General features: G+C 66.8%; 225 protein-coding genes, 6 pseudogenes and 1 riboswitch (2 of these 232 cut by a window edge). Of the genes and pseudogenes, 116 read left to right on the top strand and 115 right to left on the bottom strand.

Going from position 1 to position 230686, the window contains the following annotated elements; all coding sequences use genetic code 11:
• Positions 1–457, top strand: partial view of a DUF1214 domain-containing protein gene (locus A7G45_RS16585; RefSeq protein ID WP_260938634.1) — the 3' portion only. Its footprint begins 71 nt before the window's first position; the window shows 457 of its 528 coding nt (coding positions 72–528); the start codon falls outside the window, past its left edge; it ends in the stop codon at positions 455–457.
• Between the two features lie 105 nt (positions 458–562).
• Here the strand turns inward: A7G45_RS16585 and A7G45_RS16580 are convergent, their stop codons facing one another.
• Together A7G45_RS16580 and A7G45_RS16575 are read right to left on the bottom strand one after the other, a co-directional pair.
• A complete protein-coding gene (locus A7G45_RS16580; RefSeq protein WP_043397922.1) occupies positions 563–1318 on the bottom strand; it encodes an amino acid ABC transporter ATP-binding protein in 756 nt (251 codons plus the stop codon).
• Positions 1315–2763 (bottom strand): ABC transporter permease subunit, encoded by a 1449-nt coding sequence (locus A7G45_RS16575; RefSeq protein ID WP_260939743.1) that lies wholly within the window; start codon positions 2761–2763, stop codon positions 1315–1317. Before A7G45_RS16575 ends, A7G45_RS16580 begins: the two co-directional genes overlap by 4 nt.
• Positions 2764–2919: 156 nt before the next feature.
• Between A7G45_RS16575 and A7G45_RS16570 the strand changes: the two genes are divergently transcribed.
• Complete coding sequence (locus A7G45_RS16570; RefSeq protein WP_260938633.1) at positions 2920–4056, top strand: choice-of-anchor I domain-containing protein; 1137 nt, start codon at positions 2920–2922, stop codon at positions 4054–4056.
• 15 nt (positions 4057–4071) lie between these two features.
• On the opposite strand, the gene A7G45_RS16565 is transcribed toward A7G45_RS16570, so the two are convergent.
• Complete coding sequence (locus tag A7G45_RS16565; RefSeq protein WP_260939742.1) at positions 4072–4584, bottom strand: MBOE_33420 family protein; 513 nt, start codon at positions 4582–4584, stop codon at positions 4072–4074.
• Between the two features lie 128 nt (positions 4585–4712).
• On the opposite strand from A7G45_RS16565, the gene A7G45_RS16560 reads away from it, so the two are divergent.
• Positions 4713–6398 (top strand): GMC family oxidoreductase, encoded by a 1686-nt coding sequence (locus A7G45_RS16560; protein ID WP_260938632.1) that lies wholly within the window; start codon positions 4713–4715, stop codon positions 6396–6398.
• 48 nt (positions 6399–6446) lie between these two features.
• On the opposite strand, the gene A7G45_RS16555 is transcribed toward A7G45_RS16560, so the two are convergent.
• Genes A7G45_RS16555 through A7G45_RS16545 form a run of 3 tightly spaced genes read right to left on the bottom strand, consistent with a single transcriptional unit; the run spans position 6447 to position 9490 of the window.
• Entirely contained in the window at positions 6447–7382 is a 936-nt protein-coding gene (locus tag A7G45_RS16555) for an alpha/beta hydrolase (protein WP_260938631.1), read from the bottom strand.
• Positions 7379–8569 (bottom strand): MFS transporter, encoded by a 1191-nt coding sequence (locus A7G45_RS16550; RefSeq protein ID WP_260938630.1) that lies wholly within the window; start codon positions 8567–8569, stop codon positions 7379–7381. Before A7G45_RS16550 ends, A7G45_RS16555 begins: the two co-directional genes overlap by 4 nt.
• A 60-nt stretch (positions 8570–8629) precedes the next feature.
• Positions 8630–9490, bottom strand: coding sequence for a helix-turn-helix transcriptional regulator (locus A7G45_RS16545; RefSeq protein ID WP_260938629.1), 861 nt, complete (start codon positions 9488–9490; stop codon positions 8630–8632).
• A gap of 687 nt (positions 9491–10177) precedes the next feature.
• On the opposite strand from A7G45_RS16545, the gene A7G45_RS16540 reads away from it, so the two are divergent.
• The gene (locus tag A7G45_RS16540) at positions 10178–11197 is read left to right on the top strand and encodes a magnesium and cobalt transport protein CorA (RefSeq protein WP_260938628.1); all 1020 of its coding nucleotides are present in this window, start codon (positions 10178–10180) and stop codon (positions 11195–11197) included.
• Between the two features lie 22 nt (positions 11198–11219).
• On the opposite strand, the gene A7G45_RS16535 is transcribed toward A7G45_RS16540, so the two are convergent.
• The 4 genes from A7G45_RS16535 to A7G45_RS16520 form a co-directional block, all read right to left on the bottom strand.
• Positions 11220–11822 (bottom strand): LGFP repeat-containing protein, encoded by a 603-nt coding sequence (locus tag A7G45_RS16535; RefSeq protein WP_260938627.1) that lies wholly within the window; start codon positions 11820–11822, stop codon positions 11220–11222.
• Positions 11823–11931: 109 nt separating this feature from the next.
• On the bottom strand, positions 11932–12678 hold the full coding sequence (locus A7G45_RS16530) for a dienelactone hydrolase family protein (protein WP_260938626.1): 747 nt from the start codon (positions 12676–12678) through the stop codon (positions 11932–11934).
• Positions 12679–12917: 239 nt separating this feature from the next.
• Complete coding sequence (locus A7G45_RS16525; protein ID WP_260938625.1) at positions 12918–13802, bottom strand: TIGR03560 family F420-dependent LLM class oxidoreductase; 885 nt, start codon at positions 13800–13802, stop codon at positions 12918–12920.
• Entirely contained in the window at positions 13799–14533 is a 735-nt protein-coding gene (locus A7G45_RS16520; protein ID WP_260938624.1) for a hypothetical protein, read from the bottom strand. Before A7G45_RS16520 ends, A7G45_RS16525 begins: the two co-directional genes overlap by 4 nt.
• An 81-nt stretch (positions 14534–14614) precedes the next feature.
• Between A7G45_RS16520 and A7G45_RS16515 the strand changes: the two genes are divergently transcribed.
• Both A7G45_RS16515 and A7G45_RS16510 read left to right on the top strand, forming a co-directional pair.
• On the top strand, positions 14615–15130 hold the full coding sequence (locus tag A7G45_RS16515) for a MarR family winged helix-turn-helix transcriptional regulator (RefSeq protein ID WP_260938623.1): 516 nt from the start codon (positions 14615–14617) through the stop codon (positions 15128–15130).
• Between the two features lie 70 nt (positions 15131–15200).
• A complete protein-coding gene (locus A7G45_RS16510) occupies positions 15201–16517 on the top strand; it encodes a cytochrome P450 (protein WP_260938622.1) in 1317 nt (438 codons plus the stop codon).
• A gap of 57 nt (positions 16518–16574) precedes the next feature.
• Here the strand turns inward: A7G45_RS16510 and A7G45_RS16505 are convergent, their stop codons facing one another.
• The 4 genes from A7G45_RS16505 to A7G45_RS16490 all read right to left on the bottom strand — a co-directional run bounded on the left by A7G45_RS16505 (position 16575) and on the right by A7G45_RS16490 (position 19178).
• Complete coding sequence (locus A7G45_RS16505) at positions 16575–16988, bottom strand: hypothetical protein (protein ID WP_260938621.1); 414 nt, start codon at positions 16986–16988, stop codon at positions 16575–16577.
• Positions 16989–17533: 545 nt separating this feature from the next.
• Positions 17534–18154 carry a nucleoside/nucleotide kinase family protein gene (locus A7G45_RS16500; RefSeq protein WP_260938620.1) on the bottom strand — a complete coding sequence of 207 codons (621 nt, stop codon included), beginning with the start codon at positions 18152–18154 and terminating at the stop codon, positions 17534–17536.
• Positions 18155–18232: 78 nt separating this feature from the next.
• A complete protein-coding gene (locus A7G45_RS16495) occupies positions 18233–18712 on the bottom strand; it encodes a GNAT family N-acetyltransferase (protein ID WP_260938619.1) in 480 nt (159 codons plus the stop codon).
• A gap of 46 nt (positions 18713–18758) precedes the next feature.
• On the bottom strand, positions 18759–19178 hold the full coding sequence (locus A7G45_RS16490) for a GNAT family N-acetyltransferase (protein ID WP_260938618.1): 420 nt from the start codon (positions 19176–19178) through the stop codon (positions 18759–18761).
• Between A7G45_RS16490 and A7G45_RS16485 the strand changes: the two genes are divergently transcribed.
• A protein-coding gene (locus tag A7G45_RS16485; protein WP_260938045.1) for an IS3 family transposase occupies positions 19153–20378 on the top strand; the annotation gives its coding sequence in 2 pieces (ribosomal slippage) (positions 19153–19384 and positions 19384–20378; 1227 coding nt in all). The genes A7G45_RS16490 and A7G45_RS16485 overlap by 26 nt on opposite strands.
• A 27-nt stretch (positions 20379–20405) precedes the next feature.
• On the opposite strand, the gene A7G45_RS16480 is transcribed toward A7G45_RS16485, so the two are convergent.
• Positions 20406–20834 (bottom strand): GNAT family N-acetyltransferase, encoded by a 429-nt coding sequence (locus tag A7G45_RS16480; protein WP_260938617.1) that lies wholly within the window; start codon positions 20832–20834, stop codon positions 20406–20408.
• A 17-nt stretch (positions 20835–20851) separates the two neighbouring features.
• On the opposite strand from A7G45_RS16480, the gene hppD reads away from it, so the two are divergent.
• The 3 genes from hppD to fahA are packed head-to-tail and all read left to right on the top strand — an operon-like array spanning position 20852 to position 24692.
• The gene (gene hppD, locus A7G45_RS16475) at positions 20852–22069 is read left to right on the top strand and encodes a 4-hydroxyphenylpyruvate dioxygenase (RefSeq protein WP_260938616.1); all 1218 of its coding nucleotides are present in this window, start codon (positions 20852–20854) and stop codon (positions 22067–22069) included.
• On the top strand, positions 22069–23382 hold the full coding sequence (hmgA, locus tag A7G45_RS16470) for a homogentisate 1,2-dioxygenase (protein ID WP_260938615.1): 1314 nt from the start codon (positions 22069–22071) through the stop codon (positions 23380–23382). Before hppD ends, hmgA begins: the two co-directional genes overlap by 1 nt.
• The gene (gene fahA / locus A7G45_RS16465; protein ID WP_260938614.1) at positions 23379–24692 is read left to right on the top strand and encodes a fumarylacetoacetase; all 1314 of its coding nucleotides are present in this window, start codon (positions 23379–23381) and stop codon (positions 24690–24692) included. Before hmgA ends, fahA begins: the two co-directional genes overlap by 4 nt.
• Here the strand turns inward: fahA and A7G45_RS16460 are convergent.
• From A7G45_RS16460 to A7G45_RS16450, 3 genes and pseudogenes are all read right to left on the bottom strand, one after another.
• Positions 24679–25578 carry a phenylalanine 4-monooxygenase gene (locus A7G45_RS16460; RefSeq protein ID WP_260938613.1) on the bottom strand — a complete coding sequence of 300 codons (900 nt, stop codon included), beginning with the start codon at positions 25576–25578 and terminating at the stop codon, positions 24679–24681. The two genes, fahA and A7G45_RS16460, sit on opposite strands and share 14 nt — an antisense overlap.
• A 122-nt stretch (positions 25579–25700) precedes the next feature.
• A pseudogene (locus A7G45_RS16455) lies at positions 25701–27020 on the bottom strand (cytochrome P450); the annotation flags it as partial.
• Between the two features lie 189 nt (positions 27021–27209).
• Entirely contained in the window at positions 27210–28010 is an 801-nt protein-coding gene (locus A7G45_RS16450) for a phosphotransferase (RefSeq protein WP_260938611.1), read from the bottom strand.
• Between the two features lie 128 nt (positions 28011–28138).
• Here A7G45_RS16450 and A7G45_RS16445 point away from each other — a divergent pair, with 128 nt between their 5' ends.
• Both A7G45_RS16445 and A7G45_RS16440 read left to right on the top strand, forming a co-directional pair.
• On the top strand, positions 28139–28888 hold the full coding sequence (locus tag A7G45_RS16445) for a tyrosine-protein phosphatase (RefSeq protein WP_260938610.1): 750 nt from the start codon (positions 28139–28141) through the stop codon (positions 28886–28888).
• A 70-nt stretch (positions 28889–28958) separates the two neighbouring features.
• Positions 28959–29969, top strand: coding sequence for an AraC family transcriptional regulator (locus A7G45_RS16440; RefSeq protein WP_260938609.1), 1011 nt, complete (start codon positions 28959–28961; stop codon positions 29967–29969).
• 45 nt (positions 29970–30014) lie between these two features.
• Here A7G45_RS16440 and A7G45_RS16435 read toward each other — a convergent pair whose 3' ends face one another.
• Both A7G45_RS16435 and A7G45_RS16430 read right to left on the bottom strand, forming a co-directional pair.
• Positions 30015–30989, bottom strand: a complete 975-nt coding sequence (locus A7G45_RS16435) for a prenyltransferase/squalene oxidase repeat-containing protein (protein WP_260938608.1) — start codon at positions 30987–30989, stop codon at positions 30015–30017.
• Between the two features lie 15 nt (positions 30990–31004).
• A complete protein-coding gene (locus A7G45_RS16430; RefSeq protein WP_260939741.1) occupies positions 31005–31433 on the bottom strand; it encodes a cellulose-binding domain-containing protein in 429 nt (142 codons plus the stop codon).
• Positions 31434–31595: 162 nt separating this feature from the next.
• Between A7G45_RS16430 and A7G45_RS16425 the strand changes: the two genes are divergently transcribed.
• Positions 31596–32780: an MFS transporter gene (locus A7G45_RS16425; protein ID WP_260938607.1), complete on the top strand. Its 1185-nt coding sequence runs from the start codon at positions 31596–31598 to the stop codon at positions 32778–32780.
• Here the strand turns inward: A7G45_RS16425 and A7G45_RS16420 are convergent.
• The gene (locus A7G45_RS16420) at positions 32749–33303 is read right to left on the bottom strand and encodes a TetR/AcrR family transcriptional regulator (RefSeq protein WP_308204140.1); all 555 of its coding nucleotides are present in this window, start codon (positions 33301–33303) and stop codon (positions 32749–32751) included. The genes A7G45_RS16425 and A7G45_RS16420 overlap by 32 nt on opposite strands.
• 93 nt (positions 33304–33396) lie before the next feature.
• Here A7G45_RS16420 and A7G45_RS16415 point away from each other — a divergent pair, with 93 nt between their 5' ends.
• From A7G45_RS16415 to A7G45_RS16405, 3 genes are all read left to right on the top strand, one after another.
• Positions 33397–34467 carry a saccharopine dehydrogenase NADP-binding domain-containing protein gene (locus tag A7G45_RS16415; RefSeq protein WP_260938605.1) on the top strand — a complete coding sequence of 357 codons (1071 nt, stop codon included), beginning with the start codon at positions 33397–33399 and terminating at the stop codon, positions 34465–34467.
• Positions 34464–35378 carry an alpha/beta hydrolase gene (locus tag A7G45_RS16410; protein ID WP_260938604.1) on the top strand — a complete coding sequence of 305 codons (915 nt, stop codon included), beginning with the start codon at positions 34464–34466 and terminating at the stop codon, positions 35376–35378. The genes A7G45_RS16415 and A7G45_RS16410 overlap by 4 nt, the downstream gene beginning before the upstream one ends.
• A 167-nt stretch (positions 35379–35545) precedes the next feature.
• Positions 35546–36235, top strand: a complete 690-nt coding sequence (locus tag A7G45_RS16405; RefSeq protein WP_260938603.1) for a class I SAM-dependent methyltransferase — start codon at positions 35546–35548, stop codon at positions 36233–36235.
• A gap of 45 nt (positions 36236–36280) precedes the next feature.
• Here the strand turns inward: A7G45_RS16405 and A7G45_RS16400 are convergent, their stop codons facing one another.
• A complete protein-coding gene (locus tag A7G45_RS16400) occupies positions 36281–38047 on the bottom strand; it encodes a GNAT family N-acetyltransferase (protein WP_260938602.1) in 1767 nt (588 codons plus the stop codon).
• Positions 38048–38136: 89 nt separating this feature from the next.
• Between A7G45_RS16400 and A7G45_RS16395 the strand changes: the two genes are divergently transcribed.
• From A7G45_RS16395 to A7G45_RS32535, 4 genes and pseudogenes are all read left to right on the top strand, one after another.
• Entirely contained in the window at positions 38137–38916 is a 780-nt protein-coding gene (locus A7G45_RS16395; RefSeq protein WP_260938601.1) for an alpha/beta fold hydrolase, read from the top strand.
• Between the two features lie 95 nt (positions 38917–39011).
• On the top strand, positions 39012–41189 hold the full coding sequence (locus tag A7G45_RS16390; protein WP_260938600.1) for a glutamine synthetase III family protein: 2178 nt from the start codon (positions 39012–39014) through the stop codon (positions 41187–41189).
• Positions 41190–41300: 111 nt separating this feature from the next.
• Positions 41301–41882 (top strand): annotated as a pseudogene (locus tag A7G45_RS32540) (FAD-dependent oxidoreductase); the annotation flags it as partial.
• Positions 41883–42163: 281 nt separating this feature from the next.
• Positions 42164–42769, top strand: a complete 606-nt coding sequence (locus A7G45_RS32535) for a hypothetical protein (RefSeq protein WP_308204143.1) — start codon at positions 42164–42166, stop codon at positions 42767–42769.
• 24 nt (positions 42770–42793) lie between these two features.
• Here the strand turns inward: A7G45_RS32535 and A7G45_RS16380 are convergent, their stop codons facing one another.
• The gene (locus A7G45_RS16380; RefSeq protein ID WP_260939740.1) at positions 42794–43276 is read right to left on the bottom strand and encodes a DinB family protein; all 483 of its coding nucleotides are present in this window, start codon (positions 43274–43276) and stop codon (positions 42794–42796) included.
• 165 nt (positions 43277–43441) lie between these two features.
• Here A7G45_RS16380 and A7G45_RS16375 point away from each other — a divergent pair, with 165 nt between their 5' ends.
• Both A7G45_RS16375 and A7G45_RS16370 read left to right on the top strand, forming a co-directional pair.
• Complete coding sequence (locus A7G45_RS16375) at positions 43442–43798, top strand: YciI family protein (RefSeq protein WP_260938599.1); 357 nt, start codon at positions 43442–43444, stop codon at positions 43796–43798.
• An 8-nt stretch (positions 43799–43806) separates the two neighbouring features.
• Positions 43807–45033: an RNA polymerase sigma factor gene (locus tag A7G45_RS16370; protein WP_377042005.1), complete on the top strand. Its 1227-nt coding sequence runs from the start codon at positions 43807–43809 to the stop codon at positions 45031–45033.
• Between the two features lie 14 nt (positions 45034–45047).
• Here the strand turns inward: A7G45_RS16370 and A7G45_RS16365 are convergent, their stop codons facing one another.
• Both A7G45_RS16365 and A7G45_RS16360 read right to left on the bottom strand, forming a co-directional pair.
• Positions 45048–45713, bottom strand: a complete 666-nt coding sequence (locus A7G45_RS16365; protein ID WP_260938598.1) for an alpha/beta fold hydrolase — start codon at positions 45711–45713, stop codon at positions 45048–45050.
• A complete protein-coding gene (locus A7G45_RS16360) occupies positions 45710–46444 on the bottom strand; it encodes a cutinase family protein (protein ID WP_276555244.1) in 735 nt (244 codons plus the stop codon). Before A7G45_RS16360 ends, A7G45_RS16365 begins: the two co-directional genes overlap by 4 nt.
• 176 nt (positions 46445–46620) lie before the next feature.
• Here A7G45_RS16360 and A7G45_RS16355 point away from each other — a divergent pair, with 176 nt between their 5' ends.
• Complete coding sequence (locus tag A7G45_RS16355; protein WP_260938597.1) at positions 46621–46863, top strand: hypothetical protein; 243 nt, start codon at positions 46621–46623, stop codon at positions 46861–46863.
• A 17-nt stretch (positions 46864–46880) separates the two neighbouring features.
• Here the strand turns inward: A7G45_RS16355 and A7G45_RS16350 are convergent, their stop codons facing one another.
• The 5 genes from A7G45_RS16350 to A7G45_RS16330 all read right to left on the bottom strand — a co-directional run bounded on the left by A7G45_RS16350 (position 46881) and on the right by A7G45_RS16330 (position 51492).
• Positions 46881–47342 (bottom strand): Rieske (2Fe-2S) protein, encoded by a 462-nt coding sequence (locus A7G45_RS16350; protein WP_260938596.1) that lies wholly within the window; start codon positions 47340–47342, stop codon positions 46881–46883.
• Between the two features lie 6 nt (positions 47343–47348).
• A complete protein-coding gene (locus tag A7G45_RS16345) occupies positions 47349–47579 on the bottom strand; it encodes a hypothetical protein (RefSeq protein ID WP_260938595.1) in 231 nt (76 codons plus the stop codon).
• A gap of 193 nt (positions 47580–47772) precedes the next feature.
• Positions 47773–49182, bottom strand: a complete 1410-nt coding sequence (locus tag A7G45_RS16340; protein WP_260938594.1) for a WS/DGAT/MGAT family O-acyltransferase — start codon at positions 49180–49182, stop codon at positions 47773–47775.
• A 62-nt stretch (positions 49183–49244) separates the two neighbouring features.
• Positions 49245–50768 (bottom strand): FMN-binding glutamate synthase family protein, encoded by a 1524-nt coding sequence (locus A7G45_RS16335; RefSeq protein WP_260938593.1) that lies wholly within the window; start codon positions 50766–50768, stop codon positions 49245–49247.
• A gap of 118 nt (positions 50769–50886) precedes the next feature.
• Complete coding sequence (locus tag A7G45_RS16330) at positions 50887–51492, bottom strand: cadmium resistance transporter (RefSeq protein WP_260938592.1); 606 nt, start codon at positions 51490–51492, stop codon at positions 50887–50889.
• A 119-nt stretch (positions 51493–51611) separates the two neighbouring features.
• On the opposite strand from A7G45_RS16330, the gene A7G45_RS16325 reads away from it, so the two are divergent.
• The 8 genes from A7G45_RS16325 to A7G45_RS16290 all read left to right on the top strand — a co-directional run bounded on the left by A7G45_RS16325 (position 51612) and on the right by A7G45_RS16290 (position 62097).
• Positions 51612–52085 carry a GtrA family protein gene (locus A7G45_RS16325; RefSeq protein WP_260938591.1) on the top strand — a complete coding sequence of 158 codons (474 nt, stop codon included), beginning with the start codon at positions 51612–51614 and terminating at the stop codon, positions 52083–52085.
• A 288-nt stretch (positions 52086–52373) separates the two neighbouring features.
• On the top strand, positions 52374–53516 hold the full coding sequence (locus tag A7G45_RS16320; RefSeq protein WP_260938590.1) for a PE-PPE domain-containing protein: 1143 nt from the start codon (positions 52374–52376) through the stop codon (positions 53514–53516).
• Positions 53517–53530: 14 nt separating this feature from the next.
• Positions 53531–54697: a hypothetical protein gene (locus tag A7G45_RS16315; protein WP_260938589.1), complete on the top strand. Its 1167-nt coding sequence runs from the start codon at positions 53531–53533 to the stop codon at positions 54695–54697.
• A 61-nt stretch (positions 54698–54758) separates the two neighbouring features.
• Positions 54759–55238 (top strand): OsmC family protein, encoded by a 480-nt coding sequence (locus A7G45_RS16310; RefSeq protein WP_043397815.1) that lies wholly within the window; start codon positions 54759–54761, stop codon positions 55236–55238.
• Positions 55239–55268: 30 nt separating this feature from the next.
• Positions 55269–55751, top strand: a complete 483-nt coding sequence (locus tag A7G45_RS16305) for an Lrp/AsnC family transcriptional regulator (protein ID WP_043397814.1) — start codon at positions 55269–55271, stop codon at positions 55749–55751.
• A gap of 163 nt (positions 55752–55914) precedes the next feature.
• Positions 55915–59394 (top strand): indolepyruvate ferredoxin oxidoreductase family protein, encoded by a 3480-nt coding sequence (locus A7G45_RS16300; RefSeq protein ID WP_260938588.1) that lies wholly within the window; start codon positions 55915–55917, stop codon positions 59392–59394.
• Between the two features lie 115 nt (positions 59395–59509).
• Positions 59510–60595 carry a Glu/Leu/Phe/Val dehydrogenase dimerization domain-containing protein gene (locus A7G45_RS16295; RefSeq protein ID WP_260938587.1) on the top strand — a complete coding sequence of 362 codons (1086 nt, stop codon included), beginning with the start codon at positions 59510–59512 and terminating at the stop codon, positions 60593–60595.
• The gene (locus tag A7G45_RS16290) at positions 60595–62097 is read left to right on the top strand and encodes an amino acid permease (protein WP_043397809.1); all 1503 of its coding nucleotides are present in this window, start codon (positions 60595–60597) and stop codon (positions 62095–62097) included. Before A7G45_RS16295 ends, A7G45_RS16290 begins: the two co-directional genes overlap by 1 nt.
• 3 nt (positions 62098–62100) lie before the next feature.
• Here A7G45_RS16290 and A7G45_RS16285 read toward each other — a convergent pair whose 3' ends face one another.
• Genes A7G45_RS16285 through A7G45_RS16270 form a run of 4 tightly spaced genes read right to left on the bottom strand, consistent with a single transcriptional unit; the run spans position 62101 to position 65059 of the window.
• Positions 62101–62676 (bottom strand): lipoprotein LpqH, encoded by a 576-nt coding sequence (locus A7G45_RS16285; RefSeq protein ID WP_260938586.1) that lies wholly within the window; start codon positions 62674–62676, stop codon positions 62101–62103.
• Between the two features lie 44 nt (positions 62677–62720).
• Positions 62721–63569: a polysaccharide deacetylase family protein gene (locus A7G45_RS16280; RefSeq protein WP_276555321.1), complete on the bottom strand. Its 849-nt coding sequence runs from the start codon at positions 63567–63569 to the stop codon at positions 62721–62723.
• A 60-nt stretch (positions 63570–63629) separates the two neighbouring features.
• Complete coding sequence (locus A7G45_RS16275) at positions 63630–64064, bottom strand: VOC family protein (RefSeq protein ID WP_260938584.1); 435 nt, start codon at positions 64062–64064, stop codon at positions 63630–63632.
• Positions 64065–64072: 8 nt separating this feature from the next.
• Positions 64073–65059: an NAD-dependent epimerase/dehydratase family protein gene (locus A7G45_RS16270; RefSeq protein WP_043397805.1), complete on the bottom strand. Its 987-nt coding sequence runs from the start codon at positions 65057–65059 to the stop codon at positions 64073–64075.
• A gap of 315 nt (positions 65060–65374) precedes the next feature.
• Here A7G45_RS16270 and A7G45_RS32725 point away from each other — a divergent pair.
• Positions 65375–65623: pseudogene (locus A7G45_RS32725) on the top strand (HNH endonuclease); the annotation flags it as partial.
• Between the two features lie 810 nt (positions 65624–66433).
• On the opposite strand, the gene A7G45_RS16260 reads toward A7G45_RS32725, so the two are convergent.
• The 3 genes from A7G45_RS16260 to A7G45_RS16250 form a co-directional block, all read right to left on the bottom strand.
• On the bottom strand, positions 66434–66715 hold the full coding sequence (locus A7G45_RS16260; RefSeq protein WP_260932105.1) for a hypothetical protein: 282 nt from the start codon (positions 66713–66715) through the stop codon (positions 66434–66436).
• A 73-nt stretch (positions 66716–66788) separates the two neighbouring features.
• Positions 66789–67319: a hypothetical protein gene (locus tag A7G45_RS16255; RefSeq protein WP_260938581.1), complete on the bottom strand. Its 531-nt coding sequence runs from the start codon at positions 67317–67319 to the stop codon at positions 66789–66791.
• A 187-nt stretch (positions 67320–67506) separates the two neighbouring features.
• Positions 67507–67677: a hypothetical protein gene (locus A7G45_RS16250; protein WP_260938580.1), complete on the bottom strand. Its 171-nt coding sequence runs from the start codon at positions 67675–67677 to the stop codon at positions 67507–67509.
• Between the two features lie 148 nt (positions 67678–67825).
• Here A7G45_RS16250 and A7G45_RS16245 point away from each other — a divergent pair, with 148 nt between their 5' ends.
• Positions 67826–68842: a TIGR03617 family F420-dependent LLM class oxidoreductase gene (locus A7G45_RS16245; protein WP_260938579.1), complete on the top strand. Its 1017-nt coding sequence runs from the start codon at positions 67826–67828 to the stop codon at positions 68840–68842.
• Between the two features lie 2 nt (positions 68843–68844).
• Here A7G45_RS16245 and A7G45_RS16240 read toward each other — a convergent pair whose 3' ends face one another.
• The 3 genes from A7G45_RS16240 to A7G45_RS16230 all read right to left on the bottom strand — a co-directional run bounded on the left by A7G45_RS16240 (position 68845) and on the right by A7G45_RS16230 (position 70231).
• Positions 68845–69213: a zinc ribbon domain-containing protein YjdM gene (locus A7G45_RS16240; RefSeq protein WP_043987072.1), complete on the bottom strand. Its 369-nt coding sequence runs from the start codon at positions 69211–69213 to the stop codon at positions 68845–68847.
• 29 nt (positions 69214–69242) lie between these two features.
• A complete protein-coding gene (locus A7G45_RS16235) occupies positions 69243–69887 on the bottom strand; it encodes a TetR/AcrR family transcriptional regulator (RefSeq protein WP_260938578.1) in 645 nt (214 codons plus the stop codon).
• A 113-nt stretch (positions 69888–70000) separates the two neighbouring features.
• Entirely contained in the window at positions 70001–70231 is a 231-nt protein-coding gene (locus A7G45_RS16230) for a hypothetical protein (RefSeq protein WP_260938577.1), read from the bottom strand.
• On the opposite strand from A7G45_RS16230, the gene A7G45_RS16225 reads away from it, so the two are divergent.
• The 5 genes from A7G45_RS16225 (at position 70230) to A7G45_RS16205 (ending at position 73450) form a co-directional block, all read left to right on the top strand.
• Positions 70230–70733 carry a DUF8737 domain-containing protein gene (locus A7G45_RS16225; protein WP_260938576.1) on the top strand — a complete coding sequence of 168 codons (504 nt, stop codon included), beginning with the start codon at positions 70230–70232 and terminating at the stop codon, positions 70731–70733. The genes A7G45_RS16230 and A7G45_RS16225 overlap by 2 nt on opposite strands.
• A gap of 1 nt (position 70734) precedes the next feature.
• Positions 70735–71250 carry a DUF302 domain-containing protein gene (locus A7G45_RS16220; RefSeq protein ID WP_260938575.1) on the top strand — a complete coding sequence of 172 codons (516 nt, stop codon included), beginning with the start codon at positions 70735–70737 and terminating at the stop codon, positions 71248–71250.
• A 67-nt stretch (positions 71251–71317) separates the two neighbouring features.
• Positions 71318–71932, top strand: coding sequence for a class I SAM-dependent methyltransferase (locus tag A7G45_RS16215; protein ID WP_260938574.1), 615 nt, complete (start codon positions 71318–71320; stop codon positions 71930–71932).
• A 10-nt stretch (positions 71933–71942) separates the two neighbouring features.
• Entirely contained in the window at positions 71943–72584 is a 642-nt protein-coding gene (locus A7G45_RS16210) for an FKBP-type peptidyl-prolyl cis-trans isomerase (RefSeq protein ID WP_260938573.1), read from the top strand.
• Positions 72585–72766: 182 nt separating this feature from the next.
• Positions 72767–73450, top strand: coding sequence for a sensor domain-containing protein (locus A7G45_RS16205; RefSeq protein WP_260938572.1), 684 nt, complete (start codon positions 72767–72769; stop codon positions 73448–73450).
• 9 nt (positions 73451–73459) lie between these two features.
• Here the strand turns inward: A7G45_RS16205 and A7G45_RS16200 are convergent, their stop codons facing one another.
• The 3 genes from A7G45_RS16200 to A7G45_RS16190 all read right to left on the bottom strand — a co-directional run bounded on the left by A7G45_RS16200 (position 73460) and on the right by A7G45_RS16190 (position 74943).
• Positions 73460–73735, bottom strand: coding sequence for a hypothetical protein (locus A7G45_RS16200; protein WP_260938571.1), 276 nt, complete (start codon positions 73733–73735; stop codon positions 73460–73462).
• A gap of 58 nt (positions 73736–73793) precedes the next feature.
• Positions 73794–74378 carry a hypothetical protein gene (locus A7G45_RS16195; protein ID WP_308204115.1) on the bottom strand — a complete coding sequence of 195 codons (585 nt, stop codon included), beginning with the start codon at positions 74376–74378 and terminating at the stop codon, positions 73794–73796.
• A 64-nt stretch (positions 74379–74442) separates the two neighbouring features.
• Positions 74443–74943: a UCP032817 domain-containing protein gene (locus A7G45_RS16190; protein ID WP_377042004.1), complete on the bottom strand. Its 501-nt coding sequence runs from the start codon at positions 74941–74943 to the stop codon at positions 74443–74445.
• Positions 74944–75006: 63 nt separating this feature from the next.
• Between A7G45_RS16190 and A7G45_RS16185 the strand changes: the two genes are divergently transcribed.
• Positions 75007–76191: an FAD-dependent oxidoreductase gene (locus A7G45_RS16185; protein ID WP_260938570.1), complete on the top strand. Its 1185-nt coding sequence runs from the start codon at positions 75007–75009 to the stop codon at positions 76189–76191.
• Here the strand turns inward: A7G45_RS16185 and A7G45_RS16180 are convergent.
• A complete protein-coding gene (locus A7G45_RS16180; RefSeq protein WP_260938569.1) occupies positions 76177–77385 on the bottom strand; it encodes a cytochrome P450 in 1209 nt (402 codons plus the stop codon). The genes A7G45_RS16185 and A7G45_RS16180 overlap by 15 nt on opposite strands.
• Positions 77386–78180: a spirocyclase AveC family protein gene (locus A7G45_RS16175; protein WP_260938568.1), complete on the bottom strand. Its 795-nt coding sequence runs from the start codon at positions 78178–78180 to the stop codon at positions 77386–77388.
• Positions 78181–78419: 239 nt separating this feature from the next.
• Between A7G45_RS16175 and A7G45_RS16170 the strand changes: the two genes are divergently transcribed.
• Positions 78420–79055 carry a TetR/AcrR family transcriptional regulator gene (locus tag A7G45_RS16170; RefSeq protein WP_260939734.1) on the top strand — a complete coding sequence of 212 codons (636 nt, stop codon included), beginning with the start codon at positions 78420–78422 and terminating at the stop codon, positions 79053–79055.
• A 4-nt stretch (positions 79056–79059) separates the two neighbouring features.
• On the opposite strand, the gene A7G45_RS16165 is transcribed toward A7G45_RS16170, so the two are convergent.
• Positions 79060–80211, bottom strand: a complete 1152-nt coding sequence (locus A7G45_RS16165; protein WP_260938567.1) for an acyltransferase family protein — start codon at positions 80209–80211, stop codon at positions 79060–79062.
• 37 nt (positions 80212–80248) lie between these two features.
• Here A7G45_RS16165 and A7G45_RS16160 point away from each other — a divergent pair, with 37 nt between their 5' ends.
• Positions 80249–81292 (top strand): alpha/beta fold hydrolase, encoded by a 1044-nt coding sequence (locus A7G45_RS16160; protein WP_260939732.1) that lies wholly within the window; start codon positions 80249–80251, stop codon positions 81290–81292.
• Between the two features lie 83 nt (positions 81293–81375).
• A complete protein-coding gene (locus A7G45_RS16155; protein WP_260938566.1) occupies positions 81376–82098 on the top strand; it encodes a class I SAM-dependent methyltransferase in 723 nt (240 codons plus the stop codon).
• Here A7G45_RS16155 and A7G45_RS16150 read toward each other — a convergent pair.
• Positions 82067–84589, bottom strand: a complete 2523-nt coding sequence (locus A7G45_RS16150) for a DEAD/DEAH box helicase (RefSeq protein ID WP_260938565.1) — start codon at positions 84587–84589, stop codon at positions 82067–82069. The genes A7G45_RS16155 and A7G45_RS16150 overlap by 32 nt on opposite strands.
• Positions 84590–84657: 68 nt before the next feature.
• Between A7G45_RS16150 and A7G45_RS16145 the strand changes: the two genes are divergently transcribed.
• From A7G45_RS16145 to aceA, 4 genes are all read left to right on the top strand, one after another.
• On the top strand, positions 84658–85293 hold the full coding sequence (locus A7G45_RS16145; protein WP_260938564.1) for a GAP family protein: 636 nt from the start codon (positions 84658–84660) through the stop codon (positions 85291–85293).
• Entirely contained in the window at positions 85290–86072 is a 783-nt protein-coding gene (locus tag A7G45_RS16140) for a glutaminyl-peptide cyclotransferase (protein ID WP_260938563.1), read from the top strand. The genes A7G45_RS16145 and A7G45_RS16140 overlap by 4 nt, the downstream gene beginning before the upstream one ends.
• A 27-nt stretch (positions 86073–86099) precedes the next feature.
• The gene (locus tag A7G45_RS16135) at positions 86100–86495 is read left to right on the top strand and encodes a tautomerase family protein (protein ID WP_260938562.1); all 396 of its coding nucleotides are present in this window, start codon (positions 86100–86102) and stop codon (positions 86493–86495) included.
• A 74-nt stretch (positions 86496–86569) separates the two neighbouring features.
• The gene (aceA, locus tag A7G45_RS16130) at positions 86570–88846 is read left to right on the top strand and encodes an isocitrate lyase ICL2 (RefSeq protein ID WP_043392103.1); all 2277 of its coding nucleotides are present in this window, start codon (positions 86570–86572) and stop codon (positions 88844–88846) included.
• Positions 88847–88867: 21 nt separating this feature from the next.
• On the opposite strand, the gene A7G45_RS16125 is transcribed toward aceA, so the two are convergent.
• Complete coding sequence (locus A7G45_RS16125; protein WP_260938561.1) at positions 88868–89737, bottom strand: DMT family transporter; 870 nt, start codon at positions 89735–89737, stop codon at positions 88868–88870.
• 687 nt (positions 89738–90424) lie between these two features.
• On the opposite strand from A7G45_RS16125, the gene A7G45_RS16120 reads away from it, so the two are divergent.
• Positions 90425–90688: a hypothetical protein gene (locus A7G45_RS16120; protein ID WP_260938560.1), complete on the top strand. Its 264-nt coding sequence runs from the start codon at positions 90425–90427 to the stop codon at positions 90686–90688.
• Position 90689: 1 nt separating this feature from the next.
• On the opposite strand, the gene A7G45_RS16115 is transcribed toward A7G45_RS16120, so the two are convergent.
• Both A7G45_RS16115 and tpx read right to left on the bottom strand, forming a co-directional pair.
• A complete protein-coding gene (locus A7G45_RS16115) occupies positions 90690–92036 on the bottom strand; it encodes a sensor histidine kinase (protein ID WP_308204114.1) in 1347 nt (448 codons plus the stop codon).
• Between the two features lie 78 nt (positions 92037–92114).
• Positions 92115–92609 (bottom strand): thiol peroxidase, encoded by a 495-nt coding sequence (tpx, locus tag A7G45_RS16110; RefSeq protein WP_133760643.1) that lies wholly within the window; start codon positions 92607–92609, stop codon positions 92115–92117.
• A gap of 174 nt (positions 92610–92783) precedes the next feature.
• Here tpx and A7G45_RS16105 point away from each other — a divergent pair, with 174 nt between their 5' ends.
• Positions 92784–93743, top strand: a complete 960-nt coding sequence (locus A7G45_RS16105; RefSeq protein ID WP_260939728.1) for a type IV toxin-antitoxin system AbiEi family antitoxin domain-containing protein — start codon at positions 92784–92786, stop codon at positions 93741–93743.
• Between the two features lie 68 nt (positions 93744–93811).
• Here A7G45_RS16105 and ripD read toward each other — a convergent pair whose 3' ends face one another.
• The gene (gene ripD / locus A7G45_RS16100; protein WP_260938559.1) at positions 93812–94492 is read right to left on the bottom strand and encodes an NlpC/P60 family peptidoglycan-binding protein RipD; all 681 of its coding nucleotides are present in this window, start codon (positions 94490–94492) and stop codon (positions 93812–93814) included.
• Positions 94493–94763: 271 nt separating this feature from the next.
• Here ripD and A7G45_RS16095 point away from each other — a divergent pair, with 271 nt between their 5' ends.
• Entirely contained in the window at positions 94764–95420 is a 657-nt protein-coding gene (locus A7G45_RS16095) for an MOSC domain-containing protein (RefSeq protein ID WP_260938558.1), read from the top strand.
• A 3-nt stretch (positions 95421–95423) separates the two neighbouring features.
• Here A7G45_RS16095 and A7G45_RS16090 read toward each other — a convergent pair whose 3' ends face one another.
• The 4 genes from A7G45_RS16090 to A7G45_RS16075 form a co-directional block, all read right to left on the bottom strand.
• Entirely contained in the window at positions 95424–96623 is a 1200-nt protein-coding gene (locus tag A7G45_RS16090) for an MFS transporter (RefSeq protein ID WP_260938557.1), read from the bottom strand.
• Between the two features lie 65 nt (positions 96624–96688).
• On the bottom strand, positions 96689–97573 hold the full coding sequence (locus A7G45_RS16085) for a LysR family transcriptional regulator (RefSeq protein WP_260938556.1): 885 nt from the start codon (positions 97571–97573) through the stop codon (positions 96689–96691).
• Positions 97574–97635: 62 nt separating this feature from the next.
• Positions 97636–99828 (bottom strand): catalase/peroxidase HPI, encoded by a 2193-nt coding sequence (gene katG / locus A7G45_RS16080; RefSeq protein WP_425561513.1) that lies wholly within the window; start codon positions 99826–99828, stop codon positions 97636–97638.
• Between the two features lie 37 nt (positions 99829–99865).
• Complete coding sequence (locus A7G45_RS16075; protein ID WP_043392121.1) at positions 99866–100315, bottom strand: Fur family transcriptional regulator; 450 nt, start codon at positions 100313–100315, stop codon at positions 99866–99868.
• A gap of 351 nt (positions 100316–100666) precedes the next feature.
• On the opposite strand from A7G45_RS16075, the gene A7G45_RS16070 reads away from it, so the two are divergent.
• Positions 100667–101746, top strand: a complete 1080-nt coding sequence (locus A7G45_RS16070) for a GGDEF domain-containing protein (protein WP_260938555.1) — start codon at positions 100667–100669, stop codon at positions 101744–101746.
• Here the strand turns inward: A7G45_RS16070 and A7G45_RS16065 are convergent.
• A complete protein-coding gene (locus A7G45_RS16065) occupies positions 101736–102425 on the bottom strand; it encodes an Rv0518 family GDSL lipase (protein WP_344257692.1) in 690 nt (229 codons plus the stop codon). The genes A7G45_RS16070 and A7G45_RS16065 overlap by 11 nt on opposite strands.
• A gap of 40 nt (positions 102426–102465) precedes the next feature.
• Entirely contained in the window at positions 102466–103686 is a 1221-nt protein-coding gene (locus tag A7G45_RS16060; protein WP_260938554.1) for an acyltransferase family protein, read from the bottom strand.
• 206 nt (positions 103687–103892) lie between these two features.
• Between A7G45_RS16060 and A7G45_RS16055 the strand changes: the two genes are divergently transcribed.
• Both A7G45_RS16055 and A7G45_RS16050 read left to right on the top strand, forming a co-directional pair.
• The gene (locus A7G45_RS16055) at positions 103893–104189 is read left to right on the top strand and encodes a hypothetical protein (RefSeq protein ID WP_377042003.1); all 297 of its coding nucleotides are present in this window, start codon (positions 103893–103895) and stop codon (positions 104187–104189) included.
• A 33-nt stretch (positions 104190–104222) separates the two neighbouring features.
• Positions 104223–105374, top strand: a complete 1152-nt coding sequence (locus tag A7G45_RS16050) for an alkaline phosphatase family protein (RefSeq protein WP_260938553.1) — start codon at positions 104223–104225, stop codon at positions 105372–105374.
• 55 nt (positions 105375–105429) lie between these two features.
• On the opposite strand, the gene A7G45_RS16045 is transcribed toward A7G45_RS16050, so the two are convergent.
• Entirely contained in the window at positions 105430–105621 is a 192-nt protein-coding gene (locus A7G45_RS16045; RefSeq protein WP_081936564.1) for a hypothetical protein, read from the bottom strand.
• Between the two features lie 211 nt (positions 105622–105832).
• Between A7G45_RS16045 and yaaA the strand changes: the two genes are divergently transcribed.
• The 3 genes from yaaA (at position 105833) to A7G45_RS16030 (ending at position 108687) form a co-directional block, all read left to right on the top strand.
• On the top strand, positions 105833–106579 hold the full coding sequence (gene yaaA / locus A7G45_RS16040; protein ID WP_260938552.1) for a peroxide stress protein YaaA: 747 nt from the start codon (positions 105833–105835) through the stop codon (positions 106577–106579).
• A 174-nt stretch (positions 106580–106753) separates the two neighbouring features.
• On the top strand, positions 106754–107728 hold the full coding sequence (locus A7G45_RS16035) for a TerC family protein (protein WP_260938551.1): 975 nt from the start codon (positions 106754–106756) through the stop codon (positions 107726–107728).
• Between the two features lie 41 nt (positions 107729–107769).
• The gene (locus A7G45_RS16030; protein WP_260938550.1) at positions 107770–108687 is read left to right on the top strand and encodes an alpha/beta fold hydrolase; all 918 of its coding nucleotides are present in this window, start codon (positions 107770–107772) and stop codon (positions 108685–108687) included.
• A gap of 15 nt (positions 108688–108702) precedes the next feature.
• Here A7G45_RS16030 and A7G45_RS16025 read toward each other — a convergent pair whose 3' ends face one another.
• From A7G45_RS16025 to A7G45_RS16010, 4 genes are all read right to left on the bottom strand, one after another.
• Positions 108703–110004, bottom strand: coding sequence for a competence/damage-inducible protein A (locus A7G45_RS16025; RefSeq protein WP_276555239.1), 1302 nt, complete (start codon positions 110002–110004; stop codon positions 108703–108705).
• 43 nt (positions 110005–110047) lie between these two features.
• Entirely contained in the window at positions 110048–110305 is a 258-nt protein-coding gene (locus A7G45_RS16020; RefSeq protein WP_377042002.1) for a hypothetical protein, read from the bottom strand.
• 6 nt (positions 110306–110311) lie between these two features.
• Positions 110312–113194: a glycoside hydrolase family 2 protein gene (locus A7G45_RS16015; RefSeq protein WP_260938549.1), complete on the bottom strand. Its 2883-nt coding sequence runs from the start codon at positions 113192–113194 to the stop codon at positions 110312–110314.
• A 131-nt stretch (positions 113195–113325) separates the two neighbouring features.
• Positions 113326–114063: a glucose 1-dehydrogenase gene (locus A7G45_RS16010; RefSeq protein WP_260938548.1), complete on the bottom strand. Its 738-nt coding sequence runs from the start codon at positions 114061–114063 to the stop codon at positions 113326–113328.
• A gap of 58 nt (positions 114064–114121) precedes the next feature.
• Between A7G45_RS16010 and A7G45_RS16005 the strand changes: the two genes are divergently transcribed.
• The 4 genes from A7G45_RS16005 (at position 114122) to A7G45_RS15990 (ending at position 119160) form a co-directional block, all read left to right on the top strand.
• Complete coding sequence (locus A7G45_RS16005) at positions 114122–114901, top strand: HAD family hydrolase (protein WP_260938547.1); 780 nt, start codon at positions 114122–114124, stop codon at positions 114899–114901.
• A 137-nt stretch (positions 114902–115038) separates the two neighbouring features.
• On the top strand, positions 115039–116172 hold the full coding sequence (locus A7G45_RS16000) for a nitronate monooxygenase (protein WP_043392144.1): 1134 nt from the start codon (positions 115039–115041) through the stop codon (positions 116170–116172).
• A 184-nt stretch (positions 116173–116356) separates the two neighbouring features.
• Positions 116357–116926, top strand: a complete 570-nt coding sequence (locus A7G45_RS15995; protein WP_260938546.1) for a TetR/AcrR family transcriptional regulator — start codon at positions 116357–116359, stop codon at positions 116924–116926.
• Positions 116923–119160 (top strand): molybdopterin-dependent oxidoreductase, encoded by a 2238-nt coding sequence (locus tag A7G45_RS15990; RefSeq protein WP_260938545.1) that lies wholly within the window; start codon positions 116923–116925, stop codon positions 119158–119160. Before A7G45_RS15995 ends, A7G45_RS15990 begins: the two co-directional genes overlap by 4 nt.
• Here A7G45_RS15990 and A7G45_RS15985 read toward each other — a convergent pair whose 3' ends face one another.
• Entirely contained in the window at positions 119161–119676 is a 516-nt protein-coding gene (locus A7G45_RS15985; RefSeq protein WP_260938544.1) for a hypothetical protein, read from the bottom strand.
• 282 nt (positions 119677–119958) lie between these two features.
• Between A7G45_RS15985 and A7G45_RS15980 the strand changes: the two genes are divergently transcribed.
• Positions 119959–121218: a cytochrome P450 gene (locus tag A7G45_RS15980; RefSeq protein WP_071286967.1), complete on the top strand. Its 1260-nt coding sequence runs from the start codon at positions 119959–119961 to the stop codon at positions 121216–121218.
• On the opposite strand, the gene A7G45_RS15975 is transcribed toward A7G45_RS15980, so the two are convergent.
• Positions 121190–121534: a hypothetical protein gene (locus A7G45_RS15975; RefSeq protein ID WP_260938543.1), complete on the bottom strand. Its 345-nt coding sequence runs from the start codon at positions 121532–121534 to the stop codon at positions 121190–121192. The genes A7G45_RS15980 and A7G45_RS15975 overlap by 29 nt on opposite strands.
• Positions 121535–121703: 169 nt before the next feature.
• Here A7G45_RS15975 and A7G45_RS15970 point away from each other — a divergent pair, with 169 nt between their 5' ends.
• Positions 121704–122447, top strand: coding sequence for a helix-turn-helix domain-containing protein (locus A7G45_RS15970; RefSeq protein WP_051954709.1), 744 nt, complete (start codon positions 121704–121706; stop codon positions 122445–122447).
• Here A7G45_RS15970 and A7G45_RS15965 read toward each other — a convergent pair.
• Complete coding sequence (locus tag A7G45_RS15965) at positions 122437–123144, bottom strand: L,D-transpeptidase (RefSeq protein WP_081936594.1); 708 nt, start codon at positions 123142–123144, stop codon at positions 122437–122439. The genes A7G45_RS15970 and A7G45_RS15965 overlap by 11 nt on opposite strands.
• A gap of 160 nt (positions 123145–123304) precedes the next feature.
• Positions 123305–124612 carry a DUF7159 family protein gene (locus A7G45_RS15960; protein ID WP_456094108.1) on the bottom strand — a complete coding sequence of 436 codons (1308 nt, stop codon included), beginning with the start codon at positions 124610–124612 and terminating at the stop codon, positions 123305–123307.
• Between the two features lie 376 nt (positions 124613–124988).
• Between A7G45_RS15960 and A7G45_RS15955 the strand changes: the two genes are divergently transcribed.
• Both A7G45_RS15955 and A7G45_RS15950 read left to right on the top strand, forming a co-directional pair.
• Positions 124989–125195, top strand: coding sequence for a hypothetical protein (locus A7G45_RS15955; protein WP_260938541.1), 207 nt, complete (start codon positions 124989–124991; stop codon positions 125193–125195).
• 80 nt (positions 125196–125275) lie between these two features.
• Entirely contained in the window at positions 125276–125692 is a 417-nt protein-coding gene (locus A7G45_RS15950; protein WP_260938540.1) for a DUF6188 family protein, read from the top strand.
• A gap of 12 nt (positions 125693–125704) precedes the next feature.
• On the opposite strand, the gene A7G45_RS15945 is transcribed toward A7G45_RS15950, so the two are convergent.
• Entirely contained in the window at positions 125705–127633 is a 1929-nt protein-coding gene (locus tag A7G45_RS15945) for a flavin-containing monooxygenase (RefSeq protein ID WP_260938539.1), read from the bottom strand.
• 81 nt (positions 127634–127714) lie between these two features.
• On the opposite strand from A7G45_RS15945, the gene A7G45_RS15940 reads away from it, so the two are divergent.
• A complete protein-coding gene (locus A7G45_RS15940; protein WP_260938538.1) occupies positions 127715–128998 on the top strand; it encodes a cytochrome P450 in 1284 nt (427 codons plus the stop codon).
• Position 128999: 1 nt separating this feature from the next.
• Here the strand turns inward: A7G45_RS15940 and A7G45_RS15935 are convergent, their stop codons facing one another.
• Both A7G45_RS15935 and A7G45_RS15930 read right to left on the bottom strand, forming a co-directional pair.
• A complete protein-coding gene (locus A7G45_RS15935) occupies positions 129000–129389 on the bottom strand; it encodes a cupredoxin domain-containing protein (RefSeq protein WP_260938537.1) in 390 nt (129 codons plus the stop codon).
• On the bottom strand, positions 129386–130294 hold the full coding sequence (locus tag A7G45_RS15930) for a dienelactone hydrolase family protein (protein ID WP_260938536.1): 909 nt from the start codon (positions 130292–130294) through the stop codon (positions 129386–129388). The genes A7G45_RS15935 and A7G45_RS15930 overlap by 4 nt, the downstream gene beginning before the upstream one ends.
• Before the next feature lie 123 nt (positions 130295–130417).
• Here A7G45_RS15930 and A7G45_RS15925 point away from each other — a divergent pair, with 123 nt between their 5' ends.
• Positions 130418–132217 carry an N-acyl-D-amino-acid deacylase family protein gene (locus A7G45_RS15925; RefSeq protein WP_260938535.1) on the top strand — a complete coding sequence of 600 codons (1800 nt, stop codon included), beginning with the start codon at positions 130418–130420 and terminating at the stop codon, positions 132215–132217.
• On the top strand, positions 132207–132650 hold the full coding sequence (locus A7G45_RS15920) for a nuclear transport factor 2 family protein (protein ID WP_260938534.1): 444 nt from the start codon (positions 132207–132209) through the stop codon (positions 132648–132650). Before A7G45_RS15925 ends, A7G45_RS15920 begins: the two co-directional genes overlap by 11 nt.
• Before the next feature lie 72 nt (positions 132651–132722).
• Here the strand turns inward: A7G45_RS15920 and A7G45_RS15915 are convergent, their stop codons facing one another.
• Positions 132723–133205, bottom strand: coding sequence for a carboxymuconolactone decarboxylase family protein (locus A7G45_RS15915; RefSeq protein WP_043392181.1), 483 nt, complete (start codon positions 133203–133205; stop codon positions 132723–132725).
• Between the two features lie 115 nt (positions 133206–133320).
• Positions 133321–133800 (bottom strand): bacterioferritin, encoded by a 480-nt coding sequence (bfr, locus tag A7G45_RS15910; protein ID WP_133760614.1) that lies wholly within the window; start codon positions 133798–133800, stop codon positions 133321–133323.
• A gap of 270 nt (positions 133801–134070) precedes the next feature.
• On the opposite strand from bfr, the gene A7G45_RS15905 reads away from it, so the two are divergent.
• Both A7G45_RS15905 and A7G45_RS15900 read left to right on the top strand, forming a co-directional pair.
• Entirely contained in the window at positions 134071–134718 is a 648-nt protein-coding gene (locus tag A7G45_RS15905) for a fatty-acid--CoA ligase (RefSeq protein ID WP_260938533.1), read from the top strand.
• A complete protein-coding gene (locus tag A7G45_RS15900) occupies positions 134718–134906 on the top strand; it encodes a (2Fe-2S)-binding protein (protein ID WP_043392187.1) in 189 nt (62 codons plus the stop codon). The genes A7G45_RS15905 and A7G45_RS15900 overlap by 1 nt, the downstream gene beginning before the upstream one ends.
• Positions 134907–134918: 12 nt before the next feature.
• On the opposite strand, the gene A7G45_RS15895 is transcribed toward A7G45_RS15900, so the two are convergent.
• The 3 genes from A7G45_RS15895 to A7G45_RS15885 are packed head-to-tail and all read right to left on the bottom strand — an operon-like array spanning position 134919 to position 137028.
• Positions 134919–135689 (bottom strand): enoyl-CoA hydratase/isomerase family protein, encoded by a 771-nt coding sequence (locus A7G45_RS15895; protein ID WP_260938532.1) that lies wholly within the window; start codon positions 135687–135689, stop codon positions 134919–134921.
• Positions 135686–136393, bottom strand: a complete 708-nt coding sequence (locus tag A7G45_RS15890; protein ID WP_043987036.1) for an EthD domain-containing protein — start codon at positions 136391–136393, stop codon at positions 135686–135688. Before A7G45_RS15890 ends, A7G45_RS15895 begins: the two co-directional genes overlap by 4 nt.
• Before the next feature lie 11 nt (positions 136394–136404).
• Positions 136405–137028 (bottom strand): PaaI family thioesterase, encoded by a 624-nt coding sequence (locus A7G45_RS15885; protein WP_260938531.1) that lies wholly within the window; start codon positions 137026–137028, stop codon positions 136405–136407.
• A 505-nt stretch (positions 137029–137533) separates the two neighbouring features.
• Here A7G45_RS15885 and A7G45_RS15880 point away from each other — a divergent pair.
• From A7G45_RS15880 to A7G45_RS15860, 5 genes are all read left to right on the top strand, one after another.
• A complete protein-coding gene (locus tag A7G45_RS15880; RefSeq protein ID WP_260938530.1) occupies positions 137534–138226 on the top strand; it encodes a LuxR C-terminal-related transcriptional regulator in 693 nt (230 codons plus the stop codon).
• 18 nt (positions 138227–138244) lie between these two features.
• On the top strand, positions 138245–138724 hold the full coding sequence (locus A7G45_RS15875; protein ID WP_260938529.1) for a nucleoside deaminase: 480 nt from the start codon (positions 138245–138247) through the stop codon (positions 138722–138724).
• Between the two features lie 175 nt (positions 138725–138899).
• The gene (locus A7G45_RS15870; RefSeq protein WP_260938528.1) at positions 138900–139598 is read left to right on the top strand and encodes a VC0807 family protein; all 699 of its coding nucleotides are present in this window, start codon (positions 138900–138902) and stop codon (positions 139596–139598) included.
• Positions 139599–139627: 29 nt separating this feature from the next.
• A complete protein-coding gene (gene lon / locus A7G45_RS15865; protein WP_260938527.1) occupies positions 139628–141985 on the top strand; it encodes an endopeptidase La in 2358 nt (785 codons plus the stop codon).
• Positions 141986–142070: 85 nt separating this feature from the next.
• On the top strand, positions 142071–142460 hold the full coding sequence (locus A7G45_RS15860) for a nitroreductase family deazaflavin-dependent oxidoreductase (RefSeq protein WP_260938526.1): 390 nt from the start codon (positions 142071–142073) through the stop codon (positions 142458–142460).
• Positions 142461–142463: 3 nt separating this feature from the next.
• Here A7G45_RS15860 and A7G45_RS15855 read toward each other — a convergent pair whose 3' ends face one another.
• A complete protein-coding gene (locus tag A7G45_RS15855) occupies positions 142464–143480 on the bottom strand; it encodes an ABC transporter ATP-binding protein (protein ID WP_260938525.1) in 1017 nt (338 codons plus the stop codon).
• A 3-nt stretch (positions 143481–143483) separates the two neighbouring features.
• Positions 143484–144533 carry an ABC transporter permease gene (locus tag A7G45_RS15850; RefSeq protein WP_260938524.1) on the bottom strand — a complete coding sequence of 350 codons (1050 nt, stop codon included), beginning with the start codon at positions 144531–144533 and terminating at the stop codon, positions 143484–143486.
• Between the two features lie 86 nt (positions 144534–144619).
• On the opposite strand from A7G45_RS15850, the gene A7G45_RS15845 reads away from it, so the two are divergent.
• The 8 genes from A7G45_RS15845 (at position 144620) to A7G45_RS15810 (ending at position 150547) form a co-directional block, all read left to right on the top strand.
• Complete coding sequence (locus A7G45_RS15845) at positions 144620–144952, top strand: TfoX/Sxy family protein (protein WP_043987030.1); 333 nt, start codon at positions 144620–144622, stop codon at positions 144950–144952.
• A gap of 88 nt (positions 144953–145040) precedes the next feature.
• Entirely contained in the window at positions 145041–146273 is a 1233-nt protein-coding gene (locus tag A7G45_RS15840) for an NAD(P)/FAD-dependent oxidoreductase (protein WP_260938523.1), read from the top strand.
• Between the two features lie 60 nt (positions 146274–146333).
• Entirely contained in the window at positions 146334–146873 is a 540-nt protein-coding gene (locus A7G45_RS15835; RefSeq protein ID WP_260938522.1) for a GNAT family N-acetyltransferase, read from the top strand.
• 161 nt (positions 146874–147034) lie between these two features.
• Positions 147035–148342, top strand: coding sequence for an HNH endonuclease signature motif containing protein (locus tag A7G45_RS15830; RefSeq protein WP_260938521.1), 1308 nt, complete (start codon positions 147035–147037; stop codon positions 148340–148342).
• Between the two features lie 90 nt (positions 148343–148432).
• On the top strand, positions 148433–148978 hold the full coding sequence (locus tag A7G45_RS15825; RefSeq protein WP_260938520.1) for an RNA polymerase sigma factor: 546 nt from the start codon (positions 148433–148435) through the stop codon (positions 148976–148978).
• The gene (locus tag A7G45_RS15820; RefSeq protein ID WP_260938519.1) at positions 148975–149589 is read left to right on the top strand and encodes a methylated-DNA--[protein]-cysteine S-methyltransferase; all 615 of its coding nucleotides are present in this window, start codon (positions 148975–148977) and stop codon (positions 149587–149589) included. The genes A7G45_RS15825 and A7G45_RS15820 overlap by 4 nt, the downstream gene beginning before the upstream one ends.
• The gene (locus A7G45_RS15815) at positions 149586–150296 is read left to right on the top strand and encodes a 2OG-Fe(II) oxygenase (RefSeq protein ID WP_260938518.1); all 711 of its coding nucleotides are present in this window, start codon (positions 149586–149588) and stop codon (positions 150294–150296) included. Before A7G45_RS15820 ends, A7G45_RS15815 begins: the two co-directional genes overlap by 4 nt.
• Complete coding sequence (locus A7G45_RS15810) at positions 150293–150547, top strand: Ada metal-binding domain-containing protein (RefSeq protein ID WP_260938517.1); 255 nt, start codon at positions 150293–150295, stop codon at positions 150545–150547. The genes A7G45_RS15815 and A7G45_RS15810 overlap by 4 nt, the downstream gene beginning before the upstream one ends.
• Before the next feature lie 12 nt (positions 150548–150559).
• Here the strand turns inward: A7G45_RS15810 and A7G45_RS15805 are convergent, their stop codons facing one another.
• Positions 150560–151783 carry a TLP1 C-terminal extension domain-containing protein gene (locus A7G45_RS15805; RefSeq protein WP_260938516.1) on the bottom strand — a complete coding sequence of 408 codons (1224 nt, stop codon included), beginning with the start codon at positions 151781–151783 and terminating at the stop codon, positions 150560–150562.
• Between the two features lie 48 nt (positions 151784–151831).
• Here A7G45_RS15805 and A7G45_RS15800 point away from each other — a divergent pair, with 48 nt between their 5' ends.
• A complete protein-coding gene (locus A7G45_RS15800; protein WP_260938515.1) occupies positions 151832–152971 on the top strand; it encodes a hypothetical protein in 1140 nt (379 codons plus the stop codon).
• A gap of 22 nt (positions 152972–152993) precedes the next feature.
• Here the strand turns inward: A7G45_RS15800 and A7G45_RS15795 are convergent.
• Both A7G45_RS15795 and A7G45_RS15790 read right to left on the bottom strand, forming a co-directional pair.
• Positions 152994–153587 (bottom strand): annotated as a pseudogene (locus A7G45_RS15795) (acetyl-CoA acetyltransferase); the annotation flags it as partial.
• Complete coding sequence (locus A7G45_RS15790; protein ID WP_260938514.1) at positions 153577–155043, bottom strand: aldehyde dehydrogenase; 1467 nt, start codon at positions 155041–155043, stop codon at positions 153577–153579. The pseudogene A7G45_RS15795 and the gene A7G45_RS15790, both read right to left, overlap by 11 nt.
• A gap of 121 nt (positions 155044–155164) precedes the next feature.
• Here A7G45_RS15790 and A7G45_RS15785 point away from each other — a divergent pair, with 121 nt between their 5' ends.
• Together A7G45_RS15785 and A7G45_RS15780 are read left to right on the top strand one after the other, a co-directional pair.
• Positions 155165–155923, top strand: a complete 759-nt coding sequence (locus A7G45_RS15785) for a CPBP family intramembrane glutamic endopeptidase (protein ID WP_260938513.1) — start codon at positions 155165–155167, stop codon at positions 155921–155923.
• A 109-nt stretch (positions 155924–156032) separates the two neighbouring features.
• Entirely contained in the window at positions 156033–156305 is a 273-nt protein-coding gene (locus A7G45_RS15780) for a GlsB/YeaQ/YmgE family stress response membrane protein (RefSeq protein ID WP_051955195.1), read from the top strand.
• A gap of 62 nt (positions 156306–156367) precedes the next feature.
• Here the strand turns inward: A7G45_RS15780 and A7G45_RS15775 are convergent, their stop codons facing one another.
• Positions 156368–157267 carry an APA family fibronectin-binding glycoprotein gene (locus tag A7G45_RS15775; RefSeq protein ID WP_456094107.1) on the bottom strand — a complete coding sequence of 300 codons (900 nt, stop codon included), beginning with the start codon at positions 157265–157267 and terminating at the stop codon, positions 156368–156370.
• Between the two features lie 730 nt (positions 157268–157997).
• On the opposite strand from A7G45_RS15775, the gene A7G45_RS32720 reads away from it, so the two are divergent.
• The gene (locus A7G45_RS32720) at positions 157998–159407 is read left to right on the top strand and encodes a hypothetical protein (protein WP_407667534.1); all 1410 of its coding nucleotides are present in this window, start codon (positions 157998–158000) and stop codon (positions 159405–159407) included.
• Here the strand turns inward: A7G45_RS32720 and A7G45_RS15760 are convergent.
• Genes A7G45_RS15760 through modA form a run of 3 tightly spaced genes read right to left on the bottom strand, consistent with a single transcriptional unit; the run spans position 159367 to position 162025 of the window.
• Positions 159367–160455, bottom strand: a complete 1089-nt coding sequence (locus A7G45_RS15760; RefSeq protein WP_260938510.1) for a sulfate/molybdate ABC transporter ATP-binding protein — start codon at positions 160453–160455, stop codon at positions 159367–159369. The two genes, A7G45_RS32720 and A7G45_RS15760, sit on opposite strands and share 41 nt — an antisense overlap.
• On the bottom strand, positions 160452–161255 hold the full coding sequence (locus tag A7G45_RS15755) for an ABC transporter permease (RefSeq protein ID WP_043985675.1): 804 nt from the start codon (positions 161253–161255) through the stop codon (positions 160452–160454). Before A7G45_RS15755 ends, A7G45_RS15760 begins: the two co-directional genes overlap by 4 nt.
• On the bottom strand, positions 161252–162025 hold the full coding sequence (modA, locus tag A7G45_RS15750; RefSeq protein ID WP_377042001.1) for a molybdate ABC transporter substrate-binding protein: 774 nt from the start codon (positions 162023–162025) through the stop codon (positions 161252–161254). The genes A7G45_RS15755 and modA overlap by 4 nt, the downstream gene beginning before the upstream one ends.
• A gap of 109 nt (positions 162026–162134) precedes the next feature.
• On the opposite strand from modA, the gene A7G45_RS15745 reads away from it, so the two are divergent.
• The 3 genes from A7G45_RS15745 to A7G45_RS15735 all read left to right on the top strand — a co-directional run bounded on the left by A7G45_RS15745 (position 162135) and on the right by A7G45_RS15735 (position 165328).
• Complete coding sequence (locus A7G45_RS15745; RefSeq protein ID WP_260938509.1) at positions 162135–162806, top strand: SDR family oxidoreductase; 672 nt, start codon at positions 162135–162137, stop codon at positions 162804–162806.
• A gap of 88 nt (positions 162807–162894) precedes the next feature.
• On the top strand, positions 162895–163824 hold the full coding sequence (locus A7G45_RS15740; RefSeq protein ID WP_260938508.1) for an LLM class F420-dependent oxidoreductase: 930 nt from the start codon (positions 162895–162897) through the stop codon (positions 163822–163824).
• Between the two features lie 97 nt (positions 163825–163921).
• Positions 163922–165328 carry a type II NADH:quinone oxidoreductase Ndh gene (locus A7G45_RS15735; RefSeq protein WP_260938507.1) on the top strand — a complete coding sequence of 469 codons (1407 nt, stop codon included), beginning with the start codon at positions 163922–163924 and terminating at the stop codon, positions 165326–165328.
• A 6-nt stretch (positions 165329–165334) separates the two neighbouring features.
• Here the strand turns inward: A7G45_RS15735 and A7G45_RS15730 are convergent, their stop codons facing one another.
• The 8 genes from A7G45_RS15730 to A7G45_RS15695 form a co-directional block, all read right to left on the bottom strand.
• Positions 165335–165994, bottom strand: a complete 660-nt coding sequence (locus A7G45_RS15730; RefSeq protein ID WP_260938506.1) for an urease accessory protein UreD — start codon at positions 165992–165994, stop codon at positions 165335–165337.
• A gap of 3 nt (positions 165995–165997) precedes the next feature.
• Positions 165998–166684: an urease accessory protein UreG gene (gene ureG, locus A7G45_RS15725; RefSeq protein WP_138230867.1), complete on the bottom strand. Its 687-nt coding sequence runs from the start codon at positions 166682–166684 to the stop codon at positions 165998–166000.
• Positions 166685–166699: 15 nt separating this feature from the next.
• On the bottom strand, positions 166700–167335 hold the full coding sequence (locus A7G45_RS15720; RefSeq protein ID WP_260938505.1) for an urease accessory protein UreF: 636 nt from the start codon (positions 167333–167335) through the stop codon (positions 166700–166702).
• Entirely contained in the window at positions 167335–169056 is a 1722-nt protein-coding gene (locus A7G45_RS15715) for an urease subunit alpha (protein WP_260938504.1), read from the bottom strand. Before A7G45_RS15715 ends, A7G45_RS15720 begins: the two co-directional genes overlap by 1 nt.
• Complete coding sequence (locus tag A7G45_RS15710; protein WP_260938503.1) at positions 169053–169400, bottom strand: urease subunit beta; 348 nt, start codon at positions 169398–169400, stop codon at positions 169053–169055. The genes A7G45_RS15715 and A7G45_RS15710 overlap by 4 nt, the downstream gene beginning before the upstream one ends.
• A gap of 11 nt (positions 169401–169411) precedes the next feature.
• On the bottom strand, positions 169412–169714 hold the full coding sequence (locus A7G45_RS15705; RefSeq protein WP_043399908.1) for an urease subunit gamma: 303 nt from the start codon (positions 169712–169714) through the stop codon (positions 169412–169414).
• A gap of 78 nt (positions 169715–169792) precedes the next feature.
• Positions 169793–170194, bottom strand: coding sequence for a PaaI family thioesterase (locus tag A7G45_RS15700; RefSeq protein WP_260938502.1), 402 nt, complete (start codon positions 170192–170194; stop codon positions 169793–169795).
• A 182-nt stretch (positions 170195–170376) separates the two neighbouring features.
• On the bottom strand, positions 170377–171147 hold the full coding sequence (locus A7G45_RS15695) for an iron reductase (protein WP_260938501.1): 771 nt from the start codon (positions 171145–171147) through the stop codon (positions 170377–170379).
• A 211-nt stretch (positions 171148–171358) separates the two neighbouring features.
• Between A7G45_RS15695 and A7G45_RS15690 the strand changes: the two genes are divergently transcribed.
• The 11 genes from A7G45_RS15690 (at position 171359) to A7G45_RS15640 (ending at position 186639) form a co-directional block, all read left to right on the top strand.
• Complete coding sequence (locus tag A7G45_RS15690) at positions 171359–171775, top strand: BlaI/MecI/CopY family transcriptional regulator (protein WP_043399903.1); 417 nt, start codon at positions 171359–171361, stop codon at positions 171773–171775.
• 14 nt (positions 171776–171789) lie between these two features.
• The gene (locus A7G45_RS15685; RefSeq protein WP_260938500.1) at positions 171790–172746 is read left to right on the top strand and encodes a M56 family metallopeptidase; all 957 of its coding nucleotides are present in this window, start codon (positions 171790–171792) and stop codon (positions 172744–172746) included.
• A 104-nt stretch (positions 172747–172850) separates the two neighbouring features.
• Positions 172851–174323: an NADP-dependent phosphogluconate dehydrogenase gene (gene gndA, locus A7G45_RS15680; protein ID WP_043399898.1), complete on the top strand. Its 1473-nt coding sequence runs from the start codon at positions 172851–172853 to the stop codon at positions 174321–174323.
• Positions 174324–174422: 99 nt separating this feature from the next.
• The gene (locus A7G45_RS15675; protein ID WP_260938499.1) at positions 174423–175859 is read left to right on the top strand and encodes a GuaB1 family IMP dehydrogenase-related protein; all 1437 of its coding nucleotides are present in this window, start codon (positions 174423–174425) and stop codon (positions 175857–175859) included.
• A gap of 256 nt (positions 175860–176115) precedes the next feature.
• Positions 176116–177477: a hemolysin family protein gene (locus A7G45_RS15670; RefSeq protein WP_260938498.1), complete on the top strand. Its 1362-nt coding sequence runs from the start codon at positions 176116–176118 to the stop codon at positions 177475–177477.
• Positions 177470–178519, top strand: a complete 1050-nt coding sequence (locus A7G45_RS15665; protein WP_260938497.1) for a hemolysin family protein — start codon at positions 177470–177472, stop codon at positions 178517–178519. Before A7G45_RS15670 ends, A7G45_RS15665 begins: the two co-directional genes overlap by 8 nt.
• Entirely contained in the window at positions 178512–179414 is a 903-nt protein-coding gene (locus A7G45_RS15660) for a 3-methyladenine DNA glycosylase (RefSeq protein ID WP_377041999.1), read from the top strand. The genes A7G45_RS15665 and A7G45_RS15660 overlap by 8 nt, the downstream gene beginning before the upstream one ends.
• Positions 179411–180778 carry a lipase family protein gene (locus tag A7G45_RS15655; protein WP_260938496.1) on the top strand — a complete coding sequence of 456 codons (1368 nt, stop codon included), beginning with the start codon at positions 179411–179413 and terminating at the stop codon, positions 180776–180778. The genes A7G45_RS15660 and A7G45_RS15655 overlap by 4 nt, the downstream gene beginning before the upstream one ends.
• Entirely contained in the window at positions 180775–182130 is a 1356-nt protein-coding gene (locus A7G45_RS15650) for an alpha/beta hydrolase (protein ID WP_260938495.1), read from the top strand. Before A7G45_RS15655 ends, A7G45_RS15650 begins: the two co-directional genes overlap by 4 nt.
• A 100-nt stretch (positions 182131–182230) precedes the next feature.
• Positions 182231–184444, top strand: coding sequence for a malate synthase G (locus A7G45_RS15645; RefSeq protein ID WP_260938494.1), 2214 nt, complete (start codon positions 182231–182233; stop codon positions 184442–184444).
• 98 nt (positions 184445–184542) lie between these two features.
• Positions 184543–186639 (top strand): VWA domain-containing protein, encoded by a 2097-nt coding sequence (locus A7G45_RS15640; protein WP_260938493.1) that lies wholly within the window; start codon positions 184543–184545, stop codon positions 186637–186639.
• 100 nt (positions 186640–186739) lie between these two features.
• Here the strand turns inward: A7G45_RS15640 and gcvP are convergent, their stop codons facing one another.
• The 11 genes from gcvP to secA2 all read right to left on the bottom strand — a co-directional run bounded on the left by gcvP (position 186740) and on the right by secA2 (position 198435).
• On the bottom strand, positions 186740–189610 hold the full coding sequence (gcvP, locus tag A7G45_RS15635; RefSeq protein ID WP_260938492.1) for an aminomethyl-transferring glycine dehydrogenase: 2871 nt from the start codon (positions 189608–189610) through the stop codon (positions 186740–186742).
• A gap of 160 nt (positions 189611–189770) precedes the next feature.
• Positions 189771–189868: riboswitch (glycine riboswitch) on the bottom strand.
• Between the two features lie 124 nt (positions 189869–189992).
• On the bottom strand, positions 189993–190619 hold the full coding sequence (locus tag A7G45_RS15630; RefSeq protein WP_260938491.1) for a MerR family transcriptional regulator: 627 nt from the start codon (positions 190617–190619) through the stop codon (positions 189993–189995).
• A gap of 271 nt (positions 190620–190890) precedes the next feature.
• Positions 190891–191385, bottom strand: coding sequence for a bifunctional nuclease family protein (locus A7G45_RS15625; protein WP_043399863.1), 495 nt, complete (start codon positions 191383–191385; stop codon positions 190891–190893).
• Positions 191386–191437: 52 nt separating this feature from the next.
• Complete coding sequence (gene ftsR / locus A7G45_RS15620) at positions 191438–192172, bottom strand: transcriptional regulator FtsR (RefSeq protein WP_043399860.1); 735 nt, start codon at positions 192170–192172, stop codon at positions 191438–191440.
• Positions 192173–192188: 16 nt separating this feature from the next.
• The gene (gene garA, locus A7G45_RS15615) at positions 192189–192665 is read right to left on the bottom strand and encodes a glycogen accumulation regulator GarA (protein ID WP_043399857.1); all 477 of its coding nucleotides are present in this window, start codon (positions 192663–192665) and stop codon (positions 192189–192191) included.
• A gap of 199 nt (positions 192666–192864) precedes the next feature.
• Complete coding sequence (gene gcvH, locus A7G45_RS15610) at positions 192865–193260, bottom strand: glycine cleavage system protein GcvH (RefSeq protein WP_043399855.1); 396 nt, start codon at positions 193258–193260, stop codon at positions 192865–192867.
• A 60-nt stretch (positions 193261–193320) separates the two neighbouring features.
• A complete protein-coding gene (locus tag A7G45_RS15605; RefSeq protein ID WP_043399853.1) occupies positions 193321–194124 on the bottom strand; it encodes a DUF881 domain-containing protein in 804 nt (267 codons plus the stop codon).
• Between the two features lie 42 nt (positions 194125–194166).
• Positions 194167–194565 carry a small basic family protein gene (locus tag A7G45_RS15600; RefSeq protein ID WP_276555237.1) on the bottom strand — a complete coding sequence of 133 codons (399 nt, stop codon included), beginning with the start codon at positions 194563–194565 and terminating at the stop codon, positions 194167–194169.
• A complete protein-coding gene (locus tag A7G45_RS15595) occupies positions 194531–195472 on the bottom strand; it encodes a DUF881 domain-containing protein (protein WP_260938490.1) in 942 nt (313 codons plus the stop codon). The genes A7G45_RS15600 and A7G45_RS15595 overlap by 35 nt, the downstream gene beginning before the upstream one ends.
• Entirely contained in the window at positions 195469–196080 is a 612-nt protein-coding gene (locus tag A7G45_RS15590) for a CDP-alcohol phosphatidyltransferase family protein (protein WP_043399846.1), read from the bottom strand. Before A7G45_RS15590 ends, A7G45_RS15595 begins: the two co-directional genes overlap by 4 nt.
• Before the next feature lie 9 nt (positions 196081–196089).
• On the bottom strand, positions 196090–198435 hold the full coding sequence (gene secA2 / locus A7G45_RS15585) for an accessory Sec system translocase SecA2 (protein ID WP_043985695.1): 2346 nt from the start codon (positions 198433–198435) through the stop codon (positions 196090–196092).
• A 112-nt stretch (positions 198436–198547) separates the two neighbouring features.
• Here secA2 and A7G45_RS15580 point away from each other — a divergent pair, with 112 nt between their 5' ends.
• Positions 198548–200470 (top strand): ABC transporter ATP-binding protein/permease, encoded by a 1923-nt coding sequence (locus tag A7G45_RS15580; protein ID WP_260938489.1) that lies wholly within the window; start codon positions 198548–198550, stop codon positions 200468–200470.
• A 4-nt stretch (positions 200471–200474) separates the two neighbouring features.
• Here A7G45_RS15580 and A7G45_RS15575 read toward each other — a convergent pair whose 3' ends face one another.
• The 4 genes from A7G45_RS15575 to A7G45_RS15560 form a co-directional block, all read right to left on the bottom strand.
• Positions 200475–201953 carry an FAD-binding protein gene (locus A7G45_RS15575; RefSeq protein WP_260938488.1) on the bottom strand — a complete coding sequence of 493 codons (1479 nt, stop codon included), beginning with the start codon at positions 201951–201953 and terminating at the stop codon, positions 200475–200477.
• A gap of 291 nt (positions 201954–202244) precedes the next feature.
• On the bottom strand, positions 202245–202922 hold the full coding sequence (locus tag A7G45_RS15570) for an Rv1815 family serine proteinase (protein WP_377041998.1): 678 nt from the start codon (positions 202920–202922) through the stop codon (positions 202245–202247).
• 178 nt (positions 202923–203100) lie between these two features.
• Positions 203101–203709: a LysM peptidoglycan-binding domain-containing protein gene (locus tag A7G45_RS15565; RefSeq protein WP_043399833.1), complete on the bottom strand. Its 609-nt coding sequence runs from the start codon at positions 203707–203709 to the stop codon at positions 203101–203103.
• A 162-nt stretch (positions 203710–203871) separates the two neighbouring features.
• Entirely contained in the window at positions 203872–204741 is an 870-nt protein-coding gene (locus A7G45_RS15560; protein ID WP_051955090.1) for a sterol desaturase family protein, read from the bottom strand.
• 124 nt (positions 204742–204865) lie between these two features.
• On the opposite strand from A7G45_RS15560, the gene malQ reads away from it, so the two are divergent.
• The 8 genes from malQ (at position 204866) to A7G45_RS15520 (ending at position 212773) form a co-directional block, all read left to right on the top strand.
• Entirely contained in the window at positions 204866–207013 is a 2148-nt protein-coding gene (gene malQ, locus A7G45_RS15555; protein ID WP_260938487.1) for a 4-alpha-glucanotransferase, read from the top strand.
• 56 nt (positions 207014–207069) lie between these two features.
• Positions 207070–207522 (top strand): hypothetical protein, encoded by a 453-nt coding sequence (locus A7G45_RS15550; protein ID WP_260938486.1) that lies wholly within the window; start codon positions 207070–207072, stop codon positions 207520–207522.
• Positions 207523–207683: 161 nt separating this feature from the next.
• Positions 207684–208583: a metal-dependent hydrolase gene (locus A7G45_RS15545; RefSeq protein ID WP_043399827.1), complete on the top strand. Its 900-nt coding sequence runs from the start codon at positions 207684–207686 to the stop codon at positions 208581–208583.
• A gap of 41 nt (positions 208584–208624) precedes the next feature.
• Positions 208625–209686 (top strand): PDR/VanB family oxidoreductase, encoded by a 1062-nt coding sequence (locus A7G45_RS15540; protein ID WP_260938485.1) that lies wholly within the window; start codon positions 208625–208627, stop codon positions 209684–209686.
• 31 nt (positions 209687–209717) lie between these two features.
• Positions 209718–211049, top strand: coding sequence for a serine/threonine-protein kinase (locus tag A7G45_RS15535; RefSeq protein ID WP_260938484.1), 1332 nt, complete (start codon positions 209718–209720; stop codon positions 211047–211049).
• Positions 211049–211936 carry an LLM class F420-dependent oxidoreductase gene (locus tag A7G45_RS15530; RefSeq protein ID WP_260938483.1) on the top strand — a complete coding sequence of 296 codons (888 nt, stop codon included), beginning with the start codon at positions 211049–211051 and terminating at the stop codon, positions 211934–211936. The genes A7G45_RS15535 and A7G45_RS15530 overlap by 1 nt, the downstream gene beginning before the upstream one ends.
• On the top strand, positions 211927–212394 hold the full coding sequence (locus A7G45_RS15525) for a nuclear transport factor 2 family protein (protein ID WP_260938482.1): 468 nt from the start codon (positions 211927–211929) through the stop codon (positions 212392–212394). The genes A7G45_RS15530 and A7G45_RS15525 overlap by 10 nt, the downstream gene beginning before the upstream one ends.
• A gap of 94 nt (positions 212395–212488) precedes the next feature.
• The gene (locus tag A7G45_RS15520; RefSeq protein WP_260938481.1) at positions 212489–212773 is read left to right on the top strand and encodes an antibiotic biosynthesis monooxygenase; all 285 of its coding nucleotides are present in this window, start codon (positions 212489–212491) and stop codon (positions 212771–212773) included.
• Here the strand turns inward: A7G45_RS15520 and A7G45_RS15515 are convergent.
• Positions 212770–213528, bottom strand: coding sequence for a class I SAM-dependent methyltransferase (locus A7G45_RS15515; protein ID WP_260939716.1), 759 nt, complete (start codon positions 213526–213528; stop codon positions 212770–212772). The two genes, A7G45_RS15520 and A7G45_RS15515, sit on opposite strands and share 4 nt — an antisense overlap.
• Positions 213529–213631: 103 nt before the next feature.
• Between A7G45_RS15515 and A7G45_RS15510 the strand changes: the two genes are divergently transcribed.
• Positions 213632–214426, top strand: a complete 795-nt coding sequence (locus tag A7G45_RS15510; RefSeq protein WP_260938480.1) for an LmeA family phospholipid-binding protein — start codon at positions 213632–213634, stop codon at positions 214424–214426.
• A gap of 46 nt (positions 214427–214472) precedes the next feature.
• Positions 214473–215270 (top strand): annotated as a pseudogene (locus tag A7G45_RS15505) (SGNH/GDSL hydrolase family protein).
• On the opposite strand, the gene A7G45_RS15500 reads toward A7G45_RS15505, so the two are convergent.
• The 3 genes from A7G45_RS15500 to A7G45_RS15490 all read right to left on the bottom strand — a co-directional run bounded on the left by A7G45_RS15500 (position 215253) and on the right by A7G45_RS15490 (position 217106).
• Complete coding sequence (locus A7G45_RS15500; protein ID WP_260938479.1) at positions 215253–215627, bottom strand: DUF732 domain-containing protein; 375 nt, start codon at positions 215625–215627, stop codon at positions 215253–215255. The pseudogene A7G45_RS15505 and the gene A7G45_RS15500 overlap by 18 nt on opposite strands.
• A 51-nt stretch (positions 215628–215678) precedes the next feature.
• Positions 215679–216215 carry a hypothetical protein gene (locus A7G45_RS15495; protein ID WP_231575656.1) on the bottom strand — a complete coding sequence of 179 codons (537 nt, stop codon included), beginning with the start codon at positions 216213–216215 and terminating at the stop codon, positions 215679–215681.
• Positions 216216–216293: 78 nt separating this feature from the next.
• On the bottom strand, positions 216294–217106 hold the full coding sequence (locus A7G45_RS15490; RefSeq protein WP_260938478.1) for a nuclear transport factor 2 family protein: 813 nt from the start codon (positions 217104–217106) through the stop codon (positions 216294–216296).
• Positions 217107–217189: 83 nt separating this feature from the next.
• On the opposite strand from A7G45_RS15490, the gene A7G45_RS15485 reads away from it, so the two are divergent.
• Positions 217190–217609, top strand: a complete 420-nt coding sequence (locus tag A7G45_RS15485) for an Rv0313 family protein (RefSeq protein WP_260938477.1) — start codon at positions 217190–217192, stop codon at positions 217607–217609.
• 94 nt (positions 217610–217703) lie between these two features.
• Positions 217704–218126 carry a hypothetical protein gene (locus A7G45_RS15480; protein ID WP_043399808.1) on the top strand — a complete coding sequence of 141 codons (423 nt, stop codon included), beginning with the start codon at positions 217704–217706 and terminating at the stop codon, positions 218124–218126.
• Positions 218127–218178: 52 nt separating this feature from the next.
• Here A7G45_RS15480 and A7G45_RS15475 read toward each other — a convergent pair whose 3' ends face one another.
• Positions 218179–218640: an SRPBCC family protein gene (locus A7G45_RS15475; RefSeq protein ID WP_260938476.1), complete on the bottom strand. Its 462-nt coding sequence runs from the start codon at positions 218638–218640 to the stop codon at positions 218179–218181.
• 509 nt (positions 218641–219149) lie between these two features.
• On the opposite strand from A7G45_RS15475, the gene A7G45_RS15470 reads away from it, so the two are divergent.
• Entirely contained in the window at positions 219150–219728 is a 579-nt protein-coding gene (locus A7G45_RS15470; RefSeq protein ID WP_260938475.1) for a C40 family peptidase, read from the top strand.
• Positions 219729–219793: 65 nt separating this feature from the next.
• Here A7G45_RS15470 and A7G45_RS15465 read toward each other — a convergent pair whose 3' ends face one another.
• Positions 219794–222169: an ATP-binding cassette domain-containing protein gene (locus A7G45_RS15465; protein ID WP_260938474.1), complete on the bottom strand. Its 2376-nt coding sequence runs from the start codon at positions 222167–222169 to the stop codon at positions 219794–219796.
• A gap of 217 nt (positions 222170–222386) precedes the next feature.
• Complete coding sequence (locus A7G45_RS15460; protein WP_260938473.1) at positions 222387–224840, bottom strand: Tex family protein; 2454 nt, start codon at positions 224838–224840, stop codon at positions 222387–222389.
• 113 nt (positions 224841–224953) lie between these two features.
• Here A7G45_RS15460 and A7G45_RS15455 point away from each other — a divergent pair, with 113 nt between their 5' ends.
• Entirely contained in the window at positions 224954–226123 is a 1170-nt protein-coding gene (locus A7G45_RS15455) for a GGDEF domain-containing protein (RefSeq protein WP_260938472.1), read from the top strand.
• A 9-nt stretch (positions 226124–226132) separates the two neighbouring features.
• On the opposite strand, the gene A7G45_RS15450 is transcribed toward A7G45_RS15455, so the two are convergent.
• A complete protein-coding gene (locus A7G45_RS15450) occupies positions 226133–227419 on the bottom strand; it encodes a lipase family protein (RefSeq protein WP_260938471.1) in 1287 nt (428 codons plus the stop codon).
• Positions 227420–227686: 267 nt separating this feature from the next.
• On the opposite strand from A7G45_RS15450, the gene A7G45_RS15445 reads away from it, so the two are divergent.
• The gene (locus A7G45_RS15445; protein ID WP_043985712.1) at positions 227687–228379 is read left to right on the top strand and encodes a hypothetical protein; all 693 of its coding nucleotides are present in this window, start codon (positions 227687–227689) and stop codon (positions 228377–228379) included.
• 2 nt (positions 228380–228381) lie between these two features.
• Entirely contained in the window at positions 228382–230340 is a 1959-nt protein-coding gene (locus tag A7G45_RS15440; protein WP_260938470.1) for a YhgE/Pip domain-containing protein, read from the top strand.
• Positions 230341–230347: 7 nt separating this feature from the next.
• Here A7G45_RS15440 and A7G45_RS15435 read toward each other — a convergent pair.
• Positions 230348–230686 (bottom strand): annotated as a pseudogene (locus tag A7G45_RS15435) (VOC family protein) (it continues 89 nt past the right edge of the window).

Genomic DNA, 230686 nt, shown 5'->3' with positions numbered 1-230686 from the left:
CGGCGTGAACTACTTCGACCGGGCCGCCGGAGCCGATCAAGGATTGTTCGTCCACGACCGTGAGGAAGCCGAATACTTCAGTACGTACGACGACGGCGACGGCAAAGCGCTCGACGGCACCAGCCGGTACCTGCTGCACTTCGATGCCGACCAAAACCCACCCACACTGCCCAACGGCTTTTGGTCGATCACCATGTACGGGACCGACTTCCAGCTCGTCAAGAACCCCATCAACCGCTTCTCCGTCGGCGATCGGACACCCGGACTAGTGCGCAACCCCGACGGCTCCCTGGATATCTACATCCAGAACCAGTCGCCGCAAGGCCACGAAAGCAACTGGCTGCCCTCACCGCCCAGCGGAGCGTTCCGGCTGAACTATCGCATCTACCTGCCCACTGACGAAGCGAAAAATCCCTCGACTCTGGGCAAGTACCTGCCCCCGATCAAGCGGGTTTAGCGGCGGCCAATCGAACGGGCGAGCCCGACACCATCGGTTGTGGGCCAAAGGGTTTTGAATCCCACAGACCTGTTGGCCTGCGGCACAAGACCCTGACTACCAGCGCTACAGCGGGTTGAGGATGCGGTCCAGGAACTGTCGCGTGCGCTCTTCCTTCGGGTCGCCGATCACCTCGTCCGGTGTGCCCCGCTCCAGGATGATGCCCTGGTCGGTGAACAGCACCTGATTGGAAACCTGTCTGGCGAACTGGATTTCGTGGGTGACGATCACCAACGTCCAGCCTTCGACCGCGAGATCCTTGATCACGGAGAGCACTTCGCCGACGAGTTCGGGATCCAGCGCCGATGTCGGCTCGTCGAACAGCACCAACTTCGGCTTCAAGGCCAGCGCGCGAGCGATGCCGACGCGCTGCTGTTGCCCGCCGGATAGTTGATACGGGTACTGGTCCTTCTTGGCGGCGAGCCCAACCTGATCGAGTAGCGCGAGGGCTTCGGCCTCTGCCTCATCTTTCGGCCGCTTCTGCACGATGACCGGTCCCTCGGTGACGTTCTGCAGGACCGTCTTGTGCGGAAACAGATTGTGGCCCTGAAAGACGAAGCCGCTCCGCGACTGGAACCTGCGCACCTCGGGTTTGGGTGTCGGCGTGGAGAAGTCGATCTCGATATCGTCCACCCGGATCACCCCGGCGTCGGCCCGGTCGAGCGCGTTCAGCGTGCGCAGCAGCGTCGTCTTGCCGGACCCGGACGGTCCGATGATGGCCGTCGCCGTCCCCTGCTCGACGGTGAACGAAACGCCCTTGAGCACTTTGTTGTCGCCGAAGGCCTTGTGGACGCCCTCGGCCACCACACGGTTTTCTGTCATCGCGCCACGTACCTTTCCAGTCGGCGTTCAATGCGACCCTGACCGAACGAGAGCGCCAGGCAGATGACCCAGTAATACACAGCGGCGGTGCCGTACAACGCGAAGAACTCGAACGTCGGCGCCGCGATGATCTGGGCTTGCCGCAGCAGTTCGGTGACCAAGATTGTCGAGGCGAGTGACGTGTCTTTCACCAGCGAGATCAACGTGTTCGACAGCGGCGGCACTGCCACCCTGGCTGCCTGCGGCAGGATGATGCGCCGAAGCGCACCAACGTAATTGAAGCCGATCGTCTCGGCTGCCTCCCACTGACCTTTGGGGATGCTCTGGATGGCCGACCGGATGATCTCCGCCGCATAGCCACCGACGTTGAGCGAGAACGCGATGATGGCCGCGGGGAACGGATCGATCTTCACCCCCAGTTCCGGCAGCGCGTAGAACACGATGAACAACTGCACCAGCAGCGGGGTGCCACGGATGACCGAGATGTAGAAACGCGCCATATTGGTGAGAACCACATTCGACGACAGCCGTGCCAGCGCCACCGCGAGCGCCAGCACCAGGCCGATCACGAAGCTGATGACCGTCAACGGAATCGTCTTGGTGATCGCCGCCTTCGCCAACGGTGCGAGGCTGTCCCCGATCAGCTTCCATGTCGACCGTGGCGCATGCTGCGCGCCGCCGGCGTCCGGTCCACCGGATGCGTTGGCCTTCAAGTACTTCTGCGAGATTTTGGCCAGCGTGCCGTCGGCGCGAAGCTCATCGAGGGCCTTGTTGAGGTCGGGCAACAGCCCGCTGTTCTTGCGGGCGGCAAAGCCCTGCTCGCTCTTCTCGCCGGTGTTGGCGGCAATCTTGACCGACTTGTCGCCAGTCTCGGCGAGGTAGGCGTACACCGGGATGCTGTCGTTGATCACCACATCGACGCGACCCTGGTTAAGCAGCTTGATGGCCTGGGTGAAGCCTTCGACAACCTCCACCTTCGCGCCGTGGTCGCGCGCGACCTGCGCCCAGTTGCTGGTCGCTGTTTCGCCCGCGACCTTGCCCTTGATGTCGTCGAGCGACTTGACCGCGTTGTCGTCGGCCCGAGTCACGATGACGCCCTCGCCGACCGAATACGGCTCGGACAGGTCGTACCTGGCCTTGCGCTCGGCATTGATCGTCACTTCGTTGGCGACGACGTCGAATCGGTTGGCCTCGAGCGCAGCGAAGATCGAATCCCATGGCGTCTCGACGAATTCGACTCTCACACCGACCTTGGCGGCGACCGCCTTGGCGACGTCGACGTCATATCCGACCAGTTCGCCCGTCGCAGGATCGTGGTAGCTGAACGGCGAGTAAACGCCTTCGGTGCCGACGCGCAGCACGCCCGCCGCCTTGACCGGATTCTCGCCGTTGTTGTTACCCGACGACCCGCACGCCGCCAGGACCAGGGCGACGAGCAGCAACATCGGCAGGATGGCTCCTCGTATGTACCGCACTGGCGGAAGTTAGCAAGTCCCTGGGCGGTCACCAAGGGTTCTGCTCAATCCGGCTGATACGCCGTCACCCTGTTGTAGCTTGGCTGCGCTGGGTCAGGTCAATTTGATGCGACCGGAGGGCACACCATGGCGCTCGAAGTTCTCAAAACCATCCATGTCGGCGGTTCCCCGAGTCGGCTGGCAGTCACTCCCGATGGCGGCCGCGTCTACGTCCTCAACGGTGGCGGCGACACCATCTCGGTGATTAACACCTCGACCAACACGGTCATCGCCACCATCCCCGTCGGCGACCTCCCCGACTCGGTGGCGATCTCCCCCGACGGCGCGCGTGTCTACGTCACGATCGAGAACGCAGGAACGGTCTCGGTGATCAGCACCGCCACCAACACGATCACCGCGGACATTCCCGTCGGCGACTTCGCGGGCGGAATCGCGTTGACTCCCGACGGCACCCGTGCGTACGTTGCCGCGGCCAATAGCCCAGCCACGTCCGGAAACGTGGTGGTACTCGACACGGCCACCAACACAGTCAGCGCGACCATCCCCGTCGACGGACATCCCAACGCAGTCGCGGTCAGTCCGAACGGCACACGCGCCTACGTCACGAACTGGAATCTCGACGGCACCGTCTGGGTGATCAACACCGCCACCAATACCGTGATCAAGACCGTCCAAGTCGGCGATTTGCCCAGCGGTGTTGCGATAAGCCCCAACGGCTCTCGCGTCTACGTCACCAATGCCGCGCCCAACGGCACGGTCTCGGTGATCAACGGGACGACGAACACCGTCACCACGACTATCTCGGTCGGCAACTCGCCGATCGGTGTTGCCGTCAGCGCCAACGGCGTTCACGTCTACATCACCAACCGTGGCTTCCCCGGGCCCGGCTCATTGCAGGTGATCAACGCCGCTTCCAACGACGTCACCACGACAATTGAAGTCGGCGAAGACGCGTGGGATGTGGCGGTGACTCCTGACGAAAGCCGCATCTATGTGGCCAACCTCGGCGATGACTCCGTGTCTGTGATTGGCGAGAGCGTTCACCACATGCCCCATGTACCCGATCTGGTCGGTGAGATACTGGGCGGCGTCGCCGGCGACGGCGGCGGATGGCTGATCATCGGTAACCACTTCTACAAGATTCCGCCACGCCCGCTTGCCGTGGTACGGATCGCGCGAGCTATAGCGCCATTCCTCGGTCGCCCGATCGAGAACCGTGAATTGGCAAAACAGATGCGTGCCACCCTGAATCGGAGCAAGTAGCTTGGCGCTGCCGCGCTATTGCGGCGGGTCGATGGGCGTGAGCGCAATCGGGACCCAATGGGTTCCTGGTCCCTCACCAGGACATCCCGCTCCCTCAGTGATGAGGGTCCGCTCGCCGTAAAAGCTGCCGTCAGGATTCGGGATCAGGTAGTCCGAACGGACGGACTTCACCGCGCTCGCTAGATTGTTGCGATCGCAGAAGTACGGATACTCGCCCTTTGTTTCCCAGCGGTCGCCTGTCCATCGGTACTCGAAAACGATTGGTGCGCCCGGATTGCGTTCGTGGTCGGGCTTGTTGTCCCACCGCGGAACGCATCCATTCACGTCGCATTCAGTGGTGAATTGGACGGGGAACGTTATCGACTTCATCGGTGTCGGCATGCCGTTGAACGTCTGTTTCGCGAAATCGATGCTGACGTTGTAGTACCCGTACAGCGGCGGTGGCTCGGCCCTGTCGGCTTGCGCGACCGGTGGAACACTCAGCACGGCGCACACGACCGCAATCCCGATTGAGAGGCGTTTCGTCATCAAGGAAGTACTCCCCCTCTTGATCGCGGCGAGCGGACGCGCGACAGCAGGTACGGGAATGTGCCCGTCCCCGGCGGTCATCACGCACACTAAGACACGCACCCGACCCATGGAGGAACGATTCCGGAATGAGCCCCGTCGCCGAATTCGACTTCGTCATCGTGGGAGCAGGCAGTGCCGGCTGCCTGCTGGCCAATCGGCTCAGTGCCAACCCCGACCATCGGGTGCTGCTGATCGAGGCCGGCGGCAAGGACAACTGGTTCTGGATCAAGGTGCCGGTTGGCTACCTGTACACCATCGCCAACCCTCGCACCGACTGGTGCTTCACGACGGAGGCCGACCCAGGTCTGGCCGGCCGCAGCATTCACTATGCGCGGGGCCGCGTGATCGGCGGCTGCTCGTCGATCAACGCCATGATCCACATGCGCGGGCAGGCAAGCGATTACGACCTCTGGGCGCAGGCCACCGGTGACGAGCGCTGGTGTTGGGGTGGCGCCGACCGTCCGGGCGAGACGCTATCGATCTACAAGGAGTTGGAGGACTACTTCGGCGGAGCCGACGACTGGCACGGCGCCAGTGGGGAAATCCGCGTCGAGCGGCCCCGGGTGCGCTGGAAGATCTTGGACGCCTGGCAGGCCGCCGCTGCGCAGGTGGGCATCGCCCCCATCGAGGAGTTCAACCGGGGCGACAACGCCGGCAGCGCGTACTTCCATGTGAATCAACGGCATGGTCGGCGCTGGTCGATGGCCGATGCCTACCTGCATCCCGTCGCCCGCCGCCCAAATCTGACCGTCTACACCAACGCCCAAGCCATGCAGCTGCTGATGGACGACGAGGTCCGCGAGGATCAGCGTCGCGGGGCCTGGACCACGGCTCAGCACCGCGCCACCGGCGTGCGCCTCCTCAAGGACGGACAGATGGTCGACGTCCGAGCCCGCCGCGAAGTGATCCTGAGCGCCGGAGCGATCGGGTCGCCGCATCTCATGCAGGTCTCAGGGCTCGGACCGGCCGGGCTGCTTGGCCAACATCAGGTGCCGGTGGCCGTCGACCTGCCAGGCGTGGGCGAGAACCTCCAGGACCACCTGCAGCTGCGGACCGTGTACCGGGTGCAGGGCGCACGCACCGTGAACACGCTGTATCGGAACTTGATCACCCGGGCGGGCATGGGACTTCAGTACCTGCTGCTGCGATCAGGACCCATGACGATGCCGCCCTCCACGTTGGGAGCATTCGCCAAAAGCGACCCTGCACTGGCCAGTCCCGATCTGGAATGGCATGTGCAGCCCTTGTCCCTGCCCAAGTTCGGCGAACCCCTACACCCATTCGGAGCCATCACTCCCTCGGTCTGCAATCTGCGACCGAGCTCGCGCGGCCATGTACGCATGGCCAGTGCAGATCCGTTGACCTACCCAGAGATTCGCTGCAATTACCTGTCAACTGACGCCGACCTCCGAGCCGCCGTGACCGGCCTGCGGATGACCCGGCAGATCATGGCAGCGCCGTCTTTGGCCCACTACCGCCCAGAAGAGTTGCTGCCGGGCCCGCAACGGGTGAGCGACGACGACCTGCAGCAGGCGGCCCGCGAACTGGGTACCACCATCTTCCACCCGGTGGGCACCTGTGCGATGGGTTCCTTTGACGCACAGGGCCTTCCGCGGTCAGCCGCTACGGTGCTCGACACCGAGTGCCGCGTGTATCGCGTCGCCGGCCTTCGCGTGGTCGACGCATCGGCGATGCCCACCATCACGTCGGGGAACACCAACGCGCCGGTGATGCTGATCGCAGAACGCGCAGCGCGGGCGATCCTGGCGTAAGTCGTACTGGCCGAAAGGTGCATCGGTTAAAGAGATTTCGACTCCGAGTCAGCGGCTCAAGCGGTCGACCAAGAAGCTCGCGAGATCCTTTTGCAATGTGCGTGAATCGTCGAGCACACCGTCCATCCACCAGAAGCCATGAATCATCCCCGGATAGCGCTGGGCGATAACATCCACACCGGCATCCAGGAGCAACCCGGCGTACGCCTCTGCCTCGTCGCGCAGCACATCATGGCTGGCGGTCGCCACGAATGTCGGCGGCAGATGACCGAAATTGTTGGCGCGCAACGGTGAAACGCGCGGGTCCGCGCCGTCCCCGACATCGACATAGTGGTTCCAGAACCAGGCCATGTCGGCGGCGTCGAGACCGAAGCTATGAGCGAAGTCGGCATACGACGGTGCGGCCATCCGATGATCCAGCGCTGGATAGAGCAGAGCCTGGGCAGCGATCGTGACGTCGGAGCCGACCAGCTCAGCAGTGGTCGCGGCAGCGAGGTTGCCCCCGGCGCTGTCACCGACCACGGCCAGCCGGTTCGGATCGACACCCAGTTCGCTTGCGTGGGTATGCACCCAGCGCACGCTGCTCACGCAGTCCTGCAGCGGAATCGGGAAGGGACGTTCGGGTGCCTTCTGATAGTTGACGGCGAGCACGACGTACCCGGTGTCGCGGGCCAGGACCCGAGCGGGTTCATCCACGAGATCGAGGTTGCCGATCACCCATCCGCTGCCATGCAGCACGACGATGACGGGATGCGGCCCCCGATCCTGCGTCGGCCGGTAGATACGAACAGGAAGATCTGCGGTCGGGCCGGGGATGAATCGGTGTTGCACCTGCGCCATCGCCGGCGCCGGACGCTGCAGGTCCAGGTAACCCAGTGCCGCCAGGCGCGCGTCGGACACCGACAGCGTCGCGATACCGGGCGCTGTCGCCGTGGCAGCCAGATGAGCACGCGCCTGAGGGTGCAGGTCTGATGGCCCGGTCACCGTGCCTCCTCGTGGCTGTTGGTGAACACCAGCACCGTGCCGACAAGCGCCATCGCCGCGCCCACCCACACCGGGGAACGCCAGCCCAGGCCCAGCGCGATGGTCGCGGCTCCGATCGCCGATGCGATCGCGTTCCCCAGGTTGAACGCCGCGATGTTGGCCGCCGAAGCCATGGTCGGTGCGTCACGGGCGAAACCCATGACGCGAAGTTGCAGAGCCGGTGTCGCAGCGAATCCGACGAGGCCCATGACCACCAGCAGGACTGCGACCGGTATCGGATAGGACGCGAGCAACCCGTACGCGATGAGCACGACCGGCAGCAGCAGTGACAAGACGCGCAGCGTCCGGGTGAGGTCTCGGTCGGCGGCCCAGCCACCGACGAAATTGCCTATGAACAAACCGATCCCGAAGAGAACCAGCAGCCATGGCACGGCGCCGTCGCTGTAACCGGTCACGCGGGTCACCAGCGGTTGGACGTAGATGAATGCGCCGAAAACGCCGCCGAACATCATCATGGTCAGCAGGATCGACACCACGACCTGGCGGCGGTACAAGACAGCGAAGTGGCTGCTGCCTTCCGGTGGTGGCTTCGGTAACCGAGGTACCAGTGCGGCCACGCCGGCGATCGCCAATACGCCGAGCGCACTGATGATCCAAAACGCGCTGCGCCAGCCGAGGTGCTGTCCGACGAACGTGCCGAACGGCACGCCGAGCACGTTCGACAGGGTCAGCCCGCCGAACATGACAGCGATGGCCGACGCCTTGCGTTCGGGCGCCACCAGATCGCCGGCGACCACGGCGCCGATGCCGAAGAATCCGCCGTGGCACAGCGCGGTGATGATCCGGCCCAGCATGGCGACGCCGAAACCAGGCGCCAGCGCGGTCAACGCGTTGCCGGCGACGAACAGGGTCAGCAGCACCAGCAGTGCGGTTTTGGGCGGGCGGCGCGACAACACGGCGGTGACAGTGAACGCACCCACCACGACCGCCAGGGCATACCCCCAGATCAGAGCACCCGCAGTAGGCACACTGACGTGCAGTGCATCGGCCACGTCGGTGAGCAGACCGGCGATGACGAACTCGGTCAGCCCGATGCCGAACCCGCCGAGCGCCAGCGCCGGCAGGCCAGGATGAAGCCGTCGCGTCGGTGCGGCCGGACTGTTTTTGAGCAGGGTGGAACCATCCATGGGCAAGCTCCTTGGATTGAGTGTTTCTTGTTGCCGTGCAGCGATATTCGCTACACAGCGCTACTCGGTGATGGTCGTGCTGGCTAGCAGGCGGAGCGCAGCGTCGTCGCTGGATCCGGGTTCGGCGTGATGCAACAGCAGTCGATGACCGTTGTCTTCAGGCAGATGGAGGACCTGGAAATGCAGATCGAGCCGCCCGACCACCGGGTGGTTGTAGCGCTTGATGCCGTGCGTGCACAGCGCCACGGGTTGCGCGGCCCACAACTGCGCGAAGTCCTCGCTGGCCACACTCAGGTTGCCGACGAGGCGGGCGAGATCGGCCTCGGCAACATAGCCGGCGCTGACGTAGCGCAGCGAGGCCACCGCTAAGGTGGCCTCGGCCTCCCACTCGCGATGCAGGCTGCGCGCGTGGGTATCGGTGAACATCATCGCCACCTTGTTGGGCGGCTCGGCGCTGTACGGCGCAGTCGGTTCGAGGTGCGGCGCAAGCAGCGCATGGCCCAGTCGATTCCAGGCGATGATGTCCTGCAACGGTGACAGTGCGACGGCGGCGACGTCGGGCATTGCGTCCAGGAGGGTGACGCAGTCGGGGCGCAGCCGGGTTCGCCCCGACCGCACCTTGGTGTCGGTGACCGAGGCCAGCCGCTGCAGATGCGCCCGCTCGGCCTCGTCGAGCCCCAGCGCCCTCGCCAGCGCGTCCAGCACCTGAAGCGAAGGATTGGTGGCCAGACCCTGTTCCAACCGCGTGTAGTACGTCAACGACACCCCAGCTGCCTCGGCCAGTTCTTCGCGGCGCAACCCGGGCACCCGGCGAGGCCCCAGACCGACCAGCCCCGGCAACAGCGCCGTGTCAGCGGCCGCCCGTCGGCTGCGCAGAAAGTCCGCCAGCTGCTGCCCACCCGATCCGCGTGCTTCCGTCATGTCTCCATCGTGCGTGACGGAAGCGAGGCGTGCCTGTCCCTGTCAGTGACAGGTAGCCATCGCTACCGGCAGGGCACCGGAATGAACAAGGACCAGCACATCCCCGGCAACGGATTGGGAGCAGGACCTGCAGGCGGGTCGTCCTCCGGCGGATTGGGCCCATCCCAAACGTTCTGAGCCACGTTGCCGTGACCAAATTGCACCAAGTAGTAGCTGTGGCAGACGCTTTCGTCCCAAATCACCGGGTTCGTCACATGATTGCCCGATATCCACATCGAGTCCCCGGGGCACCACCGATGGGGGCCGGTGACTGCCTGAGCGGTTCCGCTGCCGAGCGCCAATCCTGTCAGTGCGACGGCAGCGAACACCGTTGCCGCAGTGGTCAGTCCGGCGACACCTCGCTTCATCATTCCGGTCCCGTTTCGCTAGTTCCGCCGACCGCATCTAGGGCCGTCGGGTAAACCATGCGCCGACGGGCTTGGCCAATTCTTGGTGAATTTCTTGCGTCCTCAACTCGGCGATCGGGCCTGGTCAGTTGCAGCTGTTGACCCTGACGGCGCCGAGATAATCTGCATTCGCGTCGGGGTAGCGAACTCGCAGCCGAGTCACATCCTCCGTACAGGTTCACCGGATTAACTCCGTTCGGCGCCGCACCCGGCGCCGAGGCGAATTCGGTTGGGAGACGGCATGATCGTGGATTGCGCGCACTACCTCGACGGCGTGCGCCAAGGCGAGGCGGCAATGCCCATCGACGACGCGGCACGCCGGTGCCGCGAGGGCGGATTCGTCTGGCTCGGGATGTTCGAGCCGACAACCGACGAAATGGCACGCGTCCGAGTCGCTTTCGATCTCCACGAGTTGGCGGTCGAGGACGCCGGGACGTTTCATCTAAGGCCCAAGATCGAGCATTTCGAACCTGACGTGCAATTGGTGATTCTGCGTACCGCCCGCTACGACGATGACCGCGAGGAAGTCGACTTCGGCGAGATAAGCATCTTCGTGGGGCCCAACTTCGTCATCACCGTCCGCCAGGGTGTCGCCAGCGAACTGCACGCGGCCCGGGCGCGCCTGCAGGAGCATCCCGAGCTGCTCAAAGTCGGCACCGCGTCGGTGCTCTGGGCCGTACTCGACCAGGTGGTGCGCGCCTACGGTCCAGTGGTCGCGGGCCTCGAACACGACATCGAAGAGGTTGAAGGCACTGTGTTCTCCGGCGCGGTCGCACCGACCGAGCGGATCTACCTTCTGCGCCGCGAAGTGAGCAATTTCTACCGCGCAGTCCATCCACTGCTCTCGGTCCTGACCGCCGCCGAGCGCGATGCCACGGACACGCCCGTGGCGCACTACCTACGCGACGTCCACGACAGCCTCCAACTGATCAACGAAGAAGTCTCGGCGCAGCGCGACCTGCTCGCCACCATCCTGCAGGCCAATATCGCCGTGGTCGCGGTCGAGCAGACCCGAGTCAGCGTGCAACAAAGCAGCACCATGGAACGCCTGACTGTGCTCGCGACCATCTTCCTGCCGCTGACCTTCGTGACCGGGTTCTTCGGACAGAACTTCGACTGGCTCGTCAGCAACATCCAGGGCCCAACGCGATTCCTCGTCATGGGGATCGGCGGCCTCGTGATCCCACTGGTCGCACTCTGGGCATGGCTGCGGGCCATCCGTAAGCGTGAAAGCCAGAAGGAAGCGAAGGGCTCCGACTAAGGCAGACCGACGTCGCCGATGGCTACAGCCCGGACGGTACGACCTTGCCGTTGACCGTCACCTCGACCTGACCGGTCGTCGAGTTGTAAGCGATCTTGCCGTGTTCGAACGTCGTGACCAGCTGATCGCCGACGACGTTCTCATCGCTGGACGGCGCGCCCAGCGGGCCTGCCGAACCGTTGGTGCCGGTGATCGCAGGCACGCCATCTGGATCACGTTCGATGTTCCAGGCCTCGCGGATTTTGCCCGAGATGATGTAGGCGGGCGTACCGGCATCGTCGTTCTTGGCGACGATCGCGCCACCCTGGAACTGCTGGAACACCACACCGCTGTCCCTGGTACCCGCGTTGTGGTCACCCGTCAACGGCTTGCCGAGAGTCGCCTTCTGGCTGTCGGTCGCCGAGGTGTACTTGGCCGCGATCGGGCCGGTGAGCGTGACCTCGACGTCCCTCTCCCCGATGAGTTTCACTTCGGCGGCCGGCACCGGGACCTGGGAGGTGACGATCAAGGCGACCTGAGGCTGCGCCGAGACATCGACACTCGTGCCACTGCTGCAGCCCACGGCAGTCAGCGCGACGGCAGCCAGCCCGACGACTGCCGCGCGGCGGTAGGTGCTCGTGCTCATAGGTGTCCCCTTGCGTCTTCCTGTGGTGTGCGTCAAGTTACGGCTGATCCCCCGACCCGGTCACGACCATAGCCGAGCCGGTTCAGGGGCGCGCGCAACTGATTGACGGTCACTTCGCCCCGGCGGGCCGTCGATCTGGCATCAGGTGCCGGGTGAAGAAGCGGGCCGCGTCCTCCCCCGCGTACGCCGGGACGCCGGTATGCCCGCCCATGTTGGCGTGCAGCGTCTTCTCCGGGGAACCGAAGGCGTCGAACAGGTCCAGTACCTGCTGCCGGTTATCTACTTCATCGTCCCACTGCAGCAGGACGTGCAGCGGGATGGTGACCTCACGCGCTTCGGCGACCATGGCGCGGGGCACAAAACTCCCGGCGAACAACACAGCAGCCGCGATTCGCGGTTCGACCATTGCCAGCCGGATGCCGACGGCGATCACCCCGCCTGAGAAGCCAATCGGGCCGCTGATCTCAGGACGCGAAAGGAGTGCGTCGAGGGTGAACTGCCACTCCGGTACCGCCTTGTCGACCAGGGGGACGACAAGCCGGTCGATGATCTCATCGACCGGCTCGCCGGCCGCCAGCGCGCGATGCAGATCGGCACGGGCCTGCTCGGCATCGGCAGACCGCGGGCGGTCGCCGCTACCGGGCAGCTCGATCGTGGCCGCGGCAAACCCGTCCGTCAGGCAGCGCCGGGCGCGGCTCGCCAGCCGCGGGTACATCCCGCGCAGTCCGCCGGGGTGGCCGAGCAGGATCAGCGGCGCTGGTGTCGAACCGGGCGTCCACAGGATGCCTGGGATGTCGTCAAGCATGAATTCACGTTCGAGGCCGTCCTCGAGACGCTGTTCGGAAATGAAGTGCATGGTCGTGCCTTTCGGGAGTGCTCGTTGAACGGCGCTCCCGGACGACCTATCGCCCGACCGTGACCCCGAACAGGAGCACCCACGTCGATACGTTCACGGGTACCACCTCCTCGCCAGTTGCACGGTCTCCCAGAAAGTAGCAATGGTCGCTGCTGGCCGCCAACTGTTTTTTTTCAGGCGGGCTCTTCGGCCGGTGGCCGCAATCGAGATGATCCCCGACCCCGACCAGGTCGGTCTCCTCAAAATGACTGCGGTGCAACGGGCCTGAGTTGGGCTGCGGCACCGGCCACGACACCGAGCTCGGCCTGGTTCCACGCCCGTCCGCGGGCAATCACCACGACGTGGTGGATACCCAGTTCCGCCAACCTGCCGCAACGTTCGACCAACTGATCGGCGGACTCACCGGGCGTCAATGCCGTGGTGACGGTGTGTTCGATCTCCTGCCGCGGCCGCCCGAGCTCATCGCAGTGCCGCCCGAGCGTGTCGAGTTGACGGCGAATCACCTGCTCCCCGTTGGGGATATCGAAAAGGTTGCAGGCGTCGGCGTACTCGGCCACCAGGCGCAAGGTGCGGCGTTCACCGGTACCGCCGATCAGTATCGGCGGCCGGGTGATCGGCGTTGGCCGACCGATGGGGCGTCCGGCGCGGTAATAGCGCCCCTCGAACGGAGATTCGTCGCCGTCCCACATACGCCGCGCCAGTTGGAGCAGCTCGGCAAGGCGATCGAACCGCTCGCCGGTCGGCGGCAGAAACAGCCCGAGCGCGCTTGCCTCATCAGTGTTGTAGCCCGCGCCGAGTCCCAACCACGCCCGTCCGCCGGACAGCACGTCCAGGGTGGTGACGGCTTTGATCAACACCGCGGGATCGCGGAACGTTGTTGCGGTTACCAGTGTGCCGAGCCGCAACTTCGCGGTCTTGGCCGCCAGGAACCCGAGGGTGGTGTACGCCTCCAACATCGGCTCATCGAGACGGCTGGCCGGGTCGGCCTGCAGTAGGTGATCCGCGACCCAGAGGGTGTCAACGTCTGTGCCATCAAGGATTTCGGCCAGCGATGCCAGGTGCGCCCCGATCGCGTCCGTCCCCTCCGGCCACGAAAAGCTGGTGACACTGACGCTCACCTTCATGCCGGCCCACTGGTGGTTGCGTGCTCCTGCCGGTTCCGGGCGGCACGGCGCTGCGGCAGCAGGACGCCGATGGCGACAAGCCAGATCAGCGCGGAGAACCGGGCGATCGGCAGCAAGGGCGCGGCCTGGGGCCAGATGAGCACCACTGTGGTGAGCTCAGCGGCCACCGCGATCCCAAGACCGATCCACGCCAACGCCCGCGGCACCAGCTGCAGGATCAGCGCGGGGACTGCCAGGCCCGCCACCAACAGGCCGAGCATCACGACGTGCGCCACGCCGCCGGTGAGAAACGTCAGGTAGTAGAGCGCGATGGTCAGCGGGCCGTCGGTGCTGACCTCGGGCCGCGACAGCGTCCACAGGAGCAGGCTCGAGAGCCCGAGTCCCCCGGCTGCCAGTACGCCGCCTGCGAGCGCGATGGTGGCTCCCGGTGCAGTGACGCCGAGCTGCCGCAGCCGCGCACTTGCCGTGGCCGCATAGATCACCAGCGGGACCGAGGACCCGAATACGAACACCGCGCTCACCTGCGTGGCCGACGAATGCGCGCGGAAGTAGTCCAGCACGGCCGCTGAATTCTGGTATGGCAGAGGCGGTGTGCCGCCCAGCACGGCAAGCATTGTGACGCCGACCAGGAGCAGGCCGAGCGAGATCGTGCCGAGCAGCCACAGCGGTGGCCCACCTTGCTGCGGAGCACGGCTGCGGGTTGTCGGCCGATCGTCGATGTAATCGTTCATGTCTTGAACGATATTCCTACTGAATCAGATGCGTCAACATCATTCACAAAGAAAACGGTTGCATACGTGTATTGTTTGTCCATGCCGCCAGTGTCCAGTGCCCAGCAGCGGGACGGTGCTGCGTTCTTGCTCGCTCAGCTCGGCAGTCACGCCGCGCAGTTGTTCGCCGAACGCCTTGCCACGCTGAAGCTGACTCCCCCACATGCCGGAATCCTGCGCATGATCGCTACCCGGCCAGGACTCAGTCAACAGGAGCTCAGTGGGCAATTGGGACTGCTGCCCAGCCGAATGGTCACCTATCTCGACGAACTCGAGACACGCGGTGAGGTCGAACGGCGGCGCAACCCGACTGACCGGCGGCTGTACGCGTTGTACCTGACCAAGTCGGGTGAGAAATTGATGCAGACGATTTCCGAGCTCGCCCGTGAGCACGAACAGGCGCTGACCGCCGGCTTGACGGGCCAACAACGAAAGACACTCAACGAGCTGCTCGCCGCCGTCGCCGAGCAGCAGGGCCTGGCGCCGGCGGTGCACCCCGGCTATCGGCAACTCGGCAGACGCAAGAACGCGGCCGGGAAGACGTCCGTGGGCGAGTAGCCACGTTCTACCGGCGCAGCCGATATTCACGACTAGCCTGGTCGGTAGTCGATCCGCGGGGGCGAAAATCGTGAATGTAGACATCAAGACCCGGACCCACTGGCTGTTGGGGTACGGACTTCCCCGCGCGACGCTCAAGGTGCTGGCACGACGCGGCGACCCATTCGCTCAGCTACTTCTTGATGACGACCAGCATGACCGCGCATATGACCTGATCGAGCAGATTCGTCAGCAGGGGCGGATGTCGACAGTGTTCGGTGGCAACGCATGGGTCACCGCCGATCTGCAACTCGTTCGAGACGTATTGCGCGACAGCAGATTCCGCACCGCCAAGCCGTGCGACCGGTCGCCATTCCGTAGTGTTCAGCGACTGTTCGCAAGAACCAATCCCGGCGTGATCAACCCCGTGGAGCCGCCGTCGCTGCTGATGGTCGACGCACCCGAGCATGTGCGGCTGCGACGCCTGGTGTCGCGGGCGTTTACCCCGAAAGCGATCGAGGGGCTTCGGAACCGCATCGACGAGGTCGCCGACGGCCTGCTGAACGACCTGGGCGAGACCGGTAACTGCGATCTGGTCGCCGCCTACGCTTCAAGGATTCCGATCGAGATCATTGCCGAGATGTTGGGCATTCCCCGCGGGGACACGTCCTACCTCTACGGAGTCGGTGAAACGGTCTCCAAGTTGATCACCACGACTGCGCCGTCCTGGTGCAATTTCGCAACGGCGATCAACGGGTTACGTGAGTTCGAAAGCTACCTCGCCACGCACATCGAACGACTCCGCGGCGGAAGCGCCGACGACAGCATCCTGTCCGCCGTTATCCAGGACACCGAACTCTCCGACTTTGAGGTCAGGACATTCGCCGGTCTGCTCCTGGGGGCCGGATTCATCACTACGGCACATCAATTCGGCACTGCAGTCGTGGCGCTGGTCAATCATCCAGACCAACTGGCCACGCTCCAGGCGCACCCCGAGGGCTGGGCCAATGCCGTGGAAGAGGTGCTGCGCTACGACTCCGTCTCCCAAATCGGAGTCAGGGTGGCCACCGAGGACCTTCAGGTCGGCGGCTACACCGTGCGGGAGGGCGCGGCCGTCTTCCTGCTCCTTGCCGGCGCCAATCGCGACCCGGCGGTTTTTGAACGCCCCGACGAGTTCGACACCGCCCGCAACAACGCTCGCGAGCACATCAGCTTCGGCACCGGGAGCCACGTCTGCCTCGGCGCGCCGTTGGCCCGCATGGAACTGCAGCTCGGGCTGCAAGCACTGTTCGACCGGTTCCCTCGGCTGTGCCTGGCAGGCGTTCCGACCATGAACGACAGCACGCTGCTGCGAGGAATCAGCCATCTCCCCGTCGCGCTCGGACCCTCGCGGGTCAGCCCAGGTTGACGTTCGGGCGTTGGTCGGACAGGCGAATCTGGATCGCCTAAGTAGGCGCTGCCCTGCTCACGTGATTTCGATGAGGTAGAGCGGATCATTTCTCACATGAGGTAGGTCAGCCAACACCGGCTGCAGATGCGGATCACTCACGTGCGAGTCGAACGAGACGAGTACGCCGTCGTGGCGTCCGGCTGACCGGATCACCGTCGCAACGGCGTCGGCCACCGCGTCGATTCCGCTAGTTTCGCCATCCCGGATTGTCTCGGCGACCACCTCGATGCCCTCTGCCGACGGAAACGCGAACGCCACCGCCGCCAATCGGCCGCCAAACCACGTCCCTGCGCTACAGGTGAGATCGGCCGCTGCCGCCTCCGTCGCCGCGACCTCCAGCAGTAGGTTCTCGTTGGTTACTGGCGACCAAGGGGCATGAATCCATTCGTACACCGCAGCAAATGCCTTACCCACCTCGGTGAGGTCCATGCCCTCAGGCTCCGACAATTCTGGACCGATCGTGTTGCGACCCAACGCTGGACGCCAAGTGCCTGGGGATCGACAATAATGCCTGGACTGCACTGGTATTCGCGGCCGCCGACAGTAGACACGAACGCTATTGCGGCACTGTTTCGCTGCCGCAACTTGGTCGACAACGGCAGCGACCTGTCAGGACGCAACGCTTTCATCTCTTCGGTCAACTTCGTGCCGATGCCGAGCCGGCGCGCGCGGGCGAAAACCTCCACCGCGCACGGAAACCGACCACCGTGCAGCAAGCTCTTCGCCACCGTTGCGCAACCAATCATCTGGTCGCTTGCATCAACGGCCACCCGTGTTCGTCGCCATCCGGGGCCGTCGCAATCAGGCCCGTGCAGCGCATGAAATTGCTCTACCCAAACTGGATCCGCATCTGGATCCAACAAGCTCGTCAGCTGCAACGCATCATCCCCGTGCCACTGACGTAGCCGAAAATCACCGTAGTTCATGCGAATTCTATTACCAATCAGCAGCTTTGAGTATCGACAGAGACACTGCTAGTCAGCCGCGGCTATCGCTGGACGGCCGAGCGCGGCGTTGTCGATCAGAACCGTCGCACGTTGTTGTGGACTGCATTCTTGGAAGTACCGACGTTGAGCTTCGACGTAGCGCCGCATGCTGGGATGGTCCGGATCCGGCTCACTTCCGTCTCGCAGCGCCATTCGTCGCGCTGTTTCGACGAACGGAACATCGAGGAAGACCGAGAAGTCCCAGATCGCAGCGAGTTCGTTGCGGTGCAGGAAGATTCCATCCACGATGAGTACGGTCCCCGGCGCCGCTGTGCGTGGTAGCGGGTTCAGAACCGCATCGGTTGTGAGGTCATGAGCCGCGACCCGGTACTCCCGCGATCCGCCCGGCGAGAACGGTGCGAGGACATCCGCGTGGAAGCGTTCGTAGTTGTAAGAGTCCAACCAAAATCCCTCTGGGGAGTCCCGGCCGAGTCGGTAGCGCACGGCCCGAGTGTTGTGGAAGTCGTCGAGTGACACTCGCACCACAGGTCGTTGCTGCGTGCGCAGGAGTGCGGCGAGTTCGTCGGCGAAGTAGGTTTTCCCTGCTCCGTCTGGTCCGTCGATCGCAACCCTCGGGCAACGCCCGTTCTGGGAGGCGGGTATTCGCATTGCGACTGAACACATGACGTCCGAGGGGCCGGCGGTAGCACCCATTCAGCAGCTCCTCCTCAGTCATCGACTCGACTATCAGCGCAGAACTTTGACCATTGCTAGTCCGAGCGGACCATGGCCCTGGCCGACCACATGAAATCCTTTGCGCTCGTACAGGCGTTGGGCTGGGTTGCGCACGTGCACGTTGGTGCACATCGATTCGGTGACATGTTCCAGATCCGCAAAAAGCGCGTCCAACAACAAGCCACCAATGCCTGTCCCGCGCCGGCCGGGCACGACACCGATACACAATTCACGCAAAGGCACGCCGCGGTCATCGACGCGTAGCGGCGGATCGCTGAGATATGTCCACACTGCACCGACCGGTGCGCCGCTGTGCTCCTCGGCGATGATCGGCACCACACCATGAGGTGGCAGCAGTTCGAGTACTTCTTGGTCATCAGGATCCGGAAGCGGCCAATCCTCGATGACGCAGGCGTGGCGTGCCATCTCGATGACGAAGCCCGCATCGCCAAAGGTCGCTGCGCGCAACCGCACTGCGGGTTCGGGGGCCATGTTCAGATTCTTCCAGTCGCGATCTGCGAACGCATCAAGATTTCAGTCAGGGCCGTTCGTCGGTCGCTAGCAGCGCGTGGACGTGCATGTCGTGCCACCCATCAACGTGCAATGCCGCACTGCGACGGATCCCTTCCTCTCGGAACCCTGATTTCATCGCAACCCGGCACGACGCCTCATTTCTCGTCGAGTGATCAACCTCGATCCGATGAAATCCCGCTTCCTCGAATGCCCATCTGCAGACCACCTTCACCGCAGTCGTGCAAAGGCCGCGACCGCGCGCTGCGGGCAACATCCAGTACGCCACCCCAGCCAAACCATCGCCGCGGTCCTGATCCACCCCGGCGTGTCCGGAGAGTTCGTCCGTTGGGAAGGATGGACACGTGGGATCGAAGTCATCGAGGCGGTATCCAGACGAGTTGAAGGCGCGGGCGGTGCAGATGGTGGTCGATCTGCGCAGCGACACGACCTCGGAGTGGGAAGCGATGGGCAGGGTTGCTGACCTGCTGGGTGTCGGGACTGCCGAGACGGTGCGCAAATGGGTCCGCCAGGCCGAGATCGACGCCGGTGGTCGGGCCGGGCAGACCAGCCAGGAATCCGAGGTGCTGCGCAAGCTGCGCCGGGAGAATGCCGAACTCAAGCGGGCCAACGCGATCTTGAAGGCGGCATCGGTTTTCTTCGCTGCCGAGCTCGACCGGCCCTCTCAGTAGTCGTGGAGTTCATCAGCGCCCACCAGCACCAGCGGGTGGGCGCTGATGGTCTCAAGTGGGGTGTCGAGTCGATGTGCGCCGTGCTCTCGGAGTTCGGCGTCACGATCGCCCCGTCGACGTACTACGCCCACCGCGCCGGCCGTGGCCCCTCGAAGGCCGACTGGGCGGACGCGCAGGTGATTGATGCGGTCCACCGGCTCCGTCAATCCAACCCGCTGTATCGGGTCCTGGGTGCTCGCAAGACATGGATTGTGTTGCGCACCAATGGACTCGATGTCTCGCGGTGCGTGGTGGAGCGGGTGATGCGGGAGATGGGTTGGCGTGGTGCGTGCAAGCGGCGCCGGGTCCGTACTACCGTTGCCGACCCGGCCGCGACACGGGCACCGGACCGGGTGCAGCGGCGGTTTGTCGCCCAGGCGCCCGATCGTTTGTGGGTTGCCGATTTCACGTATTGCCGAACCCGTGCGGGGTGGGCGTACACCGCGTTCGTGATCGATGTCTATGCCCGCAAGATTGTCGGCTGGAAGGTGGCCACCGAGATGACCCAGAAGCTGGTGACCGATGCGATCAACCACGCGGTCGATGCTAGAAAGCGTTCCGGTGCAACAACATTGAACGATCTCATTCACCATAGCGATGCGGGATCTCAATACACTGCGGTGGCCTTCACCGAACGGTTGGCCGCCGAAGGGATTCTCCCGTCAGTCGGATCAGTGGGCGATAGTTTCGACAACGCCCTGGCCGAATCGATCAACAGCAGCTACAAGACCGAGCTCATTGACCACCAACCGCCCTACCCCGGCGCCGCCGAGCTGTCCCTCGCCACCGCCGAATGGGTCGCCTTCTACAACCGCCAGCGGCCCAACGGCTACTGCCAGGACCTCACGCCGGACCGAGCCGAAGCGCTCTATTACCATCGCCAGCGGCACCCTCAGACCGAGGAGGCACTCAGATAAGAGAACCTCCCGACATACCGGGGCGGATCAGTCCAGCACCTTGATTGATACTCGTCCAAGCAGCTCGTCGCTCTCCATGTCGGCAAGCGCCCAGCTCACTTGCGACTCCTCGGCCCAGCCGCTCTGACACGCGCTGATCCATTCGTGAGCTTCCTCAAGCGTGTCGACGACGCGAACGTGCCAACGCTGAATGTCGGGATCCGCGAAGGCTTGCATCACCGCAGGCGCGTCGGTGAGTTTCCATGGTCGCAGGACCGCCTCGTGCCCGACGGGGATCGAGGGATGCTCCGACTTGGACAGCGAACCGGGCGCGATGGTCGGCGAGGTCAACGGCGGCACACGAACATCCTCGCGCAGAGCGCTAGGAAGCGACGCTGCTAGATCGTTGGTGTGTTGGTACTGCAGACTCGTGAATGCGAACTCGTTGCGCAATCTCAACACCGGGATGATGCTCAAGAGAGAAGAATGTCTCTATGGCGAACCAGAGCGCCCTGACCGAGCAGGAGAAGCAGGCCCGGCTCGATGTCAACCAGCTCAAGCAGCTGGTGGGCCTGGTGGAGTACGACCCGAGCAACGATCCATTCCCCGTAACTGGTTGGGATGCCATCGTTTTCGTGGTCGGCAATGCCACCGAGGCGGCGAGCTACTTCCAGTCCACGTGGGGCATGGAACTGGTCGCGTACTCGGGGCCGGAGAACGGCAACCGCGACCACAAGGCGTTCGTCTTGCGTTCGGGCTCGGTCCGGTTCGTCCTGAAGGGCGCGGTCAGCCCCGACAGCCCCCTGGTGGCACATCACGCCAGCCACGGTGACGGCGTCGTCGACATCTCGTTGGAGGTGCCCGATGTCGACCGGTGCATCGCGCAGGCCAAGAGCGCCGGTGCCACGGTCCTGGAAGAGCCGCACGACCTGTCGGATGAGCACGGCACCGTGCGCGTTGCGGCCATCGCGGCTTACGGGCAGACCCGCCACACGCTGGTGCAGCGCGAGATCGCCGGCACGCGCTACGCCGGCCCCTACCTGCCGGGCTACGAGCCGGCGACGAGCGGCTACGTCAAACGTGACGGTGCTCCCCCGCGCCTGTTTCAGGCCTTGGACCACGTCGTCGGCAATGTCGAACTCGGCAAGATGGACGAGTGGGTCGGCTTCTACAACCGGGTCATGGGGTTCGTGAATCTGGCCGAGTTCATCGGCGACGACATCGCCACCGACTACTCGGCGCTGATGTCGAAGGTCGTGGCCAACGGCAACCATCGGGTGAAGTTCCCGCTCAACGAACCGGCCGTGGCCAAGCGCAAGTCCCAGATCGATGAGTACCTGGAGTTCTACCGCGGTCCCGGAGTTCAGCACCTCGCACTCGCCACCAACGACATCCTGAGCAGCGTCGACGAATTGCGCAGGGCGGGAGTGCAATTCCTCGACACCCCGGATGCCTACTACGAGGCCCCGGAACTGCGTGCCCGCATCGGTGAGGTGCGCGTTCCGGTGGAGGAACTGCAGCAGCGCGGCATCCTCGTCGATCGCGACGAAGACGGGTATCTACTGCAGATCTTCACCAAACCGTTGGGTGATCGGCCGACGGTCTTCTTCGAGCTCATAGAGCGCCACGGCTCACTGGGTTTCGGGAAGGGCAACTTCAAGGCCCTCTTCGAGTCGATCGAACGTGAGCAGGAAAAGCGCGGGAATCTGTGATGGCCGAATACCAGTCCGGCTTCGGCAACAGTTTCGAAAGCGAGGCGCTGCCGGGCGCGTTGCCCGTCAGCCGCAACTCTCCGCAACAGTGCGCCTACGGGCTCTACGCCGAACAGCTCAGCGGCTCACCGTTTACCGCACCCCGCGCCGCCAACAAGCGGTCCTGGCTGTACCGCATTCGGCCGAGCGTGGCCCATTGGGGCCCCTTCACTCCTGTTGGCGCCGAAGGGGTGTCGCACTGGCGCTCGGCGCCCGACGACGCGCCCCCGGTGCCCATTGCCCAAATGCGTTGGAACCCATTGCCGCTGCCGGATCCTGCGGTCGAGGACACCACGTTCATCACGGGCGTACGGACAATCACGACCGGCGGAGACGTCAACACCCGCACCGGGTTCGCCAACAGCATCTATTCCATCACGTCGTCGATGGTGGACTCGTACTTCTACAACGGCGATGCCGAGATGCTGTTCGTCCTGGAGCACGGCAATGTGCGGTTCTGCACCGAGTTCGGGATCATCGACGCCGAACCCTGCGAGATCGTCGTCATCCCGCGCGGCGTGAAACTTCGCGTCGAAGTGCCTGACGGTGCGGCCCGCGGCTACCTGTGTGAGAACTACGGCGGTATCTTCACTCTCCCTGAGCGCGGCCCGATCGGCGCCAACTGCCTGGCCAATTCGCGCGACTTCCTCACCCCCGTCGCGAACTACGAGGATCGCGAGGTCCCGTCGACGATGTATGTGAAGTGGGGTGGCACGCTGTGGCAGGCCGAACTGGGCCAGTCTCCGCTGGATGTCGTTGCCTGGCATGGAAACTACGCACCCTACAAGTACGACATGCGGCGCTTCTCCCCCGTCGGCCCCGTGCTGTTCGACCACGCCGACCCATCCATCTTCACGGTGCTCACCTCGCCCAGCGAGACGCCGGGAACCGCCAACGTCGACTTCGTGTGCTTCCCCGAGCGGTGGATGGTCGCCGAGGACACCTTCCGCCCGCCGTGGTACCACATGAACGTCATGAGCGAGTTCATGGGACTCGTGCGCGGTGTCTACGACGCCAAACCCGACGGCTTCGTTCCGGGCGGCGTCAGCCTGCACAACTGCATGACCCCACATGGCCCTGACGCCAACGCATTTCACGCCGCCAGCACCGAAGAGCTGAAGCCGGTCAAACAGGAGAACACGCTCGCCTTCATGTTCGAAACGCGGTTCCCACAGAAGGTTACGAAGTACGCGGCGAATCTGCCCCAGCGGCAACAGGACTACGCAGACTGTTGGCAGGGTCTGATCAAACGATTCGACCCGGACAAGCCGTGACCGCACTGGATTTCACTCACGACCCGGGCCGGCGAAGTTGGGTCACCACGGCACAAACCGGCAGTGGGTTCCCCCTGCAGAATCTCCCGTTCGGTGTGGTGGCGGGTGCCGCCGGCGAACCGCACGGCGTAGTCCGCATCGGAGATGAGGTCCTGGACCTGGGCGGACTGGCCGCGTCGGGGTTACTCACCGACGAGGCTCAAGCGGCAGCCGAGGCGGCCGCACATGGAACGCTGAATGCCCTGTTCGCCTTGGGTTCTGGACCGCGGACCGCACTTCGCAGGGCACTGCACGCACTGCTTGTCGAGGGCGCACCGCACCAGGAGACCGTCGTCGGTCTACTCACCCCGCTCAAAGAGGTCGACGTCCTACTGCCCGCCCGGATCGGGGACTACACCGACTTCTACGTCGGCATCCACCATGCCCGCAACATCGGTGCCCTCTTCCGTCCGGACAATCCCTTGCTGCCCAACTACAAATGGGTTCCGGTCGGCTATCACGGTCGTGCCTCCAGCGTGCGGGTCAGCGGCACCCCGATCACGCGCCCGCACGGCCAACTGAAGGCCGGCGATGCGTCGCCGCCCGTGCTGGCACCCACCCGGCGGCTGGATTTCGAACTGGAACTCGGCGTGTGGATCGGCCCGGGAAATCGCCTCGGCGCGCCGGTGCGTCTCGATGACGCCGAATCTCATGTCGCTGGTTACTGCCTGCTCAACGACTGGTCCGCGCGCGACGTCCAAGCCTGGGAGTACCAGCCCCTCGGCCCGTTCCTCGCCAAGAGTTTCGGCACGACGGTCTCTCCGTGGGTGATCACCCCAGAAGCGTTGGCGCCGTTCCGGTCACCAATGCGCAGACCTGAGGACGACCCCGCTCCGCTGCCGTACCTCGACAGTCCCCTGCATCAGGCGCAAGGTGGACTCGACATCGAGCTGCAGGCCCTCATCTGGACGGCGCGGATGCGCGAAGCCGGGAACCCGCCGCAGCTGATCTCGCGTTCATCGAGCCGGCACATGTACTGGAGCGTCGCGCAGATGGTCACCCACCACACGAGCAACGGGTGCAACCTCCAGCCCGGCGATCTGCTCGGCAGCGGCACGCTGTCCGGCCCCGCGGCAGGCTCCGAAGGCAGCCTGATGGAAGCCAGCCATGGCGGGAAAGAGCCAATCACCTTGCCCAACGGCGAGACTCGCACGTTTCTCGAAGACGGCGACGAAGTCATGCTGACTGCCAGAGCCCATCGCCCGGGCGCGGCCAGCATTGGTTTCGGCGAATGCGTCGGTGTCGTGGAGCCGGCGATCACCTACCCGTGACCTGAGCAGCGTCATGCATCAGGCGCTCCACCATGTCGTCGTCGACTGTGGCGAAGAATCCGCCGACGACGTCTTCGATCTCGTTGAATCCTCTGGCGCAGAAGAGAACTGGCTGATAGTGCGTGATGTCGTAGGTTTGCACACCCATCCGGCCGATGTTCAGTGGCCGGAGGTCGGCCACATCGATCTGCTGGATCTCCCCATATGACGACAGCAGACCGGCGCCGTAGGTCCGCACTTCCCCGTGCTCGCGGACCACACCGAATTCGAGGGAGAACCAGAAGACCTTCGAGATAAATTCAAGCGCTTCAGTCGTTTTCACCCGCTGCGCCGCCTGGCCGGCCAATCGGTACAACGCCGCGAAACGATCGTGTGCCAGGCAATTGCCGTGGCCGACCACCTCGTGGATCAGGTCAGGCTCGGGCGTGTAGAGCGGCACGGAGTGGTGCCGGATGTACTGGGTGGAGTGGAAGATGCCGTCCGCGAGGAGTCCGTAGAACTCCCGCAGTGGCACCAACCCGGCGGCCGGTACGTACTGAAAGCCGGTGAGCGGCCCCAGTAATTCGTTGACCTCGACGAGTTGCGGGATGCGGTCCTCGGGGAGCCCGAGCCGCTCCCGTCCCTGCAGATACACGGCGCACGCCCGGCGCTGGTGTAGCCGGTGCAACTCGGCGCACGCGATGCGCCAGACCTCCTGCTCGTCGTCGGTGTAGGTCGCGATGGGCGGTGGTGTTCCGGGCTGCCAGTCGATGGCGAGCGCGGCTATCGCGTTGCGGCGGGCGCGGTATTCCGGATCTACTGCCCCTGGGTGATTGTCGGCGAGGTGAACGGTGACGCCATCTCCTGAGCGCGTCACCGGCGCATATAGCTGCGCTTCTTCGAACATCGCTGCCTCCCGGGGGTCCGGGCGTCGCACTGAGCGGCGTCTATAAACCAGGATATGCGCGCCGGTTGCGTGCGACCGCTAGGCGTTGCCCGGGAGTTTCGCCGTCAGGCCGGCTGCTTCCGGGTGACCTTGACCATCATCTTGGAGTAACCCTTCACGAAGTTGGATTGCGTGTACTCGGGCTCCCCCACGACCTCGATGTCCTCGAATCGTGCCAGCAGCTCCTCCCACAGGATCTTGAGCTGCAACTCGGCGAGACGGCTGCCCATGCAGCGGTGGATGCCGATGCCGAACGCCAGGTGATGGCGGGCGTTGTGGCGGCCGATGATGAAGTCGTCCGGATTCTCGAACTTGCGCTCGTCGCGGTTGGCCGAGGCGTACCACATGACGAGCTTGTCGCCCTTCCGGATGAACTGCCCGCCCAGAATGGTGTCTTGCTTGGCGACGCGGCGCATGTACGCCAGCGGTGTCTGCCAACGGATGATTTCGTGGACCGCCTTGTTGATGAGTGCGGGGTCTGCCTTGAGCCGCGCGAACTCCTCGGGGTTCTGGTTCAGGGCGAGCACGCCACCCGTCATCGAATTTCGGGTGGTGTCGTTGCCGCCCACGATGAGCAGAATCAGGTTGCCGAGAAACTCCATCGGCCGATCGATCAAGTCCTTGGTGTCCTCGGACGACTGCATCAGCGTGATGAGGTCGAAACCGGGCTTCTCACCGGCCGCCAACCGCGCCTTCTTGTCGTGCCAGAGGGCGCTGAAAGCGCGCGCCATATCGGCCGCCGCCGCGAACATCTCATCCATGTCGGCCTCGCCACCGGTGGCCGAGGCGCTGCCGGCCACGGTGTCGGTCCAGTACACCAACTTGCGGCGCTGGTCATACGGGAAGTCGAGCAGGGTCGCCAGCATGCGCGACGTCAGTTCGATCGAGACCGTATCGACCCAGTCGAACGGCGTACCTTCCGGCAGCCCATCGAGTACCTCCTGCACCCGGGTCCTGATGAGCTCTTCCATTTCCTGGAGGTTCTGGGGTGCCACCACGCCCTGAACGGCTCCGCGCTGCTCGTCATGACGCGGCGGATCCATCGCGATGAACATCTCGACGTCCAAGCCCTCGGGCGGGTCGCCGATGATGATCTGCGGCTCAGCGGAGAACCGGTCGTGGTCCTTGTCGACGGTGACGATGTCGTCGTACCGGGTGATCGACCAGTACGGCCCGAACGGGCTGTTCGGCTGGTAGTGCACCGGCGCCTCGTCACGCAGCCGTTTGAAGTAGGACTGCCAGCGACCCTGGCGGAACATGAACGGGTTGCTCATGTCGATCTCGGCCAGCGGCACATCCTCGGCGTCGGGAATCGGGGATTCGACGAAGACGGGCGACTTGTCGCCGACGACCGACTTCTTCGTCTTCTGGTAGAGGTGCATGCCCTTGATCTGCAGGGGCATCGGGATCGTCGACTGAGCCCGGTTGAGCACCGGACCGAGAATCGCTTCCTGCGCCTTGGTGATTGCCTGATCGAGAATGTTCACGAGTTTCTCCGTCTTGTCAGATCTGGAATTTCGAGTAGTAGATCGGCAGGTGACCAATTCTCGTGCCGTTTGCTGCGCGGCAATGCGGGAATGGTCAGTTCTGAGTCATGTGTGCACGGTGTGGTTCCGGTGATCGAGTGCGTCGCGGTTCCGACGTACGAATTCGAGGTCGCCTTCCAGCAATGCGACGAAGGGCCGGGCGCCGTCGTTGCCGGCTTCTGCGGCGGCACGGCATGAGCGGACCGCCGCACTGATTCGAGCGATGATGTCGTCGACGAATCCATCGCGGTCATCGAGTCCATATGCGTCCAGGAACATTTCGAGGCGGCGGGCGACATCAGGTGCCTTGGACCAACCGCGAGCACGGGCGTGGGCGCGGGCGTGGAGGCCGACGACGTGCCACGCGGCATATGCCAGGTCCGCACGCCGCGTGGTCGGGCCGGCGTTGTCCCAGTCGATCAGCGAGTGGATTCGGCCCGTCGAGTCCGCGACCAGGTTTGCGAGGCTGACGTCGTTGTGACCGATGATCTCGCCGTCCTGCAGGCCGCGGCTGCCGTCACGCCACTGCAGCTCGGGGCCGGGGCGGAAGGTCTCGACGGCGTCGTGGAACCGGCGAAGGAGGCGCGCGACACGAACCAGGTTCGCTTCGAAGCGCAGCCACGTGGGCCAGCCGTCGGCGCTGGCCGCCGTCTGCCCGTCGATGAAGGTCAGGACTTCATGGCCTTCGGAATCGACGCCAAAGACACGGGGCGCACCGTCGAAGCCGACGGCTTCCAGGTGCTTGAGGAGTTCGTGCACCGCTGGTGTCCAATGGCCGGTCGAGCGGCGAACGGTTCCTCCGGTTCGAAGGACAGTGCCGCCCCAGCCGCCGGCCAGCCGCTCCGCGTGGTCTGTGATTGCAACCATGGGACCCTCCTCGCATCGACTGTTCGTTGGCAACAACGCTACGAATGAAAAGGTGCAGCTGGGAGACCCTAAGCGGCTGAATACTTACTCGAAGTGGCAATGCTGAGAGCGGATGTAAGCTACCCGCCGTGGCCGTCCTCGATCAGTACCACCTCTCCGGTGCCTGGAACTTCCGAGACGTCGGCGCACTGCGGACCGACGACGGACGCGAGATCCGACCCGGAGTTCTCTACCGATCGTCGGAGCTGTGTGCGCTGGACGCTCACGGTCAAAGCAACCTCCGCGACCTGGCGATCACCGACGTCATCGATCTGCGCAGCCAAACTGAAATCGCTTGGAATGGGCCCGACGTCCTACCGCCGGGTGTGACGCTGCATGTCGCGTCGGTGCATGACGACGCGCAACAGAACGCCCCGCATGAACCCGGACGCGTGGTCACGCCGGAGCTGTTCGAGGCGGCCCTCGAGCACGCCTACAGCCGTTTTCCGCTGCTGCCGACCGGCCAGCAGGCTCTCGCGTACACAATTCGCGTGGTGGCCGAAGCATCCGGTGGCGTCCTCATTCATTGTGCGGCGGGCAAGGATCGCGCCGGCTGGATCGTCGCCGCACTACTGCGCGCCGCCGGCATCTGCGGGTCGGACATCCTGGCCGACTACCTGCGGAGCAATGAGTCCGTCGAACCGCTGCGCAGGCACGTGCTGGCCCGCAACGGTGATCTCTCCCAACTCTCGGACAAGACCCTGGGCGTCCACGACGATTTCATCGCCGCATCGTGGCGTGCGGTTGATGAGCAGTACGGCACCTTCGACGCGTACCTGAGTCAGATCGGCGTCGACGAGACCATGGTCGCCGCACTTCGCCGCCGATTGTTCGGCTGAAACCGAAACGCGCACAACCAATTCGGTGAACCAAACGATCTCCGTGCAGCGACTTACTAGATTTGGCAACGTGGTTGACTGGGATATCCCCCGCACGCCGGCAAGTGTCGGTGTGCTGCTCGGCCTGGCCGGCGAACGGGGTGTCACCCCGGAAGCGTGTCTGGCCGGCTCCCGCCTGACCGTTCGCGGTCTGCAAAGTCCGACCGCGGAGGTCACCGCACGCCAGGAATTGACTGTCGTCGCGAATCTGCTTGAGGCGCTTGGCTATCCCGACGATCTCGGCGTCGAAGTGGGACTTCGCTATCGCCTGGCCACCTACGGAATCTTCGGATTCGCGTTGATCAGCAGTCCGACCTTGCGCAGTGCGATCGATGTCGGCGTGCGGTATCTCGATCTCACGTTTGCCTCATCGCGGCTTGGCACCCGAGTTGTCGACGACGAGTTCCAGTTCGTTCTGGAGGCGCCGGGGACACCGGACCGCATCCGCCGGTTCGATATCGACCGGTTGGCCACGGCCATCGCCGTGATCAAGCGCGAACTATCGGCGGACCTGCCGCCCTTCGGGGTTCGCTTCACTCATCCGCGCCCGGCCAGTGTCGACCGGTACGTCGCCGCGTTCGACACCGAGCCGGAGTTCGATGCATCCGAGAACCTGCTGATTCTGCCCGTCGGCTTGCTCGACCTCCCACTACCACAGGCCAACGCCTACAACTCCGCCGCCACGCAGGAACAGTGCCGCAATCTCCTCGAAGAACGCCGCAGCCGGACCGGGCTCTCCGGTCAGGTTCGCGACCTGCTACTCGCGTCGCCGGCGCAACCGCCGAGCGCGCACGAGATCGCCCACACCCTGCTGATGAGCCCGCGGACGCTACGCCACCGACTCGGCGCCGAGGGCACGTCCTATCGCGAACTGCTCGACGAGATTCGGCAGCGGCTCTCGGAGGAAATGCTGATCGGCGGCCGATTGACGGTCGCCGAGACGGCTAGCCGACTCGGGTACGTCGAGTTGTCGAGTTTTTCGCAGGCATTCCGCCGCTGGCACGGGATGAGTCCGCGCGCCTTCCGCGCTTCCCGCAGCTGAACCCGAGGAAGCGAAAAGTGTTGCGCCCAATGGACGTCGCAGTGCCTATTGCGCAGCGTCCCACCAGTTGAGCACACGTGTCCCGTACAAGGTGAGCCACTTCGACGGCTGTCCGGGTGGCACGTCGACTTCGAACCACACTCGACCTGGTTGCCGGCCGGTCTGCAACCACGTGCCGTCGGGCTGCCTGGCAGCCCGGACGATGGCGATCGCCTCGCCGATCCGGGGATCGGGAGCTGTGCTCTCGTGTAGCGCGGCGAGGCGGAAATACTCGCAGGCGTTGAGGGCGCTGTACGACCAGCGAATGGGATAGCCGAAATCGTTGATCCATTGCCCCACTGGCTGATTCGTCGTGAGCCGGTTGATCAATCGGCGTTCGAGCAGGTACTCCTCGCCGCGACGGCGCGCAGCCCGGATCTCGGTGGCACCCCCCGTGGCTACCTCGAACGCGAGCAGCCCTTTCAGCGAGTTCAGCGTGGAATGAAACGACGACCGGTGCGACCCCTCGACCCACTCGCAATTCCACCCACCGTCAGGCAGCTGATGTTCGAGAAACCAGTCCGCGATGCCGTCGACGTTCGCGCCCAGCCACAGCCCGTTGGCCAGGGTCCAGGCGTTGATGCAGCAATCCACCTCGCCCGCCCAGTAAGGCAGGTTGTCGTACTCCCAGCGGCAGTGTTCGTCGAGCAACTCGGCGGTCCGGCGGTCCCTCAACACCGAGGCGTCAAGGCCCCACTCTCGCAGTGCGTTCAGCGTCCACGTCGTGGCGGTCCACGGCTGGCCGTCGTCAGCCCCGTCAGGGTCGTCGAAGTCGTAGTCTGCCGGGAAGAAGGCGCCGCCGGCCCACTGGCCATCGGCGTCCTGCAGAGTGAGCAGACGCGCGCCGAAGCCCTCGGTCGCGATCCGCGACCGCGTCGCCTCCCACACCTCAGGCGGGGCATCGAGCAGGTCGCGCTCGACTTGCCAGCGCAACGTCGGGTCGGATTCCAGCAGCCAGTCCTGCAAGGCCCCGCTCGTCATCCGACCGCCATCACACTACGAGCAATAAACTTGGCCGTTGAGTACACAATTCGACGGTGGCGTGTAGGTGCCACTCAGCACGCCCCGAATCCCACCGTTGGCTGAACCACCCGGCGGGATCACCCGATTCCAGCTCGCGGGCGTGATCACATAGTGCGTGCCGTACTGGGTAAAGGTGCTGCTCCACGCGTGCGAGATGGACTGCCCCATCGGCATGTCGAACTCGAGCTTCCAATCCGTCATCGGCACCGTGCTGTAGTTGGTGATGACGTAGCGTGCGATGAAGCCGTCCTGCCACGTGTGTTGCACCACCAGCCGCGCTCCGGCCGCAGCCGCGTGAGCCACCGCAGTGCCGGCAAGTCCGAGAACGACGACCGTCAGTGCGGACACGACAATGTGAAGCGCTGTGCGCCAGCGCTTCACATGAGAGCCCAGTCCAGTCATCGCATCCAAGGTTAGGGGCTGGCGAGGAACGTGTCCGCCAACGGCGCAGGTGAGCAGCCAGACCTTTGCGCGATTGATACCGTCACGAGATTTTCGCCGCAGTCGACTGCGATGGCGGATTTCCGCCAGCACCCCATGCGATACGACCAATAGCGTCGACGCGTGACCACAACTGCACAACGCAATCCGGTAATCACCGGAACCACAGTCCTTTTCATGTCGCTGGCCGCGGCCTTGGGTACCGCGACGATCTACCCGCTGCAGCCGGCCATCGCCGACATCGCGCGATCGCTGGAGTCGGGGCCGGCTGCAGTCGGTGCGGCCTTGGCCTGCGGTCCGGTCGGCTATCTGCTGGGTCTTGCTCTGCTGGTGCCCTTGGTGGACAGATTCTCGCCGCGACGCGTCATCGCTGTGCAGTTCTTCGCGCTGGGCGGCGCACTCGTGTTGACAGCCGCCGCCGACGCCGTCTGGGTGATCGGCGCTGGATTACTACTGACCGGCGCCTGCTCCTCTGTGGGTGCGGGCTTGAGTTCTGTCGTCGGACGGCTCGCGCCCGAGCATCGGCGTTCGACCGTTCTGGGTATCGTCACCGCCGGGATCTCCGCGGGCATCCTGGCCGGTCGCATCGCCGGTGGCTGGTTGACCGACGTGATCGGCTGGCACGCAATGCTTCTCGTTGTCGCCGCAGCCACCTTCGCTGTCGCGGGTGCGTGCCTGTTGTTCCTGCCGACCGAACCCGGAACGGCGGGGCAGAACTACCTCGCCGGATTGGCGTCGGTGCCGGGACTGCTGGTGCGAGACCGGGTGCTACGCCGTGGCGCCGTGCGCGGCGCCCTGTGGTTCTTCGCGTTCTGTGCGGTCTGGTCGGGAATCGCCATCGCGTTGTCGCAGAAGCCATTCTCATTGTCCGCCAAGGACATCGGACTCTATGCGCTGGCGGGCATCGCCGGGATCTTCGCGACACGCATCGCGGGCGGATGCACGGACCGGTTCGGCTTCCGGCCAGTGCTTCTGGTGGGTCTCGCGGCCGCAGGCGCCGCATGCCCGGTTCTTGCGTTCAGGTTGGACAGTCCTGTGGCGACGATGGTCGCTCTCGCGGTGTTCGATGCCGGGCTGTTCGCGGCGCAGGTCGCGAATCAGACCACCATCTTGGCGATCGACCCGTCCGCACCGGCCCGCTTCAACAGCGCGTACATGATGGTCTACTTCGTCGGCGGGAGCCTCGGGACGGCGTTCGGTGCGGCCGCAGTCACCTCATTGGGTTGGCCGGCGACTGTCGGCGCCTGTGGTGCAGCACTTCTCATCGCCGCGCTGCTCAGTGGCGATCGACTGCGGCGCATGCCGTGAGTGCTGCCTCGATGGTGGCGTCGATCAGAACGTCATCGATGGGCCCGATCGGCGGTAGCGCTGCCCGCAGCAGCAGTGGACCCGTCAGCAGGTCGGAGATGACGTCCGGGTGCGCGGGCGGCGCGATCTCGCCGCGGTCGGCGGCGCGGGCGAGCAACGCGGCGACCGAGCGGCGGCGTGGTTCCATGAACCGCGCGTAGAACACCTCGGCCAGCTGGTCGTCGTTCCTGAGGTCGCTCAAGACGCCGGCCAAGCCCGCCTGCACCATCGGGTCGGTGAAAAAGAAGCGCTGAAGTTCCTGAATCGCCCGCAGGTCATCGCGCAGATCGCCGCTATCGGACGCGGGATCCAGCCCGAAGCGGCTCACCAGCAGCGCGACCACCAACTCCCCCGGAGTCTTCGCCCGACGGTAGATCGCGGCCCGGGTGGTGCCTGCCATCTTGGCGATCCGGTCGATGTTCACCGCTGAATAGCCATGCGAAAGCAACACCGCCTCAGTCGCATTCGCGATGGCGGTGTCCAGGACAGTGTCGCGTGGACGACCTCGAAGACCAGACATGTGCTCGTCCGAACTTTAGCGTTGACCGATTAACGATGCAGACTGTACCGTAAATGAATGCAGACAATCTGGATCCTCGGCGCGACCGGCAAGGGCGGCCGTGCCATCGCTTCTGAACTGATCGGCGCCGGCGGCGCCGAAGTTGTTCTCGTCGGACGTGACCACGACCGGCTCGCCGCAGTTGCGGCGTCGTTGGGCGGCCAGAGCCGGATCGTGGTGTCCGCCGGCCAAGCCGAGTTGACCGCGCTGATCGCAGCCGAAAAGCCGACCGTCGTGGTGAACACCATCGGCCCGTTCGGTGAGACCACAGCCCCGTTGGCCCGCGCCTGTCTGGCCGCCGGAAGCCACTACGTGGACCTCGCGAACGAGCTGCCGCCGGTACAGGAATTGCTGGGCATGGATGCTGACGCGAAGCGGGCGGGCGTCACGCTGGTCACCGGCGCGGGATTCGGTGTGCTCGCGACCGAGGCGCTGGTCCTCGAGTTGGCCGACGGACGGCCGGCGGCGGCCCGCGCGACGGTGGCGGCCATGCCGACAGTCGATGGCGTGGGTTCGGCGGTACTGGCCAGCGTGGTCGATGCGCTCGCCTATGGCGGCCGGCGCTACCGCGACGGGCAGCTGCAGCGGACCCGGCTGGGCGCCGACCACGCCTGGATTCCCTTGCCCGACTTACCCGCAATTCAAGCCCTCGCGGTCCCAACCGGCGAGCTGGAAGCGGCGCGTCGCGCATCCGGCGCCGGCGACGTGCTGGCCTTCTCCAGCGAAGTGCCCAGTGGACGCGCCGTCCGCGCCGTCCTCCCCGCGGTGTCGGCTCTGCTGTCCGCGCGCCTGGTCCATGCCTCGGTGCAGCGTCTGATCAGCCGGACCAAGATGACTCCCCCGGCCAAGTCCGGCGACGTCTCCTGGGCGTATGCCCGGCTCGAATGGCGCGACGGCACACGGGGTGAGGCGTGGCTGCGGACCGGCGAGGGCTACGGCTTCACTGCCAAAGTCGCCGCGTTGACTGCCGTGCGGTTGAGCGAAGGGCAAGGCCGTGCGGGCGCGCTCACCCCGGGCGCGTTGTTCGGCGCCGACCTGGCTCGGGACGCGGGCGCGCAGATCATCGTCGCGGGTGCGGTGGCATCGTGAGCGACCACACCATGAGCCGGCGCCAGTTGCGGATCCCGGCACGCGGAGGTGAGGAGCTCGACGCCTGGGTGTACCTGCCCGACCGGTCCGGCCCGGTTCCCATCGTGGTCATGGCGCACGGCATCGGCGGCATCAAGGCCGGCGGGCTGGCGCCGTTCGCAGAACGTTTCGTTGACAGCGGTTTCGCCGCGGTCGTCTTCGATTATCGCCATTGGGGTGAATCCACCGGCGAGCCAAGGCAATTCCTCTCCATCCGGCGCCAGCTGGATGACTACCGCACTGCCCTCGCGTGGGCTCGCGGCCAACAGGAGTTCGACTCGACGCGAATGTTCTTGTGGGGCACGTCATTTGCGGGCATGCACATCGTCGAACTGGCCGCGAGTGAACCCGGCCTGGCCGGCGCCATCGCGCAATGCCCATTGGTGGACGGGTTCGCCGGACTGACCAAGATCCCGCCGCAACGCGCACTCCGCCTGACCGGATACGCCCTGGCCGACCTGGCCGGGTCTGTATTCGGCCGGCGCCCAAGGTATTTGCCGATCAGTGTTTCCCCCGGACAGCTCGGGGTGATCGCCACCGAAGACGCGTTGGTCGGCATGGACAGACTCGACCCTGGTGACGGTTCCTGGTCCAACGACATCACCGCGCGTTCGTTGCTCGACATATCGGTGCATCGCCCGGTGCGACGAGCCCGGCACGCTCAGTGCCCACTGCTCATGGTTGTCGCCGAGCAGGACACCATGGCCCCCACCGGACCGGCGCTGACGGTGGCCACCAAGGCGCCGCGGGGCGAGCTGTATCGCAGCCGCGGCGGACATTACGACGTCTACGCAGGCGGGATCGATCACGAGAACGTGGTGCGCGTCGAAACTGCCTTCCTGCAACGGCATTCAAGGACTCTCGACCGTTGAGCGCGGTGGTGAACTGTTCCAGACACAAATACTCGACGCGATCGTCACGCGTTTGTCAAGGTCGGCGAAGGCGGGCTTCGAGCAGGACTTAGCCGGGTTGACAAGGTGAGAAGGTCCACACCGAAAACCGGCTCTAGCTGCGGAAATACGGCGGTACCGTCGAATTCATGACGATTGACACGATGGACTGGGACGGCGCATATCGAGAGGACGGTTTCTTCGAGGGTCCGCCGCCGTGGAACATCGGCGAGCCCCAACCCGTGATCGCCGACCTGATTCGATCCGGTGCGTTCCGAAGCGACGTGCTCGATGCCGGCTGCGGGCACGGCGAAGTGTCCCTCGCCTTGGCCGCGGCCGGCTACACCGTCGTCGGTCTGGAGCTTTCCGATACCGCTGTCACATGGGCCCAGCGGTCGGCGGCCCAACGCGGCCTGCACAATGCGACCTTCGTCCAGGCCGACATCACCGCTTTCACCGGGTACGACGACCGCTTCTCCAGTGTCGTGGACTGCACCCTGTTCCACGCGCTACCGGTAGACAAGCGTGACGCTTACTTGGAATCCGTGCGCCGTGCCGCTGCGCCGGGCGCCGATTTCTACATCCTGGTCTTCGCCAAGGGTGCCTATCCAGCAGACATGGCGTCCAAGCCCAATGAGGTCGATGCCTACGAACTCCACGCCGAGGTCGGACGCTACTTCGACATCGACTTCATCCGCCCGGCACCGATCCTGACCAAAGTCCAATCCCTGCCCGGACTTCCAGATCTGACACTGCCCTTCGAACGAGACGCACTCGGGCGTCTGCAATTCCCCGGATATCTCCTGCGCGCCCACAAAGCGCAGTCCGCCACGACCTGAGACGAAAGGTAGCGAGCTTCGAAGGCTGCCGGCTCGGGTCGATGCTCAGATGGTGCGCTTCAGGCCGACGTGAGCGGCGTGGTAACCAAGCCGGTCATAGAACGCACGGGCCTGTTCGCGCGCTTCGTCCGTCGTCACCTGTGCCAACCGAGCCCCGTGTGCCCGGCCGTATTCGTGTGCCCACTGCACCAGGGCCGTACCCAAACCCTGTCGACGCTCGGCAGCGGTAACGCGCAATCCTTCTATCTGCAGTCGGGTCGAACCACCACGGGACAGCCCGGGAATCACGGTCAACTGGACGGTCGCGACAATCACGTCGGAACCGTTACGGACCACCCCGAGATAGTTGGAATGGTCGCGGACCAGGACGTCATACGCCGCCTCGTAGTCTTCCAGGTCCGCGGTTTCACGATCCTGACCGAACTGGTCGTCGGACAGCAGCGCGACGATCGACGCGACATCGTCACGGCCTGCCCGTTCCACCCGGAAACTGCGGTCCCCCACGTGCAGCAGTCCGCGAACCGACGTTCGTGCCTGCGCCTGCAGACGCGTCACCAAGAGGTCGAGCCACGCCCCGACGTTCGTTCGCGCTTCACGGGTGTCGGGGTAGCGACACCGCAGATGCAGGCCTGACTCGTCCAGGATGAACCAGAGCATGACTCCGTCGGTCTGGATGGCGGCGCTCACGTACTGAGCATCCAGCCCGACGTCGTCGATGCGTACCGGAAGCCGCCGGAGGTCCAGCCAGGAGATCGCGAACATGCCTGGCGACATCGGCATGCCGCCCCACGGGGACAGCACGTCCGCCAATGGCCAGGACCCGAGCTGCACTGCTTCTTTGACGGCGTTGGCCGCGGCGAGTGGTTCGGCGACGGTCGACTCCAGTACCGAGTTGGTGATGAACCAACCCACCGAGTCGTGCCAATTGGTATCGAAGCGACTGTGCACGGGGAAAACGGCGCGCAGCGGCGCGTCCGCCAGCTCCCGGGTCACGGAGGTCATCGCAGCCACGGCCAGCGCCAGTGTCGACACACCGTCGTTGCGAGCTTGCACGGCGAACGCCGCACCGGCATCGACATCGAACACATCCCGGACCTCGACGCGCTCTGGACCCAGCTCGGGCTCGCCCAACGGCAGCGGAAATCGCGGCATCACCCCTCCGCTGTCGGCGATGATGCGTGCCCAGGTCTCCCGGACGTGGTCCGGCGCCGCGGGACGGTCGAGCAGCGCCTGGGTGTGCTCGACAAACGCGGGCGCCTGCGGAAGCGACACAGTACGTCCGATTCGCGCGTCGGTGAGCAGCGCCAGCAGATCCCGAGCAATCACCAGCATCGACCACATGTCGACGTGGCTGTGGTCGGCGGCAATCACCACGGTCAAACCAGCCGCGGTTTCCAACAGGCACAACCGATGTGAGGGCCGCTGATACGGCGAGCAGGCCGCATCCAGAACACCCTGCAGCGCATCGTTCACCGCCTGGCCGGCGGCTATCTCGTGCTCGACCCATCCGCCGGGACTGACATCGATCTCGTGCAGTTCCGGATCGCCGTTCGGACCCGCCGAGAATGCGGTCCGCAACGTGCCATGGCGGGCTACCACCGCCAGCCACGCGTCGGCCAGGGATTCCCGGCTCACCCGCGCCGGCAAGCGAATGGACAACGCCATCCACGAACCGGGCCGGGCCCCGGCCGATACGTGAATCCGCTGGTCAAAGGACACCGGAAGGCGCCGACCGAGTCCGGACACCGTGACGTCATAGCCCCAGAGGCGACCGAACGGTAGTCGCAAGTGCGAGACGTTCGTGAGCCGCATGGCGGTACCCTAGCGCCCCGGTTAGCCTGAATGCTCAGTCGGCGGGTCGACTCCACAGCGAGCCGATCGGTTACGGAAAGAGTTGCCTGATGCCTACTTTCGCAGTTCCCGGAGCCGAGCTTGCGGTCGAACTGAGCGACGAAGGTGGTCACCCCGTCGTCCAGTTACACGGACTCACCTCCAGCCGGGCACGCGATCGGGTGCTCAATCTCGACCTCGGCCGGGGGCTCAGCGGGACGCGGTTGCTGCGCTATGACGCACGCGGACACGGCAAGTCGACGGGTCGGAAGGTCCCCGAGGACTACCGATGGGAACAGCTCGCCGATGACTTGCTGCAGCTGCTCGACCGGTGGTTTCCCGGTGAACCAGTGCACGGAGTCGGGCCGTCGATGGGCACCGGCACGCTGTTGCATGCGGCTTCCCGCGAGCCTGAACGGTTCGCGGGTCTGACGCTGATGGTGCCGGCCACTGCGTGGGAGACGCGGCGTGCACAGGCCGCGAACTACGAGGTGGCGGCCACGTTCATCGAGACCGAGGGGGTCGGGGCATTCATTGCCGCTGCCCGTGGTGCGCCGCGGCCGCCGGCCACTGTGGGAGCGCCCGAAACAGTTCCCGACGTCGCCGACGCCCTGCTGCCGTCACTGCTTCGGGGTGCCGCGCTGAGCGACCTGCCGGCTCCCGAAGCCATCGCGCGAATCGATGTGCCGACAACCATCCTGGCCTGGATCGACGATCCGGCCCATCCGATCTCGACCGCGGAATCCCTTGCCGCCCTGATGCCGAGGTCGACACTGACGCTGGCTTACACGCCGGAGGATGTCGAGACCTGGCCCAAGATTCTGAGCCAGGATGTCGGCCGCCGAGGTTGACCTCTACTGAACGCCGCCTTTGACATCGACGTAACACTGCTGCCATGAGGCGTCCCTAGTGTGAAGCGGTCATTCACGTAGGGAGAGGAATTCCATTGAGCGGAAATGCCACCCGCTTGCGAGCGATCGCCGGCGTCCAGGCCTATGCGCCCCCGGCGTACACCTTCGACCCTGCTGAAGCGCCCGGTGAGATCTTTGGCACGAACGTATTCACCAAGGCCGAGATGCAGGCGCGCCTGCCCAAGGCGATCTACAAATCGGTGGTGGCCACCATCGAAAAGGGCGCCAAGCTCGATCCGACGGTCGCCGATGCCGTCGCGGCCGCGATGAAGGATTGGGCGCTGGAGAAGGGCGCGACGCACTACGCGCATGTGTTCTATCCGATGACCGGCCTGACGGCTGAAAAGCACGACAGCTTCCTCGAACCGGTCTCTGACGGACAGGCGCTGGCCGAGTTCGCCGGCAAGACACTGGTGCAGGGTGAGCCCGATGCATCGAGCTTTCCGTCCGGCGGCCTGCGGTCCACATTCGAGGCCCGCGGGTACACCGGCTGGGACGTAACCAGTCCGGCCTACATCCTGGAGAACCCGAACGGCAACACCCTGTGCATCCCAACGGTGTTCGTGTCGATGACCGGCGAGGCGCTGGACTACAAGACACCGCTGCTGCGCAGCCAGCAGGCCATGGGCATCCACGCAGAGCGCATCTTGACTCTGTTCGGCCACAAAGACCTGGAGAAGGTCGTCTCGTTCTGCGGTCCCGAGCAGGAGTACTTCCTGATCGACCGGCACTTCTTCCTCGCCCGGCCCGACCTGATCAACTCCGGTCGCACCCTCTTCGGAGCCAAACCGCCCAAGGGCCAGGAGTTCGACGACCACTACTTCGGCGCGATCCCCGACCGAGTGCTGGGTTTCATGATGGACACCGAGCGGGAGCTGTTCAAGCTCGGCATCCCCGCCAAGACCCGCCACAATGAGGTCGCCCCCGGACAGTTCGAGGTGGCCCCGATGTTCGAGCGCGCCAACATCGCGTCCGATCACCAGCAGTTGCTGATGACCGTGTTCAAGACCATCGCCAAGAAGCACGGCATGGAATGCCTGTTCCATGAGAAGCCATTCGCCGGAGTGAACGGCTCGGGCAAGCACGTCAACTTCTCGGTCGGCAACGCCCAGTTGGGGTCGTTGTTGGTACCGGGCGACACGCCGCACGAGAACGCCCAGTTCCTGGTGTTCTGCGCGGCCGTCATCCGCGCCGTGCACAAATTCGCTGGGTTGCTTCGGGTTTCGGTCGCGTCGGCGACAAATGATCACCGATTGGGTGCCAATGAGGCGCCGCCCGCGATCATCTCGATCTTCCTGGGTGATCAGCTCGCCGACGTCTTCGAGCAGATTGCCAAGGGTGCTGCGACATCGTCAAAAGGCAAGGGCAGCATGATCATCGGTGTCGACACCCTGCCGGTGCTGCCGACCGACCCCGGCGACCGCAACCGCACCAGCCCGTTCGCGTTCACCGGCAACCGATTTGAGTTCAGGGCGCCGGGCTCAGGTCAGACGGTGGCGGTACCGATGATCGTCCTCAACACCATCATGGCCGACTCGCTGGACTACTGCGCGACCGTCCTGGAGAAGGCGATCGCCGACGGTGAGGAGTTCGACACCGCGGTGCAAAAGCTGCTGACGGACATCGTCACCGAGCACGGTGCGGTGGTCTTCAACGGCGACGGTTACTCGGAGAACTGGCAAGCCGAGGCAGCCGCCCGCGGGCTACCGAATCTGAAGACCACGCTGGACGCCATCCCGGAACTGATCAAGCCCGAGGCAATCGCGGTCTTCGAGAAGTACGGCGTTTTCAACGAGCGGGAGTTGCACAGTCGGTACGAGGTACGTCTGGAGCAATATGCGCTGACGATCCGCGTCGAGGCCAAACTGGCGCTCGAGATCGGTTCCACCACCATTCTGCCGGCCGCCCTGCGTTACCAAACCGAACTCGCGCAGAACGTCGCAGCATTGACGGCGGCTGGTATGACACCGAGTTTGACGCTGCTGCAGTCGATCTCGGAGCCGATCAGTGCACTCAGTGACGCCTTGGCAACGTTGACGACGGCGCTGGCAGATCATTCGGCAGCGTCGGCCTATGACGAGGCCAAGCACGCTCAAATGGCGCTGTTGCCCGCGATGGACGCGATCCGTATCGCGGCCGACGCGCTGGAGAGCGTCGTGGCCGACGACCTGTGGCCGTTGCCGACGTATCAGGAGATGCTCTACGTCCTCTAACTGACGTCCGACCGACCCGGTTTGCAGAACGCCAGCAAACCTTTGGCCACCAGCGCATACTCGACGCGAGATCGTTTCGGCGGCCACAGGGAAGCGGCGGTGAATCTTGCCATGACTGGTTCACAGCACGCCGATCAATGCGAGGTCTGCATCCTCGGCGCCGGTATCGCCGGCCTCAACGCGCTTGTCGCTGCTGCCCAGTATCTGGGCAGCAACGACAAGGTGGTGCTCGTCGATCGGCGGCCACGCGTCGGTGGGATGTGGGTCGACACGTACGACTATGTGCGACTGCACCAGCCGTATCAACTGTTCACGGCGGGCAACATCAAATGGACGCTGGGCAAGGAACGCGGTTACCTGGCAAGCAAGCCGGAAATCCTCGACCACTTGCAGCACTGCCTGAACGTCGTGTCCCGACAGGTCGATGTCGACGAGCGCTTCGGTTGGTCCTATGTGTCGCACGAGGAGACCGACCGCGGGGTTCAGGTGACTCTGCAGGACCCGGCCGGACAGACGCGATTGGTCGAGGCCAAGCGATTGATCAAGGCGTTCGGCTTCCAGGTCGAGCCGAACCCGCCATTGCCGGTCTCCAGCAAACGCGTCCGGTCGACCACACCCAACGACCTCGGCCAGGTCGTCGAATCCGATGCGCCGGTCTGGATTATCGGCGGAGGCAAAACCGGCCTCGACACCGCACACCTGCTCATCACCCGTTGCCCCGGACGCGAGGTGAACATGGTGGTCGGCCGCGGGTCGATCGCGCTGCGACGGGACGTCCTGCTGCCGGCAGGATTCCGTGGGCGCTGGTTTGGTGGCATGCCGTTCACCACCCTCGGCGCTCAACTCGCGAAGCGATACGACGGCACGAACGAAGACGAGTTGCTCCGCTGGTACTACTCGACGCTGGGCACCGGCCCGACGGGCGAAAAATGCGACTTCGCCTATGGCTTTGGTGGGTCACGTCCGACGCGGAGATGGCAGTCATCACGGGCGGCCTGCGCCGAGCCGACAACGAGCGTTTCGCTGACGCGGTCGACCGCAACGGTTCAGCAGAACTCGTGTTCCGCAGCGGGCGAACCAACCAGGTGCCCGAAGGCACCTGGTTGGTCAACTGCACGGGACTGTTGCTGCGTAGTTCGCACGCGTACGAGCCTTTTGTGTCCCCGTCAGGCCGCACACTGTCGATACAACAGCGGTCGACAGCCATCCCCCTCACGCTCCAAGCCGCCTACTTCCTGACGCACCTGATGTTCACCGGCGGATTGCACACCCTGCCGTTGTACGAGCTCGATGCCGAAGGTCTGCGCGACAAATTGGGACGGTCGCCGCTACCCGCAGGATTCCCCCTGACGCTCTACAACTTGAGTCTCGCATTCGACCATCTGCCGGCCAAGGTGTTCGCGGGTTTCGGCTCGGACTTGCTGCTCTGGTATCCGCTGCCCCGACGGCTGGCCGCCATGCTGCGATTTCAGCGCACCCACCGTCGGGACCGGGAACACCATCGGGCCACGCTCGACATGATCCACGAGCGGTACGACGTCCGCTGCGGGCCGCTGGAGCATCTCGCCGGCCGGGCATGAATCACGCTGTGCGCCTCTGTCGATTCAGACGCCCGTCACACCGTCGATACGTTCGCGGAGGACGTCGGCATGCCCGCAGTGGCGGGCGTACTCCGCGATCATGTGCGTGTAGATCCAGCGCAGGCTCACCTCGCTACCCATGAACGGGCTGACCTCATCGAGCCGACGAGCCGCGCAGTTGGCGCGCGCATGGGCAATCTCGTCCTGCCAGATCCGAAATGCGATCTGATACGACGACTCCGCCGACAGCTCGAACCCGCCATCGTGGCCCGCGGGGTGATCCGTAGGCCCGAAAATCGGTGGTGCCTGCTCGCCGGCGAGCACCCGGCGAAACCAGTTCCGCTCCACCTCCGCGGCGTGCCGCATCAACCCCAGCAGCGTCAGCTCGGACGGCGGCGCTGACGCACTGCGCAACTGGTCGTCGTCGAGACCCTCGCATTTCAGTGCCAACGTCGCACGGTAGAAGTCCAGCCATCCTTCGAGTGTGGTGCGCTCGTCGGCGCTCATGGGCGGCATTGGCCGCTGCACGGAAGTCACGCTTCTCGATGGTGCCAGCTCACCCCGACATCCTGCAGATTGCCAACGACAATCCCTGGTCTGTCGAAATCCGGGGTTGTCGTTCGTGTAGAAGATGAAAGGTGGCATCAGGCCGCCCCCTCATCAAGGAGTACCGTGACCCACTACTTGCTTGCGATGCATCAGCCGGTCGGCGATCCGCCGCCGCCGGACGTGCTGGGACCGATCATGGATGCGCTGGACGCGGTCGAGGACGACATGCGGTCAGCCGGGGTGTGGGTGTTCTCCGGCGGTCTGCACGGTCCGGAGGCGTCAACCGTCGTGCGAGTTCATGATGGCGCGGCAGTGACGACCGACGGTCCGTACGTCGAAGGCAAAGAGCACCTCGGCGGGTTCACCATCATCGACGTGCCGGACCTGGACGCCGCCCTCAGCTGGGCGCACAAGCAGGCAGAAGCCGTGCGACTCCTACCGATCGAGGTACGCCCGTTCCGGGGCGATCTGAGGGGCTGATCGCGACCGTGCCCCAGCTGCCGCCCACTGAGATCGCCGATGTGTTCCGGCGCGAGTACGGACGGGCAGTGGCAGTCCTGGTCCGTCGCTTCGGTGACATCGACCTCGCCGAAGAGGCGGTCCAGGACGCTTTCACCAAGTCGCTGGACCGCTGGCCGCACACCGGGACCCCGCCGAGCCCTGCAGGCTGGATCATCACGACCGCCTCGAACTCGATCATCGACCGGTTCCGGCGAGAGTCGGTTCGCGATGAGCGGCACGCCCAAGCGGTACTGCTCTATCCGGAGCCCGACGACGAAGTGATCGAAGGGGGTCCCGTGCACGACGACCGCCTGCGCTTGATCTTCATCTGCTGCCACCCGGCGCTGTCCTTGGAGGCCCGCGTTGCGCTGACATTGCGGTTGCTCGGGGGCCTGTCCACGGGCGAGATCGCTCGCGCGTTCCTGATCGCGGAATCGACTGTCGCCCAACGGCTCGTCCGCGCCAAGCGCAAGATCCGCGACGCGCACATCCCCTACCGCGTGCCACATGATGCCGACCTCCCCGAGCGCGTGCACGGCGTGCTTGCCGTGGTGTACCTGATCTTCAATGAGGGACACACCGCAAGCTCCGGCGCGGATCTCGTGCGCGCGGATCTCACCGACGAAGCACTACGTCTCGGCCGGCTGCTGGCGGAGTTGATGCCGGACGAACCTGAGGTCCTGGGCCTGCTCGCCCTCATGCTGCTGACGGACGCGCGGCGCGCGGCACGCACAGATGCAGACGGGAATCTGGTCCTGCTCGCCGACCAGGACCGCAGTCGGTGGGACCGCGGTCTCATCGCCGAGGGGCAGGCGCTGGTCCGCACGTGCTTACGGCGAAATCGACCGGGGCCCTATCAAATCCAGGCGGCCATCAACGCCGTACACAGCGACGCATCGGTCGCATCCGCCACCGACTGGCCCCAAATCCTGACGCTGTACGACCAACTGATGGCCATCGCCCCGACTCCCGTCGTCGCGCTCAATCGTGCGGTGGCAGTGGCCGAGGTGCAGCACCCGCAGAGGGCCTTGGATCTGGTGGACGAGCTCGATCTGCCGGACTATCACGTCTACCACGCGGTCCGTGCGTCGCTGCTGTCTCGCGTCGGTCGAACAGCCGAAGCGGCCGATGCCTACGACCGGGCCGCCGCCTTGGCGGCGAACCCCATCGAAGAGGCGTACCTGCGCGGCGCTCGTGATGCCGTGGACGGTTGAGCGGATCTCGGCCGTCACCGCGGCATCGTGAGCATGGCGACGAGCTCGACCGGATGCGACAGCATCGCCATGTGACCGCCGGGCATGACCTCGGGCTCGATCCCGAGGCGGTCGGCGACCACACCCCGCATGAATCGCTCGGGAAAGAACCGGTCATCGCGGAACAGGATGAAACGCGTCGGCACATTCGGAAGGGCTTCTGCCGGCCATGGTTTCAGCGACGGGGTGTCCGATTGTGCGCGTTCGATCTCTGCGTCGATCACCGCGCGGTCGACTCCGTTGTAATACAACGCGACGGGATCGTCGACGTCATACCCTCCGGTGGCAGCGGCTTCACGTTGTGCGCCAACGCATCCCGTGGCACTCCACCAATCGCCGGGGCACTCGCCCGGGCGGGGAATCATCGCCGAGACATAGATCAGTTCGGCCGCATCGACCAGCGGGCAGGCAAGCGGCGCGGTGAAGCCTCCGAACGAATGCGCGACGACGACAGTCCGCCCGCCATCGTGGTGATACTGAGCCGCGACCGCACGGGCGTAGGTGTTCAAGTCAGCCGCATCGTCGTCGCACGGCAGGTCGATCGTAATCCCACGGTGCTCGCGCACGACAAATCGCCAGTACGCGGGACCGCAACCGCCACCCGGTACGAGCAGGAACGTCGTCATGGGCGCTGTCGTCACAGCCTTCCGACGACGAAAGTCGCGGCCTGATCGGCCATTCCGTTCGATCCGTACGTGATGTGGGCGAACGACGGCCCGCCGGCCGGCGCCCCGTTGCAGATGGTGTCGTCGGGCACGCACAGTTCGATCGTCTTGGCCACGTACGCAGGCCCGATGGCGATCGGTGGTGCGCCGATGTCCGCCATGAACTCCGTCGACGGCTTTCCGAAGAGGACAAGTGCCGCAACGTGGTTCGCGATCGAGGGCGGCATCGGCTTGGGCGCGTACCAGGCGTACTCCGCCAGATCCGCCGGGATGTCTTTCGGTACCGCGTTCGCGGTCGTGAACCCCGCCACGACCGCGCCCTGGGAGTATCCGCCGAGCACGATCCGGGTGTTCGGGCAGTTCGCGGCGGTGGTCTGGACGTGGTTGGCGGAATCTTTGACTCCGTCGACAACGCTCTGGACGAAGTCGAGGCGGTTGCCGAAATCGCTGCTGGCGGCGTAGTTGACCGGATACACCGCGACCGACTTGTTCCCCGCCTGTGCCTGCAGGGCATCCACGAACGCCCGTCCGGCCATGCCGACGCCCGGCGGTTCGCTGGTGCCGCGGGCGAACACCACCTCGACATCGGGACACGGCTCAGCGAACGCCGGCGGTGCCGGTGCGCTCACAAAAGCGGAAGCGACGACCGTGGCGACCCCGGCGAGGCGGGGTAACCGCATGACTTGGAACAGCTTGATGACATCCATATCAGCTCCAGCGTCTTGCGCCAGCGAACTGCTACCGGCCTTTTCCATGCTGACACACCGCGGGTGGCGGCGATACCCGTCAGCCGCAGGAATCTGCCAAGAATCCGCCAAGGCCGGCACCCCACCATTGCTGTCAACGGTCGACGCAGGCCGAACCAGCGAAAGGGAGAGACACCATGATCACCACCAACATCAAGAAGGCCGCGGGTACGGCACTCCTGTCGGGCGGTCTGACCCTGATCGGCTTCGGCCTGGCATCGGGCACGGCTCAGGCCTTCAACCCGCAGCCCGAACCCCCGACCAAGCCGAGTGTCTCGGTCCAGACACACACCACCTCGCCGAGCTCGATCGGTGGCGTCAACTCCACATCGCCCAAGGTGGCGACCGGCGGTGTCCGCGGCTGCGACGGTTCGGTGTAGCGCAGGACCAGCGGAGGTCAGGCGACGGTCAGCGTGTCCCCGGCTACTGTCACCGTCTTCGGGGCCAGTGGCTGATCCGCCGGACCGTCAACGACGGAGCCGTCGACGGCGCTGAATTTGCTTCCGTGACAAGGACAGTCGATGGTGCCGTCGGCGACCTTCGACACCGTGCACTGCTTGTGCGTGCAGATCGCGGTGAACGCCTTGAACTCACCCGCCTTCGGCTGGGTGACAACGACTTTGGCCTCCTTGAGGACCACGCCACCGCCGACCGGCACGTCAGCCGCCTTCACCGAGTTCGATGCCGCCACAGTGGTTCCACCACCCGAGGACGGGCCGGCCGAGGTACCTGACTCCTTGCCACCGCAGGCCGCAAGCACCACCCCCGCGCCGACGGCGCCGGCGCCGAGGAGAACTCCACGGCGGCTCGCCACGGCGGGACGTCGGTGCAGTCCGTCAGAGATCTCGGTCTCGGCCATGAGCTGCTACCGGTGGCCGCCGCCTCCGGCGTTGTATCCGGGCGACGCCACTTCGCCTTCAGTGAGCTCGAAGGGTGGTGTGAACAAGCTGGGATCGTCGAGCGACGATTCCGGCGCACTGAAGGGGCCTTGTGCCGCTTCCGGGGCCGCGGGGCCATCCGCTGGGGGCACGCAGGTGCCTTCGGACGCGACCAAGCCGTCCGAGCACGTGAGCTCGTCGGCATGCGCGATCGGCATGCTGATCAAGCCAGCCACCGCCGACGCGACGCCAAAGGTTGCCGCCCCCACTGACATGCGAGCCAAAAGCGACGTTGTTGCGCTCATTGCACACCCACTTTCCGGTGCTAGCTGGTCCGGTGAAAGTAGCACCATAGCGCCCGCGGTGACGGGTCGTTTCAGCACTTGAGTCAATTGCGTTTACATACTGTTTTCACGCCAGGCCGTAGGCGTCCTCCAGGGTGGCCAATGCCTCACCGGTCTTTATGGCGAGCTTCTGCATGTGCGGCATGGAGTCGCGGCAGCCGGTGAAGCCGAAATTCAAAGTGCCCGAGTAGCTTTGGCACGTGATGTTCAGGCCGACACCGTGGACGGGAATCGACACCGGGAACGTGGACACCAGCTCATTGCCTCGGAAGTACAGCGGGTAGTCCGGGCCGGGCACATTCGACAGGATGACGTTGTAGGACGCCGGGGCCACCTTCGGTGCGCCCACCGTGGCCGCACCTGTCTGCACGAGAAACGGTGCCATCAGTGCCGCGGTGTACGCCAGGATCGCGTTGCTGGTCATGCCCGACAACTGATCTTTGGCGGCCTGGGTGGACGCGCTGATCGCTTCGATGCGCTCGCGGGCGTCGGCGATATCGGTACCGAGCGTCGCGAGGATGGCGCCAACGGCATTGCCGCCGCCGGGATCGTCTTTCGGCCGAATGTTGACCGGCAGCATGGCAATCAGCGACTTCTCGGGCAGGGCATCGAGTCCCAGGAGATAGTCACGCAGTCCGCCGCCGCAGATGGCGAGCGCCACGTCATTGAGTGTTGCGCCGGCGGCATCGGCAACGGCGCGCAAGCGCGCGATGTCGTACTGCTGCGTGGCGAACCGGCGGCTTCGACCGATCCGACCGTTGAAGATGGTGTGCGGCGCCTGGCCGGGCCCGACGAGCGGATTGCTCTTGCTCACCGCGGTCACGGCCAGCTTGGCAAACGCGGCAGGCAGATCGATGATGGTCGACAACTCCGAGGTGACGGACCGCAGTAGCCCGCCGAGGTCGGGGATGAGGCCGCTGTCCTTCTCGTCCTTCTTCCGTTCCCGCTTGGGCACCGGGTTACGGAAGAACAACGGGGTGTCGGCATCGGCCGGGTCGGTCGACATCGACCGGATGAGCGTCTTCATCGCCGTGTAGCCGTCGACGAGCGAGTGGTGCATCTTCACGTACAACGCGACGTTGCCGTCGTCCAGACCCTCGATGATGTGCAGTTCCCAGGGCGGCCGGGTCAGGTCCAACTGGCGAGCATGCAAGCGGGAGATCAGGATTCCCAACTCGCGCTGATCGCCCGGACGCGGCAACGCAGAGCGCCGAACGTGATACATGACGTCGAACTTGGTGTCCTCGACCCACCGCTGCAGCGGGTTGAGCAGGAACCACGGCGTCTGCAGCTTCATGTTCCACGGGGGTTCGATCTCGTTCGACCCGTAGATTTCGTCGCGCAGCTGATCCAGAATGTCGCCTGCGTCGCCCGATGTCGGGCGGAACTGCATCAGTCCCGCGACATGCATCATCGTCTCGGGCGATTCGGCCGCCAGGAACATCGAATCGAGCGGGGACAGTCGTTTGCCGGTCACTCCGGTGAACTTACTGACCGCATGCGACTTCGACCGCGAAACGGGCGAACATCGTCGCGCGTCTACTGATCTGCTGTCATCAACTCGGCGATCGCGTTCCGATCGGCCAGCGACGGTACGCCCCAACCTCTTTCGTATCCATAGACTTCGCGCAGTGGGGTCTTCGACCCGACGCCCTCGAGTATGTCCAGGTCGTCGGTCGAGATCAGGCCCGGATGCTCGACACCACAGGCCTCCGATACCTTCAGCAGATCTCGGCGCAGTGTCATGAGGTAGTTCGCTGCTCGCTCCGACTTCAAGGTGGGGTCGAGTCCCCTTGCCAGCCAGGCATTTTGGGTGGCGATTCCTGTCGGGCAGGAATCGGTGTGGCATTTCTGGGACTGGATGCAGCCGATCGAGAGCATGATCTCCCGACCGACATTGACCATGTCGGCACCGAGCGCAAAGGCGACAACGGCGTTGTCGGGCAACCCGAGCTTGCCCGATCCGATGAATGTCACGCGGTCGCTGATCCCTGCCGCGGCAAAGCGTTTGTACACCTCGGAAAACCCGATCCGGAACGGGTAGGCCACCGATTCACTGAAGATCAGCGGCGCGGCGCCGGTGCCGCCCTCGCCCCCGTCCACCGTGACGAAGTCGACCCCACGTTGACCGTCGGCCATGTGCTCCACCAGCTCGTCCCAGAAGTCCATGTTGCCGACCGCGGACTTGATGCCGACCGGCAATCCCGTTTCTGATGCGACGAATTCGACCCAGTCGAGCATGCTGTCGATGTCATGGAATTCGGTGTGCCGGGACGGACTCTTGCAATCGACACCTACCGGGATGCCACGGATGGTCGCGATCTCGGCGGTGACTTTCGCGCCCGGGAGCATGCCGCCGAGGCCCGGCTTTGCGCCCTGACTCAGCTTGATCTCTATGGCCTTGACCGGACCGGAGTGGACCACTTCTTTCAGCTTGTCGATGTCGAAACGACCATGCTCATCGCGGCACCCGAAGTAGGCGGTGCCGATCTGGAGGATGAGGTCGCCGCCGTTACGGTGATAGGGCGACAGGCCCCCTTCGCCGGTGTTGTGCATCGAACCGGCAATGGCCGCGCCCTTGTTGATCGCCTCGATGGCCTTCGCCGACATCGAGCCGAAGCTCATCGCCGACACGTTCACCACTGATTGCGGCCGAAAGGCCTTGGCGCGACCACGTGGTCCGCCCAGGATCTTCGCCGACGGGACAGGGCTACCGGGCCGGTCTGACGAATGTGTGACCGCGGCGAACGTCCGGTGTTTGATGATCGGGTAGCCGGGTGTGTACTCCACATTGTTGTCGGTGCCGAAGCCGTAGTAGTTGTTCTGCATCTTCGACGACGCGTAGATCCAGCGCCGCTGGTTGCGGCTGAACGGGCGCTCCTCGTCGTTGCTCGTCACGATGTACTGGCGGAGCTCAGGGCCCATCTCCTCGAGCAGGTATCGAAGGTGCCCGAGCACCGGATAGTTGCGCAGGAGGGCGTGAGGCTTCTGGGTGAGGTCGTAGACAGCAAGCGCAGCCACACCGACGACGGGCGCTGCGGGCAGAATGCTCTTCCACTTCATCGGCATAGCTAATAACAGATACACCCCGTACCGGTGGAGAACTGGCAAACATCAGGGCAGTAATTCGTGAACTCCGATCCGGACGCCCGCCGATGGATTTCACCGCACCCACGGGGTCTCACCGTGCGAACACGCCGCCCTCTACGAGGATCGTCGTCCCGACGGCAATGAGCACGACGGGCAAGATGACGTGACCCCACCTGGAGAATGCGCGCGCGACGATCGGATGGGAAGCCAGATATCGGCCGGCGGCGCACCACACTCCGACCCCGATCAGGAACACCGTGACGTACAGCGCGACCGTGCCGGCAGTGGCGACCGCGAACATCGGCACGTAGACACCCACGTTGTCGCCGCCGTTGGCGAAGGTCACGCCGGCGACCTGCCAGATTCCCGGCGCTGACGACGCCGCCCCACCTTCGGTTTCCGACGGTTCGGTGCCCCGGCTCTGCCAGGCATCCCATGCAGCCTTGAACCCCAACATGATTGGTAGCAGCCCGAGGTAGGGCAGGACGGTGGTCGGCAGCAGCACGGCACCGGCAAGGGCTGCGCATATCGAGACCACCACGATGGCGGTGAAACCGAGGTACTGGCCGGCAATCACCCGCATCGCCGCGCTTCGATGACCACGCGCTTGGCCAAAGAACACCGCGAGCACCACGAGGTCATCGATGTTGGTGACGGCGAACGTGGCGACCGCCTGGGCGATCGTCGCCAGGCTCATCTCGTCGCGTTCCTCGGCCCGTCGCTCATCGTCGTGGACATTACGTGACGCTGCGAGGCGAACCGCAGAGTTCGCCTCGCGGCTACCTGGTCGATGCCGGCTCATGACACAGTGCCCGCGTGACCGTCGAGTCGACGACCGGGCTGCAACGTGCCGTCGACCGATTCCACCGAGCCTGCGAACTGGTCGTCAGTCATTTGCCCTTCGGCCTCAAATCGATTGTCGCTCCGACATTTCTGGGTTTCGCACTGATCAATGGCTGCACGTTCGCCGTTGATCTGCTGTTGCTCACCGGCCTGCGCGACGGGTTGGGCCTGCCGCTGGCGGTGGCGGTTACGGGGTCGTACGTGTGCGCGTTCGGGCTCAGCTACGTCCTGAACCGGACCTTCAACTTCAGCTCGCACAGCGCGGTCGGCCCGCAGCTCGCCGTATACGTCGTCGTGGTCGCGGTGAACTATCTGGCGTTCATCCTCGGTGTCTCGACGGGATTGTCGGCCCTGGGCGTCGAGTACCACGTCGCCCGGATCGTCGCCGGCAGCTGCGAGGCGGTCTACATGTACGCGGCGATGCGCTGGGTCGTGTTCCGGCACTGACCAGGCGCGCCACGTGGCGGTGACCTGCGTCTCATGACAAGCGCAGATGCGGCAAGGGTGTTAATTTCGCCGGGTCAATGTTGTACGGAGGCAACAAACGGGGGTAGTCGGGGACGGCAGGGCATCTCATACGCGTCGGCGAGAATCTTCCGCTCAATGCCGCCATCACCGTCGCTGACCTTCAGCGAAATTCCTGAGTACGTCACCACAGCGGCATCGTCGCTCGAGTGGTGACGCTCCGCGGATCCATCACAATCCCTCTCCTCGCGTACAGATTGGAGCTGCCCCGTGGCCGGTTTGAACCGCTGCAGCGCAATAGGTTTCGTGGTCGCGCTATGCGCGTCGGTCAGTGTGCACCCGTCCGCGGCCGCATCGAGCAAAACCACTGAGGATGTCGCCTTCTACCTGCAGGGCACCTGCCTGTGCGACGTGACGCCGACCGCGCAGGAAGCCCTCGGACTGGCCGGCGGATACCTGAAATCCACCGGTGCCATCACTGGCATCGGGTATCCCGCCGGATTGCTGTTCGGAGCGGACGCCGTCATCGGCTCCGCCAAGGTGGACGCCACCCTCTCCACGGTTCCCAAGGGCTCCGCCGTCACGCTCGCCGGAGTCAGCCAAGGCGCCATCGTGCTGAACTACGTGAAACTTGCGCGCTCACTGCTGGATTCGCTGGGACGGCGTGCTCCGGACAACCTGCAATTCGTGACCTTCGGCGACCCGCAGAACAGCACCGGCGGCATCACCACCAAGAATCCGGCACTGCAGCTGTTCGCGCCGAACGTGCCTTTGGCATCCCGCTACCCCACCACCGAAATCGTCCGCGAGTACGACGGTTTCTCGGACTGGCCCGACAAGCCAACGCGCCTGGCCGTCCTGAACGCGGTGATGGGTATCGGATACGTGCACCCCGACTACGGGTCACCCGCCAACCCGATGACACCAGGCACCCTCGCGACGGTTCGTACCAACGCCACGGGCGGCACCACGACGCATTACGTCGTGCGCACCGCCGGACTGCCACTCACTCAACCGCTGCGCGACATGGGACTGAACACGTCCCTCATCGACGCCTTGCTCCGACCACAGATCGACGGCGCCTACACGCGCCGCCCACAGATCGCGCCGCGCGATGCCACTACCCCGCCACAACGGAAGGCACCCGACCTTCGGCCGCCGGTGATCGTCGCGCTGGCGTCAAAGGCACTGGGTAAGCCAACCCAGGCGCCACGTCAGAGCACTGAAACGTCGACCGCCAAGGACGCAACTACGGTGCCGACGGCGAAACCAGTTGGCGGTGCCAAAGAGTCCGGCAGCGCCAAAGAGTCTGCCGGCGCCAAAGAATCCGGCAGCGCCAAAGAAGGCAAAGAGAAGGCACCGAAGCCTCGGCGGGGGTTCGGTTTTCAGAAATCTCGCCGCGGCGGGGAATAGAGGAGGTTATTCGTATGGGGGTCAAGTCCCAGGTAACGACGGTGTCGGTGCTGTGCTCGGCTGTCGTCGTGGTCGCCACTGTCGCTCCCGTTGTCCCGCCTGCGCACGCGACACCGGTGCGCAGCGCCGAGTACCGGTACGCACTCACGGCCGCAGCGTTCGATGCCGCTTTCAATCCGATTCAGTACCTCGGCAACGTCGGAGGTGCCGCCCAAGCCGTCGCGACCGACGTAATCTATTGGCAGACACCGGACTTCCCTTTGCTGGTGCTGAGTGCGCAAGTTGATCCCAGCACCGGCAAATACGAGGCCGTGCAGAAGGTCACGTCGACCGCGACCCACCTGCAGAATCTGGTCGGCGCGGTCACGGCATTTCCCGGCGCCTCGTCGTCGCCGCAGGTTCAGCAGTTGGTCGGTGGGATCGGGGCGGTAGGTTCGGCTGCCGCGAGTGCGACGCAGACCGTCACTGCTAGCCTCGCGCCCCACCTCGCACCACTGACCCCGGTGATTTATGTGGTCCGGGTGGCGCAGGCAGCAGTCGGCGTTTATTACGCCGTTGCCACTCTGTCGACCACAGGCCTGGGCACGGTACTCAGCGGGCAGAACCCGCTGACGGCGGTCGGAAACGTCGTGTCATCGGTCCAGACGTTGGCGAACGTCCTCGCGCACGCTCCGCGGCCGGCCTCTTCGAGCGCAACAGCGACCGCCGCCACGTCAACCTCTGCCGCGTCGCAGGCCGCCACGAAGACGATCGCTGCCGCCGTCACTCCTGCCCTGACCGGTGTGAAAACCTCCACGGCCGCGCCGCGAAAGGCTGCCGACGATGGTGATCAGCCGCAATCGGGAACGCAGGCCGACGTCTCGAGCAAGCACGCTTCGAATGGACCAAAATCCACAGAGAAGCGCGAAGATTCGCCGGTCTCGGATCGCAAATCCGCGGTCAAGCGAGGTGCCGACACCGGCACGGCACCGAAATCGACTGCCGCACCGACCAAGCCGAAGGCGTCCGCAGCGGACAAGGCGACGGATGCCACCGACGCGCAGGCCGCTCCGGCGAGCGCGGCCGCCACAAAGGCCAAGCGCACGGCGAAGAGCGATGACCACACCAGTCGCGACGGCGCGGCCGGCCATGACGGATCGACCCCCAAGGCGAAGGGTGACAGCGGAAGTCATCAGCACTGACGTACGGTCCGTGCGCTAGAACTGAGGCACGTGACCGCAGCGACGAAAGAGGTTCCCCGCCATGGCGAAGACGCACCACTACGAGCTAGACGTAACGTGGACCGGCAACACCGGTACGGGAACCTCCGGTTACCGCGAGTACGACCGCGCGCACGACGTCAGCGCCGACGGCAAGCCCACCATCACCGGTACCGCTGACCCCGCCTTCCGCGGCGATCCGCAACGCTGGAACCCCGAGGAACTTCTCGTGGCCTCCTTGTCGCAGTGTCACATGCTGTGGGTCCTGGCCCTGTGTTCGCAGGAGGGCATCGTCGTCACCGGCTACACGGACCACCCGTCAGGCACGATGGCCCAAACCCCGGACGGTGGTGGGTATTTCACCGAGGTGGTGTTGCGGCCTGTCGTCGAGATCGCTGACGGCCTGCACCGCGACGCTCTCGCTGATGTCCACGAGCGGGCCCATCACCTGTGTTTCATCGCCAATTCCGTCAACTTCGACGTCCGGTGCGAAGCGCAGGTGACCGTCGCCGAATCGGGGTAAACCGCGGAGTTCGCCGTGGGAAGATGCCGCATGGCCATCAAGATCGACGCACTCGATTCGGCGCTGCTGTCGGCGCTGGCGACCGACCCGCGCACCCCGATCCTTGAGCTGGCATCGCGGCTGAAGGTCGCCCGCAACACCGTGCAAGCGCGGATGAAGCGGCTCGAGGAGTCCGGCCTGGTCCGCGGCTACCCGCCGAACATCAATCTGTCCGAGCTCGGCTTCGCCGTGCACGCCCTGGTCTTCGTCGAGACGGACCAGACCAAGATGGACGCGATCATCGAGGCGTTGCGGGATGTGCCGCATGTGCTGGAGGTCCACGCCACGACCGGGCGGGCGGATCTGCTGGTCCGGATCGCGGCGCAGACGCAGGAAGAACTGCTCAGCGTGATCCAACGGGTGCACCGGATCGACGGGGTCAAGCACTCCGAGACGATGCTGGCGATGGCGACTCCGGTCGAATACCGATCGCTTCCCCTTGTGCAGTACGTGACGGGGCGTCGAGCAAAATGATGCGTGCGTCACAGTGCGCCACGTCACAATTGAGCAGTTTGATCAACATTTCCGCCCACTGTTGACGCAGAACGCATATCGGAGCACATTTCGCTGCACCGATTGCATTTAGTTCTCGCTTTGCAGCTCACGATCTGAGTTGTGACAAGTGTGGAGGTTGTCAGTGACCAGCGTTCTGTCCCGATCCGAATTCACCGCGGTGGAACCCGCCGCGCCCTACGACCTCGACGACCGCTACCGCTCCGGCGCCGGCCCCGTCCTGCTCACCGGAGTGCAGGCGATCGCCCGGATGATGGTCGAGCAGCACGTCCGCGACCTCCGCGCCGGCCGCCGCGTCGCGACCTTCGTTTCCGGCTACCAGGGCAGCCCCCTCGGCGGTGTCGACAAGATGCTGTTGGGCATGCCGAGTGTGCTGACCGAGCACGACGTCGTCTTCACCCCCGGCTTCAACGAGGAACTCGCCGCCACCGCGGTCTGGGGCAGCCAGACCGACCTCCCCGCCGGAAAAGCGACCCACGACGGCGTCATCGGCGTCTGGTACGGCAAGGGGCCGGGCGTCGACCGCGCCACCGACGCACTGCGTCACGCCAACATGTACGGCGTCAACCCCCGCGGCGGAGTCCTGCTGCTGGTCGGCGACGATCCGGCATCCAAGTCGTCGACCGTGCCCGCCGTCAGTGAGCGGTCCCTCGCGGCCCTCGGCATCCCGGTTCTGTTCCCGCGCAACGCCGAAGAGATCATCACCATGGGCATGCAGGGCGTCGCGTTGTCGCGGGCCTCGGGCTGCGTCGTGGCGATGAAGATCGTCGCCGACGTCGCTGACGGCGCCTGGACCGTCGACGCCGACGTGGCCGATCTCGCGATCATCACACCCGAAATCCTCTGGGACGGAAAGCCGTTCACCTATCGCCAGCGTCCGATGGCCGCACCCGCCGACAGCCTGCTCGCCGAGGCCGACCTCTACGGCCCGCGCTGGGCGACCGTCCGCGCCTTCGGTGACGTCAACGCCCTCGATGTACTCGAGGTGGACCCCGTCCGCGCGAAGGTCGGCATCGCGGCCACCGGCACCACCTTCGACGCCGTCCGTCAGGCACTGCTCGACCTCGGTGTCGACGACGCGGCACTGCACCGTGCGGGAATCCGCTTGCTGCGCATCGGAATGCCGTATCCAGTGGGCCAGCAGTCGGTCACAGAGTTCGCCCGCGGCCTCGAGCAGGTGATCGTCGTCGAGGACAAGACAGCGTTCATCGAAACCCAGGTCCGCGAAATCCTGTACGGCACCGCCGACGCCCCACAGATCATCGGCAAGCACGATGCCGCCGGGGCACCACTGTTCCCGCTCGGTGGCGAGCTGACCGCCGCCCGTGTGCTCGCCCCGCTGCGCCGGGTACTGCGTGATCACGTCGAGCTGAAGCGCACGCCGCCGCCCGCCCTGTCGCTGGAAGTGGTGTCCGCCAAGCGAACCGCGTACTTCTGCAGCGGCTGCCCGCACAACCGCTCCACCGCGATCCCCGAGGGCTCGATCGGCGGCGGCGGCATCGGTTGCCACACCCTGGTCACCATGTCGGGCCGCAGCGACAGCGCCGTGGTCGGCCTGACACAGATGGGCGGCGAGGGCAGCCAGTGGATCGGGCAGGCTCCGTTCACCGATGTGCCGCACCTGTTCCAGAACGTCGGCGACGGCACCTTCTTCCACTCCGGACAGCTCGCGGTGCAGGCCTGCATCGCCGCCGGCGTCAACATCACCTACAAGCTGCTCTACAACGAAGTCGTCGCCATGACCGGCGCCCAGGACGTCGAAGGCGGCCTCGGCGTCGCGGGGCTCACCCACAAACTGACCACCGAAGGCGTCAAGCAGATCATCATCTGCGCCGATGAACCCAAGCGGCACAACAAGAAGGCACTCGCCAAGGGCACGCTGCTGTGGCACCGCGACCGACTCGACGAAGCACAGAAGGTGCTGCGCGAGATCCCGGGCGTCACCGTACTCATCTACGACCAGCATTGCGCTGCCGACGCGCGCCGTCAGCGCAAGCGCGGCACGCTACCCACCCGCAACACGCGCGTGGTGATCAACGAGGCCGTGTGCGAAGGCTGCGGTGACTGCGGCACCAAATCGAACTGCCTGTCGGTACAGCCGGTCGACACCGAGTTCGGACGCAAGACGCGCATCGACCAGACGTCGTGCAACACCGACTACACGTGCCTCGATGGCGACTGCCCGTCGTTCGTGACGGTTGAACTGACCCTAGAGAAGAAGGGTCGCAAGGCATCCCGGCCTAAGACGGCAGAGCCGCCGCGGGTCACGGATCCGGGCCTCGGCGCCCCCACCGGCACCCAGAACGTCCTGCTGGCCGGCATCGGTGGCACCGGGATCGTCACGGTCAACCAGGTCCTCGCCACCGCCGCCCTGCGCGCGGGCTACGAGGTGGAGAGCCTCGACCAGATCGGCCTGAGCCAGAAGGCCGGACCGGTGGTGTCGCACCTGCGGTTCTCGACCACCGCGCTGGAGCCGTCCAACCGGCTCACCTCCGGCAGCGCCGATTGCATCATCGCGGTCGACCTGCTGACTGCGACCGACAACCGGAACCTGGCCTACGGCAGTGCCGAACGCACCATCGCCGTTGCCTCGACGAGCCAGACCCCGACCGGTGACATGGTGTACGACAAGTCCGTCGCGTATCCGCAGACCCGGTCACTGCTGGAGCGGCTCACGGTGACCACGCGAACGCTGACCCACTTCGACGCACTCGCCGCTGCCGAGGCCTTGTTCGGCAACACTGCCGCGGCCAACTTCCTCGTCGTCGGCGCCGCCTTCCAGAGCGGTGGCCTGCGACTGCCCGAGGCCAGCATCGAAGAGGCCATCGGCATCAATGGTGTCGCGGTCGCCGCCAATGTCGCGGCCTTCCGCTGGGGCCGTGTCGCGGTCGCCGATCCGGCAGCGTTCGCCGCCGCGGTCGACGCAGCACGGCCGAAGGCGGTGCCGGCGGTCACGAGCCCGGAACTGTTGGCCAGCACCACCTTCGACGGCGAGGTTCGCCGGCTGGTCGAGCTGCGGGCCGGCGAGCTGGTGCGCTACCAGAACGCGAAAGTTGCCCGGCGCTACGTCGACACGGTCCAGGCCGTCTGGCAGTCGGAGCGCACCATCACCGAGAACACCGCGTTCAGCGAGGCCGTCGCGCGCGGGCTGCACAAGGTCACCGCCTACAAGGACGAGTACGAGGTCGCGCGGCTGTTGGTTGACCCGGCCTTCCTCGCCGACGTGCAGGCGCAGGTGCCCGGCGGCGAGAACCTCACCTATCGGTTGCATCCGCCCGCCCTGCGGGCGATGGGCCGCGCGAAGAAGGTCGGTTTCGGGCCGAAATCGCATGTGGCACTGAAGCTGCTCGCCAAGGCCAAGGTGTTGCGCGGCACCAAGCTCGATCCGTTTGGCTACGCCCACGTCCGGAAAGTGGAGCGGCAGTTGCTGTCTCACTACACGGACATGGTGCTCCGGCTCGCCGCCGAGCTGACCACCGCCACCTACGCGACGGCCGTCGAAGCCGCCGGGTTGCCCGACATCGTGCGGGGCTACGAGGAGGTCAAGCTCGGCAACGTCGAGCTGTACTGGGCGCGCCTGCGAGACCTCGGCATCACGGCCTGAGCGCCCACCTCTCCACATCTGTCCTGCCGCCGAACATGCAGCAGTGCAATCCATGCCGCTCCGCGGCAGTGTCACCCCATGCCGCCAAACATGCGGTACCAGAAAGGAAGTAGCAGTGACTTCTGTGTCCACCTCATCGGTGTCCACCCCTGCCGGAGTCTTCGATCGCTCGCACAGGCTGAGCTCGCGTAGCCACGAGCAGGTCGTGTTCTGTGAAGACGCCGAGTCCGGCCTCAAGGCCATCATCGCCATCCACTCGACGGCACTGGGTCCGGCACTCGGTGGCTGCCGCATGTACCCGTACGCCGACGAATTCGAGGCGCTCGAGGACGTTCTGCGGCTGTCGTGGGGTATGTCGTACAAAGCCGCAGCGGCCGGGGTGAACCTGGGCGGCGGCAAGTCCGTCATCATCGGCGACCCCACCAGCGACAAGAGCGAAGCGCTCTTCGCCGCGTTCGCGCGCTACGTCAACACCCTGGGCGGACGGTACGTCACCGCCGGTGACGTCGGCACCAACACCGACGACCTGGACGTCATGGGCAAGTACACCCAGCACGTCACCGGCCGCAGCGCCGCGGCCGGCGGCTCCGGCGACAGCGCCCGCCTGACCGCGCTGGGCGTGTTCAACGCCATGCGCGCGGGCGCCGAATCAGTTTGGGGTGCACCGACGTTGGCCGGCCGGACCGTCGGCGTCGAAGGCGTGGGCAAGGTGGGCCGCGAACTCATCGCACTGCTGCTTGCCGACGGAGCCGACGTGTACGCCACCGATATGAACGACGCGGCGCTGCAGCGCGTCTCGAACGACCACCCGTCTGTGCGCGTCCTCAATTCGGTTGCCGACGCCCCGGTCGATGTCTATGCTCCCTGTGCCCTCGGGGCTACTCTGACGCCTATGAGCGCTGAAACCATCGAGGCGAAGCTGGTCTGCGGTGCCGCGAACAACCAGCTCGCGACACCGGACGTCGAGCTGCTGCTCGGCCGTCGCGGCATCACCTGGGTACCTGACTTCGTGGCCAACGCCGGCGGCCTCATCCAGGTCGCCGGTGAATTGCACAGCACGGACCGCGCGGCCGTCGAAGCCGACGTGACCCGCATCTTCGACCGGTGCCGCGACATCATCGCCACCGCGCGCGAAGCGGGCATCAGCATCGGTGCCGCCGCAAACCTGTTCGCCGAACAGCGGCTCGACGGGGCCATCTGATGGGCGCCGGCGGCGGGCTTTTCCGCACCAAGTCAGTCGAGCAGTCGATCCGGGACACCGATGAACCCGACTCGAAGCTCCGCAAAGACCTGACGGCAAGGGATCTCACTGTTTTCGGCGTTGCCGTCGTCATCGGCGCCGGCATCTTCACCCTTACCGCTCAGACCGCGGGCAACATGGCAGGGCCGGCCGTTTCGGTCGCCTTCGTCATCGCGGCGATCACGTGCGGGCTCACCGCACTGTGCTACGCCGAGTTCGCCTCGACTGTGCCCGTCGCCGGCAGCGCCTACACCTACGCCTACGCCACCTTCGGTGAGCTCGTCGCATGGATCATCGGCTGGGACCTGATTCTCGAATTCGCGCTCGCGGTAGCCGTTGTCGCCAAAGGCTGGTCGCAGTATCTCGGTGAGGTACTCGGCGGCGCGGTGTCGCCCGTCGTGCATCTCGGGTCCATCAAGTTCGACTGGGGTGCACTGGTGATCATCGCGATCGTCGGCGTCCTGCTGGCCACCGGAACCAAACTGTCGTCTCGGGTGTCTGCCGTCGCCGTGGCGATCAAGCTCGCGGTGATCGTGCTGATCCTCGTCGTCGGTGCCACCTACTTCAAGGCGTCGAACCTCACCCCCTTCATCCCGGCGGCAGAGCCGTCGGCGAAGGCCGACGGTGTGCACCAGTCGATGTTGGCCTGGCTCACCGGAACTGGCGGCACCAGCTTCGGCTGGCTGGGCCTGCTGACAGCGGCCAGCATCGCGTTCTTCGCCTTCATCGGCTTCGACGTGGTCGCCACCGCCGCGGAAGAAACCCGCAACCCGCAGCGCGACGTACCCCGCGGCATCTTCGGCGCGCTGGCCATCGTCACCGTCTGCTACGTCGCAGTGTCGTTCGTCCTCACCGGCATGGTGTCGTACAAGCAACTGCAGGGCGAAAATGCCACCCTGGCAACCGCGTTCGCCATCCACGGCGCGACGTGGACCAAGAACATCATCTCCATCGGCGCGCTGGCCGGCCTGTCGACCGTCGTCATGGTGATGTTCCTCGGCCAGACCCGCGTCCTGTTCGCGATGTCCCGCGACGGTCTGCTCCCCCGCCGCCTCGCACACACCGGCAAGCACGGCACCCCCGTGCGGCTGACGGTCATCGTGGGCGTCGTCTGCGCGGTGCTCGCGGCGTTCGTCGACTTCGGCACTCTCGCCGGCATGGTCAACATCGGCACGCTCGTCGCATTCATCCTCGTTGCGATCGGCATTCCTGTCCTGCGCCGGACCCGCCCCGATCTCAAGCGCGGCTTCCGCGTGCCCCTCGTGCCGGTGGTCCCGATCCTGGCTGCGCTGTCATGCCTGTGGCTGATGCTCAACCTCGAGGTCGAGACCTGGTTGCGATTCCTGATCTGGATGGCGATCGGCGTGGTCCTCTACTTCGCCTACGGCAGGTCCCACTCGATGATGGCGCGACCGCGCCCCGAGCCGCACAAGCACCTCAACGTCACCCAGATAGCGGCCTGACTCTCATTTGCAGGTGACCCGGACCTCGAAGGGCTTGGTCACCATCACGGGCGGTAGCGCTGCCGTCACCCCGGTGGCGCTACCGCTGATGATGTACGTATCTCCGTTTTTGGACGCCGTGGCCTCGCCACCGGACATGCCCTGCTGATAGCCGAGGATGACGCCATTGACGTTGCCGAGGATCACCGAATGCACGGTCTTGGCGTCCGGCGTCAATACCACCGCCACCCCCGAAACCTTTTGGCCGATCGCGATATTGAAGTTGCCGACCGCGTTGGTACAGACCACGTTGCCGGTGATGTTCTGTCGTACACCGTCAACGGTCACCTCGGCCTGACCTGGCGGCGGATTGCCGGTGGCGGATTCGCCGGGTGAAGCCGCCGCGCTGGACGTCGACGACGACGTGGTCTTGGCGGTGCTGCTGGTCGAGCTACTCACCGAACTGTCGCCCGGGCTCGTCGTCCCGGTGAACGGTTTCTCACCGGTGCAGCCGACACCGACGAACCCGATGACCACCGCTGTGCCCGCCGCACCGATCGCTAACCGTTGCCTCACCTTGGCACCCTTCTTCGTCGTCACATTCCGGTCCCACAACATGTACGCCCTTGAACCGGCCGGCGCAGCTAATGCGTCGAGTGGCTGGGGAGAAAGACGTCGTCGAACGTGACCGTACGGAGGTTGCGGCTACGGACGACGTCGGCCAGGCGATCGAAGACGTGCGTCACCGGAGCATGGTTGAGATGGCCGAGGACGATGTTCTGCGGCCGGAAATGTGTGTCGGCCATCTTCACGATGTAGTCCTCGGTGATGACCGTCGAGTCGGCCAAGGAACCCGTCCACATGGTGGTGAGGGTGTAGCCGAGGTCGGCAGCCACCGCCCGCACGGCGGCGTTGTGCCGGCCGTAGGGCGGCCGCAGATACGGCCGCGCGTCGACCCCGAACGTGTTGGACAGGAACGCATGGTTGCGCTGGATCTGGTCGACGATCTGTGCCGGCGACTGCGTGGTGAGGTCTGGATGCGACCAGGTGTGGTTGCCCAGCTGGATCTGGCCTGATTCGACGAGCGGCCGCAACAAGGGTGCGTTGTCGGTCCAGGACCGATAGGTGCCGTTGACGAAGAACGTCAGCCTGATGCCGGTGTCCTTCGCGAACTGCGTGTACAGCCGCACGACGTTGCTGTCGACACCGTCGTCGACGGTGAGGGCGAGCAGATCTCCTTGGCCGGGAAGAACGCTCAGGACGCCGTTGCCGGGCAACGCGACGCGGGCGGCGGCCGGTGGCGGAGGCAGCAGCGGTGGTTGGGCCGCGCCGGGTGCACCCAGCAACTCCGGCGCGTGCGGCGCCGAGGCAGCGGCAGTGTGGGGCGCAGTCAATGCGGTGGCCAGCGCCGTACGCGCCACCTCGATGGTCGCCACGACAGGCGGAATGGTGATGGCTGCCCCGAGGCCGGCCAAGAAGGCTCTTCGGTTCAGCACGGACACGGCCCGCAAGCTATCAGCAGTTCCTGGCAATCGCTGAATGAGCGACCGCGGTCAGTCGAGGCAGAACTCGTTGCCCTCCACGTCCTGCATGACGATGCACGACTCGTTGATGTCGTCAGCGGGAAGCAACCGCACCCGGACCGCACCGAGCGCGACCAGCCGCTCGCACTCAGCCTCGAGCGCCGCGAGACGCTCTGCCCCGATCGATCCGGGGCACACACGTACGTCCAGGTGAACCCGGTTCTTCACTACCTTGCCTTCGGGCACCCGCTGGAAGAACAGGCGCGGACCGACACCTGTGGGATCGACGCAGGCGAACTTCGAGCCCTGGTGTTCGGGTGGCAGTGACCGGTCGAAATCGGCCCACGACGCGAACCCCGGGGGTGGCGGCGGCACGACGTAGCCGAGCACATCGCACCAGAACCGCGCGACGCGCTCGGGTACCGCGCAGTCGAACGTGACTTGAAATTGCTTGACCGCAGACATCTTTCGCCTCAGCGGTCGAGGTTGCGAAGGCCGGCGACGGTATCGGCCAAGGTGATTCGCGGATCACGGTAGGTGACACCGAGATCGCGTTCGCTCGGTGTGTCGTCCGATGCCGGCATCTGCGTGTAGTACTGCATGCCGGCTTCGGTGAACGGTGTCTGGAACGGCAGGAACGGCCCCAGCCGGTCGAGCACCTGGCCGGCCATCCGCAGGACGGTGTCGGGGACCGGCACGGACAGCATGGTCTTGTCGCCGACCTCGGTCAACAGCCGCGCCAGCTCATCCACCGGGATGCGGTGGCCGCCGGCCATGTAGCGGCGGGGACCCTTGCCCGGCTCCAACAAGGCAGCGTGCAGGTCGGCCAGGTCGCGACCGTCGACCACCGTCCACGCCGCGCTCCGACCGGGAATCGCCCCGAGTTGAAGTGCTTGGGCCACGCCCTCGCCGGCCTCACCGAACTGGTTGCCGACCGGCGGGCCCATGACCATGCCGGGGTAGGTGATGTTCACGGGTGCGCCGGCGTCCTGCATCCCGCGGGCATAGATCTCGACCTGCGCCTTCGACCGTCCATAGCCGTCGGTGCCGCCGAACACCGGCAGGTCGGCCTCCAGCTTGTCGACGTCGGGGTTGAACAACGCGGTAATGCTCGACACGTGGATGATCGGGTCCAGGCCCAGTTCGACGGCGCCGCCCAGCACGTTGCGCGCACCGTCCATGTTGGTACTCAGCATCTGCGCCGTCTGGTTCGGGTCGGTGGCGACCAGCGCCGCCGCGTGCAGGACGGCGTCGCAGCCGTCCAGCGCACGCAGCACCGAGTCACGGTCGGTGATGTCACCGACCACGTGATCAGAGACATCGACACCCAGCTTGGCCACGCTCGTCTGCAGCCGGGCCGCGTTGCGCACCAGAAAACGGACCGAATGTCCCTTGTCTGCAATGGCTTTCGCGCTCCAACCGCCGACAAATCCGGTACCTCCGGTAACCAGGACCCGCATTACGCTTACCCCCTCAGATGTGAACCGCCGGTCCCTGACGCTAGTACGGCAGCGCGAGCGGCGGTCACGAACGTGTCATTAGGCCGCGGGGTTGATCCGCGCGATGTACACATCGCGCGTGAAGATGCGTAGCCCTTCGGGCCCGGGTGGTGCGGTCGAGGTATAGACGGCGCCGGTCGGAGTCGTCAGCTTTACGGTGTGGCGACCGTGTCTGTCATAGGTGGTAGCCGCGTGCCAGCCGGGTTCTTCTTTGACGTAATTGCAGTGCTCGCACAGGCCTTGACCGTTGTGCACGCTGGTGGGCCCATCGTGGTGGTGCGGCGGCTGTATGCCCAGCCGGGTACCAACAAGTTGGTCGCGATGGAATCGAAGGCGCGGACCTTCCCGAAGGGACTGGCGCGGTTCATCGCGCTGCGGGATCAGATCTGCCGGACCCCGTACTGCAACGCCCGCATCCGGCACACCGATCACGTCACGCCGCACCACCACGATGGGCCCACCAGCGTGCACAACGGTCAAGGCCTGTGCGAGCACTGCAATTACGTCAAAGAAGAACCCGGCTGGCATCGCGGCTGTTGGCGCGGCGATTGTTGGTGCGGCGACCGTGGGAACGGTGGCTATCGGCGCCCTCGGTGGTGCTATCGCTGAACTGTCTGGCGTGCTGGGTACGTTGCCCGGTTTGGGTGTTGCGAGAGTGAGCGTCCCGACTGCCGCCGCACCCGCAACACCCAAACCGGGCAACGTACCCAGCACGCCAGACAGTTCAGCGATAGCACCACCGAGGGCGCCGATAGCCACCGTTCCCACGGTCGCCGCACCAACAATCGCCGCGCCAACAGCCGCGATGCCTGCCGGGTTGAACGACGACGCAATCGACGACCCCGCACCGGTCGCCGCCGTGGATAGGTTCGCCATGTTCCGTTCAGCGGCCGAGGTGGCGGTAGACAGAGAGTCGAGACTGAACGCTGCTGCGCGACTTTCATTCTCATGTTCACGCAGTGCGTTCACCGCTTCGCGGGTCGCCCGCGCCTCAGCACGCCTAGCCTTCTCGAATCGTTCGGCGGCGGCGATCTTCTGCGCATTGGTGGCATTAGCCTTGGCGTTGACCTCTTCTAGCCGCGCCTCTTCCCTACGAAGGTTTCCTGCGGCATCGGCCGCTTTGTCGTACGCCCGCTCGAGCAGGGCAGCCTGAGCGCGCGACTTATCGGTATCAACCTTGCCGAGGCCCTGGTTCACCTGGCGCGAGAACTCGTCCCCCGCCCGCCGACCAGCAGTTGAGAAGTAGTCCTCAGCCTGACGAGTGGTACGGCGCGCCTGCGTATCATCGAGATGGGATCCAATCGGAAGGCTGATACCCAACGCTCACACCACCTTTCACCACTCGTCTTCGTCGGCCAGGCTCAGCGCGTACTCCAGCGCATCGTCTTTTTCCGCCTGCTCTTGGAACGCTTCCCACCGCTGCTTCGGCGACAGGAACGTCTGAGCCGTGTCCTTGCCGTACTTCCACGCGTGATACAGCGCTTGGTCCTCTTGAATCTTCGCGAGGACTTGCATCAACTCCGACCAGTCACCCTCGCGACCCTGCAATGCCATCTTGAAAGCGCCGTCATCGGGCAAATACTCCAGCCGCACCAACAGTTCTCGGCTGGTGACCATCAGCCGCCCATGCTCGTCCCTCGTCCCTCTGTGCCAGTCCCGCAGAATCGTGCGGTCAGCCCAGAGGTCGGACTCAATCTGTTTCGGCCACCGCTTTAGAAACCACAGGGCCGCCAGCACTTTTCGAGTCGTCGCGGGTACGCTTCCGCATCTCCTCGGCCCGCATATCCAGCGCCATCGCCAGCGCGTTCGACGTGCAGCCGGCTTTCTTGAACTCCTCATACCGCTCGGGAGTGCCCAGCAGAATCTTGGCCATCTGAATGTTGAACGACGGCGTCATCCGCACGCCGTTCTCCTGATACGTATCTACGAATCGCCCAGTCACAGTGTGCGCCTGCATGGTTGTGGTCGTGCCGTCCTTCAGCGTGACGGTCGTCTCCGGTACGTCCTGGGTGACTCGGTCGCACTGGTTGAAGGTGTGGCGCAGCTCCTGGTAAGCCTCAGACGCATCGTCATCGAGCATGCCCGGATGGTCGACCTCGAAGAAGCCGCCGTCTTTGGTTGGCACCAGGACCGGCCGCAGGAACGAATCGAAATCCTTCGCCTGCTCACGTGCGGCATCGAGGCATGCGGGGTCGATCGGCGTGGCCTCGTTTTCGGGCATGCTGGATGAACCTCTCGTTGCTTGAGTTGCTGGAATTGGTTGCGCTGGAGATGAATCGGTGAGCCCGCTGGGTACGTGTCCAGCACACGCACCCAGCGGGAGCTTGGTTAGACCGGGGTGACAGTCAGATCGCCACCAGTCAGGCCAGTGCCGTCGCCCGTCAGCGCCTTCCCGGACGACGGAACCGTCACGGTCCACGTCGGAGCCGAACCAGTGACCGAGAAGTCGCTCGCCGTGTAGCCGTCATCAATGCCTTCCCCGCGACCAGAGCCGCCTTCACCCGCTCGAACTCAGCGATACGACCCAGCAGCGCCGCCTCATCGACGTCCGGGTCACTCATCACCAAGCGTTCGCTCATACGTTCGATAATACCCGGCGCCCCCGACAAATGCCACAGCTTGTTCAACGCCCCGTTGCACCGCCATTCGGGTGGCGCAGTGGGGCGACTTTGCCTGCGATGCTGGGTATCTCACCGTTGTCAAGCGCCACAGCCGTAGGCTGCCAGCGTGCACGTCGACGTGATGACCGTTCCGCAGCCATTGGCTCAGATGGGCGCGCTTGCCCGTCGCGCACAGGCCGCCGGATTCTCCGGCCTCCTGCTGACCGAGACCGGACGGACCGCATATCTCAGCGCCGCGGTCGCCTCCCAGACCGCTCCGGGACTCGAGCTGTCCACCGGTGTCGCGGTGGCTTTTCCACGAAGTCCGTTCGTCACCGCGGCGTCGGCGTGGGAACTGCAGGAAGCGACGGGCGGCAAGTTCCGGCTGGGCATCGGCACCCAGGTCCGCACCCACGTGGTGCGGCGCTACGGGATGCCCTTCGAGCAGCCCGGCCCGCGGTTGCGGGACTACGTCCGCGCGGTGAAAGCCTGTTTCACGGCGTTCCGGACGGGCAAGCTCGATCATCACGGCGATTTCTACGACCTCGACTTCATCACGCCGCAATGGAGCCCGGGGCCCATCGACGCACCCGATCCCAAGGTCGACATCGCCGCGGTGAATCCGTGGATGTTGCGCATGGCCGGCGAGGTCGCGGACGGTGTGCACATTCACCCACTCGGCGAGCCGGGCTACATCGCGCGCCACGTGCTGCCCAATGTGGCTGCGGGAGCGGAGAAAGCGGGCCGCTCCCCCGCCGACATCGACACGATCATCCCGGCCATGACGATCGTCGGCGACACCGACGAGGAGCGGCACAACGAACGCGAGTTCGTCCGCGCCAGCATGAGCTTCTACGGCAGCACCCCGAACTATGCGTTCATCTGGGACGAGGCCGGTTTCGAGGGCACCACCGCGCGCCTGCGCGAGAAGCAGAAGGCCGGCGACATGGCCGGCATGATGGCGCGGATCACCGACGACCACATCGCGGCCTTCGCCACCGAATCCACCTGGGATGAGCTGGCGGACAAGCTCATTGCCAAATATGCGGGCGTCGCGACGCGCGTGGTGCTGTACAACGCCCTCGGCGGATCCGACCGGTTCGAGCGGTACGGCGAGATCGCGCGGAGACTGTCAGCGCAATAGCGTCAGGAGGACTTCTTGACGACGCTCGACTTGAGCTGAAGGCGACCGAAACCCGGCACGTTGGCGTCGATGTCGTGGTCACCGACGCCGTCCGTGATGAGCGTGATGCCGCGGACCTTGGTCCCGACCTTGATGGCGCCGCCCCCGCCGCCCGAGACCTTGACGCTCTTCACCAGCGTGACGCTGTCGCCGTCGGCGAGCACATTGCCCACCGCGTCCTTCACCACTCGCCCACTGTCGGCATCGGAGTCCCCGCTATCGCCGGCAGCCCACTCGTGGGCACACATCGGGCACGCGTAGAGCGCGCCGGACTCGTAGGTGTACTCGCTGGCACACGCAGGGCAGGGTGGCATCGGGGCAGTGTCCGTCATCCCACCATTCTCGCCCGTGCCATCGCCGCTCATCTCACGGGATATCCGCCGTTCGGTTGGTGACACTGCGAAGGCAGGGCCAACGTGCGGTACGTCGCCGTCAGCCACTGCGGGCCGTTGCAGAAATCATGGTCGATCCACCACGCCAGCAGACCCAACGTGGCTGAGGTGTAGAACTCCGCCGACACCTCAGCGGGCACAGCGGGCTCCGCAGAGGTGAGCTGGGGTCGCAGATGCTTACGAAGGACGTCGCCGATCAAGTGGCGCAGATGGCGCTGAACCACGTCGCCGCCATGTCGGCCGCACAGCGCGCGGTAGATCTGCTGATGCCGGTACGCGTGGTCGAAAAGCATTGCCGCGGGCAAGGTTACGTCGACGGCATCGGACGCCGGAATGGCGGCGAGCGCGTCGCCGAGTTGTTCGCGCATGTCGTCGAAACTCGCGGTCAGTAGTGCTTCTTTGTCACGGAAATGCACATAGAAGGTCGATCGGCCGACGTCGGCGCGGTCGAGGATGTCCTGGATGGTGGTCTTGTCGTAGCCCTGCTCAACGACCAGTTCCAGGAAGGCGGAGTGGAGCAGTTTCCGGGTACGCCGCACCCGGCGATCGGTGACCGACGCGCCACGATTCCCCGAATTCCGAACAGATTTCGGCTCTTGTTCGGTTCTGGACATCTCGCCCCCATTGGTTGTTGACGGAATTTCGGCCCTCTCCCTTCAATTGAACATGCTGTACGGAAACTAACCAAGTGTTCGACAAAATCAGTGAATCGGGAGAATGCCATGAGCTATGCATGGGCGATTGTGTCGGCCGGGTTGGTCGGCACGATCGCGACAATCAGCGCAATGTTGTTCCGCGGCGCCATCGCCGCGAATCTAGGGAGGCGGCGGGCCACCCGAATCGCCGCCATATTCGGAACCCTATGGACCACTTGGATTTTGGTGAGCTCGATGCTTGCCCACGCCGACGTATATCGGTTCGCCCCGGCGAAGATCGAACCGTGGTTGGCCTTGGCCATGGTCGTACCCCTCGTGGCGGTCCTGCTCGCGACCAGGACCCCGGTCGCGTCCCGAATCCTGGATCAGCCGGACACCCAGTGGTGGCTGACCGTCGCGCAGATCTTCCGGATCGAAGGGGCCGCTTTCCTGATCGTGATGGCGCTGGGCGAACTACCTGCCGGATTCGCGCTGCCCGCCGGATTGGGTGATATCGCAGTCGGTTTCGGTGCGATCTACCTGGCCCGCCATCTTCGGCACGGGAACGCCGGCCGACGACTGATGTGGTTCAACATCCTGGGGCTGCTCGACCTCGTGGTCGCGACCGCGCTCGGCGTCACTGCGGCGCCAGGCCTTGCGCACGTTCTCCAGTTGACGCCGTCGACCGAGCAGATCGCCCTGCTGCCGCTCGTGCTGATTCCGACCACTCTGGTGCCACTCGCCGCGGCGCTGCACATCGTGTCGTTGCGCAAGCTCTCGACGGCCGCACCTACGGCGTCCAAGTCGATCCTGGTCGGAGCCTGACATGGCCACGACCATCCCGCATCAGGTCAACCGCTTCGTTGTCGACACCGATGACACCTTCGACGGACTGCGCCGGCGTTTCGAAACCCTGGTACCCACAATCGATTTCGCCGAACTCACCGAAATGATCGAATCAGGTGACCTGGCTGCAGTACAGCGCTACACCGCAGCGCGCGCTCCGCATTCGTTCGTCAACTTCTGGGTGTTCGACCCGACGCCGATGATGGCACTGGCGGGCAACCCGACCCGCGCGGTCACCTACATGGTGGGCAACAACGTGATCGCCGAAACCATGTTCCGCCGCGATCCCGGCATCATGCTCTACGCACCGATGCGCGCGGCCATCTACGAGGATGTCGACGGCGCAGTGCATTTCAGCATCGATCAACCATCGAGCAGGTTCGGCAGCTTCGGCGACCCGCAGATCGCGGCGGTGGGCAGGCAACTGGACGGGAAGGTCGCCGACCTGCTGCGGCTGCTGGGCCTGACCGTGCCGGCCGAGCTGGACGCCGCGTGACTGTGAGCCCTATGCGGCCAAATGTCCCTGCATAGGGCTCACAGTCGACGAGTGGAAGAATCGAGGCATGATCGAACAGAGCCTCTGGATGCAAAAGGTCGAGGCGAATCCCGCGCACTCGCAGTGGTACATCGATCGCTTCCGGACATTGGCCCGCGCCGGTGAAGACCTGGTCGGCGAAGCCCGCCTGATCGACGCGATGGCCTCTCGCGGCGCCCGCATTCTCGACGCCGGTTGTGGACCCGGCCGGATCGGCGGCTACCTCGCCGCGGCTGGGCACGATGTGGTCGGAGTGGACGTCGACCCCGCATTGATCGCGGCCGCCGAGGAGGACCACCCCGGGCCGCGCTGGCTGGTGGGAGACCTCGCCGAGCTCGACCTGCCGGCCCGCGGCATCCCTGAGCCGTTCGATCTCATCGTGTCGGCCGGCAACGTGATGACGTTCGTCGCCCCGAGCACCCGCGTGCAGGTGCTCTCCCGGCTTGGCGCCCACCTGGCCGACGACGGCCGCGCGGTGATCGGTTTCGGTGCCGGACGCGACTACCCGTTCAGCGAGTTCTTCGCCGACCTGACCGAAGCCGGGCTCACCCCCGACCTGCTGCTGTCCACGTGGGATGTGCGGCCGTTCACCGACGATTCCGACTTCCTGGTCGCAGTTCTGAGACCGAACAGGCCCCGGTAGCGTGGCAACGATGAACTTCTCCCGCGTGTCCTCCTCTGTTGCACTGACCGCCTGCGCCGCATCACTGGCCGTCGCCCTGACCGCCTGTGGCTCCGACGAAAAGCCGGCAGCGGCGACCACGACCCAGGCACCGCTGGTGACGACGACCCCGAGCCCGGTCACAGCCCTGGACAACTCCACGACAGCGGCCGCCCGCAGCTGCCCGATGGCCGAGGGACAGGGCGGCGCGCCCGAGTGGACGCTCAACGGCGCCACCGGCAGCGTCGCGGTCACCGGCTCCACCGACAGCGCCGCCCCGGTCGTCACGGTCAAGGGCCCGTTCAGCGTGAATCAGACCCAGGTGCAGACGCTGAAGGCCGGCACCGGGCCCGTCGTCCCCGAAACCGCGACGGTCTCCGTCTGCTACGCGGGCTTCAACGGCCGGGACGGATCGAAGTTCGACAGCGCGTACGACCGCGGCGCCCCGGCCACCTTCTCGCTCATGCGCGTCGTGCCCGGTTTCCAGAAGGCCATCGCCGGCCAGAAGGTCGGCTCCACGGTCGCGGTCGCGATGACCTCAGCCGACGGCTACCCCGACGGCCAGCCGAGCGCAGGCATCGAAAAGGGCGACTCGCTGGTCTTCGCGATCAAGATCCTCGACGTGTCGAACTGACCTTTGCCCTGCAGCGTCGCGGCGAACCTGTTATCAAGAACATCGTTCATCGTTACCGCGAAACACCGTCGAGCAGGGGCGGCCCGGCCCCAATTGACGCCACAATAGAAATGTTGGAGTGCCGCGCTGTGGAGGACAGCGTGGTGCGTCAGTAAGTCGCCGCTGCCGCGACGGGAGGGTGTATGCGCAGCTCAGTAGGCATAGTCACTGTTGTCGTGGTTGGTGTTCTGACCGCGGGCTGTGGCAGTACGCAGGGCAAGGCCGTGCCGGTGACCACGCCGCCGATGGTGCCCCGGCCACTGGTCGAACGGGAACTCGACGGGCTGCTGCTGAACCCCGAGCAAGTGAACGCGACGATGGGTTCGACGGCCATGGCCGTGCTCGGCGCCCAGGCGACCATGTCGGACAACAGCAGCACGATGGCACCACCGGAGTGCCTCGCCATCGACGGTGCGGCCGAAGCCGCCGTGTACGCGAGCAGCGGGTTCTGGGCCGAGCGCGAGCAGAGCATGAACGACGGGGACAAGTTCACCCACTACCTGAAACAGGCCGTGGTCCTGTTTCCGACACAGGACAAAGCGCAGGAGTTCTTCAACGCGTCAGCGCAGCTGTGGCCGGCGTGCAAGCAGTACACCCACACGCAGAGTCAGTCGCAGTGGACCGTCGGGCCGATCACCAACGCCCACGACATTCTCAGCGTGGTCTCGACCGAACAAGACGCGGCCGCACCCGGCTGGGCGTGCGGCCGCGCCTTGGCGCACAAGAACAACGTCGTCATCGACATCAACACGTGCAGTCCCGACCCGGCGGACACGGCGGTCCAAGTCGCCAATCAGATCGGCACCAACGTCGCGGCGCGATGGTGACGGCAGCGGTTATCCGCCGTTGGTGACCGGGTTCGACGTCAGCGTGATGAAGCCGTCGTTGATCCACACACCCCAGCGACCACCCCAGGCCGAGGTCCACACGACTGGCTGCCCATTCCAGACCTCAGCCGGCTTCTTCGGCGCCCACGGCGGGACCTCCTCGCCCTGCCCGGGCGCAGGTGGCGGCGGCTGAGCCGCGGCCAGCGGCATCCCGAAGCCCAGCGCGGCTGCGGCGAGCGATCCCGCGATGGCTGCGGCAGACAAGGTCTTCTTGATCGAGGTCATGTGCTCCCCTGCGTCGACTGCGATTACTTAGCGTATGTAATCACATTACGCCGAACCCTCACTGCGATGGGGTGGCCACAAATCCGGACTGCGGCGGCGCCGCGTCAGGGCCACCGGGCGCCGGCGCCGAACCGGGCTTCGGGTCGTAGTACCCGGGCGGTGGCGGGCCGTTCAACGGGTAGTAGCCGGGAGGCAGCGCGGGTCCGCCGGTCTTGGGTCCGGTGTCGACGATCGGGTTCGATGACGCCGGATCGGTCAGCGAGATGAAGCCGGGCGGCAGTTTGGGCGCCGGCCCCGCATTGGGTGGTGCTCCGGGCGCTTCCTCGGGCGGCATGGTGAGCGCCTCGATCGGGTTACCGCTGTGGAAGGTGTGCCAGATGTCCCGCAGGTACCCCAACTGGCCCGGGGTACTTCCGGCGCCGTAGGTCGGGTTCTCGATCTCGGGGACTGTCGGAGCTCCGATCGGCGGCGCGGCCACCGGGCCGCTGGGGCCGCCTGCGGGCTCCACGACGGGCTGGCCCGGTGCAGGTGTCGTCGGCGTGGCAGGGTCCGCCGCAGCCGGACCGGCCGCGGCGAACGCGCCGGCAAGCAGAATGCCGCCGACGATCATCGGCGGTCGGAAACGCTGTCGTTCGGTCTTCAAATGCTCGTCCGTTCTGTCAACCGGCTTCCGTAACGGGTCAGGCTATCGCGTGAGCGGGCCTCCGTCACCTTGTTCGGACCTGCATGGCCCGGTATGCCGACCGAATTTCGTCGACCCGAGTCGCCCCGATCCCCCACGGCTCGTCGACTCCGACCTGCTCGTCGAGATCCCACAGCACGCAGACCTCGTCGGGTCCGGCGACCTTTTCCCAGGCGATGACCGTGCGCCGGAGCTGCTCGTGCATCGGCTCGGCCACCGCATCTGCGGGTGCGCCGCCCTCGGGGTGATGATGAAGGAACTGGCCGTAGGCACTATCGCAGAACGCCGAATACCTTGCCGTACAAAGGATCAGGCCATGCCAAGCCTCATCGACGGCGTGCGACGGCATGCCGATCACCTGACCGTCCCGCATGGCAGCCCCGCAACATCGCAGCCACTGTCGCAGGCCCTCCGCCACGAGATCCCGTGGCTGCCAAGGGCAGGTCTTGAACACTGCGGGCGGCAATTCGAGATCCGCCACCGCGGCGTTCATCTGGCCCAGCGGCCCCTGGCGCTTGAATCGCACTCTGCCACTGTAGGTCGTGGAATCCGGCGGTAGTGTCGCAGAGACTGCCGCCGGGAGGAAACGATGACGGTTCTGATCGCAGGGGCCGGGCCGACGGGACTCACGGCAGCATGCGCATTGCTCCAGCGCGGGGTCGACGTCAGGATCGTCGATGCGGCAGATGGCCCCGCAACGACTTCGAGAGCGATCGGGGTGTGGTCGCCGACCCTCGGCGTGCTCCAACGGCTTGGCGCACTTGGGGATCTGCCTGACCGAATCATGCCGGTGCGGCGGGCGGTCTATCGTGCCGGCGGCAAGACGCATGAGCTCGACGGGCTGGACGAACTTCTGCCCGACGGCCAGCCGCCCATCTCGATGGTTTCACAGGTCGAGCTCGAACACCGGCTGCGGGAACGGCTCTCGCAACTCGGTGGGGCGGTCGAGTGGTCGACTGCAGTCACCGGCGGAGCTGGTGACACGGACGGCGTTGTGGTGCAATTGAATTCGAGCCAAAGCTACGAAGCCGACTGGCTGATCGGCTGCGACGGCGCCCATAGCCAGGTACGCAAGATTGCCGGCATCCCCTTCAGCGGATCCGCTGTCGCCGAACGGCTGCTGCTCGCGGACCTTCATCTGGACCTGCCGGCAGACCGTGAGGCTGTGCATGTCTGGCTGAGCAGAACTGCCACAGTCGCAATGTTCCCGCTGCCAGGCGCAAACGACGACCTGTGGCGCCTGGTCACCGAGGTCCCGCACGATGCCGAACCTCCCGACATCGCCGAACACTTCTTGCATTTTCTGCACACACAGGCCAGCGACGATGTCCGGCTTACCGGCATCGACTGGACGTCGCGGTTCGTCATCAATCAACGCGTCGCGCGGACCTACCGCAGTGGGCGCATATTGCTGGCCGGCGATGCAGCCCACGTACACAGTCCACTCGGCGGCCAGGGCATGAACATGGGCATCGCCGACGCCGAGAACCTTGCGGCCAAACTCGCCCTGGTGGCAACGGGACACGCGCCCGAGAGTCTCGTGGACTCCTACGAGCGCGAACGCCGTCCGCCGGCCCGGCGCGTCGTCGCTGCCACCGGCCTGGCGACCCGGGTCGCTTTTTCGCGCAACCCGATCGTCACGTGGACGCGTGACAATATCGCCATACCGGTGGGTTTCACAGTCGCTCGGCGGCGGGTCGTGCGGAGATGGGCTGTCCAGGCGGTGATTCGCACCCAGACAGCGTTGCGTTCGGCGCCGTCACCGATGTCCTGAATCCGTTCGCACGGGCATCCGCGCCCAGCCGCGCACGCTCGAGGTCCGGGCGCGCTGCGCGTTCGCATAGTCGACCTGCCAGTCAGTCCACCGCTTGAACACCTCCTCGAACGCGACGCGGGCTTCCAGGCGGGCCAACGCGGCGCCGAGGCAGAAGTGGATGCCCTGACCGAAACTGAGGTGACCGGTCTTGCGATGGATGTCGTAGCGATCGGGATCGGCGAATTGCCGATCGTCCCGGTTCGCCGACCCGTTGAGCAGCAACAGGTACGAGCCTTCGGCCACGCGCTGCCCGTGCCAGTCGACATCGCGCGCGACGTACCGGGCCTGCACCGGGGATGGCGCCTCGAACCGCAGGCTCTCCTCGACCGCCGCCGGAATCAGAGCCGGGTTCGCCACGAGTCCGCGGCGTTGATCGGGGTGTTCGCCCAGCAGTTGACCCATGAATCCGATGAGCCGGGCACTGGTTTCATTGCCGGCGCCGGCAATCATCGTGGTGTAGGCCAACACCTCGCCGCGTTCCAGCGGCCGCAACTCCCCGTCGGCGCCCTCCACCTCGGCGGTGAGCAGATCGGTCATCAGGTCGTCGGAGGGATGACGGGCCCGCCAGTCGATGTACTCGACGAAAGCTGCCATCGAATCCTGGAAGATCGTCGTACTGATGTCGCCGGCGCTGCCGTCGGAGCCGACGGTGATGCGCTCGTCCGTGCCGTCCCGGATCACCTGTTGATCGGACTCGGGGATGCCCAGCAGATAGCCGATGGTCCGCATCGCCAGGACGGCACCGAGCTGCGTCACGAAGTCGAACCCGTCGAGATCACGTAGCGGATCGAGGGCACGGCAACAGAATTCGCGCACCTGGCCCTCCACCGCCGACATCCGGCGCGGCGTGAACACCCGCGACAGCAAGCGGCGGTGCAGATCGTGCAACGGCGGATCCTCGAACAGCAGAATGCCCGGCGGCACCTCGATGCCGCTGAACAGGATGTCCGGCGCGGTACCGTGCCCGGACCGGTAGGCCTGCCAGTCCGGAAGTGCCTGCGCCACATCGCCATAGCGGCTCAGCGCATAGAAGTTGTACTTTTCGTTGTAGTACAGCGGTGCCTCGGCCCGCATCCGCTGCCAGATGGGGTACGGATCGTCGTCGATGCCGTAATCGAAAGGGTCGTAGTACAACTCCGCCTGCTCGATCATCTACCGTCCTGTCATCGGCTGGTTGGGCACCCCGGGGAAGAGCTCGGTCTCAGGTCCGGCAGTAACCCAGCCGGCCAGTTTCGTCGCCAGATGCGGCGCGAACACCGCGCCGTAGAGCAGGTTTCCCACCACGACGACCGCGACTACGGACAGCACGGCGGACTGGGTGCGCGTCGCCGCCCGCTTGTCGGCCCAGACCTCGATGACGCTCCGCCCCTTGGTGTCGGTGCGGCCCAGCAGGTAGGTGAATACCATCATCTGGATGCCCATGGCCAGCGAGTCATAGATGGGGTACTGATTCCGAGTGCCCTCCCACAGGCCGAGACCTGGGATCACCCTGCCGTAGCAGAAGACCCCGAGCCTGGCCCCGAGGAACGCGTTGAACATGAAGGCCCAACAGAATCCGACGACCAGGCCGACGGTGAGCATCGTCGTCGGCTGGCGCAGTTGCCACCGTCGGCACACCCACCGCCCGATGGCCGCCGCGATGACCGCGGGCAGCGCGAAGTAGGACATGTAGCCGATCGGCACCGGTGCCGGCAGCCCGCCCCAGGTCATGTTCAGCGGCCACCAGGACGGCATGCGCGGGATGGCCGGCGCGAACTGGGCGTACATCGCCCAGTCATAGGGGGCTTCGATCCACGAGAACGACATGGCCGAGATGCACAGCAGCAGAAGCGGATGCAGCCGTCCGCGTCGGACGCTGAGGTACACGCCGAGCAGTACGAAGGCGAGTCCGCCGACGTAGGCGAACCCGATGGCGGCCGTCATCAGCGGCGTCAGGCCGGAGTTCATCGCGGCTCGCCACTGTCGGTGCCGCGACGGGCTTCCGGGTCGAAATGCAGTACCGCGGCGTAGATCACGACCACCAGCCCGAACAGTGTGCCGAGCATGACGACCGCACCCATGTCGATTCCTTTCTGGTGGAGACCAGAGTTTTGGATAGTAGACACTATCCACAAATTCGCCGTCAAGGGCCGCTATGTTTGAACCGTCCGGGAGCCGGACGAGTCAGAGGAGCTTGCACCGTGACCCTGCCCGAAACGCCGCCGCGTACGGCCACGCCGCGCCGCCCGCGTGGCGAGGCTCGACGCCTGCTGCTCGCCGAGGCGCAAAACCTGTTCTCCCGCAAGGACTATCGCAGCACCACGACCCGGGAGATCGCCGATGCGGCCGGCGTCACCGAGCATCTCCTGTTCCGGTACTTCGGTTCCAAGGCCGGGCTGTTCCGCGAAGCACTGGTGCTGCCGTTCACCGACTTCGTCGACGGCTTCGCCCAAACCTGGCAGTCATTGCGCCCCGAAGACACCGATGAACAAACCCTGGCACGGCATTTCGTCGGTCAGCTCTACGACGTACTCGCTGAACATCGAGGGCTGCTGCTCACGCTGGTCGCGGCCGAAGACCTCGGTGACGAGATGGAAAGCGCCGGGATCGCCGACATCAGAGCGGCCCTGGCGACGCTGGGCCGGATCAGCACCGAGGGCATGCAGCTGCGCGGGATGACGTCGGACCAACCTGCCCTGCCTGCACATTCGACGGTGGCGATGATCGTCGGAATGGTCGCCCTTCGCCCCACGCTGTTCGGTGACAACCCGCCCTCCCGAGACGCGATCGTCGACGAACTGGTGCAGGCCACGCTGCACGGCTTCTTGCACCGCACCGGCTGAGCCGTCAGGCGGCCTGCGCCGGACTGTCTTCGCCCACAACGGCCTGCCGCCGAGCTTCCCAGCGCCGCAGTGCCATCCGGCACGGCTCCTCCAGCAGCGCATAACTCACCGCGGCCACCGCGAGTCCGAACGTCGTCGTCAGGACCATCACCACCGGCAATGCCCCCGGAAATGACGTCGGCCCGACCATGGCGAGCACCATGTCCAGTGCGGCGAGGTGCCACAGGAACAGCCCGTACGACCAGCGACCGAGCGTCACCATCGGTGCACTACCCAGCACCCGGTGCTGATCGTCCGGAGCGCCGAGGACCAAGGGCGCCAACAGCGCTCCGGCGACGACGGCCCCCAAGGCCGTCCGCGCGATGAACTGGCCGAGCGTGGCGTGGTGGTGCCCGGCCGGCAGGGCCAACGGAGACGCCGCGACCAGAAAGGCGGCGACAGCCACGATCATCAGGATGGTCCGCTGCCGGGCCAACTGATGCAGCCAGCTGTAGGGCCGGAACATCCACTCCGCCAACAACATCCCGACGGCGAACCACGAGGCGTAGGCCGGCAACCAGGTCAGCGGATTGGCCCCGTGGTACGCGGGAATCGGTAGGTAACCCCAACCGAAACTGAGCAGCGCCACCCCGGCGATCACCGGAACCCGCAGCCGCGGCGGCAATTTCGCGGCAAGGAGCGCCAGCAGCGGCACGACGAGATAGAACGCCATCTCGACCGACAGGCTCCACATCTGCGTGAGCCCGGCGATGAGGGTCTTCGGCACGAAGACCTGCGTGAGGGTGAGGTTCGCGATCCACACGGTCCGGTCCGCGCTGCGGGCGTCGGGCAGCAGGGTCAGTACCACGACCACCGTCAGCAGATAGGCCGGCATGATCCGGACCAACCGAGAACGGTAGTAGGGCGCCGCCTCGGGTTCGGCCCGCAACCCGTGCGCCGCAGCGGCATGGCCACGCCACAGCAGAAAGCCCGACAACGCGAAGAACACGGCCACCGACAGGTCGAAGCGGGCCAGCAACCGGCCCACGACACCATCGGTGTAGCCGGTCTGCAAAGCCACATGCGTGAGCACCACGCCCAACGCCGCGGCGGCCCGCAGCCCTTCCACCGCAGGCAGGAACCCACGGGTTCCGCTGACGGGCTCCGGGGCGGTCATGCGATCAGTTTGCCCGATCCACCGTAGGCTCGTGGTGATGGTGGCGGAGTCTGCGTTGCGGTTCCTTCCCCGCGGCGGGCGCCGCGTGGCGTACGAGGTGCGCGGGAATGGTCCGCCGCTCATTGCTCCGGCCTGGTGGGTGAGCCACCTCGAACTGGACTGGCAGGGCGCGGGCTTCAGGCGTTTCTGGACAGGCGTCGCGGACGGATACACGCTGATCCGCTATGACCGGCTGGGAGTGGGCGTGTCCGACCGCACCCTGCGGGATTCGGATCTGACCATCGACGAGGACGTCGCGACACTCTGCGCGCTCCTTGACGAGCTTGAACTCGAACGCGTGTCACTGATCGGCGGTTCAGCTGGCAGCTGTACCGCAATCGCTTTTGCCGCAACCTATCCCGAGCGCGTCGAGCGAATGGTGCTGTACGGGTCCTACTCCGATGGGGCGGCGATCACCACTGAGGACGTGGCAGATGCCATTGTCGCGGCGGTTCGGGCGCACTGGGGACTCGGCTCGCGCATGCTCAGCGACCTCTTCCTCGCCGGCGCCGACGCCGCCGAGCACGAGCGATTTGCCCGGTTTCAGCGGGAAGCGGCGACTGCCGAGACCGCCGCCGCGTTGCTGAATCTGGTCTATCGCGTCGACGTCCGGGCACATCTTCCTGGCATCGGCGCGCCGACCCTGGTCGTGCACCGTCGCGACGACCGCGCCATTCCATATGCGCTCGGGCGCGAGGTTGCGGCCGCGATTCCCGGCGCAACTCTGGTACCGCTGCAGGGCAGCGCTCACTTTCCCTGGCACGGCGATATCGATTCCGTGGTCGAGGCTTGCCGCGAAGTACTGGCCCCCGGGCAGTCGTCACCGCGCGGCACGAGCGAGCCGGAGCAAGTCCTGCTCTCCGGTCGCGAGCGGGAGATCCTCGCCTGCGTCGCAAGGGGTCTGAGCGATCACGAGATCGCCGAGCATCTGGTCCTGAGCCCGCACACCGTTCACCGCCACGTCGCCAACATCCGCCGCAAGCTCGGCCGCACCACACGCACGGCGGCCGTCGCGGAAGCCGCGCGCCGAGGACTGTTGTGAGCGGATAGCCGGAACGGGCCATCAGCGGGTGATGGCCGTTTCGCGGGATGCGTGCACGGCGCGGCATTCCATAGGTTTGCCGCATGACGCAGATCGAAAACACCGAATTCCGAACGCCCGCACCATCGGCGGCGTGGTTGCGGATCATGGCGCAGATCTACGATCCGTTCTGCTGGCTGGGCGAAGTCGCGGGGATGAAGCGCCGACGCCGAGCCCTCCTCAGTGGCGCCCGTGGGCAGGTTGTCGAAATCGGCGCCGGTACCGGGCTGAACTTCGAGCACTATCCCGACGGCATCACTGAGCTGGTCGTCACCGAACCCGTTGCAGCGATGCGCCGACGGCTCGCACGACGCCTGCAACGCCAGGATTACCGGGCGTGGATCGTCGACGCATCAGCTGAACACCTCCCGCTGGCTGATGCGTCCGTGGACACCGTCGTCTCGACGCTGGTGCTGTGCACCGTCGACGAACCTGAACGCGCACTTCGCGAAATCGCCCGCGTGCTGCGACCGGACGGGCAGTTGCTGTTCATCGAACACGTGCGTGCAAGCTCGCGATTCCTCGCAGCCTGCCAGGACCGACTCGAAGGCCCATGGCGCCACTTTGCCGGCGGTTGCCGGTGCAACCGCGCCACCATCGAGCTGATGCGGGCCTGCGGGTTCGATGTCGCTGCCACTGAAGATGTTTGGGGCGGCATGCCGGCGATCGTCCACCCGCTCATGGTGGGGCGCGCGACTACCTCAACGGTATGCACACCCGGACCGACTGACCCGGCTAGTCCAACCGCCCGGCCTCGACCAGTCTGATAACCGGTGCGCCGTCCTCGTCCGACGCGGCGAGATCGACCTCCACGTCGATCCCCCAATCGTGGTCGTGAGCCGGGTCGTCGAGGATCTGGCGGACGCGCCATACACCCGGCGCGCGGTCGAAGATCAACATGGCGGGCCCGCGGGCGTCCGCCCCGGTGCCGAGGTCGACGTGCTCGGCGAAATACTGCTCCCCCACCGCTTCCCACCGCGGCGCCGTCCACCCCGACGCGGCGTCGAGTGCACCGAGCTCGTCCCAACGACGTCGGGCCCACAGCTCCACCCGGCGGAACAGGGCGTTGCGGACCATGGCGGTGAAGGCCCGCTCGTTGCCGGTCAGGGGCCGCACCGGAGCCATCACCGCTACCTGGTCGACCTGGTCGGCACTGGTCAGCTGCTCCCATTCGTCGAGCAGGCTCGAATCCACCTGGCGGACAAGCTCCCCCAGCCATTCAACGATGTCCGTGAGCTCGTCGGTCCGCGCAGCGGCCGGAACTCCCGACCGCAGCGCCTTGAAGGCGTCGGACAGGTAGCGCAGCACCGCACCCTCGGTGCGGGTCAGCCCGTAAGCGCTGACGTACTCCTTGAACGTGAGTCCCTGTTCCCACATCTCGCGCACGACGGACTTCGGGGCGGGATCCCCGTCGGCCGCCCACGGGTTGCTTCTGCAGTACACCTCGAAGCAGTGCGCCAGCAGCTCGTCGAGCGGGCGTGGATAGGTGATGTCGTCGAGGAGTTCGATGCGCTCGTCGTATTCGATGCCTTCGGCCTTCATGGCGGCGACGGCCTCGCCACGGGCCTTCTTCAACTGGGCCGCCAGGATCTGGCGCGGATCCTCAAGCGTCGCCTCGATCACCGAAACCACGTCGAGCGCAAAGGTATCCGATGCCGGGTCGAGCAACTCGACGGCCGCCAGCGCGAACGTCGACAGCGGTTGGTTCAGCGCGAAATCCGGTGGCAGGTCGACGGTCAGTCGGTAGCGCCGCCCGTCCGGTTCGGGTTCGACGAGTCGTTCCAGCACCCCGGCTTGCAGCAGTGAGCGCGCGATTCCGACCGCTTCGCGGATGTGCCGCAGCTGGCGCTTGCGCGGCTCGTGGTTGTCGCCGAGCAGCCGTCGCATGGCCAGGCAGGGGTCACCTGGACGGTCGACGACGTCGAGGATCATGGCCGTCGATACCCGCATGTTGCTCGTCAGCGCTTCGGGTGCGGCCTCGACCAGCCGGGTCATGGTGTTCTCGCCCCACGGCACCATGCCCTCGGGAGCTTTGCGCCGCACCAGCTTTCGCCGCTTCTTCGGATCGTCGGCGACCTTGGCGAACTGTTTGAGGTTCTCCACCTCGTGCTCGGGGGCCTGCACCACGACGGTGCCCGCGGTGTCGTAGCCGGCCCGCCCGGCGCGGCCCGCGATCTGATGGAACTCCCGGGCGTTCAGCAGCCGGGTGCGGGTGCCGTCGTACTTCGACAGCGCTGAGAACACCACGGTGCGGATCGGTACATTGATGCCGACGCCCAGGGTGTCGGTGCCGCAGATGACCTTCAGCAGCCCCGCCTGGGCCAGTTGCTCCACCAGGCGCCGGTACTTGGGCAGCATGCCGGCGTGGTGCACACCGATGCCGTGCCGGACCAGCCGCGACAGCGTCGAGCCGAACGCCGTCGTGAACCGGAAGCCGCCGATATGGGCGGCGATCGCCGCCTTCTCCTCTTTGGTACACACATTGACGCTCATCAGCGCCTGCGCCCGCTCGAGCGCGGCGGCCTGGGTGAAATGCACGACGTAGATCGGCGACTGTTTGGTCTGCAGCAGATCGGCGATGGTCTCGTGCATCGCAGTGGTGGCGTAGCTGTAGTAGAGCGGCACGGGCCGCTCGGCATTGGCCACCAGCGCCGTTGTCCGGCCGGTGCGCCGGGTGAGGTCCTCACGCAGGACGGTCACGTCGCCGAGCGTCGCCGACATCAACAGGAACTGGGCCGCGGGCAATTCCAGCAGCGGCACCTGCCAGGCCCAGCCGCGGTCGGGATCGCCGTAGAAATGGAACTCGTCCATCACCACCAAACCGATGTCCGCTTGTGCGCCCTCCCGGAGCGCGATGTTCGCCAGGATCTCGGCCGTGCACGCGATGATCGGTGCCCCGGCGTTGACCGCCGCGTCGCCGGTGAGCATGCCGACGTTGGCGGCGCCGAAAACGTCACACAACGCGAAGAACTTCTCACTGACCAGTGCCTTGATCGGCGCGGTGTAGTAACTGCGCCGATTCGAAGCGAGGGCGAAATAGACCGCGCCGGTGGCCACCAGCGATTTGCCGGAACCGGTCGGCGTCGCCAGCACCACGTTGGCGCCACTGACCAGCTCGATCAGCGCCTCCTCCTGCGCCGGATACAGCGCAGTGCCCGACGCCTCGGCCCACTCGGCGAACGACGCGAGCAATTCCTCGGGGTCGGCGCCGGTGGCGCGCAGGGCGGTCAGGTCCGCGGGGTCGTCAAGAAGTGCCATCGTGGGTCAAGCGTGCCCGATCACCGGCCGCGCGGCTGCGGCGGGCAGGGATTGGCAGGATGGCTGGTGTGACGTGGTTGCTCCCCGACGCGCTCATCGTGGCGCTGTCCCCGATGGCGGTGCTGCCGCCGGTGCTGCTCCTGTTGTACTCGGACCGGCCCCGCAGCACCGGTCTGACCTACCTGTGCGGGTGGCTGGCCGGTCTGACGGTCGTGATCAGCGCGGTGGTGCTGGTGTCCCCGGTCGGCCAGTCGCACGCCGCCACGACCAGTTCGCGCCTGCAGCTCGGCATCGGCATCGCGCTGATCGTGCTCGGCGTCGTCACCTGGCTGCGGCGCAAGCACTACGCGCAGGCGACGGGCTGGCTCACCCGGCTGCAGTCCGCGTCACCACTGGTCACGGCCGTCACGGGAGTCGCCTTCGCGGTCGCCAATCCGAAGTTCATCCTGGCGTGTATCGCCGGTGGCGTGGCCATCGACGCATTTTTGGCCACTCCCGCCGAAAAGGCCACTGCGATCGGCTATTTCGTCGTGATGGCCGGATCCACCACGGCCGCGCCGATCTTCGCGCACCTGGTGGCCTCGCGGTATGCCGAGAAGGACCTGGAGCGGATGCGCCACTGGGTGCAGGAACACACGGCCGCGATCACTGCGGTGACGCTGTCGGCAGTAGGGGCGCTGCTGGTCCTGGTGGCGTCGTTGTGAGACTCCTGATGGCCGCGGTACTGCTGGCGGGCTGCGCGGCAGTCCCGACCGCCGGTGCCGATCAGATTGCCAGGCTGCGTCCCGTCGTCCTCGAACAGTTCGACCACGACCCCGTCTCCTTCACCGAGGGCATGTTCGTCGACGGGCCGACCCTGTATGAGAGCTCGGGCCTGGAGGGCAAGTCCGCATTGCGTGAACTCGACGCCGCCACGGGGCAGCTACGCCGCGCCGTACCGCTGCCGCCCGCTTATTTCGGTGAGGGCATCGCCGATGCCGGCGCGCACCTGTGGCAGGTGACGTACGAGAACGGCGTCGCGATCGAGTGGGACAAGGCCACGCTCACCATGTTGCGCGAAGTACCGCTCGCCGGCGAGGGGTGGGGCCTGTGCCGCGCGGGCGACCGCGTGATCCGTAGCGACGGTTCCGCCCTGCTGCATTTCCACACCGTGGACGACATGCGCGAAACCCGGTCCATGACCGTGACCTACAACGGAATTCAGGTGTCTGGGCTCAACAGCCTCGACTGTGTCGGCAACCGGATCTGGGCCAACGTGTTCCCGACCGACCAGATCATCGAGATCGACGCCACGACGGGCGCCGTGACGGCGGTGGTGTACGCCACCGGTCTGCGCGACCCGGCCTGGCAGGGCGACGTCGGGGTGCTTAACGGCATCGCGCATCTCGGCGATGAGCAGTTTCTCGTCACGGGCAAGTACTGGCCGGCGGTGTTCCGGGTCCGCTTCGATCCGGCCACAGCGGCAGAAATTCAGGTGCGCTGACGGCCGTCGGGTGTGACGATCTGGGCCATGCCGAGTTCACTGATCGAGGTCCGCCGCCAGTACAGCCAGCCCGACGAGGTCGCCATCATCGATGCCGTCCACGGTGCGCTGGTTGCCGCGTTCCGGATCCCGGTCGGCGACAAGCACGTCCGGCTGCTGGTCCATGAACCGCACCGGGTTTCGCATGCCCCGCACCTCGAACACCCCGAGCGGTACACGCTGGTGACCATCGACTGTTTCGCCGGCCGATCGGTGGATGCCAAGCGGGAGCTGTACCGGGAGATCGTCGGCCGCCTGGCCGCCTTCGACATTCCGGCCGATCACATCACGATCCTGCTCCGCGAGAGTGCGCTCGAGAACTGGGGCATCCGCGGTGGGCGGGCGGCCTGCGACGTCAACCTCGGGTTCGACGTGAATGTCTGAACGCGTATTCACGGCCGCCCCGCGGCGATAGGCTCGGAAGGCTCATCGGAACCAGGCTCAGCAAGGAGCAGTCCATGACCCTCGAAGCAGTCGCGACGTCATTCGAGCAGAACGTCGCAGCCGTGCAGGAGTATTTCGACAGCCCCCGTTTCGACGGCATCACGCGGCTCTACACCGCGCGTCAGGTGGTCGAACAGCGTGGCACCATCCCGTCCGATTACCCCGTGGCCAGGCAGGCCGCCGAAGCGTTCTATCCGCGGTTGCGGGAATTGTTCGCGCAGAAGAAGAGCATCACCACGTTCGGGCCGTACTCCCCCGGCCAGGCGGTGGTGATGAAGCGGATCGGCATCGAAGGCATCTACCTCGGTGGTTGGGCCACCTCGGCCAAGGGCTCCATCAGTGAAGACCCCGGTCCCGACCTGGCCAGCTACCCGCTGAGCCAAGTGCCCGACGAAGCCGCCGGCCTGGTGCGCGCGCTGCTGACCGCGGACCGCAATCAGCAGTACCTGCGCCTGCAGATGACCGACGAACAACGTGCGACCACCCCCGCCGTCGATTACCGGCCGTTCATCATCGCCGACGCAGACACCGGTCATGGTGGAGATGCCCACGTACGCAACCTGATTCGGCGTTTCGTCGAGTCCGGTGTGCCGGGCTACCACATCGAGGATCAGCGGCCCGGCACCAAGAAATGCGGCCACCAGGGCGGCAAGGTGCTGGTTCCGTCGGACGAGCAGCTCAAGCGCCTCAACACCGCGCGCTTCCAGCTGGACATGATGGGTGTGCCGGGAATCATCGTGGCGCGCACCGACGCCGAGGCCGCCAACCTCATCGACAGCGCCGCCGATGAGCGCGACCAGCCGTTCCTGCTGGGCGCCACCAACCTCAAGATCCCGTCCTACAAGTCGTGTTTCCTGGCGATGGTGCGGCGGTTCCACGACAAGGGCGTCACCGATCTGCGTGGGCACCTGCTGTACGCGCTGCCCCAGGGGCAGTACGCCACCGCCGAGGCCTGGCTGGACAGCCACGGCATCGCGGCCCTCATCGACGACGCGGCCGCTGCCTGGGAGCCGAACTCCGGACAGTCCGTCGACTCGGTGTTCGACAAGGTCGAATCGAAATTCGTCGAAGCCTGGCAGGCGGATTCGGGCCTCAACACCTACTGCGATGCCGTCGCCGAAGTGCTGCAGTTCCGGGCCAAGGAGGGCGAGGCCGTCGCGATGAGCCCGGATGAGTGGCGCACGTTCGCCGCGCGCGCGTCGCTGTACGCGGCCCGGGAGAAGGCCCGCGAACTGGGGGCGGACGTGGCGTGGGACAGTGACCTCGCCAAGACCCCCGAGGGCTACTACCAGGTGCGCGGCGGCATCCCCTACGCGATCGCGAAATCGCTTGCGGCCGCACCGTTCGCGGACATCCTGTGGATGGAGACCAAGACCGCGGACCTGGCCGAGGCCCGCGAATTTGCGGAGGCCATCCACGCCGAGTTCCCGGACCAGATGATGGCCTACAACCTTTCGCCGTCGTTCAACTGGGACACCACCGGCATGACGGATGACGAAATGCGGGCGTTCCCAGAGGAACTCGGCAAGATGGGCTTCGTCTTCAACTTCATCACCTACGGCGGCCACCAGGTGGACGGTGTGGCGTGCGAAGAGTTCGCGACGTCCCTGCGGCAAGAAGGCATGCTGGCGCTGGCCCGGCTGCAACGCAAGATGCGGCTGGTCGAATCTCCTTACCGCACACCGCAAACGCTCGTCGGCGGCCCGCGCAGCGACGCCGCGCTGGCAGCATCGTCGGGCCGCACCGCGACCACCAAGGCGATGGGTGCCGGTTCCACCCAGCATCAGCACCTGGTCCAGACCGAGGTGCCCAAGAAGCTGCTCGAGGAGTGGCTGGCCATGTGGAGCGACCACTACCAGATCGGCGAGCAGCTGCACGTGCAGCTGCGTCCCCGCCGTGCCGGTTCGGACGTCCTGGATCTGGGCATCTACGGCAGCGGCGAGGAGCCGCTGGCCAACGTCGTCGTCGACCCGATCAAGGACCGGCACGGACGCAACATCCTGACGGTGCGCGACCAGAACACCTTCGCCGAGAAGCTGCGGCAGAAGCGCCTGATGGATCTGATCCACGTGTGGCTGATCCACCGGTTCAAGTCCGAGATCGTCTACTACGTGACGCCGACCGAGGACAACATCTACCAGACCGAGAAGATGAAGTCGCACGGCTTGTTCAGCAACGTGTACCAGGAGGTCGGCGAGATCATCGTGGCCGACGTCAACCAGCCGCGGATCGACGAACTGCTGGCGCCGGACCGCGAGGCCCTGGGCCGCTTGATCCGCAAAGAGGACTAGACCGACACGGTCGCCACGCGCTCACGCCTGAGCCGTGGCGACCGCCGGTTCCTCGTCTGCCGCCCCGAAGATCGCGATCGCCACCGCACCGGCGACCGCGGTGGCGAATGCCACCCCCACCAGCCAGCCGTAGCCCGGTTTGGCCACATCGCCGAGTAGCAGAACGCCGACGACTCCCGGAATCACCGTCTCTCCCATGACAAGTGCGGCCGCCACGCCGTTCACCGAACCGATCTGCAGTGCGACGGTGAACAGGTAGAAGCCACCGCCACCGGCGATCACCACCGCCCACGCGGCCGGGTCGGAGATCAGGACGTCCCAGTGAAACGGGTCGAGCCCGTGGACGATCCGGACAGCAACCGCCATGGCGCCGTACAGCACCCCGGCGATCAGCCCCGCCGGCACCGCGGCTTTCTTACCGAGGACTTGGACGAGCACGACCCCGAACATGAAGACGAGCACCGATGCGGCCAGCACGCTCCAGTGCATGTGCCGGCCCGGTACCTCCGTGCCGAGTTCACCCGCGCTGAATCCCAGAACACACAGCGCCACAAGGACTATGGCGATGGCGGCCCAATCGCGCGTGCGCAGGCGCGCCTTGAGGACCACCACGCTCAGGACTGCGGTCACTGCCAGGTTGGCGCTCATGATGGTCTGCGACAGGAACAGCGGGATGAGCCGCGCCGACACCAGACTGCCGAGAAATCCCAGTCCGTCGAGCAGCATGCCGGCGAGGAACAGCGGCGCCAGGATCGCGGTCACCGTCGAGCGGAACGTCGGACCGGTTTCGGTCGTCTCGTCGACCGCCGTACGCGCGGCGTGGGATTGCAGAACCGACGCAGTGCCGTAGCTGAAGCAGGCGACCAGCGCGGCGATGACACCGATCAGCATTGCGCAGTTCCGACTCGAGGGAACCGAGGATTGGCAGCCATCGGCCAATTGTATGGAGCGCCATGAGGGCCGGGTTCATCCGCGAGTCCAGGTCGGCGATCGCGCACCAAATCGAGACCCACCACATACGTCAGGCACAGCTGATCCACAACCTGACGGCGTTCCATGATCAGACCGGAGATCGATGCCCTTCTGTCCAGCTCCGAGAACGGAGACGATTGACAATGAAATCACCGAAACTGATTGCCGGCCTGGCGATCGCCGGCAGCCTGGCGGCCGGCGCACTCGTATCGGGTACCGGAGTCGCCAGTGCCGACGCGCACATCGGCAACAGCCCGCTGCCTTCTGACTGGGGCCCGCCACCGCCACCACCCGGCCCTGGTTGGGGACCGCCCCCTCCGGACCACCACTGGGGTCCACCGGACCGGGATCGAAACTGGGGCCCGCCCCGCCCGCGTGGGGCCCGCCGCCCCCGCCTGATGGGAACCCGCCGGGCACCTGGAACGGTGGCTGGGAGCCCGATGGCGGTGTGTGCCTGTTCGGCGCCTGCATCTAGAACCGAAAGCCGCCGCCTAAGGCCTGCACAGGCCATACATAGCTTGGCTAACGACAATGGCTACAGACCGAGAAACAGCGAGAACCGCAACGTTGTTGTGGCAATCGATTGAGTCGAGGAATGGAGTAGTCATGAAATCGATAAAGCTCATTGCAGGACTGGTCGTGGCCGGCGGACTCACCGCCGCCGCAGCGGGATTGGGCGTCGGCACTGCCAGCGCCGATACCGGGATGACCCCGGTCCCGGCCCGCTGGGGTCACGGCCACGATTGGAACGGTCCAGGACCCGGCTGGGGACCACCCCCGCCTCCGGCATGGGGCTGGAACCCGCCGGGCACCTGGAACGGCGGCTGGGAACCTGACGGCGGATTCTGCATCTTCGCCGCCTGCATCTGACTCAGTCGGATTCGGGATGCGGCGCGGGTAGTTCCAGCAGCAGTCGGGCGCCGCCGAGCGGACTCTGCGTCAAAGACGCTGTGCCACCGTGCAGTTCGGCCTGCTGAGCAACCAACGCCAAGCCGAGACCGGAACCCGTGTGCGAGGCCGTCGACCCCCGGGCAAAGCGGTGGAACACCGCATCGCGTTCGTGTTCCGGTACGCCTGTGCCATTGTCGTCGATGGCGATCTGCACGCCGTCGTGCGAGCTGACCGCCGACAACTGCACGCGTGTCGCGCCGCCATGCCGGACCGCGTTGTTGATCGCGTTGTCCACGACCAACCGGAGCCCGACGGGCAGCCCCAGCATCAGCACCGTCGCGGACGGCACGAGCGAGACGTTCAGGTCCGGGTACACCCGCACCGCGTCGTGGGCCGCCCGATCGAGCAGCTCGGTGATGTCGACGGGGACCAGATCGTCGGCGGTGGTCAGCTCGCCCTGTGCCAGCCGTTCCAGTGCCGAGAGGGTCGCCTCGATGCGGCTCTGCGTGCGCATGACATCACCGATCACCTCGTTGCGTTGGTCCGCGCCCAAATCGAGCGTGGACAACACTTCGAGGTTGGTGCGCATCGCCGTCAGCGGGGTGCGCAGTTCGTGCGAGGCCACCGACGCGAAGTCGCGGGCCGATTCCAGCGCGGCCTTGGTACGGGCCTGCTCCTCGCCGATGCGAGCCAGCATGCCTTCGACGGCCTCCGCGATCTCCACGGCTTCCGAGACGCCGCGCACGTGGACCTCTTCAGGTTTCGATTGCGAGTTGATCTGCCGGGCCTGCTGGGCCAGCTTGCGGAACGGATTGATCATCACAAACCACATCGAGCCGCCGACCAGGAACGTGCCGACGATGACCCCGCTGCAGATGGCCAGGATCCGGATGTGCAGCGTGCGGATCTGACGCTGCGCCTCCGACAGCGGTGCCCCGAGCGCGATCGACGCCGACCCTGTGCTGACGGTGCGCACCCGGTACTCGACGCCGTTGATCGTCGTGTTCGCGTATCCGTTCTCGAACTGCGGCAGCACGATGTCCTCGGGCATCGAGACCGTGGCGGCACCGATACGGACGGTGCGCACCAGAGAGCCCTCCGACTGGGGCGTCCCAGTGGGGCTCTGCTTGGCGATGCTCAGCAGGGTGTTGACGTCCGGCAAGCTGCTCAGGGAGTCCAGCCGGCGGTCGAGCTGGCTGTACTGGTCCTTGGTGACACCGATCCACACCCAGGTACCGATGATCAGCACCGTCGCGACCACCGACAACGCGGCGACAACGACGATGGCCCGCAACGACAAGGCCGGTATCGGTGATCGCAGCTGCACCAGGTCATCATGCCCGATGCAAAAACGCGGACGGGGCACATGCCCCTGGCACGTGCCCCGTCCGTCGAAGAGCTGGTGTTACTTGGCGGCGGCCAGCGCCGCGTCGTAGTCCGGTTCCTGGGCGATCTCGGGGACCAGTTCGGTGTACGCCACGTTGCCGTCAGCGCCGATCACCACGATGGCGCGGGCGAGCAGACCGGCCATGGGGCCGTCGGCCAGCACGATGCCGTAGTCCTGGCCGAAGCTGTCGCGGAACGCCGACGCGGTGATGACGTTCTCGATGCCCTCGGCACCGCAGAATCGCTTCTGCGCGAAGGGCAGATCCTTGGACACGTTCACCACGGTGGCACCGTCGGCCGCCGCGCGCTCGTTGAAGGTCCGCACGCTGGTGGCACACACCGGGGTGTCGATCGACGGAAAGATGTTGAGCACCACGGGCTTACCGCTGAACTGCTCGTTGGTGACCGCACCGAGGTCGACACCGGTCAGGGCGAAAGCCGGAGCCGCGGACCCGACAGCGGGCAGCTCGCCGACGGTGTTGAAGGGGTTTCCACGCAGGGTTATCTGTGCCATACCCGACAGTCTGTCAAGACCACGTCACGTTCGCAGCGTGGGGGTGGCTACTGCGCCGTCAGCGCCTCGGATCGCAGTCAGCAGGTGACTGGGATCCGAGGCGTAAACAGTTATCCACAGGTGACCGACCGAGGATCTGGTGGACAGGCCCGCGCTGCGGCGAAGATCGACGGTGTGGACGACGGGGACCGGGCTGCCGACACGGAGATCGCCGAGGTGCTGGACCGACAGGCGGGTGTCATCTCGCGGCGACAGGTCCTCGCTGCCCGTCAGCACGACCCCTACATACGCCGGATGCTCAGACGCAATGAATGGGCACGCATCCACGACGGCGTGTATGTCAACCACACCGGATCGCCCAGTTGGCAGCAACGGGCCTGGGCCGCAGTCCTTTACGCCGCGCCAGCCGCTCTGTGCCTGGAGTCAGCCATGTCCCGCGAAGGTCCACTGGTCCATGTCGCGGTCGACCGCAACCGGACCGCACTGGTCGAACCAGACGGCGTGCGAATCCATCATCTTGCGCATTTTGATCAGCGAGTGCTGTGGAACGTTGGACCGCCTCGGGTGCGCTACGAGGAGGCGGCCCTTGATGTGGCATGCCAGTCCACGGAATTCGAGGCCATCGCGATCTTGGCCGACGCATGCCAGTCCCGGCGCACCACGGCCAAGCGCCTGCTGGGCGTGCTCGACGATCGCCTGCGAGTACCTCGCCGACGTTGGCTCCGGGCGCTCCTGCTCGACATCGCCGAGGGGACGTGTTCGGTGCTTGAACACCGTTACCTGGATCGCGTGGAGCGGGCACACGGTCTCCCCCGAGCCACTCGGCAGGCGAGGTCTTCCTCGTCGTCGCGCGTGCGCTACCGGGACATCGAATACGGACAGCGGTTGATCGTGGAGCTAGATGGCCGGCTGTTTCACGATTCGGCAGCCGCCCGGAACAACGACTTCGAGCGTGATCTGGATGCCGCGGTCGACGGCAGGTCGACGATCCGACTCAGCTACCAGCAGGTATTCGACCGGCCGTGTCAGACCGCAGCGAAGATCGCTCAGATTCTGCGGCAGCGGGGGTTGGCGGCGAGCGGACATCGGTGTGGGCCGGGATGTGAATACGGCGCCGTAGATCTCGCCGCCTGACCCGATTCACTTGCGCCTCGGATCGCAGTCAGCAGGTGACTGGGATCCGAGGCACTAGCGGCGAACTGCTACTGCCACTCGATGATGCGGCTCAGGTACGGGTCCATGCCGTTGGTACGCACCTGGGTCACCGACACGGAGGGCTCGGTGCCCTCGATCATCTGGCCGTTGCCGACGAACAGCGCGACGCTCTGCGAGCCGGCCGGTCCGTAGAACAACAGGTCGCCCGGCAGCGCCTGGTCCGCGGTGATCTTGCGGCCGACCTTGTACTGCTCGCCCGACGACCGCGGCAGCTTGATGCCGACCCCGGCGAACGCGTACTGGACCAGGCCGGAAGCATCGAAGCCCGGCGTGGTCGGCACCGGCGTGATGGCGCTCGCCGACGGCGTCGGGCCGAACAGACCCGACAGGCCCGGGATGACGGCGTTGGACTGAGGCGCGGCCGCGGGCTGCGTGACACCCATCGGTTGCAGGCCGACCTGAGGCGCCGGCTGGGCCACCGGGGCAGCCGCAGTCGTGACATTGGCCGGAGGCAGGCTGGGTCCGTTGGCGTTGCCGCCGCCGTAGACGAACGGCACCCCGCGCTGCGACACCGCGCGCTGGATGACGAAGTCGATGGCCTGCCGGTGGGTACCGCCGGTCCAGGTGGTGTCGGCCGATGCGAGGGGCGCCGATACCAGCGGGGCCGCCACCGCCATGGGCGTCGCCAGCAGTGCTGCGCTCGCCACCATCACAATCATCCGTCGCATTTCGGCCACCTCTCTTCGTGCGCCACCGAGACGCACGACGCTGCGTGGTCTACGCAGGGCTCGCGTCCCCGGTGGTCCCTCTCTCCACAAATTTCACTACCGTCACTTTTACCCCACATGCGCGCCTTATCCCACATAAATGCAGGTCAGCGCGCGATCTTTATCGAAAATGTGATCGAATGGTGATCAGGGCCAACAAATCTCGGGGCTGCGGGTGACCCGTGCCACTTGCTTCCGCGAACCGACGCCGCGGCCCCTCTAGGCTTGTCGCATGGCAGCGATCCTGACGGTGAATCTGGCAGTCCCACAGCCGAACCCCGACAAGGCGCAGTTGACCACCGGCATCGACAAGCGCCCGACGTCCGAGCCGGTGGCGGTGCGTGCGCCCGGACCCATGCACGGCGGCCTCGGCAGTGGCCTGGTCGGCGACACCATCGGCGACCAACAGTTCCACGGCGGTGACGACCAGGCTGTGTACGCCTATGCGCGCGAAGACCTCGACGAGTGGCAGGCCCGCCTCGACCGTCCGCTGACCAACGGCTCGTTCGGCGAGAACCTCACCACCGCCGGGCTCGCGGTGAACGACGCCCGCATCGGCGAGCGCTGGCAGATCGGCGACGGCGGTCCCCTGCTGGAAGTCAGCCGGCCACGCATCCCCTGCCGCACCTTCGCCGCCTGGCTCGAAATCGGCGGTTGGGTCAAGACTTTCACCACACAGGCGGTACCCGGTGCCTACCTCCGCGTGGTGACGTCTGGAACGCTGCGCGCCGGAGCCTCGATCGAGGTGGTGTCCCGCCCGGCGCACGACGTCACCGTCGCGTTGGTGTTTCGCGCCCTGACCCTGGAACCGGAGCTCCTGCCGAGCCTGCTGCCAGCCGATGCGTTGCCGGACGTGCTCAAGGAGCGAATCCAGCAGCGGGCGAACTAGCGCTCAGTCCCGTAGCACCACAGCGGCCGCCAGCCCTGCGACCACCTCGAGCAGCACGATGACGGCGGCCACCGCCGACCACCCGGCCGCGTCGAACGCGATGCCGCCGACCCATCCGATGACACTCGAGCCGGCGTAGTACGCCAAGTTGTACAGCGAGCCCGCCTGCGCCTTGCCGACCGTGGCCAGCTGGCCGGTCCAGCCCGATGCGGTGGCATGGGCGCCGAAGAATCCCGCGGTGGCGACCAGAAGCCCGGCGAGGACCGTGATCACGTTGTGGCTCAGCGTGATCACCACGCCGATACCCATCACCACGACACTGCCCAGCAGCACCGGACGCCGGCCGTAGCGACTGGCTGCGGCCCCGGCCCACGCCGATGCCCAGGTGCCTGCCAGATAGGCCACGAACACCAGGCTGACGACGGTCTGCGGCAAGCCGAATGGCGCCGCGCTCAGCCGGAAGCCGAGGAAGTTGTACATCGCGACGAACCCACCCATGAGCAGGAAGCCCTGCAGGTAGAGCACCAGTTGCCTGGGGTTTCGCAGGTTGGCGGCCAGGCGGTGCGCCAGCGAGCCCTCGGTTTCCTCGTCGGCCGGCACGAACCCCTGAGGTTCGGGGGCCAGTCGCATGAAGCCGACAGCCGCTGCGCTGCAGAGCAATCCGACGACGAACATGGCCCACCGCCAGTCGGTGAGTTCGGCCACGGGCGCGGCCACCAGCCTGCCGAGCAGACCGCCGATGGTGGTGCCGGCCACATAGGTGCCGGCGGCCCGTGCGGCATGGCCGGCTTCGATCTCCTCGGTCAGATACGCCACCGCGATGGCGGGCACTCCGCCGAGCGCGAGGCCTTCGGCGAAGCGGCCGGCCAGTAGCAGCTGGAACGTCGGCGCGAACGGCACCACCAGTGCCAAACCTGTTGCGACACAGACCGAGTAGGACATCGCCCGGACCCGTCCGATGCGGTCGGCCAGTGTCGACCAACCGATCACCCCGACCGCCAGCCCGATCGTGGACGCCGACACCATGAGCGCCGACGCAGCCGCACCGGTATTCAGGCTGCGGGCGATCAGCGGCAGGACGGCCTGCGGCGAGTACAGCTGCGCGAAGGTCGCGACGCCCGCGCAGAACAACGCCCCGAGCAGCCTGCGATAGTCGGTGGACCCGCGCACGTGGCCGGTCCAGACAGGCGCTTCAACAGTCACGAAAGCAGGCTAGGAAGCCCGCCGATCATGTGTCCAATACATTAATCGAGGTCGAATAATGCGTTCTATGCATGATCAGCCGTGGTACTCACGAACTCCGCGAATCGTGCTGCGGCGGGCGACAATTCGTGACCCTTGACCCACGCCATGCCGATCTCGCGCTTGACCCGAGTATCGGACAATGGGACGTAGATCACCGAGGGATCGCCGCGGCCGGGCCTCGGCACCGGTACGACCGCCACCCCGAACCCCGCCGCGACCAATCCCTCCATCGTCGGTATCTCCATGGCCTCGAACGCGATCTCGGGCGTGATGCCGCTCTCGGCCCACACCTGATCGGTCAGCTGGCGCAGCCCGAAATCCGCCCCGAGGGCGATGAAGGTCTCGTCGGCCACCTCGCTCAAGCGCACCCTGGCGCGCCCCACCAACCGGTGCTCGGCGGGCACCGCCAGGCACAACCGTTCGACATACAGCACCCGCCAGCTGCACGGCACCTGCACCGGCCGCGGCGAAGTGATCGCGACATCGGCCTGCCCCGTACGCAGCCGCTCCGCGATGTCGTGTGCCGCGCCCTGAAACAGCTCGAAGCGCACCGCGGGAGCCAGCGCCCGGAACTGCCGAAGCACCTCCGGCACAAACCAATTCGCGGTCGAATGCAGAAAGGCCAACCGCACCAGACCACTGTCCGGGTCCAGCAATGCGGCGATCCGACTGCGTGCCGCATCCATTTCGGCGATGCCGCGGCGCGCGTGTTCGAGCATGATCTGCCCGTACTCGTTCAGCCGGAGCCGTCGGCCCGTGCGGTCGAAAAGCGGTGTGCCGACCTGACTTTCCAGCCGGGCCAGGGCACGTGACAGCGTCGGTTGGGTGACGCCCAACTCTGCGGCGGCGTCGGTGACGTGCTCGGTCTCAGCCAAGACGACGAACCAGCGCAGTTCGTCGAGGAGCACAAAAGCACAGTACCCCGCGAGCCCGAAGGCTCACGGGGTACTGAGTCAGGTTGCTACGCCGGTCAGATGTCGAACCGGTCGGCGTCCATCACCTTCGCCCAGGCCGCGACGAAGTCCTTGACGAACTTCTCCTTGGCGTCGTCCTCGGCGTAGACCTCGGCCAGCGCCCGCAGCTGCGAGTTCGAGCCGAACAGCAGGTCGACCCGGCTGGCGGTCCACTTCGGCGCGCCGCTGGTGCGGTCGGTGCCGACGTAGGTGCCGTCGTCGGCCGGCGACGGCGCCCACTTGGTGGACATGTCGGTCAGGTTGACGAAGTAGTCGTTGGTCAGGTGACCCACGTTCTGCGTCAAAACGCCGAGGTCCGAACCGCCGTGGTTGGCGCCCAGCACGCGCAGGCCACCGATCAGCACGGCCAGCTCGGGACCCGACAGGCCCAGCAGGTTGGCGCGGTCGATCAGCCGGTACTCGGACGGCAGGGTGTCGCCCTTGCCGACGAAGTTCCGGAAACCGTCGCCCTTGGGCTCCAGGTAGGCGAACGACTCGACGTCGGTCTGATCCTGGCTGGCATCGCCACGACCCGAGGTGAACGGCACCGCGACGTCGAAACCGGCTGCCTTGATGGCCTTTTCGAGGCCGACGACGCCGCCGAGAACCACCAGGTCGGCGAACGACACACCGGTCGACGACGCCTGCTGGATCTCCTCGAGCTTGCGGATCACCGGTGCCAGCTCGTCTGGCTCGTTGACCTCCCAGCCGAGCTGCGGCTGCAGCCGGATGCGGCCGCCGTTGGCGCCACCACGCATGTCGCTGGAGCGGAACGAGGCCGCTGCCTTCCACGCGGTGTTGACCAGCTGCTGTACCGACAGGCCAGACTCGGCGATGGCGGTCTTGAGGGTGGCCACGTCGGCTTCGGACAGCGACTTACCGGCCGGGACGACGTCCTGCCACAGCCACGTCTGCTTCGGCACCAGCGGGCCGAGGTAGCGCACCACCGGACCAATATCGCGATGCAGCAGCTTGAACCACGCCTTGGCGTATTCCTCGGCCAGCTCCTCGGGGTGAGCCAGCCAGCGCTTGGTGATCTCGCCGTAGATCGGGTCGAACCGCATCGACAGGTCGGTGGTGAGCATCGACGGGTGGGTCTTGCCGGCCCCCTGCGCCATCGGCACCGAGTTGGCCCAGCCGCCATCCTTGGGCTTCCACTGGTTGGCGCCGGCGGGGCTCTTGGTCAGCTCCCACTCGTTGCCGTAGAGGATCTCCAGGAACGAGTTGTCCCACTTGGTCGGCGTGTGGGTCCAGGTGACCTCGAGGCCGCTGCTGACGGTCTCGTTGCCGAGGCCGGGGTTGGCCCAACCGAGGCCCATCTGCTCCAGCGAGGCGGCCTCGGGCTCGGGGCCGTTCTCGATGTCGGTGGCGCCGTGGGTCTTACCGAAGGTGTGGCCACCGACGATCAGGGCGGCGGTCTCGACGTCGTTCATCGCCATGCGGCCGAAGGTCTCGCGGATGTCGATGGCAGCAGCCAGGTAGTCCGGATTGCCTTCGGGGCCTTCGGGATTGACGTAGATCAGACCCATGTGACTGGCGGCCAGCGGGTTCTCCAGCTTGGTGCGGTCGGTGCCGGCGTAGCGGTCCTGCGAACCGAGCCACTCGTGCTCGGAACCCCAGTAGATGTCCTCCTCGGGCTCCCAGAAGTCCGGGCGACCGAAGGCGAATCCGGCGGTCTTGAAGCCCATGTGCTCCATGGCGCGGTTGCCCGCGTAGACGATCAGGTCCGACCAGGAGATCTTCTTGCCGTACTTCTTCTTCAGCGGCCACAGCAGACGACGGGCCTTGTCGAGGCTGACGTTGTCGGGCCAGCTGTTCAGCGGGGCGAAGCGCTGCATGCCGCGACCGCCACCACCGCGACCGTCCTCGACGCGGTAGGTGCCGGCGGCGTGCCACGACATCCGGACGAACAGCGGACCGTAGTGGCCGAAGTCGGCGGGCCACCAGTCCTGTGAATCGGTCAGCAAAGCGTCGAAATCACGCTCGAAGGCCTCGAAGTCGAGAGTCTTGACGGCCTCGCGGTAGTCGTATCCCTCGTCCGTCGGGTCGATCGCCGGCGGGTTCTTCTGCAAAATCTTCAGGTTGACGGCGTTGGGCCACCAGTCGCGGTTGCTGCCTCCCTCGACAGGCGGCTTGATGCGCATCGGGCAACCGCCTTCGGCGGGCTCGGTCTGTGCTTCTCCGATCGGAGGGTGAGTTTCCTCAGGCACTGCACTTCCTTTCGCGGGTGGTGAAATTGGGCTGCGATCACGGATGTGATCGTGAAGTTGTTGCCGCCGCGCAGTCGGGACACACGCCCCAATAAATGACTTCGGCCTCGTCGACGACGAAACCGTCGAGCACACCGAGACTGTCTGACGGGGTCAGGCAGGGCGCTTCCCCGGTGGCACAGTCGATGTCGGCGATGGCGCCGCAGGACCGACACACGACGTGGTGGTGGTTGTCCCCCACCCTGGTTTCGTATCGAGCCACTGAACCTGAGGGCTGAATGCGGCGGATCAGCCCGGCGGTGGTGAGGGCAGCCAACACGTCGTAGACCGCTTGGCGGGAGACGTCGGGCAGGATCGCGCGGACCGCGTCGAAGACGCTTTCCGTATCGGCGTGCGGCCGGCCGGACACCACCTCCAGTACTGCGAGGCGGGGCCGTGTCACACGGAGATCTGCGGAACGCAGCTGCTCCGTGTAGTCGGTCGTCACGTGTTCACTTCTACGCGCTTTTTTGGACTGAGTCAAGACTTGTGAGTGATTTGTGTCACGCCACATCGGGCGTGTGCCAAACGGCGACCGTCATTCGCAGAGGTCAAAGCCGTTGTTCCGCAGACACTTTAGGCGACGTGCTGCGCGCCCGCAGGAAAATCACCCGAACCGGTGAAACCGGCGTGCCGATTCGCCGACGGCTGCCGAGCCTCAGGCTGAACGTCTGCGCAGAGTTTGCCGACGACCGCCAATACCACGTCACGCGGTTGTTAATCTGCTGCATATGCAACGGAGCGTGACACGCCGCCCGGTTCGCCGGTCGGCTGCAGTGGGAGACCGTCGGGTACCCGCATGACCGCTGCCGGACAGAATCACTATTACTGGCTCACCTCGCTGCTCGCCGCCAGCGGCCTGCAGACCCGAACCTGCCGGGTGATCGCCGCGCTCAACGCGCTGCTCGGTGTGGTTCCCGTGGTGCTGATGCTCAGTCCGGCCGGGCCGCACGGCCCGGTGCGCCAGGCGATCGCCATTGTGATCGGGGTCTTCGCGATCGGCGTCGGCGCCGTCTGGCTGCGGCATGCCTGGCCATCTCAGCGGTTCTCGGCAGTATCGGTGTCCCTCGGCGCCATTCCGATGAGCGCGGCCTGCCTGATCATGTCGGATCCGATGCTCGGACTCCTCGCGACCACCGCATTCATCTTTTCCAGTGGATACGTGGCCTTCCTGCACCGCCCGAGCGTGCTGGCCGGTCCGTGGACTCTCGGCGGACTCACCGCGGGCTACCTGGCGGTGCAGATCGGATCGGATGATCCCGCCCTGGCGGTCTGCGCCGTCTTGATCATCGCGCTGCTCAACGTCTTCGTGTTCTTCACCTGCCGCGTGGCGATCGGGCTCAGCTCGACGGATATCCACCACAGCGAGATCGAGCCGCTGACCGGTCTGCTGAACACCGACGGCTTGTACTCGCGCGCCGCCAATCTGCTGGCGGCCCGGAACCGGCAGGACGACCGTCACATGGTGCTGGCCGTCGTCAGCATCGACAGCTTCCCGCTGCTGTCGTCGATGTCCGGACCCCGGCGCGCCAACCGGGCCCGCATCGACGTCAGCCAGGCGCTGCGGGAGACGGTGCGCCGCAACGCGATCGCCGCGCACATCTCCGACAGTGACTTCATCATCGCGGACACCTTCACCACCCCCGATGCGTCGCCACTGATCGACCGCGTCCAGGGCGCCATGAAGTCCACGCCATCACGGGTGACCGCGAGCATCGGGGTGGTGGTCACGCCATTGGCCCCGCTGACGGTTCACCCGCCCGAGATCGTCATCGACGCGTTGCTGGCCGCCGCGGCGGGAGCCATGGAACATGCCCGCGAGGACGGCGGCAACGACGTCCGCTACGACGTGCGGGACGACCTGCCGATCAACGAATAGGCAGTTCGGCTCTGATCCGCGGCGCGATGAGGCCAGCCAGGTAATCGTGTCCGGCGTCGGTCGGGTGGACGCCGTCGGGCGCGATCAGATCGGGACGGTCGACGAACCAGCGCTCGGCGATCGGGTCGATGAACGTGGCGCCGGCCATCCCGGCCTGCATTCCCAGCACGTCCCGAATCTGCAGCACCGCGGGCGGCACGTCGGCCGTGGGCCACGGCGGCCCGATCACCAACAGCTTGGCACCGGGCGCCGTCGCCCGCGCCTGCATGAACGCGTCGTGCGCCATCCCCGACAGCTGCATGAGATCGGCACCCTGGTCGTTGCGGGAGCCGAAGAACACCACGAGGGCGTCGTCCGGCCGCACCGCACGCGCCGTCAGATCCCGGAAGATGCTGCCGTGGTCGCCGCGCACCACGTACCCGGCCCGGCCTTCGGCCGCGACGTCGGCGGTGATCGGCACCCCCCACGCATCCAGGTTCCGGTCCGCTTGCGCCGGCCAGCTCCGCGGACCCTGGCCCCCGAAATTGGTGCCATTGGTGTACGAGTCACTGATCACCGCGACGCGGTCGGGCGGCGTCCCCGGACGCACGCTCGAGTATGCGTGCGCCGACCCGGGTGCACTCACCACAGACACCACGCACAGCACAGCTGCCAGCAACAAAGCGGTCAGATGACGCACTGCTCTCCCATGATCCAGTCGGTCCTACGACGTTTTCCGGTCAGCCCGCCCGTTCGGCGCGCTCGACGTCGTCGTCAGATATCGCCTGCAGTTTACGTTGTCCTGCAACAGCTTTCGATCCGTCCGCCGGGCCGACCATGCGGCGCATCCAGTGCCTCGCCGGTTCTTCGACGTAGTGGAACAGCACCACCGCGCCGGCGAAGGAACCGGCCAGCAGCGCCAGCACGATGAACTTGGTCCCCCAGCTCGCGGTCATGTCGATGCGGTACTGGGCAGCGGCCCAGTTCCAACTCTGGTGCACCAGCTCGTGGACCATATATAGGCTGAACGACACCTTGCCGCCGTAGACCATGACCCGGGTCGACAGCAGCGCGGGCAGGGTCCCGGTGCCGACCGACAAGGCCACCACCAGCGGCAGGAAGAAGATGTCGACGAGGCCGAAGTCGTCCCGGATCGTCGGGATCGGATGCGCGTCGAACCAGTACACGAGGCCCACGATCACAGCCAGCAGCACCACCGACAGCACGCCGGCGACGGTCCGGCCGCGATCGGTCAAGTTCAGCTTGCGCACGGCAGCGCACGCCAAGGCGCCTGCCGTGAACTGCAGGACGATGCGCGGCAGCCAGCTCCAGGGCGTGTAGAACTCGCCCGTCGCGGCCAGGAAGAGTATCGGCGGCAGCGTCGCGGCGAACGCCAGCCACAGCAGGGCGCGCGCCCTGCTGGCCCGGGCGACCCGGAACAGCACGATGACGAGCAGCCCGAACAACAGGTAGGCCAGCCATTCCGCGCTGATCGACCAGGCCGGGCCGTCCCAGCTGGAGTTGTCGAAGTACGGCACCACCCACAGCTGGACCAGGAACAGCTGGCGCAGGTAGTTGGGGCCGGTCAGGGTGGCCGCCGCCTGCGACGGGAAATCACCGACGTTGAGCGTGAAGATGATCCAGGCGACCGCGAGGTGCATGGTGACCAGGTAGACGGGCCAGACCCGGGCCAGGCGCAACCAGAGGAAATGCAGCGTCGCGCGGGTCGACCAGGCCGGACCCATGCGCTCGAGGTAATTCCAGGTCAGGACGAAACCGCTGAGGATGAAGAACAGGTCCACGCCCTGGGCGCCGCAGTCGAGAATCGGGGCGAGGGCCTCGCTCAAGGGCGGTGATGCCTGCTGCAGCAGCGGACGAAAGTGGAACAGCACCACCCATACTGCGGCGACGATGCGCAGGCCGGACAGTGCCTTGATCTCACCGCTCGGCACAACACTCATGACGGGAAAAGGGTAACAGCGGTGACGACGTGGACCCTGATCGGAAACCTGTGACTTTCCTTGGCTGACACTCCCGACCGCGGGATACGCGATCGAAATTTTTTGTCGGCGAAAATGGCGCTGCTACCAGTAAGGCTGCTCACAGAATTCAACTGAGAGGGCACCAGTGGCTGGAATATCCAGCCTTTCGGGAGCATTCTGTAGACATGCTAATTAGGCGGAAGTTCACGACATCGGCGGTCGCCGCGGTGGCCGCCACAGCAGCGATAGTGGCCGCTCCAGCGGCTGCGATGACGCTCTCCGGAAGCTTCGGGCCGGACCGGGCTGTGGTTGCCGACAACGGCTACGGCGGACCTGACGGCCAGGGCGGCGGAGGCGGCTGCGGCGACGGAGCCAACTGGCGGGGCTGCGGCGGCTGGAGCCCGGGCTCCGGCGGATTCGGCCACGGCTGCATCAACGGCATCTGTGGCGGCTGGGACGGCAATCGCGGCTGGGGCGGATAGCCCCTCACACCCGAAATCCCTAAGCTCGCGGCCATGGATGTGCCGAGCCCGTCACCCGACGCATTGCATCTGGCCGACGTGGTGCCCGCCGTGTTGGCGGCGATGGGAGTGACCGACGCCCAACTCGAAGGCGTGCACCACCACATCGACCTGCCCGACGGCATTCGGGGCGCATGCGTCCTGCTCATCGACGGGCTCGGGGCCCAGTTGCTCGACGCCTACGCCGACGACGCCCCCGTGCTCGCCGGACTTCGCGGCCGGAATCTGCGTGTCGGTTACCCCTCGACCACCAGCGCGGGCCTGGCGGCGGTGGGCACCGGCCGGCGCTCCGGCGAGCACGGCATGGTCGGTTACTCGTTCCGGATTCCCGACCACGGGGTGGTGAACACGCTGCGCTGGACGCCACATCCGTTCGGCGCCGATCTGCGCGACGTGCTGGTGCCCGAGGACGTCCAACCGCTGCCGACCACGTTCGGTCAGGCCGCCGCTGCCGGCATGGCCGTCAGCGTCATCTCGGGTGCCGAATTCACCAATTCGGGATTGACTCGGGCGGTGCTCCGCGGCGGACAGTACGTCGGGGTGCATCGGCTCGGTGACCTCGCGGCGCGGGTACAGCAGGCCGTCACCGATGGCGGATTCTGCTACGGCTACCACGCCGATCTCGACATGCTCGGCCATCTGTACGGCGCTGGGTCGACCGCCTGGCGAATGCAGTTGCGGCAAGTCGACCGGCTGGTCGAATCGATCGTCGATGCGCTACCGGCCGGTGGACTGCTGGCGGTCGTGGCCGATCACGGCATGGTCAACCTCGACGAAGCCGACGTCGTCGACCTCGATTCGCGTTCGGATCTGCTGGACGGCGTCGTCGCCGTCGCCGGGGAGGCTCGGGCCCGGCACGTCTATGTCGCCGACGGGGCGGCCGACGCGGTCGCCGACCGCTGGCGAGAAACGTTGGGCGCCAAGGCCTGGGTCCGCACCAAAGAGCAGGCCATCGCCGAAGGTTGGTTCGGTGCGCGGGTCAGCGACGCGGCACGGAGCCGGATCGGTGACGTCGTGGCAGCGGCGCGGGACAACGTGGGATTGGTGCGTCGGACGGTCGAACCCCTGGAATCAGCCCTGATCGGACAACACGGGTCGTGGACGGATGCCGAGCAGCTGGTCCCGCTGCTCATCGCTGTTGGTTGACCGGCGGCTTTTGGTTGAGCGCAGCGCTCGGACAACCGAGAAGGAAGGCGCCGGATTACTCCGGCTTCAGATGCGCGTCGTCGGCGAAAACCAGAGTTCCGCTGTCGAGCAGGACAGCCCAGCGGCGTGCCGCGTCGACAATATGGTTCTCGCCGACATCGACCGAATAACCCGCATGATCGCCGTAATCCTCGACGATCACGCCACGCACGTCCTTGGCGTCGCCGCGGTTGACACGAACCCGCATGTCAACGGCGAACTTGGCGTTCCTACCCATAACCACCCCAGCATTCCCTGGTAATCACCGCAGGTACGGAACCTCGGCCTACCGACCTCAGCCCCGACGTCAGTAGGTACCGAACTTTAGGCCACCTCAACCACAGCGGCAAAGCAAACACCCACGATTGACACGTTGATGGTACGCACCGTACCGATAGCTGTCGGATACCGTCTTCGCCGTGATCGTGCTGCTACCGCCCTCGGAGACCAAGCGCCCAGGTGGCGACGGACCACCACTGCGGCTCGGCACGCTGAGTGTGCCGGAACTCACGCCGCTACGGACGGCCCTCGTCGGCGAACTCGTCGCGCTCGCCGCCGATCCGGAAGCCAGCCGCAAAGCCCTCGCCATCTCCGCCTCGCAGGATTCCGAGATCGCCCGCAACGCGGAGCTGCTCAGCGCCCCGACCATGCCGGCCATCGACCGTTACACCGGGGTGCTGTACGACGCCCTCGACGTCGGGTCGCTGCGCGGTGCCACCGCGACCCGCGCCCGTGCCCGCCTGGCAGTCGGATCGGCCCTGTTCGGGCTGCTGCGCGCTGACGACCAGATTCCGGCGTACCGGCTGTCGGCATCGTCGAAGCTGCCCGCGGGCGGCACCCTGGCCAGCCGGTGGAAGCCCGTCCTGGAACCCGTGCTGGCCCAGCTCCAGGAGCAGGAACTCATCATCGACCTGCGGTCCGGCTCATACGAGGCGCTCGGCAAGATCCCCGGCGCGGTGACGGTAGACGTCTACACCGAACACTCCGACGGACGCCGCACCGTGGTCAGCCACTTCAACAAGGCCCACAAGGGCCGGTTGGCGCGTGCCCTGGCCGGCAGCCGGGCCGAACCGAGCGACGCCGCCGCGGTAGCCGCCGTCGCACGTCGCGCCGGCATGCGGGTCGAGCGCGACGGCGCACAACTGACCGTGCTGGTCACGGCGTGACACCCGGCCGCGGCGCCAGCCCCGACGACTGTCTGCGATAATGAATATCGAGGGGAGTATTCCTTCGCCGCGGTGTCGTCATCACGTTGCCCAACGTCGGGTAGCCGGTGCTGCGGGCCGTTGCGGCGGCGGTAGAGACCTCGGTCGCTCACTGACGCCCGGAGGCGCCCCCGCATGAATGTTTCTACGCTTGAATGGTCCATCACCCTCGGGGTGACGATCGCCGTACTCCTCTTCGACGTGGTGGTGATCGGCCGCAGGCCACACGAACCAACCACCCGCGAAACCGCCGGCTACCTCGCCACCTACATCGGGCTCGCTATCGCCTTCGGCATCTGGGTGTGGCAGTTCCACGGCGGTGACTACGGAGTCGAGTACTTCGCCGGCTGGCTCACCGAATACAGCCTGTCGGTCGACAACCTCTTCATCTTCCTGATCATCATGGCCAGCTTCAAGGTGCCCAGGGTCCTGCAGCAGCAGGTCCTGCTGATCGGCATCATCCTGGCGCTGATCTTCCGCGGCATCTTCATCGCCCTTGGCGCCGTTGCCATTTCGCAGTTCTCCTGGATCTTCTACGTGTTCGGCGCGTTCCTGGTGTACACGGCGGCCAAGCTGGTGCGCGACACCGAGCACGACGACGACGCCGAGAACTCGATGGTGCGGTTCGCCCGCAAATACCTGAAAGCCTCCGACCAGTGGGACGGCTCCCGGCTGCACACCGTGGTGAACGGCAAGCGCGTACTGACCCCGATGATCCTGGTCATCATCGCCCTCGGCACCACCGACCTGCTGTTCGCGCTCGATTCGATCCCGGCGATCTACGGCCTGACCCAGGAGCCGTACCTGGTCTTCACCGCCAACGTCTTCGCGCTGATGGGTCTACGCCAGCTGTACTTCCTGCTCGGCGACCTGCTCAAGCGGCTGGTGTACCTGTCGCAGGGCCTGGCCTTCATCCTGGCGTTCATCGGCGTGAAGCTGGTCCTGCACGCGCTGCACGAGAACACGCTGCCGTTCATCAACGGCGGTGAGCCGGTGCACGTGCCGCAGATCCCGACGCTGCTGTCGTTGGCGGTCATCATCGTCACGCTCATCGTGACGACGGCGGCCAGCCTGTGGAAGACGCGCGTCGACGCCCGCAGCGCAGGGTAGCCGCAGGCCGCCGCCGGTTCTGGGGGTGCGACAATTCGGCCATGGTCATGTCGATTGAGCGCCCGAAGCTGGAAGGCAACATTGCCGTCGGCGAGGACCGCCAGATCAGTTTTGCCGAGTTCGGGAACCCCCAGGGACGAGCGGTGTTCTGGCTGCACGGGACACCCGGTGCGCGCCGGCAGATCCCGACCGAGGCCCGCACCTTCGCTGCGCGCAAGAACATCCGGCTGATCGGCATCGACCGGCCGGGCATCGGCTCGTCGACGCCGTACCAGTACGAGAACGTGCTCGGATTCACCGACGATCTGCGCACCATCGCCGACACCCTCGGCATCAACCGGTTCGCGGTGATCGGCCTGTCCGGCGGCGGCCCCTACACGCTGGCCACCGCGGCCGCGATGCCCGACCGGGTGGTGATGGCCGCGGTGCTCGGCGGCGTCGCCCCGTTGATCGGTGAGGACGGCATCAGCAGCGGGCTGATGGAGCTGGCCAAGATCGTCCGCCCGGTCCTCGAGGTCGCCGACACCCCCATCCGCTGGGTGGCGGGGTCACTGATCAAGCTGATCGGGCCGTTCGGCTCCCCCGCTCTCGACCTGTATGCCCGGATTTCCCCGGACGGTGACCGAAACCTGTTGAGCCGTCCGGAGTTCAAGGCGATGTTCCTCGACGATCTGCTCAACGGCAGCCGCAAGCAGCTGGCGGCGCCGTTCGCCGACATCGTGGTGTTCGCCCGCGACTGGGGCTTCCGGCTGGAGGACATCAAGGTGCCGGTGCGCTGGTGGCACGGCGATGCCGACCACATCGTGCCCTACGCCCACGGCGAGCATGCGGTGGCGCGGATTGCCGATGCCGAGATGTACACACTGCCAGGCGAAAGCCACCTGGCAGGCCTGGGCGTACCCGAAGACATCCTGACCAAGATTCTCGAGGTCTGGGACGCCGACCTGGCCGCGCAGTAGGGTCAGGCTGCTCCGTCAGACACTGACGGGCAGACCGCTGAGCACCCGGCGCAGCATGTGCATCGCAACGGTCGTCGACCGCTCACGGATGTCCGCCCGGTTGCCCGGCAGGTGGATGGTCCGCGTCTGGGTCGTGCCGTCGGCCAGGCCCACACTGAAACACACTGTGCCGACCGGCTTTTCCTCACTGCCGCCGCCGGGGCCGGCGATGCCGGTGATGCCCACGGCGATGTCGGCACCGAGTCGCCGCAGCGCGCCGGCCGCCATGGCCTCGGCGACCGGTTCGGATACCGCACCGTGGGTGGCGATCAATGCGGGATCGACGCCGAGCAGCTCGGCCTTGGCCTCGTTCGAGTACGACACGACGCCACCGGCCAGGTAGGCCGACGAGCCGGGCCGGTCGGCCAACCGGGCCGCGAGCAGGCCGGCCGTGCACGACTCGGCGGTCGCGATGGTGCGGCCCGAAAGCAGTTGCGCCACTTGGTCATCGACCAAGGTTCCGTCCTCGGAGTAGACGTCCCGCGGATGGCGCTCGCGGAGCAGCGCGGCCAGTTGCCGGTAGCTCTCGGCGGCGTCGGGTTCATAGCGGGTGACGATCTCCAGCTCGCCGCGGCGCAGACACGTGGTGATCTCCAGGCCCGCGAAACCGGGCACCAGGGTTTCCGCTTCGCGCAGGGTTTCGGCCAGCCCCGACTCGGGCAGGTCGAACATCCGGATGGTCTCCTGCCGGTAGATGGTGCGCCCGGCGACCGCCCGCTGCGCCGTCGCCGTCTCGATGGCGCGGTGCCACATCGGCCGGAGTTCACGGGGCGGCCCGGGGAGCACGATCACCGTCGGCCCGCCCCCGGCCCGGGTGACCACGACGCCCGGCGCCGTACCCACGGGGTCCAGAATCTCGACGCCGTCGGCGCTCCCACCCTTGGGCACCAGCGCCTGCTTGCGGTTGGCCGCGCGCACCGCGTCGAAATCGGCGCCCGGGAACCGGCCCATGAAGGACCGCAGGATTTCGGCGATGCGTTCCTCGAGCGGCTCGTCGAGCACCAGCTCGCGGCCACAGAACTTGGCGACCACGGCGACAGTCATGTCATCGGCCGTCGGTCCGAGACCGCCGCTGGTGACGATCAGGTCGACGCCCTGGCCGGCGAGGAAATTCAGTTGGGCCTCAATGTCTTCGGGCCGATCCCCACAGATGGTGATGTGGGCGAGTTCCACGCCGAGTTCCAGCAACTGATCCGCCAGCCACGGCCCGTTGAGGTCCTGGACCCGTCCGGTGAGAACTTCGGTCCCGGTCACCACGATGCCCGCACGCACACCCATGGCGATCACAGTACGACGGTGCCGGACGGTACTGCGGACTGAGTCAGCCCGCCAGCCAGGCGCGCACGGTGTCGAGGTCGCGCGTGTAGGTCTCCATGATGTCGTCCTGGAAGCGGGAGCTGCCGCTGATCGCGTCGTCACCCTGCCAGATGACCCGGACCCGGGACGCGCCACGCAGGTAGATATCGACGCGGTCGTCCGTACGGCGCTGCCACCCCTTTTCGGCGGTGTATGCGGCGAGTGCGGAACGTTCGTCAGCCACCTCGTGGGCCATCAGCTTCTCCTTCGTCTGTGCGTTCATCATGTCTCATGCGCCGGGCCGCGGGACCCGCGGTACCGCATCGGGCGCCGCGGGCCGGACGTCCGGCTCAGCCAGACCAGGACCGGCCACCGCGGCCCGCGAGGCGGCGTCCATCGTTTCCTGCGGCGCGGGGCCGCCCGCCACCGGGACCGTCACGGGTGGCGTGTTGTAGCCACCGACCCGGACCCAGCCCGCGTTCACCCCAGGTTTCGGCACCAGCCCGCGAACATGCGCGGTCTCCCCCGGATAGACGGTCACGTAGTTGTCGCTGTACTCGATGGGCAGGATCTCGTCGGCATCGGGAGCGGTTGTCAGCTCCGCCCGCTCGAAGAACGCGACCTGCTTGGTCGGATTGCGCAGCGTGATATCGACGACCTGCTGACCGTCACCATTCACCGAACCGGCGGCGCTGACCTCCAGCCGGGCCTTCGTCATGTAGTTGAGCGGCGTCATGTCCGCCCACGCGGTCTGGTGCAGCTCGAAGGCGACGTCCTTGCCGGGTTCTCCGATGTCGCCCTGCTGGGACTGCCAGTAGTCGTTGTCCGCGACGACCTCGCCGATCGGGTTCACCAGCTCGCACCGGACGAAGAACACCCGGGAATCGGGCACCACCCGTGGCAGTGTCACGGCCACCGCGGCGGCGCCGGAGGCCACGTCGTACGGGTCACTGATGCGGTCGTCGCGCATGGTCCCGTTGATGTCGTACACCCGGGTGCGGACGCGGAGCCCGACGACGTTCTCCGGGCTCTGGTTGACGATGCTCACCTTGGCGGTGCTGTGATCGCCGGTGGCGTACGAGTCGAACGTGACCGACAGCGGCTGCAGGCCCTTCTTCGCTCCGTAGTACGCACCGCCAGGCCGTAGGTAGTAGTCGAAGATGTTGCCGAAGAACGACGGCCAGTGGTTGTTGAGCATCCAGTAGATCGTCATCTTGCGGTCCGCCCAGCCCAGAGCGGCGAACGACTCGAACTGGGCCCGCGTCGCCTCGTAGTGGGCCAACTGTGCCTTGCGCGCGAATTCCTCAGCGCCAGTGGATGATCCGTATCGCTGGACGATCGCGGTGCGGATGCTCGCCAAGGCCTCGTTGCCGGGGTTGGAACCGGCGTGGAAGTACCACATGTCGTTGATCGGCCAGAGCTTGTCCGGCGGAATGAACTTGCGCAGGCTCGCGAACGGCGGGATGTGCTCGTTGTCGCCCTGCTCGGCCGACGCGCCCCGGGCGGCGGCGTACTCCCCGTCGAACCAGTACGCGGGCGCCCGCCAGGTGTACGGGCCGGCCATCTGGATGCCGTCCCACAGCCGGTTACCCGACGAATCGGTGGTGTAGGACGACACCGTGTCGACAACGGCGTTCTGCCAGTGCAACTTTCGCAGAATCTCGTGGTACTGCTCCAGGATGTCGGCCGGCGGATGTCCGTCGCTGGCGTTGGCCCAGACGAATGCGGACGCATGTGAACGCAGCATCAGGATCTGCGAGCGCAGACTGTCCTGCGCGACCCGGTGATCCTCCTGGTCCCACTGTGGCCACTTCTCCCACTGGTTGCAGCACATCCAGCCCACCATCAGCGGGATGCCCAGCTCGTCGGCCCGCTCGATGAAGCGCGCACCGGGAATCTTGGATTCCATCCGGATCATGTTCAGACCCAGATCCTTGACGTAGCGCAGGATCGCGTTGTCGCGGTCGGGATCGTCGCGGTACAGCAGGTCGGGGGTGTAGGTGGCCCCGCGCGCCAGGAAGTCCCGGCCGTTGACCTTCAGGTAGAAGTTGCCGCCGGAACCCAGCTGCGGGAACTCCTCGCTGCCGTCGCGGCCCTGCTCGATGGAGCGGATGCCGAACCGCTGCTTCAACTCGTCGGTGGTCTGGCCGTACTGCAGGAACTGCAGCCGCAGGTCGTACAGGTCGGGCTTGCCCATCGTGTACGGCCACCACAGGTCCGGGTTGCCGATCCGCAGCGCCTCGTAGTCGTTGGGGCTGAACGTGACGTCGCGGCTCTCCCCCGGCCCGAGCGAGACCGGTCGCTCGATCTCGATGTCCGACTTACCGGCGCGGGTGATGGTCGCCCGCACCACGCCGTTGACCCGTTGGTCGGAGTAGTTGGTCAGGCCGGACCGGACGCTCAGCTGGGCGCTGTCGGTACGCGGCAACGGCAGCTGGCTGTTCACGGTGGCATCGGTGATCGCCACATCGCCGGACATCTTCAAGGTGACCGGCTTGAGGATGCCGGCATTGCGGTCCGAGACGAACGAATTGCCGTTGGCCGGGTTCTTCCCCGGCCCCTGGTAGCCGAGGTAGTTCCAGTTGATCCAGTCGAACCAGCTGTCGGCCAACTCCACGCCGTCGACATCCTGCAGCGCCCGCTCCGGGGTGACCTTGACGGCCAGCGTGTTGGCGCGGCCGCGGTCGATCCACTTCGACACGTCCAGGGTGTGGTCGACGTACATGCCCGCGATCTGTCCGCTGTCGGCGATCCGGTGCCCGTTCAGCCAGATCTCGGCCCGGTAGTTGATGCCGGGAAAGTTCAGTCGGTAGGTCGAGTGCCCGGGCGGCGCGACGAACGTCGTGCGGTACCACCAGTCCTGCTTGTACAGGTCCTGCGGCACCTTGGTCAGCAGGTTGTCGCCGTAGTAGAGGTCCGGGTAGGTGCCGTCGTCCTCGAGCGCCTGCAGCACCGTCGCCGGCATGTGCCGCACCTGGTGCCAGCCGGCACCGGTCGCGCCGAACCCGTCGGTGCTGAGCTGCGCGCCGGTGGCCGCCATGCCCTGCGCCGAGGCCAGCTGCCAACCCTGCGCCAACTCGACCTCTGCGGCCGGGCTCATGGGCCTCAGCAGGCGCGGCAGATCACCGGTGCAGGCGAACAGCAGCACCAGGAAAATGACAGCACCCAGCACTGCACCGCGGCGCAACTCGGTTGATATAGCCCTGCTCCCTCCGGATCTGAACGCGCTTCAACAAGGGGGATACGCGATGTGGGGGCTCCTCATTGTGCCCCGTCAGACCGGTAGTTCCAGAAACGTTGAGGTCAGAACTTGTGCGGCACGTCGGTCGTCAGACCGCCGTCGACGACGAACTCGCTGCCGGTGGCAAACGACGATTCGTCGCTGGCCAGGAACACCACAAAGGTCGCTACCTCATCGGCCTGCCCGGGCCGGCCCAGCGGCGCGGTCATCATGTCGTCGGGGAAATATTTGGTCATCGGCGTGCGGATGAAGCCGGGCAGCACCGAGTTGACCCGGATCTTGTCCTTGCCCAGATCGATGGCCGCCGACTTGGTCAGCCCGCGCACCGCCCACTTGGACGCGACGTACGGATGCAGCAGCGTCGCGCCGCGCATGCCCTCGATGGACGAGATGTTGATGATCGAACCGCCGCCGGCCTCCCGCATCGGCGCGACCACCGCCTGCATGCCGAGAAAGGTGCCGGTGAGGTTGACGTCGATGCACTTCTGCCACTTGGCCATGTCGAACTCGCCGATCTTGCCGAGGGCGGTGATGCCGGCGTTGTTGACCAGGACGTTGAGCAGACCGAACTGCTCGGTCGCGGTGGCGACCGCGGCGGCCCACTGGTCGGCGTCGGTGACGTCGAGGTGCACGTAGCGCGCGGCGTCACCGAGTTCGGTGGCCAGCGCCGCGCCCGGTTCGTCGAGGATGTCGCCGATGACGACCTTGGCGCCCTCGGCGACGAGCATGCGGGCGTGCGCCGCACCCATCCCCCGTGCGCCACCAGTGATCAGTGCAACTTTGCCGTCCACGCGTCCCATGACGGGTCAGGCTACCGCCCGGCCGATGGGCAGCCGGGCATCCCGGCATACTGGGAACATGTCTGCGCCGAACGCCGGGCCGATCACGGGGCCGATCACTGCGATCGACGCCGATGACCGTGGCGCGACGAGCTCGAACGTCGGTGCCTTCTTCGACGTCGACGGCACGCTGGTGTCCGGTTTCATCGCGACGGTCCACGCCGCGCACCGGTTCCGGCAGCGGCAGGCCGCCTTCGGCGAACTGACCGGCATCCTCGAGGCGACAGTGCGATACAAGCTGCGCCGCATGGAGTTCGAGCGACTGCTGATTCGCGCCGCCGGCTACATGCGGGGCGAATCGCTGGCCGAGCAGGAGTCACTCGGCGAGCAGCTGTTCCACAGCCACGTCCAGGCCAGGATGTTCCCGACGATGCGCGAGATCGTGCGTGCCCATCAGCGGTCGGGCCACACGGTGGTGCTCAGTTCGTCGGCGCTGACCATGCATGTCATGCCGCTGGCCCGCTACCTGGGTGTCGAACACGTCATCTGCAATCACTTCACCGTCGACGGCGACGGCACCCTCAGCGGTGACATCGTCCGGCCCATCGTCTGGGGCCACCGCAAGGCCGCCGCGGTCGCGGAGTTCAGCCAGGCCAATTCTGTTGACCTGCAACAGAGTTACTTCTACGCCGACGGCGACGAGGACCTGCCGCTGATGCGCGCCGTGGGGCACCCGATTCCGGTGAATCCGCGCCCCGGGCTGGCCGCCGAAGCGGACCGCCTCGGCTGGACGGTGGTGCGCGCGGCAGCCCCATCCGGCCACCGGACCGGTTGGCTACGACGACTAGTGCGGCGCTGACCGTCAGGAACGGTATTCGCCCCGAATCTGGGCCCCAATGCGCGCGTGGCCTTGCGCGCCGGACTGTCACGCGGTACTAAATTAGAACACGTTTCAGTTTTGCCACTACGGCTTCGGCACCAGCACAAGGAACTCCTATGCGCACCGCTCTCTGCGATCAACTCGGCATCGAATACCCGATCTTCGCCTTCACCCACTGCCGCGACGTGGTCGTGGCAGTCAGCAAAGCCGGCGGTTTCGGCGTCCTGGGCGCCGTCGGTTTCACTCCTGAGCAGCTCGAGATCGAGCTGAAGTGGATCGACGAGAACATCGGCGACCACCCCTACGGCGTCGACATCGTCATCCCCAACAAGTACGAGGGCATGGACCAGGTCGACCTGGATCCCGAGGTGCTCAAGAAGCAGCTCAACGCCCTGGTACCGCAGGAACACCTCGATTTCGCGAAGAAGATCCTTGCCGACCACGGCGTGCCGGTCGACCACAGCGACGACGATGCCCTGCAGCTGCTCGGCTGGACCGAGGCCACCGCAACCCCACAGGTCGAGGTCGCTCTGCAGCACCCGAAGTGCACCCTGATCGCCAATGCGCTGGGCACGCCGCCCAAGGACATGATCGACCACATTCATGCCGAGGGCCGCAAGGTGGCGGCACTGTGCGGCTCGCCGTCACAGGCCCGCAAGCACGCCGATGCCGGCGTCGACATCATCATCGCCCAGGGTGGCGAGGCCGGTGGACACAGCGGTGAGATCGGCTCGATCGTGCTGTGGCCCCAGGTCGTCAAGGAGGTCGCGCCGGTACCGGTGCTGGCCGCCGGCGGCATCGGCAGCGGCCAGCAGATCGCCGCGGCACTCGCCCTCGGCACGCAGGGCGCGTGGACCGGTTCGCAGTGGGTGATGGTCGAAGAGAGCGAACACTCCGAGCAGCAGCACGCCGCGTACGCCAAGGCGAGCAGCAAGGACACCGTGCGCAGCCGGTCGTTCACCGGCAAGCCGGCGCGCATGCTGCGCAACGATTGGACCGAGGCCTGGGAGCAGGAAGGCAACCCGAAGCCGCTCGGAATGCCGTTGCAGTACATGGTTTCCGGCATGGCCGTCGCCGCGACGCACAAGTACCCGAACGAGAGCGTCGACGTCGCGTTCAACCCCGTCGGCCAGGTGGTCGGCCAGTTCACCAAGGTCGAGAAGACGTCCGCGGTGATCGAGCGCTGGGTGCAGGAGTACCTGGAGGCCACCGGCCGGCTCGAGGAATTGAACGAAGCCGCGTCCGTGTGATCGCGGCCGCCGGTGCTGGCGTCCATCGCCGCCTACCACCGGGAGCCTGACGATGCCTGCGCCTCGGATTGCGGTCAGCATGTGACTGCAATCCGAGGCGCAAGCGTTCGGCACGCGCAGGCATAGACCGCGGTCTGCCGATTATGTATGGTTGCATACATAATCGGCGAAGGGGACCACAGCCATGGCCAGCCCGCGTGACCGCATGATCGTTTCTGCGGCGCTGCTCATCCGCGAGCGGGGCGCGCATTCGACGGCCATCGCCGACGTGCTCGCCCACAGCGGAGCGCCGCGCGGCTCGGCTTACCATCACTTCCCCGGCGGTCGGACCCAACTGCTCTGCGAGGCAATCGATTTCGCGAGCGATCACGTCGCCCGCCGAATCGCCAAGGCCGGCACCGCACTCGAAGCGCTCGACGTGCTGGTCGACGGGTTCCGCACCCAACTGACCGACAGCGGATTCCGGGCCGGTTGCCCGGTGGTCGCGGTCGCCGTCGAGGCCGACAACCCGCCCGTCATCGAACGGGCCGCCGCTGCCTTCACCCGCTGGCTCGACCAACTCGAAGAACAGTTGCAGGCCGACGGAGCCGCCCCCGAGCAAGCCGCCGAGTTGGCCATGCTCGCCACCACCGCCATCGAAGGCGCCGTCGTGGTGGCCCGTACCACCGGCTCGACCACCCCACTGGACCTCGTGCATCGGCAGCTACGCGCCCTCGTGTCTGCCGCGACAACACAACGGAAGGCGTCGTCATGACCGAAACCCAGGAGTGGCAGTCCACCGCCTGCATCCTGTGCGAATGCAACTGCGGCATCGTCGTGCAACTCGACGGCCGCACGCTGTCGAAAATCCGTGGCGACAAAGCGCATCCAGCCTCGCAGGGTTACACGTGCAACAAGGCACTGCGCCTGGATCATTATCAGAACAACCGCAGCCGCCTCACCTCGCCGATGCGCCGCAGGCCGGACGGCAGCTACGAGGAAATCGACTGGGACACCGCGATTTCCGAGATCGCCGAGGGCTTCTCACGCGTCCGCGACGAGTACGGCGGCGACAAGATCTTCTACTACGGCGGCGGTGGCCAGGGTAATCACCTGGGCGGCGCCTACAGCGGCGCCTTCCTCAAGGCACTCGGCGCCCGGTACCGGTCAAATGCGTTGGCGCAGGAGAAGACCGGTGAGTTCTGGGTCGACGCACAGCTCTACGGCGGACATACCCGCGGCGAGTTCGAGCACGCCGAGGTGTCGGTATTCGTCGGGAAGAACCCGTGGATGTCGCAGAGTTTCCCGCGCGCACGCACCGTGCTGCAGGACATCGCGAAGGATCCGCAGCGGTCCATGATCGTCATCGACCCGGTACTGACCGACACCGCCAAAATGGCCGACTTCCACCTGCGGGTGCGGCCCGGCACCGATGCGTGGTGCATCAGCGCGCTGGCCGCGGTCCTGGTTCAGGAAAACCTTTGCGACGAGGCGTTTCTCACCGAGCATGTGACCGGCGTCGAACCGGTCCGGGACGCGCTGCGCGCAGTGGACGTCGACGACTTCGCCCAGCGCTGCGGCGTCGACGCCGAGCTGTTGCGCGCCGCTGCCCGCCGGATTGCCGGTGCGGCAAGCGTTTCGGTGTTCGAGGATCTCGGCGTTCAGCAGGCGCCGAACAGCACGCTGGTCTCCTACCTGAACAAGATGTTGTGGATCCTGACCGGCAACTTCGCCAAACGCGGTGGGCAGCACCTGCATTCGTCGTTCGCGCCGCTGTTCGCGGCGGGCGGCGTCGGCCGCTCGCCGGTGACCGGTGCTCCCATCATCGCCGGGCTGCTGCCGTCCAATGTGGTGCCGCAGGAGATCCTGACCGACCATCCGGACCGGTTCCGGGCGATGATCGTCGAGAGCAGCAACCCCGCCCATTCCATCGCCGACTCGGCCGCGGTGCGCGACGCGCTCGAGGCGCTGGAACTGCTGGTCGTCGTCGACGTCGCGATGACCGAGACGGCGCGGCTGGCCCACTACGTGCTGCCCGCCGCCAGCCAGTTCGAGAAACCCGAAGCGACGTTCTTCAATCTCGAGTTCCCGCACAACACCTTTCACCTGCGGCACGCCCTGATGACGCCGCTGCCCGGCACCTTGCCCGAACCCGAGATCTGGGCGCGGCTGGTGCGCGCGCTGGGCGTCGTCGACGACGCGGAACTCGACCCGCTGCGCCGCGCCGCCCGCGACGGCCTCGACACCTACCTAGGGGCATTCTTCAGCGCAGTGGGCGCCAACCCGTCACTGGGCCGGGTGCTGCCCTATGTGCTGTACGAAACCCTGGGCCCGGCGCTGCCGGACGGTCTGGCCGGTGCGGCAGCGTTGTGGGGACTGGCCCAGAAAGCCGCGATGACGTATCCCGACGCGGTCCGCCGGGCCGGCCACGCCGATGGCAACGCGCTGTTCACCGCCATCCTCGAAGGCAAGTCCGGGGTGACGTTCACGGTGCACGAGTACGAGGACGACTGGAACCTGGTCAGCCACAGCGACCGGCGCATCGCCTTGGAGATCCCCGAGATGCTCTCCGAACTCGGCGCGCTCGCCACCGATCGGCCGCCGCTGATCTCCGACGACTATCCGATCGTGCTGTCGGCCGGCGAGCGCCGGGCGTTCACCGCCAACGACATCATCCGCGATCCCGGCTGGCGCAAGCGTGACGCCGACGGCGCGCTGCGGGTCAGCGTCGAAGACGCAGCGGCGCTGGGCCTGGTCGACGGTGGCCGCGCCCGGATCACCACCGCGGCCGGCAGCGCGGAAGCTTCGGTGGAGGTCACCGACGTCATGCTGCCCGGACATGCCTCGCTGCCGAACGGTTTCGGGCTGGACTTCACCGACGCAAACGGCGAACAGCAGGTGCCGGGCGTGGCCCCCAACAACCTGACCTCGGCCGACTGGCGCGATGAGTTCGCGGGCACCCCATGGCACAAACACGTGCCGGCCCGGATCGAAGCGCTGACGGCCTAGCTATTCCGGGGGCGCCGGAACGTCCACGGGGGCAGGCGGCTCCGGGGCCGGCGGCGGGACCGGTGCCGGCGCCTGCGGCCCGGCCGGCATGCCTGCGGGAGGTGCTGCGTCGGCATCCATGGGGCGCTGCGCCAGCAGCACGAGGGCCTGCTTCGGGCTGATCTCGCGCTCCTGGACGGCATGCCAGACGTCGCGCAGATACGACAGTTGGTCGGTGTCCTGGGACCCTTCGGCGGTGCTCGTCGTGTACGGCGGCAAATTCTCCGGGCTGGACAGGTGCGGCACCGGGGTGGCATTCGCCACCGGGACCGGCTTACCGGCCGGCACCGGCTTGGGAGCAACGGGCGGCGGCGGGTCGATCGGGGCCGCCGCGAGATCGACCGCCGAGCTGTCGCCGGACTTGGTGTCCGGCGCGGCGTCGTCGGCCCATGCCGCCGCGGCCGACCCGATCGGCAACAGCAACGCTGCGCAGGCCAGCCCTACGGCGCGGATTCTGGCGTCGTCAAGGATCCTCATCTGAAGCCCTCCCGTGCATGTCCGGTAACCAATGGTGCTACAGGTGACTGCGGTAATGCTGGGAAATTGCCGGATCAATCTGGTGCGACCGTACGAATCCCCGATCGCGGACATCGCCCCGACGACGACTCACGCGCCGAAATTGCTACGACGAATAGTGCACGGCAAATCAGCAGCCATCGGCATTCACCCAGAATCTGAGCCGAATTATCGGCATAACCTTGCGGCCCCGACCTCCACGCGGTACTAAATTGAAACACGTTGCAGAGTGAGGAGCGCCACATGTCGGCACCCAACATCCCAGCTGGATTCGACTTCACCGACCCCGACATCTACGCCCAGCGGCTGCCGGTCGCCGAACTCGCCGAACTGCGGCAGGTCGCGCCGATCTGGTGGAACGAACAGCCCATGGGCAAGGGCGGTTTCGATGACGGTGGCTACTGGGTGGTGACGCGGCACAAGGATGTCAAGGAGGTGTCGCGGCGCAGCGACGTGTTCTCCAGCCAGGAGAAGACGGCCATCCCCCGGTACCAGGACGGCACCGTCACCGAACAGATCGAGCGCGGCAAGTTCGTGCTGCTGAACATGGACGCGCCGCATCACACCCACCTGCGCAAGATCATCTCGCGGATGTTCACCCCGCGGGCCATCGAACTGCTGCGGGACGAACTGAGCAAGCGGGCACAGCAGATCGCGCAGGAGGCAGCCGCCAAAGGCTACGGCGACTTCGTCGAGCAGGTCTCCTGTGAGCTTCCGCTGCAGGCGATCGCCGGCCTGATGGGCGTGCCACAGGAAGACCGCAAGAAGCTGTTCGACTGGTCCAATCAGATGGTCGGCGACATGGACCCCGAATTCGCCGGCAACGACGCCATCACCGCGTCGGTCGAACTGATCATGTACGGCATGGCCATGGCCGCCGACCGGGGCGCCAACCCGCGCGACGACCTGGTGACCCGGCTGGTCCAGGCCGACGTCGAGGGCCACAAGCTCTCCGACGACGAATTCGGATTCTTCGTCATCCTGCTCGCGGTGGCCGGCAACGAGACCACCCGCAACACCATCACCCAGGGCATGATGGCCTTCGCCGAGCACCCGGACCAGTGGGAACTGTTCAAGCGGGAACGTCCCGCGACGGCCGCCGACGAGATCGTCCGCTGGGCCACCCCGGTCACCTCGTTCCAGCGCACGGCAACGCAGGACACCGAGCTCGGCGGCGTGCCGATCAAGAAGGGCCAACGGGTGGTGATGTGCTACCGGTCGGCCAACTTCGACGAGGAGGTGTTCGACGACCCGTACGCGTTCAACATCATGCGCGACCCCAACCCGCACGTCGGCTTCGGCGGCACCGGCGCGCACTACTGCATCGGGGCGAACCTGGCCCGGATGACCATCGACCTGATGTTCAACGCGATCGCCGACCACATGCCCGACCTGCGTCCGCTCAGCGAGCCGGAGCGACTGCGATCCGGCTGGCTGAACGGCATCAAGCACTGGCAGGTCGACTACACCGGCGCTAACGCGAAACCAGCTGTTGCGCAGTGACCTTGGGCCGATCCGGGTAGTCCAGAAGCGACTGCCAGTAATCGTCGGACAACTCCTGGCCGGAGCGCAGCACCATCGCCAGGCCGGTCGCCATCGCGACGCCGAGCAGGCCGAGCCACAACCCGGTGACGGAGATGATCACCCATAGCGCCGTGGTGAGCGCCGGCCACGGCGACACCACCAGCAACACCGGCGCGAAGAAGAAACCGGTACCGACGTACCAGGCCGATCCGGTTCGATCGGCCGCCATGACCGCCCGCAGCCAGATCGGCGGCGCCTTCGTCGACGGTTCGCTTGTGGGGTGGGTCGTGCGCATCTCGATCGCCTCCTGGTGCGTTGTCGGACGATTCGAGCCTGTCCCCATCAGGTAATTGCGGCAATTACCTGACAGGTAGTCGCCACCGAGACGTGCAGCCGCGACACTGGAGAGCGTGACCGCCGCCACCGCTGCCCCACCGCACTCGCCGCAACCGTTCGGAACCCTCATGCGGCAGTGGCGGCAACGGCGGCGCATCAGCCAGCTCGACCTGGCGATCGAGGCCGACGTGTCCGCGCGCCATCTCAGTTTCATCGAAACCGGCCGTTCGACGCCGAGCCGGGCCATGGTGCTCAAACTCGGCAGTGTGCTGAATGTCCCTGCGCGAGAACAGAACCGGCTGCTGCTGGCTGCCGGGCACGCGCCCGTGTACGCCGAGCGGGCACTCGACGACCCGGAAATGAGCGCGGTGCGCACCGGGATCGACCGCGTGCTCGCCGCGTATGAGCCGTTCCCGTGCCTGGCCGTCGACCATCTGTGGAACATCGTGGCCGGCAATGCCGGCATCGTGGTACTGCTCGAGGGCGTGGCTCCCCCGTTGCTGGAATCGCCCAACGCCCTTCGCATTTCGCTGCATCCGGACGGGTTGGCGCCCCGGATCCGCAATCTGGGACAGTGGCGCCACCACGTGATCGGGCGGCTGCGGCGTGAGGTGGCCAGCAGTGCGTCGGCCCAGCTTCACGACCTGTTGACCGAGATCGAGGCCTACCCCGGTGGAAACGTCGAATCGTCCGATCTGGGCGGCGTCGCGGTACCGCTGGAGATCGACGGCCCGGACGGCCAGGTGCTGACCTTTCTCAGCACCGTGACCACCTTCGGCACGGCGCTGGACCTGACTGCCGTGGAATTGAGCATCGAAGCATTCCTGCCCGCCGACGACGCGACGGCGCAGGCGCTGCGGTCTACGAGTTGATGATGATCGGGTCGCCGATGTTCACCTGGTTGTAGTACCAGGACGCGTTGTCGGCGCTCAGGTTGATGCAGCCGTGGCTGACGTTCGAATAGCCTTGCTGCCCAACGGACCACGGCGCGCCGTGCACGTAGACGCCACCCCAGGTGACCCGCACGGCGCTGTACACCGTCAGCTTGTAGCCCTCGGGATCATTGAGCGGGATGCCGATGGTCCGCGAATCCATGACGACGGGGTTCTGCTTCTCCAGCGCCGTGAACGACCCCACCGGTGTCGGGTGCTTCGGCTTGCCCATCGATGCCGGCATGGTCTTCACGACCTGGCCGTCGATGCTCACCGTGAAGGTGTGCCCGCTGATGCTCGCGACTCCCAGCGTGGCCGAGCCGGTCTCGAACGACTGCTTGGCCCCGCCGACCGACACCTTGATGGACGAGTGCGCAGGCCAGTAGGTGCTGGGCGTGAACTGCACGCGGTTGTCGGCCAGCCAGGCGAACGTACCGGCGGGCGCCTTCGTCATCTTCGGCGACGAGAACTCGATGGTGCGTTCAGCGCGCACCCGGTCCGCGACCGGCTGGCTGAAGGTCACCGTGACGGGCATCCCGACACCGACCACGGCACCACTGCCTGGCGTGATCATGGCGACCGGAAGGGACTCGGGCAATGCCGCGACAGCAGCACCCACGGAGCCGCTCAGCATCATCACCGCAGATGCGGCAACGGCCAGCGCATAACGCACAGTTTTGGGCAAGGGGTCCATCCTCAGGTCCGAGATACGTTCACTACATATCGTAGTTCGACGGCGGCGTTACTTTCGTTAGCCGCACGCCGTCGGCCCAGCCGAGGCGGTTCGACCTCGGGGTTTACTGCGGCGGTGCGGCGGGCTCGGCCGGCGGGGCCGCATCGGTGGGCGCCGGAGCGACGGGAGCTGCCGGAGCCGGGGCCTCCGCCGGCACCGCGACGGCGACCGAATTCGACGGCATTTCCGCCGGTGGGATGTCCGTGGCGGCGGGCGGCACATCGGCGGGCGGCTGGCCCTCGGGATGTGCTGCCGGGTCCGGTTCGACGGCGGGAGCCGGCTGCGGTTCGAGGATCGGTGCGTCCGACAGCGGTGCCTCGACCGGTGCCGACACCTCGGCCGACGGCTCGGCGGCGGGCACCACGTGGACCGTAGGAGGCTGGACGGGCGCCACCGCCTGCTCGGCGGCAGCGGGCCGCGGGCTCTTGGTGACGGACGTCGACCCGGCGCCATGGGCGGGCAGGAACTGCAGCGTGACGGCCATCGACACGGACGCCACGAAGGCCGTCGACCCGACGGCCAGCATGGTCAGGGGCAGCGCGGGCGAGCTCGACACCTGCTGCCACCGCGACGAATTGCGCGTTCGATGCCGTCCCACCGGAACCACCGCGTTGCGCTCGAACGCAGCGGCGGCCTCGAACGGGTCGAAGGTCGGGTCCCAGCCGAAATCCTGACCGGCCCATTCGTCCGGACGGGGCTCGTCGCCGAAGAAGTACGGCTCGGACAGGTCGGATTCGCCTGATCGCACGGATACCAGCGCCGCACCGCGGGCCAGCGCCAAATCTGCTTCTTCCGGGGTGAACACCGGCACCGAGAGCGCGTCCTGCAGGCCCGGCAGAATCGCCTCGAAGTTACCGGCGGACCCGATGACCACCAGCGCCTCCGGCTGCCAGTCCGCGCGGGCGAAAACGGAGCTGAGCCAGCTGGTCAGCACCGACCTGGAGCCGATGCAGTGGTTCACGGCCGTGTGGACGGCGCCGCTGGCCGCATGCACGATCATGGTGATCGCGAATTCCGGCTCGATGGTGCACACCGCCGTCGTCCCGCAGCCCAATGCGTCCGCGATGCCGCGGGCCACGGCCTCGTTGGCCTCCGGGAAGCGAACCGGCACCACATTGTCGAAACCGGAATCCGACAGCGACTGCATCAGCATCGAGGCCTCGACGTCGGCGTCGTCGCTCCACGTCAGTCCGATCGACTTGAGCCGCAACCCGCGCGTTGCCGCCCGCGCCTCGCTACGCAGTACGGCAGCGGTGGCATCCCCGGAGTTCATGATCTCGACGGCGTCGTGGTCCATGGTGAACCCGTCGACGTCATTGCCCTCTACCAGTACCAAGCCGATGGACGACGGAGTCATGGCCAAACCGAGCACCGCGTCCACGCAAACAACCCCTTCAAAACCGCATGGTGGCGCCGCACGATCCGCGATGACGCGCGCTTGGGCGGGCGAAAACTATCCGGAATCGTGGTGAGAAAAGCCACCCTTTGACCGCTGACCTTACCCGTTACCTGGGCCACAGGGCACCCGTCCGCAGGCCACCGACCTGCGATTATTTGCCAGCTTCCCACGGCCCTGTGTTCAAACCGTTATCAGCATTTGCCATCTCCACGACGGCCGGTCGGCGTGGCAGCGAACCGTCGCGGCCGAATGACCGCGCCGCGTTGGCCTAGTTGTGACCTGTCGCTGCTGGTTCCTGTGATGCGGCGGCGCGAGAATTGACGACAAGACCGGCCAGGAGGTCAGCATGATGACGGCACCGCCCCTCACCCCACCCACCGTCGTATCGCATGACGAGGTGGGCGTTCATGTTCGCGGGCTCGGCTGCTCCTATGCGACGTGCACCTGCGGCTGGACCGCGCGCCCCCGGCACCTGCGGGCTGCTGCCGAGCAGGACGCCTGGACGCACTCCATGGAATCGGGCTGCGCGCTGGCCTTCCCCCTCGTCAACCGGTAGCGCTCACTGTTCCAGGCCACCCGGACCCGCTCAACGTCGCGCGTTGTTGCGCGTCGGGCCAGGTCGTAACACAGTGGGTTATGACCGAACAGTGGATAAAAGGATGCGCAGTGCAGCGGATCTCCTTCCGCGACGGACTGGTGCTGGACATGGAGGACTACAACGAGCTCGTCATCTCGGCGCCCCTGGCACTGACCCTGCCGGCCACCGAGACCGACCCGCAGGAAGTCGTTGCGATCAATCCGGCCGACGTGCGCAAGCAGGAACGGCCGTTGTTCGATTTCGCCGGCCAGAAGTGCACGCACGCCGAATGGGACGACAACGGCAGCCTGCACCTGGCGTTCGCGGACGGACACCGGATCGACGTGCCCACCGACCAGGAGCACACCTCCTGGGAGCTCTACGGCAAGCGCCATGGCTACGCCGCGTGCCTGCCGCGGGGGCAGGTACGCGTCGTCCGGCACGACTTGCCGGACGACGAATCCGTCAACAGCTGACCGCGCGTCCGTTCACCCGAAGGTGTAGTCCTCCGGGTCGGCATTTCGCGTCCAGGTCCAGTAGTCGACCAGGCGCCACGGGCTGAGCGTGTAGATGTCGCCGTCGGCGTTCTTGTAGAACGAATGCCGGACGGACGGCTGCGACCACACCATGGTCCGCATCTCGGCCTGGCTGCGCTGCACCCAGTCGTCCAGCCGCTCGGGCCGCGGTTCCATCCAGTTCCCGTGGCCGGTCAACAACAGGTCCAAACATTCTGAGATGTAACGCATCTGGCATTCCGAATGGAAGATCAGGCTGCCGCCACTGGCGAGATTGGTGCCGGGCCCGTACATACAGAAGAAGTTCGGGAATCCCGGGACGGTGATGCCGAGATACGCGGTCGGCCTCTCACCCCACTGCTCGCCCAGCACACGGCCGTCGCGGCCGACGATGGTCATGGGCCACAGCACCTTTCCGGCGTGAAAGCCGGTGGCGTAGACGATCACATCAGCGGGATGCCGCCGATCGTCGGCCGTCACGACGGCGTCGCGTTCGATACGTGCGATGGGCGTCCGGATCAGCTCGACGTGATCCTGCGTGAGCGTCTGGAGCCAGCTGCCGTTGTCCTGCAACGTCCGTTTGCCGGTCGCCGGGTAGTCCGGGATGACCTTGGCCAGCAGGTCCGGGTTGTCACCGATCTGCCCTTTGATCCACTCGGTGAACATGATTCGCGTGACGTCGTTGATCTCGCTGACCGCGCGTTGCTGATCGGGATAGTCCGGATCGACGCGGGCCGCGGCCAGGCCCTTGTCGCAACCGGGCCAGAACAGCAGGAAGCGGTACCAGCGGCCGTAGAACGGCAGGTGCTTGAGCGCCCATTTGACGCCGTCTCCGACCATCGCATGATAGTTGGGGTTGGGGAACATCCACTGCGCGGTTCGCTGAAAGATGTTGAGCGAAGCAACGTTTCCAGAGATCGACGGCGCGATCTGGAACCCGCTGGCACCGGCGCCGACCATCGCGACGTGCTTGCCGGTGAGGTCGACATCGTGATCCCACTCCGCCGAATGGAACGACGGACCGTCGAAGTCGTCCTGCCCCGAGATCGACGGCAGGTGAGGACGATTGAGTTGCCCGACGGCGCTGATCGCCGCCCGTGCCGACACCGTCTCGGCCGTCCCGTCCGGCGTGCGCACCACCACCTGCCATGTCGCGGTCGCCTCGTCCCACGTCGCGCCGGTGACCTCGGTTTCGAACCGGACGTGTGGGCGGATTCCGTACTTGTCCAGGATGCGTTCGAAATAGGCCTGCAGTTCAGGTTGTTCGGCGAAGAACTGCGTCCAGTGGTCGCTGGGTTCAAAGCTGTAGCAGTAGAAGTGATTTCCCACATCGACCCGGGCGCCGGGATAGCTGTTGCGCCACCAGGTGCCGCCGACACCGGCACCGCGTTCGATGATGGTGAACGGAATCCCCGCCTCTTTCAAGCGGATACCGGCGAGCAGTCCGGATTCGCCGCAGCCGATGACAAGCACCGGAAAATCCGCGGCCGATTCAGCGTCACGGCCGGCCGCACCGGCCCGCACATCCCGCCCGTCGAGCTCCATCTCCTCCAGCACCATCGGCACGTACTCGTCGGGCACCGGTTCGCAGACCAGCCACTCCATCATCTCCTTGAGCAGCTCGGCGCCGATGGGCTCCGGCTCCGGGCAGCCGCGGTCGCGGTAGTCGGCGATCACCTTCAGGGCCAGGGTGCGAACCGCTGCCTTGTCGTCCTCGGACATGTAGCCCTGGACCTCGTTGAGGAACAGTCCGGCAGGGCGCAGCGCACCGCGGATCAGCTCGGGATCACCGGACATGTGTACCAGCGAGAGCATCAGTGTGGGGATGCTGACGTCCATCAGGGCACGGGCGATGTCCTCGTCGGAGGTCGTAAATGGTTGTCCTGCATGTGGGTTACGCACCACAAGGAACTACCACGTTCCGCTGATTCTTCGCAGCCGATTCTGCCGCGGTACTGCCCGACCGGGCCTTACAGTCCGAAGATGGCCATTGCTTTACTCGACAACGGCGCACCGCCGCAGGACCTCGCACTGTCCGACATCGACCTGAGTTCGATCAAGTTCTGGGGCCGCCGCGACGGGTTCCGCGACGGTGCGTTCGCCACACTGCGCCGCGAAGCGCCCATCTCCTTCCACGCCGAACTCACCCAGGAGGGGTTCGAACCCGGCCCCGGACACTGGGCGTTGACGCGCTACGACGACGTCTTCTTCGCCAGTCGCCACCCGCACATCTTCAGCTCCGCGGACGGCATCACGATCCCCGAGCAGACATCCGAACTGGCCGAGTATTTCGGCTCGATGATCGTGATGGACGACCCGCGGCACACCCGGCTGCGCAACATCGTGCGCAGCGCGTTCACCCCGAAAGTGGTGGCGCGGACGGAGGAGTCGGTGCGCCACCGCGCGCGCAGCCTGGTCGAGTCCATGATCGAACGCCACCCGGATGGCCACGGCGACATCGTGGCCGACCTGGCCGGTCCCCTGCCGCTGCAGATCATCTGCGACATGATGGGCATTCCGGAGCAGGATCACGAACGGATCTTCCACTGGACCAACATCATTCTCGGCTTCGGCGATCCCGACCTGACCACCGATTACGAGGAGTTCTTCCGGTGCGCCATGGACATCGGCGGGTACGCCACCGCCCTGGCCGATGATCGCCGCGTCAACCCCCACGACGACCTGACCACTGCCCTGGTGCAGGCCGAGGTCGACGGCGAACGGCTGACGTCGAGCGAGGTGGCGTCGTTCTTCATCCTGCTGGTGGTCGCGGGCAACGAGACCACGCGTAACGCGATCAGCCACGGGGTGCTGACGCTCAGCCGGTTCCCCGAGCAGCGCGATCAGTGGTGGGCCGACTACGACGCGGTGGCACCCACGGCCGTCGAGGAGATCATCCGCTGGGCCTCCCCCGTGGTCTACATGCGCCGGACCCTGACCCAGGACTTCGAGCTGAGCGGCGTGAAAATGGAAGCCGGGCAGAAGGTTACGTTGTGGTACGGCTCAGCCAACCGGGACGAGGCGAAATTCGACCGGCCGTGGCTGTTCGATGTGCACCGGAATCCCAACCCGCACCTGGGCTTTGGCGGCGGTGGCGCACGCTTCTGCCTGGGCGCGAACCTGGCCCGCCGCGAGATCGCGGTCGCGTTCGAAGAGATCCACCGCCGCGTGCCGGACCTGACCGCCACCGACGAGCCCGACCGGCTGTGGTCGCAGTTCATCCACGGCATCAAGCGCCTGCCGGTCAGTTGGACGCCTCCCCGCTGATCTACTGGACGATCAGCACACCGACCATCCCGGGGTGGTACACGCAGTAGTAGGGGTACCGTCCCGGCGTCGTGGGCGCGGCAAAGGTGGCCTGCGCGTTGCCGCCGACCTTGACGTCGAACTGCCCCTTGACCTTTGACGTCACCGTATGTGCGACGTCGTCGCTGTTCAGGACGGTGATCTGCGCGCCGGGCGGCACGGTGAGCGGGTCGCCGAAGTTGAGCGCGGTGATGGTGATCGCCGGACCCTCTACCGGGCCGGTCATCGGCGCGCCTCTGGTCGACGGGGCGCTGTTCGGTGCCGGCGTCGGCGCCCCACACCCGGCGGCCGCCCCGGTCACCAGCGTCAGCGCCACGACCGCCACCGCCGCCGGTAACCGTGCCGTCCTCATGACAGGTACCTCTCCATCCAGGACTGCGTCTGCTTCCAGGCATCGGCGGCCGCCGCGGCGTTGTACCGCGGACCCGAGTCGTTGAAGAAGGCATGATCGGCGTCGGGCTCCACGACGATCTGATGAACCATGCCGGCCTGCTCCAGTGCGGCTGCCGCGGCGTCTTTGCCGGCCGTCACCCGTTCGTCCTTCGCGCCGTAAAAGGCCAGCACCGCAGCCTGTTTCGAGCCGGCGAAGTCGTGCGGATCCGGCAACGGCCCGTAGAACGGCAACGCCGCCGCCAGCCGCGGCTCGCCGGCGGCCAGGAGCTGCCAGGTGAGGCCGCCGCCGAAGCAGAAGCCGATCATCGCGAGTTTCATGCCGGGCGCCCGGCGCTGCAGTTCGTCGAGCCCGGAACGCAGGTCGGCGATGAACTGGTCCGGCGGAATCTTGCCGAGTGCCGCGGTCGCCTCGGCGGGGTCCTTGAACGCCGCGGTGCCGCCCTGCGCCGACAGCAGATCGATACCCAGCGCCGAGTACCCGCTGCCGCCGAAGCGGCCGACGACCGACCGCACCCAGTCATTGAGGCCCTTGTTCTCGTGGACCACCAGCACCGCGCCGCGGGGCTGGGCGGCTGCGGCCCACGACCCCTGCATCTTGCCGTCGGCCCAGGTGATCGGTGCGGGCTGGACGGCGTTCTCCATGCCAGGCGGCGGCCCGGGCTCGATCGACGCCGCTGCGGACGTCTTCGATGTCGTCGACGCTGTCGGCCCTCGACTCTCGCCGCACGCGGCGATCAATGCGGTCGCGGCGGCGGTGCCCACGCCCAACAGGGCGAGCCGGCGCAGGGCTTCGCGGCGGAACAGCAACCCGTCGACGTGATCGGTGGCGATTTCCTCGGCGATGTACCGCTGCAAGGGGGTCACCCGAGCCAGTATCCGCCCTGATCCTGAGCGTCGTCCCAGGTTTCCCCAGGACGAGTAGACATTTTCAAGAAAGTGTTCACTTTTTCATTGACATGGGCCTGACCGGCACGCTTCTATAGTTAGGTGACCTCTGCAACGACGTTCGACACGATCATCCGCAACGGCCGTTGGTTCGACGGAACCGGCGCGCCTTCTGCCGTCCGGGACATCGGAATCCGCGACGGGCATGTCGTGGCGATCGGCGCAGATCTGGATGACACCGGATGCGCGAACGTCGTCGACGCCACCGGCAAATGGGTGACACCCGGCCTGCTGGACATCCACACGCACTACGACGTCGAGGTGCTGGGCGGCCCCGGCCTGGCCGAGTCACTGCGGCACGGCGTGACCACCGTGATGCTGGGCTCGTGCTCACTCTCGACGGTGCACGTCGGCGGCGAAGACGCCGGTGACCTGTTCGGCCGGGTCGAGGCCATCCCGCGCGATCACGTCATCGCCGCCGTCGACGACAACAAGACCTGGGACACCGCAGAGGGTTACGTCACCGCGCTCGAGGACCGGCCCCTCGGCCCGAACGTCGCCGCGTTCATCGGCCACTCCGACATGCGCACCGCCGTCATGGGTCTGGACCGCGCCACCCGCAAAGACGTCCGCCCGACCCGAAGCGAGCAGGCCGAGATGGAGCAGATGCTCGCGGCAGCACTGCAAGCCGGGTTCGTCGGATTGTCTTCGCAGCAACTGCTTTTCGACAAGATCGACGGCGACACCTGCCGGTCCCGCACGCTGCCCTCCACCTACGCCAAGGCGCGCGAGCTGCGCCGGCTCAAGACGCAGCTGCGTCGCTCGGGTCGAATCCTGCAGTCGGGCCCGGATCTGGAGAACCCACTGAACCTGTTGTCTCAGTTGGCCCAGTCGCTCGGCCTGTTCCGCGAGAACCTCAAGACCAGCCTGCTGTCGGCGGCCGACATCAAGGCCAACCCCTACGCCATCACCATCATGGGGCCGGTGGCCCGGCTGGTGAACAAGCTCGGCGGCAACTTCCGGTGGCAGCACCTGCCGGTACCCTTCGAGGTGTACGCCGACGGCATCGACCTGGTGGTGTTCGAGGAATTCGGTTCCGGCGCAGCGGCTCTGCACCTGCGCGACGAGGTCGAGCGCAATGATCTGATGCGCGATGACGAGTACCGCCGTCAGTTCCGCAAGGACTACGAGAACAAGTTCGGCGTCCGGGTCTGGCACCGCGACTTCTTCGACGCCGAGATCGTCGGCTGCCCCGACGAGTCCCTGGTCGGCAAGACCTTCGGCCAGGTCGGCGTCGACCGCGGACTGCATCCGGTGGATGCCTTCCTGGATCTGGTGCTCGAATACGGCCGCGAAGTACGTTGGCGCACCACGATTTCCAACCATCGCCCCGAGGTGCTCAAGAAGCTGGCCCGCGATCCCGGCATCCAGCTGGGCTTCTCCGATGCCGGCGCGCACCTGCGGAACATGGCGTTCTACAACATGGGTCTGCGCCTGCTGCGCCACGTGCGCGATGCCGAGCGCGCCGGCACCCCCTTCCTGACCGTCGAGCAGGCCGTGCACCGGCTGACCGGTGAACTCGCAGACTGGTACCGCCTCGATGCCGGACACCTGCGGGTCGGAGACCGGGCCGACCTGGTCGTCATCGACCCGGAGCGCCTGGACGATTCGCTCGACGCGTACGCCGAAGACCCCGTCGAGCAGTACGGCGGCCTCTCCCGCATGGTCAACCGCAACGACGCGGCCGTCCCCGCGGTGTTCGTCAGCGGGCAACAGGTGGTACGCGACGGCGTGCCGACCGATCTGGTCGGCGCCACCCGCACCGGCCGATTCCTGCGGTTCGCCCGTCAGACCCCAGCTCTGCCCATCGCCAAGGAAGGTGAGTTCGCCAGTGTCGGTTGAGGATACGGTCCACGGTTTGTGGCAGGCGCTGTCAGCGCGGGATTGGGAGCGGCTGAAGGACTTCGTGTCCGACGACTGCATCTACCTGGACATGCCGGTCGGCCCGGCCGCCGCCGCGCGCGGGCCGGAGGACATCGTCAAACGCCTGAAGATCGGGCTGGAGCCGCTGGCCTCATACGAGAACTTCGACGGTCTGCTGCTGACCGACGGCGCCGACGCCATGTACGAGCATCACGAGGAATGGCATTGGGAGACCGGGGAATCCGCGGTGCTCAAGTTCGTCACCGTGCACCGCGTCGAGAACGGCAAGGTGACGCTGTGGAAGGACTACTGGGACATGGGCGCGCTGTCGAACTTCGCCCCGCCGTCCTGGCTGGAGAACTTCGCCACCGCTGACATGTCGTGGATCTTCGACGCGACAGACTTGGTCTAGTACGCCGAATGGCCAGTTGCGACACGAAATTCCGAGAATTGCGTGCTGCAACTGGCCAGTGGGCGGGACTCCTCAGAGGGTGATCTTGCAGGCCTGACCGATGTCGAGGGTGCGCAGCATGCGGCCCATGCCGAGCCACATGGCACACGACAGCGCCAGGTCGGTCAGCAGCTCGTCGCTGAAATGTTCTGCGGCGCGGGCCCAGAAGTCCTCGTCGTCACGCAGCCCGGTGTGGTCGGACGCGAAGCGGTAGGCGAACTCGGCGGCGATGCGCTCCTGCTCGGAGTAGCCCGGCCAGGTCTGCCACACGCCGGCATGGTTGTAGAGGTCTTCGTCGACACCGGCCGCCTCGGCGGCCGAATCGCGGGTGTTCTGGCACACGACGCACTCGTTGTCGAGTGCGATGACCACACGGGCCAGCTCACGAACCCGTAATGGCAAGCGCCCCTTGGTGTAGACGGCGTTGGTAAAACCCGCCATGGCCGTGCCGATGTCGGGCGACTTGAGCACCCAGGCGGTCACGTCTTCGTCGGTGAAATCTCCGATTCGGCTCACTTTTCGAACGCTACGCCAAAACTGAAACAAGTTCTAGTTTTTTGTGCGATGAATCCGGCGCACCAACGACAACGGCCCCGCCCGAGGAGGGCGGGGCCGTGATCGCGGGTATCGGCTACGACGGCGGACGCGACACGCATTGTGCCGCGTAGAGCTGCTCGCCGAGCTTGTCCATCAACTCCAACTGCGTTTCCAGGTAGTCGATGTGACCTTCCTCGTCGGCGAGGATCGCCTCGAAGATGTTCGCGCTGGTGGCGTCGCCCTTCTCGCGGCACAGGATGATGCCTGGCTTCAACCGGGTGACCACCTCGTACTCGATGGCCAGGTCGGCCTCGAACTGCTCGCGCAGGGTCTGGCCTACGCGCAGCGAGAACAACCGCTGGTAATTGGGCAGCCCATCCAGCAGCAGAATGCGATCGGTGAGGGTTTCCGCGTGGTGCATTTCCTCGATCGACTCTTCACGGGTGTGCTTGGCCAATTCCGTGAAGCCCCAATTGTCCTGCATTTTCGAATGCAGAAAGTATTGGTTGATCGCGGTGAGCTCACTGGTCAATTGCTCGTTGAGCAACTTGAGGATTTCGGGGTCGCCTTGCATTTCGGCTCCTTTAAACACCATCGGGCTGGGTCAAGTGTCACTGGCGCGGAACAACAACGTGCCTCTGCCAAACGTAGTCCAGCGGCCCTCGGTGGGCGACCGGATCGGCCCGTGTTTCCCGCCCGATTTCACCCCGGATGGCCGGTTTCGAGATCGGCGACTTCATTGCTGGCCAGCAGCTATGGACTGGCTGCCCTAAGTAAGGTTAGACTGCACTAACCACCGCGGCGTCCGTCCGCGGTCCCGAGCGACCCAGAATGGCAGGACCCGATGAGCGAGCAGCCGTTGCACTCGCTCATTCTTGCCGCTGATTATCGCGTCGATGATGTGGAAGCGATGTGGGAGCGGCTGAAATCGCACCGCTCAATTCTGACTGACCTGTCCGCACACCATGTCGTCGTGTATTCATCGCTCTGGGAACCGGGACGCGTATTGGCGACCGTCGGTATCCACAATGCGAATTCGGTACGCGAAGTATTGCGTTCGCCGGCCATATTCGAATTCTTCGACGCCTCCGGCGTGGACGACATTCCCGCGATTTTCGCCGGTGAGGTGGTCGAGAAGATCGATCTGGCCGAACCACCACCGGGCGAGCACGCCGTCGCGTCCGTCGTCGTCGGTGTCGTCACCGCGGTCGAGGACGTGCCCGCCCTGATGGACAAGGTGCACGACGCCGCCGGACGGTTCCGGGAAGCCGGCGTGTGCAAGGTCTGGGTGTACCGGGCCTTCGACGACGGCCACGAGGTGCTGATCCTGCAGCAGATCGAGAGCGAAGCCGCCGCCCGCCGCTGGATCGATCACCCCGATGCCGCCGCCGAGTGGATGTCCGCCGCTGGATTCGGCGTCTATCCATCGGTTTTCGTCGGCACCCTGGCCCACATCACGTCTATCGACGCCGCCGACGAGGCGGCCGACTGATGTTCGTCTGTCTGTGTACCGGAGTGACCAGCCAGGTCGTCACCGAACTGGTTGCCGGTGGCGCGACCACGTCGAAGCAGATCGCCGAGAAATGCGGCGCCGGCCTGGACTGCGGCCGCTGCCGCCGCACCGTGCGGGCCATCATCGAATCGGCTCGCACCGACTGCCCGGTACACAAAGCCGGCTAGGGCGGGCGGCCGCTAGCCCTTTCGCCCCACGAACGCGCTCAACGCATCGGCGTTGGCGGAACCACCCAGCAACTCGGCGAACTGACCGGACTCGCGCTGCGTCGCCGCGACAATCGCCGCACGCGTCGGCTCGACCATCGCATGTTTGACGGCCATCAGACTCGAAAGCGGCCGCGAGGCAATGATTTCCGCGTGGCGGCGCGCCTCCGGCAGCAGGTCGTCCGGTTCGCAGACCCGCCACACCAGACCCATGCGCAGGGCTTCGTCGGCACTCACCCACTCCGAGGACAACAGCAGCCAGGCGGCGTTCTGCCGTCCCATCAATCGCGGCAGCAGGTACGACGACGCCGCCTCCGACGCCACCCCCAGACTGGTGAACGGGCATTTGAGCCGCGCGGTCGTCGACATGAACGCCAGATCGGCATAGCCGAGGATGGTGGTGCCGATACCCAGCCCGACCCCGTTCACCGCGCAGATCAACGGTTTGGGGAATGCCGTCAGCGCCTCGATCAGACCGGGAAAGCCGTACTCCCCCATCTGATATTCGGGGTTGGTGACCATCGCCTGCATCTCGACGAGGTCATTGCCGGCGCTGAAAGCCCGCCCGGCGCCGGTGAGCAGCACGACGGAGACGTCCGGATCGGCCGCGGCTTCCTTCAATGCGATCGTGGTGGCGTCGTACAGCGCCTCGCTGAACGCGTTGAGTGCGTCGGGCCGGTTCAGGGTCAGGGTGCGGACCCGGTTGGTGTCGTCGATCCGAACGAGCGCGGCGGGGTCGGTCACAGCTTGTCTCCAAACGGGTTTCGCATGACGTAGCGACTGGTGGGCACGGTGTCCACGTTGACGTTGGCGCCGAAGGCCGACGTGCTGGCGGTCATCTTGGCTGCGCGGTCGGCCAGGTCGGCGTCGTCGGCAGCGCCGAAGAATGCATGCAGGCTCGCGGTCGCCTCGATGGGGAACAACTCCTCGACGATGGCGCCGAGTTGCGGGGCGTCGGGCGTCAGCGAACGGACCACGGCGTTTTGCGTGTAGCCGAACGTGGATTGCGTGTCGATGGCGATCTGCGTGTGGTCAATATGCCAGCGGCGGAACCACTCTCGTTCATCCATCCCGTCCGGGCGGCGCAGCAGCGCGACGTTCGCCAAGCCCGTGGTGCGCTCGCCGAGAACGATAGCCGGGCCGGCCATCGGAACCGATTCGGTGACCAGATATGCGGCCAGCTCGGTGCATTCGGCGCGCAGTCGTTCCAGTACCGCGGTCATCTGCGCGCCGTAGTACTGCTGCGTCCACACGCTGAGCACAGCGACGACCGGCGGGTCGAGCGTGGTCAGCAACATCAGAGAGTCCCGCACCGCAACGTCTTTCACGTTGACCGCCAACCCGGGCACACCCAGCGCCAGCAACTCGTCGGCGACCTCGGTGCGCAGGCGTTCGCACCAGGCGTCGTCCGCGGTGTCACGCCGCAGCGTGACCATGACCTTCTCCATCGAATCTCCCGTCAGTCCCGCGCCCAGCGCGGAGTGATGAACACGCCCTCGGCCTCGACCGTGATGCCCTCGGCATCGGAGATGTGCCCGACGGCATAGGTCTTGACGCCCTCGGTTCGGACGATGCGGGCCTCGGTATGCAGATCCCCGAGGCGCGTCATGCGCCGGTAGCGCATCGAGAGCGTGCCGGTCAGCCGCGGCCGGCCAGGCAAGCTCGCGCCCTCGCCGAGCACATGGTCGAGAATCATGGCCGACACCCCGCCGTGCACGTGGCCCGGCGGACCTTCGTACGCGGCACCCAGATGGAAGTCGGCCGACACACTGCCGTCCTCGGCCCGAATCAGGACCACCGGCGGGGCGATCGGATTGCGCACGCCGATCACCGCGTTACCCCACGGCATTTCACTGCCTTGCGCTCCGAATCGGATACCGAACGAGCCCTCGAGCTGGTCGGCGCGCAACTGGGCGGTCGCGGCGTCGATCTCGGCCTTGACCGCCGCGACGGTGTCGGCACCGGTCTCCGTGCGGATGGTGGCATCGATCAGCTCGCGCACAGACTGCGTCAAGGGTTCGTAGATGGCCCGCATCCGCGCCACCTCGTCGGCGCTCAGCTTCTGCAATGTGTCGTCGAGCACCCTTGAACTAGAACACGTTCTAATCAGGCTGTCGAGGTTGGGGTCCCATTGCCTGCGCGCCAACAGATTTCGGACGACCAAGGCGGATCCCCGCGGGGCATGACGCCAAGCCGGCCCCGGCGTCGCCAGCTACCGGACAAGTTGCCAGCAGCAAATGCCATTACGGCATCAGCGAACTGATTTTAGTGGGACCGGCGGTCCACCCGGTCAAGCGTGCCGACCGACGACGTTGGTCGGTGGACATGCCACGGTGGAACTATCCCGCCGGGCGACATAGAGCCCGCCTACCTGCCAATTAGAGAGTTTGCCTACCACATCGTCAAATAGCGGCGGGGCAAATTTGCCAAACATTCGTACCTTTCGGCGGAATACTGTACTTCGGCATACCTGCGGATTAGAGTCTCAACACAGGCGCCGTCGTCGCGCATTCAGCAAATCCTGATGGGCAACACGGCAATGCGATCCCGAATACTGCGGGGATCCGGTTGTTAAGGAGTTCAGGCCGATGCGGATCGATGTGTTCGCCGGATGTCAGGTCTCGCGGGTAACCGTCGTGGATTCATACGAGGTTGTCTATGCGGGCGTCGCGGCCTGGCTCCGCGAGGACGCCGCACTCTGCGGGACCACCACGGCCAGCTACACCGATGCCGGGCAGTTCCTGCGTAGTCACCCGATTCGCGAAGACGATCCCGAATGCGATGCGGAGGTGGTGTTGCTCGGACTGCACGCGGACGAAGCGACGGGTCTGGCCGGCGTCCGCGAACTCGCCAACCGCGGTTTCAACGTCGTGGTGTACTCCCATCTCACGGACCGCGACGTGATCCGCACCGCGATCGACTCCGGCGCCATGACCTACCTGACGCAGACCGAGGGCCGGGAGCACCTCATCAAAGCCATCCGAGCCGCCGTCACCCCGTTCCCATACCTGGGGCCGAGCATGGTGGCCGCCCTGGATGACCGGGATATCTGCCTGCGCCCGGTGCTGGCGCCGCGGGAGCAGGAGGTACTGCTGGCGTGGTTCCGGACGGACAGCAAAGAACTCGTCGCCCAGCAGCTGTTCCTGGCGCCCAGTACCGTGCGCACGCACCTGCAGCGCATCCGCGCCAAGTACATCGCCGCCGGCCGCCCGGCCGGTACCAAGGCCGCCCTGGTCGCACGTGCCATCCAGGATCGGATCATCAGCATCGACGATCTGTGACTCCGTAAACTTCACCCCATGACCGTCACCGCCGATGATCTGCGCCACCTGAACCGCTGCGTCGAGCTGGCCCGCGAGGCGCTGGCGGACGGTGACCAACCGTTCGGCTCGCTGCTGGTGGATGCCGACGGCGTCGTGGTCTTCGAGGACCGCAACCGCGTCTCCGGTGGCGACCAGACTCAGCATCCCGAGTTCGCGATAGCCCGTTGGGCCGCAACCAATCTCGATCCCGCCCAGCGGGCCGCCGCGGTGACGTACACCTCCGGCGAGCACTGCCCCATGTGCTCTGCCGCGCATGCCTGGGTGGGCCTGGGCCGCATCGTCTACGCGACGTCGTCGGAGCAACTGGGCGGCTGGCTCGGCGAGTGGGGCGTCGCGCCCTCCCCTGTTGCGGCACTGCCCATTTCCGTGGTCGCGCCCGGCGTCCCCATCGACGGCCCCGTCGATGAATTCGCCGGCCCCATGAAGGGGCTGTACGAAACGGCATTCCGCCGCTGACTCCCCTTCTGAGTCTCAACCGTTAGCCAACTGCGACGTCACTCTTCGGCATCGAGACGAGGAACCCGGCGCCCTGGGTGCTTCACTATTCACTACGGGAGCCTGCCGTTACCCCCGAGACGGCAGGCTCCCTGTTCTCTGCGATGTGCCAGATTCAGTGGCTACTGTCGGCGACGTGCCGGATTCAGTGCCAACAGTCGCCGCAGAGGCGGACGAGGCCACGCAACCACCATCGATGCGACCAATTCTTCGGGGCATCCTGCTCGATATCGCGCCACCGCTGTCCGCCTACTACGGGCTGCGGGCCGCCGGTGCATCGGAGTATGCCGCCCTGCTGACCGCAACCATCGTGGCCGGCATCAAGGTCGCGTATGACGCCATCCGGGCCAGACGCCTCGACCCCTTCGCCGGCTATCTGATGTTGAACTTCGGCCTGAGCCTGGCCGTCGGGCTGAGTACGTCGGACGCCCGGCTGCTGCTCGCCGGCACCACCCTGGTCGGCGGCATCGGCGGGCTGATCTTCCTCGGTAGCTGCGTGGTCGGCACACCCCTGACCCAGGTCATCGCCGAACGGGTCCAGACCGGTGAACAGGACACCGACCCGGCTGCGGTCGCCTACCGCCGGCGGGTGCAGATTCTGCTCTCAGCGATGTGGGGCGTCGGATTGATCATCGGGACCGGGGTGCAGGTGGCGATCATCTTCGCCACGTCGGTGGACGTCGCCAACGCTGTGACCACAGTGTTCTCGCTGGCCACCACTGCAGTGCTGTTGGCGGCGACGTTCGTCATCGGCACGCGGGCCCGGACCCGGTGGGCAGAGCGGGAGCAGCGGGTGCCGACGGAGGTGGAACAAATCGACGACCCCAAAGGTTGAGCGCAGGAGATTCAACTTTGGAGGTACGGATGTCTGACGCCACAACAGCACCCATCGCTGTTCCCGTCCTGTTTGTCACCGAGCCGATCGTCCTTCCGGGCATGGTCGTGCCCATCGAACTCGATGATGCGGCGCGCGCCGCGGTCGATGCGGCCCAGGCCGCTGCTGCCGCCGGCGAAGCCGGCAAGCTGCTCATCGCACCTCGCCTCGACGACCGCTACCCCACTCACGGTGTCCTGGCGTCGATCGTCCAGGTCGGCCGGGTGCCCGGCGGCGGCGCCGCGGCCGTCGTCCGCGGCGAGCGCCGCGCGCACATCGGTTCCGGCACCACCGGCCCGGGTAGCGCGCTGTGGGTCCTGGTCGATGAAGTTGACGAGCCTGAAGCCACCGACGAAACCCGAGCGCTGGCAGCCGAATACAAGAAGTTGCTGCTGGCAGTGCTGCAGCGCCGGGAGGCGTGGCAGATCGTCGACGCCGTCAACCAGATCAGTGAACCGTCGGCCCTGGCCGACACGGCCGGCTACGCGTCGTACCTGACCGACGTGCAGAAGCGCGAGCTCCTGGAGACCGCCGATGTGGGCGAACGGTTGCGGAGGCTGGTCGAGTGGACCGGCGAGCACCTGGCCGAGGTCGAGGTCAACGACAAGATCGCCGAAGACGTCCGCTCCGGAATGGACAAGCGGCAGAAGGAATTCCTGCTGCGCCAGCAGCTGGACGCCATCCGCAAGGAGCTGGGCGAGCTGGACGGTAGCGCCGGGACCGAAGACCCCGCGGACTACCGGACCCGGATCGAGGCGGCCGATCTACCCGAGAAGGTGCGGGAGGCGGCGCTGCGTGAGGTCGGCAAGCTGGAGCGGTCCAGCGAGCAGACCCCCGAGGGCGGCTGGATCCGCACGTGGCTGGACACGGTGCTGGACCTGCCGTGGCACGAACGCACCGAGGATTCGGCGGATCTGAAGGCTGCCAGGGAGATTCTGGACGCCGACCACCATGGACTGGACGACGTGAAAGACCGCATCGTCGAGTACCTGGCGGTGCGGGCCCGTCGCGCGCAGCGTGGCATGGCCGTCGTCGGCGGCCGGGGTTCGGGTGCGGTGATGGTGCTGGCCGGCCCGCCCGGCGTCGGCAAGACGTCGCTCGGTGAGTCGGTGGCGCGTGCGCTGGGCCGCAAGTTCGTCCGCGTCGCCCTGGGCGGCGTGCGCGACGAGGCCGAGATCCGCGGGCACCGGCGTACCTACGTCGGCGCGCTGCCGGGCCGCATCGTGCGGGCAATCGGTGAGGCCGGGTCGATGAATCCCGTTGTGCTACTTGACGAGATCGACAAGGTGGGCTCCGACTACCGGGGCGATCCGGCGGCGGCGCTGCTGGAGGTGCTGGACCCGGCGCAGAACCACACGTTCCGGGATCACTACCTGGACCTGGATCTGGACCTGTCCGATGTGGTGTTCCTGGCGACGGCCAACGTCATCGAGAACATCCCGTCGGCGCTGCTGGACCGCATGGAGCTCGTCACCATCGACGGCTACACCGAGGACGACAAGGTCGCCATCGCCCGGGATTACCTGCTGCCCCGGCAGGCCGAACGGGCGGCGTTGACCACCGACGAGGTGACCGTGACGGACGCGGCGCTGCGCAAGATCGCCGCGGACTACACCCGTGAACCGGGTGTCCGGCAGTTCGAGCGACTGCTCGCGAAGGCACTGCGGAAGGTGACCACCAAGCTGGCCGCCGGTGTCGACGCGGTCACGGTCGACGAGCCGAATCTCGTCCAGTACCTGGGCCGTCCCCGGTTCATGCCGGAGTCGGCCGAGCGCACCGCGGTGCCCGGAGTGGCCACGGGCCTGGCCGTCACCGGCATGGGTGGCGACGTCCTGTACATCGAGGCGGGCTCGAACGACGGTGAACCGGGTCTGCAGTTGACCGGCCAGCTGGGCGACGTGATGAAGGAGTCGGCGCAGATCGCCCTGTCCTACGTGCGGTCGCATGCCGCCGAGCTCGGCGTCGACCCGGCCGCACTGGACCGCAGGATCCACGTACACGTGCCCGCGGGTGCGGTGCCCAAGGATGGTCCGTCTGCGGGCGTGACGATGGTGACCGCGCTGGTCTCCATGGCCACGGGACGTCAGGTTCGTTCCGACGTCGGGATGACGGGCGAGGTCACGCTGAACGGGCGGGTGCTGCCCATCGGCGGGGTCAAGCAGAAGCTGATGGCAGCCCAACGTGCCGGGCTGACAACAGTTTTCATCCCGTCGCGCAACGAGCCCGATCTGGACGACGTGCCGGCCGAGGTCTTGGACGCACTCGATGTGCGGCCCATGACCGACGTGGCCGACATCATCGCCCAGGCGCTGGAGCCGGCTGCCGAGGCTGCGACTGTCGCTGCCTGACAACTGGATAACGCGAGCAGACCCAAATGCTCCTGTTCACCTCACGGTGGTGGGACATTTGGGTCTGCTCGCGTTAGATGGGGACATGCCCAACTTCAACGAAGTGAAACGGCGCGTGGTCCACTCGGTCCAGCGCCGCCTCGTCAACCCTGTGGGCCGGCAACTGCCGGTGACCATGCTGGAGACCATCGGGCGCAAGTCCGGCGAACCCCGCAACACCGCGATCGGCGGCCGCGTCATCGACGGCGCCTTCTGGTTGGTCTCCGAGCACGGCGACCACGCTGACTTCGTCCGCAACATCAAGGCGAATCCCGCTGTGCGCGTACGTATCAACGGCGAATGGCACTCCGGCACGGCCCACCTGGTGCCTGACGACGACCCGGCCGCCCGGCTGCGGCTACTCCCCCAGCTGAACAGTGCCGTGGTGCGGGTGATGGGCACCGATCTGTTATCGGTGCGCGTCGACCTGGCTTGATTCTCAGGCGATGTCGGCCGACGGTGGCTCGTCGGCCAGGTGGATCGCGCGGTGCTCGATGAGTTCGTGGATGCGATCTGGGCCGAGCCGGGCCCGGAAATCCTTCACCGTGTAACCGACGACGACCCCGTCGGTGAGTGCGCGGACCGTCGCCGTGCGCGGAATCCCGAACAGCGGCCCGATCTCGCCGAAGTACTCGCCGGGTCCCGCGGTGAACAGCAGCATCGTCTCACCGTCGGGCATCTCGCGGGTGATCTCGAACCGGCCCTCCTTGACCACGTAGATCAGGTCCCCGATGGTGGTCTGCTCGAACACCAGGTCACCCGCGTCGAGCTCGAAGACCTCGGGCTCCCGCTCGGTGCCGGCGACGGTCGGGACGAGTTCGACCACCCGGTCCGCCAGCGGCAGCATGCGGCTGTCATGGGTGGCGACCACCACCACGCGGTCATCGGCCAGTTCACGGATGAGCCGCAGCACCTCCTCGACCTGGATGAAGTCCAGGTGCGCCGTCGGCTCGTCGGCCAGGATCAGCGGCGGATCCAGAGCGATGGCGCGCGCCACCGCGACGCGCTGCTGCTGTCCTCCCGACATGTCACCGGGGCGGTGCGTCATCCGGTGTGACAGACCAACTCGGTCGAGCAGTTCCGCGGCGCGCTGCCGCGATGCGCTGCGGCTCATGCCCGCGGCTCGCATCGGCACCATGACGTTCTCCGCGGCGGTCAGGCTGGGCACCAGGTTGAACGCCTGGAACACGATGCCGACGGTGTTGCGGCGGTAGTCGGTCAGCGCCTTGGGTCCGAGTGTGGTCACGTCGATACCGTCGAACAGGATCTGGCCCGACGTGGGCTTGAGGATCCCACCCATGCACGACAGCAACGTCGTCTTCCCACAACCGCTGGGCCCCAACAGGATCGCGAGAGATCCCGCCGACAGCTCCAGCTCGAAATTGTCGATAGGCCTGACCTTGTCGGCAGACTTGCCGTATTCCACCACCAGGTCACGAATCTGTAAGCCGCTCATGATCTATGGCCCCCCGAATGCCATCGCTGGATCTATCGTCACCGCTCTACGCATGCCCGCCAGACTGGCGATCAGCCCAATGGTGATGGCCACCACCGGCAGCAACAGATAGGCCCCGGCCGGTACGTCGACCCGCATCGGAAACATCGGGCCGAGCCCCATCGCCAGCAGCACGCCGATCGCCGCGGAGAACACGGCGACGAATACGGCCTGCATCGCCAGCCCGGCCATCATCGATTTCGTCTTCACCCCAACGGCTTTGAACACCGCGAAATCGCGGGTGCGTTCCATCGCGGACATGTAGATGAACATGCCGATGATCGTCGCGGCCACCACCCACAGCAGCACGGCCATGATGCTGATGGCGTCCACCGCGACCTTCAGCGGCCGCATCATGTCGTCGATGGCTCCGTGCCGGTCCACCAGCCGGTAGCCGTCGAGCGCTTTGGTCGGGTTACCCCGGATGCCGACCGACGCGATGACGGGCTGCCCGCCGTACACCAGGCGCTGCGCACCGAGCGTCGTCAGGAACAGGTTGGGCTGCTGCGCCAGCACCGTCGAGTTGTTGACGATCCCCACGACCTGCAGGTTGTGCGAGGCGATGTGCATCTGGTCGCCGATCTTGCGACCCAGCGTCGACGACACCGCGATCTCGTCCGGCGTGGCGGGCGGGCGGCCCTGCGACATCGCCGGCATACCTGGCCCGGCGGTAGGTGCGCCGAACAGATTCATGGTGCGCGGCGTCCCGTTGTCGAGCGCCGTAGTACCTGCGTAGACGACCGCGGCGGCCGCCTGCACGCCCGGAAGCTTCTGTGCGCGTTCAACTTCGGTCTGTGTGAACGGCGACGAGCCGAGGAACGGCCCGGCCGCCCCGTTCTGGATCATGAAGTAGTCGATGCCCAGTGAATTGACGGTACTGCTGGCCTCCACGCGGAACCCATTGGCCAGCCCGGTGAGCACCAGGGTCATCGCGAACACGAAGGAAGTTCCGACGACCGCGATGAGAAATCGGCGGCGCCGCCACTGCAGGTCCCGCAACGCCGCGATCAGCACCCGAGAAATCTAACGTGTTCGCTGACCGCGCAACGGCAAGATAGCCAAAGCCGACTACGCCCACTGCATGGTGCGACACTGGCCTCATGGCCTATGACGAGGATCTGGCCAACCGGATCCGTGAGCTGCTCGGCCCGGTCGGTGGCATCGAGGAAAAGCGGATGTTCGGCGGGCTGGCTTTCCTGGTGAACGGCAACATGTCGGTCGCAGCCAGTCACGACAGTGGTCTGCTGGTTCGCGTTGCGCCCGACGACACTGACAAGTTGCTGGAACGCCAGCACGTCAGCCTGATGGTGATGGGCGGCCGAGAGATGCGCGGTTGGCTGCGGGTCGCGCCCGACGGGTGGAAAACCAAGCGGCAGCTGCAGAGCTGGGTTGATCGGGGCGTCGGGTATGCGGGGACACTGCCGCCCAAATAGCGTTTGCGCACCGCGCGGCTGGGTATGCGTGGAGTAGGACGCGGCCGCACGCCGCGGCTGCTCGACTGCCGTCGAAAGGAACCCCGACATGGCCAACTCACCCACATTCGTGATCATCGGCGGCGGACTGGCAGGCGCCAAAGCCGCGGAAGCCCTGCGCAGCAAGGACTTCGGGGGCCAGGTCGTGTTGTTCTGCGCCGAGGACCGATTGCCCTACGAACGCCCGCCGCTGTCCAAGGAATTCATGGCCGGCAAGAAGACCATCGAGGAATTCACGGTGCAGCCCAAGAACTGGTACGCCGAACACGACGTCGATCTGCGCCTGGGTACCGAGATCACCACGCTCGATCGCACGGCACACATGGTGGCCTTCAATTCCGGCGACCACGAGCATTACGACAAGTTGTTGCTGGCCACCGGATCCCACGCTCGCAAACCACCGATTCCCGGCTCCGACGCCGACGGCGTGTACTACTTGCGCACCGTCGACGACGCCACCGAGCTGTTGGCTCAGCTCGGTGACGGCCGGCGGCTGGCGATCGTCGGGGCCGGCTGGATCGGGCTCGAAGTCGCCGCCAGCGCCCGTGGGCTGGGCACCGACGTCACGGTGGTGGAATCCGCCGCGCTGCCGCTGCTGGCCTCCCTGGGCCGGGAAGCCGCAGAGGTGTTCGTCGGCCTGCACCGCGACCACGGCGTCGATCTGCGGCTGGGCACCACGGTCGACGAGATCACCACCGCCGATCGCAAAGCGACGGGGCTGCGGCTCGGCGACGGATCCACCGTCGAGGCCGACGCGGTTCTGGTCGCGGTCGGTGCCATGCCGAACATCGAAGTCGCCGAACGGTCCGGGCTGGTGATTGCCCACAGCGGTATCGCGGTCGACGAGTCACTGAAGAGCAGCGACGACGACATCTACGCCGTGGGCGACATCGCGGCCGCCGAACATCCGTTGTTCGGCGTCCCCATCCGCACCGAGCACTGGGCCAACGCCCTCAAGCAGCCCGCGGTCGCCGCAGCCGGAATGCTCGGCACGCCAGGCACTTACGACGAGTTGCCGTACTTCTTCACCGATCAGTTCGACCTTGGCATGGAGTACGTCGGCTACGCGCCGCAGTACCAGCTGGCCGTCACGCGAGGAGACCTCGAGAAGCGCGAATTCACGATGTTCTGGCTGGACAACAGGCACCGGGTGCTGGCCGGCATGAACGTCAACATCTGGGAAGGCCTTGACGACATCAAGCAGCTCATCCGATCCCGCCGAACGGTCGATGCCGAGGCGCTGGCCGATCCGTCGGTGTCGCTGGCTGCGCTGGCGGGTTGACGCGCGTCGCCAAGCCGAAATTCCTTTGATTCCAATGCAGCCGTGCTGTCACGATTGCCTATGCATGTCACCATCAGGGAAGCTGTTTCGGCGGACGCGATGGCTGTTGCGGAGGCGCATGTCCGGTCATGGCAAGTCGGCTACCGCGGCTTGATTCCGGCCACTTACCTCGATGCCTTGCGACCCGAAGTCAGGGCTAGTCGGTATGCCTTCGAACAGATGAACCCCGAAGGTCCCTTCACTCACGTCGCTATTGCCGGAGACACGGTCTGCGGCCACGTCACCACGGGTCGTTGCCGAGACGATGACCTCCAAGGCAGTGGAGAGATCTGGGCAATCTATGTTGACCCGCACAGGTGGGGCAGCGGGATCGGACACCGCCTCATGACCGCTGGTTGCGCGTACCTGCGTAGCCGCGGCTATGACAGGGCCTCCCTGTGGGTTCTATCGGGAAACGATCGAGCCCGTCGTTTCTATGAATCGGCGGGGTGGTGCTGCGACGGTACACAACGCACCGACTCCATCGGCGATCATCCAGTCGATGAAGTGCGCTATCAGCGAGCAGTGCAAATCGCAGATCATCCGCAGTCTCATTTCTAGGGCTTCGAGGCTGATCAGGTCGTACCTCGCCCTCGACATCACTGCTCGAACATTCGGCGCGCATAAGTGGTTTCAACGTTTGACGGAGATTCCGATTCGGCCGCTCCGTTCGATGCTTTCTAGCAGGAAAACTTGTCGTACCCTTCTGCTTTGATGGTGTCATGTCCACCGCTGCAACGGCTTTCGATGTTGAGGTGTCGCCGTGTGAGCGTATGGATGCGTTCTTCGATGAGATCGGTGAGCTGACCGGGCAGCGCAACGCGATCGACGCGCGGCTGGTGGAGATTGCGGCCGAGATCGACCGTGACGGGTTGTGGGGTGCGACCGGTGCCCGGTCGCTCACGTCGTTGGTGGCGTGGAAAACGGGTGTGTCGCCGCGTAATGCGGAGGTGATGGTGGCGGTCGCGCACCGTCTGGAGGAGTTTCCGCGGTGTGCTGAGGCGATGCGTGAGGGTCGGTTGTCGTTGGATCAGGTCGGGGTGGTCGCCGAACACGCGGCCGAGGGTTCTGATGAGCACTATGCCCAGTTCGCCGAAAGTGCGACCGTCACCCAGTTGCGTAAGGCCGTGAAGCTCGAGCCGCGCCCAGAGCCCGAGCCGGAGTCGGAGTCGAAGCCCGAACCTGAGCGGTCGATCAAGAAGACCACCCACGATGACGGTTCCACGACGTACACGATCCGGTTGCCGAAGCTGGAGGCCGCGAAGTTCGATGCGGCCCTGGCGTCGCACCAGGATGCATTGGTCGCGGACTGGAAGCGCGACCACGACAACGACAGTGCCGCCGGCTCCGATGGTGGTGCGAGCGGTCCGGCCTGCGAGCGCGTCCCGCACGTGCCGCAGCCGTTCCCGAACGGGGTGGATGCGTTCATGAGCCTGGTCGAGGCGGGCTGGGACTCCGATGTCGAGCGCCGGCCGCACGGGCAGCACACCACCGTCGTGGTGCACCTGGACCTCGACCAGGACTCTGCCGCAGTGCATGTGGGTTCGGTGCTCACCGATGAGGAACGTCGGCTGTTGCTGTGCGATGCGACATGCGAGGTGTGGCTGCAGCGGCACGGTCAGCCGATCGGTGCCGGCCGCAGCACCCGCACCATCAGCCGACGGCTGCGCCGGGCGCTGGAGCATCGCGACCGGTGCTGTGTGGTTCCGGGCTGCGGGGCCACCCGCGGCTTGCACGCGCATCACGTCATTCATTGGGAGGACGGTGGCGTCACCGAACTGCACAATTTGGTGTTGGTGTGCCCGTATCACCATCGGCTGCACCACAAAGGTGGCATCACCATCACCGGACCCGCCGACCGACTCGTCGTCACCGACGCAGCCGGACAACCACTGACCAACCGGTCTCTGGCAAGGCCGCCGACCACCCCGCGACCGAACGTCACGCCGTGCCGCGGCCCCACCGGGGAACGCGCCCAATGGTGGTGGTACCAACCTTTCCAGCCACCACCCACACCGTCGACGAACTAGACGGGACACCCGCGACACCACACCCGGATCAGGCCGGCCGCCACCGACGGACACCTACCATCGGAAAATCGGTGAGGATCGACCTCACAAATGCCGGAGTCGGAGCGTCTACAGAGTGTGAAAGCCAAAGAGCCATTCGAGACCGTGGTCCGCAACCACGGCCCCACGGTCTTTCGGGTCTGTTGCGCCGTCGTCGGTGCATACGACGCCGATGACGCCTGGTCGGAGACGTTCCTGGCAGCCATGAAGGCCTACCCAGATCTGCCGGCGGACGCGAATGTCGAGGCCTGGCTGGTCACCATCGCGCACCACAAAGCCATCGACATCACGAGAACCCGTACCCGCCAGCCGGTTCCGACCGACGTCGTGCCCGAGCCATCGAGTCGGGAGGACGCTCGCGACTTCGACGACCTGGCCGCTGCGGTCGACCAGCTCCCCCACAAGCAGAAGCACGCCGTGGCCTACCACTACCTGGCGGACCTGCCCTACAACGAGATCGCCGAGATTCTCGGCGGCACCGCCGCGGCCGCCCGCCGCGCCGCCAGCGACGGCATCGCGACACTACGACGCACCTACCTCGCCGAACTCGTCGAGGTAGGTGCGCCGCAGAAAAGCGCAGAAAGGAGCCAGAAATGAACAACGGCAGAACCATCGCCGGCGACCTGGCGCGCAGCACCGAACCCGGACCCGACAGACTGGCCGACCTGCACAGCCGGCTGGCCGCCGCGGCAGCGCGGGACGGAGTCCTCGACGTCGCCTACCGCACCGTCGACAGCCCGGTCGGACCGCTGCTCCTGGCGGCCACCGACCAGGGCCTGATCCGCGTCGCCTACGCCCGCGAAGACCACGACGCCGTGCTGCAGCATCTCGCCGACAAGGTGAGCCCCCGCATCCTGCTGGCACCGGCACGGCTCGACGCGGTTGCCCGGGAACTCGACGAGTACTTCGGCCGGGCCCGACGTACCTTCGACGTACCGCTGGATTGGCGGCTCGCCGCGGGGTTCCGCGCCGCGGTGCTGCACCACCTGCCCGAGATCGGCTACGGACGGACGGCCAGCTACGCCGATGTCGCCGCGCTGGCCGGTAGCCCCAAAGCAGTACGGGCGGTGGGCACCGCATGCGCGAAAAACCCACTGCCCGTGGTGGTTCCGTGCCACCGGGTGGTCCGTAGCGACGGCGCGATGGGCGGCTACCTCGGCGGCCCGGAGGCCAAACGCCTGCTGCTGGACCTGGAGGCCGCGGCATGAGCATTTGGCAGCAGCGCGTCGCGGCCACCGATTGGGAGGCCGTGCGCACGGAGCTCGAGACCGTCGGTGGTGCGTTGACCGGACCGCTCGTCACACCGGCCGAGGCCGCCGAGCTGGCCACGATTTACCCCGATGCGACCCGCTTCCGCTCGACCATCGACATGGCCCGCTACCGGTTCGGCGAAGGCCAGTACCGCTACTTCCACCGGCCGTACCCCGACATCGTCACCGAGCTCAAATGCGCGCTCTACCCGCGGCTGCTGCCCATCGCGAGAGACTGGTGGACCAGACTGCGTCGCGATCCGCCCTGGCCCGACAGTTTCGACGACTGGCTCGATACCTGCCACCGAGCAGGGCAGACCAGAACCACCGCATTGCTGCTCAAGTACGGCGCCGGTGGCTGGTGCGCCCTGCACCAGGACCTGTACGGGGACTTGGTCTTTCCGCTGCAGGTCGTCATCAATCTGACGCGGCCCGAGGTCGATTACACCGGTGGGGAATTCCTGCTCTACGAGCAGCGGCCGCGCGCGCAGTCTCGTGGCTCGGCCATCTCCATCCCGTTCGGGCATGGGCTGGTGATCACCACCCGCGAGCGACCGGTTCCGTCCAAACGCGGCTGGGCCATCGGTCCCGTCCGGCATGGCGTGTCCACGCTGCGTTCCGGCTCCCGCATGACGCTCGGCCTGATCTTCCACGACGCCGCGTGACCACCTACACGCTGATCGACGCCAGCGGCCGGCCCTACGACAGCGCGACACCGGGGCGCCTGGGCGGGCATCGGCGCAACAAGCTCTACGGGCGTCTCGACTGCCCCTCGGCGCTACGGGCGATCGCCGCCGGCGGCTACATCACCCACCGAGTCTTCTTCGCCGACGAAAATGTCGCCGTCGCAGCGGGATACCGCCCCTGCGCGATCTGCTTACCAGCGGACTACCGGCAGTGGAAGGCAGCGCGATGAGACGCGGGCGCTTCACTCCAGCCCGGCGGTGCCGTCCGGCTTGACGGTGACCTTGGCACCCGCGAGATCCTCGCGGGTGCTGGCATCAGCCTGGGACGGATCGGTGATCACCGCAAGCGCCCGGCTACCGCTGGGCGTGCGGACGGCGACGAAGATCTTCTCGGGAGCGCCCTCGCGGGTCACCGGCGTCGTCCAGGTCTCGACCGTGCCGGTACCCGACCACTCATTCTCGGCAACTACCGTCGGTTCGGCATCGACCTCGGATTGTACGTCTTCCCAACGGAATTCATGTGTCGGCGGTCGTGTGCCGTAGACACCGAAGCTGTGTTTGGTCAGGTAACCGCCGTTGGCCGTGATCAGGCCGACCTGGCCCGGGTTGGCGGCCAATCGTTCGGCCATGGTGGCGATCGAGTGCGAGACGTAGTTGTTCCACGGCCCGCCGGCGAACGTCAGGCCGCCGGTCACCGTCAGCGGGCGCTGTGGGTCGTCCAGGGCCAGCCCCAATTCCCGCGCCGCCACCTGCACTGCCGATGGGAAGCAGGAGTACACGTCGACCGCGTCGATATCATCGACGCCCAGGCCGGTCAGTTCGAGCACCCGGCGGCCCGCGATCCGGATGGACGGCGACCCGGAAAAGCTGCGCCGCTCGCCCAGCACATACGGATCATGGGCATCGGTCCCCGCGTACGGGAAAACCCAACCCCCGCCGCGGCGAACGGGTCCGCTGAGGGCGCTGGTCTGATGCGGGAGCCGCCGCCTGCCGGCCCAAACGGGCCGGTTCACGCGATACCCCTCAGCCGCTTCAACCTGTGGGCCCAGCGAGTGCGGCGGTTCCCCCCCCCCCTTTAATTTCCGGCGTTGCAGGAGGTGCAGCAGGGCGACTTTTGGGCGTTCATCAAAGCCCAGCGCGGGCGGCGGGGGTTGGGTGTTTGGTGGCGCACCCCGGGTCAGCATCCCGTCGGCAGTGAGCCGCTGAATGTTGCGGGCCGTGTCGTCCGGCGACATCTCCCAAATCTGGTCGCAGCGGTCCTCGAGCGATAGCGTCCCGGCCGCCTGCGACGACGCAGATGCCTTCTCCGCCAACGTCCGGAACTCGATCGGACCCCAGTGCAGCCGAATCTCGCGTCCACGGTCCTCAGCACCGGCCATCGCGAACGCGATACGCCACAGCAGCTTCAACGACGGCGCCCAGCGCGTGCGGCGGTCGCGAACCTTCGATGTCAGCGACTCCCGCATCAGACCAGCGCCCTCAGCGGACCCGTTCGCCGCGTCCGGGGTGATCAGATGCAGCGGAGTGGATGTAACGGCCGCGAATTCCTTGACGTCGTCGCGCTTGGCGGCATCCCGGTCGTCCGGTTCGACAACCTCGATGGACTGGGCGAGTACGAACCACACCTGGACCTACTTGACCGCATCAACGACACGACCCTGCAACGGATCATCGGGTTCTGGTACCAGGCATTGCGCCAGCGCGCGATGTTCGGCAACGAGGACGAAGGCGACGAGGACGAGCCCGATTCGGCACCGGTCGACTGGAACACGATGCTCAACGCCGGCCCTGGCGCACTGTGGCGGTTCCCGTCCGACTTTAAGTTGCAGGAGTTGCAGCAGGCCGACTTTTGGCCGGTCATCCACCCCAACCCCGAGGACTGGTTTCAGCGGCTGTCGGCGATGTTCATGTCGCCGACGAGGCCGCAGTGGCAGGACCGTTTGATGCGACCGTCGGTGATCCGGAATTCGGAAGGCGCTGGTCCGGCTCATATTTCGCGGTATTGGACGCCGCGGAATCAGTATCTGGACACGTTGTGGTCGTACAAGGTTGGCGATCCTCCGTTGCCGCAGATTCAGCCTGAGTATGCGGATGCGTTCCGGGATGTGCTGCGCAAGGCTCGGTCGAATTATGCGCCGATGTGTATCGGGGCGATGTTGGATCGGCTTGAGCTCCAAGCCGTGTCGACGCTGGCGGACTCCGACGCTGATGGCGATGATCTGGCTGCCGACATTATGGACGAGACCGGATTCGGCGCCGTCCTGAAGAACCTGTTCGGGTTCGCGCTGTCCATGGGCGAGGGCTACGGCATGGTCGTGCCTGGTGTCAAGGGTGGCGCCACGTTGTCGAGTGGGGCGTTGTCTCCGTCGATTCACGCGATCGACCCGCGGCGCTGCATCGGCATTCCTGACTTGAGTAACCCAGTACGGCTGCGTGCGGCGTTGGTGCGGCAGTACGACTCGATCACCGGCGAATATTCGTCGCACTTCTTCCTGCCGGGGGAGAAGTGGACTCTGAACTGGGATGATGGCCTTCAGAAGTGGAGTGACGCTGTCTACGAGCCAGTCGAGGGGCTGGACGCGCTTGGCGTTGATGAACGGCCCAAAGTCGGCCTGCTGCACCTCCTGCAATTAAAGGGGGGGGGGTGGATGTAAGGGCCGCGATTCCCTTGCCTTCTGCCACTTGGCTGAACCGTGACCACAGCTCGCCGATCCGTTGCCGGTGTTCCTCCGGGGTCTCCCCCGCGGCGATGCGCAGTGCCTGCTCGAACATCGGGTACACGTGCGATGGCGCCACCAGACCGATGCGCAACTCGGCCGGCCCCACCATGTCCACGTCGGGGTCGCTGGGTGCCATCGGTACCGACTCGGCCTGCTGCGTGCCGGCCAGTCGCTCGCCGCGTGCCTTCAAACGCGTTCGGGTACGCCAGGTTTCGCCGCCGGCGATCAACACCACGTCGCTGCGGCCCTGCTGGATGTCGAGGCAGGCCTGGTTGACCAACGACTGGGGCACATTGCCGCCGACCGGGGTGTACCGGGTGACGGCATCGGGTGCGCCGATCCGCTGCGCCAGCAGCAGACCCGGGTCCCGGTACCGCAGCGAGAACACATTGACGATGCGCACCGCGTCAACCGCCTGGAGGACGCGGGCATCGGCCGCCTCCCGCGCCGCGGCCCCCATCAAGTCCACCGGCTCGCCACCCGGGTTCTCGTCGTACTGGTTGACCTGGCCGTAGCCGACCAGCACCGGGGTTCGGGGATCAAAGGACACTGAGGGATTCCTCTCCGGATGCGGGTCCGACGCGGTAGATCGATTTGATGCTCTGGTAGGCGGCCAGCCCCTCGGGCCCGAGTTCGCGGCCCAGGCCACTGGCTTTCACCCCACCGAACGGCGCCGCCATATCCAATTGGTAGTCGTTGACGCCGACCGTCCCGCTGCGGATGGCGCGGGCGATGTCGGTGGCGCGTTCGGCATCGGCCGACCACACCGTCCCGCCCAGGCCGTACTCGCTGTCGTTGGCGAGCGCGACGGCCTGCTGCTCGGTCTCATACGGAATCACCGCGAGAACTGGGCCGAAGATCTCCTCCTGCGCGAGGCGGGAGGCGTTGTCCACGTCGACGAACACCGTCGGCGAGACGAACCAGCCGTCGGGTTGATCGGCCGGAATACCGCCGCCGGCAACGATTTTGGCGCCGTCCGCCTTTCCGGCCTCGATGTAGCCGAGCACCCGGTCGCGCTGACGGGCGCTGACCAGCGGGCCGACGTCCGTCGACTTCTCCAGCGGGTCACCGACATTCAGCCCGGACGCCAGCGCGGCCAGTGCGTCGACCATCTCGTCATACCGGGACCGCGGTACCAGAATCCGCGAATTCAGGTGGCACGTCTGGCCGTTGTTGACGAACGCCGCCGACTTCAGCCCGTTGATCGTGGTGTCCAGATCAGCGTCCTCGAGAACGACGGCGGCCGACTTGCCGCCCAGTTCCAGGGTGACCGGCCGCAGAAGGCGCCCGCAGGCCTCGGCGATCTGCCGTCCGACTGCGGTCGATCCGGTGAAGGACACCTTGTCGACGCCGGGATGGGAAACCAGACGCGCGCCGGTGTCGGGCCCGCCCGCGATGACGTTCAGCACGCCGGCCGGTAGGCCCGCCGCCTGCGCAGCCTCGGCGAACACCAAGGCATCCAGCGCCGTCTCGGGTGAGGCCTTGAGCACCATGGTGCAGCCGGCCGCCAGCGCCGGCGCCAACTTGAATGCAGCCAGCGCCTGCGGGTAGTTCCACGGCACGATCGCCCCGACCACGCCCACGGGTTCGCGGCGCACGATGGTGTGTCCGATGGCCGCCGGACGAATCTCTTCCGCCGGGGTCCCGGTGATCAGGCCGGCGTAGTACTGCAGCAGCGCGGCGGGGAAGCGGCCGTTCGCGCCGCGGGACAACCGGATCGGCATGCCGTTCTCGCGCGTGCACAGTTCGTTGGTCGAGACCGAACGGGCCAGCAGCTCGTCGGCCAGCCCGTTCAGCACGGCAGCGCGCTCGGTTGGCGGCGTCGCACTCCAGCCCGCCAGCGCCGCTCCCGCCGCCGCGACGGCCGCGTCGACCTCGTCCGGGCCTGCCGCGGCGCCCAGGCCGAGCAGCGTCCCGGTCGCGGCTTCCAGCACCGGGGTCGAGGCCGTGGCCGGGCGGAACTGCCCGCCGACGAAAATCCTTGCGCTGTCATCGATCACGGACATCCGGGCACTCCTTCGGCGGTGACGGCGGGCCCTGTGAGCGGCTCCACAACCCACACGTTAGTGGGTCGCCGCCAACCAGCGTGACCTGGCCCTTTGCCCTCTATCGGTACACTCGCCACAGATGATCGACGCCTCGGCAGCCGCCGCTGCACCATGCCTACCGACCGGCTCACCAGCCGTGCGGCACCCGCGCGTCTACATCGATGTGGCCGTGGTGGTGGCCGTCCTGGTCGCGACCAACCTGCTGGCCCACTTCACGACCCCCTGGGCGAACATCGTCGTCGTGCCCCTCGCGGCGCTCGGACTGGTCGCCCTGGTGCGCAAACGGGGCCTCGGCTGGACCGAGCTCGGACTCGGCCGTGCCCACTGGCGGACGGGCATGCGCTACGCGCTCGGCGCGATCCTGCTCGTCGGATCGGTGATCGCCGCAGGGGTGCTCCTGCCCTGGACTCGGCCGATGTTCCTGAACAACCACTACGCGACCATTTCCGGCGCGTTGCTGGCCTCGATGATCGTGATCCCGCTGCAGACCGTCATTCCCGAGGAACTCGCGTTCCGCGGCGTCCTGCACGGCACGCTCGACCGGGCCTGGGGCTTCCGCGGCGTCGCGACCGCCGGTTCGCTGCTGTTCGGACTCTGGCACATCGCCACCTCACTGGGCCTGACCAGCAGCAACGTCGGATTCACCCGGGTGTTCGGCGGCGGGGTGGTCGGGATGGTCGCCGGCGTGGCGATGGCAGTCGTCGCCACGGCTGCCGCGGGATTCGTCTTCACCTGGCTGCGACGCCGGTCCGGCAGCCTGCTCGCGCCGATCGCCCTGCACTGGTCGCTGAACGGCATGGGCGCGCTCGCCGCCGCCGCGGTCTGGCACTTCAGCTAGGACCACACCCCTAACCGTCACCAGATCGCTGCGGTTCAGACCTCGTTGTGGCTCGTTGCGCCGGGCTAGCCTCGAGATGTATTTGTCAATGTCACGAAAGGTCATGGCAATGATGCATATCGTCTGGTTGCTACTTCTCGGCCTCATCGTCGGAGCCATTGCCCGGTTCGTCGTGCCCGGGAAAGACGACATGGGCTGGATTCTCACGTGTGTGCTTGGCGTCGCCGGTGGTTACGTCGGCGGCACGTTGAGCAGCATCGTCTACGCGCCGCACAAGCTCGATTTCCGTCCGCCCATCGCCCACTCGTTCTGGGGTGCCCTGGTCGGCGCGGTGATCCTGGTGTTGATCTACCGCTTCGTGAAGTCGAAGAGTTCGACCTAGCGCTCGCGCAAAATGAATTGAGGACCGTGCCCAACCGGGCACGGTCCTCAATTTTTCGGCTGCTACCCCGCGGGGGCCATCTCGGGCGGGGCATTCGTCACCGGCACCGGCACGCCGACCATCGGGTGGGCCGGATCAGCGGGCTTCGGCGGGGCATTCGGGTCGGCCGGCGGAGGCGGCGGCGGGTTCCACGGGCGGATCGACTGGGCCAGCGTCGCCGCGGCGGCCTTGTCGACCGGGTGGTTGCCCGAACCCAGCCACACGACGAACCACCGCTGCGGGTTGCGCTGGCTGCGGATGGTGGCGTCCGGCGGCGGGTTGCCGACGACGCCCGCCCAGATCTGGCCGTTCGGCTTACCGGTGTCGGTGAACTTCACCTCGTAGAACGAGGCCGCACCCGGCAGGTTCCCGGCGGTCAGCGCGGTGGTCTCCTGGCCGACGCGGGTACCCGGGAACGGCATGAAGAACTCACCCATGTCCGAGGCCAACCGGTTGGCGGCCTTGCCGTTGTCGGACTCGGCGCCGGCGAACAGCTTCAGGTCCAGCCGGCCCAGCAGGACGCTGGTATCGCTCGGAGCCTGCTCCGCGCCTGCGGCCGGAACCCGGGTCAGCAGCGCCTGACCGTACGACAGCTGCGTCGCATCGGCGATCTTCCAGCCCTGCGGCACGACGTAACTGAAGCCACCGGCGTCGTTGTTGACGCGGCCGGGCTCAGGCGCGGGCGCCGGGGCGCCGGCCGGAGTGGCTCCAGGGGCGCCGGGCGCTGCCGGGGCGCCGGGCGCGGCAGGAGCGGGCGGCGGCGGCGGTGCACCGGGGTCGCCCGCGGGTGCGGCCGGGGGTGGGGGGCCGAAAAAAGGGGGTGGGGGCGGGGGTGGGCGCCGGAAAAAACGGGTGGGGGCGGGGGGGGGCGGGGGGGGCGGCGGTGGAGGCCCGGTTGAAGGGGCCCGTGGGGATCCGGAAATCCGGAGGCGCTGGTCCGGCTCATATTTCGCGGTATTGGACGCCGCGGAATCAGTATCTGGACACGTTGTGGTCGTACAAGGTTGGCGATCCTCCGTTGCCGCAGATTCAGCCTGAGTATGCGGATGCGTTCCGGGATGTGCTGCGCAAGGCTCGGTCGAATTATGCGCCGATGTGTATCGGGGCGATGTTGGATCGGCTTGGAGCTCAAGCCGATCCAACATCGCCCCGATACACATCGGCGCATAATTCGACCGAGCCTTGCGCAGCACATCCCGGAACGCATCCGCATACTCAGGCTGAATCTGCGGCAACGGAGGATCGCCAACCTTGTACGACCACAACGTGTCCAGATACTGATTCCGCGGCGTCCAATACCGCGAAATATGAGCCGGACCAGCGCCTTCCGAATTCCGGATCACCGACGGTCGCATCAAACGGTCCTGCCACTGCGGCCTCGTCGGCGACATGAACATCGCCGACAGCCGCTGAAACCAGTCCTCGGGGGTGAGGTCAGCCAAAACCCCCCCCTTTTCTATCAAATCCGCGCGCCCACCCGCTTCTTTCGGCGCCCACCCCCGCCCGCACCCGCGCCAAACCGGCCCTCCCACGCCATAACCGCCGCATATGCGGCGGTTATGGCGTGGAAGGCCCGTTTGGACGCGGTTGCGGCCGGGGTTGGACGCCGAAAGAAGCGTGTGGTCGCGCGAATTCGATAGAAAGGGGTGGGTTTTGGCTGACCTCACCCCCGAGGACTGGTTTCAGCGGCTGTCGGCGATGTTCATGTCGCCGACGAGGCCGCAGTGGCAGGAAGAAGTGCGACGAATATTCGCCGGTGATCGAGTCGAACTGACGCAACAACGCCGCACGCAGCCGTACTGGGTTACTCAAGTCAGGAATGCCGATGCAGCGCCGCGGGTCGATCGCGTGAATCGACGGAGACAACGCCCCACTCGACAACGTGGCGCCACCCTTGACACCAGGCACGACCATGCCGTAGCCCTCGCCCATGGACAGCGCGAACCCGAACAGGTTCTTCAGGACGGCGCCGAATCCGGTCTCGTCCATAATGTCGGCAGCCAGATCACCCACGCGTCGGATGCTTGGGTGTCGTCGCCTGAGTGGGGCGCGTGTTTCTCTGGCGCTGCCGGCAAGGTTGAAGGGTTTGTGCCGTTGGCGGACAAGGACGTTATCGTCCTGGGCTTCGACGGTTCTACTGGCCGCAAGAGGGGCAAGGCGGACGCTACGGCGCTGATCGGCTGCCGCGTCAGTGACGGGTACCTGTTCGAGATTGGCGAGCGGTCGGTGTGGGAGCCGCCGCGCAGCGAGATGTCGACGCGAGATCGCGCAAAGACGGGTGACGAGTCGTACTGGCAGCCACCGGTGGCCGAGGTTGATGCGACGATCCGCATGGCGTTCAAGCGGTACACGGTGGTCGGGTTCTATGCGGACCCTTCGGGGTGGACTGAGCAGATCGCGAAGTGGGAAGCGGCTTTCGGTGCCCAGTTGCATCCGAGGGTGAAGGCGTCGGGGCAGTCGAAGATCGCTGCGTGGCCGCGCGGCAAGGACACAAACGCTGTGGAGGCCGTGAAGGCGCTGCACACGGCCATAGAGCATGCCGAGTGCACACATGACGGCTCGACGGCACTTACACGGCACGTGCTGAACGCGCGGAAGCGTCAGGTGCGCGCGGGATATCTGCTCTACAAGTCGTACCCGGATAGTCCGGACAAGATCGACGCCGCGTATGCGGCGGTTATGGCGTGGAAGGCCCGTTTGGGCGCCGGGGCGGGCGCGGGAGGCGGCGGCACGGGATCGGCGTACGAGATCGCGCTCGGCAGGGCGATGGCCGCAGCCGCTGCACCTGCCACAGCAGCAGTCAGGGATTTCGGAAGTCGTTTGCGGGCAGTTGTCCGCGCATCCGGGTGTCGCATGGGGACGAAAATACAGTGTTACCGGCGTGACGCAAGTGCGAGTTGCGGCTATTTCTCTCCCGGGTTCGTTAGCTCGTATGCGGTATCTCGACAGAACACGGCGATATCGCTCGGTTGCTGGGGCATCGGAGTCCCGCGGCCAGGCCGGGGACAGACCGGGCGTGCCGTCACGCCGGCCGAATCGCCACGTCGCGCGGGTGGACGCTGAAGTACACCTGCTCCCCCGGGATCAGCCGTAAACCGGCCGCCGTTTCGGCACTGATGTCGGCCGCGAGGCCCCCACCGCCGTCGTCGGCCGCCTCGGCCCGCACCCGGATGACGGGTCCCCGGTGATCCAGTTCCGCGACGCCGACCGCCACGACATTGACGTCCCCCACGGGCATCCCCCGGCCTACAGATACCGCGGCCGGAGCGAACACGGCGATGGCCGGATCACCGGGTGTGACGTCCGGCCCGCAGATACCGCGCCAGGTCTGTCCCGCGGCCAGCACCGAACAGCCGTCGGTGCCGGCGCGCCCGCTGACCAGATTCACGCCCGCGAAGCGCGCCCCGAACACCGTCCGCGGCGCGGTCAGCACGTCCGCGACGGTGCCCGATTCGACGATGCGCCCACTCTCGATGACCACCACCCGGTCGGCCAGGGTGACAACGTCGAGCAGATCGTGGCTGACCAACACCGAACTCCGACCGCCCGCACTCAGCACGCCGCGCAGCAGCCGGCGCATCGCCGAGGCGGCCGCGACGTCGAGTCCGGACAGCGGCTCATCCAACAGCAACACGTCGGGTTCGGCCGCCAGCGCGCGAGCCAGCGCTACCCGCTGCGCCTGACCACCGGACAGCTGCCCCGGCCGGCGATCAGCCAGATCAGCGGCGCCGACCTCGCTCAGCCAGCGCTCCGCCGTCCGCCGCGCTTCGGCGTGCAGGCCCCGACGACGGTGGTGCCGAGCGCGCGGTCCGAATGCCACGTTGCCCGCGACCGTCAGGTGCGGGAACAGCGCCGGGTCCTGCAGCAGCAGTCCAACCCGCCGGTTGTGCACCGCGATGTGCAGGCCCGTCGCGCCGTCGGTGAGCCGGTGTTCTCCGACCCGCACGGTGCCCGCGTCCGGCCGCAGCAGGCCGGCGATCACATGCAGCACACTGGATTTGCCCGCGCCGTTGGGCCCGATGACGGCCACCACCTCACCGGCGGCGACGTCGAACTCCACATCGACGCCACGTGCGTCGACCACCGCGTGTACCGAGAGCCCGCCCGTCACTGCCGGCTCTCCGCCTCGAACGGCCCGCGACCGAACCGGGCGCCACCCATCCCCAGCACCACGACGGCCGCGACCACGACCAGCACCAGCGACAACGCCACCGCGGCATCGGCGTCAGCCTCGCGCTGCAGATAGATCTCCAGCGGCAGCGTCCGCGTCACCCCTTCGCGGGAACCGGCGAACGTCAGCGTCGCGCCGAACTCCCCCAGCGAGCGCGCGAACGCCAACACCGAGCCCGACACCAGACCGGGCGCCAGCATCGGCAACGTGACCCGGCGCCACACCGTGGTCGGGCGGGCCCCCAACGTGGCTGCGACCGCTTCGTACTGCGACCCGGCCGTGCGGGCCGCGCCTTCCAGCGCGATCACCAGGAACGGCAGCGAGACGAACGTTTGCGCCAGTACGACGGCCGTCGTCGAGAACGCGATGTGCACACCCGCCGCATCCAGGTACCTGCCGATCAAGCCCAGCCGCCCGAAGGCATACAGCAGCGCGATACCGCCGACGACCGGCGGCAGGACCAGCGGCAACAGGATCAGCGGACGGGTCCAGCGCACCACCCGGGAGCCGCTGCGGGCCAGGACCAGGGCCATCGGCACACCCAGCACCACACAGAGCACTGTGCTGGCGGCCGCGGTCTTGAGGCTGAGAACCAACGCGGTCACCGACGACTCGCTGCTGATCAGGTCGAGGAACCGCGACCAGTCGACCTTCGCCGCGACCGCGATCAGCGGTAGTACGACGAACAGCGCTCCCAGTGCCGCCGGGACATAGATCCAGCGCGGCAGTCCGGGGTTCAAGGTTTCGCGAATCCGAACTTCGCCAGGGTCTGACGCCCCACGTCACCCGTGACCAGTTCGATGAACCGCTGCGCGGCCGCCGTGTCCGCCGAGGACTTCAACACCGCGATCGGGTAGATGTTCACCGCCGACGCCGCCTGCGGGAAGTCGACCTTGGCGACCTTGGCACCGGCCGCCTGCGCGTCGGTCTGATAGACAACGCCGGCGTCGGCCTGGCCGCTGGTGACCTTGTTCAGCACGTCGGTGACCGAGGTTTCCTCGCTGACGGGCTTCAGCTCCACGCCGGCGATCTTCTCGACCTTGCGCGTGGCCGACCCGCACGGCACCTGGGTGGCACACACCACGACGTTCAGTCCGGGCCGGGCCAGATCGCCGAAGTTGTTGAGCTGCTTCGGATTACCGGGCGCCGTCACGATGACGAGCGTGTTGGAGGCGAAGTTCACCGGCGTGGCGGTGAGCAGCCCGGCCTTGGCTGCCTTGGTCATGTTGTTGGCGTCGGCCGAGGCGAACACGTCGGCTTTCGCGCCCTGCGTCAGCTGCTCGACCAGCGAGGACGAGCCCGCGAAGTTGAACTGGACGTCCGCCCCGGGGTTGTCCTTCTTGTACTGGTCAGCGATGGCAGTGAACGCGCCCTTCAGAGACGCCGCGGCGTACACGTTGACCACGGGACCCGACTTCTTGGAGCCCGAATCACACGCGGCGACCGCGCTCACTGCGCCGAGCAGGGTCAATACCGCCAGAACACGCATCAACTTGCGCATGAGCCACATTCGCAAAACCCTAGGGCCGTTTCCCCCGCGTGGCGAGTTTCGCCAGCTAGCTACTGTCCAGTAACATGGCGTCAACCGCGTTCAGCGTTGCACACGAGGAGGCCCTGTCATGGACGTTCTGGTCACCGGAGGCGATACCGACCTCGGCCGCGTCATCGCCCAAGGATTCCGCGACGCCGGGCACAACGTCGTCATCGCCGGCGCCCGCCGTGACGAGCTCGAAGTGGCCGCCAAGGAACTCGAAGTCGATTCGATCGTCCTGGACAACACCGACGGCGCCGCCCTCGAGCAGATGCGCGACAAGCTGCCGCAGCACCTCGACACCATCGTGAACGTCCCGGCCCCGGTCTGGTCCGCGGGCGACCCGCGCACCTACACGCTGGCCGAACGCGCCACCGTGTGGCGCAACACCCTCGATTCCTCGCTGCTGTCGGCGGTGTTGACCGTCCAGATCCTCGGCGACCAGATGCGTTCGGGCGGTGCCATCGTCACCGTCGTGCCGGAATGCCCCAAGGAGGGCACCGCCGACGCCGCCATCAAGGCCGCCGTGTCGAGCTGGACCGCCGGCCAGGCCGAGCACTTCGGCATCCGCGGCATCACGATCAACGTCGTCGCCGCCGGTCGTGGCTCCGAATCGGGCTATGACGGCATCGATGCCGGCGACGCGACCGTCGACTCCGAGCTGACCAAGCTCGCGCTGTTCCTCACCACGCCGGCCGCCCGCCACATCACCGGCGAGACGCTGCACGTGAGCGCCGGGGCCCTGGCCACCTTCGCCTGACCCAACCGGTTTTATTCCCGTTTCGTCCGGGCTTCGCGCGCGGCGAAAACCGAGACGCAACAGCCTGGTTGGTGGCTAGGGTCGAATCGTGACGATTCGACTCGGTCTCCAGATCCCCAATTTCTCCTACGGCACCGGTGTCGGTGAGCTGTTCCCGACCGTCATCGCCCAGGCCCAGGAAGCCGAAGCCGCAGGCTTCGACTCCGTCTTCGTGATGGACCACTTCTATCAGCTGCCCATGCTGGGCTCCCCCGACCAGCCGATGCTGGAGGCGTACACCGCCCTCGGCGGCCTGGCCACCGCCACGCAGACGGTGCAGCTGGGCACCATGGTCACCGGCAACACCTATCGCAACCCGACGCTGCTGGCCAAGGAGATCACGACGCTCGACGTGATGAGTCAAGGCCGCGCGATCCTCGGCATGGGTACCGGCTGGTTCGAACTCGAGCACGACCAGCTCGGCTACGACTTCGGCACCTTCACCGACCGCTTCAACCGGCTCGATGAATCGCTGCAAATCGTGCTGCCGATGCTCAAGGGTGAGCGCCCGACCTTCAGCGGCAAGTACTACCGCACGGTCGAGGCCATGGCCAATCCCCGGTTCCGCGACCACATCCCGCTGCTGATCGGCGGCAGCGGCGAGAAGAAGACCATTCCCCTTGCCGCGCAGCACTTCGACCATCTCAACGTCATCGCCGGCTTCGACGAGTTGTCGCGCAAGGTGGCGGTGGTCCGCGAAGCCTGCGAAAAGATCGACCGCGACCCGGCCACGCTCGAAACCAGCATGCTGGTCACCGCGTTCGTCGATGACAAGGCGACGTCCGACCTGATCCCCGCCGAGATGGGTCAGCGCATGGTGGCGGGCAGCGCCGAGAGTGTCGCCGAACAGCTGAAGACCAAGGTCTTCGACGCCGGGATCGGCGGTGTCATCGTCAACATTCCGACCAGCGTGACCGGATATGTGCCGGGCGTCATCACCGCACTCGGAGCAGCCCTGAATTCGGCTATCGACGCCTGACCCGCCGCCGGTGGGGCATCTCACTGCATTGATCGATTCAGCTGCGACTAGCCTGTGTGTGTAAACAGTCGTGTAGTAGGTCGAGGAGCCCCTCAACATGGTCCACCCCGGAGCTACGGCAACGGATCGCCACAAAGTCGTCATCATCGGTTCCGGCTTCGGCGGGCTGACCAGCGCCAAAGCCCTCAAGCACGCTGATGTCGACGTCAAACTGATCGCCCGTACCACCCACCACCTGTTCCAGCCGCTGCTGTACCAGGTGGCCACGGGCATCATCTCCGAAGGTGAGATCGCCCCGCCCACGCGGCTGATCCTGCGCAAGCAGAAGAACGCGCAGGTACTGCTCGGCGATGTGACACACATCGACCTGGTGAACCAGACCGTCGACTCGATCCTGCTGGGACACACCTACAGCACGCCGTACGACAGCCTGATCATCGCCGCGGGCGCCGGGCAGTCCTACTTCGGCAATGACCACTTCGCCGAGTGGGCGCCGGGCATGAAGACCATCGACGACGCGCTGGAGCTGCGCGGCCGCATCCTGGGTGCGTTCGAGCAGGCCGAGCGGTCCAGCGATCCGGAACGGCGCAAGAAGCTGCTGACCTTCGTGGTCGTCGGCGCTGGCCCGACCGGCGTGGAGATGGCCGGCCAGATTCAGGAACTGTCGGACCAGACGCTCAAGGGCAGCTTCCGGCACATCGACCCGACCGAGGCCAAGGTCATCCTGCTCGACGCCGCCCCCGCGGTGCTGCCGCCCATGGGCGAGAAGCTGGGTCTGAAGGCCAAGAACCGGCTCGAGAAGATGGGCGTGGAGATTCAGCTCAACGCCATGGTCACCGACGTCGACCGCAACGGCCTGACCGTCAAGGACAAGGACGGCACCATCCGGCGCATCGAGTCGGCCTGCAAGGTGTGGTCCGCCGGTGTGCAGGCCAGCCCGCTCGGCCGCGATCTGGTCAACCAGTCCGACACCGAGATCGACCGCGCCGGCCGCGTCAAGGTGAACCCGGATCTGTCGATCCCCGGCCACCCCAACGTGTTCGTCGTCGGCGACATGGCCTTCGTCGACGGCGTACCGGGTATGGCACAGGGCGCGATCCAGGGCGGCAACCATGTCGCCGCGATCCTCAAGAACGAGGCCAAGGCCCGCGCGCACGGCACCAAACCCAAGCCGCGCGAACCGTTCTCGTACTTCGACAAGGGCTCGATGGCCACTGTCTCGAAGTGGAACGCCGTCGCCCAGATCCCGCTCGGCGGGAAGTCCAAGCTCGAATTCGGCGGCTTCATCGCGTGGCTGGCCTGGCTCGGGCTGCACCTGATCTACCTGGTGGGCTTCAAGACCAAGATCGCCACGCTGCTGTCGTGGACGGTGACGTTCATGAGCCGCCAGCGCGGTCAGCTGACCATCACCGAGCAGCAGGCGTACGCCCGCACCAGGATCGGGGAACTCGAGGAGATCGTCCAGGCCACAGTCGACCCGGAGACCGTCGCGTCGGCGTCCTGACCCGGACTAAAGGCGCGGGCCCTGCCAGGCCGACAGGCAACCACCGTCGGCCAGGGCCATGACCACCTGATCTCGGCGTGATTCGTATCGCTCGGCGTTACGAATCACGCCGAAATCGCTTTCGGGGTAAAGAAATTCGCTGACATAGGCGCGTGGCGCGGCGATCTCGTCGTCGCTGACCGCACCGGCACCGAGTTCGACGCGGTGCCGCACCACGGGCAGGGCATCACGGTCGACATACAGTGACCCCTCCCAGAAGCCGTGCTGCTCGCCGGACCGCCCGACCTGCACCCGCTCGCGCAGCCGCACCCGGCCGTCGTCGGCGATCTGCAACCGCGTCGTCGCCTGATGGCTGCTGCCGCCCGCGATGACCGTCGGCTCCGGATCGAGATCGAGTTCCCCGGCAACCTCGAGATCCCAGCTCGAGCGTGACTGCGTCGTCGTGGCACCGGGCAGCACCATCATCGCGGCGACGCTGCGCACCTGCAGCCGGGCACCGGCCTCCACGATCACGCGCACATCGATGGTGTCACCGCCCAACGGCGTTGCGGCCGTGGACACCAGGTGGACGGTGTCGGGGGCGGTGCGGCGCGCGGCCACCCCGCCGACGCACTCGATGCGCGGGCCGCGGCCGGGGGCCGCGACGATCAGAACCTGGGTGTGCATGGCTCAGGCGTTCGTGACTCCCGCGCCGGCCAATTGGTCGCGGACCCAGGCCTGCACCGCCGAAGCCGTCGGATCGTCGGTTAGCGAGATCAGCACCGTGGGCCGCTCACCACGGACCTGCGCGGCGTCGCGCCGCATGACGTCCAGGTCGGCACCCACCATCGGCGCGAGGTCGGTCTTGTTGACCACCAGCAGATCCGAGAACGTGACGCCAGGGCCGCCCTTGCGCGGCACCTTGTCGCCACCGGCCACGTCGACGACGAAGATCTGCACATCGACCAGGCCCGAGGAGAACGTCGCGGTCAGGTTGTCTCCCCCGGACTCGACCAGGATGAGGTCGAGTTTGTCGTTGGTCTCGATGAGATCGTCGATGGCGTCGAGGTTCGCGGTGATGTCGTCGCGGATCGCGGTATGCGGGCAACCACCGGTCTGCACCGCGGCGATCCGCTCGTCGGGCAGCACGGCGTGCCGGCGCAGGAAGTCGGCGTCCTCGGTGGTGTAGATGTCGTTGGTCAGCACCGCCAGGGACAGTTCGTCGCGCAACTGCCGGCACAGCGCGGCGACCAACGCCGTCTTACCGGAGCCGACGGGGCCGCCGACACCGATGCGCAGCGGCTCACCGGGCTGCCGCTCGCGTTTGGGCCGGTCGTGGTGATGGTGTGGCTGACCGTCGAGGAAATGTGGTGGCATGGTGGACCTTTCGGGTCAGGAGGCGAACAAGGGACGGTCGCGGCCGGCGTGCCGTTGCGCCAGGACGTCGAGCAGTGGATCGGACAAGTCGGCAAGGCCTTTCGCCGCTTCGGCGGCGGTGCTGTCGCACAGCCCCGACAGCTCGAAGGTCAGTGCGGCGACGTCGGCGGGGTCCAGCGCCAGCAGGCGCTGGGCGGCCGTCGCGGAGCCGGTCATGGTGGTGTAAACGACTGTGGCACAGGTCTGTTCGGGGGCGAGGCCGCTGACGCGGCCGACCACACCGGACGCCACAGCCAGGTGCGGCCGGGTGCCGAGCGGCTGCCAGTCCGTGTCGGGCCAGACGCGGCGCGCCAACCGCAGCAGTCCACGTCCCTGCGCCCGGGATGCCAGCCGGGCCGCGGGAGCCGGTGTGCGCGCGTCGGTTTCGCGGTCGGCGGCCACCGGGTCGAGCCCACCGTGCACCGCTGCCGCGATGGAGGCGGTGACCAGCCCGTGCGTGCGGATACGCCGGCGCAGGTACGCCCGCAGCGTCACCACGTCGGCCACCAGGCCACTGGTGACCGCCTCTTCGATGCCGCCGGAGTGCACGTGCCCACCGGTCGGCAGCCGCGAATCCGCCAGTGCCAGCAGGGTGGCCAGGCCGCTATCCATCAGAACAGGAAGTATCTCTGTGCCATGGGCAGCTCCGTGGCCGGTTGCTCCTGCCAGACCTCTCCGTCGATCCGGACGGTGAAAGTGTCGGGATCGACGCGGATATCGGGCATGGCGTCGTTGAGCGGCAGGTCCGCCTTACCCCGGCCCCGGACGTTCTTGACCGGAACGAGCCTGCGCCGCAAGCCCAGTCGCGCCGCAAGGTCGTCCTCGATGGCGGTCGGTGAGACGAAATGCACCGACAGCCCGGCCGCCACCGAGGGATGCGCTCCGAACATCGGGCGCGGCAGGACGGGTTGCGGCGTCGGGATCGAAGCGTTCGCATCCCCCATCGCCGCCCAGGCGATCGCGCCGCCTTTGAGCACCAGATGCGGGCGGACACCGAAGAACGCGGGCTCCCACAGCACCAGATCGGCGAGCTTGCCGACCTCCACCGAACCGAGTTCGTGGTCGATACCGTGAGTCACGGCCGGGCAGATGGTGTACTTGGCCACGTAGCGGCGAACCCGGTTGTTGTCCGCCGGACCGTCGCCGGGCAGCGGCCCGCGGCGCTTCTTCATCACGTGTGCGGTCTGCCAGGTCCGCAGCACCACTTCACCGATGCGTCCCATGGCCTGGCTGTCGCTGCCGATCATCGAGATGGCGCCGATGTCGTGCAGCAGATCCTCGGCGGCGATGGTCGACGGCCGAATCCGGCTCTCCGCGAACGCCAAATCCTCGGGCACGGCAGCGTTGAGGTGATGACACACCATCAGCATGTCGAGGTGTTCGTCGAGGGTGTTGACGGTGTGGGGCCGCGTCGGGTTGGTCGAACTGGGCATCACGTTCGGATGGCTGGCGACGGTGATGATGTCGGGCGCATGGCCGCCGCCGGCGCCCTCGGTGTGGTACGCGTGGATGGCCCGGCCGGCGATGGCCGCCAGGGTGTCCTCGACGAACCCCATCTCGTTGAGGGTGTCCGAGTGCAGGGCCACCTGCACATCGGCCTCTTCGGCCACCCGCAGACAGGCGTCGATGGCGGCCGGGGTGGTGCCCCAGTCCTCGTGCAGTTTGAAACCGGCTGCGCCGCCGCGCAATTGCTCCCACATCGAGTCGGGGTTGATGGTGTTGCCCTTGCCGAGCAGCAGGATGTTCATCGGCCAGCCGTCGAGGGCCTGCAGCATGCGTCCCAGGTGCCAGGCGCCGGGCGTGACGGTGGTGGCCTTACTGCCCTCGGCGGGCCCGGTGCCGCCACCGATCATCGTGGTGATGCCGCCGCCGATCGCCTCTTCGAGGATCTGAGGACAGATGAAATGGACGTGACAGTCGATGCCGCCCGCGGTGAGGATTCGCCCGTTGCCGGCGATGATCTCGGTGGACGGGCCCACCACCAGGTCGGGGTGCACCCCGGACATGATGTCGGGGTTGCCGGCCTTGCCGATCGCGACGATGCGGCCGTCGCGAATCCCGATGTCGGCCTTGATGATTCCCCAGTAGTCGATGATGATCGCGCCGGTGATCACGGTGTCCGGGGCACCGTCGGCGCGGGTCGCCCGAGCCTGCCCCATGGACTCGCGCAGCACCTTGCCTCCGCCGAAGACCGCCTCGTCACCGGACAGTCCCGGGCCGCCGCTGCGGTCCTCGGTGATCTCGATCAGCAGATCGGTGTCCGCCAGGCGGATCCGGTCGCCCGTCGTCGGCCCGAACAGCGCCGCGTACCGGGCGCGAGATAATGAACTCACGAGGCATCCAGCTTTCCGGGCGCGTCGAGCGACAGCCCATACACTTCGCGCGTCCCGCCCAGCGGAACCAGCGAAACCCGCTGGGCGACACCGGGTTCGAATCTGACGGCGGTACCGGCCGGCACGTCGAGCCGGAGTCCGTGTGCCGCCGCGCGGTCGAAGTCCAACGCCGAGTTGGCCTGCGGGAAATGCACGTGGCTGCCGACCTGCACGGGCCGGTCACCGACGTTGACCACGTCGAGGAGCAGCCGCTCGGCACCCGCGTTGAAGGCGATATCGCCGTCGCCATAAAGGATTTCACCGGGAATCAGCGTCGCACCCTCGGTACTCGTCCGGTCCGTCATCGTCGCCGTCCTCAGGCAATCGGGTGGTGGACGGTGACCAGTTTGGTGCCGTCCGGGAAGGTGGCCTCGACCTGGACGTCGGGCAGCATCTCGGGAACCCCGTCCATGACGTCGTCGCGGCTCAGGACGTCCCGGCCGCTGACCATCAGCTCCGCGACCGTCCGTCCATCCCGGGCACCTTCCAGCAGGTGATCGGTGATCACCGCCACCGCCTCGGGGTGATTCAGGCGCAACCCTCTGGCCTGCCGTCGACGGGCCAGTTCGGCGGCGTACGAAATCAGCAGGCGTTCTTGCTCATGCGGCGTCAAACGCATAAGGGGCGATATTGCCACGGCACGCCGGGAACGGCATGTCGGGCCGGAGCTTTCAGCCCCTCAGGCGTATCCGAAGGCTCAGCCCTCGAGATTCTGGAGCCGCACCTGGCCCCGCGCGACCATCCGATCGTCCTCATCGGTGATCGTGACCAGCCACAGCTGCTGGCGGCGGCCCCGGTGGATCGGCGTCGAGGTGGCGGTGATCGTTCCGGTCTTGAGCGCGCGCAGGAAGTCGGTGTTGTTGTTGACGCCGACGACCGTGCCGCCACCGTGCTCGGCGAGCCAGACGTGGCCGGAGACACTGGCAACACTTTCGACGACGGCACAGTGGATGCCGCCGTGCACGATTCCCCAGGGCTGTAGCAGCTTGTCGGTGATCTTCAGCTGAGCGCGTGCGCCGTCCGCGGTGACCTCCAGATAGGTCAGTCCGATTTCGGCGTCGAAGCCCTTGCCGAGGTCCGCGGGCACAGATGTCGTCACGAATAGCTGTCTACACGAGCGCAGCCGACGGCAGTCACCGCACCCGCCACGAAGGCGAGCAGGCCCCGCACCGATGGTGCGGGGCCTGCTCTTCGAGTGGACCGGGAATCACTGCAGCCCTCAGGATTCCGGCGCGGTCCGTTAGTTTCTCGACTCCTGAATAGTAGGCAAGGCTTGCCTAATTAGCAAGCCCTTGCCAGGTTCATCCGATCGAGTCCGCGCACCGGGGCACCAAACCCCACGAGGGTGTCCAGCACCGCCTGGGCCCGACGCATGCCGTCGACGTCGCTGACGCCGGCCAACAGCGGAACCCGGGTCGCCGAACCCACCACGGCGGAGCCCACGATGTGCCACATCGCCGGCACCGTCATGACACCGCCACTGACCTCGAAGAGCTTCGCGAACAGCGGTTGCAGCGCACGGTGGCACCGATGCGCCAACCAGGTCGCCAGCGCCTCCTCGCCCGGGAAGCCGACGATCCCGTCGGCGATCGGCCGGGTCGCCCACACTCCCCGCCCGCCGAATACCGGATCACCGGGAAGCACCCGCAGCGTCGGGTCCGCGACGCCGACCCAGTCGATGCCACCCTCCGAGTCGATGTGAACCCACAGGTTCTCCAGCCCGGGATCCCAGGCCCGCCCCTCCAGCACCAGCAGTGGCACCACGCGGCCGATGACGACGTGCGCAAGCATGGCGGCCACCTGCTGGGCGGCGACCGATTCACTGCCGGTATCCAGCACCGCGGTATCGAACATCATCTGGAGCCGGTCGCCCGTCACGGCCTCGGCGAGCGGCCACCACCGACGACGGGAGATGTCGTCCATCACCGCAACGCCGTAGACCCTGGGATCACTCGGACACAACTCGCGCAGCCGGCGACTCGACTCGTGCAACGGAAGCATCCGGCGGATGTCCATCGTGGCGATCAAGGGGTCAGTCACAGCGGAGGGCATGAACACATCCTTAGGTTAGGTTAGCCTTACTATAGTGACGACCTACGAGATGTAAACCGCTGTGACGGGACTCACAAGCGGCGAAAAAACAGCCCTGACCGGGAACCACAACGTTCAACCGGGACGTTGGGGAGGACATGCGAAATGGATACGACGCACGGTAGTAAATGCGTAGTACCCTGGAAACACTGCCGAAAGAGTGAAATAGGACATGGCGAAAATGACGCGGCTGGGCGAGTTGGAGCGCGAGGTGATGGATCACCTCTGGTCCTCCCGCGAGCCGCAAACCGTCCGCCAGGTGCATGAAGCCCTCGCGACGCGCCGGGACCTGGCCTACACCACGATCATGACGGTGCTCCAGCGTCTGGCGAAGAAGAATCTGGTCGTCCAGCATCGCGATGACCGCGCGCACCGCTACGCACCGACCCACGGCCGCGACGAACTGGTCGCCGGACTCATGGTCGACGCACTTGACCAGGCCTCCGACTCCGGCAGCCGGGTCGCGGCACTGGTTCATTTCGTCGAACGCGTCGGGGTCGACGAGGCCGACGCGCTGCGGCGGGCCCTCGATGAGCTGGAAGCCAAGCACCGAATCCCACCGGCGACTGGCATTTCCGGCACCGACTGAGAGACACTTAGCGCGTGTCCGCCCTGGCCTTCACTCTCGTTGCGCTACTGCTGGTCGGGCCGGTACCCGCCTTGCTGGCGTGCGCATCGTGGCCGCAGCGGGCCCCCCGGGCCGCGATCGTGCTGTGGCAGTCGATTGCCATCGCCGCCGTGCTGTCCGCCTTCAGCGCCGGCATCGCCGTCGCCAGCAGGCTTTTCGCGCCAGGTCCTGACGGCCGCCCGACGACCACCGCGACCAGCGAGATCAGCGTCATGGGCTGGCCGGTGTGGCTCACGCACGTCGCGGTCTTCGCGCTGACCCTCGTCGTCGGCGGCCGACTGGTAATCGCCTTCATCCAGGTCGCCATCGCGACGCGACGCCGGCGCGCACACCACCGCATGATCGTCGACCTGCTCGACTGTTCGCGGGACACCGCACCCGCCCCCCAGGCCCGCCACCTGATCGGCCACGGCCTGCGCATTCTCGACGTCCAGCAGCCACTCGCCTACTGTCTGCCCGGCGTCCGCAGTCGTGTGGTGCTCAGCGAAGGTGCCCTCAAGCACCTGCACGACAGCGAGATCGCCGCCATCCTCAGCCACGAACACGCACACCTGCGCGCCCGGCACGACCTGGTGCTCGAGATGTTCATCGCCGTCCACGCCGCCTTCCCCCGCTTCGTCCGGAGCGCCAGCGCCCTCGATGCGGTCCGCCTGCTGATCGAACTGCTCGCCGACGACGCCGCCGTCCGGGCCACCGGCCCAACCCCGCTGGCCCGCGCCCTGGTGGCCTGCGCGTCCGGACGCGCTCCCAAGGGCGCCCTCGCCGCCGGCGGGCCGACCACGATCCTGCGCGTGCAGCGCTTGGCCGGCGAACCCAACAGCTCCTGGCTGGCCGCGGCCGCCTACTTGGCCGCCGCCTCCGTCCTGGTCGTTCCGACCGTCGCGGTGGCTGTGCCCTGGCTCACTGAATTGCACCGGTTGTTCTTCTCGTAGACTTTGCGACTGGCACCATCAGCATCGGTGGCGGATGACGCTGCACCGGCCTCGCGCCGGTCCGAAAGACTGTGCGCCACAACCAAACAACGAAAGGGCCAGCCGTGAGCTCGTCGGGAAACCCGGAACCGTCCGCAACCACCGCCACTGCCCAGATCGGCGTCACCGGCCTGGCTGTCATGGGCTCCAACATCGCCCGTAACTTCGCCAGCCACGGCTACACCGTCGCGCTGCACAACCGCTCCGTCGCCAAGACCGACGCGCTGATCGCCGAACACGGCGCCGAGGGCAAGTTCGTCCGCAGCGAGACCATCGCCGAATTCCTGGACGCGCTGGAGAAGCCGCGCCGCGTGCTGATCATGGTCAAGGCCGGCGACCCGACCGACGCCGTCATCAACGAACTCGCCGACGCCATGGAGCCCGGCGACATCATCATCGACGGCGGCAACGCGCTGTACACCGACACCATCCGCCGCGAGAAGGCCATCCGCGAGCGCGGCCTGCACTTCGTCGGCGCGGGCATCTCCGGCGGCGAAGAAGGCGCGCTGAACGGCCCGTCGATCATGCCGGGCGGGCCGGCCGAGTCCTACAAGAGCCTGGGCCCACTGCTCGAGGAGATCTCCGCGCACGTCGACGGCGTGCCCTGCTGCACGCACATCGGCCCTGACGGCGCAGGCCACTTCGTCAAGATGGTGCACAACGGCATCGAGTACTCCGACATGCAGCTCATCGGCGAGGCCTACCAGCTGCTGCGTGACGGCCTGGGCATGACGGCCGGGCAGATCGCCGACGTGTTCGCCGAGTGGAACAAGGGCGACCTGGACAGCTACCTGGTCGAGATCACCGCCGAGGTGCTACGCCAGGTCGACGCCAAGACCGGCAAGCCGCTGGTCGACGTCATCGTCGACGAGGCCGAGCAGAAGGGCACCGGCCGCTGGACCGTCAAGTCCGCGCTCGACCTCGGCATCCCCATCACCGGCATCGCCGAAGCGGTGTTCGCCCGCGCCCTGTCGGGCTCGGTGCCGCAGCGGCGGGCCACCGTGGGCATGGCCTCGGGCCAGCTCGGCGAGAAGCCCAGCGACGCCACGAAGTTCGTCGAGGACGTACGCCAGGCGCTGTACGCGTCGAAGATCGTCGCGTACGCGCAGGGCTTCAACCAGATCGAGGCCGGCAGCGCCGAGTACGGCTGGGACGTCAAGCCCGGCGATCTGGCCACCATCTGGCGCGGCGGCTGCATCATCCGCGCCAAGTTCCTGAACCGGATCAAGGACGCGTTCGACGCCGAGCCCGAGCTCGCCACCCTGCTGGCCGCGCCGTACTTCCGCACCGCGGTCGAATCGGCCATCGACAGCTGGCGCCGCGTCGTGGTGACGGCCACCGAGCTGGGCATCCCGATCCCGGGCTTCGCCTCGTCGCTGTCCTACTACGACGCACTGCGCACCGAGCGGCTGCCCGCGGCACTGACGCAGGGCCTGCGCGACTTCTTCGGTGCCCACACCTACGGCCGCACCGACGCGCCGGAGGGCAAGAAGTTCCACACGCTGTGGAGCGGCGACCGGACCGAGGTCGAGGCGTAGCTTTTCTGCCGAGCAGTCGTGAAAACCCCCGAATCACGTCGATTTCGGGGGTTTTCGCGTCCGCTCGGCATTGTCAGGCGAGGCCACTAGGCTGAAGGTGTGCAGTTTCTCGACGGCCACCAGCCTCCGTACGACCTGACCTACAACGACGTCTTCGTCGTGCCGGGGCGCTCAGAACTGATCTCCCGCTTCGATGTCGACCTGGCGACCACCGACGGCACGGGCACCACCATCCCGATCGTCGTCGCCAACATGACCGCGGTCGCCGGCCGCCGGATGGCCGAGACCATCGCCCGTCGCGGCGGCATCGTGGTGCTGCCGCAGGACCTGCCCATCGACGTGGTCCGGGGCACCGTCGACTTCGTCAAGAGCCGCGACCTGGTGGTCGACACCCCGGTCGTGCTCGCGCCCGACGACTCGGTCTCGGACGCCCTCGCCCTGCTGCACAAGCGCGCCCACGGCGCCGCGGTGGTCCTGGCGGACGGACGTCCGCTCGGCCTGGTCACCGAGGCCGCCTGCGCCGGGGTCGACCGGTTCGCGCGCGTCCGCGACGTGGCCACCACCGATTTCGTCTCCGCGCCCGCGGGCACCGAACCGCGCAAGGTGTTCGACCTGCTGGAGCACTCCCCGACGGGCGTGGCCGTGCTGACCAACGCCGACGGTTCGCTGGCCGGCGTGCTGACCCGCACCGGGGCCATCCGCGCGGGCATCTACACCCCCGCCGTCGACGCGCAGGGCCGGCTCCGGATCGCAGCCGCCGTCGGGATCAACGGTGACGTCGCCGCCAAGGCCCGTGCACTGGCTGAAGCCGGCGTGGACGTCCTGGTCGTCGACACCGCGCACGGACATCAGTCCAAGATGCTCGAAGCGTTGAGCGCGGTGGCCGGGCTCGACCTCGGCCTGCCGCTGGCGGCCGGCAACGTGGTCTCCGCCGCCGGCACCCGGGACCTGATCAACGCGGGCGCGTCCATCGTCAAGGTGGGCGTCGGCCCCGGCGCCATGTGCACCACCCGGATGATGACCGGGGTGGGGCGGCCGCAGTTCTCGGCCGTCGTCGAATGTTCTGCGGCGGCAAGGGAACTCGGCGGCCACGTGTGGGCTGACGGCGGTGTCCGGCACCCGCGCGACGTGGCACTGGCCCTGGCCGCGGGCGCGTCGAACGTGATGATCGGCTCCTGGTTCGCCGGCACGTACGAGTCGCCCGGCGACCTGCTGACCGACCGCGAGGGCCGCGTCTACAAGGAGAGCTTCGGCATGGCCTCCAAGCGTGCGGTGGCCGCCCGCACGGCCGGTGACGGCGCGTTCGACCGGGCCCGAAAAGCGCTGTTCGAGGAAGGCATCTCGTCCTCGAAGATGGAGCTGGACCCCGTCCGCGGCGGGGTCGAAGACCTGCTCGATCACATCACCTCCGGCGTCCGCAGCACCTGCACGTACGTCGGCGCGGCAAACCTCGCCGAGCTGCACGAAAAAGTGGTGCTCGGGGTGCAATCAGCCGCCGGATTCGCCGAAGGACACCCGCTGCCCACCGGTTGGTGAGCAGGTCCGACGGGGCCGACCAGCTACCATTGCCATACGGCCGACGATTGCAATAGGCGTCGGTCGGCCGTCGATGTCGATTCAGCGAAAGGGAGCACGTGCCGCAGGCACCCGTTGGGGCGTCGACCGCCCCGAGCGCGGCGGGAGCGTGCGACGCCAACCACGTGCTCCCCGAGCCGAGCCCTGATTCCATGGACTCCGAACCTCCCAGTAGCCGGCCGGGCCGTCAGCCCGGCGCCCCGAGCGGTGGTGCCCGGTGACCTCCGCACTGACCATCGCGAGCCTGGCCGCGTTCATCCTGCTCACCGTCGGCACGGCGGTCTTCGTCGCCGCCGAGTTCTCGTTGACCGCGCTGGAACGCAGCACGGTGGAGGCCAACGCCCGCGACGGCGGCCGGCGCGACCGGATCATCCGTACCGCGCACCGCAGCCTGTCGTTCCAGCTGTCCGGCGCGCAGATCGGCATCTCGATCACCACCCTGATCACCGGCTACCTGGCCGAACCCGTGGTGGCGCGGCTGCTGCGCGGCCCGTTGCAGGCGGTCGGGCTGCCGGAGAGGTTCACCGATTCGGTGGCCTTGACGCTGGCCCTGCTGATCGCGACGTCGGTGTCGATGGTGTTCGGCGAGCTGGTGCCCAAGAACCTCGCCGTGGCCCGGCCGGTGCCGACCGCGCGTGCCACCGTGCCGCTGCAGTGGTTCTTCTCCCTGGTGTTCTCCCCCGTGATCAAGCTGACCAACGGCACCGCCAACTGGGTGCTGCGCCGGCTCGGCGTCGAGCCCGCCGAGGAACTGCGCTCGGCGCGGTCGGCGCAGGAACTGCTGGCGCTGGTGCGCAACTCCGCCGAAAGCGGGTCGCTGGACCCACAGACGGCCCAATTGATCGACCGCTCCCTGCAATTCGGCGGCCGCACCGCCGAGGAGTTGATGACGCCGCGATCCATGATCGAGTCGCTGGAGGTCACCGACACCGTCGCCGACCTCATCGAGACGGCCATCCGCACCGGGTTCTCGCGTTTCCCGATCGTCGCCGGGGACCTCGACGAAACCGTCGGCATCGTGCACGTCAAACAGGTCTTCGCGATACCCGTCGAGCTGCGCGCCGGCACCCGGCTCGCGCAACTGGCACGGCCCGTCCCGACGGTGCCCTCGACCCTCGACGGTGACGCGGTGATGACCCAGATCCGGGCCAACGGCGTCCAGACCGCCCTGGTGGTCGACGAGTACGGCGGCACCGCCGGCATGGTCACCGTCGAGGACCTCATCGAGGAGATCGTCGGCGACGTCCGCGACGAACACGACGACGCCACCCCCGACGTGGTCGAGGTGCGCGACGGCTGGCTGGTGTCGGGTCTGATGCGGATCGACGAAGTGGACACCGAGACCCCGTTCCGCGCGCCCGAAGGCGACTACGAAACCATCGGCGGGCTGGTGCTCAAAGAGCTCGGCCACATCCCCGACGTCGGCGACACCGTCGTGCTGACCGAGTTCGACCCGGACAACCCCGAGCTGGACCCGGTGCAGTGGAAAGCCACGGTCATGCGGATGGACGGGCGGCGCATCGACCAGCTCGAACTCACCGAACTCGGCACGGACCAGTCGGGAGCCGACGATGAATGACGTTCTCGGCATCATGCTGACCATGGCCCTGCTGGGCGCCAACGCGTTCTTCGTCAGCGCAGAGTTCGCGCTGATCTCAGCCCGCCGCGACCGCCTGCAGGCCCTCGCCGAACAGGGCAAGCGCAGCGCTGTCACCGTGTTGCGGGCCGGTGAGCGACTGTCGATGATGCTGGCCGGCGCTCAGCTCGGCATCACCATCTGCTCGATCCTGCTGGGCCGCATCGGTGAACCGGCCGTCGCGCACCTGCTTCGCGAACCCTTCGACGCCTTCGGCGTGCCCGACACCGTGCTGCACACCGTGGCTTTCGCCGTCGCCTTGGCGATCGTGGTGACGGTGCACGTGCTCCTCGGCGAGATGGTGCCGAAGAACATCGCCATCGCCGGGCCCGAGAAAGCCGCGATGCTGCTGATCCCGCCGTACCTGGTCTACATGAGCGTCGCCCGGCCGTTCGTCATCTTCTACAACTGGTGCGCCAACAGCACGCTGCGACTGCTCGGGGTAGAGCCGAAGGACGAGCTGGACGTCACGGTCTCATCGGTGGAGCTGTCCGAGATGCTGACCGAGTCGCTGTCGGAGGGCCTGCTGGACGCCGAGGAACACGTCCGGCTCAAGCGCGCGCTGGACATCCGGACCCGAACGGTCAGGGACGTCGCGATCCCCCTGCAGGACATCCGCGCGGTGCCGATCGCGGCGCCCGGAACCGGTCCCACCGTGGGTGCGGTGGCCGAGGCGTTGCGCGAGACCGGCTATTCCCGCTTCCCGGTCACCGACGGCCACAGCGCCTACCTCGGCTACCTGCACATCAAAGACGTGCTGCCCTGCATGGACCACAACGACGCCGTCCTGGATCGGTCCATGGTGCGCCCGCTGCCCATGGTCGCCTCGACGCTGCCGGTGGTCGACGCGCTGTCGTGGTTGCGCCGCAACAACAGTCACCTGTCCCTGGTGACCACCGAAGGTTACGTCACCGCGATGGTGACGCTGGAAGACCTGGTGGAGGACCTGGTCGGCGTGGTGCGCGACGGTACCCACCGTGTCTGAGACGGCGTGTGCACTGCCCGAGGTCCTGGACGAGCACGACTGGGCGCTGCGCGAACAGCGCTACCTGGACCGCGTCGACGCCTTCCTCGCACCGCATGAGCGGCGGATGCGGGCCGGCGAACCGCATCCGGTGTGGGACTTCCTGTTCACCTACTACAGCCTCAAGCCCCGCCAGCTGCGGCGCTGGCACCCGGGTTTCGGCCGCGCGCTGACCGGGCCGGGCGCGCAGCGGTTCACCGACCGGACCGGGTACCGCCGCACCGCTGACGCTGTCACGGTGACGGACGCGTACCTCGCCGGCCGCCGGGACACCGTCGCCTTCGTTGCCGACCTGTTGACTGCGACGGCGGCCCGCCCGGCCCGGTTGAACTGTTTCGGCCTGCACGAATGGGCCATGGTGTACCGCGCTCCCGAGGTGCGGCACGCCCGGGTGCCGCTGCGGCTGAGCGCGTCGGACACCGACGCCGTGGTCGAGTCGATGCCGCTGCGGTGCACGCATTTCGACGCCTACCGATTCTTCACCGAGGCGGCCGCCCCGCGCAACGGCGAAGCCCTGTCCCGACACGCCCAGTCGGCCACCGAGCAGCCGGGCTGTGTGCACGCAAATATGGACTTGTACAAATGGAGTTACAAGCTCGGACCTTTGCTGGAGTCGAATCTGTTGATGGATTGCCTTGACCTCGCGGCGGACGCACGCGTCCTCGACATGCGGGCCAGCCCGTATGACCTGAGCGACTACGGCATCGAGCCGATCGCCATCGAGGACCCGACGGGCCGCGCCGAGTATGTGCGCCGTCAGCAGGACATCGCCAATCTCGCTGTGCCACTGCGTGAATCACTGTTGTCCGAATGCCTGGCGTTGCTCGACCACCACACCGACGGGGGCATGCCATGACAACCCGGACAGCGCTACGGATCGCCGCTGCCGCTCTGGCGGCCGCGCTGACCGTCGCCGGCTGCTCTGACGCCCAGTCCGGTCGCAGCACGCCGCGCAGTGGGCAGGTGTTGCCCGGTGACTACAGCGGCGCCGGTCCCGGCACGCTCGTCGCCGCGCAGCCACTGACCACGGTCGACCCCGAACTGGCCGGGCTGACCGCCATCTCCGCGCGCATCACGTACGTCTCCACGTCGGGCATCAACGACAGCCACCCCAAGGTGACGGGCTCGGTGTTCCTGCCGAAGGGCAAACCGCCCGAGGGCGGCTGGCGCATCATCGCGCTGGCCAACCCGGGCAGCGGCATCAAGTCCGACTGCGCGCCGTCGTCGTCGCCGAGCCTGCTGGGCCTGCTGCCGACCGTCCGGCTCATGGTCGGCGCCGGGTATCTGGTCGCGATCACCGACTATCAGGGCATCGGGCTCGACGAGACCTATCACCCGTATCTGGACTCCACGACCGAGGGCTTCAACCTGATCGACCTCGCGCGCGCGACGCGCAAACTGGTCTCCGCCGCCTCCACGAACTGGATCGCGGTGGGCACCGGGCAGGGCGGTCAGGCGGCCTGGGCGGCCGCCGAGCTGGCCACCGATTACGGCGGCGGCCTGCGCCCGCAGGGCGCGGTCGCCCTGGCCCCGACCGCGGCCCTCGACTGGCTGGCCGACGCCTCCGCCGCCGGGGACCTGAACCGCGACCAGCAGCTCATGCTGCAGCAGTACCTGGCGGTCATGCCGCAGGCCTATCCGGGATTCCCCATCGAGGACTACCGCCGCGGCGCCGCCCGCGACCACTGGGACACGTTGTCGGCCTGCCGAGGGCCGGCCGTCGCCGACCGCACGGGCATCCTGGATTCGCTGACACCGCACGACCTCGGGCCGACGACGCCCGCCGCCACCGAAGCGCTGCGCGGTTACCTGCGGAAGGCGACGCTGCCGCAGGCGCCGGCCGCCGCCCCGATGCTGATCACGCCCGGGCCGGCCGACGGCCTGGTGCCGCCCGAGCAGACCGCCGCGGCCGTCGAGCGGGCCTGTGCCATGGGCGACGTGATCGACTACGTCCAGCCCGACGAAGCCGACGCCCTCGGCTGGATCACCGACCGGTTCAACGGAACCCCGGCGCCCAACAACTGTGCCGGCGCCACGCCGACCACCGCCACGCCGACGACGACCGCCAGTTCGAGCTCGGACGACTCGGACACCGGGCAGTCGAGTTCGGACACCGAAGAGGTGACCCAGACCGCCCAACAGACCGAATCCGAGACCCCGACGCCGCATCACCCACAGCCCGCGCCCCCGCCGCCGGCGGACCTCGGGGACGCCGAATGAACATCGGCCTGCTCGACGGCTGGCTGCCAACGCTGATCCAGGTGGTGACGGTGCTCGGGCTGATCGTCGCCGTCGGCCGGCGGTCCCCGCGCTGGCTGCGACTGTGGCTCCCGGTCGCGGTCGGGACCGGCATCGTCCTGGCACTGGGCTGCAGCTGGTTCATCTCCGACCAAGGCCTCGCAGGCGGCCCGGCCCCGGCCTCGCTGTGGGTCTGGATCGTCCTGACCGGCGTGGCACTCGTGGTGGCCATCGCGGGCTGGCCGGGCCTGCACTGGTGGCGCAGGTCGCTGGCCGTCGCGGTGGTGCCGCTGTGCGCGGTGTGCGCGGGCCTGGCGGTGAACACCTGGACCGGTTATCTGCCGACCGTCGAGGCCCTGTGGCAGCGGGCCACCGGCGCCGAACTCAAGGGCGAGATCGATCTGAACACCGCGCTGGCAATGCGCAGCGCCGGCCAGGTGCCGGACCGCGGCGTCCTGATCTCGGTGCAGATTCCGACGGACGCGTCGGGCTTCCGCACCCGTCCGGAAATGGTCTATCTACCACCGGCATGGTTCGCCCACGACGCCCCGCAGCTGCCGGTCGTGGTCATGGTGGGCGGCGAATTCGGGTGGCCGGCCGACTGGCCGACGGCCGGCGGCGCCCAGCGCACCGCCGACGATTTCGCGGCCGCCCACGGCGGCAACGCACCCATCCTGGTGTTCGTCGACACCAGCGGCCAGTTCTCCAACGACACCGAGTGCGTCAACGGGCCCCGCGGCATGGCCGCCGATCACCTCACCAAAGATGTTGTGCCATTTGTCACTTCGACATTCTCGGCGAGCCCCGATCCGTCCCGCTGGGGCATCGTCGGCTGGTCCGCAGGCGGCACGTGCGCGGTGATGACCACGGTGATGCACCCCGAGCTGTTCCAGACCTTCGTCGACATGGACGGACAGGTCGGGCCCAACGCCGGTTCGCAGCCGCAGACCATCGCGCGTTTGTTCGGCGGCGATGCGGCGGCATTCGCCCATTTCGATCCGGCGACCGTGGTGCGCAAGCACGGGCCGTACACCGGCGTCGCCGGCTGGTTCGCGGTGTCGGAGAACGGGCCGGTGGTGCACCAACCGGCCCAGGCCGGCGCGGCGACCAACGTGCAACCGCCGGACAACCCGGAGAGCCACACCGCCGTCGCCAGCTACCTGTGTGCCATGGTCAGCGCCGCCGGTATCGAGTGTTCGGTGGTCCCGCACGGCGGTGACCACACGTTCCCCAGTGCCGCAGAGGTATTCGCCGCGGCCCTGCCATGGCTCGCCGGACGCCTGCACACGCCCGGTGTCCCGGCCATCGGTTTGCCGGGTTCGACACCGCAATGAGGGTGTGACCGGGTTCTCAATGTCCGACACGGCGGTGAGCTGCGGTTACCCACGGGTAAAGTGGAGGGTCGCCGCGTGGGCTGCTTAGGAGGAAATACAAATGACTGATCGTGTGACGGTGGGAAATCTGCGGGTGGCCCGCGTACTGCACGACTTCATCACCAACGAGGCCCTGCCCGGCACCGGGGTTGACCCGGACAGCTTCTGGGCCGGGGTGGACAAGGTCATCACCGACCTGACCCCGAAGAACCAGGCTCTGCTGGCCCGCCGCGACGATCTGCAGGCGCAGATCGACAAGTGGCACCGGGCGCGGGTCATCGATCCGGTCGACACCGATGAGTTCAAGAACTCGTACCAGGAGTTCCTCACCGAGATCGGCTACCTGCAGCCGGAACCGGCGGAGTTCTGCATCCGGACCTCGGGCGTCGACCCGGAGATCACCAGCACCTCGGGTCCGCAGCTGGTGGTGCCGATCCTGAACGCCCGGTTCGCGCTCAACGCGGCCAACGCCCGCTGGGGCTCGCTGTACGACGCGCTGTACGGCACCGACGTCATCTCCGACGAGGACGGCGCCGAGGCCGGCAAGGGTGGCTACAACAAGGTGCGCGGCGACAAGGTGATCGCCTACGCCCGAGGCTTCCTGGACCAGGCCGTCCCGCTGGCGGCCGGCTCGTGGGCCGACGTCACCGGCCTCAAGATCGATGACGAGCACCAACTGCAGGCCGAACTGGGCGACGGGCTGTCGAGCGGGCTGGCCAGCCCCGAGGAGTTCGTCGGCTACACCGGCAAGCTCGGTGACTCGGCGTGGTCGGTGCTGCTGGTCCACCACGGCCTGCACATCGAGATCCTGGTAGACCCCGCGTCGCCGATCGGTTCGACCGACCAGGCCGGCATCAAGGACGTCGTGCTGGAGTCCGCGATCACCACGATCATGGACTTCGAGGACTCGGTCGCGGCCGTCGACGCCGACGACAAGGTGCTGGGCTACCGCAACTGGCTGGGCCTGAACCGCGGTGACCTGTCCGAGCAGGTCAGCAAGGGCGGCAAGACCTTCACCCGCACCCTGAACGCCGACCGCGTCTTCACCACCCCGGACGGCGAGGGCGAGCTGACCCTGCCCGGCCGCAGCCTGCTGTTCGTGCGCAACGTCGGTCACCTGATGACCAACGACGCCATCGTCGACGCTGACGGCAACGAAATCCCCGAGGGCATCCAGGACGCGCTTTTCACCGGCCTGATCGCCATGCACGGCTTGAAGTCGACCGAGGAGAACGGCGAGCTGACCAACAGCCGCACGGGTTCGGTCTACATCGTGAAGCCGAAGATGCACGGCCCCGAAGAGGTCGCCTTCACGTGCGAGATCTTCAGCCGCGTCGAGGACGTCCTCGGCCTGCCCGCGGCCACCCTCAAGGTCGGCATCATGGACGAGGAGCGCCGGACCACGGTCAACCTCAACGCCTGTATCAAGGCCGCCGAGGACCGTGTGGTGTTCATCAACACCGGCTTCCTGGACCGCACGGGCGACGAGATCCACACCTCGATGGAAGCGGGCCCGATGGTCCGCAAGGGCGCCATGAAGAGCCAGACCTGGATCAAGGCCTACGAGGACGCCAACGTCGACGCCGGTCTGGCCGACGGCCTGGCCGGACGCGCCCAGATCGGTAAGGGCATGTGGGCCATGACCGATCTGATGGCCGAGATGGTCAAGCAGAAGATCTCCCAGCCGCAGGCCGGCGCCACCACCGCGTGGGTGCCGTCGCCGACGGGCGCCACCCTGCACGCCATGCACTACCACCAGGTGGACGTGCGCGAGGTGCAGGAAGAGCTGGCCGGCAAGAAGCGCACCACCCGCGCCGAACTGCTGACCATCCCGCTGGCCAAGGAACTGGCCTGGGCGCCCGAAGAGATCCACGAAGAGGTCGACAACAACTGCCAGTCGATCCTCGGCTACGTGGTGCGCTGGATCGACCAGGGCGTCGGCTGCTCGAAGGTGCCGGACATCCACAACATCGCCCTGATGGAGGACCGCGCCACCCTGCGCATCTCCAGCCAGCTGCTGGCCAACTGGCTGCGGCACGGCGTCATCACCGAGGACGACGTCAAGGCGAGCCTGCGCCGGATGGCGGCGGTCGTCGACGAGCAGAACGCCGGCGACTCGGCGTACCTGCCGATGGCACCGGATCCGGAGGGCAGCATCGCCTTCCAGGCTGCGCAGGAGCTGATCCTCGAGGGTTGCGCCCAGCCCAACGGCTACACCGAGCCGATCCTGCATCGGCGCCGGCGGGAGTTCAAGGCCGCACACGCCGGTTCGTGAACGGTTAACTCCCCCATCATCGTTGATTAAAATTCGGCGGGCCCACGTCTTGCGACGCGGGTCCGCCGATTGCACGCCGACACCAGGAGCAGACACCAATGGGTAGGCACAGAGCTCCCGACGACGAGTCACCCGACGACGAAGTCTCCGACTACGACGCGTTGTCGCCGGACATCCCGGAAGCCGACGAATCCGCCACCGGCGCTCCGGGGTTCCGGGTGCCGGACGACTGGGCCGAGATGCACGGGATGCCGCCTGCTGCCACCGGGCCTGCTGCCACCCCAGCTGTGCCCGCCCCGCCCGCCGGCCCCGGCGACCGGTACGAGACCGATGAGCCCGACGCCGACTACGGCGATGCCGACTATTCGGACCAACCCGACCTCACCGGATCCGAGAGCGTCACCCAGGCGTTCCCGTCCGTCCCACGCCGGGCATCGGTCCGCGCGCACAGCGGCGACTGGGAGGGTGGTGAATGGACCGGCAGCCACCGGGCCATCGCCACCAAGCGCCGCGGGGTCAGCGTCGGCGTCATCGCCGCCCTGGTGACCGTCGTGGTCGTGGTCGCCGCGGTGATCCTCTGGCGCTTCTTCGGCAGCGTGCTGTCCGACCGCAGCCGGGAGGCTTCGGCGCGGTGCGTGTCCGGCTCGGTCAGCGTGCCCGTCATGGCCGACCCGTCGATCTCCGATCAGCTGGGCTCGTTGGCCGGCAAGTACAACCAGTCCGCCGCACCCGTCGGCGACAAGTGCGTCAAGGTCGAGGTCAAGGCGACCGATCCGACCGCGGTCGTCGACGGTGTGGTCAACAAGTGGCCGTCGAACCTGGGACCGCGCCCGGCCCTGTGGGTGCCGGCCAGTTCGGTGTCGGCGGCCCGGCTGGTGGCCGGTGCCGGTGACCAGGCGATCAGCGGTGAGGCGAAGTCGCTGGCGACGTCACCAGTGCTGGTGGCCGTCCGGCCGCAGCTCAAAGATGCCCTGGCCCAACAGAACTGGGGCACCCTGCCAGGGCTGCAGACGACGCCGACGGCGTTGGACGGCCTGAGCCTGCCGGGCTGGGGCTCGCTGCGGCTGGCGCTGCCGACCGTCGACAACAGTGACGCGGCCTACCTGGCGGCCGAGGCCGTCGCCTCTGCCGCAGCCAATGGCGGCCCGGCGAATGCCGGTGCGGGCGCCGTGCACCGGTTGATGGCCGCGCAGCCAAAGCTCTCCGATCCCAAGGTCTCGACGGCGCTGGACGCGCTGATCTCCGCGAGCGACCCGGCCACCGCGCCGGTGCACGCGGTCGTCACCACCGAACAGCAGCTCTACCAGCGGTCGCAACACACCGACAACGCCAAGGGCAAGCTGGCGGCCTGGCTGCCGCCCGGCGCACCGGCGGTCGCCGACTACCCGGCCGTGCTGCTCGCCGGCGAGGGTCTGTCGCACGAAGAGGTCACCGCGGCGAGCGAATTCGAACGCTTCCTGCGCAAGCCCGAGCAACTCGCCGAGCTGTCGAAGGCCGGCTTCCGCGTCGACGGTGGCGATCCCCCGAAGAACGACGTGGTGAGCCTCGGCGCACTGCCCGACGCCCTCGCGATCGGCGACACCAACACGCGCGCCACGCTGGCCAACGCTGTCGGTGGCACGTCGAAGAGCGCCGCCGTGACGATCTTGCTGGATCAGTCGATGCCGATCAGCGACGGCGCCAAGACGCGGTTGGGCAACGTGACCACCGCGCTGATGGACCGGCTCAAGGCGATGTCGCCCAACAGCTCGGTGGGTCTGTGGACGTTCGACGGCGTGGCGGGCCGCAACGAGATTCCGGTGGCCCCGCTCAGCGAGCAGGCACACGCGGCTCAGCTGATCTCGAACCTGAACAACCAGAGCTCCTCGGGCGGCGGTCACGTCTCGTTCACGACGCTGCGCATGCTCTACGGCGACGCGATGTCGAAATATGTCGAGGGACAGCCCAATTCGATCCTGGTGATCACCTCCGGCCCGCACACCGACCAGTCGCTGGACGGTCAGGGCCTGCAGGACTACATCAAGTCGGCGTTCGACGCCGGCCGCCCGGTGGCGATCAACGTCATCGACATCGGCACCGACTCGGACGGCTCGACCTGGCAGGCCGTCTCGCAGATCACCGGCGGCACGTACACCGGCGTGCCCACCTCCGCGGCTCCCGAACTGGCCAACGCGGTCGCCGCCGCACTGCCCTAAATAACCCCTCGCGAGCGTGCGTGTCTGCGCACGACACGCTGCAACTTACGTACAAAAACGTCCCGCTCAGAGGCTCTGAGCGGGACGTTTTTGCGCGGACCTAGGCAAACGCCTCGATCGGCGGGCAGGAGCACACCAGGTTGCGGTCGCCGAACGCACCGTCGATGCGACGGACGGGCGGCCACACCTTGGGGCGGAAGCCCTTGCCCAGCGGGTAGGCGGCATGTTCGCGGGTGTACGGGTGCTTCCACTCGTCGACCAGCAGGCACTCGGCGGTGTGCGGCGCGTTGTGCAGCGGGTTGTCGTCCGCCGGCCACTCACCGGAGCCGACCTGGTCGATCTCGGCCTTGATCGCGATCATCGCGGCGATGAAGGCGTCGACCTCGGTAAGGCTCTCGCTCTCGGTGGGCTCGACCATCAACGTGCCGGCCACCGGGAAGCTCATGGTCGGCGCGTGGAAACCGTAGTCCGCCAAGCGCTTCGCCACATCGTCGACGGTGACGCCGGTGGCCTTGGTGATGGCCCGCAGGTCCAGAATGCACTCGTGCGCGACCATGCCGTTCTCGCCCGTGTACAGCACCGGGTAGTGCTCATCGAGGCGGCGGGCGATGTAGTTGGCCGACGCGATCGCCGTCAGCGTCGCGGCCCGCAGACCGGCCGCGCCCATCATCCGGATGTACGCCCAGGTGATCGGCAGGATGGACGCCGAGCCATAAGGGGCCGCCGACACGGTGTGGTCGTCGGCGAGCTCGGCGGCCAGCGGGTGGCCGGGCAGGTACGGCGCGAGGTGCGAGCGGACCGCCACCGGGCCGACGCCCGGACCGCCGCCGCCGTGCGGGATGCAGAAGGTCTTGTGCAGGTTCAGGTGGCTGACGTCGCCGCCGAACTTGCCGGGGCGGGCCAGGCCGACGATCGCGTTGAGGTTGGCGCCGTCGACGTAGACCTGACCGCCGGCGTCGTGCACCGCGGCGCAGATGTCGGCGACGTCGTGCTCGTACACGCCGTGCGTGGACGGGTAGGTGATCATCAGCGCGGCCAGGTCACCGGCGTGCTCGGCAACCTTGGCGCGCAGGTCATCCAGGTCGACGTCGCCGTTCTCGCGGCACGCCACGACCACGACCTTCATGCCGACCATGGCGGCCGACGCGGCGTTGGTGCCGTGCGCGCTGGACGGGATGAGGCAGATGTTGCGCCCGGCTTCCCCGCGGGCCTCGTGGTAGGCGCGGATGGCCAGGAGCCCCGCGTACTCCCCCTGCGATCCGGCGTTGGGCTGCAGCGAGACCGAGTCATAGCCGGTGATGCTCACCAGCCAGGACTCGACGTCGGCGATCAGCTTGCGCAGCCCCGGGGTGTCCGACGCCGGGCCGAACGGATGCTGCTGGGCGAACTCGGTCCAGGTGATGGGCTCCATCTCGGCGGCCGCGTTGAGCTTCATGGTGCACGAACCCAGCGGGATCATGCTGCGGTCCAGCGCGATGTCCTTGTCGGCCAGCGAGCGCAGGTAGCGCATCATCTCGGTCTCGGTGCGGTACCGCGAGAACGCCGGGTGGGTGAGGAATTCCGAAGTGCGGGTGTGGATTTCGGGGCCGGCCCAGTGGTGGCCGCCGCGGGTCGCGCCGAACGCGGCGAGCACCGCGTCGACGTGATCGGCGGTGGTCGCCTCATCGCAGGACACCGAGATGTGGTCGGCGTCCACCAGCCAGACGTTGATGCCGCGCTCCTTGGCGGCCGCCTGCACCTGCTCGGCCCGACCCGGCACCTTGGCCAGGACGGTGTCGAAGAACGCGCCGTGCACCACCTCGACGCCGGCCTCCTTCAGGCCCATCGCCACAGCCAGCGCGTGGCCGTGCACCCGGTGCGCGATCGCGGTCAGCCCGCGCGGGCCGTGGTAGCTGGCGTACATCGCGGCGATCACCGCGAGCAGGACCTGGGCGGTACAGATGTTGCTGGTGGCCCGGTCCCGGCGGATGTGCTGTTCGCGGGTCTGCAGGCTCAACCGGTAGGCCTTGGCGCCGTCGGCGTCGACAGAGACGCCGACCAGACGGCCCGGCAGCTGACGGGCGTGCTTACCGTGCACGGCCAGGTAACCGGCGTGCGGCCCGCCGAATCCCATTGGCACACCGAAACGTTGCGTGGTGCCGAAGGCCACGTCGGCCCCGATCTCACCGGGCGGGGTGACGAGCGTCATCGCCAGCAGGTCCGCACCGAGGGCGACCAGCGCGCCGCGCTCGTGGGCCTGCGTGACCAGCGCGGACCAATCATTGACCGCACCGCTGGCACCCGGCACCTGGGCGATGACGCCGAAGAACTCGCCCTCGGGCAGGCCGTCGCGCAGGTCGGCGGTGACGATCTCGATGTTCAGCGGTTCGGCGCGGGTGGCCAGCACGGCGGCGGTCTGCGGGTAGACATCGACGTCTACGGCCAGGCGGCGGCAGTCGCCCTTGACGGCGCGGTGCATCAGCGTCATCGCCTCGGCCGCGGCGGTGGCCTCGTCGAGCATCGACGCGTTGGCGATCTCCATGCCGGTCAGGTCGGTGACCATGGTCTGGAAGTTGAGCAAGGCCTCGAGGCGGCCCTGGCTGATCTCCGGCTGGTACGGCGTGTAGGCCGTGTACCAGGCCGGGTTCTCGAGAATGTTGCGGCGCAGCACCGCCGGGGTCAGGGTGTCGAAGTAGCCCTGGCCGATCATCGACACCGCGACGGTGTTGGTGTCGGCCAGCGCGCGCAGCTCGGCCAGCGACTGCTCTTCGGTGGCCGGGGCCTTCAGTTCGTCGAGGCCGGGAGCCAGTCCGGCGCCCGACAGCGCGTCGAGAATGCCCGCGGGCAGTGCCTTGGCGGCGAGCTCTTCCAGGGAGTCGACGCCGATGACCCCGAGCATGGTGGCCACCGCGTCGGCGTCCGGACCGATGTGCCGGTCGACGAAGCGAAGCTGGTGGTGCTCAGCAGAGGAACGAGACGTGCTGTCGGTCATGACGGCCTCTCCAGACGTTCAGGCTCGGGGCAGACATGCCAGGCGAACCGCTTGCGGTTCCTCCCCCTCTGTCGTCGGTGCCTGAGAGATTCGGCCCGACGATGGTCGGCCTTTCCCCATGGGCGGGCGAGGCACAGCTCGCCGCTTTCCAGAGGCATCGGGCTCCGGCGCGGTCCGGGGGCCTGAGAGGTTGATGGAGAGGTATTGCTCCTTCGGCGTCCATGGCTGGCGGCCACAGAACTCTCCCGCGTCGGGTCGATGCGCGCGCCAGTCTACCGGTGGTTCGCCACGGGCCGCTCATAGTCCCCCAGAGGGGGTGCCCCCAAGCAAACTGCCCCTCTCCATGGGAAAGGGGCAGTTCGATGTCTGCTGGTGAGTGGCCTCAGCCGATCTTGCGGTCGCGCTGCTTGCGCCGGGATGCCAGCTCGTCCTCGGGTGCGGCGATGGACTCGCCGCCGTCGGCCCGCTCGCCCGGGAAGTCGGCGATGGCGCCCGTCAGCTCGCGCATGGCACCCGAGACCGCGATGCCGAACACGCCCTGACCGCCCTGCAGCAGGTCGACGACCTCTTCGGCGGAGGTGCACTCGTAGACGGTGGTGCCGTCGGAGAACAGCGTGATGTTGGCCAGGTCGTGGACACCGCGCTGGCGCAGGTGATCGACCGCGACGCGGATGTTGTGCAGCGAGATGCCGGTGTCGAGCAGGCGCTTGACGATCTTGAGGACCAGGATGTCCTTGAACGAGTACAGGCGCTGGCTGCCGGAGCCGGCCGCGCCGCGGATCGACGGGACGACCAGCGAGGTACGCGCCCAGTAGTCCAGCTGGCGGTAGGTGATGCCGGCGATCTGGCAGGCGCTCGGCCCGCGGTAGCCGACCAGTTCGTCGGGCACGGATTCATCAGGGAACAGGCCTGCCTGCACCGGCATCGGAGCCGGCGTCGGGGCGGCCTGCTCAGGCACGCCGTTGGTCGTCAGGTCCAACTGCTCTTGACGTGGCGTGTCGTCGCCCACTGCCTGATCCTCTCGCCGATCGAACTAACCCTGCCTGGCGGCCATTGCTGCTCGGCGGGCATGTCCGCTGCTCGAATGTGTCGAGCATACGCTTCCCGCCGGGCCACTTCAGCCCATCGGCGGCGAGCCGCCGATCAGACTGTTGCCAGAACGAGGAAAGTATGTGGCGCGGATTCGTCGAATCTGCAAACGGCGCACCGCGTGTCGACGCCTGCTGACCTAACTGAGACGCATCCGTGACAACGCCCCGACGGACGTTCCCCCGGACCGGTCAGGTGGCCTTGAAATCATCCGGCGAAATGCTGTCGAGGAACTCCTTGAACTTCTCGACCTCGTCCTCGCGCACCGCCCCCGACGGCTCCTCGTCGCTCTCGTCCGGGATCAACAGACCGGCTTCGGCCAGCACCGCTTCCTCGACGTAGATCGGCACGCCCATCCGCAGCGCGATGGCCACCGAGTCCGACGGCCGCGCCGACACCGTGATGTCGCGGTCGAACACCAGGTCGGCGTAGAAGGTGCCTTCCTGCAGATCCACGATGCGCACCTCGCGCAGTGAATGACCAAGCGCGGCAATCAGATCCCGGATCAGGTCGTGCGTGAGGGGACGAGCCGGCGAGACGCCCTGCTGTTCCAGCGCGATGGCCGCAGCCTCGGACTGCCCGATCCAGATCGGCAGGTACCGATCACCGTCTGATTCGCGGAGCAACAGCACGGGTTGGTTCTGTGGCTGCTCCACCCGAATGCCGACCACACGAACCTCGCCCATCTGCGTCTGCCCTCCGCAATCCGTGTGCCATCAACGAATTCGAGTCTAGTCCTCAGCGATCGAGAACGTCGCGCACCGCAGACTTGATCAGCGAGGTATGCAGCGTGATGGCGAGCGCCGCGACCTCGCGGGCCAGTTCGTCGGCCCGGTCGCGGGCCCCGGCGTTGCCGGCTTTGCCGATGGGCCCGGCGATCTGGGCGATGAGGTCCGACTGCCGGTCGGCCGCGGACCGGAAGGCCCGCAGGTGCCGCGGCTCGACGCCGTAATCGCCCAGCGCGTGGGCGCATTGAGCGATGACCACGGCGTGTTCGTCGAAGAACCCCGCCGGGCCGGGAATGATCACGCCGCTCTTGACCAGCGCGGCGAGCAGCTCCGACTTGATGCCGGAGCGCTGCAGCAGATCCTCGCGGCTGAGCCGGACCTGGGCAGGCGCGACATCAGCTGGGCCACCGTCTTGGTCGCTGTCGAGATCGGGCACCAATTTCGGTACGCCGTAAGCGGATCCGTTCGACGGCAGCGCGCCGTCGGCCTGGGCATCCAGCTGGGCCTTGATGACCTTCAGCGGCAGGTACTGATCGCGCTGCGCGGACAGGATGAACCGCAGCCGCGCGCAGTCATAGGCCGTGAAACGACGGTAGCCCGACCCAGTGCGTTCAGGCGTGACCAGACCTTGTTCCTCCAGGAACCGGATCTTGGAAATCGTCACATCCGGGAAGTCTGGTCGGAGCAGATCGAACACCGCTCCGATCGACATCCCGGCCACTGCACTGCGGTCGGGCTGCGTCATGTACTGACCGCCGGCTCTAGCCAGCCGAGCTGTCGTCGGCCTTGGGGCCGGTCAGGAACACCAGGCGGAACTTGCCGATCTGGACCTCGTCCCCGTTGGCCAGCACCGCCGAGTCGACGGGCTCGCGGTTGACGTAGGTGCCGTTGAGGCTGCCGACATCGACCACCTGGAATTCACCGGACTCGAGCCGGAACTCGGCGTGCCGGCGGCTCACCGTCACGTCGTCGAGGAAGATGTCGCTGTCCGGGTGACGTCCCGCCGAGGTACTCGGCTGATCCAGCAGGAACCGCGAGCCGGCATTCGGCCCGCGCTTGACCACCAGGAGGGCCGAGCCCACCGGCAGTCCTTCAACTCCGGAGACGGCACTGGTGCCGCTCGTCGAAGCCGGGGCGTCGAGCTCATTGAGGAAGTCCGCACGGAAGACCGATGTGGTCTCCACCGTTGTCTCCTCGGACCCGAAATCAGTCCCCGAACCGCTGTCGTTATCCGTCACGCGCTGCTCCTCTACTGGCTGCTGTGGCGCTCTCTTGCACGACCAGCCGGCAGTCCTGCCAGCAGTCATCGATGTCGCATACGTCCCACTATTGACCGTACCGCGCGGCGCGGGCGAGTGTGCCCGCCACCGCCGGATCCGCCGAGCCGACTTTGGTGTCGCCGCGGCCGAACCGGACCGCAGCACCCTAACAAAGGCGTTACTCGTCCAGGGTCGCCCGGTAGCCGTCAGCGTCGAGCAGACCCGCGAGCTGGCTGTCCAGTTCGGCCGCGTCTGCCTGCAGTTCGATCAGCCAGCCGGCGTCGTAGGGATCGGAGTTGACCAGGTCGGGCGAGCCTTCCAGATCACCGTTGACCGCAACGATTTTCGCGGCGATCGGGGCGTACAGCTCCGAGGTCGTCTTGGGCGATTCGACCTCACCGAACACGTCGCCGGAGGCCAAGGTGGTACCGACCTCGGGCAGATCGACATAGACCACGTCACCCAGCGCGCCCTGCGCGAAATCGGTGATTCCGACGCGCACGGTGCCCTCGCCGGTGCGGCGCACCCATTCGTGCTCGGTGGTGTACAGCAGATCGGCTGGCGTTTCGCTCACGACGCTCCTTGAGTGTTGGTGGGGTACATAGGATACGGCTCGATTACCGCGGCCCGGCGGCTACTTGACCGGCTGAGCGTATTGGCGCGGTTTTGCCTGCCGCAAGGCAGTGACGTCAATCGTGTCGGCCTGTTGCACGGTCATTGTGCCGCCAACCCGCTTGACACTGTCCATCGCCCCGCCGGGGATGTTCATCGCGGCCGCCAGGGTCGGCGGATCACCAATGGCGAGAATCGAATAGGGCGGGTTCATGGTCACGTTGTCGACCACCAGCGCGCCCGCGGCGCCGGTCACCCAGGTATCGACCCCGACCCGAACCGCGGTCTGCTGATCGCCCCGTCCGGACCGGATCTCCATGGCCTCGGCGCCGGCCGCGCGCAGCTCGTTGATCACGTCGAGCAGGGTCTCCGGCGAGACGCCGGGAGCGATGTCCTCGATGGTGATGGTGACGCCCGGGCCGGTGGCCGCGACCGTCCCGATCAGGATCGACAGGGCACGCAGCCGGGCCTGCGCGTTCTCGATGGCGGCCTGGTCGCTGTTGCCCGACGCCTGCAGCGCCGACAGCGTCTTCTGCAGATCGGCCACCTCGGTATTGAGGGACGCCTCGCGCTGTTGCAGCGAGTCGAGCAGCACCAGCAGGTCGGCCGGCCGGGCGGTGTCCAGCGCGTCACCCGATTCGGTCTGGCGCACCTGCGTCGCGATCGCCACGCCGAGCAATACACAGAGCAGGACGGCCAGCGCACCGAACATCAACTGGGACCGGGTGCGCGGCAGCCGAGCGGGGACACCGTCGGGCAGCTCGTGCCGGCCGTGATGTTCGGCCACGGGTTCGGCTTCGCCGTGGTGCTGTTCGTCGTCAGCCATGCCGTGGTTCTTCCCGTCGCTCCGCTCGCCCCGGCTCCACCGTCACGCCCCGAACAACCGGCGGCGCAGGGCCGCCGCGTTCCCGAAGATCCGGATACCGAGCACCACGATGATCGCGGTGGTCAGCTGCGTGCCCACACCCAGTTGGTCGCCGACGTAGACGATCACCGCGGCGACCAGGACGTTGAAGACGAACGAGATGACGAAGACCTTGGCATCGAAGATGTTCTCGAGGTAGGCCCGCAGTCCCCCGAACACCGCGTCCAGCGCCGCGACGACGGCGATCGGCAGGTACGGCTGGACCGCTTCGGGCACGCTGGGGTGGAAGATCAACCCCAGCACGATGCCGACCACCAGTGCCGCGATCCCGATCACGTGCGCATACCCAATCTCAATTCGGCCCCAATCACTTTGGCCCACTTTGCCTGGCGAAGTTGACATCTCGTACTGATGCGGCCGACACCGTCAGCCGGTCCCGGGTCTGCACGCTGATGCCCACCCCGTACGACGCGGCGAGCAGCGTCAGCCGCTGCATGGCGGGAGTGTGCTCGAACACCTCCTGCATGGCGTGGGGCGGCCCGATGGCGACGACCACATAGGGGCTGGCCACCGGCTGGTTGTCGACGAGGATGCCGCCGCCGGCCTGCCGCATGGTCACGTTCGGCCCGATCCGCACGCCGCCGACGGACACCGCCTCGGCTCCGGCCGCCCACAACGAGTTGACGGTCAGTTGCAGGTCGCGGTCCAGGATGGTCTGCGGGCTGCCGGCAACCCGTTGTTTCGACACGTCGGACAGGTTGGGGCTCGGCGGGGGTTCGGTGACGGTGACGGTCAGGCCCGGGCCGGTCACGGCGGTCACGCCGGCACCGAACTCGGCCTGCTCCAGGGCGGCCAGCAGTTCGCGGCCCTGCGCGTCGCCGGCCAACCGGCTGCGGCGCGCGGCCTCCACCTCACCGGCCAGGGCGTCGCGGGTGGCGGTGCTGTCGCGGGTCCGCCCTTCGGCGGTGCGCGCGTTGGCGGACAGGACATGTTGGGTCTGGGTGGTGGCCGGGGCCATCGACACCGCGTGCTGCGCCGCCGTCCCGAACACGACCGACACCGCGGCGACGCCGACCAGCAGCCAGGCACCGTCGGCGAGACGGGAGCGTGTCCGTCGGGCACTGTCGCCGGACGCCTGGCGGCGCTCCGCCGCTGCGGCATAACCGGGATCCAGATGGTCGGTGAGCAGCGAGCGCAGCAGCGACGGCACCGGAATCCGGACCGGCTCGTCGGCGACGTGACTGTTGCGGCCGGCTTCCGGCCGGTAGCCGCCCAGTGCCCGGTCCCGGGGTGTCCCGGCTTCCGTCACGCCGCGGACCTCGCGACCGGCGGCAGTTCCCGCAGCACCATGGTCACCTGGATCAGGTACAGCACGGCGGACCACAGATACATGGCCATGCCCCAGACGAGGAACGCCCAGCCGCAGGCCAGCACCACCCGGCTCCAGGCGTCCGGCCACTGTCCCAGCAGCACCAGCGGGAATCCGGACATCAGCGCGAACGTCGCGGCCTTGCCGATGTAGGTCACCGGCAGCGCGGTCAAACCTCGGCTGCGTACCAGCGGCAGGGTGGCCGCCAGCACCAGGTCGCGGCCGATCAGGGTCAGCACGATCCACCACGGGACGACGTGCGCGATCGCCAGCGCGACCGGCACGACCAGCATGTAGATCCGGTCGACCAGCGGGTCCAGCAGTTCGCCCAGCCGCGACGACTGGTTCGGCACCAGGCGCGCGATCTTGCCGTCCGCCCAGTCCGAGAAGCCGCTGAACATCAGGATCGCGACGGCCCAGCCATTGGCGTGCACCGACAACAGCAGGTAGAGGAACACCGGGACCAGCAGCAACCGCAACGCGCTGAGCGCGTTGGGAATCGTCAGCACCCGGTCGCTCGAATCGGCTTCCGGGCCACTGGTGCTCATGGGCTAAACCTAACGGAACACCCCGGGCAGGCTCAGCGCTGCCATCGTGTCGTCGGCCAGCGGGTTGTCGTGAATCATGTACGTCCACGTCGATGTCGGGCGGGCCAGCTTCGACAGATCCAGGCCGGGCTCGTCCTCCAGCACGTTGGCGGTCTCGAAGGTCTGCTGCGCGGCCTCGATGGCGTCGGCCGCCAGCGATGCGAACGCGTCGACCGCCATGCGGTGGAATTCGTCGAGCGGGTCCTGACGTCCCAGCGCCCGCAGGTGGATGCTCTCGCGGATGTCGGACAGGTAGGCCAGGTGGTCGGCCCAGCCGCGGTCCAGGTGGTACAGCATGATCATCCGGCAGATGCGTTCGAGCTCGTCCTCGCCGACCTCGTCGGCCAGTTCCTGGTACCGGTCCGGCGTCAGCTCCTTGAGTTCGTCACGCGCGGTTGTGGTGCGCAGCAACGTCTCTCGGCGTTCGACGATGATCGCGCGCTGCTGCGCGGTGAGCTGGTTGTAGCGCCAGGTGTTGGCGTGCACGTCCAGCAGCCGGCCCTCGGCTACGCGCTGGGCGTGCTCGAGCATCTGGCCGGCACGGTCGCTGACGATCCGGCCGTCCTCGTCGGTCTGCGTCGGCAGTTTCTCGGGCTCCAGGTGCGAGACGACGACGTCGTCCTCCCAGCTGGAGAAGAACACCGACGAGCCGGGGTCGCCCTGGCGGCCGGCGCGGCCGCGCAGCTGGTTGTCGAGGCGTTCGGTGTGGTGCCGGCCGGTGCCGATGACGTGCAGGCCACCGAGTTCGGCGACGGCGTCGTGGTCGGCTTCGTCCGATCCGCCGAGCCGGATGTCGGTACCGCGGCCGGCCATCTGGGTGGAGACGGTGACGGTGGCGAGCTTGCCCGCCTCGGCGATGACGGCGGCTTCTTCTTCGTCGTTCTTGGCGTTCAGCACGACGGCGGGCACGCCGGCCTTGACCAGTTTCGCGTGCAGCTCTTCGGATTCGGCGACGTCGCGGGTGCCGACGAGCACCGGCTGGCCGGTCTCGTGGATCTGCTGGATGTGCTCGATGACGGCCTGGTTCTTGGCGGCCGCGGTGATGTAGACGCGGTCGGCCTCGTCTTCGCGGATGTTCGGCGTGTTCGGCGGGATCGGCGACACCCCGAGCCGGTAGAACTGGCGCAGCTGCTCACCGGCGGCCAGCGCGGTACCGGTCATGCCGCACACCGTCGGGTAGCGGCCGATGAGGGCCTGGACGGTGATGGTGTCGAGGACCTCGCCGGTCTCGGTGGTCTCGATGCCTTCCTTGGCCTCGACCGCGGCCTGCAGTCCGTCGGGCCAGCGCTGCAGCGACGCGATGCGGCCGCGGGAGGCGTTGATGAGGTGAACGGCGTTGTCCCGCACGATGTAATGCACGTCGCGCTGCAGCAGCACATGCGCGTGCAGAGCCACGTTGACCTCGGTCAGCGTGGTGCCGATGTGCTCCTCGGCATACAGGTCGATGCCGCCGAGGGCCTTCTCGAGCTTGCGCGCGCCCGCGTCGGTCAGGTGCACGTTGCGCCGGTCGGCGTCGGTGTCGTAGTACTGCAGCGAGTCGTCCACGCGGTTCTCAGAGGTCATCTCCCCGACCAGCCGGATGATCTCCATGCGCGGTGTCTCGCGGTGGGTGGTGCCGGCGAGCACCAGCGGCACCAGCGCCTCGTCGACCAGCACGGAGTCGGCCTCGTCGATCAGCGCGACGTCGGGCCGCGGCGACACCAGGTCGTCGACGTGGGTGACCAGCTGGTCGCGCAGCACGTCGAACCCGATCTCGTTGACCGAGGCGTAGGTGACGTCGCATTCGTAGGCGGCGCGCCGTTCGTCGGCCGTCGACTCGGCGGTGATCCAGCCGACCGTCAGGCCCATGGCCGCCAGCAGCGGTCCCATCCACTCGGCGTCTCGGCGCGCCAGGTAGTCGTTGACCGAGATGACGTGCACGTGCCGTCCGGCCAGCGCGTAGCCGGCCGCGGCGATCGCGCCGGCCAGGGTCTTGCCCTCACCGGTGGCCATCTCGACGACGTCGCCGGCCATCATGCGCAGCGCACCGAGCAGCTGCACGTCGAACGGGCGCAGGCCCGTCGTCCTTTCCGCCGCCTCGCGGGCGATGGCCAGGAACTGCGGAATGTCGGCGGCGTCGGCAAGCTCGGACAGTTCCAGCAGCTTGGCTGCCTTGGTGACCTGCTCGTCGTCCAGCCCGGCGGCCTTGTCGTCGAACTCCGCCGACGCCTGAACCTGATTCATCGACCGGTTCTGGTTCTTGTCGGTGGAAGCACCGAGCAGCTTCCAGAACTTGCTGCTCAGCCGGCCGGATTTCGCGGTGCTGGTTTTCGCCACAGGTCAAAGGTACCGGGCCGGTCCGCCGGCACTTCTTCAACCATCCACCTCTCGGGCACTGCCCGAGCCTGTCGCGGCGCGCGCGTCAATAGAGCACGGGTACCTTGCGGGGATGGATTTGTTCACCCCGACGCTCGAATGGGGCCATGAGCTCACCACCTCGCTGTGGTGGATCGTCAAAGCCTGGCTGATCGCAGCGGTATCGACGCTGGTGGTGGTGACCGCCATCGGCCGGTTCACGGTCTGGGGCAGGCAGTTCTGGCGCATCACCGGCGGCTACTTCATCGGCCGCGAGAGCCTCAAGGTGTGGCTGTGGCTGGCGGCGATGCTGCTGTCGGTGATCACCGGCGTTCGGCTCACGGTGCTGTTCAGCTATCAGAGCAACGATCTGATGACCAGCTTCCAGGTGGTGGCCTCCGGCCTGGCCGGTCATGACCAGGCGGTGAAAGACTCCGGGGCGCACGGATTCTGGATGTCGATCGGCATCTTCTCGCTGCTGGCCGTGTTGCACGTCAGCCGCATCATGCTCGACCTGTTCATGACGCAGCGGTTCATCCTGCGGTGGCGCGCGTGGCTGACCGACCGGCTCACGGGCGACTGGCTGGACGGCAAGGCGTACTACCGGTCCCGGTTCATCGACGACACCATCGACAACCCGGACCAGCGCATCCAGAGCGACATCGACATCTTCACCGCCGGCGTGGGCCCACTGCCCAACACGCCCAACAACATGACCACCTCGACGCTGCTGTTCGGCGCCATCAACGCCATCGCGTCGATGCTGTCGTTCACCGCGATTCTGTGGAACCTGTCCGGCACCCTGACCATCGCCGGGCTCACCATCCCCAAGGCGATGTTCTGGATCGGACTCGGCTACGTCCTGATCGCGTCGGTGGTGGCCTTCTGGATCGGCCGGCCGATCATCTGGCTGTCGTTCGACAACGAACGGTTCAACGCGGCGTTCCGTTACGCGCTCGTCCGGATGCGCGACGCGGCAGAGGCTGTCGCGTTCTACCACGGTGAGATCGCCGAGCGGACAGGTCTGCGGCGGCTGTTCGCCCCGGTCGTGGACAACTACAAGCGGTACGTCAACCGGATGATCGGCCTCAACGGCTGGAACCTGTCGATGAGCCAGATCATCGTGCCGCTGCCATATGTGCTGCAGTTCCCGCGATTCCTCGCCGGTGAGATCAAGCTCGGCGACATGAACCAGACGGCGTCGGCGTTCGGCAGCATCCAGGACGGATTGTCGTTCTTCCGCAACGTGTACGACCAGTTCGCCGGGTATCGCGCCGCCATCATCCGTCTGCACGGCCTGGTGACGGCCAACGACGCGGCGCGGCACCTGCCGGCGCTCGCCACCGAGGACTGCCCCGACGACACCATCACGCTGGAGAAGGTCACGGTGAGCACACCGGACGGCCGCGAACTCATCGCTCCGCTGGATCTGTGCCTGTATCCCGGCGAAGCACTGGTGGTCACCGGTCCGTCCGGCAGCGGCAAGACGACCCTGCTGCGCAGTCTGGCCAAGCTGTGGCCCTTCTGCGAGGGCGCCATGCACTTCCCGATGGACGAGAACGAGACGCTGTTCCTGTCCCAGCTGCCGTATGTGCCACTGGGTGATCTGCGCGCCGTGGTGTCCTACCCGGGCAAGGTGGGTTCGCACACCGATGCCGAACTGCACGAGGTCCTGAACAAGGTCGCGCTGCCGCATGTGGCGAACCGCCTCGACGAGGTCGACGACTGGGCCAAGGTGCTCTCCCCCGGCGAGCAGCAGCGCGTCGCCTTCGCTCGCGTGCTGCTGACCCGGCCCAAGGCCGTCTTCTTCGACGAGTCCACCTCGGCCCTCGACGAGGGCCTGGAAATGATGCTGTACCAACTGGTTCGGACCGAACTGCCGGACACCACCGTGGTCAGCGTCAGCCACCGCAGCACCGTCGAACAGCACCACCAGCAGGAGCTGGAACTGCTGGGCAACGGCGAGTGGCGGCTCACCCGGATCGAAGACGAGGACGGCGCACCCGCCCCCGTCTAGCCGATCACCTTGCCGCGGCGTGGGCTCCGGCCCGGCGGCCGAAGAACGACCCTTCACCCAACTGGGTGCCACTGGCATAGCCCTTGCCGTCCTGCGCGATGTTCGAGGCACACGCACCCGCCGCGTACAGGCCCGGCACGGCGCTGCCGTCCTCGCGGAGCACTTCGCCGTCGATGCTGACCGACAGGCCGCCCATGGTGAACCCGGAGTACAGGGCCCGCCCGAGCGACAGGTCGAATGCCGCCCACGGCCCATTGTCCTGGGCCGCAACGTAATCCGGCTGCTTGTGGAAGTCGGGGTCGCCACCTGCCGCGGCGTTGGCGTTGTAGCACTCCAGCGTCGCGGCCAGGTTCCCGGCCGGAATGCCCAGCGCCGCTTCCATTTCCGCGACGGTCTCCCAGCCGTCGATGAACCGGATCAACGGCATCGCCGGCATCTCGGTGTGCGCTTCGTCCACGATCAGGTAGGCCACCTGGTCGGGCTGCTCGAGCACGAAAGCCGAAGTGCGCGAATGGTAGGAGTCCTCGTTGACGAACCGCTGGCCATTCTGGTTGACGATGACGCCGGTGAGCAGGACCTCCGGCGGGTAGGCGGCGGCCGTGATGAACAGCTGGTCCAGGTTCCTGGCGACGCCGCCGGCGGACACGCCGAGCTTGATGCCCAGCCCGTCGTCGTTCGGGTTGCCGAGGATGTAGGGCTCAACTTCGCCGTGGTGCTTGGTCTTTCGCTTCTGGCCCAGCGCCGGCGTGTGTTCGGCCACCATCTCCGGGTTCATCGCGAAGCCGCCGGCGGCGATGATGACGGCGCCGGCCTTGACCGCGCCCGTCACTCCGAAGTTCTTCCAGCGGACGCCGACCGCCCGGCCCTGCTCGTCCACCACGAGGTTGGTCGCGCCGGTTTCGTAGCGCATCTCGACGCCGAGTTCGTCCGCTCTTTTCAGCAGCAGCTTGATGACCATGTCCGCGCCGCCCAATTCGCCCGGCACCGGGACTGAGTGCCCGCGGGGCGCGGCCTTGGCCTGCTCGCAGAACGGCCACACCTTCTCGTTGCCGGTGTAGGACAGGCCCTCGGTGCCCGGCGGCACCACCACCTTGCCCGGGTAGTAGCTGCGTTCGAACTGAAAACCCAAGTCTTCCAACCAGTTGAAGTGCTCGACGCTGCCGTCGCAGTAGGCGCGGATCTTGTCGTGCTCAGGGTCGTGGGCGACGGCGACGAGATACTTGTACATCTCGTCGGCGCTGTCGTCGTGGCCGGTCGCCTGCTGTACGGCGGTGCCGCCGCCGAGGTAGAAGTGGCCGCCGGCCATGGACGTGGTGCCGCCCGCGGCGGCCGCCTTCTCCAGCACCAGGACCTTGGCGCCGGCGGCGGCAGCACTGACCGCGGCACAGCCACCGGCGATACCGAAGCCGATCACCACGACGTCGGCCTCGTCGGACCAATCGGTGACGTCGGCGGCGTTGACGGTCTCGGGAACTGTTTGCATCGTCTCTCCTGGGCCGGTCTCAGTGGTGTCCAGCGCGGTCGTTCGGGAAACCTGGACACGTGTCTGATCAATGATCGACTAGACAATAACGTCGGATGAGGGCCATGGCTAGAACGTGTTCTAGTTTCTTTCCTCACCCAGGTGCGCCGCGATACACCGGGCCGAGGCCGCCCTCAGTGCAGGATCAACACGCGAGCACGCCGAAGCAACGGTTCACCCTGAAACCACGGCGCGGCCCACTCGCACTTCTGCGCCCTCAGTACAGGGTCAACGTGCGCAGAGCCGGGGTCGCTAGCCGCCGGCCTGCTGCACGACGGCATCATTGGTCTGCTGGTCGGTCGCGCTCCACGAGACCGCCGCGGGGAAATGCCCCCAGGTGCTGTTGAACACGCCAACCAGCACCGCCCGGTTGTCCGGGGTGATCGTGTACACCGGGCCGCCCGAGTCGCCCTTTTGGCTGACAATGCCGTTGGACATGGTGAACCAGCCATTGTTCACCGCGTCGACGGTGCCGCAGGTCTCGCCGGTGACGACGCCGAAGTGGCAGACCGGTACGCCGCGCTGCGGATTCACCGCGGGGTCGGTGACCAGCATCCGCCCGCCCGGCAGGATGTTGTTGACCATGACGTCGCCGGCGATGGTGATGGACTCCCAGTCGGAGATCTGGTGGTCGGTCGCGATCGTGGCGCCGTCGGGCGTGTTGTCCCGGAAAGTGATCATGGTGCCGATGAAACGGCCGTCCTTGTCGGTCACCGGGCCGTTGCCCCGGCAGTGGCCAGCGGTATACCCGGTCCGCGCGGCCGGGTCCACATAGCCCAGCGTGCAGCGCGTGGTGCCCTGGTGGATCTCCATTCCCGGGTACACCAGCACTCCGGGATCCGCCGCCGCGCCCGGCGTCGGGCCGCCGACAACGCACATCGGCACCGCGGCCGCCGCGATTACCGCGGCCCGCAAACCCCCCACAAACATGACCTTCTCCCATCACCTCGGGACGGACGTCGCGCCAGCCTACCCCGCACGTCCGAAACACGGGACGGGAAAGTGTCTGCCGACGCACCGGCACCGGCCGCACACCAGCAAACAAGCCGCCCCTGAAATGCACTGGCGGCCCGGATCTTTCGATCCGGGCCGCCAAGGTCCGTCCAGGTCAGGGAATGGTCAGGAGCTGACCGGGCTGGATCAGGTCCGGGTTGTCGATCCCGCTGGCACTGGCAATCTCCGGGTAACGGCTACCGTCGCCGTAGAACTGCTCGGAGATGGCCCAGAGGGTGTCACCCGACTGCACCGTGTAGGTGCGTGCCGCCGGCGCCTCGGGCGCCGGGGCGGGCTCGGGCTCGGCAACGACCTCGACGGCGACCGGCTCGGCAACGGCCTCGACCACCACCGGCTCGGGAGCAGCCTCGACCGGCGCCGCGGGCACCTCGTCGGTGTGCGTGTCCGACGACCACTTGGCGTCGTCGCCGCTGTACAGCACCAGGTTGCGGTCGTCCTGCAGCACCAGCCGGACGTTGTCCGCACCCTTGGTGTCACTGGCCCACACCGGCTTGTCCGCCGTGTACAGCACGAAGTTGCCGTCGTCCTGCACCTCGGCACGCTGGACGCCCTGGCCGTTGGTGCCGGTGGCCCACACAGACTGCTCCCCCGTGTACAGCACCAGATTGCCGTCGTCCTGCAGGACCAGACGGTAGGCACCGTTGTTCGACGTCAGCGACTGGCCGACCTCGAGCTTCTCGCCCTTCTGAAGTGTGTCACCCATGAAAGTCCAGCTCCTTTGGTTTGCGATTCACCCCTGTCGCTCACCGACAGTACCGACGGTTCCGCCACACGTCAGGGTTTGCGCTCGCAAAAATCAAAACAGTTCGCAAACAATGAGTTATCGCGGAGGAATCACAGCGCACTGACAGCATTTATGCCCCGGTCAGCGAACCGGAGCGGACTCCGGACCGTGCGGCTGCCACCCCGGCGGGCCGAATACATAACCCAGCCGCTCACCGAATCCGTTGGCCTCACGCACATCTCGCACCATGGTGAAGTACTCGTGCGTCTGCAGCTTCCAGATATCGTACGTACCAACAGGTTTGGTCAGGCCATAGTTCGGCCGCGCGGTCTCGGGCGTGAAGCTACCGAACATCCGGTCCCAGATGATCAGAATCCCGCCGTAGTTCTTGTCGAGGTACTGCTGGTCCCGGCCGTGGTGCACCCGATGATGCGACGGCGTGTTGAAGACGTATTCGATTGGGCGCCAGAGCTTCCCGATGCGCTCGGTGTGAATCCAGTACTGGTACACCAGATTCACCGAGAAACTGGCGAACACGATCCACGGCGGCACCCCGAGCGCAGGTAGCACCGCCTTCATCAACAGGTCCCCGGACGGGTTCCATTTCTGCCGCAACGCGGTGGACAGGTTGAAATACTCGCTGGAATGGTGCGCCTGATGCGTGGCCCAGAACAGCCGCACCCGATGGGCCATCCGGTGGTACGTGTAGTAGATCAGGTCGACGCCGAGGATCGCGATCACCCACGTGTACCAGGCGTTCCCGGGCAGGTGCCACGGCGCGACATATACATAGAGGGCCGCATAGCCGACGAGCGCAAGGAAATTCAGCACACCGCTGGTGAACAGCGACACCGCACCCATCCAGATACTGGCCCAGGCATCGGCGCGCAGGTAGGCGCCGGACGGCGGCCGCGGCTGTTCGTCGTACGCGAGCTTGCGAGCCGCGCCCCACTCCAGCAGCAGCGCGACGACGAAGAACGGAATGGCGTACGAGACCGGGTCGTGCAACATGGTCGGCAGCACGTCGGACAGCAGATCGGAACTCACGTCGACACCTCCGCGCGCAGCGTATCGCGGCACGTTCTGTCCGCGCCTCAGCTCCCATGGTGCTCCGAATCGCGGCAAGATGGCGCGCATGACTGATCGCACCGCGTCGCTCGTCGAGCTCGCCCGACGCCACGGTGTGGCCACCGAGTACGTCGACTGGAGCGGTGCGCAGCACGCCGTCGCCGCCGCGACGCTGGTCGCCGTCCTCGGCGCCCTGGGCATACCGGCGGATTCGGACGACGCCTGCGCGGCGGCCCTGGCCGATCACGAACGCGCGTATTGGCAGCGCACCTTGTCCCCCACGATCGTCGCCCGGTCGGGTCAGCCGTCGAGCTTCTGGGTGCACGTCACCCACGGCGCGCCCGTCGGCGTGTGGATCCGATTGGAGGACGGTTCGGTGCGGGCGGGGCTGCGCCAGTTGGAGAACAACCGGCCGCCGTTCAATCTCGATGGTCGCTTGATCGGCGAGGCAACCTTCGAGCTGCCCGCTGATCTCCCACTGGGCTATCACCGGCTGCACGTCCAGGCCGGCACCGTCGCGGACGCCGACGCCGTCCTGATCGTCACCCCCGACGCCTTGGCGCTGCCGAGCCGGCTGGGCAACGGCCGGGCCTGGGGCCTGGCCACCCAGCTCTACAGCGTGCGTTCGCAAAACTCCTGGGGCACGGGCGATCTCACCGACCTCACGGACCTTGCCGTCTGGTCGGCCACCCGGCACCACGCGGATTTCATCCTGGTCAACCCCCTGCATGCGGCGGGTCCGGTGGCCCCGATGGAGCCGTCGCCGTACCTGCCGACCTCGCGCCAGTTCGCCAACCCGCTGTATCTGCGGGTGCAGGCCATCCCGGAGTACACCGCGGTCCGCACGCCGGCGACACTGCGCAAGGCCCGGGTCGACGCCCAGTCCCGGGCCGACAAGAACGAGTTCATCGATCGGGACGCGGCCTGGAAGTCCAAGCGCAACGCGCTCAAAGAGGTGTACCGAGCCAACCGATCGGCCGGCCGCGCGCTGGCCTACGACGGGTACCGACGACGCACCGGCCGCACGCTCGACGACTTCGCGACGTGGTGCGTGCTGGCCGAAAAGCACGGCGCCGACTGGCGCGACTGGCCCGCGGAGTTTCAGCACCCCGACCATCCCGCGGTGCGGGCTTTCGCTGAAAAGCACGACAGCCGTATCGATTTCCACCGCTGGATGCAATGGCAGCTCGACGATCAGCTGACCGCGGCGCAGGCCACCACGGTCCAGGCCGGGATGTCGTTGGGCATCGTCCATGATCTGGCAGTGGGCGTGCATCCGGGCGGCGCCGACGCCTGGGCGTTGCAGGACGTGCTGGCCACCGGGGTGTCGGCCGGGGCGCCGCCGGATGAGTTCAATCAGCTCGGGCAGGACTGGTCCCAGCCGCCGTGGCGCCCCGACGAGCTCGTCGAGCGAGCCTATGAGCCGTTCCGCGCCGTGGTCCGAGCGGTGCTGCGGCACGCCGGCGGGGTCCGCATCGACCACATCATCGGCCTGTTCCGGCTGTGGTGGATCCCCGAGGGTGCGACGCCGGTCGACGGCACCTATGTCCACTACGACCACGAGGCGATGATCGGCGTCCTGGCGCTGGAGGCGCACCGGGCCGGCACGGTGGTGGTCGGCGAGGATCTGGGCACCGTCGAGCCATGGGTTCGCGACTACCTGCGTGACCGCGGCCTGCTGGGCACGTCGATCCTGTGGTTCGAAGCCGATCGGGACGGCGGCCCGCTGCCCGCGCCGCGCTGGCGTGAGTACTGCCTGTCGGCGGTGACCACGCACGACCTGCCGCCGACGGCCGGGTATCTGGCCGGCGCGCATCTGCGGCTACGCCGCGACCTCGGTCTGCTGACCCGCCCCTACAAAGAAGAGGTCGCGGCCGATCACGCCGACCAGCAGCGCTGGCTGGACGTCCTGCGGGCAGCGGGGCTGCTGCCGCCGAACGCCCCCGACGCGATCGATGCCGACCAGACCGTCCTGGCCCTGTACCGGTACCTGACCCGCACCCCGTCGCGGCTGCTGGCGCTGGCCCTGCCCGACGCCGTCGGCGACGTGCGGACCCAGAATCAGCCGGGCACCAGTGACGAATATCCGAACTGGCGGGTGCCGCTCGCCGGTCCCGACGGCCGCAAAATCCTCCTCGAAGACCTGTTTTCCGACCCGCGCGCAGCGACGTTGGCGCAGGTGATGGGCGACGCGGTGACACCGGGATTGGGTTGATTCGAGTTTCTCCACCCCGTGATCTGCGCTATCTTCGCTGTACTCGAGGAGGTCAGGTGAACAAGCTGAAGATGCTGACGGCCGGTGCCGTGGCAGCAGGTGCAGTGGCGGTAGGTGCCACCGCGGTGTTCGGCTCGTCCGTGGCCGCGTCCGATCCCGGCGGCTCCGGCTCCATGAATGTGGTGGGTGAGTCGTACGCGCGGGCTGTGTCGATTCTCAAGAGCCAGGGCGTGAAGGCCACCTTCGGCGGCTCGGTGGGCAGCGACGTGCCGCAGGCGCAGTGCATCGTCGATCAGGAGAAGATGGGCAGCCATGGCCGCGTCATCTTGATGCTGAACTGCACCACGAAGGCCGTCGAGAACGCCTCAGCCGGTGCGCCCGCCTCCGGCGGCGGCGCAGCAGGCGCTGCGGGCGCCCCGCAGGGTCCGCACGTCGGCTCCAACGGTGTGACGACCGTGCAGGCGACGCCTGTCGGCCCGCAGCCGGGCATGTCGATCCCCGGTATGTAACTTTTGCCCAAACGTCATTCCAGCAGGTCATCAGCCCGTTTTTGACTGCTGGAATGCCGTTTCGGCGTATTTCGGCAAAACCCAGTACCGCCGTTCCCACATAAAACGCTTACACTGAATCCACTCGCAACGACGCTTGAGGATCCGGAGGTAGCTGTTCCATGCTGCGACCACAACGTTTCACCCACGAGGTCGACCCGGGTCCGGTGCAAATCCAGGCCCGAAACGTGGCTTTCGAGACCGCGGACAAGCCGATGTCCTGGATTCCCGGCCACCCCGTCGCCTCGCATGTGGTGAACCTGTTGAACATCCTGCTTCCGGCCGGTGAGCGCTGGTTCATCGAGACCTTCAACGAAGCGCTCCCGCTGATCAAGGATCCGAAGCTCGCCGAGGACGTCCGCGGCTTCATCGGCCAGGAGGCCATGCACGCCGAGGCCCACGACACCGTCATGAACGACTACCTGGTCCGCAGCGGCATGAACGTCACGCCGATGCTGGATCAGGTCGAGTTCGTCTTCGAGGAAATCCTGGCCCCGGCCAAGACGACCGACCCGCGCCGCAAGATGAACAACCTCATCGAGCGGTTGTGGTTCATCGCGGCCGTCGAGCACTACACCGCGGTGCTCGGTGACTTCGTCTTGAACTGCACCTGGGACAACTACGACGCCGACCCCGTGATGGTCGACCTGTTCCGCTGGCACGGCGCCGAGGAAGTGGAGCACCGTTCGGTGGCCCACGAGGTCGCCATGTACTTCCGGAACAGCTACTTCGACCGCATCCGTGCGATGAGCGTGGTGGCGGTCCTGATGTACGTGTTCTTCCAGCGCGGCATGCGGTTCCTGGTCAAGAGCGACCCGCAGCTCAAGCTCGGCTGGTGGAAGTCGCAGCGCCTGCGCATGCGCGACTCCAAGCTGGGGCTCCTGCCGAAGTACCGGAACCTGTTGCTCATCCAGACGCTGGTGTACTTCAAGCCGAGCTACAGCCCGGAAGACATGGGCTCGACCGCGCAGGCCGTGGCGTATCTGGCCGCCTCGCCCGCCGCCCGCGCCGCACACCTGTGAAGGCGCGCCGCTTCCGGTCACGTCTGGCGCCGCCCAGCGTGATGGGTCTGTTGCCGCACGACCTGCTCGTGACGGTGGCCGACGCCGTCGTCAGCAGCACGTTCTGGGTGTCGACGCGACTGCGGAAGCCGCCAGTGCCCGAGGTTGTCGAACGCACCATCCGGTTGCGGATCGCCGACCGTCAGGTGGTCGCGCACGATCAGGACGTGGTGGCGTTGACGTTCGTCAGCGCCGACGGTACCGAGCTGCCCCGCTGGCACCCCGGTTCGCATCTGGACATCCACCTGCCGAGCGGCCTGGTCCGTCAGTACTCCCTGTGCGGCGATCCTGATGTGCAGGGGTCGTACCGAATTGCCGTGCGGCGCATACCCGATGGCGGCGGTGGCTCGATCGAGGCACACCAACTCGCCATCGGCGACGTGATCACCACCAACGGTCCTCGCAACGCCTTCCCCCTGGCGGTGCCCGGCTTCGGGTCGCCGACCCGCACGCTGCGGTTCATCGCCGGCGGCATCGGCATCACCCCGATCCTGCCCATGCTGGCGCGTGCCGAGCAGTTCGGCATCGACTGGTCGATGCTGTACGTCGGCCGCAGCCGCGACAGCCTGCCGTTCCTGCAGGAACTGACGCGGTTCGGCGACCGGGTGCAGATCCGCACCGACGACGTCGAGGGCCTGCCGACGGCCGACGACCTGCTGGGCGACTGCCGCCCCGGCACTTCCGTGTACACCTGCGGGCCGGCACCGATGCTGAATGCGATCCGCGCCCGGCTGGTCGGGGCGGACGACATCGAGCTGCACTTCGAACGCTTCGCCGCACCCCCGGTGACCGATGGCCACGAGTTCAAGGTCGAGCTCGCCTCGACGGGGCAGACCGTCGCCGTCGCGGCCGACGAAACCTTGCTCACGGCCCTGATCAAAGCCGGTGTGCACGCACCGTATTCGTGTCAGCAGGGCTTCTGCGGCACGTGCCGCGTGAAGGTGCTCGCGGGTGCGGTCGACCACCGGGACGGATTGCTGACCGAGACCGAACGCGATGCCGGGCAAGCGCTGATCTGTGTATCCCGCGCCCAGGGCGACGGCCCGCTGACCCTGGACCTCTAGCCACTGGACGGGCTCGGTTTACGATGCCCCAATGCCAATGGCCGAGGGAACCGACTTCGCCGGATACACCATCATCCGGTGCCTGGGGTCCGGCGGAATGGGTGAGGTCTACGTCGCCCAGCACCCGCGGCTGCCCCGCCAGGATGCGGTCAAGGTGCTGCGGCCCGAGACGTCGACCAACCAGGAGTTCCGCGAGCGGTTCCTGCGCGAAGCCGATCTGACTGCCGCGCTGTCCCATCCGAATATCGTGGGCGTGTACGACCGCGGCGAGTTCGACGGTCAGTTGTGGATCTCGATGGAGTACGTGGACGGCACCGATGTCAGCCGCCTGCTCCGCAGCAGCGGCGGCGTGTCTGACGATCAAGCAGCGGAGATCATCAGTGCGGTGGGCCGCGCGCTCGACTACGCCCATCAGCACGACCTCCTGCACCGGGACGTCAAGCCGGCCAACATCCTGATCAGTGATACCGATCCGGCGAACAAACGAATCAAGTTGGCCGACTTCGGCATTGCCCGGTGCGCCGACGATTCCGCCGGTCTGACCGCGACGAACATGACGGTCGGCACGGTGTTCTACGCCGCTCCGGAACAGCTGACGGGCAGCGCCATCGATGGTCGCGCCGACCAATATGCCCTGGCGGCCACCGCCTTTCAGTTCTTCACCGGCGCACCACCGTTCGAGAACTCCAATGCCGCGGTGGTCATCGGCAAGCATCTCAGCACTCCCCCGCCGGCGCTCTCGCAGCGCCGGCCAGATCTCGCGGCCTTGGACCCGGTGTTCGCCAAGGCATTGGCGAAGGATCCCAAGGACCGGTTCGACAAATGCACCGACTTCGCCCGTGCCCTGCAGCACGGACTGGGCGTGGCGGGCGTCGATGCCACCACGCTGGCTCCGATTGCCCAGACCGGCGCTACCGAAATCCTGCAGCCGGCCAACCAGCCGAGGTCGCGTCGGTCGCTGATCCTGCCCGTCGTGCTGACCCTGCTGTTGATCGCCGCGCTGGTCTTCGCAGCCGTCGAATTCACGCGCGCCAAGGACGAGCAGCCGGAACCGCCGCGCCCCGCCGCGACCTCCACCACGGCTCCCCCGACGACCACGACGCCGTCGAGCACCGAAGCCGCGCCGAGCTCGTCGTCGACAATGGCGCCCGCGCCCACCGAAGCTCCCGCCGCCCCGACCGAGGCCACCGTCACCAGTCCCGTCACGGTCGAGACCACCACCGCCACACCGACGACCACCGCCACCACCACCGACGCGCCTGCGCCAGAACAGGAAACGCCGATCCGCGAGTGCATGGACCGCACCGGCATGACGCGGCTGCAGTGCTGGGAAGAGATTCGCCGTAGCGAGCGGAGGCGCTGATGTCACCCAAGTTCGCCGTGGTCGCGCCGGTGGCCGCGGGCGTCACCGCCGACCCGGTCTGGATGACGCAGTTCGCCCGGCACTTGGAGAGCTGCGGCTTCGAATCGATTGTGGCCGTGGAACATACGGTACTGCTGACCGAATACTCCAGCGTCTATCCGTACGACGCGTCGGGCCGGGTCGAAATCCCGGCCGACTGCGCGGTCCCGGATCCGCTGGACCTGCTGGCGTTTCTCGCCGGGCAGACCAGCACGTTGGGCCTGGCAACCGGGGTGCTGGTGCTGCCCAACCACCATCCGGTGGTCTTGGCCAAACGTGTCGCCACGTTGAATGTGTTGTCCGGCGGGCGGATTCGCCTGGCTGTCGGTATGGGCTGGCTGCGCGAGGAGATCGAAGCCTGTGGGGCCCCATTCGACGCGCGCGGCCGACGAGCCGACGAGCAGATCGACATTCTGCGGCTGCTGTGGTCGGACCAGCCGGACGGCGCCGACCACTCGGGCGAGTTCTTCGAGTTCGCCCATGCCGCTTGCTATCCCAAGCCGGTGTCGCCGATACCGATCCACGTCGGCGGACACAGCCGGGCCGCGGCCCGCCGGGCCGGCCGACGCGGCGACGGCTTGCAGCCGCTGGGCGTCGCCGGAGCGGAACTGACGGGGCTGATCGCCTTGATGCGGGAGTCGGCCGAGCGGGCCGACCGGGATCCCGACGCCCTCGAGCTCTCGCTCGGGCACCTGGTGACCAAGGTCGACGCCGACCGTGCGGGCCGGCTCGCGGACCTCGGCGCCGACCGTGTCGTGTTGGCCATGCCGCCGGTCACCGACATCGACGAGGCCAAGGACATGTTGTCGGCGTGCGCCGAGCGACTCGGGCTCACGCCGTGCCCCTGACCGTGGCCGACCGGCTGGATCTGGCGGATCTGGTGCATCGCTACGCCGCCGCCGTCGATGATCGTCGTTTCGACGTCGTGGTCGAACTGTTCACCAGCACAGCGGAATTGGTCCTGCCTGACCCGCCCAGGTCATTGGACCCGGTACGGCCCGTGCACGGGCACGACGGTGTGCGCACCGCGATGGCCGCATTGTCCGGCGTCGCCCGTACCCAGCACGAGATCGTCGGCGAGGTCTACACCGACGCCACGGACCACGCCCGCGGCCGCATCGCGTGCGTCGCCCACCACTGGACCCGCGGCGCCGACCCCACGGACGTCACCGATCTGGTGTGGCACCTGCGGTACGACGACGAGTATGTCCAGACCGATGACGGTTGGCGCATCCGACGCCGCGCCCTGACTCTCAACGCCATCGAGACCCGGCCCGTCCGCCGGCTGCGGGACCAGGGTATCTAGACCGCCACGCCGCCGAATGCCACACTCGTAGGCAGCGTCTTCCCTTCAGCCCCAAGTAGTTCCACCGGCACGATTTGGCCCACAGGAGCATCCGATGCCAATCCTGCACATTGAGCACTCCATCACCGATCTCGACACGTGGCTGACGGCGTTCCGCAAGTTCGCGCCGGCACGCGAACAGGCCGGGGTGCTCAGCGCTGACGTGTACCAGCCCACCACCGACCCGAACTACATCTGGGTGAACCTGCACTTCGCGACCGCCGACGCTGCGCTCCAGTTCCGCACTTTCCTGATGGATGTGGTGTGGAAGTCCCCGGAGGCGTCGCCGGCACTCGCCGGGACGCCGCGCACGGAGATTCTGACCGAGGTCAACTTCTAGGCAGGCCGCGCGACGATCAACAGGGTGTCCCCGCCGACCTGCACCCCGCCGTCACCGATCACCGCACCCAGCCGGGCACGCAGCTCGGCGGCCCGGTCGGCGGGCAGCACCAGGTGGTTGGAGTAGGTGAACACCAGGTCCAGCCACTGCTCGCGGCTGCACTGCTCGCCGCGCTCGTAGGTCAGCTGCTGCACCGCGAATCCGGCGGCCGCCAGGTCTGTCACCACGTCGTCGCTGTCCATGCCCGAGCCCGTCCCGCCGGTCGGTGTCGCGGTCACCAAAGGTGAAGCGGCATCGAGGAAGTCGCGGTACACCTCGGCGAAGTCCGCGCGCGAGGGCCGGACCGGGAACAGCCGGTTCCATGCCAGTGCCAGCCGCCCGCCCGGGGCGAGCAGGCGGCGAATCTTCGGCAGCGCCGCCGCCGGGTCGACCCAGTGGAACGACTGGGCGAACAGGACCACGTCGAACGTCCGGCCGGCGTCGTCCCAGTCCTCGAATGTGGCCACCTCGACCGGCACCCGGTGCTCAGCGGCGATCTCCGCCATCCTCGGATCTGGTTCCAGTGCAACAAGTTCCGCTCCGCGCGCGATCAGCTGGCGGGACGCGATACCGGTCCCGGCCCCGACGTCGAGGACCCGGACCGAACCCGCACCGACCAGTTCGTCGAGCATGGGCTCCGGGTACCGGGGCCGGTGTTGGTCATATGACCGGGCGGCGCCGCCGAAAGAATCAGCGCGGTCGCGTTGCCGGTACAGCTCATCAGACTCAGCCACGACTCGACGCTACCGGGCGCCCGCTCCCGGTTGTTCACCGACGCCGACTGGTGCGCGGGTACCGGCGCCAGGCATGCTGGAGCCCATGACGCGTCCGCCGCGCCGGTGGGACCCGCTCCGACCGTTCGATCTGTTCACCTCGGTGGTGTCGACCGCTGCGGTGCTGCCGATGAGCACCGGGGCGGCCGCGGCGTACCGGACCGCGCTGCTGACGGTGCGGCCGCTGGTGATCGGCCGGCGAATCACGGTCCGGCTGCGCACCAGTGACCTGGCCCTCACCGTGGCCGAGTTCGACTCGCGGTGGGATGCCAGCATCTTCGCCGTCGGACACATCGGCACCGTCAACGTCACCGCCAACAAGGTGAAATGGGCTGGTACCGAACTGAATTCGATCGCGGCGAAGCTGAACAACCTGCATGTGCGGCCGTCGGTGCCGCCGATGCTGGTCGCCGCGCCGGTGGAGTTGATGGTCGAGATTCCGTCCGACTCGCTCGATGAGCTCATCCGGGCCGCCGAACCGCGCGTCAGCACCGAGATCGGCGACGACGGCGTCGCCCGAATCCGGCTGTCGCGCTTCCGGTCCGGATTCGTCGAGGTGGATCCTCAGCTGCACGGCAACACGCTGTGGCTCAAGCCCCGCGGCCTGGCGCTGGGCTCCACCCGGGTTCCGGTGCCCGGGCTCGCCCCGGCGTACCCGGTCCGGCTGCCCGAGCTGCCCTTTGGCCTCACCCTGACCTCGGTGGAGCTCGGCCCGGGTGTCGTGCGCGTCAGTGCGACGCTGCCGCAATGGCAGTTCGACTTGCCGCGCGCCGTGCTCGACGAGCTGATCAATCAGCTGAGTGTGGTGGGCCGTCCCCTCGACGTGATCTGGCCCGGCTGAGCGCGCTGCGCTGAAGATCTGCCGGTCGTTCATTACAGTCACGGACGTGACCATCGGCTATTCCCGATATGTCGCGCTCGGCGACAGTCAGACCGAGGGCCTGTTGGACGGCGACGACACCACGGGTATCCACGGTTTCGCCGACCGCCTGGCCTGGCGAATCGACGCATTATAGCCTGGACTCCAGTACGCGAACCTGGCCGTGCGGGGCCGCCGCATCAGCGACGTGCTCGACCGGCAACTGCCCATGGCCCGGGCGATGAACCCCGACCTGATCACCAGCTGCATCGGGATGAACGACGTCACGCGGCCGGTTCGCAGCTTCGACCGGGCGCTGGCGGACATGCGGCGCGTACACACCGAGCTCGCGGCCACCGGCGCGACGGTGGTCACCACGACATTTCCCGATATCGCCCGCATCCTGCCGGTCGGCCGGGTGCTCAGCGGCCGGCTGCGTCGGATCAACGAGGTGATCCGGACCGATTCGAAACATTTCGGCTTCCGCCTGGTCGATCTGTCGGCGGCCACGTCCATGTTGGATCCCGCGACCTGGGCCATCGATCGGGTGCACGGCTCCCCGCATGGCCATCAACTGTTCGCCGACGCCGCCGCCGAGGCGCTGGGTTTGCCGGGCAGCGATCACCGCTGGGCGGAGGTCGAGGGTGAACTCGTGCTGCCGCGGCTGCGCGAGCGGATGTATTCGCAGCTGATGTGGGCCCAGAACATGCTGATGCCCTGGGTGTGGCGACACACGCTGGGCAGTTCCCGGGGTACCGGACTCGAGCCGAAACGCCCGGTGATGGCGCCGCTCGACGTCCGACCGGCGTTATCCGAGGCCGAGTAGCCCCAGCGGCAGCGGCGACTCGCCACGTCCGAGCGCACCGACGACCCCCGGGCAGAACGACGAGATCGCGAAGCCGGTGAACATGGTGGCCGGTCCGAGCGACATGCCGGACGCGTCGGCGACCTTCCCAGCGGCGTCGGCCAGGGTCTGGCCGGGCTGCGCCAGCATCGGGCATACGGACTGGCCCAGTGCGACCGGATCAGAGCCGTTCGGCAGCATCATGTCGGCGTTGCCGAGCGCGTTGTTGAAGGCGTCGACACCTGGGTCCGCGCTCGCCGGACCAGCCGTGACCAGGCTGCCGGCGATGCCGGCGGCGGTAGCTGCGATGGCGATGGCGGTACCGAATGTGCTCTTCATGATCCCTGCATCATAGGGGAAGCCGGTTGCCGATGCCGCCGCGCGGCGGGGTCAGACGCCGGTCCAGGCGCTCGCGATCCGGGTTCCGATGTCGATGACCTTGGCATCTGCGCCGTTGATCTCGCCTGCCACATGATGGGCGATGAAGCGCCGGATCTCGCCGTCGACGTTGGCGACGATGCGCAACAGCTCCGCGCGGATCGACGACGACGTGACGTGGATGGCGATGTCCGACGAGCGTGGCGTCTTCACGTCGATGACGAGTAGCAGCGGGTGCGCGGCCCGCGCGGTCGCGGTCAGATTGATCTCGCCGAACACCATGAACCGGGGCCGGTCGATGCGCAGGTCGAGCGTCATGTCGATTTCCAGCGGGATGCGGATCGCAAAGGTGATCTCTTCACCGAGCGTCCGGGCCACCACGGGGTGTTTGATCTGGACGCGTGCGGTGACCTTCGCGAGCCCTCCGGGCCCCTGGGCGATGGGGCCCATGTCGAAGGCTTCGCCGGCGATGCCGCCGATCGCGTCCGCGACGCGTTCCTCGCTGACCGCGACCTCGAAGAATCGTCGGCCGAATTCCTCGTAGGACATGTATTCATGTTGGGGTTGAACTGCCATGGTGTGACTACGTTCTCATGTCAGGGGCCGAAGCCTCGGCAACTGGCGCCTTCATTCGGCAAAGAGTCGCAGGCCGCTGACGCCCCGACCGCCGGGCGCCAGCTCCGCCATGACCACCCCGCGGTAGCCGTCCCGCCGGACCCCGGCCAGGACGTACCGGCCCGCGGCGATGACCTTCTCCACCCGGGTTCCGGTCAGCTCGTCGACCAGTTCGGAGACACTCAGCCGGGCATCAGGGCCGCGGGTGATCTGCGCCGGCTCGCTGAGCCGCCGCTTGACGGCCAGCGCGTCGCCGGTCGCCGCGTCGGCCAGCAGCGCGGTGAGCGACCGCTTTGCCCGGGTGCCGCCGGTGCGCAGACCAGCAAGGAAACCCATCGCGCCCCCGGGTCCCTGATTGCGTAGCAGCGCCCCCGACAGCCCCAATCCGGCAGGCAACGCCGCGGCGCCGCATCGCAGGAACTGCGCCACCATTCCCGGCAGTTCCCAGAATGCCTGCAGCCGAGCAATTTTCAGCGACGGATCGGATCCCTCGGCGACCACGTCGTATTGCAGATAGACCGGAATCCGGAGCTGCACCTTGGCGCCCATGTGCACCTCGAGCTCTAGGTCGCGCACCACGGTGTTGCCGATGACGATGTCGGCGTCGCGGTGGAAGACGATGGTGCGCGGCCCGATGAAGGTGTCGTAGAACTGCCCGATGGCGCGGTGCCCGACGTGCGGCCGGGAGCCGACCGGGTCCTCGACGCGTCCGTCGGTGCTGAACAGACCAACCCAGGCAGCCTTGTCATGCGCGGCCGTTGCCGCGGGCGAGCGCTCGACTGTGGCCAGGAGGTCGTCGCGGGTCGGCGATTGCGGTACGGGCATACCTCCATCGTCCACCACCGCCGAGTTCGGCTGCGAGCGGATGGTCGTGGCAGATGTCGCCGATGTCGCGCACACTTGTCGGTATGAGTAACAGCGGTCCGTTCGGCATCGATCCCGAAGAGTTCGATCGTGTCCTGCGCGAGACGGGCGAGGGCATCCGTGGCGTATTCGACCGCCTCGGACGCGGCGCCGCCTGGGCCAATGTGGTCAACGACCTGACCCGGACGCCGCGGCACGCCACACAACCCGAGACCACCGGCGACACCGGCGACGGGGTGTGGGTGGTGTACACCGTGGCCACGGACGGCGGGGCCCACGTCGAGGAGGTCTATCCCTCCGAGCTGGATGCCCTGCGGGCCAACAAGAACAACACCGATCCCTCCCGCAAGGTCAGGTTCCTGCCGTACGGAATAGGGGTGAGCGTGTTGGATGCGCCCGAGCAGGCGGGGCAGACGGCGGCGCAGCCTCAGGACGACCAAACACCGCGGCACGAACCGCACTGATATTGACCTGCCGACAATATCCCCGGCGACGCGGCTGACACGCTACGCTTTGCCACATTGTCGTGTGGCAGCAGTGCGAGGGGAGATGACCAGGATGTTTCGGGTACTGACGGTGGCCGCAGCGATCGCCGGAACCGCCATCGGGCTGGCACCGTTCGCGAGCGCCGATCCGGCGCTGGGCGGCAACGACGATCCCGGCCGGTACCCCACCGACGTCCCTGGCATGAACTACCAGGCGGTCAACGGCGCACCGTGCGACAGCCACGACATCTTCATCTTCGGCCGTGGGCCGGGCGGCGCATCGATGGCCTGCCACTGGATCCCGAACCAGTGGCCGCCGGTCGACACCGGTTTCTGGGGCTACTCCTATGCGATCCAGGGTGTGAAGGACATCGGTTCTCCGTGCCCGGGACCGCAGACCGCGGCCCAGGCTCCGGACGGCCGCCCCCTGCTGTGCCTTGGCGCGCAGGGCTGGCAGCCCGGCTTCAAGACCGGTGACGGGTTCTTCCCCAGCTGACGCGCGGTTGACGCGGCGCGGCTAGGCGCCGTCAGCTGATTCCACGGACGGTTCACGTCCGGCTTTTCTCGAAGTGGCGCCGAATGGCCGCCAGCATCGCCGCGTGCGCTTTTTCGGCCTGCTCGGCAGTGAAGGCCGCGAGCGGCCGGGGCGCTGCTATATCTACTGTCTCTGTGACCGTCGTGCCCGCGCCGGCAGGCACGAAGGTGACGGTGCCGGTGAGCCGCACTTTCGGAAACTGGCGCGCCTCTGTGTGCACGACGCCGTCGGGCGCGATCAGCACTGTGGCGCGATAGGCCACCGCCAGGCTGAGCGGGCCGAACGGGATGCGGTCCCGCACCCGGTAGTCACGATGCTGGCCCCGGGCGTCCTGCCGATCGCCCACCCGGTCCACCGCCACCACGAGCGGGTGCACCAGCTTCATGTTGTCGAGATCTGTATAGAAGGTACGGACGTCGTCAGGCGCCCCCGGCACCTCTTCGCACAGCTCGAACCGGGACCGGGACATCCACATCGGCTCACCGTAGGCGCAGAGTGAACAGCCTGAGTACCGGTATCGACGTTGCCCCTGAACTGAGGGCGCAGGCCACTCGAACTTCTGCGCCACACACGCAGAGTGAACAGCCTGAGCCGACTCTGAACTGAGGGCCGACACCCCAAGTCACATGCGCCACATGGGCGTCATAAAGCCGCGCCACTTGACCGGTCCAGATGAACGACAGATGTCTGCACGGATCCATCGGTCCACACCCGAATCCGGCGCAAAAACCGTGTCGAGGCCCCGAGAGCCGCCTTCAGAATTAGCTGGTTACGACTCCGCAACCTGCCTCGCAACCTTGCATTTGCGGAAAAGCTGTGTATGGCAGTATGTTTTGCGTATTCACCTGCGAATACATGAAATCGCTTCTCCCCCAAGAAGATGCGAATAAACCTAGGTGTAACGCACACCACACGATTCGCGAAACGTGATGGCAGACACAGTATTTTGACCATCGCGATTTTTCGTTGCTAGCGTTCATCGTCATGTTTGCTATTGCGACCGCATCGCTGTTGGCTTTGGTCAACCAGGTTTCGGGTACGCCGTACATCTCCGGCGGAGACTCGGCACGCGGCACCGACTGCTCCGGATTGGCGTCCTGGGTGGCCAACGCCGCCACCGGCCGTCCCGTCTACGGCAACCGGTTCAACACCGGCAACGAAGAGGCCGCCCTGCGTGCCCGTGGCTTCCTGCCCGGCTCCGCGCCCGGCGCCCTGAACATCGGCTGGAACGGCGGCCACACGGCCGTGACCCTGCCCGACGGCACCCCGGTGTCCAGCGGTGAGGGCGGTGGCGTCCGCATCGGTGGCGGCGGCGCCTTCCAGCGCCAGTTCACCCACCACATGCACCTGCCCCTGGCCCCGGGTGAGGACATCCCCGCCGACCTGCCCCTGGATGGCCCGCTGGACGCGCCGCTGGCGCCCCCGGCCGGTCCGGCCGACATCCCGGCTCCGGAAATCATCCAGGCCGCCAACTTCGCGCCGGCCCCTGAGGCCCCCGCGCCGGCTCCCGAGGCTCCCGAGGCTCCCGCTCCGGCCCCTGAGGGCCCGGAGATGCCCGTCTAACCGTTCAACGACCCCTCTGTTTCACAGTCAGGGCTGCGACCGCTCAGCGGTCGCAGCCCTGACTGCTATTTGACGTACTCGGCCAGGTGCGACCCGGTCAGCGTGTCGCCGGCGGCCACCAGGTCCGCCGGAGAACCCTCGAAGATCACCCGGCCACCGTCATGACCTGCGCCGGGACCCAGGTCGACGATCCAGTCGGCATGCGCCATGACGGCCTGGTGATGCTCGATGACGATGACGGACTTGCCGCCGTCGACGATCCGGTCCAGTAGCGCCAGCAGTTGCTCGACATCCGCGAGGTGCAGGCCGGTGGTGGGCTCGTCCAGGATGTAGACGTCGCCCTTCTCCCCCATTTGCGTGGCGAGCTTGAGCCGTTGCCGTTCTCCACCGGACAGCGTGGTCAGTGGCTGCCCCAGCGTCAGGTAGCCCAGCCCGACGTCGACCATCCGCGCCAGGATTTTCTGCGCCGCGGGCACCTGTGCGTCGCCGTCGGAGAAGAACTTCTCCGCGTCGGCGACCGGCATGGCCAGCACTTCGGCGATGTTCTGGCCGCCGAGGGTGTATTCGAGCACCGAGGCCCCGAACCGTCGGCCTTCGCACTCTTCACAGCGGGACTCGACGGTCGCCATCACCCCCAGGTCGGTGTAGATGACCCCGGCTCCGTTGCAGGCCGGGCAGGCGCCCTCCGAATTGGAGCTGAACAGTGCGGGTTTGACGTTGTTGGCTTTCGCGAACGCCTTACGGATGTGGTCGAGCAGTCCGGTGTAGGTGGCCGGATTGCTCCGTCGCGATCCCCGGATCGGTGCCTGATCGATGGTGACGATGCCGTCGCGGCCGGCCACCGAACCGTCGATCAGGGAGCTCTTGCCCGAACCTGCCACGCCCGTGATCACGGCGAGCACGCCGAGCGGAATGTCCACGTCGACGTCCTGCAGATTGTTCGTGTCTGCACCGCGAATCTCCAAAGCCCCGTTGGCTTCCCGGACCGTCTCCTTCAGCGATGCCCGGTCGTCCAGGTGCCGGCCGGTGATGCTGCCGCTGCTGCGCAGGCCCTTCACCGTGCCTTCGTAGACCACTTGGCCGCCGCCGGAGCCGGCCTCGGGGCCGAGATCCACCACGTGGTCGGCGATGCCGATCACTTCCGGCTTGTGTTCGACGACCAGCACGGTATTTCCCTTGTCCCGCAACTGGATCAGCAGTTCATTCATGCGGGTGATGTCGTGCGGGTGCAGTCCGATGGTCGGCTCGTCGAACACGTAGGTGACGTCGGTCAGCGCCGAGCCGAGATGACGAATCATCTTGACTCGCTGCGCTTCTCCGCCGGACAGGGTGCCGGCGGGCCGGGCGAGGGACAGGTACCCGAGACCGATCCCGACGAACGAATCGAGCGTGTGCCGCAGCGCCGCCACCAGCGGCGCCACCCCGGCGCCCGGGCGCTTGTCATCGGCCAGCGCCCCGACCCACTCGGCCAGGTCGGTGATCTGCATGGCGCATGCCTCAGCGATGTTGACGCCCTTGATCTTTGACGAGCGAGCCAACTCCGAGAGTCGGGTCCCCTCGCACTCGGGGCAGGTCGTGAAAGTCACCGCTCGCTCGACGAACGCCCGGATATGCGGCTGCATCGCTTCGACGTCCTTGCTCAGGAACGACTTCTTGATCTGCGGGATGAGGCCCAGGTAGGTGAGGTTGACGCCGTCGACCTTGATCTTGGTCGCTTCCTTGTGCAGGAGGGCGTCCAGTTCCTTCTTGGTGAACTTGCGAATCGGCTTGTCGGGGTCGAAGAAGCCGCAGCCGTTGAAGATTCGGCCGTACCAGCCCTCGATACTGAAGCCGGGAATGGTGATCGCACCCTCGTTGATCGTCTTGCTGTCGTCGTAGAGCGCGGTGAGGTCGATGTCATTGACCGAGCCACGGCCCTCGCACCGCAGGCACATGCCGCCCACGATGTTGAAATCACGACGCTCCTTGACGGTGCGTCCGGCGCGTTCCATGGTCACCGCGCCGGCACCACTGATCGAGGCGACGTTGAACGAAAATGCCTGCGGGGAGCCGATGTTTGGTTCCCCGATGCGGCTGAACAGGATGCGCAGCAGGGCGCCGGTGTCGGTGGCGGTGCCGACCGTGGAGCGCGGATCCGAACCCATCCGCTCCTGGTCGACGATGATCGCGGTGGTCAATCCCTCGAGCACGTCGACGTCGGGGCGGGCCTGCGACGGCATGAATCCCTGGACGAACGCGCTGTAGGTCTCGTTGATCAGCCGCTGCGATTCGGCGGCGATGGTGTCGAAAACCAGCGAGCTCTTGCCGGACCCGGACACCCCGGTGAACACCGTCAGGCGCCGTTTCGGGATCTCGACGCTGATGTCCTTGAGGTTGTTCTCCCGGGCACCGACCACTCGGATCAGGTCGTGGCTGTCAGCGGCGTGTGTTCTGCTGGGCATACCCACACGCTAACCGGGCGCCGATCAGCCGCGCTTCTCGATTCCTGATCAGCTACCGCATCGGCGCGTTGATCCTGCGGCCAGGGCGCTGCGCACTCGAGCTTTCGCGCCCTGCCCGCAGGGCCAACGCGGACGTAGCGATGACCCTGCGAACAGGGTCATCGCTACTCGAACTTCTTGTGCGCCAACGCAATGTCAACGCAGAAGCAAGCCCGGGCTACTTGCCGAAGCCCGCCTTGCGCAGGGCTTCGGCCATCGAACCCGACGGCGCGGCCTCTCGGCGGCCACCGGCGTTGCCGCGCTGTGGATTACGTCCGCGATCCTGGTTCTGACCGCGGTTCTGGCCACCACCACTGCCACCGGCATTTCCGCCACGGTTGCCGCCATCGCGCCCGCGCGGCTGACCGCCACCGTCGCGCCGGGGTCCGCTGCCCTGCTCGGGCCGCTTGCCGTCGCGGGGGCGCTGCGGATCGTCGTTCAACCGCAGGGTCAGCCCGATCCGCTGCCGCTCGACATCGACCTCGAGCACCTTGACCTTGACGACCTGACCGGACTTGACCACTTCGTGCGGGTCGGAGACGAAGCGGTCGGCCATCGCCGAGACGTGCACCAGACCGTCCTGGTGCACACCCACGTCCACGAAAGCACCGAACGCGGCCACGTTCGTCACCACGCCCTCCAGCACCATGCCGACCTTGAGATCGGACACCTTCTCGACGCCGGCGGCGAAGGTCGCGGTGGAGAACGCGGGCCGCGGGTCACGGCCGGGCTTCTCCAGCTCGCCCAAGATGTCGGTCACGGTGGGGATGCCGAATCGGTCGTCGGCGAAGTCGCCCGGCTTGAGCGCCCGGAGCTTGCGCTCGTCGCCGATCAGCTCGGCAAGGGTGACGCCTGCGCGGTCCAGGATCCGGCGCACCACCGGGTAGGCCTCGGGGTGCACACCCGAGGCGTCCAGCGGGTCGTCGCCTTCGCGGATCCGCAGGAAGCCGGCGCACTGCTCAAAAGCCTTGGGCCCCAGGCGTGGAACGTCGAGCAGGCCGCTGCGGCTGCGGAACGGCCCGGTGTTGTCGCGGTGCGAAACGATCGATTCGGCCAGCGACTCGGTCACGCCGGACACCTTGGCCAGCAGCGGCACGGAGGCCGTGTTGAGGTCGACACCGACCGCGTTCACGGCATCCTCGACCACCGCGTCCAGGCTGCGGGCCAGGGTCCCGGGCGTCACGTCGTGCTGGTACTGCCCGACGCCGATGGACTTCGGTTCGATCTTGACGAGTTCGGCGAGTGGGTCCTGGAGGCGACGGGCGATCGAGACCGCGCCGCGCAGCGTGACGTCCAGCTCGGGCAGCTCGTGCGCGGCGTAGGCCGACGCCGAGTACACCGACGCCCCGGCCTCGCTGACCATCGCCTTGGTCGGCAACCGGTCCGGGCCAGCGGCACCCGCGGCCTTCAGATCGGCGATGAGTTCGGTTGCCAGCGCATCGGTTTCGCGCGACGCGGTGCCGTTGCCGATGGCGATCAGCTCGACGTTGTGCCGTGCCACCAGGGCCGCCAGCGTCGCTTTTGCAGCGTCCCACTTGTTCTGCGGCTGATGCGGGAAGATGGCGCAGGTGTCGACGACCTTTCCGGTGCCGTCCACCACCGCGACCTTGACGCCGGTGCGGAATCCCGGATCGAGTCCCAGTGTGGCGCGGGTCCCGGCGGGCGCGGCCAGCAGCAGGTCCTTGAGGTTCTTGGCGAACACCGCGACGGCGTCCTCCTCGGCGCGCTGCCGCAGCCGGATCCGGGCGTCGACGGCCGCCGAGAACATCAGCTTGGTGCGCCAGGCCCAGCCGACCGTCGCGGTCAGCCACGGCGTGGCCGCGCCGCCGGCACCCATGTCGACTCCGAGCGACTGGGCGATCATGGCCTGGTACAGCGCGTCGTCGCCGCCGTCGAAGTTGAGCGACAGCGCTTCTTCCTTCTCACCGCGCAACACCGCGAGCACGCGGTGCGAGGGCATGGCCTCCAACGGCTCGGAGTACTCGAAGTAGTCGCGGAACTTCTGCGCGGCAGGGCTTTTCGCCGCTTCCTCGGACCACGGCTTGGTGCTCAGCGCGCCGTCGGCCCAGAACTTCTCGCGCACCGCACCGACCAACTCGGCGTCCTCGGACACCCGCTCCACCAGGATGTGGCGGGCCCCGTCGAGCGCGGCGGCGACGTCGGCCACCTCCTCGGCCAGGAATTCGGCGGCGACTTCGTCGGGGTTGAGCGTCGGGTCGGCGAGCAGCCGGTCCGCCAACGGCTCCAGGCCGGCCTCGCGGGCGATCTGCGCCTTGGTCCGCCGCTTGGGCTTGTACGGCAGGTAGATGTCCTCGACCCGAGCCTTCGTCTCCGCGGCCAGCAGCGCCGCCTTCAGCTCGTCGGTCAGCTTGCCCTGTTCCTCGATCGAGGCCAGCACCGCGTCGCGCCGCTGATCCAGTTCGCGCAGGTAACGCAGTCGCTCCTCGAGGGTGCGGAGCTGACCGTCGTCCAGGCTGCCGGTGACTTCCTTGCGGTACCGGGCGATGAACGGCACCGTCGCACCTTCGTCCAGCAGCCGTACCGCGGCGTCGACCTGCCCCTCGGCAACGGCCAGCTCTTCGGCGAGACGGGCGTTCACGGACTTGACGACAGACTTGACGCTCAAATTCACGGGCTGGACCCTACCCAATGCCGGCGACAGTCGTCGGCAGCGGCGAGTAAGTTTGCGCTATGCCCCAGCCGCTCCCGACGCCCGCATGCCCCGGGCGCAGGCGATAGCGCGACATGAACCCCGACGTGCGCACCCTGTGGATGGTCGTCTCGATGACCGCCCTGGTTTTCGGGTTGCTGCATGTCTGGGTGGGGGCCGGTAAGCGGAGACACCCCGCAGTCCAGCTCTGGGGCGCGGGCAACTTCGCGGGTGCCCTCGGCGCCGGACTCCTGAGCGCCCGCGGGTTGGTACCCGAGGTGTTGTCGGTGACGGTCGCCAACATCCTGCTCGTCACCTGTTGGTCGTTGATCTGGGGCGGCCTGTGCGCTTTCAACGCGCAACCCATCCGCGGCCGGGCGATGGCGGCCGGGCCGCTGGCCGTCTTGGTCGCATTCCAATTGATACCGCCGTTCACCACCAGCATCCCGGCCCGCGTGTCGCTCACGGCCCTGGTGCTGGCCGGGTACTTCGCGCTGAGCGTCATCGACGGCATCAAGGCCCAGCGCGTCGAGCGCCTGGCTTCGCGGCGCATCCTGATCGGCCTGTACGTCGTCGCGGCCGCGGCGACGGTCGGCCGCGCGGTCAGCCTGCATCTCGATGCCGGCGCCGTGCAGTTCGCCACGACCACCCCGCTCGTGTCGCTGCCGATGCTGTTCTTCGCATTCACCGTCATGGCCATCAACCTGTGTCTGTCGTTGATGGGGTGGGAACGGCTCGAGGACCAATTGGCCGACGCGGCCATGCTCGACTCCCTCACCTGCACCCTCAACCGCGCCGGGTTCATGATCCAGGCGCAGCGGCTCGCCGAGGAATGCGTCGCGCGGCAGCTCCGGTGCTCGGTCATCGTGATGGACCTCGACGAATTCAAGGCCGTCAACGACGTCTTCGGGCACGAGGCCGGCGATCGGCTGCTGGCCGAATTCGCGTCCGTGGCACGGTCGAACCTGCGCAGCGGCGACCTCCTGGCCCGGATCGGCGGCGAAGAATTCTGCGCCATGCTGCCGGGCGTCGACGAAAGTCAGGCGGCGGTCATCGCCGACCGGCTCCGGGTGGCGTTCGCCGCCGCGACCTTCAGCCACAACGACGTTGTCCTCGCCGGAACCGTCAGCATCGGGGTCTCCCAGCTCGGGCACAAGGCCGGGTTGCGCTCGGCGATCCACCGCGCCGACGTGGCGATGTACGAGGCGAAGAACCGCGGCCGCGACCGCGTGATCCGCGCATCGGCGGCCGGCGAGCGCGACTGAGCCTCCGGCTCAGTACGTCCCGCAGTTCGGCGACGTGGGCTCACCGTTGAACCGCGCGGCGATCCACTGCATCGCCGGCTCCCCGTCGACCAGCATCGGCAGGGCATGGTTGATCACGAGCTTGTTCAGGAACGGCGGTTCCTCGTTGGTGCGGAACTCGATGTCGGCACCCTTGTCGCACCAGTCGCGGCCCAGCTGATTGGCCGCGGTCCACGGCACGAGCGGGTCGTACCGGTTGCTGTTGATCAGCACCGGGGCATTGGGCTGGTACTTGCCCAGCTTCTGCATCTCGAACAGTGTCTTGAACGGCTCTTCCCCGATCAGCACGTTGATGTCTTCGGTGAAGTACGGCTGCAGGTGCCGGAACATGAAGTCGACGATCGTCTGCCCCACGCACTGCCGCGAGACACTCTCGAGCATGTCCTTGCCCCGCTGGGTGAGCTTGGAACGGATCAGGTCGGCGAACTCCGGGTACGCGTAGATCTCGCCGTTGAGCGCGTAGCCGACCACGCCGACCAGCGCGCTGCCGTCGGTATACGGGAACAGCTCCTTGAGGTCGGCCACCGGAGCCCCGGCGTAGGTGCCGACGACGTGCAGGTCAGGCGCGTAGGAGGACGCCAGCTCCGCCGCCGATGCCGCGGCGCCGCCGCCTTGCGAATAGCCCCAGAAGGCAACCGGCCCATTGGGATCCAACGAGGTGCCCGGGAGTTTCTTCGCGGCCCGGGCAGCATCGAGCACCGCCGCGGCCTCGGCGACGCGGTTGACGTACGTGTGCATCCCGGGGGTGCCGGGGCCCTCGTAGTCGGTCATCACGATCGCGAAACCGCGGGCCACCATCGTGGCGATGAACGCCTCTTCGTAGTTGACCATGATGTCCCAGCCACCCGAGTAGTGGATGCCCTGGTTGAACTGCCGCGACGGCGCGCACTGGTTGCCCTGGCCCTGGGTCCCCACCGCGTAGCTGATCAGTGGCCGTGGCCCTTTGCCGGGCCAGTCGTTGTAGGGCTCGAAGTAGGTGCCGGTGACCGCGACCGGGTTTCCGCGGGCATCGGTGCTGCGGTACATGATCCGGGTCCCGGTGGCCATGATCGCGCCGAGCTGGCCCGACGGTTCGAGCACCAGCCGCGATGGTTCGGTCCGGATCAGATCACCGGGCCGGCCCGGCGGCAGCGGATCGGGCGGCAGATAGAACTCGGCGTATTGCGGCTCGTCGCCGTCCGCGTGGGCTACGGGCATTCCCGCCAGCACAGAAGCGATGAGTAGACACGCGGCTAGGACGCCCCCGAAGCGATGCATAACGGGACGATAACAATGAGACTCTCGTACACGAAATCGTCAATACCTGAATTGAAGAATTATGTTCTTGACAGACGTCGAGTGGTGAGCCGCACAGACCCTACCTGGAAGCGATCCGCGAGGTCCGTGAGCCTGCCTGTGCCTGCCATGTCATCTCGCCCCGGATTCGGGATGACATCACAACCCCCGGAAGCCCGCTAAGGGCAGATTTCCCTTGCCACGCTGATTTACTGGCCATCGTTACTTCGACCCCGGAGATGAGCAGCAATGGACGACGAGACGACGGCCGCCCCAGACGCAGCTGACAGCCCGCCGGTGATCACCGCGCAGGGCCTCAGCGTCATCGGCGAGCACGGCGCGCTCTTCTCTGACGTCGACCTGGAACTGCGGCCCGGGTTCCACGCCATCCAGATGCCCGGCGGACCGGCCCAGCACACACTGCTGCTGTCGCTCGCCGGCCGGCTCAAGCCGACCAAGGGCACCGTCACCGTCAACGGCGCGACGGGGCCACGCGCCATCCGGAAACACTGCGCCATCGCCGCGTTCGCCGATATCGACGACCTGGAGGACATGGTCACGGTGCAGACGGTGCTCACCGAACAGCGCCGCTGGGTGTCGCCGTTCCCGGCGTGGGTGCCGGTCCAGTCCGACACACCGGAGATGACGGCGGTGTTCGGGGACGACCTTCCCCTGCTGTCGCCGAAGACCTTCATCATCGAGTTGTCCGATCTGGAGCTCTTCCTGCTGCGCATCACGTTGGCGCTCATGTCCGACCGGCCCGTTTTGATCGTCGGAGACCTCGAACAGGTACGCGACAACGAACGCCGGGCCCTCGCCGTGCAGCGACTCGGCGCCCTCGCCGAACACCGCACCGTCGTCGTCGGGGTGACCAACCCACTGGGCGACGACGCACCCCACCACGTTCTGCATGACCGCCGCATGCTGACCGGAAAGGCCTGACCATGCTTGCTGGACTCGCATTCGGCTCGGAGATCAAACGATTCGGCCGCAGCCGCATGACGCGCGCCGCGATCGTGGTGCTGATGCTGCTGCCGCTGGTGTACGGCGCCCTGTACCTGTGGGCGTTCTGGGATCCGTTCGGCCAGGTCAACAAGATGCCGGTGGCGCTGGTGAACGCCGACCGCGGCGCCGTCGTCGAGGGCGTTCACGTCAACGCGGGCGAACAGATCGCCAAGAGCCTGACCGACGACCGCAGCCTGGACTGGCACGTGGTGAGCGATCAGGAGGCACGCGACGGCGTCGAGCACGGCAAGTACTACTTCATGCTGGAGCTGCCGGAGAACTTCAGCCAGGCCATCGCCTCACCGGTCACCGGCGATCCCGAAAAAGCACAGCTGATCGCGGTGTACAACGACGCCAACAACTACATCTCGTCGACCATCGGGCGGACCGCCACCAGCCAGGTACTCAACGCGGTGTCCACCCGCATCTCCGGCCAGGCGGTCAATCAGATTCTGTCCGTGGTGGTTTCGTCCGGCACCGGCATCAAGCAGGCCGCCGACGGAGCGCAGAAACTGGCCGACGGCGCGGCGCAGGTCGATACCGGCGCGGGCAAATTGTCGAGCGGCCTGAGCGACGCACGCTCCGGCTCGGCCAAGCTCTCCGCGGGCGCCAAGCAGCTCTCCACCGGCATCAACCAGGCCACCGATCCGTTGTTGAAGGTGACCAAGGCCCTGTCGCAGGTCGGCGGCAGCACCGACCAGTTGCAGCAGAGCGCGACGGCGCTGGAGCAGGCGGCCGATCAGGCCGGTGCGCTGGCCACCGCGCAGGACACGGCGGCAGCGGCGATCGGCTCGGTGATCCAACAACTTTCGGTGAATCAGGATCCGGTGTCGATCGGCGCCGTGAACACCCTGCGCGGCGTCCAGGACCAGTTGAGCGGCCATCAGTTCACGCCACAGATCCGTCAGCAGATCACCGATGGGCGCAATGCGGCGATCTCGATGACCGAGACGCTGCGCTCCCCCGGCAGCCCGCTGCGGACGGCGCTCGATCAGGTGGGCGGCAGCGGTCAGCAGCTGACCGACAAGCTCAACCAGCTGCGCAACGGCGCCCAGCAACTAGCCACCGGCAATGCGCAATTGGCCAGCGGCATCGTGCAACTCGATGACGGGGCGCGCCAGTTGAAGTCCGGCACCACCCAACTCAAGGACGGTTCGCACGAACTGGCCACCAAGCTCGGTGACGGCGCCAAGCAGGTGCCGACCTGGACCGAGCAGCAGAAAGAGGCCATCGCCGAGACCATCGGCGGTCCGGTAAACCTGGAGTCCTCACACGAGAACGGCGCACCCAACTTCGCCACCGGCATGGCCCCGTTCTTCCTGACGCTGGCGCTGTTCTTCGGCGCGCTCGTGCTGTGGATGGTGTTGCGGCCCTTGCAGAACCGCCCGATCGCGGCCGAGGTGCTGGCAATCCGGGTGGTGCTGGCGAGCTACCTGCCGGCCGCGGCGCTCGCCGTGGGGCAGTCGATCATCCTGTACTGCGTGGTGCGATTCGGTCTCGGCATGCAGGTGTCGCATCCGGTGGCGATGCTGGGCTTCATGATGCTGATCTCGCTGGCCTTCGTGGCCGCGACACAGGCCATCAACGCCCTGGTCGGACCGGCGGTGGGACGGGTGCTGATCATGGCGCTGCTGATGCTGCAGATGGTCAGTGCCGGCGGCATGTACCCGGTCGAGACGACGGCCAGACCCTTCCAGGTGCTGCACTCGTTCGATCCGATGACGTTCGGCGTCAACGGACTTCGTCAGTTGATCCTGGGCGGCATCGACGGTCGCCTGTGGCACGCGATCATCGTGCTGGTGTGTATTTGGCTTGGCGCACTGGGCATTTCGAGCCTGTGCGCCCGCCGTAACCGGACTTGGAACCTGATCCGGCTCTTGCCCGCCATCAAGATGTAGCCCGCGGCTAGCCCAGGCTGACGGTGCCGTCGGCGTTGATGCGCCACCCGGGGTTGTGCGCGATCTCCCAGATCACGCCGTTCGGATCCTGGATGTGCGCGTGGAACACCCCGCCGAACTGCCCGGGCTGCGGCGCTTGAGGGTGGTGCCGCCCGCGCCGGTCATGGCCGCCGCCAGTTCGATCACCTCGTCCTGGCTGTCGACGTTGTGCGCCAACGTGATTCCGCTGACCTGTGAGTGGTCGGCGGCCTGCGCCAGGTCGGCGTTGAACTTCTCCGCGAGGAAGAAGCCGAGCAGCTGGCCCGGCGCCGTCTGATAGAAGATGATCTCCCCCGGCACATCGAGC

Source organism: Mycolicibacterium llatzerense (assembly GCF_025331195.1).
Lineage (GTDB): Bacteria > Actinomycetota > Actinomycetes > Mycobacteriales > Mycobacteriaceae > Mycobacterium > Mycobacterium llatzerense.
This window is presented reverse-complemented; position numbering and strand designations above follow the sequence as displayed.

Coding starts and splice junctions, on each gene's coding strand:
- A7G45_RS16580 (WP_043397922.1), bottom strand. CDS start 1,318: ATGACAGAAAACCGTGTGGTGGCCGAGGGCGTCCACAAGGCCTTCGGC.
- A7G45_RS16575 (WP_260939743.1), bottom strand. CDS start 2,763: ATGTTGCTGCTCGTCGCCCTGGTCCTGGCGGCGTGCGGGTCGTCGGGT.
- A7G45_RS16570 (WP_260938633.1), top strand. CDS start 2,920: ATGGCGCTCGAAGTTCTCAAAACCATCCATGTCGGCGGTTCCCCGAGT.
- A7G45_RS16565 (WP_260939742.1), bottom strand. CDS start 4,584: ATGACGAAACGCCTCTCAATCGGGATTGCGGTCGTGTGCGCCGTGCTG.
- A7G45_RS16560 (WP_260938632.1), top strand. CDS start 4,713: ATGAGCCCCGTCGCCGAATTCGACTTCGTCATCGTGGGAGCAGGCAGT.
- A7G45_RS16550 (WP_260938630.1), bottom strand. CDS start 8,569: ATGGATGGTTCCACCCTGCTCAAAAACAGTCCGGCCGCACCGACGCGA.
- A7G45_RS16545 (WP_260938629.1), bottom strand. CDS start 9,490: ATGACGGAAGCACGCGGATCGGGTGGGCAGCAGCTGGCGGACTTTCTG.
- A7G45_RS16540 (WP_260938628.1), top strand. CDS start 10,178: ATGATCGTGGATTGCGCGCACTACCTCGACGGCGTGCGCCAAGGCGAG.
- A7G45_RS16535 (WP_260938627.1), bottom strand. CDS start 11,822: ATGAGCACGAGCACCTACCGCCGCGCGGCAGTCGTCGGGCTGGCTGCC.
- A7G45_RS16530 (WP_260938626.1), bottom strand. CDS start 12,678: ATGCACTTCATTTCCGAACAGCGTCTCGAGGACGGCCTCGAACGTGAA.
- A7G45_RS16525 (WP_260938625.1), bottom strand. CDS start 13,802: ATGAAGGTGAGCGTCAGTGTCACCAGCTTTTCGTGGCCGGAGGGGACG.
- A7G45_RS16520 (WP_260938624.1), bottom strand. CDS start 14,533: ATGAACGATTACATCGACGATCGGCCGACAACCCGCAGCCGTGCTCCG.
- A7G45_RS16515 (WP_260938623.1), top strand. CDS start 14,615: ATGCCGCCAGTGTCCAGTGCCCAGCAGCGGGACGGTGCTGCGTTCTTG.
- A7G45_RS16505 (WP_260938621.1), bottom strand. CDS start 16,988: ATGGACCTCACCGAGGTGGGTAAGGCATTTGCTGCGGTGTACGAATGG.
- A7G45_RS16500 (WP_260938620.1), bottom strand. CDS start 18,154: ATGCGAATACCCGCCTCCCAGAACGGGCGTTGCCCGAGGGTTGCGATC.
- A7G45_RS16495 (WP_260938619.1), bottom strand. CDS start 18,712: ATGGCCCCCGAACCCGCAGTGCGGTTGCGCGCAGCGACCTTTGGCGAT.
- hppD (WP_260938616.1), top strand. CDS start 20,852: ATGGCGAACCAGAGCGCCCTGACCGAGCAGGAGAAGCAGGCCCGGCTC.
- hmgA (WP_260938615.1), top strand. CDS start 22,069: ATGGCCGAATACCAGTCCGGCTTCGGCAACAGTTTCGAAAGCGAGGCG.
- A7G45_RS16460 (WP_260938613.1), bottom strand. CDS start 25,578: ATGTTCGAAGAAGCGCAGCTATATGCGCCGGTGACGCGCTCAGGAGAT.
- A7G45_RS16450 (WP_260938611.1), bottom strand. CDS start 28,010: ATGGTTGCAATCACAGACCACGCGGAGCGGCTGGCCGGCGGCTGGGGC.
- A7G45_RS16435 (WP_260938608.1), bottom strand. CDS start 30,989: ATGACGAGCGGGGCCTTGCAGGACTGGCTGCTGGAATCCGACCCGACG.
- A7G45_RS16430 (WP_260939741.1), bottom strand. CDS start 31,433: ATGACTGGACTGGGCTCTCATGTGAAGCGCTGGCGCACAGCGCTTCAC.
- A7G45_RS16415 (WP_260938605.1), top strand. CDS start 33,397: ATGCAGACAATCTGGATCCTCGGCGCGACCGGCAAGGGCGGCCGTGCC.
- A7G45_RS16405 (WP_260938603.1), top strand. CDS start 35,546: ATGACGATTGACACGATGGACTGGGACGGCGCATATCGAGAGGACGGT.
- A7G45_RS16400 (WP_260938602.1), bottom strand. CDS start 38,047: ATGCGGCTCACGAACGTCTCGCACTTGCGACTACCGTTCGGTCGCCTC.
- A7G45_RS16395 (WP_260938601.1), top strand. CDS start 38,137: ATGCCTACTTTCGCAGTTCCCGGAGCCGAGCTTGCGGTCGAACTGAGC.
- A7G45_RS32535 (WP_308204143.1), top strand. CDS start 42,164: ATGGCAGTCATCACGGGCGGCCTGCGCCGAGCCGACAACGAGCGTTTC.
- A7G45_RS16380 (WP_260939740.1), bottom strand. CDS start 43,276: ATGAGCGCCGACGAGCGCACCACACTCGAAGGATGGCTGGACTTCTAC.
- A7G45_RS16360 (WP_276555244.1), bottom strand. CDS start 46,444: ATGGATGTCATCAAGCTGTTCCAAGTCATGCGGTTACCCCGCCTCGCC.
- A7G45_RS16355 (WP_260938597.1), top strand. CDS start 46,621: ATGATCACCACCAACATCAAGAAGGCCGCGGGTACGGCACTCCTGTCG.
- A7G45_RS16350 (WP_260938596.1), bottom strand. CDS start 47,342: ATGGCCGAGACCGAGATCTCTGACGGACTGCACCGACGTCCCGCCGTG.
- A7G45_RS16345 (WP_260938595.1), bottom strand. CDS start 47,579: ATGCCGATCGCGCATGCCGACGAGCTCACGTGCTCGGACGGCTTGGTC.
- A7G45_RS16335 (WP_260938593.1), bottom strand. CDS start 50,768: ATGAAGTGGAAGAGCATTCTGCCCGCAGCGCCCGTCGTCGGTGTGGCT.
- A7G45_RS16330 (WP_260938592.1), bottom strand. CDS start 51,492: ATGAGCCTGGCGACGATCGCCCAGGCGGTCGCCACGTTCGCCGTCACC.
- A7G45_RS16315 (WP_260938589.1), top strand. CDS start 53,531: ATGGGGGTCAAGTCCCAGGTAACGACGGTGTCGGTGCTGTGCTCGGCT.
- A7G45_RS16310 (WP_043397815.1), top strand. CDS start 54,759: ATGGCGAAGACGCACCACTACGAGCTAGACGTAACGTGGACCGGCAAC.
- A7G45_RS16305 (WP_043397814.1), top strand. CDS start 55,269: ATGGCCATCAAGATCGACGCACTCGATTCGGCGCTGCTGTCGGCGCTG.
- A7G45_RS16290 (WP_043397809.1), top strand. CDS start 60,595: ATGGGCGCCGGCGGCGGGCTTTTCCGCACCAAGTCAGTCGAGCAGTCG.
- A7G45_RS16275 (WP_260938584.1), bottom strand. CDS start 64,064: ATGTCTGCGGTCAAGCAATTTCAAGTCACGTTCGACTGCGCGGTACCC.
- A7G45_RS16270 (WP_043397805.1), bottom strand. CDS start 65,059: ATGCGGGTCCTGGTTACCGGAGGTACCGGATTTGTCGGCGGTTGGAGC.
- A7G45_RS16260 (WP_260932105.1), bottom strand. CDS start 66,715: ATGGTCACCAGCCGAGAACTGTTGGTGCGGCTGGAGTATTTGCCCGAT.
- A7G45_RS16255 (WP_260938581.1), bottom strand. CDS start 67,319: ATGCCCGAAAACGAGGCCACGCCGATCGACCCCGCATGCCTCGATGCC.
- A7G45_RS16250 (WP_260938580.1), bottom strand. CDS start 67,677: ATGAGCGAACGCTTGGTGATGAGTGACCCGGACGTCGATGAGGCGGCG.
- A7G45_RS16240 (WP_043987072.1), bottom strand. CDS start 69,213: ATGACGGACACTGCCCCGATGCCACCCTGCCCTGCGTGTGCCAGCGAG.
- A7G45_RS16235 (WP_260938578.1), bottom strand. CDS start 69,887: ATGTCCAGAACCGAACAAGAGCCGAAATCTGTTCGGAATTCGGGGAAT.
- A7G45_RS16225 (WP_260938576.1), top strand. CDS start 70,230: ATGGTCGTACCCCTCGTGGCGGTCCTGCTCGCGACCAGGACCCCGGTC.
- A7G45_RS16230 (WP_260938577.1), bottom strand. CDS start 70,231: ATGGCCAAGGCCAACCACGGTTCGATCTTCGCCGGGGCGAACCGATAT.
- A7G45_RS16220 (WP_260938575.1), top strand. CDS start 70,735: ATGGCCACGACCATCCCGCATCAGGTCAACCGCTTCGTTGTCGACACC.
- A7G45_RS16215 (WP_260938574.1), top strand. CDS start 71,318: ATGATCGAACAGAGCCTCTGGATGCAAAAGGTCGAGGCGAATCCCGCG.
- A7G45_RS16210 (WP_260938573.1), top strand. CDS start 71,943: ATGAACTTCTCCCGCGTGTCCTCCTCTGTTGCACTGACCGCCTGCGCC.
- A7G45_RS16205 (WP_260938572.1), top strand. CDS start 72,767: ATGCGCAGCTCAGTAGGCATAGTCACTGTTGTCGTGGTTGGTGTTCTG.
- A7G45_RS16200 (WP_260938571.1), bottom strand. CDS start 73,735: ATGACCTCGATCAAGAAGACCTTGTCTGCCGCAGCCATCGCGGGATCG.
- A7G45_RS16185 (WP_260938570.1), top strand. CDS start 75,007: ATGACGGTTCTGATCGCAGGGGCCGGGCCGACGGGACTCACGGCAGCA.
- A7G45_RS16180 (WP_260938569.1), bottom strand. CDS start 77,385: ATGATCGAGCAGGCGGAGTTGTACTACGACCCTTTCGATTACGGCATC.
- A7G45_RS16175 (WP_260938568.1), bottom strand. CDS start 78,180: ATGAACTCCGGCCTGACGCCGCTGATGACGGCCGCCATCGGGTTCGCC.
- A7G45_RS16165 (WP_260938567.1), bottom strand. CDS start 80,211: ATGACCGCCCCGGAGCCCGTCAGCGGAACCCGTGGGTTCCTGCCTGCG.
- A7G45_RS16160 (WP_260939732.1), top strand. CDS start 80,249: ATGGTGGCGGAGTCTGCGTTGCGGTTCCTTCCCCGCGGCGGGCGCCGC.
- A7G45_RS16155 (WP_260938566.1), top strand. CDS start 81,376: ATGACGCAGATCGAAAACACCGAATTCCGAACGCCCGCACCATCGGCG.
- A7G45_RS16150 (WP_260938565.1), bottom strand. CDS start 84,589: ATGGCACTTCTTGACGACCCCGCGGACCTGACCGCCCTGCGCGCCACC.
- A7G45_RS16135 (WP_260938562.1), top strand. CDS start 86,100: ATGCCGAGTTCACTGATCGAGGTCCGCCGCCAGTACAGCCAGCCCGAC.
- aceA (WP_043392103.1), top strand. CDS start 86,570: ATGACCCTCGAAGCAGTCGCGACGTCATTCGAGCAGAACGTCGCAGCC.
- A7G45_RS16125 (WP_260938561.1), bottom strand. CDS start 89,737: ATGCTGATCGGTGTCATCGCCGCGCTGGTCGCCTGCTTCAGCTACGGC.
- A7G45_RS16120 (WP_260938560.1), top strand. CDS start 90,425: ATGAAATCGATAAAGCTCATTGCAGGACTGGTCGTGGCCGGCGGACTC.
- tpx (WP_133760643.1), bottom strand. CDS start 92,609: ATGGCACAGATAACCCTGCGTGGAAACCCCTTCAACACCGTCGGCGAG.
- ripD (WP_260938559.1), bottom strand. CDS start 94,492: ATGCGACGGATGATTGTGATGGTGGCGAGCGCAGCACTGCTGGCGACG.
- A7G45_RS16095 (WP_260938558.1), top strand. CDS start 94,764: ATGGCAGCGATCCTGACGGTGAATCTGGCAGTCCCACAGCCGAACCCC.
- A7G45_RS16070 (WP_260938555.1), top strand. CDS start 100,667: ATGACCGCTGCCGGACAGAATCACTATTACTGGCTCACCTCGCTGCTC.
- A7G45_RS16060 (WP_260938554.1), bottom strand. CDS start 103,686: ATGAGTGTTGTGCCGAGCGGTGAGATCAAGGCACTGTCCGGCCTGCGC.
- A7G45_RS16055 (WP_377042003.1), top strand. CDS start 103,893: ATGCTAATTAGGCGGAAGTTCACGACATCGGCGGTCGCCGCGGTGGCC.
- A7G45_RS16050 (WP_260938553.1), top strand. CDS start 104,223: ATGGATGTGCCGAGCCCGTCACCCGACGCATTGCATCTGGCCGACGTG.
- A7G45_RS16045 (WP_081936564.1), bottom strand. CDS start 105,621: ATGCGGGTTCGTGTCAACCGCGGCGACGCCAAGGACGTGCGTGGCGTG.
- A7G45_RS16035 (WP_260938551.1), top strand. CDS start 106,754: ATGAATGTTTCTACGCTTGAATGGTCCATCACCCTCGGGGTGACGATC.
- A7G45_RS16030 (WP_260938550.1), top strand. CDS start 107,770: ATGGTCATGTCGATTGAGCGCCCGAAGCTGGAAGGCAACATTGCCGTC.
- A7G45_RS16025 (WP_276555239.1), bottom strand. CDS start 110,004: ATGGGTGTGCGTGCGGGCATCGTGGTGACCGGGACCGAAGTTCTCACC.
- A7G45_RS16020 (WP_377042002.1), bottom strand. CDS start 110,305: ATGAACGCACAGACGAAGGAGAAGCTGATGGCCCACGAGGTGGCTGAC.
- A7G45_RS16010 (WP_260938548.1), bottom strand. CDS start 114,063: ATGGGACGCGTGGACGGCAAAGTTGCACTGATCACTGGTGGCGCACGG.
- A7G45_RS16005 (WP_260938547.1), top strand. CDS start 114,122: ATGTCTGCGCCGAACGCCGGGCCGATCACGGGGCCGATCACTGCGATC.
- A7G45_RS16000 (WP_043392144.1), top strand. CDS start 115,039: ATGCGCACCGCTCTCTGCGATCAACTCGGCATCGAATACCCGATCTTC.
- A7G45_RS15995 (WP_260938546.1), top strand. CDS start 116,357: ATGGCCAGCCCGCGTGACCGCATGATCGTTTCTGCGGCGCTGCTCATC.
- A7G45_RS15990 (WP_260938545.1), top strand. CDS start 116,923: ATGACCGAAACCCAGGAGTGGCAGTCCACCGCCTGCATCCTGTGCGAA.
- A7G45_RS15985 (WP_260938544.1), bottom strand. CDS start 119,676: ATGAGGATCCTTGACGACGCCAGAATCCGCGCCGTAGGGCTGGCCTGC.
- A7G45_RS15980 (WP_071286967.1), top strand. CDS start 119,959: ATGTCGGCACCCAACATCCCAGCTGGATTCGACTTCACCGACCCCGAC.
- A7G45_RS15975 (WP_260938543.1), bottom strand. CDS start 121,534: ATGCGCACGACCCACCCCACAAGCGAACCGTCGACGAAGGCGCCGCCG.
- A7G45_RS15970 (WP_051954709.1), top strand. CDS start 121,704: ATGCGGCAGTGGCGGCAACGGCGGCGCATCAGCCAGCTCGACCTGGCG.
- A7G45_RS15965 (WP_081936594.1), bottom strand. CDS start 123,144: ATGATGCTGAGCGGCTCCGTGGGTGCTGCTGTCGCGGCATTGCCCGAG.
- A7G45_RS15955 (WP_260938541.1), top strand. CDS start 124,989: ATGACGGCACCGCCCCTCACCCCACCCACCGTCGTATCGCATGACGAG.
- A7G45_RS15950 (WP_260938540.1), top strand. CDS start 125,276: ATGACCGAACAGTGGATAAAAGGATGCGCAGTGCAGCGGATCTCCTTC.
- A7G45_RS15940 (WP_260938538.1), top strand. CDS start 127,715: ATGGCCATTGCTTTACTCGACAACGGCGCACCGCCGCAGGACCTCGCA.
- A7G45_RS15935 (WP_260938537.1), bottom strand. CDS start 129,389: ATGAGGACGGCACGGTTACCGGCGGCGGTGGCGGTCGTGGCGCTGACG.
- bfr (WP_133760614.1), bottom strand. CDS start 133,800: ATGCAAGGCGACCCCGAAATCCTCAAGTTGCTCAACGAGCAATTGACC.
- A7G45_RS15905 (WP_260938533.1), top strand. CDS start 134,071: ATGAGCGAGCAGCCGTTGCACTCGCTCATTCTTGCCGCTGATTATCGC.
- A7G45_RS15900 (WP_043392187.1), top strand. CDS start 134,718: ATGTTCGTCTGTCTGTGTACCGGAGTGACCAGCCAGGTCGTCACCGAA.
- A7G45_RS15890 (WP_043987036.1), bottom strand. CDS start 136,393: ATGGAGAAGGTCATGGTCACGCTGCGGCGTGACACCGCGGACGACGCC.
- A7G45_RS15880 (WP_260938530.1), top strand. CDS start 137,534: ATGCGGATCGATGTGTTCGCCGGATGTCAGGTCTCGCGGGTAACCGTC.
- A7G45_RS15875 (WP_260938529.1), top strand. CDS start 138,245: ATGACCGTCACCGCCGATGATCTGCGCCACCTGAACCGCTGCGTCGAG.
- lon (WP_260938527.1), top strand. CDS start 139,628: ATGTCTGACGCCACAACAGCACCCATCGCTGTTCCCGTCCTGTTTGTC.
- A7G45_RS15860 (WP_260938526.1), top strand. CDS start 142,071: ATGCCCAACTTCAACGAAGTGAAACGGCGCGTGGTCCACTCGGTCCAG.
- A7G45_RS15855 (WP_260938525.1), bottom strand. CDS start 143,480: ATGAGCGGCTTACAGATTCGTGACCTGGTGGTGGAATACGGCAAGTCT.
- A7G45_RS15845 (WP_043987030.1), top strand. CDS start 144,620: ATGGCCTATGACGAGGATCTGGCCAACCGGATCCGTGAGCTGCTCGGC.
- A7G45_RS15840 (WP_260938523.1), top strand. CDS start 145,041: ATGGCCAACTCACCCACATTCGTGATCATCGGCGGCGGACTGGCAGGC.
- A7G45_RS15835 (WP_260938522.1), top strand. CDS start 146,334: ATGCATGTCACCATCAGGGAAGCTGTTTCGGCGGACGCGATGGCTGTT.
- A7G45_RS15830 (WP_260938521.1), top strand. CDS start 147,035: ATGTCCACCGCTGCAACGGCTTTCGATGTTGAGGTGTCGCCGTGTGAG.
- A7G45_RS15825 (WP_260938520.1), top strand. CDS start 148,433: ATGCCGGAGTCGGAGCGTCTACAGAGTGTGAAAGCCAAAGAGCCATTC.
- A7G45_RS15820 (WP_260938519.1), top strand. CDS start 148,975: ATGAACAACGGCAGAACCATCGCCGGCGACCTGGCGCGCAGCACCGAA.
- A7G45_RS15815 (WP_260938518.1), top strand. CDS start 149,586: ATGAGCATTTGGCAGCAGCGCGTCGCGGCCACCGATTGGGAGGCCGTG.
- A7G45_RS15805 (WP_260938516.1), bottom strand. CDS start 151,783: ATGCGGGAGTCGCTGACATCGAAGGTTCGCGACCGCCGCACGCGCTGG.
- A7G45_RS15800 (WP_260938515.1), top strand. CDS start 151,832: ATGCAGCGGAGTGGATGTAACGGCCGCGAATTCCTTGACGTCGTCGCG.
- A7G45_RS15790 (WP_260938514.1), bottom strand. CDS start 155,043: ATGTCCGTGATCGATGACAGCGCAAGGATTTTCGTCGGCGGGCAGTTC.
- A7G45_RS15785 (WP_260938513.1), top strand. CDS start 155,165: ATGATCGACGCCTCGGCAGCCGCCGCTGCACCATGCCTACCGACCGGC.
- A7G45_RS15780 (WP_051955195.1), top strand. CDS start 156,033: ATGATGCATATCGTCTGGTTGCTACTTCTCGGCCTCATCGTCGGAGCC.
- modA (WP_377042001.1), bottom strand. CDS start 162,025: ATGTGGCTCATGCGCAAGTTGATGCGTGTTCTGGCGGTATTGACCCTG.
- A7G45_RS15745 (WP_260938509.1), top strand. CDS start 162,135: ATGGACGTTCTGGTCACCGGAGGCGATACCGACCTCGGCCGCGTCATC.
- A7G45_RS15735 (WP_260938507.1), top strand. CDS start 163,922: ATGGTCCACCCCGGAGCTACGGCAACGGATCGCCACAAAGTCGTCATC.
- A7G45_RS15730 (WP_260938506.1), bottom strand. CDS start 165,994: ATGCACACCCAGGTTCTGATCGTCGCGGCCCCCGGCCGCGGCCCGCGC.
- ureG (WP_138230867.1), bottom strand. CDS start 166,684: ATGCCACCACATTTCCTCGACGGTCAGCCACACCATCACCACGACCGG.
- A7G45_RS15720 (WP_260938505.1), bottom strand. CDS start 167,335: ATGGATAGCGGCCTGGCCACCCTGCTGGCACTGGCGGATTCGCGGCTG.
- A7G45_RS15710 (WP_260938503.1), bottom strand. CDS start 169,400: ATGACGGACCGGACGAGTACCGAGGGTGCGACGCTGATTCCCGGTGAA.
- A7G45_RS15705 (WP_043399908.1), bottom strand. CDS start 169,714: ATGCGTTTGACGCCGCATGAGCAAGAACGCCTGCTGATTTCGTACGCC.
- A7G45_RS15695 (WP_260938501.1), bottom strand. CDS start 171,147: ATGCCCTCCGCTGTGACTGACCCCTTGATCGCCACGATGGACATCCGC.
- A7G45_RS15690 (WP_043399903.1), top strand. CDS start 171,359: ATGGCGAAAATGACGCGGCTGGGCGAGTTGGAGCGCGAGGTGATGGAT.
- A7G45_RS15665 (WP_260938497.1), top strand. CDS start 177,470: ATGAATGACGTTCTCGGCATCATGCTGACCATGGCCCTGCTGGGCGCC.
- A7G45_RS15655 (WP_260938496.1), top strand. CDS start 179,411: ATGACAACCCGGACAGCGCTACGGATCGCCGCTGCCGCTCTGGCGGCC.
- A7G45_RS15650 (WP_260938495.1), top strand. CDS start 180,775: ATGAACATCGGCCTGCTCGACGGCTGGCTGCCAACGCTGATCCAGGTG.
- A7G45_RS15645 (WP_260938494.1), top strand. CDS start 182,231: ATGACTGATCGTGTGACGGTGGGAAATCTGCGGGTGGCCCGCGTACTG.
- A7G45_RS15640 (WP_260938493.1), top strand. CDS start 184,543: ATGGGTAGGCACAGAGCTCCCGACGACGAGTCACCCGACGACGAAGTC.
- gcvP (WP_260938492.1), bottom strand. CDS start 189,610: ATGACCGACAGCACGTCTCGTTCCTCTGCTGAGCACCACCAGCTTCGC.
- A7G45_RS15625 (WP_043399863.1), bottom strand. CDS start 191,385: ATGGGCGAGGTTCGTGTGGTCGGCATTCGGGTGGAGCAGCCACAGAAC.
- ftsR (WP_043399860.1), bottom strand. CDS start 192,172: ATGACGCAGCCCGACCGCAGTGCAGTGGCCGGGATGTCGATCGGAGCG.
- A7G45_RS15605 (WP_043399853.1), bottom strand. CDS start 194,124: ATGGCTGACGACGAACAGCACCACGGCGAAGCCGAACCCGTGGCCGAA.
- A7G45_RS15600 (WP_276555237.1), bottom strand. CDS start 194,565: ATGTCAACTTCGCCAGGCAAAGTGGGCCAAAGTGATTGGGGCCGAATT.
- A7G45_RS15590 (WP_043399846.1), bottom strand. CDS start 196,080: ATGAGCACCAGTGGCCCGGAAGCCGATTCGAGCGACCGGGTGCTGACG.
- A7G45_RS15580 (WP_260938489.1), top strand. CDS start 198,548: ATGGATTTGTTCACCCCGACGCTCGAATGGGGCCATGAGCTCACCACC.
- A7G45_RS15575 (WP_260938488.1), bottom strand. CDS start 201,953: ATGCAAACAGTTCCCGAGACCGTCAACGCCGCCGACGTCACCGATTGG.
- A7G45_RS15570 (WP_377041998.1), bottom strand. CDS start 202,922: ATGTTTGTGGGGGGTTTGCGGGCCGCGGTAATCGCGGCGGCCGCGGTG.
- A7G45_RS15565 (WP_043399833.1), bottom strand. CDS start 203,709: ATGGGTGACACACTTCAGAAGGGCGAGAAGCTCGAGGTCGGCCAGTCG.
- A7G45_RS15560 (WP_051955090.1), bottom strand. CDS start 204,741: ATGTTGCACGACCCGGTCTCGTACGCCATTCCGTTCTTCGTCGTCGCG.
- malQ (WP_260938487.1), top strand. CDS start 204,866: ATGACTGATCGCACCGCGTCGCTCGTCGAGCTCGCCCGACGCCACGGT.
- A7G45_RS15545 (WP_043399827.1), top strand. CDS start 207,684: ATGCTGCGACCACAACGTTTCACCCACGAGGTCGACCCGGGTCCGGTG.
- A7G45_RS15540 (WP_260938485.1), top strand. CDS start 208,625: ATGGGTCTGTTGCCGCACGACCTGCTCGTGACGGTGGCCGACGCCGTC.
- A7G45_RS15535 (WP_260938484.1), top strand. CDS start 209,718: ATGCCAATGGCCGAGGGAACCGACTTCGCCGGATACACCATCATCCGG.
- A7G45_RS15530 (WP_260938483.1), top strand. CDS start 211,049: ATGTCACCCAAGTTCGCCGTGGTCGCGCCGGTGGCCGCGGGCGTCACC.
- A7G45_RS15520 (WP_260938481.1), top strand. CDS start 212,489: ATGCCAATCCTGCACATTGAGCACTCCATCACCGATCTCGACACGTGG.
- A7G45_RS15510 (WP_260938480.1), top strand. CDS start 213,632: ATGACGCGTCCGCCGCGCCGGTGGGACCCGCTCCGACCGTTCGATCTG.
- A7G45_RS15500 (WP_260938479.1), bottom strand. CDS start 215,627: ATGAAGAGCACATTCGGTACCGCCATCGCCATCGCAGCTACCGCCGCC.
- A7G45_RS15495 (WP_231575656.1), bottom strand. CDS start 216,215: ATGTCCTACGAGGAATTCGGCCGACGATTCTTCGAGGTCGCGGTCAGC.
- A7G45_RS15490 (WP_260938478.1), bottom strand. CDS start 217,106: ATGCCCGTACCGCAATCGCCGACCCGCGACGACCTCCTGGCCACAGTC.
- A7G45_RS15485 (WP_260938477.1), top strand. CDS start 217,190: ATGAGTAACAGCGGTCCGTTCGGCATCGATCCCGAAGAGTTCGATCGT.
- A7G45_RS15480 (WP_043399808.1), top strand. CDS start 217,704: ATGTTTCGGGTACTGACGGTGGCCGCAGCGATCGCCGGAACCGCCATC.
- A7G45_RS15475 (WP_260938476.1), bottom strand. CDS start 218,640: ATGTGGATGTCCCGGTCCCGGTTCGAGCTGTGCGAAGAGGTGCCGGGG.
- A7G45_RS15470 (WP_260938475.1), top strand. CDS start 219,150: ATGTTTGCTATTGCGACCGCATCGCTGTTGGCTTTGGTCAACCAGGTT.
- A7G45_RS15465 (WP_260938474.1), bottom strand. CDS start 222,169: ATGCCCAGCAGAACACACGCCGCTGACAGCCACGACCTGATCCGAGTG.
- A7G45_RS15455 (WP_260938472.1), top strand. CDS start 224,954: ATGAACCCCGACGTGCGCACCCTGTGGATGGTCGTCTCGATGACCGCC.
- A7G45_RS15450 (WP_260938471.1), bottom strand. CDS start 227,419: ATGCATCGCTTCGGGGGCGTCCTAGCCGCGTGTCTACTCATCGCTTCT.
- A7G45_RS15445 (WP_043985712.1), top strand. CDS start 227,687: ATGGACGACGAGACGACGGCCGCCCCAGACGCAGCTGACAGCCCGCCG.
- A7G45_RS15440 (WP_260938470.1), top strand. CDS start 228,382: ATGCTTGCTGGACTCGCATTCGGCTCGGAGATCAAACGATTCGGCCGC.